Source organism: Pseudonocardia parietis (genome assembly GCF_017876315.1).
In the GTDB taxonomy this organism is placed as follows: Bacteria; Actinomycetota; Actinomycetes; order Mycobacteriales; family Pseudonocardiaceae; genus Pseudonocardia; species Pseudonocardia parietis.
In genome coordinates, this window is the sequence record NZ_JAGINU010000001.1 from 1,876,460 (window position 1) to 2,105,302 (window position 228,843).

Here is a 228,843-nt window from a genome sequence, read left to right on the forward strand (position 1 = left end):
CGATTGCGGGGGACAGTAGTAGTCCGGATCACCCGCTCGGCTCAGGGGCGCAGGCGTCCCTCCGGCCGTGCGTACCGCTTCCGGGTGGCCCTGCCGGTCCGGCGGCACCCACCGTGCACGGCGCTCACTCCCAGGTCGGAAGCCTGCTCGATCCGCCGGTGTCCGGCACGCGGGAACGCCACGCCCGGCGACCCGGCGGCCCGGTGCGACCGTCCGGCGGCACGCGGTACCGCAGGCCGCTCGGTGAATCGCGCCACGGATCGGCAACCGGTGGAAACGACACGGCGACACGCACCCTCGATGCGCTGGACGTGTGGTTCGGGCCACCCTGGCGGGCGGCCGCATCAGGCGTGCGGGATCTCCCGCTCGATCTCGGCCAGCCACAGCGCCGCCGACATGTCCGACGGTGCCCGCCAGTCACCGCGCGGGGACAGCGCGCCGCCGGCCGAGACCTTCGGACCGTTCGGCAGTGCGGACCGCTTGAACTGGGAGAACGCGAAGAACCGCTTCGCGAACACCTGGAGCCAGCGTCGGATCTCGGCCGCGTCGTAGACCGGGCGGTCGTCGTCGGGGAAGCCGGGCGGCCAGGCACCCGCCGCCGGGTCGGACCACGCGTGCCCGGCCAGGAAGGCGATCTTCGACGGGCGGAAGCCGTGCCGCAGCGTGTACCAGAGCGTGAAGTCCTGCAGCGCGTACGGCCCGACCGTCGCCTGGCTGGACTGCACCTCCTGGGTGCCGTCGGAGGGGACCAGCTCCGGGGTGATCTCGGTGTCGAGCACCGAGCGCAGCACGTCCGAGACCGTGTCGTCGAACTGCCGCGACGAGACCACCCACCGGATGAGGTGCTGCATCAACGTCTTCGGGACGCCGCCGTTGACGTTGTAGTGCGACATCTGGTCGCCGACGCCGTAGGTGGACCAGCCGAGCGCCAGCTCGGACAGGTCGCCGGTGCCGAGCACGATGCCGCCGCGCTGGTTGGCCAGCCGGAACAGGTAGTCGGTGCGCAGCCCGGCCTGGACGTTCTCGAAGGTGACGTCGTACACGGCCTCGCCGCGGGAGAACGGGTGACCGATCTCGGTGAGCATCGTGCGCGCGGTGGGTGTGATGTCGATCGTCTCGAAGCTGACCCCGAGCGCCTCGGACAGCGCGACCGCGTTGTTGCGGGTGTGGTCGGAGGTGGCGAAGCCCGGCATCGTGAAGGCCAGCACGTCGGTCCGGGGGCGCCGGAGCCGGTCCATCGCCCGCGCGGCGACGATCAGTGCGTGGGTGGAGTCCAGCCCGCCGGACACCCCGATGACGATCTTCGGCTGACCGATCGCGCGCAGCCGCTGTTCCAGCCCGGAGACCTGGATCGAGTACGCCTCGTAGCAGTCCTGCTCCAGGCGCTCGGGGTCCGCGGGCACGAACGGGAACCGCTCCACGGTGCGGCGCAGGCCGATGTCGTGCCCGGGCGGGTCGAGCCGGAACCGCACGGTCCGGAAGTCGTCGGTGCGCGCGGCGTGCGTGCGGCGGTTGTCGTCGAAGGTGCCCTGCCGGCGCCGCTCGGCCGCGATCAGGTCCAGGTCGAGGTCCGCGACGGTGCGCTGCGGGCCCTGCGGGAACCGGTCGGACTCGGCGAGCTGCTCACCGTTCTCGAAGATCATCGTCTGGCCGTCCCACGCGACGTCCGTGGTCGACTCGCCCTCGCCTGCGGCGGCGTAGACGTAGCCGGCCAGGCAGCGCGCCGACGACGACCGGCACAGCATGCGGCGCCGCTCGGCCCGTCCGACCGTGATCGGCGACCCGGACAGGTTGGCCAGCACCGTCGCCCCGGCCAGCGCCGCCTCGGCCGACGGCGGGATCGGCACCCAGTAGTCCTCGCAGAGCTCGGCGTGCAGCACGAACCCGGGCAGGTCGTCGGCGGCGAACAGCAGGTCGGGTCCGAACGGGTACTCGTCGGATCCGATGTGGATGGTGGCGCCGCGCAGGTCGTCACCGGCCGCCATCTGGCGGCGCTCGTAGAACTCCCGGTACGTGGGCAGGTACGACTTCGGCGCCACCCCCAGGATCCGGCCGCCGTGGATCACCACGGCGGTGTTGTGGATCCGGTGCCGGTACCGCAGCGGGGCCCCGACGACGAGCACCGGCAGCAGGTCCGCCGTCGCCTCCGCCAGCGCGACCAGCTCCCGCTCGACCGCCTCCAGCAGGGTGTCCTGCAACAGGATGTCCTCGAGGGAGTAGCCGGACAGCGTCAGCTCCGGGAAGACGACGAGCCCGACCCCTTCGGCCGAGCACCCGCGCGCCACCTCCAGCACGGCGGCGGCGTTCGCGGCCGGCTCGGCGATCGTCGTGTGCAGTGTCGACGCGGCGACCCGCAGGAAGTGATGGCGGTAGACGGAGCGGAAGTCCACGTCGGCCATTGTGCCCGTGCGCGGCACGGGGGGCCTGGGCGCTCCTTCCCCTCCCGCGCACGGGGTGTCGCTCTACCTGCCCAGCAGTCGCAGCACCGACGACGGCCGCCCGGCGAAGCCCTCGGCCTCCAGCGCCACGAACAGGATCCGCGGCAGGTCCCGCACGGCCGGGAAGAGTACGTAGCGCGGGTACCAGGCGGGCCGGAACTTCGCGTTGAACCGGTACAGCGAGTCGATCTGCCACCAGCGCGACGCGAGCCGCAGCAACCGCGCCCAGGCCCGCGCCACCGGCCCGGCGCCGATCCGCTCACCACGCTCGAGCGCGGACCGGAACACCGCGAAGTTCAGCGACACCCGGGCCACACCGAGGTTCCGTGCCGCCGCCATCAGCTCGACGATCATCAGCTCGTTGACGCCGTTGTCGGCATCGGGATCGCGCACCATCAGGTCGAGCGACAGGCCGTCCGGACCCCACGGGACCAGCTGCAGCATCCCGCTCGGCGCACCGTCGCGGAACGCGGTGACGAGCACCGCGTCCGGATCGGCCGGGTCGGCGATCCGCGACGACGCCATCGAGAACCCGCGCTCGTGCTCGCCACCCCGCCAGCGGCGCGCGCGCTCGGCGATCCGTGCGCGGTCCTCGTCGTCGTGGTCGCCGAGCCTGCGGACGACCACGGTGTGCCCGGTCCGCCGCATCCGGTTGACGGTCTGACGGACGCCGCGCATCGGCCGTCCGTCCAGGGTGAACGTGGCCGTCTCGAGGAACGCCTCGTCGCCGAGCTCCAACGCGTCCAGACCGGCCTTCGCCCAGGCGGTCGCGCCCCGCTCGGAACAGCCCAGCACGGCCGGTGACCAGCCGTAGCGGGTGCACTCGCCGAGGAACGCCTCGATCGCGCCCGGCCAGGCCCCGATGTCGCCGATCGGGTCGCCCGCGGCGAGCGCGACCCCGGCCAGCACCCGGTAGGAGACGGCGGACCGGCCGCCGGCCGCGAACACCGCCGCCTTGTCCCGGCGCAGCGCGAAGTAGCCGAGCGAGTCGCCGTCGCAGTGCGTCAACAGCTCCCGCAGCCGCTGCTCGTCGTGCGGCTCCAGGGACGGCCGTGGCTCGGGGGAGCGCAGCAGGTGGTACCCGGCGGTGAGCACGGCGACCACACCGAAGGTCAGTCCGACGGCGGCGGTCAGGTCGTCCAGCCAGGCTGCGTCCGCGGTGAACGACACCGGCCCGGTGACGCCGGCCAGCGACGCCCCGGCGTGTGCGGCCTGCGCGGCGACCGACGGGTCCCCGGCGAGCCGGCGCGGGTTCAAGGCCAGCAGCACCCACACCACGAGGAACCCCGACAGTCCGAACTGGACGACCGTGCGGACGGCCCGGCCCGGGCCGCCGGGGTCCTGCTCCGCGACGAAGTGGCGCCGGGTGGACAGCAGTGCCACCAGCAGCGCCGCCACGAGCACGGTCGGCGCGAGACCGTGCCGCTGGTCGAGGACGTGCAGCAGGTTGACGACGACCAGGAACGACGTCGTGCCCGTCGCGACCCACCAGGCGCGCTGCTTGCGCCGGCGCAGCCCGGTGGCCAGCAGCAACAGGCCTGCGCCCGCCACCGTCGTCACGACCAGCGCGGCCAGCCCGACCCCGGACGGAAGGCCCAGGGTGCTGCGCAGCTCGCTGCCCAGCAGCCGGCGCGGTGCAGGCAGCACGGCGGTGAGCACGGTGAGCAGCCCGACGATGCGGGCGGACCACACCACGGCGCGGACGACCGCGGCCTCGGACAGCCGGCGTCGCCGGGCCTCCGGGTCCGGGCGCGGGTTCGGGCTGCGGGTGCGGGCGCGACGGTGCCGGCGGTCCCCGGCGGGCGCAGACCCCGGCACGCGGTCCTCCTGTCACTCCGGTTGGGCTGTCACTCCGATTACGGCTCCACGGCGGCGGTCCGGCGAGCCGTTCGCGCCGACGTTCGGATCCGGTCGAGTACCGGCACCGCACCGGCACCGGAGCCGCGGCGCGGGTGCCGAACCTAGCCCCGCCACCCGCGCCGGAACGCGCGGGCGGCCGCGCACGACCGGTGTGTCGTCCCCCCGGACGCAGAGGGGATCGAGTGTCACGCAGATGCTCGTGCGCGAACCTCTCGGTGACACTCGGTCGGCGATGGGGCGAGCGTGACCGGACGCGTGGGGTCGGGCTGGTTCCGCGTCGCTGGAGCTTCGGTTCGGGGAACGTCCGTCGGGGGACGCCCGCAGCGGTTCCGTGGTCGACCCTCTGTTGTCGCGCAACGTATCCGTTGGGCCGGTGGTGCCACACGGGTCACTCGTCCGGTGTGGGTGCGGTGGATCGGGGCATGGCCCGGATCGCTGCCGTCGACCCTCTGGTGTCCGAGCTACACCACACGCCGAACGGAGGCGACAGGGATGATCACCAAGGACATGACCCGGGACCTCATCGGCCGCCAGGCGGTCGACACGCACGGCGCCAAGGTCGGCAAGATCGGCCAGGTCTACCTCGACGAGCGCAGCGAGACGCCGACCTGGGCGACGGTCAACACCGGGATGTTCGGCACCAAGGAGAGCTTCGTGCCGCTCCAGGGCGCGGACATCGACGATGGTGCCGTGTCGCTGGCGGTGGCGAAGGACGAGGTCAAGGAGTCCCCGCACGTGGGCCGGTCGGACGAGCGCCTCACCGGCTCGGAGGAGGGCCAGCTGCGTCACCACTACGGCACGCAGGACGCCGCCGCCGGGCGGTCCGGCCACGGCACGGCCGCGGACGGAACGGCCGGCGCGGATCGCGGACGTGGGGCCTCCGACGACGCGATGGTCCGGCACGAGGAGCGGCTGCGGGTCGGCACCGAGTCGGAGGAGACCGGCCGGGTCGCGCTGCGCAAGTACGTGGTGACCGAGGACCAGACGGTCACCGTGCCGGTCAGCCACGAGGAGGTCCGGGTGGAGCGCGAGCCGATCGACCGGGACGGTGACGCCGGGACGGCCCGCTCCGGGGCGATGGGCGAGGAGACCCACGAGGCCACCCTGCACGCCGAGCGCCCGGTGGTCGACAAGACCACGGAGGCCGTCGAGAAGGTGCGCCTGGACACCCGCACCGTGACCGAGGACGAGCACGTCTCGGACACCGTGCGCAAGGAGGAGATCGACGTCGACGACCCGCAGCAGGCGCTGCGTCGCGACCGCGACGCCCGGAGCTGACGAGCTCCCCTGACCCACTCCCGGCGCGTCACCGGTGCCCACCCCGGGCCCGGTGACGCGCCGGTCCCATGAGTCGCCCCCGCCCGCCGAGCGTCCCGTTTCGGTCATCCGCAGGGCCAGAACGTGACGCTCGATGGGTGGGTTGGCAGGTCAGGCCGGCGGAGCCGGGTCGGCGGTGCGGGTGTCCTCTCCCGGCGCGTTCGCCGTGGTCGCCTTGACGGTGGCGTCCTCGGGTGCGGTCTCCCCGCTCACGCCCTCCCGGGACGGCGCGTCCGGCCGGCGTTCGGAGACGACCACGGTCGTCAGCGGGCCCTCGCGCCGGAACCCGACCAGCAGCGCCGCGAGCATGCCGCAGACCAGGATGAAGATCGGTAGGCCGATCACGGTGATGACCTCCTCGAGCGCACTGATCGCTTCGTCCCCGCCGAGCAGCAGCAGCGCGGCGGCGAGCCCGCCGAGCGCGAGCGCCCAGAACAGCCGCTGGCGCAGCGGGCTCATCTCGCCCGTGCCGGAGCAGAGCATGTCGACCACCAGCGACGCCGAGTCCGCGGAGGTGACCAGGAACAGCACGACCACGATGACCGCGATCCCGGAGATCAGCGTCGCCAGCGGGAGCTCCTGGAAGAACGCGAACATCGCCAGCGAGGCACCGCTCTCGGCCACCGCGGTGGAGATCGGGCCGCCCTGGCCGTCGATCCCGTCCGATGCCATCGCCGACCAGCCGAAGATCACGAACCAGACGACCGTGAACGCGGCCGGTGCGAGCAGCACACCGCCGACGAACTGGCGCACCGTGCGGCCGCGCGAGATGCGAGCGAGGAACACGCCCATGAACGGTGCCCAGGTGACCGTCCACGCCCAGTAGAAGACGGTCCAGCTCGCCTGCCAGCCCCAGCCGCCCGGGTCGGTGTACGCGGCGAGCGAGTCGTTCCAGAACGACAGCGGGATGATGCTACTGGCGTAGAGGCCGACACTCTCGACGAGCGAGCGCAGCAGGAAGACCGTCTGCCCGCCCGCGAAGAGGACGAACAGCATGAGCCCGACGGCGATGCCGATGTTCAGGTTGGACAGCCGCTTGATGCCCTTGTCCAGGCCTGCGGCCACGGAGAACGTCGCGATCACCGCGACCAGCAGGACGACGCCGACGCGCAGGGCCGTCGAGTCCGCCACTCCGGTCAGCGCGCTGATGCCGGCGCTGATCTGGGAGGTGCCCAGGCCCAGCGACACGGCGAGACCGAACATCGTGCCGAGCACGGCGGCCACGTCGATGCTCTTCCCGATGGGGCCGTAGATGCGGTCGCCGAGCAGCGGGTAGAACACCGACGACACCCGCAGCGGCAGGTTGTAGCGGTAGATGAAGAACCCGAACGCCAGCCCGGGCAGGGTGAAGATCGCCCAGGTGTGCAGGCTCAGGTGGTAGAGCGCGAACGACATGGCGTCCTCGGCGGCCTGCGCGCTGTACGGTGCGACGCCGTCGAACGGCGGCTCGCTGAAGTGCGAGATCGGCTCGGCCACGCCCCAGAACATCAGGACCGTGCCGATACCACCGGCGAAGAGCATCGAGAACCAGGACAGGTTCGAGTACTCCGGTGTGTCGTCCGGGCCCCCGAGCTTGAGGTTGCCGTAACGCGAGAGCGCAGCCCAGGCCAGGAAGAACAGCCAGACGGTCACGCCGAGCACGAAGAACCAGCCCAGGTTCGTCGTGATCCACTCCCGGCCGGCGGCGAACACGGTGCCGATCGGGCCCGGGAAGATCAGTAGCAGGGCCAGGAAGAAGAGCATCAACCCGGCCGACCAGAAGAAGATCTGCGGATTCGTCCGCAGGCCCAGTTTGTTTGCGAGGTTCTCCACTCGACCGCTCCTCCCCGGCCGACGGCAGCCCCGCAGTTTTCGGACGTCCGCCGGCGGCAGCGAGAGCGGTTCTGCGTCGGCGCAGCCGCGACAGAATGTCCGATTGCTGTCGGGCTGTCCACCGATCAGCCTTCGCGGATCGCCTTGCGTGCGACCGGAAGAGTGGATTGACCTGGGCTCATTTCAGGTCCACAACGGTGCGTGATCACTCACCCGCCAGATGACTCGTGGGTCCCCGAGCGGGTCAACCGAGGCGGACCGGGAGCTCGTCGTAGCGGGTCCACAGCGGCATCGTCTCGAGGGTGAGCTCGTCACGGGGGACCGCCAGCGACAGCCGGGGGCGTCGGGTGAGCAGCACCTGGACCGCGATGCGGGCCTCGAGACGAGCCAGGTTCGCTCCGAGACAGAAGTGCGGGCCGTAGCCGAAGCCGAGGTGGTGATTGGGACTGCGGGTGATGTCGAACCGGTCGGGTGCGTCGAATGCCTCCGGGTCCCGGTTCGCCGAGCCCAGCAGCGGCAGGACCGAGGCTCCGGCGGGGATGGTCCGGCCGTCCCAGTCGATGTCCTCGGCGGCGGTGGCCGGCTTGGTGCCACCGACCGGTCCGGCGTAGCGCACGATCTCCTCGATCGCCGAGCGCCACAGGGCGTCGTCGTCAGGGGCCTGCTGCAGGCGGTCGCGCTGTTCGGGATGGTCGAGCAGGGTGACGACCGCGTTGGTGATCAGGTTGTAGGTGGTCTCGTAGCCGGCGACGACCAGGGTGAACACCATGGAAACGATCTCGTCCTCGGAGAGACGGTCGCCGTCCTCCTCGGCGTGGATCAGGCCGGTGAGGATGTCGTCACCGGGGTCCGCGTGCTTGCGGGCGACCAGGTCACGGGTGAACGCCACCAGGTCACGGACCTGGGTGTCCCAGTCCTCGGCGCCGCGGTCGCTCAGCAACGCGGTCACCCCGCTCCGGAACCGCGAACGGTCGGTCTCGCCGACGCCGACCATGTCGGCGATGACGGTGTAGGGGATGGGCAGGGCGAAATCCTGCCGCAGGTCGACGACGTCGTGGTCGGCCAGCGCATCGAGCCGCTCGACGGCCAGCTCGCGGACTCGCTCACCGAGCTTCGCGGTCATCTTCGGGGTGAAGGGCTTGGAGACGAGTGTGCGCAGCCGCTTGTGCTCCGGCTCGTCCTTCATGATCAGTGATTCGGTGCTGAGCAGCCGCAGGTGCTCGGGCAACCCGGCCGTCATGGCTGAACCGCCGACCGGTGAGCGGGGCAGGCGCGGGTCGGTGAGCATCGCTCGACAGTCCCGGTACCGGGAGAGGACCCAGATCGGCTGGGAGACCGGCCCGTACTCGAGCCGGGTCCGGGCCAGCGGGGCGTGCTCGCGCAGCCATGCGTAGTGGCTCAGCGGGTCGGCGGCGAACTCCGGGGCCCCGATCGTGAAGGGGGCCTCGGGCACCGGAGTGGTGGGAGTGCTCATGGCCAGGTCTCCTGTCTGATCGTTCGTCGTTCCAGATGTCCCTGCTGGGCGTCGATCGGCACCTGTGCTCATCCGTGCCCCGGGCCCGCATCGAGCCGAGCACCCAGGATGCTGTGTCGGCGATGGCGTCCGGGCTGGTGTGCGAGAGCACGTGCCCCCCACCCGGGACGACGGTCGTCGGCACGTGCAGCAAGCGCGCCGTAGTCGGCTGCAGTCGCCGGAACCCGAAGAAGCGGTCGTGGTCGGAGACGACACCCTCGCCATACATTCCGGCGAGCCGTGGCGAGCACGTGATCCAGCCAGGCCCGGTACCCGGCGACGGGGTCGACCTCGGGCCGCTCTGCGCAGCTCAGCCCGGGCCGGCCCGGAAGGTCGGCCACGGTGACCCGGAACGAACCGGCCAGTGCTCGGATCACCGGGATCGAGATGGCGGCGTTCATGTTCGTCCCGGGCAACAGCAACAGATCCTGCGATCCGGTTCCGAACGTCGTCAGGTGGGTCGGCTCGAGTGGGGAGTCCACGACCCGCCGGCACGCCGACGGCAACCGTCGGTCCAGCTCACCAGTGCACCAGGCACGGATCGCCGTGCGCCCCGCAACCGAGCGGTAGATGCTCACCGGGTCCCCATTTCGGTCGTGGCGTCATGACGACGCCGACCAGGCTTCCCGGCACACCGGAGGGGACGCTACGCCTCGGAACTGCCCGAGGAAAGGTCTCCCGACCACGCCATCACGATCGATGTCGCGACGACCTGGGAGTCGCAGCGCGGGGTCGGCAAGGCGTAACAACCAGATCGGCCCCCCACCTTGCTTCAGCAGGTGAGGGGTCGATCTGGTTGAGGCACTAGAAGTGCCCCCGGCAGGATTCGAACCTGCGCTCCCGCCTCCGGAGGGCGGTGCTCTATCCCCTGAGCTACGGGGGCCGTGCAACGAGGAGAACATTACCGCACGCGTCCCGCGGGATCATGCAGGGGGTGTCGGCCTTACATGATCGAGGCCTATGGAGTGCCGCGTTCGCCGTGGCGCGCGCTTCACTCCACAACGGATGACCACACGGGGGCTGGGGACCACCGACCGGCGCAGGGTGATGGCGTCGATATGACGTGAATGGTTTCCGGGTATTTGTTTCGTAAAGCGGTTCGGATCGGGTGGACACCGGCCCCGGAGCTGTCGTACAAAGTAGATTCATCGATTCGTGGATCGTGGTGACGTCGCAGGTCGAGGCGGTGCGCGAGGGCTCCGTCGTTGTCCGGTCGTGGCCGAGGAATCGGCGACCCGGGGCGCCGGAAACTGCGCACGAACTCGAGAGGAACCCACCGATGACAGAGCGGGACGCGAGCCCGGTCACGACCGACGGCCCGGGCTCGTCGGCCGACGAGATCACCCACGACCAGCTGATGCGGCGCAGCGCCGAGCGGCCGCGGCGCGGGTGGCGCAAGACGCTCTACGAGGTCACCGGCGGCCGGTACAACCCCGGCATCAGCGAGGCCGAGGCCGAGCGGAACGTGCTACTGCGCCGGATCCGGCGCCAGCTGCCCGGCGCCTACCGGATCGCGGTGACCTCGATCAAGGGCGGTGTCGGCAAGACGACGGTCACCGCCTGCCTGGGGATGACGCTCGCCGACCACCGCGGGGACCGGGTCGTCGCCCTCGACGCGAACCCGGACGCGGGCACCCTCGCCGACCGGCTCACCGGCGAGACCGGCATCACCGTCCGCCAGATGCTGGAGAAGATCGACAACATCGACTCGCTCACCGAGATGAGTCGCTACACGAGCCTGGCCGGGCGGCTCCAGGTGCTCGCCAGCGACCAGGACCCGGCGATGAGCGAGGCGTTCAACCGGGAGGAGTACACCCGGATCTGCACCGTGCTCTCCCGGTTCTGCAACATCCTGCTCACCGACTCGGGCACCGGCCTGGTCCACTCGGCGATGGAGGGCACGCTGGAGCTGGCCGACGCGGTGGTCGTCGTCGGTGCGCCGACCGTCGACGGTGCGAGCCGGGCCGGGAAGACCCTGGACTGGCTCGCCGCGCACGGGCACGGCAGGCACGCGGAGAACGCGGTCGTGGTGCTGTCGCACGACCGCAGCAGCGACGAGGTCGACGTCGACCGCATCCGCGACCACTTCGCGCAGCGCTGCCGCGCGGTGCACTCGGTGCCTGCCGACCCGCACCTGGCCGCCGGCGGGCGGATCGACCTGGACCTGCTGCGCGAGCCGACCCGCGAGGCGTTCCTGCGGATCGCGGCGACGATCGCCGACGACTTCCCGACCCGCTGAGCGCACCCGTCGCGGGTCAACCGCCGGCCGACACCCACCACCCGTAGCTGCGGTAGTCCGGGTACGGAGCGAGGAACGGGTGCTCCGGCCGGGTCGTCACGGTGATCTCGTCGCGGGTCACCCGGTCGCCCAGGATCGTGAACGACGCCTGCCGCCACGGCATCCCCTCGGGCAGCGTCCAGCTGCCGGACGCCCGCCCGTCGACGTCCACCGCGACCACCCGGGTCCGGTCGCCCGCGAGCGGTGTGTCGGAGCCGAGCCGTCCGGTCAGCGTCACCGGGCGGCCCGGGGTGAGCCCGCGCAGGGTGAAGGTCTCCCCGCCGACGACCCGGCGGCCGCTGTCCGCGACGACCCGCCCGTCGACCACGGCCCGGTCCAGCAGGCTCGCCGGCTGCAGACCCAGCACCGGCGGATCCGGTGTCCAGCCGTGCGCGGCCTCGTCGGCCATGTCGCCGACGTTCAGGTGGTCGGTGATCCGGCCCGGGACGGCGACGTCGGGCAGGTCCGCCGAGCCGTCGAGGCTCCAGTCCGCCTTCCACACGCTCACCCGGTCACAGCTGCGGTCGATCTGGCAGGTCTGCGGTGCGGTGGGCGAGATCGGCCGGGCCGGCCCGGCGAGCTGGAACGTGATCACCGGTTCGGCACCGAGCACCGCGGCGCGGCCGAGGTCGGCGAGCGGTACCCCGCCCCACCGGTCGAAGACGGCGAACCAGTCCGGCCGGTCGTCGGGCGGGAGCCTGCGGACCGCCTCGTAGAGGGTGCCCGGCCCGTTCAGCGACGGCGCGGCCATCCCGTTCGTCGTCAGCCCGATGAGATCCACCGTGCGGTGCCCGCCGAACCAGGCCGCGGCGCCGGCGTCGTTGATGGCGACGACGTCGCCGGGCGGCACGTTCCCGGAGATCCACTGCGCGACGCTGACCGGCCCCTCGCGCATCGCCGACGCCTGTTGGCCCAGCCGCAACGCCCAGCTCGGCGTCACGAGCAGGGTGAACAGCAGGGCCACCGTGAGCAGGCTGTGCAGCGCGGCCCGGCTGCGCAGCGCCGACGCGACGGACGCGACCCCCAGCACCCCGAGCAGCAGCACGAGCGGCAGGAACGGCTGCAGGTAGCGCAGGTTCTGCCACTGCGCGGTGGTCAGCGTCGAGATGCTGAGCAGCGCCGCCGCCAGAGCCGCGCCGAGGCAGAGTGCGAGCGTCCGTTCCCGGTGGTGCACGGCCAGGGCGACCAGACCGAGCACGGTGAACACCACGGTCAGGGGCGGCACCACGTCCTGCCCGGTGAGCCCGGCCAGCGCGCCGACCAGGGACTGCAGGTTGCGCAGCGTGTGGTCGGCGATCTCCAGCGGCTGGCGCAGCAACCCGGCGTGCAGCCACGACTTCGCCAGGACGCCGTTCGCCTGGGAGGTGCCCGTCGCCAGCCGGAAGATCAGCAGCTGGCCGAGGAAGGCGAGCAGCGGGAGCGGCACGAGCAGCGTGGCGGGCGAGCGCAGCCGGCCGGCCCGGTACGAGGTCCACAGCATCGCGGCGACCAGCGCGGCCGCGACGATCATGCCCTCCGGGCGGGTCAGCGCCAGCAGCGCTCCGAGCACCGGCGTCCACCGGAACCGGGGCCGCTCGTGCAGGTAGAGAGCGAGGGTCCCGATCAGCAGTGCCGCGAGCAGCCCGACCTCCATACCGCTCGCGCCGCCCCACAGCAGCGGCCCGGACAGCGCCGTCAGCGCCCCGGCCCACGCCCCGGCCGCACGGCCGCCCCACCGGTGCCCGACCAGGGCGGTCAGCGCCGACGCGGCCGCGACGCAGAGCAACCCGAGGCCGACCGCGAACCCGAGCAGCCACCGGTCACCGAACCCGATCGCGTACGCCCCGCCCAGCAGCGCGGTGTAGAGCAGGCTGGACGCGCCCGTCGTCACCGGCGCGCCGGGCTGGTAGCGGAGCGGCTCGCCCAGGCCGAACTGCCGGCTGTACTGCAGGTGGATGTAGACGTCGTCCAGCGGCGGGACCAGGTTGCCGTGGTTGTAGGCCAGCGAGACGGCGACGAACCCGGCACCCAGCAGCAGCGAGAGCAACCCGGAGCCGGCGGCGACGGCGCCCGGGCCACCGAGGACGGGTGCGCGGGGCGGTGGGTGCTCGCTCATGGACCTCCGGATGCGGGCGCTGCCACGCCCGGTGTCACGCGTCGTGCCGGCGCGCTCTCAGGCCCAGCGCCCGACGAACTCGACCACCGCCGCGTTCACCTCGGCCGGGTTCGAGGCGCTCAGGAAGTGCTGACCGCCGTCGACCACCCGCAGCTCGGCGGACGGGGAGTTGACGAACCGCGCGATCCCGTCCTCGGCGTTGGGTACCGAGTAGACGGCGTCGGCGGTGCCGTGCATCCACAGTACCGGGCAGCGGACCCCGTCCAGGCGGGCCTGCAGGCCGTCCCGGTCGCGCAGGTTGACGGTGCTGGTTCGAAGCCGGTGCCGCCCGGCGTCCCCGGTGTAGTTGCGCCGGTACTCCGCGAGCCAGAACTCGCGGTCCTCGGCGGTCACCGTGTCACCCAGCCCGGCCCCGAGGACGCCGTCGACGAACTCGTCGGGCACGACCCAGTCGTCGGCGACCGGCTCGGCGAGCGCGTCGATCGACGGCGTGCAGAACTCGACCGCGTCCCAGCAGCCGAGCTCGCGGCTGCGTGGGCTCTCCAGGTCCATCGAGGTGCCGAGCGGGACGATCCCCGTGATCCTCTCCGGCGCGAGCATCGCCATCCGGGCCGCGATCCAGCCGCCCTGCGACGTGCCGAGGACGAAGGCCTTCCTGATGCCCAGCGCGTCCAGCGCCTCCAGGTCGGCGACGGCGCTGTCCCAGTAGGTGAACTGCTCGTACCCGGCCCGGGTCTCGCCGTGCCCGTAGGGCTCGAGGGCGAGCAGGTTGACCGCCCCGGCGAGCGCCGGATCGGCGAACTGCGGCCGGTACAGCTCGGCCGAGGTGGTGAACGAGTTGACCAGGACGAGCGTCGGCCGCGCGGGGTCGTACGGCGCGGCGAACCGGTAGCCGACCGTCGAGGTCCCGAGATGGGCGACGGTGAGGGTGGCGGTGGTGTCGGACACGGTCATCTCCGTTGAGGATCGTGGGTGGCGGGGCGGGAGCGGAGCGTCGATCGATCCTGGCCCACCGGCAGCCCGGCGACCAGCGGACCGTCCGGAATCCGCACAGCCGAGACCTGCATCGGCGCCCCCGCGGCCACCTCCTAGAATCTCGACGGTGACTCCCGACGTGCTCGCCGACCTGGTCCGTGACGTCGCGCTGGACGTACTGACCCGACGCGGCCTGGACGTCTCCGCCCTGCCCGCCGACGCGGGCGTCGAGCGTCCCCGCAACCCCGAGCACGGTGACTACGCCACCAACGTCGCGCTGCGCACCGCCAAGAAGGCCGGGGTGAACCCGCGCGACCTCGCGACCTGGCTGGTCGAGGAGCTGGTGGAGCGGGACGGGATCGCGAGCGCCGAGATCGCGGGCCCGGGCTTCATCAACCTGCGCCTCGCCGCGGACGCGCAGGGCGCGATCGTCGGCGAGATCCTCGTCCAGGGCGCCGCCTACGGCACCGGGCAGGACCTCGCGGGTACCCGGATGAACCTCGAGTTCGTCTCCGCCAACCCGACCGGCCCGATCCACCTGGGCGGGACCCGCTGGGCCGCCGTGGGCGACGCGCTCGGCCGGGTGCTCGCCGCGCGGGGCGCCGAGGTGACCCGCGAGTACTACATCAACGACGCCGGTGCGCAGATCGACCACTTCGCCGCGTCGCTGATCGCCGCGGCCACCGGCGGGCCCACCCCGGAGAACGGCTACGGCGGCGCCTACATCGCTGAGATCGCCGAGCGGGTCGTGGCCGCCGAGCCCGGCATCCTCGACCTCCCCGAGACCCAGCGCCACCAGGCGTTCCGCCGGACCGGCGTCGCCCTGATGCTGGAGGAGATGCGCAGCTCGCTGCACGGGTTCGGCACCGACTTCGACGTCTGGTTCAGTGAGCTGTCGCTGCACGAGTCGGGCGCGGTGGGGGACTCGGTCCAGCAGCTCAAGGACAACGGCAGCCTCTACGAGAAGGACGGCGCGTGGTGGCTGCGCTCCACCGAGCAGGGTGACGACAAGGACCGGGTCGTCATCAAGAGCGACGGGACGCCGGCCTACGTCGCCGGTGACATCGCCTACCTGCGGGACAAGCGCGCCCGCGGGGCCGACCGCTGCATCTACATGCTCGGCGCCGACCACCACGGCTACACCGTGCGGCTGAAGGCGGTCGCGGCCGCGTTCGGTGACGACCCGTCGGTCGTCGAGGTCCTGATCGGTCAGATGGTGAACCTGGTCCGCGGTGGCGAGCCGGTCCGGATGAGCAAGCGGGCCGGGACGATCGTGACCCTGGAGGACTTCGTCGACGCCGTCGGTGTCGACGCCGCCCGCTACTCCCTCGTCCGGTCCTCGGTCGACTCGACGCTCGACATCGACCTGGACCTGGTCTCCAGCCGGACCAACGAGAACCCGGTGTTCTACGTCCAGTACGCGCACGCCCGGCTCGCCTCGCTGGCCCGCAACGCCGCCGACCTGGGCGTCGAGCCCGGGGAGGGGTTCGGCCTGCTCGTCCACGACCGCGAGGGCGACCTGATCCGGACGCTCGGCGAGTTCCCGGAGGTCGTCCGCTCGGCCGCGGAGCTGCGCGAGCCGCACCGGGTCGCGCGCTACCTCGAGTCGCTGGCCGGGGCCTACCACAAGTTCTACGACTCCTGCCGCGTCCTGCCCCAGGGCGACGAGGAGGTCACCGACCTGCACCGGGCCCGGCTCGCGCTGTGCGTGGCGGCCCGGCGCGTGCTGGCGAACGGGCTCGGACTGCTCGGCGTCGGCGCGCCCGAACGGATGTGAACCGATGAGAGCCCACCCCGCAGGCCCGCTGCACGCCGGCCTCACCCCCGCCCCCGAGTCCGCAGGCCCGCGCCCGGAGTCGGCCGCCGAGCTGGACCACCTCGCCCCGGCCGTCTGGCCACGCAATGCCGAGCGCGGCGCCGACGGCGCCCTGCAGGTCGCCGGCGCGGACGTCCGCGACCTCGCCGAACGGCACGGAACTCCGCTGTTCGTGCTCGACGAGGACGACTTCCGGACCCGGTGCGCAGAGTTCGCCGCCGCGTTCGGCGCGTCCTCGGTGCACTACGCGGCCAAGGCGTTCCTGTGCACCGAGATCGCCCGCTGGGTCGCGCAGGAGGGACTGTCGCTCGACGTCTGCTCCGGCGGCGAGCTCGCGGTCGCCCTGCGCGCGGACTTCCCGCCCGAGCGGATCGCGTTGCACGGCAACAACAAGTCGGTGGACGAGCTGGCCGCCGCGGTCGATGCCGGTGTCGGCGGGATCGTGCTCGACAGCTTCGACGAGATCGCCCGGCTGGAGGCCGTCGCCGCCGAGCGGGGCACGACGGCACGGGTGCTGATCCGGCTGACCGTCGGCGTCGAGGCGCACACCCACGAGTACATCGCCACTGCGCACGAGGACCAGAAGTTCGGCTTCTCGATCGCGCACACCGACACCAAGGACTCGCCGGCGCTGGAGGCCGCGCGCCGGGTGCTCGCCGCACGGCACCTGGATCTCGTCGGGCTGCACAGCCACATCGGCAGCCAGATCTTCGAGACCGAGGGATTCGAGGCGGCCGCCCGCCGGGTCGTGAAGGTCCTCGCCGACCTGCACGCCGAGCACGGCGCCGACAACCTCGCGGCGCTGCGCACCCTGGACCTGGGTGGCGGCATCGGCATCGCCTACCGCCCCGGCGAGGCCCCGCTGTCGATGCCGGCGCTGGCCGAGGAGCTGCGCGCCATCGTGAAGCGCGAGTGCGCCGCGTCCGGCCTGGACGTGCCGGCGATCGCGGTCGAGCCGGGCCGGGCCATCGCCGGGCCGGGCACCGTGACCCTCTACGAGGTCGGGACGATCAAGGACGTGCCGCTCGGTGGCTACTCGCGGCGCTACGTCAGCGTCGACGGCGGGATGAGCGACAACATCCGCACCTCGCTCTACGACGCCGAGTACGACGTCCGCCTGGTCTCGCGCGCGTCCGAGCGCGACTCGGTGTGGGTGGGGGACCGGCACGGCGACGAGCCGGTCCTGTCCCGGGTGGTGGGTAAGCACTGCGAGTCCGGTGACATCGTGGTGCGTGACTGCTGGCTCCCGGCCGACCTCGCGCCCGGTGACCTGCTGGCGGTCGCGGCCACCGGCGCCTACTGCTACGCGATGGCGTCGGGCTACAACCGGCTGCCGCGCCCCGCGGTCGTCGCGGTGCACGAGGGCGCCGACCGGACCCTGCTGCGTCGCGAGACACTGGAGGACCAGTTCCGGTTCGAGGTGTGAGCGCACACGCGCGCGACCGCCGGGTTCGGAGCCGGGTGAGAACGGCCACCCCGGCCTGCCCGGGACCGGCCTGACCAGGAATCATCGGCGCCCGCTGGGTCGGGTGCTGTACGCGAGGAGGGCTTGTGGCGAGGGGTGAGGGCTCCCAGAATTCTGCTGCCGTCCGGGTGGCACTGCTGGGCTGCGGCACCGTCGGCACCGAGGTGGTCCGCCTGATCACCGAGCAAGCCGGCGAGCTGACCGCCCGGATCGGTGCCCCGGTGGAGCTGACGGGTGTCGCCGTCCGGCGGCCGCACAAGCATCCGTGGCTGACCGAGAACTTCGGCGAGCTGGTCACCACCGACGCCGCCGAACTGGTGGCGCGCGACGACGTCGACGTCGTCGTCGAGGTGATCGGCGGCATCGAACCGGTCCGCAGCTGGCTGCTGGAGGCGCTGAAGTCCGGCAAGTCGGTGGTGACGGCGAACAAGGCGCTGCTGGCCGAGGACGGCCCGACGCTGGCCGAGGCCGCGGACGCCTCCGGCGCCGACCTCTACTACGAGGCCGCGGTGGCCGGCGCGATCCCGCTGCTGCGTCCGCTGCGGGAGTCCCTCGCGGGCGACCGGATCACCCGGGTCGCCGGGATCGTCAACGGCACCTCCAACTTCATCCTCTCCGCGATGTCCTCCGGCGGGACCTCCTACGCCGACGCGTTGGAGGAGGCCACCCGGCTCGGTTACGCCGAAGCGGACCCGAGCGCCGACGTCGACGGCTACGACGCCGCGGCCAAGGCCGCCATCCTGGCCACCCTGGCGTTCCACACCCGGATCACCGCGTCCGACGTGCACCGCGAGGGCATGCGCGAGGTCAGCTCCGCGGAGGTCACGGCCGCCCGCAGGCTCGGCTGCACGATCAAGCTGCTGGCCATCTGCGAGCGCGTGGTCGACGCGGGCGGCGAGGAGTCGGTGTCGGCGCGGGTCTACCCCGCGATGGTTCCCGACTCGCACCCGCTGGCGGGTGTGGACGGCGCGTTCAACGCGGTGTTCGTCGAGGCGGAGGCCGCCGGACAGCTGATGTTCTACGGCCAGGGCGCCGGTGGGGCGCCGACCGCGTCCGCGGTGCTCGGCGACCTCGTCGCCGTTGCCCGCAACCGGGTCGGCGGCGGCCGCGGTCCGCGCGAGTCGGCGTACGCGAGCCTGCCGGTGCGCCCCATCGGCGAGGTGCCGACCCGCTACCACGTCGACCTGGAGGTCGCCGACCGCGAGGGCGTGCTGGCCGGGATCGCCGGCGAGTTCGCCCGGCACGGCGTCTCGATCGCCGCCGTGCGGCAGACCGGCGGGGTGAACGGGGCCGTCGACGGCGACTCCGGCCAGGCGCGGCTGACGGTCGTCACGCACTCGGCGCCGGAGGCCGCGCTGTCGGCCACGGTGGCCGCGCTGCTCGATCTCGACCACGTCCTCGGCGTGGCGGGCGTGCTGCGGGTGGAAGGTCTGGGCCGCACGGTGAGCGCGCTCGGCATGGGCGAATGAGTTCTCGAACCACAGGAGGCGTCCGGCGATGACCGGCAGCGTGCAGAACGTCCGGGGACCGGCCGCCGGAGGCCGTGGCCTCGCGACGCAGGCGGCGGGCGCGGTGGCGCCACCGCCGCCGGGACACTGGCCCGGGGTCATCGAGGCGTACCGGGACCGGATGCCCGTGCGGCCGGACTGGACGGTGGTGACGCTCGGCGAGGGCGGCACCCCGTTGCTGCCCGCCCCGCGGCTGTCCGAGCGCACCGGGTGCCAGGTCTACCTGAAGGTCGACGGCGCCAACCCGACCGGATCCTTCAAGGACCGCGGGATGACGATGGCGGTCACCGCCGCGCTGGCCGAGGGCAAGCAGAGCGTGCTGTGCGCCTCCACCGGCAACACCTCGGCGTCCGCGGCCGCGTACGCGACCCGCGCCGGGATGACCTGTGCGGTGCTCGTCCCGAGCGGCAAGATCGCGCTCGGCAAGCTCGCCCAGGCCGTCGCGCACGGGGCCAGCATCCTGCAGATCGACGGCAACTTCGACGACTGCCTGGAGCTGGCCCGCAAGACGACCGCCGACTACCCGGCGATCGCGCTGGTCAACTCGGTGAACCCGACCCGGATCGCCGGGCAGGCCTCGGCCGCCTACGAGATCTGCGACCAGCTCGGGCGGGCCCCGGACATCCACTGCCTGCCGGTCGGCAACGCAGGCAACATCACCGCGTACTGGCAGGGCTACCGCGGCTACCACGCCGACGGGCTGATCGCCGGGCTGCCGCGGATGTTCGGTTTCCAGGCCGCCGGTGCCGCCCCGCTGGTGCACGGTGCGCCGGTGACGGAGCCGGAGACGATCGCGACCGCGATCCGGATCGGCGCCCCCGCGTCCTGGAAGGGCGCCACCACCGCCCGTGACGAGTCCGGCGGGCGCTTCGCCGCCGTCACCGACGACGAGATCCTCGCCGCCTACCGGATGCTCTCGGCCGACGAGGGCGTGTTCGTCGAGCCGGCGTCGGCGTCCAGCGTGGCCGGCCTGCTCCAGTCGCGCGCCGACGGCTCGCTGCCCGAGGGCTCGCTGGTGGTCTGCACGGTGACCGGGCACGGGCTGAAGGACCCGGACACCGCCCTGCTCACCGCGCCGGAACCGGAGATCGTGCCGATCGACCCCGGCGCCGTCGCCTCGGCTCTCGAGCTGGTCTGATGGGTCGCCCCACGCGCGTGCGGCTCCGCGTCCCGGGGTCCACCGCGAACCTCGGGCCGGGGTTCGACTGCCTCGGCATGGCGCTCGGGTTGTACGACGAGATCGACGTCGAGGTGTACGACACGCCCGGGCTGTTCGTCGATGTGGCGGGGGAGGGCGCGCGGTTCGTCCCCCGTGACGAGCGGCACCTCGTGATGCGCGCGATGCGGCAGGCGTTCGAGGTGTTCGGCGGCGCCGACGGTGCACCGCAAGGGGTGCGTCTGCGCTGCACCAACGCGGTGCCGCACTCGCGTGGGCTGGGCAGCTCGGCGGCGGCCGCCGTCGCCGGGGTGACCGCGGCCGCGGTGCTCACCGGTCGTGAGGCCGGCCTGGAGCGTGACGCGTTGCTGCAGCTCTCGGCCGGGATGGAGGGCCACGCCGACAACGCCGCGGCCAGCCTGTTCGGCGGGTTCGTGGTGGCGTGGGAGACCTCCGAGCGGACCGCGGGCGGGACCGCCATCTACGCGGGCGGTGGGCGCCGGTTCCACGCCGAACGGCTCGACGTGCACCCGGACGTGCACCCGGTCGCGTTCGTGGCCGGTGTCGAGTCGTCCACCAAGACCACCCGCGGACTGCTGCCCGACCAGGTCCCGCTGCCCGACGCCGCCTTCACCGGCAGCCGCTGCGCGCTCGCGGTGCTCGCGATGACCCGGCGCCCGGACCTGCTGCTGGCCGCGACCGAGGACCGGTTGCACCAGCCGTACCGGCGACCGGCGTATCCGGCGTCGTTGCGGCTGGTCGAGAAGCTGCGTGAGCGCGGGGTGCCTGCGGCGATCTCCGGTGCCGGGCCGACGGTGCTGGCACTGACCTCGGACGGCGAGGTGCCGGCCGATGTGGACACCGAGGGCTTCACGGTGCTGCCGCTGCCGGTGGACACCGAGGGCGTGCGGGTGGAGATCCTCTGACCACCGCGAACGGCCCGTGCGCCTGCCGAACGTGAGAAATGCGACCACACGCGACGGCGCGCCGGGGGTGGGGTGTTGTTGCCGCCGGAGGGCGATGCGTCTAGTCTCGCCCCTGCATGGCGATCCACGCGACATCGGCGTAGTCTTGCGGCCGGGCCCGCTCGCCCGATCTCCTTTTCTGACTGGACTCGGAATCCCGAACGGGCGGCCTGACTCCCGCGACGTCGTCGTGGGGAATCCATCTGTGAATGCTGCCGGTGCGGGTTCTCCGTACCGGTCGAGCGTGTGACATCCCCTGACCTGGACAGGACAACCGGGTCGGTCAGGAAGGAACTCTGTGAGCGAGACCGATCTCGCCGGTACCGGGACCGCATCGAGCGAGGCGGCGCCCCGTCGTCGCGGCGGCCTGTCCGGCATGGTGCTGGCCGAGCTGCGACAGCTGGCCACCGAGCTGAACGTCCCGGACATCTCCGGCATGCGTAAGGGAGACCTGATCGCTGCGATCAAGGAGCGTCAGGGCGGCGCGGCCACCCCGGCGCGGAAGCCGAAGGCGAAGACCGGGTCCGACGACGCCGGCGCGTCGCAGCTCCCCCTCGGGGAAGCGCCGGCCGAGACCTCGAACGGCACCAACGGTGCTGCTCCGGTCTCCGCCGGGAACGCCGGCAAGGCGGCGGCCCCCACCGCCGACGCCGGCCAGACCGAGGCTCCCGCCCCCCGCACCCGCCGCCGTCGCGCGGCCAGCCGCCCGGCCGGTGCGCCGGGCAGCTCGGCCGAGGCCGCATCCCCGGCCGAACCGGCCGCCCAGGCCGCTCCGGCCTCCCAGGCTGCTCCGGCTGCCGAGGCTGCTCCGGCTGCCGAGGCTGCTCCGCCCGCCCGGGTCGCTCCGGCCGCCCAGGCCGCTCCGGCCGCCGACACCGCTCCGCCTGCCCAGGCTGCTCCGGCTGCCGAGGCCGCCCCGGTCACCGAGGCCGCGAAGGCCCCGGCTGCGGCGAGTGCCCCGGCCGAGGAGAGCGCGCCCGCGGCGGCGCCGGCGAAGCGTGGCCGCCCGGTGAAGACGGACGAGGCGCCCTCCGGCGACGACCGCGGAGGCGACCGGAACGAGGACGGTGCCGACACCGGCGGCCGTCGCGGCCGGGCCCGCCGTCGTGGTGGCCCGGGTGACGACGCCGCTCAGAAGGACGTCGCGCCGAAGGACGCCCCCCAGAGGGACGCTCCGCAGAAGGACGTCCCGCAGAAGGACACCCCGCAGCGGGACGCCGGCCAGAAGGACGCCCAGTCCGACTCGGGCATCGAGGACGGCCGCGGCGGCAACGACACCGGTCGGGGCGGTCGCAACCGCAACGACAGCGTGGGTAACCGCGGTGGCGACAACGCCGGTGGCCGCACCGACAACGCCGGCGGCCGCACCGACAACGGCGGTGGCCGCAGCGACAACGCGGGCAACCGCGGTGGCGACAACGGCGGTAGCGACAACGGCCGTGGCGGCAACGACCGCAACGACAACGGCCGCGGCGGTCGCAACCGCCCGGTCGAGGACACCGACGGCGGGCGGAACAACCGCAACAACAGCCGCATGGGCCCCGACGACGACGGTGACGACGACGGCCGCGGCCGCCGGGGTCGCCGGTTCCGCGACCGGCGTCGTGGCCGTGAGCGCGAGCGCCCCGGTAGCAGCGGCGGTGGCGGCGGCAACGTCGACACCGAGATCCGCGACGACGACGTCCTGCTGCCGGTCGCCGGCATCGTCGACATCCTGGACAACTACGCGTTCGTGCGGACCACCGGCTACCTGTCCGGCCCGACCGACGTCTACGTCTCGATGTCGATGGTGCGCAAGAACGGCCTGCGCCGCGGTGACGCCATCACCGGTGCGGTCCGCCAGCCCCGCGAGGGCGAGCAGCAGCGGCAGAAGTTCAACCCGCTGGTCCGGGTCGACACCATCAACGGCCGGGACCCCGAGGCCGCGCGCCAGCGGCCGGACTTCACCAAGCTGACCCCGCTCTACCCGAACGAGCGGCTCCGCCTCGAGACCGAGCCGACCCAGCTCACCACCCGGGTCATCGACCTGGTGATGCCGGTCGGCAAGGGCCAGCGTGCGCTGATCGTGTCCCCGCCGAAGGCGGGCAAGACCACGATCATGCAGAACATCGCGAACGCGATCACGGTGAACAACCCCGAGTGCCACCTGATGGTCGTCCTCGTCGACGAGCGTCCGGAGGAGGTCACCGACATGCAGCGGTCGGTGAAGGGCGAGGTCATCGCCTCGACCTTCGACCGCCCGCCGTCGGACCACACCACGGTCGCCGAGCTCTCCATCGAGCGGGCGAAGCGCCTGGTCGAGATGGGGCACGACGTCGTCGTCCTGCTGGACAACATCACCCGCCTCGGCCGCGCCTACAACCTGGCCGCGCCGGCGTCGGGCCGGATCCTGTCCGGTGGTGTCGACTCGACCGCGCTGTACCCGCCGAAGCGTTTCCTGGGTGCCGCGCGCAACATCGAGGACGGCGGCTCGCTGACGATCTTCGCGACGGCACTGGTCGAGACCGGGTCCACGATGGACACGGTGATCTTCGAGGAGTTCAAGGGCACCGGCAACGCCGAGCTCAAGCTCGACCGCAAGATCGCCGACAAGCGGATCTTCCCGGCCATCGACATCGGCGACAGCGGCACCCGTAAGGAAGAGCTGCTGATGTCGCCGGACGAGCACGCGGTGATGGTCAAGCTCCGCCGCGTCCTCTCCGCGCTGGACGACCAGCAGGCGATCGACCTGGTGCTCGACCGGCTCAAGAAGTCCAAGACCAACATCGAGTTCCTCATGCAGGTCGCGAAGAACGCGCCCGGCAAGGAAGAGGACTGAGGCCCGGCGGTCGAGGGCCGAAGCAGCAGCACTGAGGGTCAGCAGTATCAGGTCGTAGTTACGCGCCGCTCGGGTCCCGGTGGGAATTCCACCGGGGCCCGGGTGGTTCAATGGAGCGTCAGCTTCCCGGCTCCGGTTCACCCGCAGCTCAGATCGCGGGACCCGGCGGCCATCGAGAGGAGAAATCCCATGCGTGAGGGCGTTCACCCCCAGTACGTCGACACCCAGGTCACCTGCGGTTGCGGCAACAAGTTCAGCACCCGCAGCACCAAGTCGAGCGGTGCGATCACCGTCGAGGTCTGCTCCGCCTGCCACCCGTTCTACACCGGCAAGCAGAAGATCCTGGACTCCGGCGGCCGCGTGGCCCGCTTCGAGGCCCGCTACGGGAAGCGCCGGCCCGCCGGCAAGTAGCAACCTCCAGCGGCGCTCGTCCCCTCACCCCGGTGAGGAGGCGGGCGCCGTTTCGCGTTCGGCACGACGCCCCGGAAGAACGGACGCCATGGCAGCCACCCCAGCCCCCGCAGCCCGGTCGGTCGACTCGCTGCTCGACGAGCACGCCGAGCTGGAACGTCGTCTCGCCGACCCGGAGGTGCTCGCCGACCAGACCCAGGCACGGAAGCTGGGCCGCCGCTACGCCCGGCTCGGCCCGCTCGTGGCCTGCGCGAACGAGCTGGCCCAGGCCCGCGAGGACCGCGACGCCGCCCGCGAGCTCGCGTACGAGGACCGGTCCTTCGCTGCCGAGGCGGACGCACTCGACGGACGCATCGTCGAGCTCGAGACCGTGCTCGCCGAGCTGATGGTGCCCCGCGACCCGCACGACGGCGACGACATCCTGATGGAGGTCAAGTCCGGCGAGGGCGGTGAGGAGTCCGCACTGTTCGCCGGCGACCTCGTCCGGATGTACACGCGCTACGCCGACTCCCGCGGCTGGAAGGTCGAGGTGCTCGGCTCCACCCCGTCGGACCTGGGTGGCTTCAAGGACATCACGCTGTCCGTGCGGTCGGCGTCGGCGGCGGACCCGGCAGGGGGTGCGTGGGCGTCGCTGAAGTTCGAGGGCGGCGTGCACCGGGTGCAGCGGGTCCCGGTCACCGAGTCGCAGGGCCGCATCCACACCTCCGCGGCCGGCGTGTTGGTGTTCCCGGACGCCGAGGAGACCCCGGACGTCGAGATCGACGACAAGGACCTCCGGGTCGACGTGTTCCGCGCCTCCGGGCACGGTGGGCAGAGCGTCAACACCACCGACTCCGCGGTCCGGATCACCCACCTGCCCAGCGGCATCGTCGTGAGCTGCCAGAACGAGCGCTCCCAGCTGCAGAACAAGGCCCGCGCGATGGACGTGCTGCGCGCCCGGCTGCAGGCGAAGGCCGAGGCCGAGGCCGCCGCCGAGGCGTCGGAGCAGCGTCGCTCGCAGGTGCGCACCGTCGACCGCTCCGAGCGGATCCGGACCTACAACTTCCCGGAGAACCGGATCTCCGACCACCGTGTCGGATTCAAGGCCCACAACCTGTCGTCGGTGCTGGACGGCGATCTGGCCGACGTCGTCGCGGCACTCACCGCCGCCGAGCGCGCCGAGGCGATGGCGGGGGAGAGCAGGGGCACGTGATCCCCCGCCCGGGTGGTCTGCCGGTCACGTCACGTGCGATGTGGTCGACCAGCGGCTCCGGGACCGGCGACACTGGTGTCGTGACCTGGAGCGTCCCGTGAGCCGGCTCCCGCTGCGGGTGGCGATCGCGGAGGCGGAGCGGACCCTGGCCGCGGCCGGCGTCGCGTCCCCGCGGGTGGACGCCGAGCTCCTCGCCGCGCACGTGCTCGGTTCGAGCCGGTCGACGCTGCTGATGACCCCCCTCGTCGACCCCGACGTCGTCGAGGCGCTGACCGTGCTCGTGAAGCGTCGTGCGACCCGGGAACCGTTGCAGCACATCCTCGGCACCGCCGTCCTCGGTCCGGTCGAGGTGGCCGTGGGGCCCGGGGTGTTCACGCCCCGGCCGGAGACCGAGCTGCTGCTGGAATGGGGCCTCGGGGCGATCGCGGACGTCCGCCGTCCGGTCGTGCTGGACCTGTGCACCGGCTCGGGGGCGCTGGCGCTCGCGTTCGCGGTCTCCCGTCCGGACGCCACGGTGCACGCCCTCGAGGCCGACCCGGTCGCCGTGTCGTGGACCCGCCGCAACATCGCCGCGCACACCGACGGCGGCGGGCGGCCGGTGATCCTGCACGTCGCGGACGTCCGCTGGCCCGACCTGCTGGTCGAGCTCGAGGCCCGGGTCGACCTGGTCGTCTGCAACCCACCCTACGTCCCGGACGGCACCGCGGTACCGCCCGAGGTGGAGCGCTGGGACCCGCCCGGAGCGGTGTTCGGCGGGCCGGACGGCACCGAGATCATCCAGTCCGTCGTCCGCGGTGCGACCGGTTGGCTGCGGCACGGCGGGGCGCTGGGGATCGAGCACGACGACACCCACGGTGACTCGGTGCCCGCGCTGCTGCGCCGCAGGCGCACCCTCGCCGAGGTGACCGAGCACCGGGACCTGACCGGCCGCCCCCGGTTCGTGACCGCGCGCCGGGTGCCCTGCCCCTGAGGACCGTGAGCTGAACCTCGACGGGGGAGCCGGTCCGGGCCCGGTTCGCGACGGTCGTATCCTCGCGAACCGTGAGCGTCCCGAATGCGGCACCGTCGCAGCAGCTGTTCGACTGCAATGTCCCGGCCGAACGGCAGCGCGGCCTGACCGCCGCGGCCCGCGCCGTCCGGGGCGGGGATCTGGTGGTGCTGCCGACCGACACCGTCTACGGGATCGGCTGCGACGCCTTCAGCGGCACCGCGGTGCGCAGCCTGCTCACCGCCAAGCGGCGCGGGCCGGACATGCCGGTCGGGGTACTCGTGGGGTCCTGGACGACGATCGACGGCCTGGTCACCAGTGTCCCGCAGTCGGCCCGGGCGCTGATCGAGGCGTTCTGGCCGGGCGAGGTGTCGCTGGTGCTCGAGCACGCGCCGTCGCTGGCCTGGGATCTGGGCAGCACCCGCGGCACGGTGATGCTGCGGATGCCGCTGCACCCGGTCGCCCTGGAGCTGCTGCGCGAGGTCGGCCCGATGGCCGTGTCCAGCGCGAACACCTCGGGCAACCCGCCGGCGTCGAACGTCAGTCAGGCGATCACCCAGCTGGCCGGCAATGTCGGGGTCTATCTCGATGGCGGCCCGTCCGGGGACCCGGTGGCGTCCACGATCGTGGACCTGACCGGGGCCCGGCCCCGGATGCTCCGCGAGGGCGGGGTGACGGCCGAGCAGATCGAGGAGGTCGCGGGCCAGGAGGTCGACCGGGCATGATCCGAGGTGTGACCGCTTCGTCAGGGGCACAGCCAGGGGCGACCGGTGCGGGTAACCTCTCCGGGCGTGAGTGAGCAGACCTTCTGGGGCCCGGATTTCTCCGCACTGCAGCAGCAGGATCCCGAGATCGCGGGAGTCGTGCTGGACGAGTTGGACCGCCTTCGCGGCGGTCTCCAGCTCATCGCGAGCGAGAACCTGACCAGCCCGGCGGTGCTGGCGGCGCTCGGTTCGACCCTGTCCAACAAGTACGCCGAGGGCTACCCCGGCCGCCGGTACTACGGCGGCTGCGGTGTGGTCGACCAGGCCGAGAACATCGGCAACGCGCGCGCCAAGGAGCTGTTCGGCGCCGAGCACGTCAACCTGCAGCCGCACTCCGGCGCGAGCGCGAACCTCGCCGCCTACGCCGCCTTCGCCAAGCCGGGCGACACCGTGCTGGCCATGGACCTGAAGCAGGGCGGCCACCTGACGCACGGCAGCAAGGTCAACTTCTCCGGCATGTGGTTCAACGCGGTGTCCTACCTGGTCCGTGAGGACACCGAGGTCATCGACTACGACCAGGTCCGCGACCTGGCGAAGCAGCACCAGCCGAAGATCATCATCGCGGGTGCGACCGCGTACCCGCGGCTGATCGACTTCAAGATCTTCCGCGAGATCGCCGACGAGGTCGGTGCCAAGCTGATGGTCGACGCCGCGCACTTCATCGGCCTGGTCGCCGGACAGGCGATCCCGTCGCCGGTGCCCTACGCCGACGTCGTCACCGCCACCACGCACAAGGTCCTGCGCGGCCCGCGTGGCGGCATGGTGCTGTGCCGCGAGGAGCACGCGAAGGCCATCGACAAGGCGGTCTTCCCGTTCTCGCAGGGTGGCCCGCTGATGCACGCCGTCGCTGCCAAGGCCGTCGCGATGAAGGAGGCCGCACAGCCGCAGTACCAGGACTACGCCCGCCAGGTCGTCGCGAACGCGCAGGCGCTCGCCAAGAGCCTCGAGACCGAGGGCATGCGGGCCGTCTCCGGTGGCACCGACACCCACCTCGCGCTGCTGGACCTGCGGCCGATCGGCGTGACCGGCAGCGAGGCCGAGACCCGGTGCGACCGGGCGGGCATCACGCTGAACAAGAACGCCATCCCGTACGACCCGGCCCCGCCGATGAAGCCGTCCGGCATCCGGGTCGGCTCCCCGAGCGTCACCACCCAGGGGATGACCGAGGCGGACATGTCCGAGGTCGGTGCCCTGCTGGCCCGCGCGGTCAAGGCGGAGCACGACACCCCGGCCGGTGACGCCGAGCTGCGTGCCGTCGCCGAGGCGGTCACCGCGCTCGTCGGGAAGGCGCCCGCCTACCCTCGGGGCTGACCCGATAGCGCGAGCGATCCGGAGAGGCCTACCCGACGTGCCGGTGGACCAGCTGAGCAGCGGACTCCCGATTCGGGAGTTCCTGCTGGTCGGGTTGGTCTCCGCCGCGGTCACGCTGCTGCTGACCGGACCGGTCCGGATGCTCGCGCTCAAGGCAGGCGCCGTCGCCTGGCCGCGGGGGCGGGACGTGCACGTCACCCCGACCCCGCGGTGGGGCGGCCTCGCGATGTTCGGCGGGGTGCTCGCCGGGCTGGTGCTGGCCCTGCAGCTGCCGGCGCTACGGCTGGCGTACTTCGAGGGCAGCACCGAGGTGATCGGGGTCGTCGTCGCCACGGCCCTGCTGGTCGGGGTTGGGCTGCTCGACGACCGCTACGACCTCGACGCGATCACCAAGTTCGCCGCCCAGGTGACGGCCGGTGGCCTGCTGGTGCTCTACGGCGTCCAGTGGGTGGCGGTCTGGATCCCGCTGGGCGGCGGCGGGACCGGCATCTCCGGCTCCTACCTGCTGCTGGGCCAGGGGCAGGCGGTGCTGCTGACCGTGCTGCTCACCGTCGGCCTGGTCAACGCGATGAACTTCGTCGACGGCCTGGACGGGCTCGCCGCCGGCATCGGGATGATCACCACGCTGGCCACCGCGGTCTTCTGCATCGGACTGATCCAGGACAACGGCAACGACCCGGCCGCCTTCACCCCCGCGCTGATCGCCGTCGTGCTCGCCGGGGCGTGCCTGGGTTTCCTGCCGCACAACTTCAACCCGGCCCGGATCTTCATGGGAGACACCGGCTCGATGATGGTCGGGGTGATGCTCTCGGCGGCCATCACCAGCGCGTCGGGACGGCTCAACGTGTCCGACGCCGTCGGCCCCGGCGACACCCTCGCCCTGATCGCCCCGGTGATCGTGCTCATCGGGATCGTGTTCATCCCGGTGCTGGACCTGCTGCTCGCGATCGTCCGCCGGACGCGGGCCGGCACCAGCCCGTTCAGCCCGGACAAGATGCACCTGCACCACCGGCTGCTCCAGGTCGGGCACAGCCACCGGCGCGCGGTGCTGCTGGCCTACCTCTGGGTCGCGGTGATCGCGTTCGGGGCGGTGGCGCTGGCCCTCGTCCCGCAGACCTGGCTCGTGCTGACCGCGACCGGGGTCGCGCTGCTCGTCGCGTTCGTGGCCTCCGCGGTGCCGCACCGGTCCCGGGTCCGGGCCGCGGCCGCCGCCACGCCGGCCGCCGCCACGCCGGTGGCCTCGGCCGACGACGACGTCCCGGCGGGCGGGCCGGACTCCTCCGCCCCGGGTGCGGGGACGGTGCCCGACCGTCCGCGGTCCGACGGCGCCGCCGTACACCGCGCTCCGGACGGACTGCCCTGGTCGTCCGCGCAGCGCCCGACGGACCGGCACGAGGTCCCGCGGCCGCCGGCCCGGCCCGACGGGGCGCAGGGCACCGGACCTGGCTCGTGGGGACGGCGCCCGGTCCCGTCGGCTCCCGACGAGCCCGGGATCGGGCCGCGGCCCGGGCGGCGGGGCGCACCATCGGCACCGCCGCATCGGTTCGACGAGACACCGGTGCCGGGCGTCGGTGCGCCGCCCCGATCCGGGGAGCAGCCCGCCCCGGGGAACGGCGTGCCGCCGCACCGACGTGGTCCGGTCGTGCCGCCGGCGGGCCCGGGGAACCGGCCGCCCCGGGTGGGCGGGGCTGCTGATCCCGGCTCCGGTCCCGCTCCCGGCCCCGGCCCTGCTCCCGCTCCTGCTCCCGGCCCCGCTCCCGCTCCCGGCCCTGCTCCCGGCCACGGGCCTGCTGCCGATCCCGGCCACGGGCTTGGCGCGTCAGGGCCCCCGCTGCCCCCGCCGCCGCCCGGCGTGACCCTGCCGGAACGCGCGGCCGGCCCGGCGGGGCCGAGCAGGCCTCATGAGAACGGAACCGTCGCGCCGGCTACCGGCGCCCGCGCTCGGCCGGACGGTTCCCTGTGCCCGGACGTACACCCTGCACCGCCCGCCCGGCCGGGTGGCAGCGAGCAGCCGACCGTCCCGACCCCGACGCGGACCCGCCGCGATCCACGGGACGGTTCGGGCGCCTGATCGCCGCGGGTCGTAGCGCCGGCATCCCTCTGCTCGCGTCGCCATGTCGCCGCGTGCGGTGTTGCCGGATGCGGCGTGCCGCGGGCGCGTGCCAGGTGCGGCGTACCGCGGGCGCGTGCTGGGGGCGGCGTCGCCCGGTGCCGGTGCCACGTTGCTGAGTGTCGGTGCTGCGTTGCCGGTTGCTGCGTTGCCGGTGCCGGTGCCGGTGCCGGTGCCGCGTTGACCCGTGCCGAGTGCCGAGTGCCGCGTGCCGCGTGCCGCGTGCCGCGTGCCGCGTGCCGCGTGCCGCGTGCCGCGTGCCGCGTGCCGCGTGCCGCGTGCCGCGTGCCGCGTGCCGCGTGCCGCGTGCGGCGTTGCCGGGTCCCGGGTCCCGGGTCCCGGGTCCCGGGTCTCGGTGCTGCGTTCCGCGGAACGCGGAAGCCCGCTCGCCGTCGGGCACTGCGAGCGGGGCTGGGCCACCTGCGCCGTCGATCACCACGATGCCGCCCCACCGAGGGCGTGATCGTGCGTCTTACCAGGGGCGGGCGAACGTGACCCCCGTTGCAGCGGGGACACCTGGCGCGGAAGCTGTCGGGGTGCGGACACCGGGTGATCACCGGTTGAGGAGCGCAGCGAACGGCACGCGAACGCTGCACTCCACGACCGGCGATCATGAGAAGCGTTCGCCGCATCTGAGGCCTCCTGCATCGGCGACGAGTCGGTTCCCCAGCCCGGCCCCGAGCCCACGAGCTGGGCCGGGCGTCGACCTCGAAACACCTCGCGCGGGATGGTGATCGACGAGCTGGCGTTGCGCGAGCCCACGAACAGCGGCCCCCTTCTGCTCTGCGTACCTGGGGCCGCCCACCGGTGTGTGGCTGCATCGCCGGTAGCAGCGACCATCCGGAACAGGCGCGACTCGCCGCCGGTGACGCTGCGGTCGTGCGTGATCCGGAACTGCAGGCACTGGCCGGCGCGCTCGACGAGGGCGACGAATCCCTTGCCCGAGCACGCGAACCTCAGGCGCCGAGATCCGCGGCGAACGCGGGCAGCAGGACGAGGTGCTTGCTCGGCCACCGGGCGCCCAGCACGGCGAGCACCGGCGCCCCGACGACGACGCCGGACCGCCGCACGGCGCCCACACGTCCAGGCATTCGTCGTGCTCGTCGGCGCGACGCCGACCGAGGCGCGCCGATGCGGGTGCAGAGAGCAGGGCCCGGCGTCCGGTCGGCGAGGATGCTCAGCCGACGTCCCCAGCGGGGCACGCACCCGGGTCGCCCCAGCAGGCCGGCCCGCCCCAGCCGGCCGACTCCACCACGCCCGGACAGCAGTGATCACCGGTTGTGGAGTGCGGCGTACGCACAGCGAGCGCTGCACTCCACAACCGGTGATCACGAGGGCGTTCCTGCGTACCGGCGTCACCGGCTCCACGGCGCGCGGATACCGTGGAGGTGCGCGTCCCGGCAGGTGGGACGGGCCGTGATCGGGGAAGGACGGGCGAACCGTGTGGCGATGGGACCGGTGGGGGACGGTGGACTACGACGGTCCCGCCGTCGGTCAGGCGCAGGTGATCCGGCGGCTCTCGGGCTCGATGGCGCGCGGGGCCGCGCTGGTCGGCGGCCTGACCTCGCTGGTCTGCGTCGGCGTCGCGACGGTGCTGCAGGGTCTCCCCGGGCTCTACGGCTCCGGGCTCGGCGGTCTGCTCGCGACCGGGTCCGCGCTGCTCACCCCGGCGCTGATGCTCCGCACGACCCACCTCGAGCCGGGCTCTGTGATGCTGGCCTCATTCGGCGGACTGGCGACCAAGGCGATCGTCCTGTTGATCGCCCTGTTCACCGTCGGGGACGCCACGGCGCTCCACCGCACCTCGCTGGCCGTCACGCTGCTCGCCGTGTTCGTCGCGACGACCGCGGCGGAGGCCTGGGCCGGGAGCAAACTGAAGATCCTGATCGGGTCCGAGCCGGGTTCGTCGAGCGCCTGACCTGCGGAATAACGACCGATTTGCCCGGTTCGCCGGCCTGTCCCGGCCGGGACCGTGCCGGGGCGCAGTCGTCCCTCACGCGCGGTGCGGGCAACCGTTCACAGGTTGTCGGCCACGTGTTACCGGCCGGTTCGCCAACGGTACGATCAAGATCGTTTCATGACGTGAAGGTGCAGGTGAGCTGCGTGCCAGGCCCCGACATCATGTAGAAGTACGGCTGATAGCATCACGCGCCGTAGGCGATGTGGGTGACTTCCGGTGTTTCGACCCGGGTGCCCGGAAACACATCGCGCCACGAGGCACCTTGCAGGCGATCCCCCGTTTCGCGTGTACGCGGGACGGGAGCACCGGAAGGACCCCCATTGGGTACGTTCGTACTGGCGGCCGAGGAGTTCACGCCCCCCGGCCAGGGACTCTTCAACTACCCACCGATCTTCGGCGACGTCACGAAGCCGATGGTGCTGGCCGTGCTGTCCCTGGTCATCGTCGCCGCGGTGTTCACCCTGGGAACCCGGAAGCTGGCGATCGTCCCCGGCAAGGGCCAGTTCGCGCTTGAGTCCTTCTACAACATCCCGCGCAACAGCATGGCGCGCGACCAGATCGGCTCCGCGGACTTCAAGCGGTTCATCCCGCTGATCCTGGGGTTGTTCAGCTTCATCCTGGTCAACAACCTGTTCGCGATCGTCCCGGTGATCCAGTTCCCGACGATGTCGCGGATCGGCTTCCCGATCGCGCTGGCGCTGTTCGTCTATGTCTTCTACCACTACGCCGGGTTCAAGAAGCACGGCTTCGCCGGCTACATCAAGCACGCCGCGCTGCCGCCGGGCGTGCCGATGTTCATCGCACCGCTGATCATCGTCATCGAGATCGCGCAGAAGTTCCTGGTCCAGCCGCTCTCGCTGGCACTGCGTGTGTTCGCGGCGATGTTCGCCGGCCACCTGATCATCGCGCTGACCGCGGTCGCCGCGGAGTTCATGCTCTTCGCGGGTGGGGCCCTGGTCGTACCGGCACCGTTCGTGTTCGTCGCCGGTATCGCGTTCACGTTCCTGGAGGCTCTGATTCAGGTCATCCAGGCCTACGTCTTCGCGCTGCTGGCGGCCGTCTACATCGGCGCGGCGATCGCGGAGGACCACTAGACACCGGCGTGTGAGCGCCGATCCGATCCGCCGGCTCGTCCGGCCCGACTCACCGAACGACCCGCACCACGCGGACCCGACGGAAGGAAACCGAAGTGAGCGACACCACCACCCAGGTGCTGGCCCAGGCCGCCGACATCAACCCCGGCCTCGCGGCCATCGGCTTCGGCGCCAGCGCCATCGGCGCCGGCATCGGCGTCGGCCTGATCTGGTCGGCCGTCATCAGCGGCACCGCCCGCCAGCCGGAGGCCCGCGGCCAGCTCATGGGTATCGGCTGGACCACCTTCGTGCTCGCCGAGCTCGTCATGCTGATCGGCCTGGTGCTGTTCTTCATCGCCGGCGGCTGATCAACTCCATGCCGGTCCCCACGCCGGCGGCCACGTCAGGGAAGGACACACGGTGGAACTGATTCTCGCCGCCGAAGAACCGCTGCCGATCATCCCGCTCCCGTCCGAGCTGGTCCTCGGGATCGTCGCGTTCGCGATTCTGCTCTTCGTGCTCTGGAAGTTCGCGGTTCCGCGCTTCGAGCAGATGTACGAGGAGCGGACCGACGCCATCGAGGGCGGTCTGAAGCGTGCTCAGGAGACCCAGGAGCAGGCGGACCGGCTGAAGAGGGAGTACGAGGAGCAGCTGGCAGGCCTGCGGGCCGAGGCGGCGCGCATCCGCGACGACGCCCGTGCCGAGGGCCAGCAGATCAAGGCCGAGCTGCGCGAGGAGGCCGAGCAGGAGGCCGCCCGGATCAAGGCCCGTGGCGACGAGCAGGTCGTCGCGGCCCGCGACGCGGCGCAGCGCGCCCTGCGTGGCGAGGTGGGTGGCCTCTCGGTGCAGCTCGCCGAGCGTCTGCTGCGCGAGCAGCTCGCCGACGACTCGCGTCGCTCCGCGACGATCGACTCGTTCCTCGGTGAGCTCGACCAGCAGGGCGCGACTGCACGGAGCGGGGCGAACTGATGGCGAAGGTCCTGCAGCCCGCATCCCGGGACGCGCTCGCCGCGCTGACCGAGCGGCTGGACGCCCACGTCGACGGTGCGTCGGCCCGGGACCTGACCACCACCACGGACGAGCTGTTCGCGGTGGCCCGGTTCCTGGACGGCGAGCGCGGGATCCAGCGTCTGCTGGCCGACGCCTCCTCCCCGGAGGAGGGCCGGGCGGACCTGGTCCGCAGGCTCTTCGGACAGCAGCTCTCGGCGTCGACCGTGGACCTGGTCGTCGAGCTGGCGCGCAAGCGCTGGTCGAAGACCCGGGACGTGGTCACCGGTGCCGAGGTACTGGCCCGACAGGCCGCGGTCGCGGTCGCCGAGAAGACCGGGTCGCTCGACGAGGTCGAGGACCAGCTCTTCCGGTTCGGCCGCATCCTCGCTCGTGAGCCCGAGCTCAACAGCACGCTCGCCGACACCGCCACTCCGGTGGAGGGTCGCGTCCAGCTGCTGGACGGCATCCTCGGTGACCGGGTCTACCCGGTGACCGCCACGCTGCTGCGCGAGTCGGTGCGGCTGCCCCGCGGCCGGCACCTGGACGTCGTCGCCGAGGAGCTCGCCGAGCTCGCGGCGGCCCGCCGGGACCGGTCGGTGGCGAAGGTGCGCACGCCCGTCGCGCTGACTCCCGACCAGGAGTCGAAGCTCGCCGAATCCCTGGGCCGTATGTACGGCCGCAAGATCTCCCTGCAGGTCGAGCTCGACCGGAACCTCCTCGGAGGACTGGTCGTGCAGGTCGGCGGCGAGGTCATCGACGGCAGCGTGGCGGGCAGACTCGCCGCCGCGCGCCGGTCCCTGCCCAGCTGACCTGCTTCAGACCCGCGGCGCCGGACCCGGCGGCACGATCTGAAGACCCCCCGTTCGAGAGAAGGAACGACGCAGCCATGACAGAGCTGACGATCTCCTCCGAGGAGATCCGGAGTGCGATCTCCAGCTACGTCTCGTCGCTGGAGAGCGGCACGTCCCGCCGCGAGGTCGGGACCGTGTCCGACACCGGTGACGGCATCGCCCACATCAAGGGCCTGCCCTCGGCCATGACCAACGAGCTGCTCGAGTTCGACGGCGGCGTCCGCGGCGTCGCGCTGAACCTCGAGCAGAACGAGATCGGCGCCGTCGTCCTCGGCGACTACACCGGTATCGAGGAGGGACAGCAGGTCACCCGTACCGGCGAGGTCCTCTCGGTGCCGGTCGGCGAGGGCTACCTGGGCCGGGTCGTCGACCCGCTGGGGGCCCCGATCGACGGTCTCGGCGACATCGAGACCGACTCGCGCCGCGTGCTCGAGCTGCAGGCCGCTTCGGTGATGGAGCGCCAGTCGGTGAGCGAGCCGCTGCAGACCGGCATCAAGGCGATCGACGCCATGACGCCGATCGGCCGCGGCCAGCGCCAGTTGATCATCGGCGACCGCAAGACCGGCAAGACCGCGGTCTGCGTCGACACGATCATCAACCAGAAGGAGAACTGGGACTCCGGCGACCCGACGAAGCAGGTTCGCTGCATCTACGTCGCCGTCGGCCAGAAGGGCTCCACGATCGCCGGTGTCCGGCAGTCCCTCGAGGACGCCGGTGCGCTGGAGTACACGACGATCGTCGCCGCCCCGGCGTCCGACCCGGCCGGCTACAAGTGGCTCGCCCCCTACACCGGCTCGGCCATCGGCCAGCACTGGATGTACCAGGGCAAGCACGTCCTGATCGTCTTCGACGACCTCTCCAAGCAGGCCGAGGCCTACCGCGCGATCTCGCTGCTGCTGCGCCGCCCGCCGGGCCGTGAGGCGTACCCGGGCGACGTCTTCTACTTGCACTCGCGGCTGCTGGAGCGTTGCGCGAAGCTGTCCGACGAGCTCGGTGCGGGGTCGATGACCGGTCTGCCGATCATCGAGACCAAGGCGAACGACGTGTCGGCCTACATTCCGACCAACGTCATCTCCATCACCGACGGCCAGGTCTTCCTCGAGTCCGACCTGTTCAACCAGGGTGTCCGGCCGGCGATCAACGTCGGTATCTCGGTCTCCCGGGTCGGTGGTGACGCCCAGGTCAAGGCGATGAAGAAGGTTTCCGGCTCGCTGCGTCTGGACCTGTCGCAGTTCCGTGAGCTGGAGGCGTTCGCCGCCTTCGGTTCCGACCTCGACGCCGCGTCGGCCGCCGCGCTGGGCCGTGGTGAGCGCCTGGTCGAGCTGCTGAAGCAGTCCCAGTACTCGCCGGTCGCGGTGCAGGACCAGGTCGTCTCGATCTGGCTGGGCACCTCGGGCAAGCTCGACTCGGTGCCGGTCGCCGACATCCAGCGCTTCGAGGCCGAGTTCCGCGACTACGCCCGCCGGCACGCCTCGGGTCCGCTGAACGAGATCGTCGACACCGGGAAGCTCTCGGACGACGCGACCGAGACGCTGACCAAGGCCGTGGACACCTTCAAGAAGGACGAGTTCACCGCTGCTGACGGTTCCTCGGTCGTCCCGAACGAGCGGCCCGCGGAGGCCCTCGACGAGGACGATGTCGAGCAGGAGACCGTCACGGTCAACAAGAAGAACTGAGGCTGATACCCGATGGCGGCACAGATTCGGGTGCTTCGCCGGCGTATCCGGTCGACGCAGTCAATCAAGAAGATCACCCGCTCCCAGGAGCTGATCGCGACCTCACGGATCGCGAAGGCCCGGGCGCGGGTGGACGAGGCGCGTCCCTACGCCGAGCTGATGACGAGCACGCTCTCCGAGCTCGCCTCCAACTCGGCGCTGGACCACCCGTTGCTCGTCGAGCGTGAGGAGCCCAAGCGCGCCGCGGTGCTGGTCGTGACCAGTGACCGCGGCCAGTGCGGCGGCTACAACGCCAACGTGCTCAAGGAGGCGGAGCAGCTGCAGTCGCTGCTGCGCGAGCAGGGCAAGGAACCGGTTCTGTACGTGATCGGCCGCAAGGGCGTCTCGTACTACCGGTTCCGCAACCGCGAGATCGCCCGGTCCTGGACGGGGTTCTCCGAGCAGCCCGGTTACGAGCACGCGGCCGAGGCGGCCAGGACGCTCGTGGACTCCTTCATGGCGGGCGTGGACGACGCCGACGGTGATGCCGACGGCGTGCAGGGTGTGGACGAGCTGCACCTGGTGTACACGAGCTTCAAGAACATGATCACGCAGGTTCCGCAGGCACGGCGGATGGCGCCCCTGGAGGTCGAGTACTCCGGCGGGATCTCCGCGGCGGCCGATCCGGCTGACGACGACGACGCGCAGGAGAACTACCCGGCGCAGACGGAGACCAAGGGTCTCCAGTCGTTGTACGAGTTCGAGCCGGACCCGGACACGCTGTTCGACGCGCTGCTGCCGAAGTACATCGGGGCCCGGCTCTACGCCGCCCTGCTGGAGTCGGCGGCGTCGGAGTCGGCGAACCGGCAGCGGGCGATGAAGGCCGCGACCGACAACGCCAACGACCTGATCCGTAGCCTGACCCTGGAGGCCAACCAGGCACGTCAGGCGCAGATCACTCAGGAGATCAGCGAGATCGTCGGTGGTGTCGACGCCCTCGCGAGCGCAGGAAGTGAGAGCTGATGACCGCAACCGCCGATACTTCGGCCACTGGCACGATCACCGGGCGCGTCGTCCAGGTGACCGGTCCGGTCGTCGACGTCGAGTTCCCGCGTGACCAGGTCCCGGACCTGTACAACGCGCTGACGCTGGAGGTGGACCTCTCCGGGGACCACCGCAAGCTGACCCTGGAGATCGCTCAGCACCTGGGTGACAACCTGGTCCGCGCGATCTCCATGCAGCCGACCGACGGCGTGGTCCGCGGCCAGGAGGTCACCGACCTCGGCCGTCCGATCTCGGTGCCGGTGGGCGACCAGGTCAAGGGGCACGTGTTCAACGCGCTCGGCGACTGCCTGGACGACCCGAGCGTCCAGTTCACCGGTGACCTGCGGTCGATCCACCAGAAGGCCCCGCGGTTCGACCAGCTCGAGGGCCGGACCGAGATGCTGGAGACCGGCATCAAGGTCCTCGACCTGATGACCCCGTACGTGGTCGGCGGCAAGATCGGCCTGTTCGGCGGCGCCGGCGTCGGCAAGACCGTGCTGATCCAGGAGATGATCCAGCGGGTCGCGCTGAACTTCGGTGGCACCTCGGTGTTCGCCGGTGTCGGCGAGCGGACCCGTGAGGGCAACGACCTCATCACGGAGATGACCGAGTCGGGCGTCATGAAGAACACCGCCCTGGTGTTCGGCCAGATGGACGAGCCGCCCGGCACCCGTATGCGGGTCGCGCTGTCCGCGCTCACCATGGCGGAGTACTTCCGGGACGTGCAGGACCAGGACGTTCTGCTGTTCATCGACAACATCTTCCGGTTCACCCAGGCCGGCCAGGAGGTCTCCACCCTGCTGGGCCGGATGCCGTCCGCGGTGGGCTACCAGCCCACCCTGGCCGACGAGATGGGCGAGCTGCAGGAGCGGATCACCTCGACCCGTGGCCGGTCGATCACCTCGATGCAGGCGATCTACGTCCCCGCGGACGACTACACCGACCCGGCTCCGGCGACCACGTTCGCCCACCTGGACGCGACCACCGAGCTCTCCCGGCCGATCTCCCAGAAGGGGATCTACCCGGCGGTGGACCCGCTGACCTCGACCTCCCGGATCCTCGACCCGCAGTACGTGGGCGAGGAGCACTTCCGGGTCGCCAACGAGGTCAAGCGGATCCTCCAGAAGTACAACGACCTGCAGGACATCATCGCGATCCTCGGTATCGACGAGCTGTCCGAGGAGGACAAGCAGCTGGTCGGCCGGGCGCGGCGGATCGAGCGCTTCCTGTCGCAGAACCTGCTGGTCGCCGAGCAGTTCACCGGCTCGCCGGGCTCGACGGTTCCGCTGAAGGAGACCATCGAGGCGTTCGACAAGATCGCCAAGGGCGAGTTCGACGACGTGCCCGAGCAGGCGTTCTTCCTCTGCGGTGGTCTCGACGACCTGGAGAAGAACCGCAAGAGGCTCGAGGGCTGAGCGAGCTTGCGGAGCGAACGGACAGCGGAGGCTCACGATGCCTGCTGAGATGACGGTCGAACTCGTGTCGGTGGAACGCCGGCTGTGGTCGGGCGAGGCACGGTTCGTGCTCGCGCGGACCACCGTCGGTGAGGTCGGCATCCTGCCCGGCCACCAGCCGATGCTGGCTCAGATGGAGGAGGCCGGGGTCGTCCGTATCGACTCGACCGACGGGGAGAAGCGCACCATCGCGGTGCACGGCGGCTTCCTGTCGGTGTCGGCCGAGCGGGTGTCCATTCTGGCCGAGTTCGCCGAGCAGTCCGACGAGATCGACGTGGAGCGGGCCCGCCGGGCACGCGACAGCGCCGACGACTCCGAGGACGGCAAGGCGGCGAAGGCTCGTGCCGAGGTGCGCCTGCGGGCGGCCGAGGCCAACTAGGCGGAGGGCCGGCACGGTAGTGGAACTCATCGCGGCGATCGTCGGAGTTCTGCTGCTGTGTCTGGTCGCGCCCCTGATCTGGCTCGCCGTACGGCGGGTGCGACTGATGCGAGGCGGCGGTGTGGACCTGTGTCTGCGCCGCCGTTTTGCTGTCACGGACTGGCATTTCGGGGTGGGCCGGTACGAGGGGGAGCAGTTCGGCTGGTACCGCCTGACCAGCCTGCGGATCCGGGCCACCGTGGTACTGGACCGCGCGGACCTGGAGATCGTGGAGCGACGCCCGCCGCACCGGTCGGAGGAGTTCGCGATCCCGATGGCGATCGAGGTGCTCCGCTGCCGCGGTCGCGACGCCTGGGGCCGGGGGATCGACGTCGAGCTCGCGATGGCGAAGGACGTCCGTACCGGCTTCCTGGCCTGGCTGGAGGCCACGCCACCGGGCCGGCACGGTTACCGCGAGGCCTCGTAACGGACGTGGTTCAGGCGCCCCCCGGGACGGGAGGTGCCTGTCGTGTTCTCAGGCGGTGCCGCCCCCCGGCGCACCGTGCGGACCGCCCGGCTGCCACAGGACGTCACCGTCGGGGTTCGCGATCCGGCCCAGGATGAACAGCAGGTCGGACAGCCGGTTGAGATACCGCGCCGTCAGCGGGTTGGTGTACTCCGCGTCGGCCTCGAGCAGCGCCCACACCGACCGTTCGGCGCGCCGGGTGACGGTCCGGGCGACGTGCAGGTACGCGCCCCCCGGTGTCCCGCCGGGCAGGATGAACGAGTGGAGCTTCGGCAGCTCCGGGTTGAACTCGTCGCACCAGTTCTCGAGCCGCGTCACGTACCCCTCGGTGACCCGCAGCGGCGGGTACTCCGGGTTCTCGACGATCGGTGTGCAGAGATCCGCGCCGACGTCGAACAGGTCGTTCTGGATCTGCCGCAGCGGGTCGACGACCCGCTCGGACAGCCCGCCCACCGTCACCGCGACACCGATCGCGGCGTTCGCCTCGTCGGTGTCGGCGTAGGCCGCCAGCCGCGCGTCGGTCTTGCGGACCCGGCTGAAGTCGCCGAGTGCCGTCGTACCGTCGTCGCCGGTCTTCGTATAGATCCGCGTCAGGTGAACAGCCACTCCGACAGGCTATGCGGCCCGGGACACGACGACCAGACGGTGTACTGCGCCGTACGGCTCAACCCGTTCCGGCAGCTCGGGGTGTGGCAGTGGCCCCGGCACGGCCCGGTTACGGTTCCAGGCGTGGTGGAGCATTTCGCGGTCCGTGGCGGGGCCCGGCTGAGCGGGTCCGTCGACGTCATCGGGGCGAAGAACAGCGTGCTCAAGCTGATGGCCGCCTCGCTGCTGGCCGAGGGCCGGACGACGCTCGAGAACTGTCCCGAGATCCTGGACGTGCCGCTGATGGCCGACGTCCTGCGCAGCCTCGGGTGCACGGTGGCGATCGAGGGGGCGACCGTGCACATCGACGTGCCCGCCGAACCCGGCGCCGAGGCCGACTACCGCTCGGTGTCGAGGCTGCGGGCGTCGGTGTGCGTGCTCGGGCCGCTGGTGGCCCGCTGCAGGCGTGCGGTCGTCCCGCTGCCGGGTGGCGACGCGATCGGTTCCCGGCCGCTGGACATGCACCAGAACGGGCTGCGCAAGCTCGGTGCGACGACCGACATCGTGCACGGCAGCGTCACCGCCAGCGCGGGGGATCTGCACGGCGCGCAGATCTGGCTGGACTTCCCCAGCGTCGGCGCGACCGAGAACATCCTGATGGCCGCGGTCCTCGCCGAGGGCACCACGGTCATCGACAACGCCGCGCGCGAGCCCGAGATCGTCGACCTCTGCGTGATGCTGCAGCAGATGGGGGCGAAGCTGGAGGGCGTCGGGTCGTCCACGCTGACCGTGCACGGCGTCACCGGGCTGCAGCCGACCACGCACCGGGTGATCGGTGACCGGATCGTGGGCGCCACCTGGGCGTTCGCCGCGGCCATGACCCGGGGCGAGGTGACGGTCCGCGGCGTGGATCCGCACCACATCGACCTGGTACTGGACAAGCTGCGCAGCGCAGGCGCCGAGATCACGGTGGGCGAGCACGAGTTCTCGGTCGCGATGGCCGGGCGGCCGCAGGCGGTGGACTTCGTGACGTTGCCCTACCCCGGTTTCGCGACCGACCTGCAGCCGATGGCGATCGCGCTGTCCGCGGTGGCCGAGGGCACCTCGATGATCACCGAGAACGTCTTCGAGGCCCGGTTCCGGTTCGTCGACGAGATGATCCGTCTCGGGGCCGACGCTCGTACCGACGGCCACCACGCGGTCGTCCGGGGCCGCCCGGAGCTCTCCAGCGCGCCGGTGTGGGCCAGCGACATCCGGGCCGGTGCCGGGCTGGTGCTGGCCGGGCTCTGTGCGCGCGGCACCACCGAGGTCTGGGACGTCGCGCACATCGACCGGGGCTACCCGCGGTTCGTGGACAACCTCTCGGCGCTGGGCGCCGACATCCGCCGGGTCGCCGGCGAGCCCGAGCGGTAGCGGCGGCCGCGGGCCCGAGCTGCGGCGCTCACCCGGTCGTGGCACTCTTCGCCTCGGATCGACAGGAAGGCCGGTGATGGCGAGCACTCCGGATGCAGCGGACGTGTCCCGGGCCGGCCGGAAGGCCGGTCGCGGCGCGCGGGACGCCGCGCACTCCATGCCGGTCCGGGTCGCCGCCCGGGTGGGCATCGCCGCGAACGGCCTGCTGCACCTGCTCATCGGCTGGCTGGCGATCCAGGTCGCGCTGGGCTCGGGCGGGCGGGCCGACCAGAACGGCGCGCTGGGCGCGATCGCGGCCGAGCCGCTGGGCCGGATGGTCCTCTGGGTGCTGGTCGTCGGGTTCGCCGCCGTCGTGCTGTGGCGGGCGGTCTCGTCGGTCTGGGGCTACGGCTACCTCGGCAGCCGCACCGAGCAGCTGGCCAGGCGCGCCGTCTCGGCCGGGCTGGCCGTGGTCTACGCGGTGCTCGCGGTGCTGGCGGCGACGACGGCGTTGCGCGGCCGGGCGTCGTCCGGCGGGGGCGGGCAGGCGACGGCGGACCTGCTCGGTCTTCCGGGCGGCCAGGTGCTCACCGCGCTCGTCGGGATCGGGGTGCTGGTCGGCGGTGGGGTGATGGTGTGGAACGGGTGGCAGAAGCGGTTCCTGCAGGACCAGGACCTGTCCGGGGCCCGCATCCGGATCCGCCGGCTCAACGCCCGGACCGGCCAGATCGGGTTCATCGCCAAGGGGATCGCGATCGGGATCCTGGGCGTGCTGCTGTGCGTCGCGGCGCTGACCGTCGACCCGCAGCGCGCGAACGGCCTGGACTCCGCGCTGAAAGCGCTGCGCGAGCAGCCGTACGGGGTGTTCCTGCTGATCGCGGTCGGGATCGGGTTCGCCTGCCACGGGGTGTTCTGTTTCCTCGACGCCCGGTACCACCGGGTCACCTGACCCGGGCTCACCCCCGCGAGCCGCGGCCGAGCACGACCGCGGCGTCCGCCACGTCCCGCGCGAAGACCAGCACGGCGTACCCGCCGTCGTCGGGCCGGGAGACCGTGGCGCGGATGCCCGCGGCGCGCAGCCGGTCGCGCAGCACCCGCGCGGCGTCCGGGCCGGGGGCCCGGGAGACCTCGGTGAGCAGGCCGGTGGCGACGGGGTCGTCCGGGTCATCGGTGGGGAGTGTGAGGTTGCGCTGGTGGCCGAACGTCCACCGCAGCAGCAGCCCGAGCACGACGAGCGCGACGACGAGACCGACGACCGTGCCCAGCCCCGGCGCGACGCCCTCGAGGTCCATCGGCCGATCGTCGCATCCCGAAGGCGCGACCGCCCTCGCTGAACCGATCCAGTGCTCGGTTTCCCGTGCGGATCGCGTAGTTTGCCAATCACAGGTGTGTGACGTGGGACGGCTACCCGCCCGGGTCCCGGCTACTCGCCAGTACCATCCCCTCGATCGAGCCGACAATGCTGACAGTGCCGACAACGACGCGGAGGTCCCCGGTGCCGTACCCGACCGATCGTGAGCGCGACCGCCCGTGGGTGATCCGCACCTACGCCGGCCACTCGTCGGCGACCCAGACCAACGAGCTCTACCGGCGCAACCTCGCCAAGGGGCAGACCGGGCTCTCCGTGGCCTTCGACCTGCCCACTCAGACCGGGTACGACCCGGACGACGAGCTCGCCAAGGGCGAGGTCGGCAAGGTCGGCGTGCCGATCAGCCACATCGGTGACATGCGTGCGCTGTTCGACGGCATCCCGATGGCCGAGGCGAACACCTCGATGACCATCAACGCGCCGGCGATGTGGCTGCTGGCGCTCTACGTCGCGGTCGCCGAGGAGCAGGCCGAGTCCTCCGGGCTGGACTACTCGGAGGTCCGCGCGAAGCTGGCCGGCACCACCCAGAACGACATCGTCAAGGAGTACCTGTCCCGGGGGACCTACGTGTTCCCGCCGGCGCCGAGCCTGCGCCTGATCACGGACATGGTCGCCTGGTCGGTCACCGAGATCCCGAAGTGGAACCCGATCAACATCTGCAGCTACCACCTGCAGGAGGCCGGGGCCACGCCGACGCAGGAGCTGGCCTACGCACTGTCCACCGCGATCGCGGTGCTGGACTCGGTGCGCGACTCCGGCCAGGTGCCGCCGGAGAAGTTCGGCGACGTCGTCGGGCGGATCTCGTTCTTCGTGAACGCCGGCCTGCGGTTCGTCGAGGAGATGTGCAAGATGCGGGCCTTCGCCCGGCTCTGGGACGAGATCACCCACGAGCGCTACGGCGTCGAGAACGCCAAGCAGCGCAGGCTCCGGTACGGCGTGCAGGTCAACTCGCTCGGGCTGACCGAGGCGCAGCCGGAGAACAACGTCCAGCGGATCGTGCTGGAGATGCTCGCGGTGACGCTGTCGAAGGATGCCCGCGCCCGCGCCGTGCAGCTGCCGGCCTGGAACGAGGCGCTGGGCCTGCCGCGGCCCTGGGACCAGCAGTGGGCGCTGCGGATGCAGCAGGTGCTGGCCTACGAGACCGACCTGCTGGAGTACGAGGACCTGTTCGAGGGCTCGGTCGTGGTCGAGGCCAAGGTCGCCGAGCTCGTCGAGGGGGCCCGTGCCGAGATCGACCGGGTCCAGGAGATGGGCGGTGCCGTCTCCGCGGTCGAGAGCGGCTACATGAAGGGCGAGCTGGTCAGCGCGCTGGCCGAGGGCCGCCGCCGGATGGAGTCCGGCGAGCGGGTGGTCGTCGGGGTGAACAAGTTCGACACCACCGAGCCGAGCCCGCTGCAGGCCGAGGGTGCCGAGGCGATCTTCACGGTCGACCCGGCCACCGAGCGGTCGGCGATCGAGGCGATCGGACGGTGGCGCGCCGAGCGGGACCAGACGGCCGTCGACGAGGCGTTGCGCGCCCTGCGGGACGCGGCGAAGACCGACCAGAACCTGATGCAGATCTCGATCGACTGCGCGAAGGCCGGCGTGACGACCGGGGAGTGGTCCGGGGCGCTGCGCGAGGTCTTCGGGGAGTTCCGCGCCCCGACCGGGGTGTCCGCGGCGACCGCCTCCGGCGAGGGTGCGACCGAGATCGCCGAGGTGCGCGAGCGCGTGCGGGCCACCGGTGACGAGCTGGGCCAGCGGCTGCGGATGCTGGTGGGCAAGCCGGGCCTGGACGGGCACTCCAACGGCGCCGAGCAGGTCGCCGTGCGCGCCCGCGACGTCGGCTTCGAGGTCGTCTACCAGGGCATCCGGCTCACTCCGGCGCAGATCGTGGCGGCCGCGGTGCAGGAGGGCGTGCACGCCGTCGGGTTGTCGGTGCTGTCCGGTTCGCACCTGGAGGTCGTGCCGGCCGTCGTGCGGGGCCTGCGGGACGCCGGCGCCACGGAGATCCCGGTCGTCGTCGGGGGGATCATCCCGCCGGAGGACGAGAAGAAGCTGCGCGAGGGTGGGATCGCCGCCGTCTTCACGCCGAAGAACTACCGGCTGACCGAGATGATGGACGAGATGGTCACGCTGATCCGGGGGGCGCAGGGGCTCTCCTGAGCCGGCGTCAGCCGTCCGCCTTGTCGCCGCCCCGGCGGCTCAGCAGCCGGAAACCGGGGATGCCGACGATCGCCTGCCGGACCTCCTTGAGCACGTCGAGGAGCTCGTGGACGTCCGGGCCGACGCGGTCCAGGGTGGCCAGGATCGGCATGATGTCGCTCTCCATGTGCTCGGTGAGCACCGGGAGCTGGTCCACCAGCTTGATCGCGGCCTGGATCTCGTCCTCGGAGAGCTCGTCGACGAACTTCTTCGCCAGTGGGGCGGCCCGGTGCGCGAGCGGGCCGTAGAGCTCGAGCAGCTGCACGGCCTGGTCGCTGGCGCCGCCGGCCTGCTCGACGACCGCTTCCACCTGGGAGATCAGGTTGCCCGCGCGGTCGCTGACGGTGGTGACCGTGCGGATCAGGCCGTCGGCGTCGCCCGCGACCGCGTCCACCCGGCCGATCAGGCCCTCCGCGTTCCCGGCGACGGCCGAGACCTGCTCGACGAGCCCCTCGGCCGTCTCCGACACCGTCGTGACCCGCTGCACCAGGCCGTCGGCGTTCCCGGCGACGGTGGTGACCCGCTGGACCAGCCCGTCCGCGTCCTCGGCGACCGTGGTGACCCGCCGGACCAGGCCGTCGGCGTCCTCGGCGACGGTGGTGACCCGCCGGACGAGCCCGTCGGCGTTCTCGGCGACCGTGGTGACCTTCCGGACCAGGGTGTCGGCATCGCCCGCGACGGTGGTGACCTGCTCGACCAGGGCGCCGGCGTTCTCCGCGACCCCCGTGACGCGCTCGACGAGTGCGTCGGCGCCGGTCGCGACACCGTCGACGCGGGCGACCAGCTCCTCGGCGCCACCCGCCACCCCGGTGACCCGCTCGACCAGCGAACCCGCGTCGTCGGCCACGGTGGAGACCCGGGTGATCAACCCGCCCGCGTCGTCCGCGACGGTGGAGACCCGGGTGATCAGTCCGCCGGCGTCGTCGGCGACGCGGTCGACCCGGGTGACCAGCTCGTCGGCCCGGTCGGCGACCGGCCGGACCCGCCCGATCACGTCGGTCGCCTCCGTCACGACCGACCCGACGGTGCCGATCAGGTTCTCGGCGCGGTCGACGACGCCGTCCACCCGGTCCAGCAGCGTCTCGGCCCGGGTCGCGATCGTGCCGATCCGCCCGACCAGCGACCCGACCTCGTCGAGCAGGTCACCGGCCCGCGAGGGCAGCTGCACCACCGTCTGGGCGAGCTCCCCGGTGCGGTCGACGACGGTGGCCGCCCCGGAGAGCAGGTCCGACGGGCCGGGGAACGGGATCCCGGCGATGCGCAGCGCCATCGGGGGATCTTCGCATCCCGCCCGTGACGGGCGGCGTCACGACCCGGGCGTCCGTGCACACAGATCGTCGATGGTGAGGTCGCGCGGCGGCAGGTTGGCCTCGGTGAAGCCGAACGGCCGGGCGATCTCGAGCCAGCGTCCGGAGTCCTGCAGGGCGGTCAGGCCGCGGTCGAACTCCGCGCGGAACGCGGTGTCGGCCGGCCGGAACGCGAACGCGCCCGCACCGATCGCCGGGCGGCCGTCCACCTCCGGGGTGAACCCGGCGGTGACCTCCAGGCCGATCCCGGCGTTGCGCCGGACCTCGTCCAGCAGCGAGATACGGGTCAGCGCCCCGACCTGGGCCTCGCCCGTGGCGACCCCGCGGACCAGCGCGCCCTGCGAGTCGAACAGGACGATCCGTTCGGCCGGGATGCGGGCGGCGTAGGCGTACTCCTGCTCGGCCGAGCTGCGCAGCACGCCGAGCGACGCCCCGGCCCGCCGGACCCCGGCCAGGGTCGCCACGCCGAGCGGGTTGCCGGTCGGGACGAGCAGCCCGGTGCGGGCGACGAAGTCCGGCCGGGAGAACGCGACCTGCTGGCAGCGCAGCGGGGTCACGGTGAGCCCGACGGCGATCAGGTCGAACCGGCCGTCCAGCAGGTTCGGCACGAGCTGGTCGAACGCCATCTGGACGGCGATCAGTCCGCCGCCGCCGAGCTCCGCGACGACCGCGCGGGCGACCTCGGGGCTCTCCCCGGTCGGGCGGCCCGCGCCGTCGGTGTAGCCGAACGGGCGCTCGCCGGACAGCCCGACGACCACGTCCCCGCCGCTGCGCATCCGTTCGAGCGGGTCGGACGACTCCCGGCCGCACCCGGCCACCAGCGCGGCCCCGCCCAGCGCCGCGGCGGCGCCGAACAGGCGTCGTCTGCTGAGTCGGCTCGGGTCGTTCATGGTCCGGCCGAGCCTAGGCGATCTCGCCGAGGCGCCCGGCCCGGCCACCGGGCGGCGTCTAGTCGGGCCACTCCGGGGGGCGCTTCTCCAGGAACGACGCCATTCCCTCGCGGGCCCCGCCGGACTGCGACATCGAGGCCATGACCTCGGTGGCGATCGCGTAGGCGTCGGCCTCGGGCCGGTCGAGCTGGGCGTAGAGGGTCTGCTTGCCGACCGCCTTGGACAGCCTGCTGCCGCGGGTGGCGCGGGCGAGCAGCTCGTCGACGCGGGCGTCCAGGTCGCCGTCGGGCACCGCGTAGTTGATCAGCCCCCACTCGGCGGCGGTGGCGGCGTCGATCGCGTCGCCGGTCAGTGCCAGCTCCATCAGGCGTTTGCGGCCGACGTTGCGGGCCACCGGAACGGCCGGGGTGTGGCAGAACCAGCCGCCCTTGCCGCCGGGCAGCGCGAACGTCGCCGACTCGGCCGCCACCGCGAGATCGCAGGAGGCGACGAGCTGGCAGCCGGCCGCCCACGCCGTCGCGTGTACCCGCGCGATCACCACCTGCGGGACCTCCTCGACGGTCCGCATCACCGTCGTGCAGAGCCGGAGCAGGTCACGGACGCCGGCGAGGTCGCGGCCGGCGACGTCGCCGAAGTCGTGCCCGGAGGAGAAGGCCTTGCCCTCACCGGCGAGCACGATCCCGGTCGCGTCGCTGCGCCCGGCGCTCTCGAACGCGTCCAGCAGCTCGCGCAGGTGCTCCTCGGTCAGCGAGTTCCGGCGCTGCGGCCGGTTCATCGTGATCCGGACCGTGCCGCCGTCCTGCTTGACCAGCAGGTGTTCGTAGTCGGACATGCCGCGACGGTATCTCGACAGCCCCGGCTTGGGGAGCTATCGTGACCGTATGACCGGATCCGTAGTTCCAGTCACGCCCTCGTCGGGGGACTCCGAGCGCATGGACCGGGTGCTCGACGCGGCCGCGGAGCTGCTCGTGCGCCGCGGCTACCGGCGGGTGACCGTCGAGGACGTGGCGCGCCACGCCGGCGTCGGGAAGGGCACCGTCTACCTGCACGTCCGCACCAAGGACGCGTTGTTGCTGACCGTGCTGCTGCGGGCGCAGCAGCGGCTGCTCGCGGGCCTGGCCGACCGGATGGTCGCCGAACCCGAGGTCGTGCTGCCGTGGCGGATGTCGCGGTTGATCTACGACCTGCTGCGCGCCGACGACGTGGCACGGGCGCTGTATCTCGGGGACGCCGAGGTGCTGGGCCGGTTGGCGCACGAGGCGGCGGGGACGCTCGGCGAGCTCGCCGAGCGGCGCAACGAGGTCGTGCGCCGGCACTTCCGGCTGCTCCGCGAGTCCGGGCTGATCTCCGACGACCTGAGCGGCGACGAGCAGCTCCTCAGCTGGGGTGCGGTGCTCTACGGCCACTTCCTGCTGGACGGCATGCCGGGGAGTGGGGTGTTCACGCCCGGCGCCGACGGCGGTCTCGGTGAGCTGATCGAGCACGCCGTCCGCCGCCTGCTGGCCGGCCCCGCCCCGGAGTCCGACGTCGCCCACATCGCGGACGAGGTAGCCGCGCTGTACCGGCCGCTGATCGAGTACATCGACACCGAATGGCGTGGCCGCGTCCGGTGACCCCGGGCCCGGCCGACCACCACCGGAGGGAGCACGACATGACCACCCGAACCGAGCCGCAGGACCTGCTGGCTCCCGACATGCTCGCCGACCCGTACACCGGGTACTCCCGGCTCCGCGAACAGGCGCCCACCGTGACGGTCACGCTGCTGGGCACCCCGCCCGCCGTCATGGTCACCCGCTTCGAGGACGTCCGCGCCGTGCTCACCGACACCCGGTTCGTCACCGATCCGGAACTGGCCGGCGGCGCCGCGTCGGTGCGGCAGGCGTTGCTCGACCAGCTCGGGGTGCCGGAGGATCTGGCCGAGTACCTGATGCGCAACATCCTGACCACCGACGGCGCCGACCACACCCGGCTGCGCAAGCTGGTGTCGCGGGCGTTCACCGTCAAGCGGGTGTCGGCGTTGCGGCCGCGGGTCGAGGAGATCACCGCCCGGCTGCTCGACGACATCACCGCCGCCGGGGCGGGTGGGCGGCCGGTCGACCTGGTGGAGGCGTTCGGCTACCCGCTGCCGATCGCGGTGATCTGCGAGTTGGTCGGGGTCCCCGAACCGGAGCGCGCCCAGTGGCACGAGTGGGGCCGGGTGCTGACCTCGATGGACCCGGAACGGATCCCCGCGGTGCTGCGGGCCGCCGTCGACCACGTCCACGCCCTGATCGACGCCCGCCGGGCCGAGCCCGCGGACGACCTGATCACGGCGCTGGTGCAGGCGCAGGAGGACGACGGCGACCGCCTCTCCGACCGGGAGATGGTCACCATGATCTTCGCGCTGGTCATGGCCGGGCACGAGACGACCGCGCACCTGATCTCGAACGGCACGCTGGCATTGCTCACCCACCCGGAGCAGCTCGCGCAGTTGCGCGCCGAGCCGCAGCGCTGGCCGCAGGCGGTCGGCGAGCTCATGCGAGCCCGCGGGCCGGTGCAGTTCACCCAGTTCCGGTACCCGACCGAGGACGTCGAGGTGGGCGGGACGGTGATCGCGGCAGGTACGCCGGTCGTCGCCGGGCTGCTGCCTGCCAACCACGACCCGCGCGCCTTCGACCGCCCGGACGACATCGACGTCCGCCGCGACACCGGCCGCGGCGAGGGACACCTGGGGTTCGGTCAGGGCGCCCACTACTGCCTGGGCGCGGCACTGGCCCGGCAGGAGGGTGAGATCGCGTTCCGGATGCTGTTCGACCGGTTCCCGGACCTCGCGCTCGCGGTGCCCGCCGCGGAGCTGAGCTGGGACCCGCGCCCCGGCTTCAGCCGGCTGGCCGAGCTGCCGGTGCGGGTGTCCTGAGGGCTCGGTTCCCCCGCGGCGTCCACCGCGCGGGGGAGGGGCGCCCCCGTATGTCGACCTAGCGTCGGCGCCGTGCCCGGCGGATCGCCGGGCACGGTTCACGGGAGGTGTCTGCGATGACCCGATCGACCCGCGCCGCGATGGACGGCGGTCTGCGCGCGACCGCACGACGGCTGGTCACGGGCGGCCGCGGCATCCTGGCCGCCGACGAGAGCGTCCGGACGATGTCGAGCCGCCTCGAGGACGCGGGCGTCCCGGCGTCGGCGCAGCAGCGGTGCGCCTACCGGGAGCTGCTGGTGACGGCGCCCGGGCTGGCCGAGGGAGTCAGCGGCGTCATCCTCTGCGAGGAGACGCTGCGCCAGCACCTCGCCGACGGGCGCTCCTTCCCCGACGGGATCGCCGGGCTCGGCATGCTGCCCGGCATCAAGGTCGACACCGGCACGGCGCCGCTGGCCGGTGCGCCCGGGGAGACCGTGACCACCGGCCTGGACGGTCTGCCGGACCGGGTGGGGGAGTACGCCGCGCTCGGGGCCCGTTTCGCCAAGTGGCGGGCGGTCTTCGTGGTCGCCGACGACCTGCCGTCGCCCTGGGCGATCCGCACGGGCGCGCACGCGCTGGCCCGCTACGCCGCCGACTGCCAGGCGGCCGGGCTGGTCCCGGTCGTCGAACCTGAGGTGCTCGCGGACGGCGGGCACCCGCTCGACCGGACCGCGGCCGTCACCGCGCGGGTGCTCGCCGCGGTCGCGACCGCGCTGGCCGACGCCGGCGTCGACCCGGCGGGCATGGTGCTCAAACCGAACATGGTCACCGCCGGTGCCGGCGCGAGCGTCCGGACACCTGCCGACGTCGCGCGGGCGACCGTCGAGGTGCTGCGCGCGACCGTGCCCGACGACCTCGCCGGCGTCGCGTTCCTGTCCGGCGGATGGTCGTCCGCGACGGCCGCGGCGAACCTTGCCGCGATCCGGGAGCTGCCGGCGCCGTGGCCCACGACCTTCTCCTTCGGCCGGGCACTGGTAAACCCGGCCCTGCACACCTGGCGGGGCGACCCGGGCGCGGTTTCCGCCGCGCAGGAGGCGCTGCTCGTCGAGGTCCGTCGCAACACCGCAACGACCCGAGCGGCCGCCTGACCCGCCGCTGCCTGGCCCGCCGCCGCCTGGCCCGCCGCCGCCTGACATCGCCGTCCCCGCCGAGATGCGGTTCAGCGGGAATTGTCGATCTCCAACGCCCGCTGAGCTGCATCTCGGCGAGGATGTGGCTGGTGTGCGGTGGTGTGGCGCTGCCTGGCCCGCTCCCGCCGAGACGCGGTTCAGCGGGAATTGTCGATCTCCAACGCCCGCTGAGCTGCATCTCGGCGGGAATCGGCCGGTGCGAGGCGGTGCCGCGCCGGACCTGACCCGCTCCCGGCCTGCCCCGTGCCCGGCGTGACCCGCGCCGGCCGGCCCGATACTGCCCTGCCGTCCCCCGCCGAGATGCGGTTCAGGGCGAATTGTGGATCTCCGGCGAGCCTTGAGCTGCATCTCGGCGGGGATGTGGCCGGTGTGCGGTGGTGTGGTGCTGCGTGGCCCGTCCCGCCGAGATGTGGTTCAGGGCGAATTGTGGATCTCCGGCGGGCCCTGCGCCGCATCTCGGCGAGGATCCGCTCGGTGCGCGGCGGCGCGGGGCGGTGCGGGGCGGCGCGGGGCGGCGCGGGGCGGTGCCGCGCCGAGTGGCCCGCGCCCACCGCCCGGTCGCGTCACACGGGACGGGGGCGGTGCCAGGGCGGGGTCACGAGCACGTGGGCGAGGAGCAGCTCGGTGCTCGCGGTCGCGTCCGGGTGGGTCACCACGTGCCACGGCCGCTCGAGCGGGGTCCCGGGCACCGTCAGCTCGACCAGCTCACCGCCGGCGAGCAGCCGGTGCACGGCGTCCCGCGAAACGAGGGTGATCCCGAGCCCGGCCCGTGCCGCGGCGACGGTCGCGCCGTGCGAGCCCAGCAGCAGCCGCGGCGGGTCCACGCCGAGGTCGCCGAGCAGCGCCTCCTGGGTGGAGCGGGTCCCGGAGCCCGGCTCGCGCAGCAGCCAGGTCGCCCGCTCCGGGTCGTGTCCGGTGCCCGGCGCACCCACGACGACCAGCGCGTTGCCCCGGACCGCGCGCACCGGCGGTGGCCCGGTCGCGCCCGGGCCGGTCGCGGTGGCCGGGGGTCGCCCGGCGACGACGACGTCCACCTCGTGGTGGGCGAGCATCGGCCAGACCCGGTCGCTGGGCGCCACGTCCACCTCCAGGGCGACGCCCGGGTGCCGCTCCCGGAACCCGGCGAGCAGCTCCGGCAGCAGGTGCTCCCCGGCCGTGGTGACGGCGGCCAGCCGGACCCGGCCGTGTTCCGGATCGGCCTCGCCCCGGGCTGCCGCGGCACCCTCCTCGAGCAGGCCCAATACCCGGCGGGCGTAGCCGGCGTAGCGGTGCCCGGCCGCGGTGAGCCGGACCCCGCGCCCGTCCCGCTCGACCAGCGGGACCCCGACCTCGTCGGCGAGCGCCCGGACCGCGGCGGACACCGTGGACTCGGTGACCACGAGCCGGGCCGCGGCGCCGCGCACCGAACCCTGCTCGGCCAGCGCGACGAACGCGCGCATCCGGGCGTTGGTGGTCACGGGAGCAGCGTAGGTCCGGCCGCGCACCCGGGGCCGGGGTCGCCCTCACCGAGAGGTACAGCCGTGCACCCGGGGCCGGGGCCGCCCCTCACCGAGAGGTACACCAGCGCGCTCCGTCGATGATCGAACAGCGCTGCCGTGCCCCTCGCCGGCGGGTGGTCCAGGAGCCGGGCGTGCGGGAGCCGTCCTGCGCTCCCGCGAGACTCAGCCTGGAGCCACCGACGATCAAGAACCGCACCGGCGAACCCAGGCTCAACGGGACAGGCCGCCCTGGAAGACCCGGCTGGCGCGCAGGTCGTCGGCGGTCAACAGGCTCAGCTCCGGCAGCCCGATCCGGTCGCGCCCGGAGGCGAGTCGCAGCGCCTGCCGCATCCGGGCCCGGTCGAGCGCGTTGCGCACGCTGCGGGCCCCGGCGAACCAGGGCTGCTGCACCCGCAGGTCGAGGTACTCGTGCAGGGCGGTCGCCGCGTCGTCGGACAGCGTCAGGCCGAGGTCGGTGACCATCCGGTGCCCGATCTCGGCGAGCTCGCCGACCGAGAAGTCCGGGAAGTCGACGTGGTGCGCGATCCGTGACTGCATGCCGGGGTTCGCGGTGAAGAAGGTGTCCATCCGGTCCGAGTAGCCGGCCAGGATCACGGCGACGTCGTCACGATGGTCCTCCATCGCCTGCAGCAGGATCTCGATGGCCTCGCCGCCGTAGTCGCGCTCGTTGCCGGGCCGGTGCAGGTAGTAGGCCTCGTCGACGAACAGCACCCCGCCGAGCGCTTTCCGCACGATCTCCTTGGTCTTCGGCGCGGTGTGCCCGACGTACTGGCCGACCAGGTCGTCCCGGGTGGCGGTGACGAGGTGCCCGTGGCGCAGGTAGCCCAGGCCGTGCAACAGCCCGGCCATCCGAAGGGCCACGGTGGTCTTGCCGGTGCCCGGGTTGCCGGTGAAGCACATGTGCAGGGTCGGCCGGTCGGGTGCGGTACCGAAGCGGGCCCGCACCCGGTCGACGACGAGCAGCGCGGCCAGCTCCCGCAGCCGTTGCTTGACCGGGGCCAGCCCGACCAGCTCGCGGTCCAGGGCGTCGAGGATGTCGTCGACGCCGGCCGCGCGGCGGACCTCGCCGAGATCCACGGTGTCCCCGGGGCCCAGCTCAGGCCCGGCGTCCTGCCCGGCGGCGCCGGGGTCCGGGCCGGTGTCGAGACGCGGGGCCGCGGACCCGAATGCGATCCGGGTGTTCCCGCTCGGCGGCCCGGCACCGGATCCGGCGGTGGTCCTGGGACCGGGCCCGGGCCGCGTTCCGGCACCGACCGGTCCAGCGCGGCCCGGCTCGGCGCGGCCCGGCTCAGTGCGGGGCACGGCCGTTGCCGTTCGGGTCGCCCGGCACCGGGTAGCGCGACCCCGCAGGCCGCTCGGTCGCGTACGAGTGCACGGTGTAGCGGATCCGCCGGTCCGCGCCCTCGGCCCGGTCCAGCCGGAACCCCGGCTCGGAGCTCGGTCGCTGCACCAGGAACGACAGGCCCACGGTCTGCCTGCCGAGCGAGGCGTCGTAGGCGTTGACCCGGACGTAGAGCTCCGGATGCGCGGCCCGGCAGGCGTTGATCTCGGCCAGCACCCCGGCGGGGTCGGTGAGATCGAACATCGGCATCCCCCACATCTCCCAGTAGGTGTTGCGGGGGTGCGGGTCGTCGGTGAACTCGATCGCGCACGGCCAGCCGTGCGCCAGCGCCCAGCCGACCTGCGCGGTGATCTCGTCGTCGGTCAGGTCGGGCAGGAAGGAGAAGGCGCCCTGGGTGATCCGCATGATGTCGCTCCGTCTCAGGCCGGGGTGGGGGTGGTCACGACGTCCGGCGTGTCGGTCGAGGCGTAGTCGAAGGTGACGTCGCCCCAGGTGGACAGGGCGGTCTCCAGCGGGCGGTTACGTCGCGCGGCCGCGCGCAGGATCTCCGGGCCCTGGGCCAGGTAGTCCGCGCCCTCGTTCCGCGCCTTGATCATCGCCTCGACCGCGACCCGGTTCGCCTCGGCGCCGGCCGCGATGCCCATCGGGTGCCCGATCGTCCCGCCGCCGAACTGCAGCACGGTGTCCTCGCCGAGGTGGTGCAGCAGCTGGTGCATCTGCCCGGCGTGGATCCCGCCGGAGGCGACCGGCATCGTCGCCGGCATCGACACCCAGTCCTGGCCGAAGTACAGGCCCTTCACCGGGTCGGCCTCGTACTTGTTCTTCCGCAGCACGTCGTAGAACCCGGCGACCGCGTTCGGGTCGCCCTCCAGCTTCCCGACGACGGTGCCGGCGTGGATGTGGTCGACCCCGGCCAGCCGCATCCACTTGGCGATCACCCGGAAGCTGACGCCGTGGTTCTTCTGCCGGGTGTAGGTGCCGTGCCCGGCCCGGTGCAGGTGCAGGATCACCCCGTTGCGCCGGGCCCACTTCGAGAGGCTCTGGATCGCGGTGTAGCCGACCGTCAGGTCGACCATCACGATCACGCTGCCGAGCTCGCGGGCGAACTCGGCGCGCTCGTACATGTCCTCCATCGTCGCCGCGGTGATGTTGAGGTAGTGGCCCTTCACCTCACCGGTCTCGGCCTGTGCCTTGTTCACCGCCTCCATGCAGGCCAGGTAGCGGTCGCGCCAGCGCATGAAGGGCTGCGAGTTGATGTTCTCGTCGTCCTTGGTGAAGTCCAGCCCGCCGCGCAGCGCCTCGTAGACGACCCGGCCGTAGTTGCGCGCGGACAGCCCCAGCTTCGGCTTGGTGGTGGCGCCCAGCAGCGGCCGGCCGAACTTGTCCAGGTACTCGCGCTCGGTGACGATCCCGTGCGGCGGGCCGGGGAAGGTCTTCACGTAGTGCGGCGGGATCCGCATGTCCTCGAGCCGCAGCGCCTTGAGCGGCTTGAAGCCGAAGACGTTGCCGATGATCGAGCTCGTCAGGTTGGCGATCGAGCCCTCCTCGAACAGGTCGAGGTCGTAGGCGATGTAGGCGATCCACTGACCGGGCGTGTTCGGGACGGGCTCCACGGCGTAGCACTTGGCCTGGTAGTGCTCGTAGGTCGTCAGCCGGTCGGTCCAGACGACGGTCCAGGTCGCGGTGCTGGACTCGCCGGCGACGGCGGCCCCCGCCTCCTCCGGTGGCACCCCGTCCTGCGGGGTGACCCGGAAGGCGCAGAGCAGGTCGGTGTCCTTGGGCTCGTAGTCGGGCTGCCAGTACCCCATCTCCGCGTAGGGGATGACGCCGGCGCTCCATCGGTCGCTCATGCACCTCAGCGTGCGGGGAGAACGTCAGCCGGACAATCAAGTGTTCTCAGCGCACTCTTCGCTGGTCAGCGAAGGGTCGACGGTGACGACGACGGTCGTCCCGGCGCCCGGCCGGGAGCGGGCGCGCAGTCTCCCGCCGATCAGCTCGGCCCGCTCCCGCATCGAGGCCATCCCGTACCCGTTGCCCGCGAGGCCGCCGCCCGACGACGCCGCGAACCCCCGGCCGTCGTCGGAGATCTCCAGGCGGGCGGCCCCGGCGCCGTCCGCCGCCAGCCGCAGCACCACCCGCCGGGCCGCTGCGTGCTTCCGGACGTTCTGCAGCGCTTCCTGGGCGATCCGGTACAGCGCGACCTCCACGTGGTCCGGCAGCCGCTGCTCGTCGAGATCGAGCCGGACCTCCAGGTCGGGCAGCTCGCGCACCAGCGCGGCCAGCGCACCGGCCAGGCCGAGGTCGTCGAGCACCGGCGGGCGCAGCGCCCCGATCGCCGCGCGCGCCTCGTCCATCGTGGTCCCGACCAGGTCGGCGGCGATGCCCAGCTGGGTGCGGGCCTCGCCGGCGTCGCCGCGGGAGAGCAGGGTGCCCGCCGCGTCCAGGTGGAAGGACAGCGTGACCAGCCGCTGCGAGATGCCGTCGTGGATGTCGCGGGCCAGCCGGCGCCGCTCGGTCTCCTGGGCCGCGACGGTCTGCTCGGCGAACCGCTCGTGCGCGCGCTCCCTGGCCTGCAGCCGCCGGTGCATCCGGGCCTGGTGCAGGGCCGCGGCCAGCAGCCTGCCGATCGCCAGCAGCAACCGGACGTCGCGGTCGCCGAACTCGCGGCGGTCCACGGTGTGCACGTTGAGCACCCCGGCCAGGCCGTAGGGCTCGGACAGCATCGGCACCGACACCATCGAGGTGTAGTCCTGGCCGCGCAGCTCCGGGATGGGCAGGTACCGGGGGTCGGACGTCTTGTCGCCGGGGATCACGGCGGGGGTGCGGTGCGCGGCGACCCAGCCGCTCACCCCGTGGCCGAGCGGCAGGTGCACGGTGCCGACGCGGGCGTCGAACGGCGGGGTGGCACCGGCGAGGGTCAGGGCGGTGTCGGTGTCGTCGAGGACGTGCACGAAGCAGACGTCGGTGGCGGTCGCCTCGGTGATCACCCGGGCGACGGCGGCGGCCAGCGGCTCCACACCGGGACCGGACGCGGTGGCCTCGATGATGCCGAGCAGGACGGCGTTCTCCCGCTCCGGGTCGCCGATCCCGAGTCCGCGCCCGGCCGCACCCGCCGTCACCGGAACACGCCCTCGCGCAGCGCGGCCGCGACCGCCCCCGTCCGGTCCGGGACGTCGAGCTTGCGCAGTACCGAGCGGACGTGCGACTTCACCGTCTCCTCGCCGATCACCAGCTCGGCGGCGATCGCCCGGTTCGAGTGCCCGGCGACCAGCAGCGCCAGCACCTCGCTCTCCCGGTGGGTCAGGCCGAGCCGGGCGCCGGGCCAGAACTCGTTGCGTTCCAGCCGCGCCGCCGACGCCGCCGCGCGACCGGCCATCGTCGCGTCCACCACCGTCACCCCGGATGCCGCCAGCTCGAGCTGGCGCACCAGCTCCTCGCCGCCGATCCGCTTGAGCAGGTAACCGGCCGCGCCGGCCCGCAGCGCCTGGAACAGGTACTGCTCGTCGTCGTAGACGCTGAGCAGCACCACCTTCTGCGCCGGCCGCCGCTCGAGCAGCCGCCGGCACAGGTCGAGGCCGGAGTCGCCCGCCATCCGGACGTCGCACAGCACGATGTCCGGCTCGAGCGACAACACCGCCTCCATCGCGGCCGCCACATCGTGCGCGGTGCCGACCACCCGGACCCGGCCGCGGAACGGGGCGAGCATCGCCTTGAGGCCCTGCACGACCATCTCGTGGTCGTCCACCACGACCAGCCGCAGCGGTGTGGCATGGGTCATGCCGGTCACGATAGGTGGCGATCTCCCCCGGTGGGTCCCCCGTGACGGGGGAGATGGATCCGGGCGGTCTCCCTAGCGTCGGGTGTTCCGACGGGGAGAGGAGCACCGCCGTGCCGGACAAGTCACTGCGGATCCGGCGAGCCGGGCCCGAGCAGGCCCGCCGCCGACCGATCATGCTCGCCATCGCGGGGGACAGCGCCGCAGGCAAGACCACGCTGACCCGCGGGCTGGTGGAGGCACTCGGCCCCGGCCGGTGCGTGTCGCTGTGCACCGACGACTACCACCGCTACGACCGCGCCGAACGCCGCGAGCTGCCGTTCACGGCGCTGCACCCGGACTGCAACCACATCGGGATCATGGAGCAGCACCTGCAGCTGCTGGCCACCGGTGAGCCGGTGCTCAAGCCGGTCTACGACCACGCGACCGGTGAGCTGGTCCGGCCCGAGCTCGTCGAGCCGGCCGACGTCGTGATCGTCGAGGGGCTGTTGCCGCTGCACTCGAAGCTGGCCCGCGCCTGCTTCGACGTCACCGTCTTCCTCGACCCGCCGGAGGAGATCCGGCGGGACTGGAAGGTGCAGCGCGACTGCGCCAAGCGCGGGTACACGCCCGACCAGGTGCGCGCCGAGCTGGACCGGCGCGAGCCGGAGTCGGCCGAGCACATCCGGCCGCAACGCCGGCACGCCGATCTGGTCGTGCGGTTCGCGCCGATCGAGAGCCGCAACGACCCCGAGGGCACGCCGCTGTCCGCGACGGTGATGCTGCGGCCGACGATCGGCCACCCGGATCTCACCGGCGTGCTGGCGCCCGAGCTCACCCGGGCGATGCACCTGAAGCTGGAGCGGGACCCGGACGGGCGCCCGGTGGAGTCGCTGCACGTGCACGGCTACGTCCCGCGGGAGGAGAGCCTCGCGGTGGTGAAGGCGATCTGGGCCGAGCTCGGGGACCCGGGCCGGGGTGCCCCCGAGTCCCTGGGCCGGATCGGCGGCGCGCGCAGCGAGCCGCTGGCGATCGCTCAGCTGCTGATCCTGTTCCACCTGATGGAGCTGGACCGATGACGGCGCCGGCGGCGGTGCTGTTCGACGTGGACGGCACGCTCGCCGAGACCGAGCGGGACGGCCACCGGCCGGCGTTCAACCGGGCGTTCGCCGAGCACGACCTGGGCCTGCACTGGACCCCGGAGCACTACACCCGGCTGCTGCGGATCCCCGGCGGGCGCCAGCGCATCGCGGCCGACCTGCGCGAGCGCGGCGTCCCGGCCGTGGAGGCCGACCGGACCGCGGCCGCGGTGCACCGGACCAAGACGGCGCTGTTCGCCGAGCACGCCCGCGCGGGCACGATCCCGGCCCGCCCGGGCGTCCGGACGCTGGTGGCGGACCTGCGCCGGTGCGGGGCCCGGATCGGGGTGGTCACCACCGGGCGCCGCGAGTGGGCCGAGCCGCTGGTCCGGCACCTGATCGGTGACGTCGCGGGCGAGCTCGACGTCGCCGTGTACGGCGACGACGTCACCGCGCTCAAGCCCGATCCGCAGGCCTACCGCCGGGCACTGCGCGGGCTGGGAATGCCGGCGGCCTGCGTGGTGGCGGTCGAGGACTCGGCACCCGGCGTGGCGGCCGCACTCGGTGCCGGGCTGGTCACCGTGGTCGTGCGCTCCGAGCCCACCGCCGGGCACGACGTCCGCGGTGCCGCCCTGGTCCGCGACTCGTTCGACGGCGGCCCGCCGCTCGACGCCGCACTGTTCGGCGAGCTGCTCGCGGCGGCCGACGATCAGCGGTTCGCGCAGCGGCGCTCGTCGTGCAGGCGCAGGAGTGCGTAGGCGGCGAGTGTCTGCGCGTCGGTGAGCTCGCCGCGCAGCGCCATCTCCTCGAACTCGTCCGGGGCGAACCAGCCCGCCCGCATGTCCTGCTCCTGGTGCTCGCGTTGCGGCGCACCGGCGGTGAGGCCGGTCGCGAGGTAGACGTGACCCCGCTGGCTGGACATGCCGGGCGCGACGTCGAGCATCCCGAGCGCGGTCATCTCCCGTGCCACGAGCCCGGTCTCCTCGACCAGCTCGCGCACCGCCAGCTCGGCCGGGTCGGCCTCGGCCCGGTCGGGGGCGGTGCCGGCCGGGAACTCCCAGCGGCGCTCGCCGACCGGGTAGCGGAACTGCTCGACCAGATGCAGCCTGCCGTCGTCGCCGCGCGGGATCACCAGTGCGTAGGTGGGTTTGTCGACGACGCCGTAGATCCCCTCGGAGCCGTCGGGGCGGCGGATCCCGTCCTCGCGCACGGTCATCCAGCTGTTCGCGTAGACCCGGCGGGTGGAGGTCTGCTCGATCACCGGCCCAGCCTGGCCCAGGGGGCGGTGGGCGCCGCACCGGGGCCTCCTACAGTGAGCCGGGTGCGCCTCGTCATCGCCCGCTGCCAGGTGGACTACGTCGGTCGGCTGACCGCCCACCTCCCCATGGCCCCCCGGTTGTTGCTGGTCAAGGCGGACGGCTCGGTGAGCGTGCATGCCGACGACCGCGCCTACAAGCCGCTGAACTGGATGTCGCCGCCGTGCTGGCTCACCGAGGAGCCCGGCGTGTGGACGGTGAAGAACAAGGCAGACGAGTCGCTGGTCATCACCCTCGAGGAGGTGCTGCACGACTCGTCGCACGAGCTCGGCGTCGATCCCGGGCTGGTCAAGGACGGTGTCGAGGCCCACCTGCAGGAGCTGCTGGCCGCGCACCCGGAGACCTTCGGCGACGGCTGGACGCTCGTGCGCCGCGAGTACATGACGGCCGTCGGCCCGGTCGACCTGCTCTGCCGCGACGCGGACGGCAAACACGTCGCGGTCGAGGTGAAGCGGCGCGGCGAGATCGACGGCGTCGAGCAGCTCACCCGGTACCTCGAGCTCATGAACCGGGACCCGCTGCTGGCTCCGGTGCAGGGGGTCTTCGCCGCGCAGCAGATCAAGCCGCAGGCGAAGACGCTGGCGACCGACCGGGGCATCCGGTGCCTGACCGTCGACTACGACACCCTGCGCGGGATGCAGCGCGACGACCTGTTGCTCTTCTGAGCCGGACCGGCGCGTTAGCACGCCGCGGACGGGGCGAGTGGACCAACTCGCCGGCCGATTGATTGCGGTACGGTAACGATATCGGTCCGTGAGGCGGAACGCCCCTAGCTTTCCTCTCCACATCCACAGGTGACGGGTCTGCGGGCCCGGCGGTGGGACGGCGGCGAGGAGGCCCCATGTCCGACGGTCGATACACCCGACGGGATTTCTTCCACCGTGCCGCTGTCGTCGGTGCGGTCGCGTTCGGCGGTTCCGCCGTGCTCTCGGCCTGCACGGCGACCGGCGGTGGCGGTGGCGAAGGTGGCGAGGGCGGCACGCTGGCCGCCGCCCGGGAGGCCGGGACGATCCGGATCGGGATCGCGAACGAGGCGCCCTACGGCTTCACCGCGCCGGACGGCACGGTCACCGGCCAGTCGGTCGAGGTCGGACGCGCGGTGCTGCAGACGCTGGGCATCGGCCAGGTCCAGGCGGAGCCCGTCGACTTCGGTTCGCTGATCCCGGCCCTGAACGCGCGCCAGTTCGACCTGGTCACCGCCGGCATGTTCATCAACCCCGAGCGCTGCGCCAACGCCGCGTTCTCGATCCCGGACTACACCGCGCCGACCGCGTTCCTGGTGCCCCGGGGCAACCCGCAGGGCGTGGCGACGTTCGACGACATCCGTACCAAGAAGCTGCGCCTGGCAGTGCTCAGTGGCGCCGTGGAGCAGGGGTACGCCACCGACAGCGGGGTGCCCGAGGGGCAGATCCAGGTGCTGGACGCGCAGAACTCGCTGCTGCAAGCGGTCACCGCGGGACGTGCCGACGCGGCGGCACTGACCAACATCTCGCTGAACGACGTGGTGGCCAAGAACCCGGGCGCACCGGTCGAGGTCACCCCCGGGTTCTTCCCGGTGATCGACGGCGAGGAGACCATCTCGGCAGGGGCGTTCGTGTTCCGGCCGGGGGAGGACGAGTTCCGCACCGCCTTCGACACCGAGCTGCGCCGGTTGCACGAGAGCGGGAGGTGGCTGGAGCTGGCCCGCCCGTTCGGCTTCACCGAGGAGAACCTGCCCGGTCCGGACGTGACGACCGAGCGGCTCTGCGCGGCCTGAGCCGGGCGGCCCGGGGTGTTCGACAACCTGCCGCAGATCCTGGCCGTGCTGGCCGAGGGTCTGCCGCAGACCGTGGTGGCGACCGTCGGCGGGATCGTGCTGACCGTGTTGCTCTCGCTGGCCGCCGGGCTGCTGCTGCTCGCGCCGCGGCGCTGGGCGCGGGTACCGGCCCGGATCTACGTGGAGGGCTTCCGCGGCACCTCCGAGGTCGTCCAGCTCTTCTGGATCTACTTCGTGCTGCCGGTCCTGGTCGGGTACCAGCTCGTCCCGCTGTGGGCCGGGGTGCTCGTGCTCGGGCTCAACCACGGCGCCTACGGGGCCGAGATCGTGCGCGGTGCGGTGCAGTCGGTGCCGCGTGCGCAGTACGAGGGCGCGATCGCGCTGAGCCTGACCCCGGCCCAGCGGATGCGCCGGGTCATCCTGCCGCAGGCCGTGGTGGAGATGCTGCCGCCGATGAACAATCTGTTCATCCAGCTGCTCAAGTCCACCGCGATCCTCTCCCTGATCACGGTGGAGGAGATCACCCGCCAGGCCCGTGACGTGCTCATCCCCGCCTTCGGCCAGGACACCCTGCTTATCTTCGGGTGCCTGTTCGTGCTCTACCTGATGCTCGCGGCGCTGATCACCGCAGGAATGCGGTGGATGGAGCGGGTGGCGGCGGCGAAGGTCGGCCGCCCGCCGCGCGGCCTGCGCCGCGGCACCGCCCCGGCGGCAACGGGCGGGGCCGTGTGATGCCGCTCTGGGACTGGGACTACGCGATCGAGATCCTCCCGGCGCTGCTGCGCGGGCTGGTCACCACGGTCGAGATCACGCTGCTCGGCTCGGTGCTGGCGCTGCTGCTCGGGCTGGTCATCGCCGTGCTGCGGCGGGCCCGGATCCCGGTGCTCGACCCGCTGCTGTGGGCCGTCGTGGAGGTGATCCGCTCGACGCCGCTGCTGGTGCAGGTGTTCTTCCTGTTCTTCGTGCTGCCGGGGTTCGGGATCACGCTGAGCGCGTTCGTGGTCGGCGTGCTCGCGCTCGGGGTGCACTACGCCACCTACACCTCCGAGGTCTACCGCGCCGGCATCGACGCGATCCCGCGGGGCCAGTGGGAGGCGGCGACCGCGCTGAGCCTGCCCCGTAGCCGGGTGTGGACCGGCGTGATCCTGCCGCAGGCGATCCCGCGGGTGCTGCCGGCACTGGGCAACTACGTGATCTCCATGTTCAAGGAGGTCCCGCTGCTGCTCGCGATCGGCGTGGTGGAGCTGGTCAACGCCGGTCGGCAGGCCGGCTCGGAGAACTTCCGCTACATCGAGCCCTACACCATCGCCGGGGTGTTCTTCCTGCTGCTCAGCTACCCCGCGTCCATCCTGGTCCGACGTCTGGAGCGCCGCCGTGCCGCCGTCTGAACCGATGATCGTCTTCGACCGGGTGCAGAAGCGGTTCGGGGACACCGTCGTGTGCTCGGAACTGGACTTCACGGTCGCCCCGGGCGAGCACGTCACGTTGATCGGGCCCTCGGGCTCCGGCAAGACCACGATCCTGCGGCTGCTGATGACGCTGGAGCAGGTGGACACCGGGACGATCTCGGTGGCCGGGCGCCCCCTGTCGCACATGGAGCGCAACGGGTCGCTGGTCCCCGCCGACGAGCGGTACCAGCGCGAGATCCGCAAACGCATCGGCATGGTGTTCCAGCAGTTCAACCTGTTCCCGAACATGACCGTGCGGGGCAACCTGACCGAGGCACCGATCCGGGTGCTCGGGCTGCCCCGGGACGAGGCCGACGCCCGGGCCGCGGAGCTGCTGGAGCTGGTCGGCCTGGCGGACCGGATCGACGAGCACCCGACCCGGCTCTCCGGCGGCCAGCAGCAGCGCGTCGCGATCGCGCGGGCACTGGCCATGCGCCCCGACGTGCTGCTGCTCGACGAGGTGACCTCGGCCCTGGACCCGGAGCTCGTCGCGGGCGTGCTGGCGCTGCTGCGCGAGATCGGCGCGAGCACCGACATCACCATCCTGTGTGTGACCCACGAGATGGGTTTCGCCCGGGACTTCGCCCACCGGGTGATGATGTTCGACGGTGGCCGGGTGCTGGAGCAGGGCCCGCCGGCGCAGCTGTTCACCGAGCCGCGCGAGGCACGCACCCGGGAGTTCCTGCGGGCGGTGCTGAGCCGGGGCTGACCGGCCGAAGTCGGAAGGCCAGGAGATAAGGCCAGGAGATCAGGAGAGGAGCGTGGCGATCCCCGACGCCACGACCAGCAGCTTGACCACGGTCGCGAAGGTCGCGACGGGCACCCGGTCGGTCAGTGCACCGCCGAGCCGGTTGCCCACGATCGCGGCGAGGACCAGTACGGGCAGCGCAGGCCACAGGATGTCGGGCGGGACCCGCCCCTGCGCGCCGAGCAGGGCGAGCGACACCACGTTGGTCACGACGAAGTAGCCGGCGAAGTTCGCGACGAACTCGGCCGGGTCGAGCCGGCAGCGGTCGAGGAGCACCGCGACCGGGGGACCGTTGAGCGAGGTGGTCGTCGACAGGAAGCCGCCGATCAGCCCGGCCGCCGTCGTGCTCGGGGTCCCCGGCCGGAACCGCAGCCGGTCGCCCGCCAGCAGCAGGACGAGACCGATGACGGTGACGACCACGCCGGTGCCGGTCCGCAACGCCTGCTCGTCGAGGTACCCGACGACCGCGACGCCCGCCACGGCACCCGGCACCGCCCCGGCACCGAGCGCTGCCACCCGCCCGCGGTCGACCCGCCGGTGCAGGCGGAGCAGCACCGCGAACCTGGTGACCAGCGTGGCCGTCAGGTTGATCACGACGATCTGCGGCACGTCGTAGCCGATGAGCAGCAAGGCCGGGGTGGACACGAGCGACGCGGCGAACCCGGTCATCCCGCCGACCGTGGACGCCACGAGCAACGTCACCGCGCCGAGCGTCAGTTCGGTCATCACGTGCCGGGATCCTGCCCTCCACGGTCCCGGCTGCTCGCGCGGCAGGTGGTGGTGCCCCGCTCACCACGGACGAGGTGTGGCGACGACCCGCGTACCGACCCGGCCCCGGCGGGCCACCACAGGCACCGGTGGACCCGCCCGGCGCGGTTTACGCTGATCACGTGAGTGCCACCGCCGCTGACTCCACCGTGACCACGAACCCTGCGCCCGGGGACTTCGCCTCGCTCTCGCCGCGCACCGGCGCGGAGCTGGCGCGCTACCCCGTGCACGACGGCGAGCACGTTCGCGCCGCCGTCCGCCGGGCCGCCGACTCGGCGCAGTGGTGGGAGGGGCTCGGCTTCGCCGGGCGGCGCACCCGGCTCGCCGCCTGGAAGAAGGTGCTGGTCCAGCAGTTGGACCGGGTCGCGCGGGTGGTGGCCGACGAGACCGGCAAGCCGTTCGACGACGCCCGGCTCGAGGTCATCCTGGTGATCGACCACCTGGACTGGGCGGCCGGCAACGCCCGCAAGGTGCTGGGCAGGCAGTCGGTCTCGCCGGGTCTGCTGATGGCGAACCAGGCGGCGTCGGTGTCGTACCGGCCGTTCGGCGTCGTCGGCGTCATCGGGCCGTGGAACTACCCGATCTTCACCCCGATGGGCTCGATCGCCTACGCGCTCGCCGCCGGCAACACCGTCGTCTTCAAGCCCTCCGAGCTGACCCCGGGCGTCGGGTACGAGCTCGCCCGGACCCTCGCCGAGGCGGTCCCGGAGGTCGGCCGGTACCCGCTGCTGACGGTGGTCACCGGGTTCGGCGCGACCGGTGCCGAGCTGTGCCGCGCACCGGGGATCGGCAAGATCGCGTTCACCGGATCGGCGGCGACCGGGCGGCGGGTGATGGCCGCGTGCGCCGAGAACCTGGTCCCGGTGCTGATGGAGTGCGGTGGCAAGGACGCCCTGATCGTCGACGCCGACGCGGACCTGGATGCCGCCGCGGACGCCGCGGTCTGGGGCGGGATGTCGAACGCCGGCCAGACCTGCGTGGGTGTCGAGCGGGTCTACGTCGTCGAGTCGGTCGCCGGGCGCTTCCTGGAGAAGGTGCGGGCGGCCGCGTCGGTGCTGGAGGTCGGGTCGGCCACGAACGAGGGCCAGCTCGGGCCGATGACGATGCCGTCGCAGACCGAGGTCGTGCGTCGGCACGTCACCGACGCGCTGGACAAGGGCGGCCGGGCGATCGTCGGAGGGGCGGACTCGGTGCCGGCCGAGGGCGGCGCCATCTCGCCGGTGGTGATCGCGGACGTGCCGGAGGACTCGGTCGCCGTCACCGAGGAGACGTTCGGCCCGCTGGTCGTGGTGAACCGGGTGCCGGACGTCGACGAGGCGGTCCGCCGCGCCAACGCCACCGGCTACGGCCTCGGTGCGACAGTGTTCTCCGCGAAGCGCGGCGAGCAGATCGCACAGAAGCTGCGCACCGGGATGGTGTCGATCAACGCCGTCATCGCGTTCGCCGGGATCCCGTCGCTGCCGTTCGGCGGTGTGGGGGAGTCCGGGTTCGGCCGCATCCACGGCGCCGACGGACTCCGGGAGTTCGCACGTCCCCAGTCGGTGGCCCGCCAGCGGTTCGGGCTGCCGGTCGGCGTCACCAGCTTCCGGCGGACCGCGAAGGTCATGCAGACGATCGTCGGCGTCGTGAAGGCGCGGCACGGGCGCTGACGCGCCGAACCGTGGGTAGGCGGCCCGGCCGGGCCTGACCGCAAGGGTGGCGCGGGTCGCACGCGTCACCCACGGGTCGGGCGTCGATGGCAGGATCACGCGCGATCGGACGTCGAACAGTGGAGGTTTGCAGCGTGGCACGCGAGTTCCGGACGGTCGGCGTGGTCGGCCTGGGCACGATGGGCGCGGGGATCGTGGAGGTCTTCGCCCGCAACGGGCTCGAGGTGATCGCCGTCGAGGTCGACACGGCCGCCGGCGAGCGCGGCAGGGCCCACCTCGACGCCTCCACCGGACGCGCGATCGAGCGCGGCAAGCTCACCCGGGAACAGGCCGACGAGCTGCTCGGCCGCATCACGGTCAGCACCTCGCTGTCGGACCTGGCCCCGGCCCAGCTGGTCGTGGAGGCCATCCCGGAGAGCCTGGAGGCCAAGGCCGAGATCTTCGCCGCGGTCGACGCGGTGGTCGCCGAGGAGACCATCCTCTGCTCCAACACGTCGTCGCTGTCGGTGACCGAGCTGGCCGTGCGCACCAAGCGCCCCGGCAAGGTCGTCGGGATGCACTTCTTCAACCCGGCCCCGGTGCAGAAACTGGTCGAGGTGGTGCGCACCGTCGTCACCGAGCCCGACGTGATCTCCGACGTCGAGGCGTTCGCGGACTCGCTGGGCAAGGTCCCGGTGGTCATCGGCGACCGCGCGGGCTTCATCGCCAACGCGCTGCTGTTCGGCTACCTCAACCACGCGGCGAAGATGTACGCCGAGCGCTACGCCAGCCGCGAGGACCTCGACGCCGGCATGCGCTACGGCTGCGGCTACCCGATGGGCCCGCTGGCCCTGCTCGACCTCATCGGGCTGGACACCGCCTACGAGATCCTCGAGACGATGTACCGCGAGTCGCGCAACCTGATGCACGCGCCGAACCCGGTGTTCAAGCAGATGATCACCGCCGGGCTGCTCGGCCGGAAGACCGGGCGCGGCTTCTACACCTACGAGGCGCCGCACAGCTCGAGCGTGGTGCCCGACGGTGAGACGCCGTCGCCGGAGCTCCCCGAGGGCGTCACGCTGCGCGACGTCAGCCGGGTCGGTGTGGTCGGGACCGGCACGATGGCCTCGGGCATCGTCGAGGTCTTCGCCAAGGCCGGGTACGACGTCGTCGTCCGTGGCCGCAGCGAGTCCAAGGCCGACGGCTCGATCGGGACGGTGCGCAAGTCCCTGGACAAGGCGGTCGCCCGGGGCAAGCTGGAGGAGGCCGACCGCGACGCGGTCCTCGGCCGGATCACCGGCACCACGCGGCTCGAGGACATGGCCGACGTCGACCTGGTCGTCGAGGCGGTCGCCGAGGAGCTCGACGTCAAGCGGGCGATGTTCGGCGCGCTCGACGAGATCTGCAAGCCGGGCGCGATCCTCGCGACCACGACGTCGTCGCTGCCGGTCGTGGAGTGTGCCGCGGCCACCCAGCGGCCCGGCGACGTGATCGGCATGCACTTCTTCAACCCGGCGCCGGTCATGAAGCTGGTCGAGGTCGTCTCGACCATCGGCACCTCGCGCGACGTCGCCGCCACCGTGGTGGAGGTGACCAAGAAGCTGAAGAAGGTGCCGGTCCGGTGTGGTGACCGAGCCGGGTTCATCGTCAACGCGCTGCTGTTCCCGTACCTGAACGACGCGGTGAAGATGCTGGAGGCGCACTACGCGACCGCTGACGACATCGACGCCGCCATGAAGACCGGCTGTGCGCTGCCGATGGGACCGTTCGAGCTGCTCGACGTCGTCGGGCTCGACGTCTCGCTGGCGATCCAGCGCTCGCTGTACTCGGAGTTCCGCCAGTCGGGCTTCTCGCCGGCGCCGTTGCTGGACCACCTGGTGACCGCGGGCCGGCTCGGCCGCAAGGCCGGGCACGGGTTCCGGGACTACACCCGCAGCTGAGCGCGGCGCTGCTCCAGCGACACTGATCGGATGGCTCGCGGACGCCCGAGACGGCCTCGCCCCACGGAACGGGGGCGGGGCCGTCCCGCCGCGCCGCCGCTCGGCAGCGGGATGATCACGTCCCGGGAGAGCGGGCGGGACGGCGAGTGGAACGTCCGCCGGGTCCCCGGCGGGGCGTCGGTGAAGCCCTACCGGTGCCCGGGCTGCGACCAGCTGCTGCCGTCGGGGACGCCGCACGTGGTGGCGTGGCCCGCCGACGACTTCGGCGGGGTCGAGGACCGCAGGCACTGGCATCTGCCGTGCTGGAACGCCCGCGACCGCCGCCGCCCCGGTTTCCGCAGGCACTGACCGCCTGGGCTGCTGCCCCACAGCCGCAGCCACGGGCGATGGTCAGCGGCGGACGCCCTGCTCTGCGTACCGGTCCGGCCGGGGCGCGGGCGACGGGCGCCGGTCGGCGTCCGACGACGGCTCGGCCTGCTCCGGGACGTCGGTGAGCGAGGGACCGGACTCCAGGTCGCCGCCCTCGGTCTCGATCAGCGCCCGGGTGGCACGGAGCTGCTCGGCCACCTTCTCCCGCAGGCCGGTGAGCTGCTCGACGCGCCTGCGGGCCCGCTCGGTGGTCTCCTCGGCGTCCCGGCGGGCGTCGGCCCGGATCGACTCGGCCTCGGTGCGGGCCTCGTCCAGCGACCGCCGGATCTGCTCGTCGTTCTCCCGCCTCCGCCGGGTGAGCTCCTCGGTCAGCGCCTCCCGCTCCATGAGCAGGGCGCCGAGGGCCTCGCCGCGCCGCTGGTCCATCGCGATCCGGAAGTCGTGCTCGATCTGCTCGCGGTTCTCCCGGGCCTCGGTGTCCACGCGGGTGATCCGCTCGGTGACCGTGCGCTCCTGCTCGTCGAGCTCGCGAAGGGTGTTCTCGCGCTGCTCGGCCAGCGAGCGTTCGGTGGTGGAACGCTGCTCGGCGAGGTCGGCCTCGGTGCTGCTGCGGGCCTCGGCAAGCTCGGCCTCGGTGCTGCTGCGGGCCTCGGCGAGCTCGGTCTCGGTCCGCTCCCGCAGAGCGCCGAGCTCGCGCTCGATCCGGGCCTCCTTGGCGTCCAGCTCCTGGTCGCGCTGCTCGGCCTTGCGGTCCAGGTCGGCGCGGTACGCCTCGGCGTCCGCGGTGAGCTGCTCGGCGCGCGCACGGGCGTCCGCGATGACGATGCGGGCGTGATCCTCGGCCTGCCGGCGCTGGTCCGAGACCTCCCGGTCGGCCTTGGTGTGCATCTCGGCGACCTCGTCCTCGGCCAGCCGGAGCATCGAGCGCAGCCGCTCGCTCATGCCCTGGACGTTCTGCGGCGGGCCTGCGAGCCGGGTGTTCTGCTGCTGTATGGCCTCGGTCCGGGTTCGTGCGTCGTCCAGCTCGCGACCCAGCCGGGTGTTCTGCGCGACTGCGGCGTCCCGGTCGGCGGCCAGCATCCGCACCTCGGCATCGAGCCGGCGCAGGTGGCTGTCGACCTGCGCCTGGTCGTATCCGCGGCGCGTGATCGAGAAACCGGTCCGGGGTACGGGTACATCGTGGTCACCGGCCATGGGGGTCACCGTACCGTCGACCGCGTAGCACGGTCGTGAGATCGGCACCGAGCGTCACGATGTTCACCCGGAACCGGAAGAAGGACCCGTCTGTGTGACACGGACGGGCCCTCTCCACCCGGTCGGGTCTCGTCGTCAGACCCCGCGGAAGCGGTTGATGCCCTCGACGTGCTGCTCGCGCTTCTCCGGGTTCGACACGCCCAGGCCCTCCTCGGGAGCCAGCGCCAGCACGCCGACCTTGCCCTGGTGGGTGTTGCGGTGGACGTCGTGGGCGGCCTGGCCGGTCTCGGCCAGCGGGTACACCCGCGACAGCGTCGGGTGGATCATGCCCTTGGCGACGAGGCGGTTGGCCTCGAAGGCCTCGCGGTAGTTGGCGAAGTGCGAACCGACGATCCGCTTGAGGTTCATCCACAGGTACCGGTTGTCGAACTCGTGCATGTAGCCCGAGGTCGACGCGCAGGTGACGATCTGACCGCCCTTGCGGGCGACGTAGGTCGATGCGCCGAAGGTCTCCCGGCCGGGGTGCTCGAACACGATGTCCGGGTCCTCGCCGCCGGTGAGCTCGCGGATCCGGGCCCCGAGGCGCTTCCACTCCTTCGGGTCCTGGGTCTGCGGGTCGGACCAGAACTTGTAGTCCTCGGCATTGCGGTCGATGACCAGCTCGGCGCCCATCTTCCGGCAGATCTGGGCCTTCTCCTCCGAGGAGACCACGCAGACCGGGGTGGCGCCGCCGTTGAGCGCGAACTGGGTGGCGTAGGAGCCCAGGCCGCCGGAGGCGCCCCAGATCAGCACGACGTCGCCCTGCTTCATGTCGGCCCCGTTGCGCGAGACCAGCTGCCGGTAGGCGGTGGAGTTGACCAGACCGGGGGAGGCGGCCTCCTCCCAGGTGAGGTGGTCCGGCTTCGGCATCAGCTGGTTGGACTTCACCAGCGCCAGCTCGGCGAGGCCGCCGAAGTTGGTCTCGAAGCCCCAGATGCGCTGCTCCGGGTCCATCATCGTGTCCGAGTGCCCGTCCGGGCTCTCCAGCTCGACCGACAGGCAGTGCGCGACGACCTGGTCGCCGGCCTTCCACGCGTTCACCCCCGGACCGGTGCGCACGACGACACCGCTGAGGTCGGAGCCGACCACGTGGTAGGGCAGGTCGTGGCGCGCGGTCAGCGGCGACATCTTCCCGTAGCGCTTGAGGAAGTTGAACGTCGAGAGCGGCTCGAAGATCGAGGTCCAGACGGTGTTGTAGTTGATCGCGCTGGCCATGACGGCCACGAGTGCCTCACCGGGGCCGAGCTCGGGCACCGGGACGTCCTCGACGCGCAGGCTCTTGCGCGGGTCCTTCTCCTTGGTGGGCAGGCCCTCGAACATGTCGGCGTCCTCGGCCCGGACGGTGACGCCCTGGTAGGTCTCGGGGACCTCCAGGCCGCCGACGTCGGCGAACTGACCGGCGAGGATGGCGTCGCGGATGTCCTTCACTACTGGCCTCCGATGGCGACGTTGCTAGGGGAGTGTTGCGTGGGGCATTGACGGTGCGGCGGCATTGACCCTGATTGCTTGGGATACCGCAAGTTACTGCGTAGTATGCTAACCGCGCACCTCCGGTGGGCGTGATACCCGGACCGGGTTCGTGATCCATGACACCGGACGCGCGTACTGGCCGCCGGAGCGGGACGGGCCGCTCGCCGCGTCAGTGCGCCTCGGCGGCCGGCTCCACCAGCTCGACCAGTACCCCGCCCGCGTCCTTCGGGTGCACGAAGTTGACCTTCGAGTTCGACGTCCCGCGGCGCGGCTCGTCGTAGAGCAGGCGCAGGCCCTTCGCGCGCAGCGTGTCCGCCGCGGCCGCCACGTCGGTGACCCGGTAGGCGACCTGCTGCAGGCCGGGCCCGTTGCGGTCGATGAACTTCGCGATCGTCGAGTCCTCGTTCAGCGGCGCGAGCAGCTGCACCTTGGTGGCGCCCGCGGGCTCGCCCGGCGCGCCCAGCATCGCCTCGCGCACCCCCTGCTCGGTGTTGGTCTCCTCGTGCACGGAGACCAGGCCCAGGTGGTCGGCGTACCAGCGGATCGCCTCGTCCAGGTCGGGAACGGCGATGCCCACGTGATCCACGGCCACGACCAGGGTCGACAGGGCGTCCTCGGTTGTCGTCATGGAGGCAGAAGGTACCGGCTCTACTCGCGAGTAGGCTCATGTGCCGCTGGTCACCCCCACCGTTCGGTGCGCCCCGCGCCGCCGGGACGCGTGGGTATGGTGGCCGCCCACCTGCCATCGAAGCCTGCTGGAGGACCCGTGTCCGGAACCGTGATCGTCGCCGGCGCCCGTACGCCGATGGGCCGACTGCTCGGCTCGCTGAAGGGCTTCTCCGGAGCTCAGCTCGGTGGAGTCGCGATCAAGTCCGCGCTGGAGCGTGCGGGAGTCGCTCCGGACCAGGTGCAGTACACGATCATGGGTCAGGTGCTGACCGCCGGTGCCGGGCAGATCCCGGCGCGGCAGGCCGCCGTGGCCGCCGGCATCCCGATGGACGTCCCGGCCCTGACCATCAACAAGGTCTGCCTGTCCGGGATCGACGCCATCGCGCTGGCCGACCAGCTGATCCGTGCCGGTGAGTTCGACGTCGTCGTCGCCGGTGGGCAGGAGTCGATGACCCAGGCGCCGCACCTGCTGACCAAGTCCCGCGAGGGCACCAAGTTCGGCGACGCCACGCTCACCGACCACATGTCCTACGACGGTCTGTTCTGCGCGTTCGACCAGGTCGCGATGGGTGCCTCGACCGAGAAGTACAACGAGCGGTACAGCCTGACCCGCGAGGAGCAGGACGCGTTCGCCGCCCGCTCCCACCAGAACGCCGCCCGCGCCGCGCAGGACGGCACGTTCGAGCAGGAGATCGCCCCGGTCGAGATCCCTCAGCGCAAGGGCGACCCGGTCATCTTCGCCACCGACGAGGGCGTGCGTGGCGACACCACCGCCGAGGGCCTCGGCAAGCTGCGCCCGGCGTTCGCGGCCGACGGCACGATCACCGCGGGCTCCGCCTCGCAGATCTCCGACGGTGCCGCGGCGGTCGTCGTCATGAGCAAGGCCAAGGCCGAGGAGCTCGGGCTGGACTGGATCGCCGAGGTCGGTGCGCACAGCGTGGTCGCCGGTCCGGACGCCTCGCTGCACGAGCAGCCGGCCAACGCGATCGCCAAGGCCTGCGAGAAGGAGGGCATCCAGCCCGCCGACCTCGACCTCGTCGAGATCAACGAGGCCTTCGCCGCGGTGGGCATCGTCTCCACCCGCAAGCTGGGCATCGACGACGACAAGGTCAACGTCGACGGTGGTGCCATCGCGCTGGGCCACCCGATCGGCATGTCCGGTGCCCGGATCGCCCTGCACCTGGCGCTGGCCCTGAAGAACCGGGGCGGTGGCGTCGGTGCGGCCGCCCTGTGCGGTGGCGGCGGCCAGGGTGACGCCCTGATCGTCCGCGTGCCGAAGGCCTGATCCGGCCGGTACGTCGGACAGGAGGACCGCACCCGTGGCCGGACCGCCGCAGACCCACGAGCTGGTGGAGCGGGCGCGCGGCGGCGAGCAGCTCGCCGTCGCGCGGTTGATCTCGATGGTGGAGAACGCCGGCCCGCAGCTGCGGGAGGTCTCCGCCGCGCTGACCCCGCATGCCGGGCGGGCGCACGTGGTCGGCCTGACCGGGTCGCCGGGTGTCGGCAAGTCCACGTCGACCTCCGCCCTGATCACCGAGCTGCGCGCCCGCGACCGGCGGGTCGGGGTGCTGGCGGTGGACCCGTCGTCGCCGTTCAGCGGGGGCGCGCTGCTCGGTGACCGGGTCCGGATGGGTGAGCACGCCGGCGACGACGGTGTCTTCATCCGTTCCATGGCGACCCGCGGCCACCTCGGCGGGCTGTCCTGGGCCACGCCCCAGGCGCTGCGCGTGCTCGACGCCGCCGGCTGCGACGTGGTCGTGGTCGAGACGGTCGGCGTCGGCCAGTCCGAGGTGGAGATCGTGGGGCTGGCCGACAGCACGGTCGTGCTGCTCGCGCCCGGGATGGGCGACGGGATCCAGGCCGCGAAGGCGGGGATTCTCGAGATCGGCGACATCTTCGTGGTCAACAAGGCCGACCGTGACGGCGCCCGGCGGACCGTCCGCGAACTGCGGAACATGCTGCACCTGCGGGAGGGCGGCGGCGCGGACGCCTGGGACCCGCCGGTGCTGTCCACGGTCGCGTCCCGGGCCGAGGGCATCGACGCGCTCGCCGACGCCCTCGACGAGCACCTGGCCTGGGCCGACAAGTCCGGGGAGCGGGAGCGCCGGCGCCGCGAGCGGGCCCGGCGTGAGATCGAGGCGATCGGGATGGAGCAGGTGCGCACCCGGATGGAGCAGGTACACGGCGGGGATGCACTGGACGCGCTGACCGGACGGGTGCTCGCGGGCGAGCTCGACCCGTGGGCGGCCGCCGACGAACTGCTGGCGCAGTCGGGCTGAGCCGCCCGCCGGTGCGCGCCCACCTGTCACCGGCCGAGTTCGTCGAGGCGGGTGAGGGTGTGGACGGACCCGGTCCGCAACGCGAGCCGGCGCGCCCGGGAGGTCGCGGCCGCCGCGTCCTCGGTCCGCCCGGCCCCGTGCGCGGCGAGCGCCTCGAGCAGTGCCGCCTCCGTGCGGTCCCGGACGGAATGCTCGCCGCCCGCCTCGTGTCCGAGCTCGACCCACAGCGGGACCGGTGGTTCCTGCCGGTCGACCCGGCCCGGTGGAGCGGACTCCGCGTCCACGTCCCGCAGGAGGCGCTCCCGGCGCAGCCGGACGATCCCGGGCAGGTCCTCCCGGCCTGCCGGCACGGCGGCGTCACCGGCGAGCGTGTAGGCACGCCAGGCGCGGTCCGGGGCGCCCCGGTCGCGTTCCTGGTCGCCTGCCAGGAGCGCCGCGGTGGCGAGGAGGCCGGCCAGCCGCGTGGTGGTGGCGGGGTCGACGCAGTGTGTGAGGAGCTCCCGGAGCTGATCGACCTGAGCCGTCAGGGTGGCGTGCGCGGCCGCGGTGCCGAGCCGGTGGTCCAGGGCCGCGGTCGCGCGCAGCTGGTCCCGCAGCAGCGCCAGGCCGGCGTCGTCGACCGCGGCGGCCCGTCCGAGCGCGGCCCGGAGCAGATCGGCGCCGCCGTCGCCCGCCGGGGCGGCGGCCGGCTCCAGCCCCAGCTCGGCCGCCGGGCACCCGTAGAGCTCGGCCAGCAGTGCCCGGTGCTCCGGCGCGGGGGTCGCGTGCCCGTTCTCCCACCGCGACAGCTGCGTCTTGAGGCTGCCGGGACGCGCGGCGGCCCCCTCGTCGCGGGAGGCGAGCCCAGCGAGGCGCCGCGCCGCGTCCGACTGCGACCAACCGCGCTCCGTCCGTGCCGCGCGCAGGAGGGGGCCGGATCTCGCCGGGCCCGTCGACGCGGGGTCGTTTCCGTTCACGGCGCCGATTCTGTCGGTGGCCGGTCGTAGTGTCAACGGTGTTGCCGCAACATCCCGTCAACACTGTTCGGAGAGTGCTCGATGGACCTGTTCGACTACCTCGGTTGCGTCGCCCTGTCCGGCGCCTCCGGTGCCGTCGCGGGCTGGGCGACCGTGCGGCGCCTGTTGCGGGTGCCCGCGCCCCCACGCGGGTCGGTGATGCGCGACTGGCCCGGCCACGGGCACGGGGTACCGCCGCCGCCACGGCGCCCGGGCCGCCGGCGGCGCGATCGGCGCGACTGAGATGTGGCTACCGGTCGAAGTCGCCGGCCGAGCGGCGGACGGTGCGGAGCAGTGCCGTCAGCTGGTCCTGGCCCGCGTCGTCCAGGCCCGTGAGCCCGAAGTCGATGGCGGTGACCGCCACGGTCGCCTTCGCGAGCCGGTCGCGGCCCTCCGGGGTGAGCTCGACCAGCGTCGCGCGCCGGTCGGTCGGGTGCGGGAGGCGGCGGACCAGGCCGTCGCCCTGCAGCCGGTCGACGATGTTGGTGACGCTCGTCGGGTGCAGCTGCAGCCGCTCACCCATCACGCGCATCGGCAGGCTGCCCCGCCGGGCGAAGTCGAGCAGCACCAGTGCCTCGTAGCGGGCGAAGGTCAGCCCGAGCGGCTTCAACGCGCCGTCCACGTGGGACAGCAGGATCTGCTGGACACGCATCACGCTGGTGACCGCCGCCATCGTGCGCGACGGGCCGACCCGTTCCTCCCACAGATCGGCGGCGCGCTGGATCGGGTCGAAGGGGAGCGACCCGTGTGGTGCCATGGGGACGACGCTAGCAAGTGGCCCCAGGCCCTCCGCCGTTCGCGGGCGGGGAAACCACCGTGGCGCCGTGGCAGGGTGTCGGCATGCTCTTCGCGTTCAGCATCGCCCCCTCCGGTTCCGACGCCGGTGACGGCAGCGTCGGTGCCGCGGTCGCCGAGGCGGTACGGGTGGTCCGTGAGTCGGGACTGCCCAACGAGACCACGTCGATGTTCACCACGATCGAGTCCGAGACCTGGGACGAGGGGATGGCCGTCGTCAAGCGCGCCGTCGAGGCGGTCACCGCCGTCTCGCCGCGGGTCAGCCTGGTCCTCAAGGCCGACATCCGTCCGGGCCACCAGGGGCAGCTGCAGTCCAAGGTCGACCGGGTGGAGCAGCACCTGCGGGAGTCGGGCGCGTGAGTCCCGGGTCGGCAGGAGTCGTCCTGGTGCACGGCGCCTGGCACCGCGGCTCCTCGTGGGCGCCGGTCGTGACGGAGCTCGAGCGGGCCGGGGTGCCGGTGGCGGCGCCGGACCTGCCGTCCGACGGTCCGGAGGCGGGTCACGCCGAGCTGGTGGACCCGGTGCTCGCCGCGGCGGAGGGGCCGGTGGTGCTCGCGGGTCACTCGCTGGGTGGTCTGGTGGCGGCGGTCGCGGCCGGTCGCCTCGATCCCACCCGGGTCCGCGCCCTGGTCCTCGTCGCCGCGCTGGTCCCGGAGCCCGGCCGGTCCTATCTGGACCGGATGCGGGCCGAGCGCGACCTGATGGTCCCCGGCTACGACACCGGGGTGCTCCGGGGCGAGGGGATGGTGACCTACTGGCCGGACGCGGCGACGGCGGCGGCCGGGCTCTACCGCGGCGTCGCCGACGAACTCGCGGTGTCCGCCGACCGGGCTGCCCCGGCCGACCGGGCGGAGGCCGCGGTCGCCGCGGCGACCGCACGGATGCGCCCGCAGGACTGGACCGTGCTCAAGGAGGCGTGCCCGCTGAGCGTCTGGCCCGCCGTCCGGACGGTGTCGGTGATCTGCACCGGCGACCGTGTGGTGGATCCCGACGGCGCCCGCCGGGACGCGGCCCGGGTCGGGGCCGAGGTGGTCGAGTTCCCGGGCGGGCACTTCCCGATGCTCACCCGTCCCGGCGAGCTGGCGGACCTGCTGGCCCGGCTCGCCATCGGACCGGGTGTCCCGCCCGGCGGCTGAGCGAGCCCGGCCGGAGGGCCCGGAGACGACGACGGCCGGTGACGGAGATCGTCACCGGCCGTTCCGTGTGCCGCGCGGCACCGCCCGGGTTCCGGGCGCCACCTCGTCGTCAGGCGATGAGGCTGGTGAAGTGGTAGACGCCCACGAGGATCGCCACGAAGCCGACGATCATCCCGATCCGGCCCAGCTTCGCCATGTCCGGCTGGCGGAAGGCGAGGAAGCCGGTGACCAGGCCCGCGGCGCCCAGGACCCAGGCGAGCAGCGGCACCAGGAACCCGGCGATCAGGCCGAGGACACCCAGCGCCAGTGAGGCGTAGGCGAGGGTCGGCTTGGCAGCGGACTGAACGTTGCTCATCTTGTGGATTCCTCCGTCGCTCACCGGCATCGCGGTCCGGCGTACTCGCTCGTCTTCTCAGGGATTGCGTCGAGGGTGGCGGCACGGTGCCCGAACCGCCCCCGTCGGTCACACAGAGTCATCATCGATGCCCCGCACGATGTTCAACGAGCGACGGGGCCCGGTGATGCTCCGCCGGTCCGGTGATCGTGAACGCGTCGTCCGCGACATCGGAGCCCCGGTGTCACGCGTCCGCGTACGGGCGGGGCATGTCACAGCCGACACACGCTCGTGCCAGGATGGTCGGCGTGTCTCGCCCAGATCCTCGTCAGGCGGCCCAGCGTGGGGCGATGTCCTCGGCCATGGCCGGAGCGGTCGACCTCTCCGGCCTGAAGGCGCGTGCCGATTCGGCCAACAAACAGCCCGCGTCCGGCGGTGGCCCCGGTGCGGCCCCGGGCGGCGGTGGGGCCGCCGGTTCCTACGTCGTCGACGCCACCGAGGCGGGATTCCAGGACGAGGTCCTGGAGCCGTCGATGCAGGTCCCGGTCGTCGTCGAACTGTGGGCGAGCCGCTACCCGCGCGAGGAGCAGCTCTCCGCCGAGCTCGAGCGGCTGGCCTCCACCGGTGGTGGCGCCTGGCAGCTCGCCCGGGTCGACATCGACACCCAGCCGCGGATCGCGCAGGCCTTCCGGGTGCAGCAGGTTCCGATGCTGGTCGTGCTCGTCGGTGGTCAGCCGGTGGACGCGGTCAACGGTGCCGTCCCCGACGACCAGGCCGCCGAGTGGGTCCGCTCGCTGCTCGACGCGCTGCGCGAGCGGATGCCGGCGATCGCCGAGGGCGAGCAGCGTGCCGCCGCCGAGGGCTCCGACGAGCCGGTCGAGGAGCCCGAGGACACCCGCTTCACCGCGGCCGAGGACGCCCTCGAGCAGGGTGACTACGCCGCCGCGGAGACCGCCTACCAGGCCATCCTGGACGTCGAGCCGGCCAACGAGCAGGCCAAGGCGGCGCTGGCCCAGGTGAAGTTCCTCGCCCGCGCGGAGCAGGCCGACCCGTCCGCGATCGAGCGTGCCGACGCGGACCCGGACGACCTCGACGCCCAGCTCACCGCGGCCGACGCCGAGATGGCGGCGGACCGGGTCGAGGCAGCCTTCACCCGGCTGGTGAACACCGTCGGCCGCACCGCCGGCGACGACCGGGACCGGGCCCGCGGGCATCTCGTCGGCCTGTTCGAGCTGTTCCCCGCGGACGACCAGCGGGTCAGCACCGCGCGCCGCGCGCTCGCCCGTGCGCTGTTCTGACCCGGCGACCACGGTGCCCCGGACAATGACGGCGCCCACGACGACGCCGGTGTCTCCGACGATGCCGGTGCCTCGACGATGACGGTGCCTACGACGACGCCGGTGTCTCCGACGGTGCCGGTGCCTACGACGATGACGGTGCCTGCCCGGCCCGGGCCGTGAGCGACCGGCCGGACATCGGGGCCAGGGCCCACCGGGTCGTCCGGGCCGCCGCGCCGGTCGTCGTCGTGGCTGCCCTGCTGACCTCGGCGCTGCTGTTCGCGTTCGGGGATCCGCCACTGCTGCGCTGGATCCCCTCGCCGGACGTCGCCGCGATGCACGTCGACTTCGACACCTTCTGGCACTCGGCGCACGCCCTCGCCGTCCAGGGCGCCGGCAGCGCCGCGATCTACGAGACCGGTGCCCGGCTGCACAATCTCAATCCGCCGTTGCTCTCGGTGGTGCTCGTCCCGTTCGGGATGCTGGATCCGGTCACCGCGTACCGGCTGTTCACGGCGCTGTCGGTGGTCCTCGTCGTCGGCGCTATCGGTGTCCTCTGCCGGGAGACCGGGATCGGCCGGATCTGGACGGTGCTCGCCCTCGGCGGTGTGCTGATGTCCTCGCCGCTGCACGGGGCCCTGCTGCTCGGCCAGATCTACCCACTGCTGCTCGCCGGTCTGGTCGCCGGCTGGCTCGCCGAGCGCCGGGGACACCCGTACGTCGCCGCCGCCTGCTACGGCGTCACGGTGGCGTTGAAGCCGTCGCTGGCGCCCCTGCTGCTCCTGCCCGCCGCGCAGCGCCGGTGGCGGCCGTTCCTCGCCGGGATCGCGGCCGCGGCGCTGGCCACGCTCGCCGGGGTGGCGGTCGCGGGATGGCCGACCGCGTGGCAGTGGCTGGCCATGGTGCTCGCCGAGCCGGTCGGGCCGACCCCCGACAACGCGTCGCTGCCCGGTCTCGCGCTGCGCTGGGGCCTGCCCACCGTCGTCGGCACGTTCGCCGGCGGGATGCTGCTGACAGGCACCCTCGTCCACCTCGCCCGCCGCACCGCCCGGTACGGATGCACCGCGGCGGCCGGCACCGACCCGGCGGGGCCTGCGCCGTTCGCGGTCCTCGCGACCGGACTGCTCGCGGCGCCGATCTCCTGGCACAACTACCTGCTGCTACTCGTGCCCGGACTCCTGGTCCTGGCCGCGTCCGGCAGGCCGGGAGACACCCGCAGACGGGTCGTGGCGGCGATCCTGGCGCTGGCGGTCGTGCCGGTGAGCTGGGCGGGCCTCTGGCCGGACGGCAACCCGCTCACCCCTGTGGCGCACGCCCTCTACACCGCCGTGCTGCTCGCGACCTGGTGGTCACTACTCCGCTCGTCGACCGTTCGTCCACCGCTCACCGACCCGAACGGCCAGAAAGGTCCAGCACCTTTCCGCTCTGCGGAAGGAGTCTCCCCTACTTTCGGCTAGGTCGGTCACACTCCCGGCCACCCGCGAGCGAGGAGGCCAGTGGTGACCGACGCATCCCGGAGCGGGGTGGCTGCCGGCGGAGCGCCGGGCAGCGCTGGCCGCAGCAGCTGGGTCGCTCCGCTCTGCTGGTCCGCGGTGGCGCTGGAAGGCTTCGACCTGGTCGTCCTCGGCGTCGTGCTGCCCTCCCTGCTCGACGAGCCGAGTTGGGGGCTCGACCCCGCCACCGCGTCGCTGGTCACGACCGCCGGTCTGCTCGGCGTGCTGGTCGGCGCCCTGTCCGCGGGGCCGATGGCCGACCGGTTCGGTCGCCGCAGAACCATGCTGATCACGGTCGTGGCGTTCTCGGTCCTCAGCCTGGGGTGCGCGTTCGCGACCGGCCCGTGGAGCTTCGGCGCGTTGCGCTTCCTGGCGGGCCTCGGCCTCGGTGGCGTGCTGCCGGTGGCCATCGCGCTGGTCAACGAGCACGGTCGCCCCGGGCGCGGCGGCAGCGCCACGACGATTCTCATGACCGGCTACCACGTGGGCGCGGTGGCGACGTCGCTGCTGGGCATCGGGGTGATCCCGGCGTTCGGCTGGCAGTGGATGTTCGTGCTCGGCTCGGTGCCCGCGCTGGTCCTGGTGCCGATGCTGGCGAGGTTCCTGCCCGCCGACGCCCCGGCCACGGTCCCGGCCGGTGGCACGGGCGCGCGTCCGGTGACCCGCAACCCGATCGCTCAGCTGGTCAAGGACGGGTACCTGCCGTCGTCGATCGCGTTCTGGATCGCGTCGTTCATGGGGCTGCTGCTGGTGTACGGCCTCAACACCTGGCTGCCGCAGATCATGCGGGCCGCCGGATACGGGCTCGGCGCGGCGCTGTCGCAGCTGCTCGTCCTCAACGTCGGCGCGGTGCTCGGCCTGCTGGTCGCGGGCCGGGTCGCGGACCGGATCGGCCTGCGGCCGGCGACCGTCGGCTGGTTCTGCGCCGCGACGGTGTTCCTGGCGCTGCTCGCCGTCCGGATGCCGGGGATCGGCATCTACGTGGGCGTCCTGCTGGCCGGCGTGTTCGTGTTCAGCTCCCAGGTGCTGGTCTACGCCTACATCAGCCGGCACTACCCGGCCCACGCACGGGCCTCCGCGATCGGTGTCGCCAGCGGTATCGGCCGGCTCGGCGCGATCACCGGTCCCGTGCTCGGCGGGCTCCTGCTGCAGGCCGGGGTCGCCTACCCGTGGGGCTTCTTCGCCTTCGCCGCGGTCGCGGCGCTGGGTGCGGTCGCCGTCCTGTGCGTCCGGCACGCCGACGCCGGGGTGGCGGAGCATCGATGAGCAGGCGGCAGAAGGAGCGCGCGGTGGGACCGTCATCCGGGACGATGCGCCGAGGGGTCCGGCCGTGAACCGCCGCTGGGAGGACCCGGCCGACCCGGCCGACGGTCCGCTGCGGACCAGCGCCCGCCCTCGGCCGGAGCGGTGCCGGTCGCCGGAGCCCACGGTGTGGGGGAGATTCGGTCATGCCCCGGAGGAGACCCGCGAGACCTGCTCCCCGGCGCGCTCCGGCCCACCGGCGCCGCCGACCGTCCGGGCTCTGGACCGGGACCGGGTTCTGGAGTCCTGACCGGCCTCAGGCAGGCCCGCCGTCGCGGCGGCCGAACCAGGCCGGGGCGTCCCACCGCGGTCCGGCGCCGCTGCCGAGATCGGAGAGGGTGTCCTCCAACGCGGCGATCCGGTCCGCCCCGACCGCCTCGGCCCGCTGGTTGCGCAGCCGATCGAGGATGTCCGCGGACCGGGCAAGCAGATCGTGGCCGCGCGGGCTGAGCCGGACCACCTTCCGGCGGGAGTCCGCCGGGTCGACCGCCCGCACCAGGTAGTCCTGCTCCTCCAGCACGGCGATCGTCCGCCCCGCGGCCTGCTTGGTGACCCCGAGCGCCCTGGCCAGCTCGACGGCGGTGGTGCCGTCCGGGCCGACGGCCTGCAGCACGAACCCGTGCATCGGCCGGGCATCCCCGTGCCCGACGCCGGCGAGCTCGTCGTGCAGCTCGTCGACCAGCTCCTGGAACACGCGCAGCAGGAGGAGGGGCAGGGCGTGCCCGGGCCTCGACGAATTCGACAACGTGGTTTACCTTCTACGAAGTGGTCAACGATGTTGTCGAGTCTAGGAGGTAGTGCGGTGAACGTGATCCGAGCGCTCGAGCGGCGTGTCGTCGAGACGCCGAACGCCGTGATGACGACCTTCGCCTCACCCGCGCTGGGCGGGGCGGCCCGCTCGCTGTGGCAGGTCCGGATGGTGCCCGGCGCGACCGGGCCCTGGCACCGGATGAGCGGCGACCAGGTCTGGACCGTCCTCGACGGTGGCGCCACCGTCGAGTCCGCCGACGGGCACACGGTGCTGGGTGCGGGGGACACCGCGGTGCTGCCGGCCGGCGAGTTGCGCCGGCTGGTCGCCGATCCGGGTGCCGGGCTGACCGCGGTGGTCACCGGCGACGGTGACGCCCGGGCCGGGCTCGCCGACGGCACCGACCGCGGCGTCCCCGAGTGGATCGCCTGACCGGCGGCGGGCACGGCCTCAGTCGGCCGAGGCGCTCCCGGTCTCCGAACCACCCGTACCGGACGTCCCGGTGACGAACGAGCCGTTGCGGACCGCCCGCGCCCCGAGGGTTCCCGGCGCGGGACTGACGCTCGTCGACACCGGCTCGGTCGGGGAGGCAGCGCTCTCCGGGGCCGAGGCATCGTCCGGAGAGGTGGTGGCGTCCGGATAGGCGGCGTCGTCCACGGGCGCGGCGGCGGTACCGGACGGCGAAGCCGGGGCCACCGCGCGGAAGCCGTCGTCCGGGGTGACCGGCGCCTCGACGTCGGTGTCCTCCGGCTCGGCGGGAAGCTCGCCGACCGGCAGCGGCGGCGGAACGGAACCGGACGCGGCGGCCGGGGTGGACGTCACCGGACCACCGGTCTCCTCCGGCACCAGCCACAGCACCCCCGACGGAGGCAGCCGCAGCACCGCCGACGCCGGCTGACCGTGCCACATCCGCTGTTCGGCCCGCACCCGGCCGAGGTTCCCGACGCCCGAGCCGCCGTAGCCGGAGGCGTCGGTGTTGACCAGCTCGGTCCAGGTCCCGGCGAACGGCAGGCCGACCCGGTAGTCCTCACGCGGGGAGCCGGAGAAGTTCGCGACGCAGGCCAGGACGGTCGGCCGGCCCTCGGCGTCGACACCGTGGCGCAGGAAGGAGAACACGTTCCCGGTGGCGTCGTTGGCGTCGATCCAGGCGAACCCGTCCGGGGTGGTGTCCTTCGACCAGAGGGCCGACTGCGCCCGGTAGGCCGAGTTCAGGTCGCCGAGCAGCGTGGTGATGCCGCCGTGCAGCGGGTCCTCCTGCAGGTGCCAGTCCAGCGAGCGCTGCTCGGACCACTCCCGGGGCTGGCCGAACTCGCCACCCATGAACAGCAGCTGCTTGCCGGGATGGGCCCACATGTAGGCGAGCAGGGCGCGCACGCCGGCGGCCTTGTTCCAGTCGTCGCCGGGCATCCGGGTCCACAGCGACCCCTTGCCGTGCACGACCTCGTCGTGACTGATCGGCAGCATGTAGTTCTCGCTGAACGCGTACATCAGGGAGAACGTCATCTGGTTGTGGTGGAAGCTGCGGTGGATGGGGTCACGCCCGGTGTAGTCGAGCGTGTCGTGCATCCAGCCCATGTTCCACTTGAGCCCGAAGCCCAGCCCGCCCATGTAGGTGGGCCGGGTGACGCCCGGCCAGGCGGTGGACTCCTCGGCGATCGTGACCACGCCGGGGTGCTCCCGGTAGACGGTCGCGTTCATCTCCTGCAGGAACGCCACCGCGTCGAGGTTCTCCCGGCCGCCGTGCACGTTCGGCAGCCACTGGCCGTCGGCCCGGGAGTAGTCCAGGTAGAGCATCGAGGCGACGGCGTCGACCCGCAGCCCGTCGATGTGGAACGACTCCAGCCAGTACAGCGCGTTGGCGACGAGGAAGTTGCGGACCTCGTTGCGGCCGAAGTCGAAGACGAGCGTGCCCCAGTCGGGCTGCTCACCGCGGCGCGGGTCGGCGTGCTCGTAGCAGGCGGTGCCGTCGAACCGGGCCAGCGCCCACTCGTCGCGCGGGAAGTGCGCGGGCACCCAGTCCACGATGACGCCGTAGCCGGCCCGGTGCAGCCGGTCGACGAAGTACCGGAAATCGTCCGGGGTGCCGAACCGCGAGGTCGGCGCGTAGTACGAGGTGACCTGGTAGCCCCAGGACCCACCGAACGGGTGCTCGGCCACCGGCAGCAGCTCGACGTGGGTGAACCCGGTGTCGTCCAGGTAGTGGACGAGCCGGTCGGCGATCTCCCGGTAGTTCAGGCCGGGCACCCACGAACCGAGGTGCATCTCGTAGACGCTCATCGGTTCGGAGTGCGCCTCACGTCCGGCGCGGGCCGTCATCCACTCCTGGTCGTTCCACCGGTGGACGTCGCGGGTCACGACCGACGACGTCTGCGGCGGGATCTCGGTCGCGAACGCCATCGGGTCGGCCTTGTCCCGCCAGCGGCCGTCCGGGCCGAGGACCCGGAACTTGTACCGGGACCCGATGCCGACGCCGGGCAGGAAGATCTCCCAGACCCCGGAGGTCCCCAGCGAGCGCATCGGCAGCGTCCAGCCGGCCCAGCCGTCGAAGTCGCCGGTGACGCGGAGGCCCCGGGCGTTCGGCGCCCAGACCGCGAAGCTGGTCCCGGAGACGGTGCCGGAGGCGGTGTCGTAGTCGCGGACGTGCGCGCCGAGCACGTCCCAGAGCCGCTCGTGCCGTCCCTCGCCGATGAGGTGCAGGTCCATGTCGCCGAGCGTCGGGAGCCAGCGGTACGGGTCGTCGACGACCTGCCCCGCGGTGTCGTCGCTGCCCTGGCGCACCAGCAGCCGGTAGTCACCGCCCGAGCCGGGGACGACGCCGGAGAACAGCCCGGCGTCGTGCACCTTGGTCAGCTCGTGGGCCAGCTCACGTTCCCCGTTGGGCAGCACGGCGACCGAGGTGGCCTGCGGTCGCAGGACGCGGATCAGGGTCCCCTCGGCGTGCGGGTGGGCGCCGAGCACCGCGTGCGGGTCGTGGTGCGCACCGCCCAGGAGCCGGTCGGTCGTCGCCTGGTCAGGGGCGTGAGCGTCGATCGCGCGGGTCTCCTCGGGGGTCACCTGCGGAACCGTACTAAGGGTGAGCGACGCTCGCCGACCGCGGTCGAGGACCGTTGCCGGATCGCATCCGGGCGCGCTCGCCGGCGCACCCGGGACGCCGGTCACCAGGGTGCACGGGTCCGGGCGCGTTGACACCCGACATCCGAACGACGAGGGTGAATTGGCGAACGATCGTTAAGTTGGGAGTGCGTGTGATCAGGACCCGGTTCACCGAGGAATTCGGCGTGGAGCACCCGGTCGTCCAGGGCGGTATGCAGTGGGTGGGCAGGGCCCCGCTGGTCGCCGCGGTGGCGAACTCCGGTGCGCTCGGGTTCATCACGGCGCTGACCCAGCCGACACCGGAGGACCTGGCGAAGGAGATCGCGCGCTGCCGCGAGCTCACCGACCGGCCGTTCGGGGTGAACCTGACGATCCTCCCGGCGATCACTCCGCCGCCGTACGCCGAGTACCGGCAGGCGATCATCGACGCGGGTGTGCCGATCGTGGAGACCGCCGGGTCGAACCCGATCGAGCACCTGGAGCACTTCCACACGCACGGGATCAAGGTCATCCACAAGTGCACGAGCGTGCGGCACGCGGTCAAGGCCGAGTCGCTCGGTGTCGACGCGGTGAGCATCGACGGTTTCGAGTGCGCCGGGCACCCCGGTGAGGACGACATCCCCGGCCTGGTGCTGATCCCGGCCGCGGCGGACCGGCTGTCCATCCCGATGCTCGCCTCCGGCGGGTTCGCCGACGCCCGCGGGCTGGTGGCGGCGCTCGCCCTCGGTGCGGACGGGATCAACATGGGGACCCGGTTCATGGCGACCGTCGAGTCCGGGATCCACCAGAACGTGAAGGACCGGCTCGTCGAGGCGGGCGAGCGGGACACCCAGCTGATCTTCCGGCAGCTGCGTAACACGTCCCGGGTGGCCGACAACGCGGTGAGCCGCGAGGTCGTGGAGCGGTTGAACGACGGCGCGGCCTTCGAGGACGTCCGCGAGCTCGTCGCGGGCGCCCGCGGCGTGGGCGTCTACGAGAGCGGGGACCTCGACGCCGGCATCTGGTCCGCCGGGATGGTGCAGGGGCTCATCAACGACATCCCCACCTGCGACGAGCTGGTCACCCGGATCGTCCGGGAAGCCGCCGGGATCATCCGGAACCGGCTCGGGGGCGCGCTCGTGGAACCCGCACCGGTGGCCGCAGGCTGAGGTGCCGGGCCGCCGTGACCGCGCCCCCTCGAACGCGTCTATCCCGAGACCTCGGCGAGCACCTCCCGAATGACGCGTGCGGTGTCCCGCGGTGACTGCTCCGGAAAGAAGTGTCCACCGCTGACGGTGGAGCCCCGGACGTTCTGACAGCGACCGGCCCACTCGGCCTCGATGTCGAACAGCCCCTTCAACAACCCGTCGGCGCCCCAGATGGGAAAGGTCGGGCAGGTGAGCCGGACGTCGAGATCGGCCGCGTCGTGCTCCAGGTCGATCGTGGCCCCCGCGCGGTAGTCCGCGCACGAGGCGTGGATCATCGCCGGGTCCCGCCATGCCCGTCGGTATGCTGCCAGTTGTTCCGCGCCGTAGCCGTCCTCCAGTGACACACCTCCGTTGGCCACGAGACAGTTCTCGAAGTAGTAGTCGGGGTCCGCCCCGATCAAACGCTCCGGGAACGGCTCGGGTAGCGGAAGGAAGTACCACTGCCAGTACTGCGCCGCACGGGCGCGGTCGACGTCGTGATACATCGCCCAGGTCGGCACGACGTCGCAGGGGATCAACGCGGTGATCCTCTCCGGCGCGTCGAGAGCCATTCGATGGGCGACCCGGCCACCGCGGTCGTGGCCGGCGACAGCGAAATTCCGGAACCCCAGCTCCGACATCACGAGCAACTGGTCATTGCTCATGTTGCGGAAGCTGTAGGTCTCGCCGTCGTCATGCGGCTTGGTCGAGCGGCCGTATCCACGGAGGTCGGAAACGACGACGGTGAAGTCACCGGCGAGTGACTCGGCGGCACCGGCCCACTGCTCGAGACATTGTGGGTAGCCGTGCAGCAGCAGCAACGGCGGCCCCGTCCCGCCGACCATGCAGTTGATCCGCACGTCCGGCACGGCGATCTCGTGGTGAGTGAATCCGGCGAACACGAAGTCCTCCTCGTGGGTGCCCGGCACGGCATCCGTGGCGAGCGCGTCGGCGAAGCATCGCTGGTACCTGCCCGCCGCAGGTCAGTGGTTCGGCACCGGCACGTCCACCGGTCGCGCGATGTGCCGGCCGACGGCGTGCCCGGATTCGGCGAGCAGGCGCTCCCACTCGTCGTTGGCGCTACTGCGGAGATCGGCGAGCGCATCGTCCACGCTCACGTACCCGCGCACATCGACGGCGTCGCACGCGGCAGGGAACCGCCCGTCGTGGGCTGCGGGGTCGGCGACGATCTGAAGGTGTTCGGTCGTCCTTTCCGCTGCCGCGGACGAACCCTCGCTCAGTGTCCGCAGGAGATCGTCGCGTCGTCCACCCGGGGCCGTTCGCCACAACGTCATCAGGACGATCCGGCCGGTGGCCGGCCACGACGTGCCCTCGATCAGGTGCTGCTCGCCGAGCACGCCGCAGAACCGTGTCTTGTCGACGAAAGCTCGTTCATCGGCCTGTACGGTGTCGCGGAAGATGTCGGAGCTGAAAGAAGCATCCATCTCGTCGACGGAGTCGAAGACGAGTGCCGAACAGGCGTCGAACCCGGGGTAGGGGAGTAGAGGTCGCCCGTCGGTCAGTATCGCCGGAAACTGAACGTAACGGCGAAGGCCGGGCAGGCGCGAGGCGACGTCGGCGTGCTGCGAGCGCCAGTGGGACTGGAACTCCTCGAAGCCGGATCCGGCCCGGCGAGGTGCCATACCCAAACGAACGATCATCGTATCTCCGGTGTCGGCATAGTGATCACGGGGCGGATTCGGCACAGCGCTGCACGCCGGTCTTGAAACCGGCATGCTTCTTCTCGGCGGCGTCGAGTTCGGCGCGGTAGCGACCGTAGAACGCTTCCGCGTCCGCCCCGTCTGCCGCGACCTGCTCGCGCCACTCGGCATCGAGAGCGGCCTTTCCCCGCTCCTTGATCGTGTTCGACTCGGCCTCCGCCAGCACGTGGACGTCGCCGCCCGACTGCTTCACCGCCTCGCAGGACGTCTTGTCGCCCGCGACATCGAACTCGGCGACCTTGGCCGGCGCTTCCGCGCTGACCTCCCGGAAGATCGCCTGCTGCTCAGGGGTCAGTGAGCGCCACTTCTCCTGGCTCATCGCCAGGGCGTTCACGGAGGAGACCCCGATACCGAGGTCGGTGAAGTGCTGGGCGACCTCGGGGAAGTGGAGTGCGCCCGCGAAGCTGAACGGAATGCCGTAGACACCGTCGACCAGACCTCGCTCCATCGAGCCGTAGATCTCGGCGAGCTCGATGTTGATGAGGTTCGCACCGACCGACTGCAGGACCTGGCTCCCGCGGTCGGTCGCGCGCAGCCGCATACCGTCGAGGTCCGCCGCGGTCCTGATCGGCTTGTTGGTCGCCAGGGCGCTCGACGTGCCGATCGACCAGGCCAGCGGAGTCAGTCCCTGGCCGTGCCACTCCTCGGCCAGAACACCGCTCTCGTCGCTGGACAGGGTGCCGAGAGCCTCGGCGACGGCCGAGGGGTTGGAACTCTCGAACGGCAGCTCACCCACGCTCGAGAGCGGGTACTTCCCCGGGTAGACGGTCGGCAACACCTGAGCGATGTCGGCGCGCCCGTCCCGGAGACCCTCTGTCGTCTCGGTCGCCTTCAGGAGCGTGGCGTCCCAGTAACGTTCGAATGTGACGCTACCTCCGGATCGTGCCTCGACCTCGTCGAGCCACCAGGTCCACAGCTCACCGATAGGCGTCTTCTCGCCTGCCATGTAGGAGAATCGCAAGGTCGTGGTGCCCGTGTCACCGCCCGCGCCGCCCGCGCCGCCCGTGCCGCATCCGGCGAGAGCGAGGGCGGCCGCGGTCGCGACCAACGCGACCAGAGTGCGACCGGCTCGTCCGGTTCGAATCACAGTGTGCCTTTCGTGTTCGGTGGTGCCGGTCGTGTTCGGTGGTGCGGGAACGCTGCATCACTGCGCCATCAGGCTCGGCAACCAGGTGACGAGCTCGGGGAAGGCGAAGAGGATCCCGACCAGGATCAGCTCGGTCACGATGAACGGCACGACTCCGCGGAACGCGTCCTCGACCGTCACGTCATCGACGACTCCCGCCACGACGTAGGCGTTGAGTCCGAACGGCGGTGTCAACAGGCCGATCTCGACCATCTTCACCGCGATGATGCCGAACCACACCCCGCTGTAGCCGAGCTCGATCACCAGCGGATAGGCGAGCGGCATCGTCAGGAGCAGGATGGACACGCCGTCCAGCAGGGCACCGAGCATCAGCAGGACCAGCAGGAAGATGACGATCACGACCCAGCCGGCGACGTCGAGCCCGGTGACCCAGTCGGCGAGCATCACCGGTACGCGCTCGGTGACCAGGAACAAGGTGAAGATCGAACCGCCGATCAGGAGCGCGAACGTCATGCTCGTGATCGCGGAGGTCTCCCGGACCGCGCCGGCGAACGCGCGCCGCACGCCGTTCTCGGTCCGCCTGCTGCGCACGAGAAGGACCAGCAGCGCCGCGAGCGCTCCGACGGCGCCGGCCTCGGTCTCGGTGAACACGCCGGTGTAGATGCCACCCATGACCACGACGAAGATCACGACGATGTAGCCGAGTGCCTCGTACTCGCGCAGCCGGCTCGGGTTCGAACGAGGCGGCTCGGCGGTGACCGTCGTCGGGGTCCCGGTGGCCGGAGGCATCGACCCACCCACCGTCGCAGGCTCCGGGACACGGTGCGTGCTGCGAGCCCGGTCGGTGAGGACGAGCACCACGATCGTCACGATGTAGGCGACGGCGGTGAGGATCCCCGGCACGATCGCGCCGAGCAGCAGCTGTCCGATCGACTCCTGGGTGAGTACCCCGTAGATCACGAGTACGACGCTGGGCGGGATCAGGATGCCGAGCGTGCCGGAGGCGGCCACGATCCCCGCGGCCATCCGGATCCGGTAGCCGTGCTTGCGCATCTCGCCGACGCACAGCCGGCCGAGGGTGGCCACCGCCGCGGCGCTGGAGCCCGTCACGGCCGAGAACCCGGCGGCCGAGAGCACCGTGGCCACCCCGAGCCCGCCGGGGAACTTCCGCGTCAGACGATGCGCCAGGCTGAACAGGTCCTGCAGGACTCCTGCGTTCGCCACCAGGACGCCCATCAGGATGAACATCGGGATGACGACGAGCGCGTAGGTCGACGTCGCCTGATACGCGGCCGACGCCAGCGTCCCCGCGGTCTGTTCCACCCCGCCCGCCAGCAGCAGGCCCACGGCGCCGGCCGCCGCGAGCCCGACCGCCACCGGCATCTGGGCCGCGAGTAACGCTGCGAACACCAGGAGGGCGAGAAGGATCGTCATCCCCACACTCATCGTGAGACCTCCTGCGACGGGTCGGGCTGCGGATCGGCAGCGGCTTCCGCTGCCGGGGTGGTCGAGGACGACCCGGCCGAGGGGGGAGGGGCGGCTCCGAGCACCAACCGGACGTCGTCGACCAGCCGCAGCAGCAGGGTGAGTGCCCAGAGTGCGAAGCCGATCGGCACCACCGCCCGGGCCGGCCAGGTCGGGAGGCTCTGGAACCCCGCGGTCGTGTCGCTGTACTCGAACGCCTCGACGGCACGCTCGAACGACAGCACCGTCATCCAGGTGAGCAGGACGATGCACGCGGCGTAGCCCACGGTTCGCACGGCCGCCCGCACGCGCGCCGGCAACCGGTCCGTGACGAGCGACGTCCGCACGTGCGTACCGGTCGCCTCGCCGTTGCCCAGCCCGAACGCGACGGCGGCGAGCAGGATCAGGGGTGCGATCTCGACCGCGCCCGCGATCGACTGCCCGGTCGCTGAGCGCCGTGCCACGTCGGCCACGGTGAGCAGCATCAACAGGACGAGTGCGGCGGTGGCGAGCAGGGCACAGACGCTGTTCGCCGTCCCGACGGCGCGCCGCACCAGGCCGCTCATCGGCTGCCCGCCGTGCCGTTCGTGCAGCGGGTCATGCCGAGCTCGTAGTCGGCGTGATCGGCCTCGCCGGCTGCGACGGCCGCCTTCCACTCCTCGTAGAAGGCGGCACCGTCGACCCCGGAGCCGGCCACCTCACCGACCCACTCGGCGCGGACCTGCTCCTCGCCCGCCGCGCGCAGGGCGTCGATCTCCGCCTGCGGGAAGCGGGTCACGGTCGCTCCCGCGGCCTTCACCGCCTCGCACGTGGCGTCCTCGGTGGCGCCGTCGAACTCGGCGAGCTTCGCCGGCACCTCCGCCGAGACCTCGGTCATGATCTGCTGCTGCTCGGGGGTGAGTGAGTCCCACCCCTTCTCACTCATCGCCAGTGCGTTCGCGGTGGTGATGCCCATGCCGACATCGGTGTAGTTCTTGGCGATCTCCTGGAACTTCAGCGGTCCGACGAAGGCGAAGGGAATCCCGAAGAAGCCATCGATCAATCCTCGTTCCATGCCGGTGTAGACCTCGTTCACGTCGAGGTTCACCAGGTTCGCGCCGGCCGCCCCGAGTACCTTCGACGACCGGTCGATCCCGCGGATCGACCGGCCACGCAGATCGTCGGCGCCGGTGAGCGGCTCGGTCGTGCCGAGCGCGCCGGGAGCGGCGATGTTCCACGCCAGCGGCTCGAGCCCCTGACCGGACCACTCCTCCCGTACGGCCTCGTTCTCCCGCGCCAGCTGCGCGATCGCCGCGGCGCCCGCAGGAACGTTGTCGGACACGAACGGCAACTCGGTGACCGAGGTCAACGGGAACTTGCCCGGATACATGGGCGGGACCACCTGGGCCACGTCGACCCGGCCGTCACGCAGACCCCCGACCATCTCGGGTCCCTGGAGCAGTGACGCGTCCCAGAACCGTTCGAACGTGATCGAGCCGCCCGAACGCGTCTCGACCTCGTCCATCCACCAGCTCCACAGCCGGCCGAAAGAGGTGTTCTCGCCCGAGAAGTAGGCGAACTTCAGTGTCTGCGGGCCGGGTTCGCCGGAGCCGCCGGAACCGGCACACGCGGTGAGAGCGAGCGCGGCGGCCGTGGTGATCGCCGCGGTCTTCACCCATCGGCGAATCGGGAACGATGTCATCGGTTCACCTCGGAGGTCGTGGTGAGGGTGCGGACCAGGAAGCTCGGGTCGAGATCGCGCACGCTCGCGCAGCCCAGCAGTGCCAGGGCGCTGCGCAGCTCCTGCTCGAAGATCGTCATCACGCGGCCGACACCCGCGGCACCACCGGCCCCGAGCCCGAAGACGACGGGTCGCCCGACGAGGCAGGCTCTCGCGCCGAGCGCCAGGGCCTTCAGCACGTCGACGCCCCTGCGGATGCCGCCGTCGAGGAGGACCTCGGCCCGGTCGCCGACGGCGTCGACCACCGCAGGCAGGCAGCGGATCGAGGACGGCACGTGGTCGAGCTGGCGCCCGCCGTGGTTCGACACCACCACGGCGTCGGCCCCCAGATCCACCGCGCGCTCGGCGTCGGCGGCCCGGAGGAGGCCCTTGACGACCAGCGGGCCCGTCCACTGCGCCCGCAACCACTCGAGGTCCGACCATGTCGCACTCGGATCGAACTGCTGGTCCACATAGGAGGCGATGCTGACCGAGTCGCCCACGGCGAGCGGGCCGGTCGCCACGCTCCCCGCGGAGATCCGGGGACGGCGCAGGAAGTTCCACGTCCAGGCCGGGCACCGCGCAGCGTCGAGCACCGTTCGGCCGGTCACCCGGGGCGGCAGGCCGAAGCCGTTACGCCGGTCGCGGTCACGGGTGGCAGCACGCGGTACGTCGACGGTGACGACGAGCGCCTCGTAACCGGCCACGCGGGCCCGGTCCAGGAGGTCACGCACCAGACCCCGGTCACGCCACAGGTAGGTCTGGAACCACAGCGGCCCGCTCGCCGCCGCGGCGACCTCCTCGATGCTGTAGGAGCTCATCGCGGCGAGCGTGTAGACCGAGCCGGCCCCGGTGACTCCTCGCGCGAGAGCGCGCTCGCCCTCGTGGTGGACCAGCCCGCACAACCCGCTGGGGGCTCCCAGCACCGGGAGTGCGATGCGCCGGCCCAGGACCTCGGTGCTGAGGTCGATCGCGGAGACGTCGACCATCGCGCGCGGGGCGAACTCCCACTCGGCCAGGTCGGCGACGTTGCGCCGGGCCGTGTGCTCGTCACCGGCCGCGCCGTCGACGAAGTCGAAGATCACTCCGGGCAGGGCGCGGCGTGCGGCGGAACGGACCTCGGCGACCGATCCGGCGGCTGCCACACGCCGTGCCGCCCGGGTCGCCGGGACGGCCGCCCCGGGGAGCTCACGGGCCGCCCCCACCACCTGGTCCCGCAGGAGCCGGACGACGTCGTTCACGGCTCAGGCGCCGATCGACGGCCGGCTGCCGTGCGCCCGGGCCGCCTTGCGGCGCATCAGATCCCACGTCAGCTCGAGGTAGTTCGCCGTGCCCAGCAACTGCCGGATGTGCTGCAGGTGGTCATCGGGCATGGGTGTCGCCGAGCTGTCGGAGAGGGTGACGTCGAGCTTGCACGCGTAGTCGAAGGTCACGTGCAGCGCGGCGGCGATGCCCAGTTCGGCGTCGACCGTGATCGCCCCGTGCCACGGTATGACGATCGCGATGTCGTCCGATCCGAGGGCGGGGGCGATGGACTCGATGTCGTCGTCCGGCGCGACGGCGGTCCGGCCCTGGAAGTAGGTGCTCAGGTTGTGCCATGCCTGCGGCGGCCGGGCGAAGGCGGACTGTGCGGTCACCCAGTAGCCGTGGGTGTGCACGATCGCGCCGACGTCGGGGCGGATCCGGTAGATCCCGGGGTGGAAACCGATTCCCGGGCTGATCGTGCGCCCGGCCTCGATCACGGTGCCGTCGAAGTCCATGAGAACGATGTCGTCGGAGGTCATCTCCTCGAAGCACCGGTCGAGCACGTTGACCCAGTAGCGCTCCTCACCGGGCACCCGCATGCTCACGTGGCCCCCGATCCCGGGCCCGAGTTCGTATGCCGCGAGCGCGTGGCAGGCCTCCAGCACCTGTGAGCGGATCTCGTCGCTGGACACAGCTTCCCCTCTCGTCCCTGATATTGATGACCCTACTTATGTCACCCGTAAGCGTGTCAATACATGAGCCGGTACCGGTGTCGGACAAGCTGAACTGCCGCCCTTAAACTGTTAACATCATATGCATGAAGGTCTATGAGACGATCGCGGCCGCGCTCGCTTCGCACGGCGTCCGGACGGTCTTCGGGCTGATGGGCGACGGCAATCTGAAACTGCTCCCCGAGCTGGCGGAGGCGCACGGCGTCCGCGTGATCGGCGCACGTCACGAGGCGGGCGCGGTGGCGATGGCCGACGGCTTCTCGCGTTCCTCGGGCCGGGTCGGAGTCTGCACGTTCACCCAGGGGCCCGGCCTGACCAACGCCCTCACCGCACTCATCACCGCGCAGCGCGGTGGCACGCCGATGGTCGTGTTGGCCGGGGACACGCCCACCGGGGTCCGCGGGCTGCCCCAGGACATCGACCAGGCCCCGTTCTGGGCGGCCGCCGGGATCGCCGTGCAGGAGCTCACGCCCGAGACCGCCGAGGCCGCGGTGGCAGAGGCGTTCCGACGAGCCCGGGTGGAACGTCGCCCGATCGCCCTGAACCTGCCGACGGACCTGCAGGAACAGCAGTGCCCGCCGCACGGTGACGCGGTCGCACCGCTGCCCGTGCCGGTGCCGGCGCCCACCACCCAGGAGGACCTCGATCCGGCGCTCGACGTCATCGCCGCGGCCCGGCGGCCCGTCGTGATCGGCGGGCGGGGCGCGGTGGCGGCGGACGCGCGGGACGACCTCGTCGCGTTCGCCGACCACATCGGAGCTCTGCTCGCCACCTCGCTACCGGCCAACAGCTGGTTCCGCGGCCACCCGTTCGACGTGGGGATCGCCGGCGGGTTCGCGTCAGAGCTCGGAAGGCGCCTGCTCCGCGAGGCCGACTGCGTCATCGCGTTCGGCGCGAGCCTCAACCACTTCACCACACGCGGAGGCGGACTGTTCGCCCCCGGCACCCCGGTCGTCCAGGTCGACGTCGATCCGAGTGCGTTCGGCCGGTATGTCCCCGTCCGTGCCGGTCTGGTCGGCGACGCCGGTGACGTGGCACGTGCGCTGCGCGAACGCCTCGCACCGCGGCCGGGGGTCCGCACCGACGCGCTGGCGGCGGAGATCGCCGAGGCCGTCGTGCCGCCCGCCGACGAGTCGGGACCGGACGGAATGGATCCCCGGCTCGTCTCCCGCGCGATCGCCGGTCTCGTCGCCCCCGACCGCACACTTGTGGTCGACGGTGGCCACTTCATGGGCTTCCCGTCGATGGAGATCGGTGTGCTCGACCCGTCCCACTACGTCTTCACGCTCGATTTCGGATCCATCGGGCTCGGTATCGGTGCCGCGGTCGGTGCCGCGGTGGCGCGCCCGGATCGCACCACGGTGGTGGCGGTCGGCGACGGGGGACTACTGATGAGCCTGGGGGAGCTGGACACCGCCGTGCGCTACCGGCTCCCCGTCATCGTGGTCGTCTACAACGACCGGGCGTTGGGCGCCGAGATGCACTTCCTGCGGATGTCGGGCATCCCCGACGAGCTCAGCCGCTTCGAGACCCCACCGCTGGATGCGGTTGCCCGCAGCATGGGTGCCCGGGGTCATGCGGTCGGTTCGCTCGAGGAGCTGGAGGCGCTGCGTCCGCAGCTCGCCGACCTGGACGGCCCGGTGTTGCTGGACTGCCGGATCACCGACGGGGTGCGGGCAGGGTGGCTGGAGGAGGCCTTCCAGCGAGGCACGCACTGAGCGCGCGGGAGCGCCTTCGTGAGCCCGAGGGCCCGGGAAGGCGCTCCCGCAGCACTAGGACGCGGTCCAGCCCGCGTCGACCGGGAACGTCTGGCCGGTGATCGTGCGAGCGTCCTCGGAGGCGAGGAAAACGATCATCTTCGAGATGTCGTCGACCTCGACGACGCCCTTCTCGCCCTTGAACAGACCGTTCTGGTTGAACTGCTCGAAGGCCTCGTCCGGGTCCTGGCCTGCTTGGCCGGCCAGGCCGATGATCATGCCCGTCTTGATCGTCCCCGGCGCGACCGCGTTCACGTTGATGTCCCACTCGGCCAGTTCGTTGGCCCAGCTCTGGGTGGCCAGGATGACGCCGCCCTTGGCCGCGGCGTAGTGGGACACGTAGGGCAGGGCCTTGAGGCCACCCGCCGAGGAGGTGTTGATGATCGTCCCGCTGCGACGCGCCTTCATGTGGGGGGCGACGCAACGAACGACGTTGAACGTCCCCTTCAGGCAGATGTCGACCACGACGTCGAGCGAGTGGGTGCTCATCTCGTCGATGGCGTCGACCCGGATCATCCCTGCGTTGTTGCAGACGATGTCGATCTGCCCGAAGGTCTCCAGCCCGCGGTCCACCGCGTTCTTGACCTGATCGAAGTCGCGGACGTCGACCCGGAGGCCGAGAGCTTCCGACCCGATCTCCTTCACGGCCTGGACGGTGTCGTCCAGCTCCTGCTGGGTCGCGGTCGAGTAGAAGTCCGAGATCGGGTCGCAGATGTCCACCGCGATGATCTTCGCGCCTTCCCGGGCGAGGTACTTCGCGTGCGATGCACCCTGCCCGCGTCCGGCTCCGGTGATGAACGCGACCTTCCCGTCGAGCTTTCCCATGATGCGCCTTCCTCGATTCCGGATTGTTCGGCGGTGTCGACCGGTCCGATCAGGAGTCGGAGTACGACCCGCTGATCAGGATCTGCTTGATGTCGGTGAACTCGAAGATGCCTTCCGCGCCACACTCGCGTCCCCAGCCGGACTGCTTCACGCCGCCGAACGGTTCGGTGAGCGAGACGCCGGCCAGGTTGATCGCGACGCCGCCCGAACGAATCCGCTTGGCGATCTCCAGCGCGCTGTCGGCGTCACCGGCGTACACGGACGCCGCGAGCCCGAAGCGGGTGTCGTTGGCGATCCGGACCGCGTCGTCGATGCCGTCGTACGGGATCACCGTCGTGACCGGGCCGAACACCTCCTCCTGGGCGATGTACATGTCGTTCGTGACATCCGCCAGGAGCGTCGGCTCGAAGTAGAAGCCGCCCGGGTCGAGGTGGGCCGGCCGCTTGCCGCCGCAGACCAGCCGCGCACCTTCCTCGAGCGCCTTCGACAGCATCGTCTCGGTGCGGGCGAGGGCCCGCTCGTTCGCGAGCGGGCCGAGCACCGTGCCCGGCTCGAACGGGTCGCCGACCGTCATCCTCCCGAACTCGGCGGCCAGCCGGTCGACGATCTCGTCGTAGCGGCTGCGCGGTGCCAGGATCCGGGACAGCGCCACGCAGACCTGGCCCATCCCGCCGATCGCGCCGGGTACGAGCGTCGCCATCACCGAGTCGAGGTCGGCGTCCTCGGCGATGATGGCGGGCGACTTCCCGCCCAGCTCCAGTGCGGTCCGCGCGAGGCGCGGCGCGGCGCGCTCCACGATGTCGACCGCCACCGGGCCGCCACCGGTCATGTGGATCATGTCGATGCCGGGGTGGGCGGTGAGGTGACGGCTGGTCTCCAGGCCGGCGGCCAGGACACTCACCACACCGGTCGGGAAGTTCGCGGCGCGGGCCGCCTCGGCGACCACCCGGGTGGTCAGCTGGGAGTCCGGCGCGGGCTTGATCACGACGGTGTTGCCGGCCAGGAGCGCCGGAATGATCTTCATGCCGAGCAGGACGACCGGACCGTTGTAGGTGAGGATGCCCAGGACGGTGCCCACCGGTTGGCGCTGGATCAGCACGTCGGTCGAGGCGGTGGTGCGCCGCTCCTCCCAGGCGAGCGTCGGAGCCTTCTCGATCGCCGATCGCCAGATCATGCGCCCGGCGCCGCTGTTGATCATTTCGCCGTGTGCTGCGGGGTAGCCGGACTCGTAGGTCCACAGCCGGTTCATCGTGTCGAGACGCTTCTCGAGCTCGTCGGCGAACCTGCTGCACACCTCCGCCCGCTCGGCGACCGACATGCGCGGCCACGGGCCCTCGTCGAAGGCCGTGCGAGCGGCGGCCACCGCGGCGTCGGCGTCGGCCGGGGCCGGCGCGGCCACCGTGGCGACCACCTCGCCGGTCGACGGCATCACGACGTCGACGGTGGCATCGGTAGCCGGTTCGACCCAGCTGCCCGCGATGAAGAGCTTGTCCGTACCCGGTACCGGGATATCGACTCGTCCTGTGGTGATCGTCGAGACCGACATGGTCTCCTCCCTCGGGAAGGTGTTGCCCCGCTCCCGGTGCCGCGGTGGAGGGCGGTGCTGCCCGGTGAGCCTTTCTCGATCTATCATATGCATAGATTGGCGCGTCGGCCAGAGGGCGGACCTGCTCTCCGGTCAGGTCGCTCGGGCAGCGGTCTCACGGGCAGCGCTCTCCCGGTCCGCGGTGTGCTCGTCGACCCCGGCCTCGCGCAGCGGGGCCTTGCGTACCTTGCCCGAAGGGGTCATCGGCAACTCGTCGGCGAACCGGATGTAGCGGGGGACCGCGAAGGCCGGGAGCCGGGTCTCGCACCAGGCCCAGAGCTCCTCGGGGCTCGGCCGGCCGCCGGTCTCCGGGACCACGACCAGCAGCAGTTCGTCCTCGCCGGCCTCGGCGTCGGCGGGCACGCCGACCACGGTGCAGTCGGCCACGGCGGGATGGGCGAGGATCGGCTGCTCGACCTCGTAGGAGCTGATGTTCTCCCCGCGTCTGCGGAGCGCGTCCTTGAGCCGGTCGACGAAGTAGTACCAGCCCTCGGCGTCACGGCGCAGACCGTCGCCGGTGTGGAACCACAGGTTGCGCTGTGCCTCGACGGTCCGGTCCGGCATCCCGTAGTAGCCGGAGCACATGGTCCACGGCAGCTTCGCGCGCACGACGAGCTCGCCGACCTGCCCGACCGGCACCTCCTCGTCGGTCTCCGGGTCGACCAGGCGCACGTCGAAGTACTCGTCGACGAGCAGACCGGCCGCACCGGGCGGGCGCTGCTCGCCGTAGGGCGTGAGGATCGGCATCGAGATCTCGGTGAGCCCGAAGTTCTCGACGAAGGCCTCGATCCCGAACCGCTCCGCGAAGTCCGGCGCGATCGACGTGGCGAGCGGGACCGCGTAGAGGCAGCGCAGCCGGTTGTCCGCGTCGTCCGGGCGGCGGGGCTGCTTGTGCACCCAGTCCATCATCACGCCGACGAAGTTGGTGACGGTCGCGCCGGACCGGCGGAGCTGGCCGGCCCAGCCGCCGGCACTGAACTTGCGCTGCAGCACGAACCGGGCGCCGGCGATCAGAGCCGGGTAGGCGGCCAGGAACTGGGCGTTGCCGTGGAACAGGGGACCGACCGACATGTACACGTCGTCGTCGGTGAGCCGGGTGAGCGAGACGCACTCGTCGGCGAAGAAGTACATGTGGGCGTGCGGCATCATCACGCCCTTGGACAGGCCGGTGGTGCCCGAGGTGAACAGGATCGCCGCCAGGTCCGCGGCCCCGACCTCGGGCAGCGACCCCGGGGGCTCGGCGTCGGTGAGCGCCGCGAACGGTTCGGCGGTCCGGCCGGCCTCGCGCAGCCGTGCCACCGCCGCCGCGGAGTCCGGCCCCGTCCCGGTCACGTAGAACGTCCGGACCATCGAGGAGGCCTCGACCTCCAGGAGGGCCTCGACGAACTCCGGGTCCACCACCGCGGCCCGGGGGTCGACCGTGCGCACCTGGTGCTCGAGGAACGAACCCCGGTACGCGGTGTTGACCGGCACCTCGACCAGACCGGCGACCGCGGCGCCGAACCAGCCGATGACGTACTCGGCGCTGTTCGCCGCCAGGATCAGCACCCGGTCGCCCGACGTGCAGCCGCCGGCGAGCATCGCCCCGCCGACCCGCTCGGCGACCGCGAGCATCTCGGAGTAGGTCAACCGCACGTCCTGGTCCGGGACGTCGAGGAAGACCTGGTCGCCGTGGGTGCCGGCGCGGTGCCGCAGCACCGCGGGCAACGTCCACCCGGAGCGGTCGGCGAAGCTCGGCCGGAGATCGCGGTAGTACCTCACGAAGGAGTCCTCCCCGGGAACTGCGGGCGTCGCTTCTCCATGAAGGCCGCCGCACCCTCCCGCATGTCGTCCGATCCGATCGCCTGCACGAGCATGCCCAGCCCGGAGACGAAGTTGTCCCGGCAGGCGTTCCACCAGACGTTCGAGGAGATCTTGGAGATCTCCAGGTAGCGCGGGCTCATGGTGAGCAGCTCGTCGGCCCAGCGGGTCACCTCGGCCTCGAGCTCGTCGTCGTCGACGACGGCGTTGAGCCAGCCCAGCTCCATCGCCTGCTCGGCGGTGTAGCGGCGGCAGAGCATCGAGATCTCCTTCGCCCGCTTCTCGCCCACCGACACGGCGAGCAGGTTCGTGCCGCCCAGGACCGGTGCGCTCCCGACCCGCGGGCCGGTCTGGCCGAGCTTCGCGCTGCGCGCCGCGATGGCCAGGTCGCAGGCCACCACGAGCTCGTTCCCGCCGCCCGCCGCGGCCCCGTTCACCGCCGCGATCACCGGCCGCGGGGAGGTACGGATCGCGTCGAAGAGGTCCAGCGAGGCGTGGAACATGCCCCGCAGCTCCGCCGGATCCGGATCGGCGAGGTTCGCCAGGTAGCCGCCGGCGCAGAACGCCCGGCCGCTCCCGGTGATCACGATGACGCCGGATCCGGAAGAGTCCCGGACGGCCTGGGTGAGTTGCTCACCCATCGCTCGATCGTAGGCGTTCATCCGATCGGCCCTGTTGAGCCTGATCCATGCGACGTCACCGCGCTGCTCGACCTCGATGTCGGCCATCCGGACTCCTCTCGCCGAAATGTTAGTGATTACTATAACCCTAGTTCTGAGCTACGGTGCACGCGATCACATCCCGGTGCGGTGCGGGCGGGCCCCGTCGTCCGCTCGGTCACCGGCTCCCGTGAGCCGGGCACCTGCATCGGTCGATCCTGGTCTGGCGTGGTTGAACCTGATAACTATATCCAAGTTTCTCGGACAGCTGGAGGTGATCGTCAATGTCGATGTCCACTATCCACGGCCGACTGCACACGAGCAGGGGTCGTGGGCGCTGGTCGCGCGCGGTGCGGACCGCGGCGCTCCTGGCTGTGGCGACAGTCGGTGTGGCCGCGTGCGGGGCAAGCGGATCAACGGACCCGGGTGGCGCCGAGGCAGGGGGAGTCGAGGAGCTCTCGCTGCAGATGGCGAGTTTCCTGAGCCCCACCACCGCCCAGGGGCAGACGATCACCTGGTGGGTCGAGGAGCTGGAGAAGCGGACCGACGGCAAGGTCACCGTCGAGACCTTCTGGGACGCCTCGCTACTGGGCGCCGAGGAGATCCGGGACGGCGTCCGGGACGGTCGTGTCGAGCTGGGCAACGTCAGCTACGCGTACACGCCGAGCGACTTCCCGCTGAGCTCGATCGTCGAGGTGCCGTTCCTGGGCGACAACATGGGTGCGCAGACGTCCGCGCTCAACGAGCTCTACGCGACCGACGAGGCCTTCCGCGCCGAATGGGAGGACAAGCAGGGCATCAAGGTCATGTCCTTCGTCGGCGTGCCGCCGGCGCTGACCGGCACGAAGGAGCCCGTCACCACTGTCGACTGGTACACGGGCAAGACCGTCCGGGCCAGCGGCTTCTTCGTCAAGGCGCTGGAGGCCGTCGGTGGCAACCCCGCCGCGATCGCCGTGCCCGAGACCTACGAGGCGATGCGCACCGGCACCGTCGAGGCCTACGGCGGCCTGATCCTCGACGTGATCACCCCGCTGAGCCTGCACGAGGTAGGCGGCCACATCCACGACCCGGGCCTCGGCCACTACGCCAGCTCGACCTGGACGATGTCGCTCGACACCTGGAACTCGCTGAGCCCGCAGGTGCAGGGGATCATCGAGGAGCTGAACGCCGAGTTCCCGAACCAGCTCCTCAGGAACGCCGAGCGCACCGAGGACGAGGCCTGCACGCAGATCCTCGACTCCGGCGGGTCCGCCTCGAAGTTCGATGAGGCCGAGATCCAGAAGTGGAAGGCCGCCATCGGTGATGCGCCGATGAAGGACTGGATCGCCAAGGCCACCGCCGCGGGCGTCGCCGACCCGGCCGCGATGTACGAACGGTTCAGCGGTCTGTACACGTCCGCACAGAGCGCCGAGTACGCCGACTACGTGCCGGGCATCGAGCGTTGCGCAGGCAGGGGGCGATGACACCCCCTGCCGCCGCGCGGGCCGCTTCCGGCCCGCGCGGCACGTTCGACCAGGTCACCCGGTGGTTCTCCTGGGCCGCCGGGGGCCTGGCCCTCGCCCTGATGCTGCTGATCGTGGCCGAGGTCGGCGTGCGCGCCGTCGTCGGCCGGTCGCTGTCCGGCACCATCGAGCTCAGCGAGGTCCTGCTGGTCTTCATCGTCGCGCTCGGGATCGGGAACGCGCAGCGGACCGGTGCGCACGTCAACACCGATCTGCTGACCTCCCGGCTCACCCCGCACACCGGCGCGGTGGTCCGCGTCGCCGGCCTGACGGTCGCGGCCGGTTTCCTGCTGTGGACGACGTGGGTCAGCGCCACCCGCGGCTGGGAGGCGATGCTCGTCGGGGAGGCCCGGTTCGGGATCAGCGAGGTCCCGGTCTGGCCGGCCCGGCTGGTCCTGCCGCTGGGCCTGCTCGTGCTCTCCGTGCAGTGCCTGCTGACGGCACGGGACGCCTGGGGCCGCCGCCACGGATCGGCAGGCACCGCGGGCGAGGGCCCCGACGACCGAGGAAGCTCCGATGTCTCCTGAACTCCTCCTCGGCCTCGTTCTCGCGCTGCTGATCGTCCTCATCGCGGCCGAGGTCCCCGTCTCCTTCTCCCTGCTGGCGGCCGGCGCGATCGGCCTGGTGCTGCTCAAGAGCTCCGGCTACGCGGCCAACACACTGGCGAACCAGCCGTTCGCCAACACGGCGGCGTTCAGCCTCGTGCTGATACCCATGTTCGTGATCATGGGGATGCTCGTGGTGTCCGCGGGCATCGCCCAGGACGTCTACGGCGTCGCCTCCCAGATGTTCCGCAACCTTCCCGGCGGGCTCGGCATCGCCACCGTCGCGGCCTGCGCGGGCTTCGCCGCGGTCACCGGGTCGAGTGCGGCCACGGTCGCCACCATCGGCCGGATCTCGATCAACGAGATGCGCCGGCACGGGTACAGCACCTCGTTCGCCGCCGGCGTGGTCAGCGCGAGCGGCACCCTGGGCATCCTCATCCCGCCGAGCCTCGTGCTGGTCATCTACGGCACGCTGACCGGCGAGTCGATCGAGAAGCTGCTGCTCGCCGGGATCATTCCGGGAGTCTTCACGGCGATCATGTACGCCGTCGTCGTGGCCATCCGGGCCCGCAAGGAGATCCACCCGGACCACGCCATCACCGACGACGTCGACTCCGAGGCCACCGGCCAGGTCGACGACGTCAGCGTGCGGGCGGGCATCACCGCGTTCGTCAAGGTCGCGGTGCTGTTCTCGATCGTCGTGCTCGGTATCTACACCGGGTTCTTCACCGCCACGGAGTCCGGCGCGGTGGCCGCGTTCGCGGCGCTGCTGATGCTCGTCTGGACCTGCGTCCGGCGCCGCAACATGCGGCTGTGGCCACTGCTCAAGCAGGCCTTCGAGGAGACCACCGCGGTCAGCTCGATGATCTTCATGCTGCTGATCGGTGGCGGGGTCTTCACCTTCTTCATGGTGTCCGGCGGCTACGCGCGCGATTTCGCGCAGTGGATCACCGAGCTCCCGGTGAGCCCCTACCTCGTCGTCGTGATCATCCTGCTCGCGCTCATCCCGCTCGGGATGATCCTGGACGGGATGTCGATCCTGCTCATCACGGTCCCGCTGACCTATCCGGTGATCACCGAGCTGGGGTTCGACGGCATCTGGTACGGCATCCTGGTCGTGAAGCTGATCGAGATCGGCTTGGTCACGCCGCCGGTCGGGATCAACTGTTACGTCGTCGCCGGATCGGCGCCCGGGGTCCGTGCCGAGGACGCCTTCAAGGGTGTGCTGCCGTTCGTGGGGATGGACGTCATCACCACGGCGCTGCTGTTCGCGTTCCCCGCGATCACCCTGTGGCTGCCGTCGCTGGCCTCCACCGCCGGCTGACCCGATCTCGACGAGGAGTGGAACGACGATGACCGGTGCGGAGCACGTGATCGTGGTCGGGGCCGGGCTCGGCGGGCTGGCGACCGCGGTCGCCGCCTGCGAGCTCGGCCACCGGGTCACGGTCCTGGAGAAGGGCGACCAGGTCGGAGGTGCCGCCGCCTACTCGGGCGGCCAGGTCTGGATCGCGGCCAACCACGTCGAGCGACGGCAGGGGATCGCCGACGACCTCGCCGCCGGCGAGGCCTACGTACGCCACCTGGGCCGCTCCCATCCGGAGCTGATCGACGACCGGGCGCTGCACCGATGGCTGGCCGAGGCGCCCCGCGCGGCCGAGTACTTCGAGCGCCTCGGGGCGGCGACCTGGTCGATCATCCCGGACTACCCGGACTACTACCAGGACGCGCCGGGGGCCCGGCCGACCGGCCGGTACCTCACGGCCGTCTACGACGCCCGCCGGCTGGGTGAGCACCGGCGGCACCTGCGGGTCTCCCCGCACTTCCCGGTCGGTACCACCTACGACGAGCTGCTGGCCGCGGGCCTGCGCGCGTCCGCGTTCGGGGCCGGTCCGGAGGGCGCGTCGATCGCCCGCGAGGACCTGCTCTCCTTCGGTACCGGGGTGGTGGCCGGCTTCTACCGGGCGGCGATCGACCGCGGGGCCCGGATCCTGCTCGAGCACGAGGTGACCGGGCTGTGCGTCACCGGCGGGCGGGTCGACGGCGTCGAGGTCCGGACCGCGGCCGGCGGGGAGCGGACCCTGCGGGGCGTGGTCGTGCTCGCCACCAGCGGCTACGACTGGGACGACGACCTGGCCCGCGAGTTCCTCGGCCTCGAACCGGCGGACCGCGGCAGCGTGGCACCGACCACGCTGACCGGTGATGGGATCCGGCTCGCCCGCGCCGTGGGCGGGACCGTCACCACGATCCCGGCCGAGCGCGCCCCGATCCAGCTCGGCTACCCGGTCGAGGACCACCCCGGCTTCGCGGTGGCGCGGGAGCACTCGCTGCCGCACACCTTCGTGGTCGACGCCTCCGGCAACCGGTTCGCCGACGACGCCGTGTACTGGGAGGTCGTCAAGGCGGCACTGGTCCCCGGCAGCCCCTCGATGCCCTGCTGGATGATCTGGGACTCCCGCCACCACGCCGAGTACGGGCTCGGCAGCACACCGCCGGGTGGTCGCTACCCGCCAGGCCTGGTCACCTCGGCGGGATCACTGGCCGAGCTGGGGAACCTGCTCGGGATCGACGGCGCGCAGCTCGCTCGCACCGCGGAGCGGTTCAACGCCGACGTGGCGACCGGCTCGGACCCGGTGTTCGGGCGTGGCAGCAACACCACCTGGCAGAAGTTCCAGGGGGATCCGAACCGGCCGGGCAACCCGAACCTGGGGCCGGTCGACGCACCGCCGTTCCACGGTATGCGGCTGCGGATGGTGAGCACCGGGATCGGCCTCACCGGGATCACGGTCGATCCGGACGGGCGTGCGCTCGACGAGGACGGACGGCCGCTGCCCGGGCTCCACGTCGCGGGGGCCGCCGCCGCGTTCCACTCCTCGGGCACCGGCTACAACAGCGGGTTCTCGCTGAGCCGCGCCATCACGCTGGGCCTGCTGGTCGCCGAGAACATCGGCAAGGACCTCGTGGCGGAGAGCTGACGGCGTCGTTCTCCGCCGCGACGACGGCGTCCCGGTACCGGCTCCCGGTGCCGGGACGTCTCGTCGACGAGTGCGGCCTGCGGTCGCGGACCGCTCAGCCGACGATCCTGATCGCCTGCTCGGGACAGGCGGCGGCGCCTGCGTGGGCGTCGTCCTCCGTCCCGGGCGGCACCGCCTCGACCGGCAGGACGAACCCGTCGTCGTCGAGCTCGTAGACCTCGGGAGCCGTCGCACTGCACTGCCCGTGGCCCGCGCACGCAGGCCGGTCGATCTCGACACGCATCGAGTATCCCTCCGTCCGGAGTGGCCCCGCCGTGCCCGGTGCCTGCGCTCCGGGCCCCTGTCCCGGAGAGGCATTCCTGATTATAGTACTCAATGATGTAGCGGAACGAGAGGCGACGACATGAAGCAGTGGCAGGAGCCCGCCCACATCGCGTCGATGACGAAGATCGCCGCCTACCGGGAGGTCGACGAGATCCTGCGGTCGAAGGACTTCCGGCAGGGTTCCCATACCGAGAGCCGGCCGTTGTTCGGGGACTCGCTGCTCCTGCTCGACGGCCCCGACCACCGCGAGCGGCGCCGGCTGGAGAACCCGCTGTTCGACCGGAACGCCCTGATGTACTACGACCACGAGGCGCTCGGTCCGGTGATCGAGAAGTGCATCGACGAGTGCCGCCGCACCGTCGACGAGCACGGCCGGGCCAGGGTCGACCTGGTGCCGCTGGTGCGCAGCATGCTGCACCGCATCTCCGCGGTCACCACCGGGATCGACGGGGTCGACACCCCGGAGGGCACCGAGCGGTTCCGGTTCTTCGTCGAGCACCTCGGCACCGCGGCCGTGGTCGAGTGGTCCACCGAGGACCACGACGAGGTGCTCGCCCGTGGGATGCGGATGCGCGACGAGTTCGTGACCGAGTTCTTCGGCCCGTCCGAGGCACGCCGCAAGCAGCTGGTCGCCGACTTCCGGGCGGGCACGCTCGCCCGCGAGGACCTGCCGGTCGACCTGCTCACCCTGCTGCACCTGCACTGGGACGAGTCCTGGGACGAGGAGCTGCCGCTGCGCGAGGCGACGCTGTTCCTGGTCGCGGCCACCCAGACCACGACGCACACGCTGCCGCACGCGCTGCTGCACCTGCTGCGCTGGATCGAGGAGCACCCCGAGGACCGCGAGAAGCGGGCGGACCCGGAGTTCCTCCGGCTGATCGTCAACGAGACCCTGCGGATGCACCAGCCCGCCCCGACGCTGCTGCGTTACGCGACCCGGGCGCTCACCCTCGCCTCCGGGCGGGAGGTCGCCGAGGGCGAGCGGGTCGCGCTGCTGTTCACCCCGGCCAACCGGGACCGCACGGTCTTCGGCGAGGACGCCGACGAGTTCGACCCGTACCGCCCGGCCGTCCCGGGCACCCGGCCCTGGGGGCTGACCTTCGGCAGTGGTGCGCACGTGTGCCTGGGCCGGCCGCTGGTCACCGGGCTGGCCAAGCGTGACGGCGAGCAGCCGACCGAGGGCACCATGCTCCGGATCCTGCGGGCACTCAGCTCGGCCGGGGTCGAGCTCGACCCGGACGCCCCGCCGGTCGAGAACGCCTCGAGCAGCCACGACAACTACGCCAGCATGCCGGTGGTCCTCACCGCCCTCGGGCGCTGAGCGGGTCGGGGACCGGCCAGGGCCACCACCGGCTCATGCCGTGGGTGGTGTGGTCGGTCTGCGTGCTGGCCTACATCGTCGCGGTCGCCCAGCGGACCACGCTCGGCGTGGCCGGCCTGGAGGCGGCCGCGCGGTTCGACGTCGGGCCGGGCATCCTCTCGACCTTCGTGGTGATCCAGCTGGTGCTGTTCACCGTGGCGCAGATTCCGGCCGGGGTCTTCGTGGACCGGTTCGGCGCCCGGGTCGGTCTCGTCCTGAGTGCCTCGCTGATGGCCGTCGGGCAGGGAGTGCAGGCCTGGACCACCGATCTCCCGATCGCGATCCTCGCCCGGGTACTCGTCGGGCTGGGCGACGCGGTGATGTTCTCCGCGGCGTTCAGCCTCGTTCCCCGGTGGTTCCCGCCGGCCCGCGTCCCGATGATGGTCCAGCTCGGAGCGATGCTGTGCCAGCTCGGGCAGGTCGTCTCGGCCGTCCCGTTCGCCGCGGTCCTGCGTGGTGCCGGCTGGACGGCCGCCTTCGGTTCCGCGGCGGTGGTGAGCGCCGCGGTCGCGGTTCTCGGCGTCCTGCTGGTGCGCGATGCCCCCGCCGGCCGGTGGACGCCGGGGCCGCCGCTGTCGGCCGGGGCCGTCATCGGCCAGATCACCCAGGTCTGGCGGCGGCCCGGAACCCGGCTCGGGTTCTTCTGCCACATGGCCGTGCAGTTCTCGATGATGACCTTCACGCTGCTGTGGGGTGTCCCGTTCCTGGTCACCGGCCACGGGCTCGCCCCGTCGACGGCCAGCGGGCTGCTGGTCCTGTTCGTCGCGGTCACGCTCGCCGTCGCCCCGTTCCTGGGGGCCATCTCGTCGCGGCGGCCCGGCCGGCGGGTCCGGGTGATCCTCGGGGTGGTCGCTCTGCAGGCGCTCGTCTGGAGCGCGGTGCTGGCCCAGCCCGGCCCGGCACCGTTCTGGCTGCTCTGCCTGCTGGTGTCGGTCCTCGCCGTCGGCGGGCCGACCGCCGTGATCGGGATCGACATCGGCCGCACGGCCAACCCTCCGGCCAACGCCGCGGTGGCCCAGAGCATCGTCAACACCGGAGGCTTCCTGGCGAGCCTGGTCGTGGTGACCGGGATCGGCGTGGTGCTCTCGGCGACCGGTGGGTTCGGTCCCGAGGCGTTCCGGGTCGCGATGCTCGTGCAGTACCCGGTCTGGCTGGTCGCCGGGATCCTCGCCTGGCGCACCTCGCGGGTGGCGCGGACCTCGCGGGACCAGTGGTCGTGACCGCCGGCCGGGCGCCCGGCCGGCTCAGTCCGTGAGCTCGGGTCGCTCCCGGAGCAGGACCGGGTACGCGTCGTGCCGGCGCTGGGTGCTGGCGGCCGATACCGGGGCACGGCCCGGATCGGGCCGCATGCCCAGCCGGTAGAGCGACCGCAGGATCTGCACGTGCATGCCGGGGGACGCGGTGCTGCCGGTGACGACGGCCCGGCCGAGGCACAGGTGCGGACCGCTGCCGAAGGTCAGGGCCCACGGCCGGACGCGGTCCGGCAGCGGGCGCCCCGGGCGGAACGCCTCGGCGTCCGGGCCGAAGACGGCCGGGTCGCGGTTCGCCGCCCCGATGTCGACGGCGACGTACTCGCCCTCGTCGATCACCCGCCCGTCGCGCAGCGTGACCTCGGTCAGCGCGCGGCGCATCAGGGCCACCGTCGGCGGGTGCAGCCGCAGGGCCTCGAACACCGCGGCGTGCAGCTCGTCGTCGGAGAGCGCGCCCGGGTCGTGCGCGTGCCGGGTCAGTTCGTCGACGGTGTGCACCAGGAGCGCGGCGTTGTTGAGGGTCGACGCGGCGAGGAACAGCACGACCTCGCGGACCGCCGCGTCGTCGTCCCAGCGGTCACCGTGCGCGGCGAGCAGCGAGAGCAGGTCGGTCGCGGCATCCCCGCGTTCCACCTGCTCGGCGCGCCGGTGGGCGGCCGGGGTGTGGAACCGGTCGACGACGGCGTCCCGGGCGCGCAGCCCCTCGGCCATGACCTCCGCGTGGTCCCGGGTGGACCACTCGACGGTGACGCCCTCCAGGATCGGGCCGAGGTGGCCGAGCAGCTCGGCGGTGCTGCCGGGGTCGGTCACGTCGTCGAAGCCGATCAGTGCCGCGGCGAACTGGAGGAACACCGCGCGACCGAGGGGCACCAGGTCGGCGGCCCACCCGGCGTCCTCGGCGCGCACCGCGTCGGCGGTACAGCGGTCCAGCGTGCGGCCGATCACGGCGTGGTAGTCGGCGAGCGCCGGCCGGGCGACCAGCGGCGCCAGCAGCCTGCGCCGGGCCAGGTGCTCGGGCCCGTCGAGGACGAGCACGGTGCCGCCGATCAGCGGGGCGCTCTCGTGCTTGGACTCCTGGGCGAAGGCCCGCGAGCAGAGGATCTCGTCGGCCTCGGCATAGGAACGCACCCGGGCGATCCCGTCGACCGGATCCGGGGCGGGACCGTGCCGCCGGGGGAGTGCGGTCGGGTTCATTGCTGGTTCTCCTCGTCGCGGCCCGCTGCCGGGGCGGAGGAACGGGCGTGGGGACGCCCCGGCGACGTCCCCACGACCGCTGTACTCAGGACTCGATGACGCCCAGCAGGCCGAGCATCCGGGTCGGGGTGATCGGGGTTTCGGTGACCCGGCCACGACCCACCTGCGCGAGCGCGTCGTCGATCGCGTTGAGCAGCGCCGCCGGCGCGAGGACCGTCCCGCCCTCACCGACACCCCGCGAGCCGATCACCTTGTCCGACTCGAACTCGAGGTGCTCGATCTCGATCTCGGGGATGTCGGGTGCGGACGGCATCAGGTAGTCCATGAACGTCGCCGCGAGGTACTGCCCGTCGGGTGCGTAGGCGGAGTGCTCCAGCAGCATCCCGCCGATACCCATCGCGATCCCGCCGATGACCTGACCCTCGACCACCGCCGGGTTGATCATCCGGCCGCAGTCCTCGACGACCAGGAAGCGCTTGATCTCGATCTTGCCGGTCTCCTGGTCGATCTCGATCCAGCAGGCGTGGCTGGCCTGCGAGAACCCCCCGCCCTCGCCGTCGTAGTTCGACACGTACTCCAGGCTGGTGTCGAACCCCGGCGGCATCTGGTCGGGGGCCAGCCAGCAGCCGGTGGCGATCTGGGCGAGCGGGATCGAGCTCCCCGGCGCCCCCTTGACCGAGATGACGCCGTCCTCGATGTCGAGGTCGGCGGGATCGGCCTCGAGCAGCTGGGCGGCGAGGTCCAGGATCCGCCGGCGCAGCTCCCGGGAGGCCACCACGACCGCGCCGCTCGCCATCGTCGCCGCCCGGCTGCCACCGGTGCCGATCATGGAGAACGGGGTGGCGTCGGTGTCGCCGTAGACGACCTTGACGTCGTCGAACCCGATCCCCAGCTCCTCGGCGACCAGCTGGGAGAGCGTCGTCTCGTGGCTCTGGCCGTGGGTCACCTGCGGGGTGAAGGCGGTGGCCTTCCCGTCGATCTCGACCCGGACCCGTGCCGGTTCGGACCCGAACGGGAAGCCCACCGCGTCCCAGAACTCCTTGGTGCCCGGCGCGGGTTCGATGAAGGTCCCCACGCCGAACCCGAGCAGGCGCCCCTCGGCCCTGGCGCGTTCCTGCTCGCGCCGGATCTCGGCGAGGTCGATCCGGGAGGCGAGGGTCGAGAAGGTCTCCGCGGCGGTGACGTTCTCCAGCGTGACGTTGGTGATCGTCTTCGCCGGCTGCTCGTCGAGGGTGATCAGGTTCCGTTCCCGCACCTCGACCGGCGAGATCCCGACCACCCCGGCGATCTTGTCCAGCAGCCGCTCGCGGACCAGCGTCTCCACCGCCCACGGTCCGCGCAACGAGATGTAGGACGCCTTGTTCGTCGCCACGATCTTGTGGTCGAACTGGTAGGCGGGGATGCGGTACGGCCCGGGCAGCGTCGTGCGGACGATGCCGGTGTAGACCGTCGACGGCGGGTTGATCGGGTAGGCGCCGTGGTCGAGCAGCATCGAGACCCGCAGACCCAGCAGCGTGCCGTCGTCGCGGACCGCGGCCTGCAGCGTCAGCTGCTCCTCGCGGGCCTGGCCTGCGGCGACCAGGTGCTCGTTGCGGTCCTCCACCCACTTGACCGACGCACCGAGCTTCTTCGCCGCGGCGCAGAGCGCGAGGTCCTCGCGGTAGACCGAGAACTTGAGGCCGAACCCGCCGCCGATGTCGTTGGCGATGACCCGGAACTGGTGGATGGGGTGGCCGAGCCAGCCGGCGAGCAGGAAGCGGTAGGTGTGCGTGGTCTGGGTGGAGACCTCGTAGGTGAGCTGGTTGGTCGCCCGGTCGTAGGTGGCGACACCGCCCCGGGTCTCCAGCGGGTTGGGGGCCCAGCGGTGCTGGGCGAAGCTCTCGGTCACCACGTGGTCGGCCTGGGTGAAGGCCGCCTCGATGTCACCGAACACCTGCTCGCCTGCGTGCACGACGTTGCCCGGGACGTCCTCGAACAGCTGCGTGGCGCCGTCCGCGAGGCCGGCCTCGGTGCTCATCACCGGGTCCAGCACGTCGTAGTCGACCTCGATCAGGCTCGCCGCGTCCTCGGCGACGTAGCGGCTCTCCGCGACGATCAGGGCGATCGGCTCGCCGACGTAGCGCACGACGTCCGAGGCGATCGCCGGGTAGGACGGGCTGTGCAGGCCGGGGATCGGCTGGGCGAAGCTCAGGTCGCTGGTCAGCGCACTCATGTCGGCGCCGGTGAACACCGCCGTCACTCCCGGCAGCTCCCGTGCCGCGGTGACGTCCATGTCGGTGATCCGGCCGTGCGCGACCGTGCTGCGCAGGAAGTGGCTGTGCAGCAGCCCGCGGTCCTGGACGTCGTCGATGTAGCGTCCGGCCCCGGTGAGGATCCGGACGTTCTCCTTCCGGGGGATGCTGGCTCCGACCAGTCCCGAGATCGCGCTTCCGCCGGCCATTACCGCTCCGTCCCGGTGGCCCCGGCGTCGGCGGTGTCCGCCAGCACCTTCTCGACCCCGTCGATGATCGTCTGGTACCCGGAGCAGCGGCAGATGTTGCCGGACAGCTCCTCCCGGATCTCGGCCCGGGTGCAGGGCCGGGTGCCCTCGGCGAGCATGCCGCAGATCGACATGACGAAGCCGGGCGTGCAGAACCCGCACTGGAAGGCGTGGCTCTCGTGCAGCGCCTGCTGGACGGGGTGCAGCGTGCCGTCCTCGGCGGCGATCCCCTCGACGGTGGTGATCTCGTGGCCGTCGGCCTGCACCGCGAGCTGCAGGCAGGACCGGGCGGCCGCGCCGTCGACCAGGATGGTGCAGGCGCCGCAGACCCCGTGCTCGCAGCCCAGGTGGGTGCCGGTGAGCCCGAGGTCCTCGCGGAGGAAGTCGGCCAGCGTCTTTCGGGCCTCGACGGTGGCGGACCGGGTCCGCCCGTTCACGGTGACGGTGATGGTGCGGGTGGTCATCGGCCCTCCCGGGCACGTGAGGTGGCGGTGCGCAGCGCGCGGTTCACGAGCACGCCGCACAGGTGGCGGCGGTAGGCGGCGGAGGCGTGCAGATCGGAGGTGGGGGCGATGCCCGCCGATGCGCTCGCCGCGGCCACCGCGAACAGGTCCTCGGTCGCGGTGCCCCCGATCAGCCCGGCCTCGGCGGCACGGGCCCGGACCGGCGTGGCACCGACCCCGGACACGGCGATCCGGGCGTCGGCCACGGTGTCGCCGTCGAGCCGGACGACGGCGGCGACGCCGACCATCGCGAAGTCGCCGTGCCTGCGGGCCACCTCCTCGTAGGCCGAGCCGGTGTGCGGGCCCGCGGCCGCGACCCGGACCGCGGTGAGGACCTCGTCCTCGGACAGCGCGGTGCTGAAGAAGCCGGTGAAGAAGTCGGCGGCCGGGATCACCCGTGTGCCGCCGGGGCCCTGGGCGACCAGCTCGGCGTCCAGGCACACCACGACGGTCGGCAGCTCGGCCGCCGAGTCGGCGTGCGCGATGCTGCCGCCGACGGTGCCCCGGTTGCGGATCGCCGAGTGACCGATCAGCGGGATGGCCTGGGCCATCAGCGGGCAGGCGGTACGGACCTCGGAGGAGCGTTCGGCCGCTCGCTGCCGGACCAGCGCCCCCACCGTGAGGCTGCCGTCGGCGAGGGTGATCCGGGTCAGGCTCTCGATCCCGTTGAGATCGACGATCCGGGCGGGCTGGGCGAGGCGCAGGTTCAGCAGCGGAACCAGGCTCTGCCCGCCTGCCAGGACTTTCGTCTCCTCTGCGCCCTCCGCACCGAGGGCGGCTATCGCCTCCTCCACCGAACCGGGTGACACGTAGTCGAAGACAGGAGGCTTCATCAGCCACTCACCTCTCTGTGAGCTGAACAGTGGGGTGATTATTATCAGAGATACCCGTCACCAGCCAGGCTCCCTTCGGCCGCACGTGGTGGGGCGGGTCGCGGGTCCGTCGCCCGGGCGGGGCGTCGGCCTGCAGCGGGTGGTTGACCCCCTCGCCGCCGTGGGCCTAGATTTCTATGAACATCATGAGGATAGATCGAGGAGGTCTCGGTGGCGAGAATTCGCCTGTTGCCTGCGGAGGAGTTCCCGGAGGACCTGCGGGCCGAGCTGGCGGCGGACTCACGGACGCCGCTCGAGCTGGGCAACCTGCGGTTCTACGCGCACCGCCCCGAGCTGGCGCGCGCCTACGCGACCTACATGGGCGAGCTGCGCCGGCCGGGACTGCTCTCGAGGCGGCTCGTCGAGCTGGTGCGGCTGCGCGTCGCGTTCCACAACCAGTGCCGCAGCTGCATGGCGGTGCGCTATGCGGACGCCGCGGACGAGGGGGTCGACGAGAACCTCGTCTGCCAGCTGGCCGGGCCCGACGAGGCGCCGGACCTGACGGAGGCCGAGCGCGCCGCGCTGCGCTTCGCGGACCGGATGGCGACCGACCACCTCAGCATCGACGACGCCACGATCGCCGACCTGGGCGCGCACTTCGCCGAGGCCGAGATCGTCGAGCTGGGTATGAACATCGCTGCGTTCGTCGGCTACGGGCGGCTGTCGATGGCCTTCGACATGGTCGACGAGCTGCCGGAGCGGTTCCGCAGCACCTCCGGCGCGCTGGTGACCCAGTGGAACGCCGAGGGGGAGAGCGACAGCATCACGCTCGGCGCCACGAGGGCGCAGCGATGAGCGCCGCGAGCGGGCCCCTGCCGTCGCTGGACGACCGGGTGGTCGTGGTGACGGGTGCCGGACAGGGCCTCGGTGAGGCGACGGCACGCACGATCGCCGTCCTGGGTGGCGCGGTGGTCGTGCTCGACTGCGACCCGGGTGCCGCCGAGCGGGTCGCGGGGGAGATCGCCGAGTCCGGTGCGCGGACCCTCGCGGTCACCGCCGACGTCGCCGACGAACCCTCGATGGAGGCCGCCGCGGCCCGGGTCGCCGAGCGCTTCGGGCGGGTGGACGGCCTCGTCGCCAACGCCGGGGTGATCAGCTGGACGCCGGTCGAGGAGCTCGACGTCGCCGAGTGGGACCGGGTGATGGCGATCAACGCGCGCGGGCTGTTCCTGGGCGCCAAGCACTTCGGCCCGCACATGCTGGCCCGGCGCTCGGGCAGCGTCGTCACCGTGTCCTCGGTCGCGGGCACCGTGCCCGAGGCCCGGTCCGGCGCGTACTCGGTGAGCAAGGCGGCGGCGATCATGTTCGCCCGCCAGCTCGCCGTCGAGTGGGGGCCGCGCGGGATCCGCAGCAACGCCGTGAGCCCGGGGATCATGCGCACCCCGATGGCGGAGCGGTTCAACTCCGATCCGGAGGCCCTGCGGCGCAGGCTGGAGATGATCGCCAGCCGGCGGATCGGCGACCCCGCGGAGGTCGGGGCCGTCATCGCCTTCCTGCTCTCCGACGCCGCCAGCTTCGTCAACGGGCAGAACCTCGAGGTGGACGGCGGGATGATGCAGATGCTGATCGACATCCTGCCCCGCCCGGGGGTGCCGGAGGTCCGCACGTGAGTGGACCGGCGGACGGGCTGCCGGAGGGCTCGGGCGACCTGCAGACCGTGGTGGCCGAGGAGGAGCGCGGCCGGGTGGTGGCCATCGACTCGGCCTACCACGTGGACGACCGCAACACCGGTCGCGACGTCGTGATCAGCGCGTCCTACTCGGGGGTGCTGCCCGCCCGGTTCGTCGCCGACCTCCGCCCACGCGCCGCGATCGGGCTGGACTGCGGGATCGGGCCGGACGGTGCGGGCATCGCAGGCCTGTGGTTCTACGAGGCCCTCGGCATCCCGGCCGCGACCGCCGACGTGGCGGGCATCCTGCTCGGCGACGGCGTCGACGTGCACCGCAACGGCGTGCTGAGCCGGGTCAACGCCCCGGCGCTCGCCTGCGGGGTACATCCGGGGATGCCGGTGGCCGAGGCCGCGGTGCGGCTGCTGCGCACCGACCCCGTCACGCACGCGCCCCAGGAGATCACCAACCGCGAGGTGATGGAGGAGGGCCCGGACGGTCGCGCCGTGGTCTGCACGGACTCGATCGCCTTCGGGACCCCCGCGGACACCGGTCGGTCGGTACTGGTCACCGCCGGGCACACCGGCCGCAGCGCGGTGCCCTACCTGCGCTCGGTCCGGCCGTGGGGGTTCATCTGCTCCGACGGCGGACGTGGTCGCGAGGACTCCGGGATGGCCGGGCTGGTTCTGGTCGAGCCGGACGGGCTCGCCGGTGCCACCGTCGACGCGCGCACGGCCCGGATGGGCGACGGGCTCTCCACCTACCACGACGGCGTGATCAGCGCGGCCAACGTGCATGCCAGGGCGTGCGGTGTGGAGGTCGGGATGCCCGCCGCTGCGGCGGCGCACCTGCTCCTGGTTCGATGATCACCCGGTTCGGGCTGGCCCCGCGGCGCGACGGGCTCACCGTCGCGCAGTTCCAGGAACACTGGCGCGAGCGGCACGGGCCGATCATCGGTGTGCTGCCCGGGCTGCGGCGGTACTGGCAGAACCACACGATCACCGGCGAGCAGCCGTGGCCGGGCTTCGACGCCTGCTCGGAGATGGACGCCGACGACGTGGCGGCCTTCGAGGCGGTGTTCGCGCACCCGCACTACCTGGATGCGGGCCGGGCCGACGAGCAGCGCTTCGTCGACCGGTCGCACGGCGGTGCGGTGCTCACCCGGAGGCTCGGCGCGCGCCCGGCCGGCCGCCCCGCCCCGGTCCGGCTGCTCACCTTCCTGCGGGCGGCGCCCGGCTGCGGTCCCGATCCGCTGGCCACGGTGCTCGGCCGCCCCGGCCGGGGCGGTGGGGCGGTCGCGGCAGAGGCGTTCGTCGCCGTCGACGGGCAGCCGGACCCGGTGTTCGACGCGGTGGAGGCACTGTGGTTCGCCGACGTCGCCGCTGCCCGGTCCTACGTGTGCTCACCCGCGGCCGAGGACGACCGGGCGGCCCTCGGCCGCCTGGTCCGGGGAACGGAGCGCCTGGTCGTCACCGTCCACGTCGTGCGTCGTCCCGATCCGGTCCACCCCGGATGACGTTCCATCACCACATCACCACATCACGAGGAGAGTCATGAGGACCCAGCACCAGCCGATCATGGGCGGCGTCGGCGGCCGCTCCCGCATCGCCGACAACGAGTGGCACTACCTCGCCGACCCGGAGCAGAACCCCGAGTTCTTCGAGCACATGACCGAGCCGGTGCAGGTGCAGTTCCTGGGCAAGAACTGGGACGAGGGCCCCTGGATCATGCCGAACAAGTTCGGCCCGGGGGTGAAGGCCGACCGGCACGCGCACAACCACGCGACGATCTACTACATCACCAAGGGCTCGATGACCTTCAACGACGGCTCGGGCTGGTACCAGGAGGGCGACCTGCGCTGGATCGAGGCCTTCAACGAGTACGGGCCGGAGGAAGCCGGTCCGGACGGGGTCGAGTTCCTGCTGATCTCGGCCGGACCGATCGACGTGCTCTGGGAGGACGGCGACCACCACATCGTGAAGGGGTGAGCCGGGCCGGGTCGCTCAGGCCCGCGAGCTCTCGTAGGCCTTCCAGGTCGGCAGCGTCTCCGGGATGTCGGCCTCGAGCGGCTCGGTGCCGGGCCAGCGCTTCCGCAGCCGCCCGGAGAGCACGTCCGGCAGCTCGGACAGCGGCGCCGCGTAGAGCTGCAGGGCGCGCCGGGACACGAACTTCCAGCGCCCCTCCTCCCGCCGGTAGGAGTCCAGGTAGCGCAGCGCGACCACGAACGGGGTCGGGCCGATCGCCAGCTCGGCGTGCGCGGACACGACGCCGGTCGCGGTGTCCGGGCCGGTGAACTCGATCGTGTGGCTGTGCGGGTAGTGGTAGGTCATCCCGTAGCGGTCGAGCTGGCGACGGTAGTAGTCGAGTACCGGGCCCCGGCCGCTGATCGGACCGTCGGTCGAGTCGAAGACGGCGTCGCCGGTGTAGAGGTCGGCGATGCCGTCGATGTCGCGGTCGTCGATCCGGTGGCCGTAGACCGCCACCAGCTCCTGCAGCTCGGCCCGGTCCTCCAGCTGCTTGATCCTGCTCTCCAGCGTCTGATCTGTCATGGGGCGCCTCCCTGGGGTGCAACAGCTCGTCATCGAGGGCAATCAAGGGTGATGATAATCAGCTTATCCAGTGCGTGGGGAGTCTCGCCGCGGAATCCGGACCGCGGTCGTGGGCGCCAGAAAAAAGGGTCATGGTATTCACCGTCAGGCCTTGAGTGGCCGGCGGCGACGGTGTACCCATTGAGCTGATCCACCGAGCCGGCCCCGGCCTCCCGGCGCGTTCCGGCCCAGTTCTCTGGAGGACCGATGACCACGACCGGATCCCGGCCGCTCGCCGAGCTCGAGTCGTTCGCCGCCGGCACGACGGACATCGACCCCTACCCGCGCTACGCGCGGCTGCGGGAGACCTCCCCCGTCGTGTACAGCGACGCGTTGCAGGCCTGGCTGGTGACCCGGTGGGCCGACGTCACCCGTTGCTTCAAGGAGTCCGCGTCGTTCGGCCCGATGGCGTCGGGGTCCGGCAGCAGCGGCATCTACGGCCGCACGATCCTGCACATGACCGGAGACGAGCACCGCCGCAAGGCGGCGATCGTCGCCCGCCGCATCCGCAACCGGCGCGAGCTGCGCGGCGCGCTGGGCGACCGGGTCCGGGTGCTGGTCGAGGAGCTGGGTTCGGACCTGCCCGCGGCGCCGGAGACGGTCGACGTCCGCGCCGGGCTGACCGCCCCGCTGCCGCTGACCGTGATCGCCGAGCTGATGACGATGCACGAGGTCGACGTCTTCCCCCGCTGGTGCCACGACCTCGCCGCGGCGAGCGTGTCGAACGTGAACCGCGACCCGCAGGTGCACGCCCGCGGGGTGCGCGCGCGTGACGGCATCGACGCCTGGCTCGCCCCGGCGATCGAACGCACCCGCGCCGAGCCGGGTGAGAACCTGCTCTCCGACCTGTGCACCGTGGAGTACGAGGGACAGCGGCTCGCCGACGCCGAGATCACCAGCAACACCGCCTTCTTCCTCGCCGCCGGTATCGAGACGACCGACCGCGCCCTGGTCAACCTGCTCGGCGGCCTGGCCGACGACCCCGGGCAGTGGGAGCGGCTGCGGGCCGAGCCGGCACTGGTGCCCTCGGCGGTCGCCGAGGGACTGCGCTGGAAGGCGCCGGTGCAGGGTTCGGTCCGCCAGGCCCTGGTCGACGTCGACCTCGGGGGTGTGCCGATCGCGGCGGGCGAGAAGCTGATCCTGCTGCTCGGCGCGGCGAACCGCGACCCCGAGGTGTTCGGCGACCCGGACACCTTCGACGTCGCCCGGTTCGCCGACGACGCCGGCCCGCAGTTCACCCCGGTCGGGCCGATGCGCTCGTTCGGCGGTGGCGAGCACACCTGCTCGGGCTCGCTGCTGGCGAAGCTGGAGATGGAAGCCGCCCTGACGCATCTGCTCGGGCGCTACCGCCGGATCGTCCCCGCCGGGGACCGGCCGGCCGACGCCGGGTTCATGTTGCGGTCCGCACCCGCGCTGCCCCTGCAGCTGCACCCCTGAACCGCACGACGCAGACGAGGAGATCGACATGACGCGGCTGGCCGGCAAGCGAACGGTGATCACCGGAGCGGGCTCGGGGATCGGGCGGGGCATCGCCCTGCGGTTCGGCGAGTTCGGGGCGTCGGTGCTGTGCGCCGACCGCGACCTCGGGGCCGCCGAGGCGGTGGCCGCGGAGGTCACCGAGCGGGGCGGGATCGCACGGGCCAGCCGGACCGACGTCGCGGTGGAGGCCGACGCGGAGCGGATGGTCGGCGAGTGCGTCGCGGCGTTCGGCGGGCTCGACGTGCTCGTCGCCAACGCCGGCATCCCCGGCGTCGGTACCGGCGCCGACACCTCGCTCGAGGACTGGCAGCGCGTCATCGGCGTCAACCTGACCGGGGTCTTCCTCTCCGACAAGTACGCGTTGCGCCAGATCCGGGCGCAGGGGACCGGCGGGTCGATCATCAACCAGGCCAGCGTCGGCGGGCTGATCGGCGTCGCGGGCATCGCGCCCTACGCGGCGGCCAAGGCCGGCGTGATCGGCCTGACCCGCCAGCTCGCCGCCGAGTACGGGCCGGAGTCCATCCGGGTCAACGCGCTGTGCCCCGGCACGGTGCCGACCCCGCTGGTCCGGGCGACCTACGCCGAGCGCGGCGGGTTCGGCACGAACACCGGAGAGACGCCCGAGGAGGCCCTCGAGCTGCAACGCCTCCGCCGGTTCCCGCTCGGCAGGCTCGGGACCGAGGACGACATCGCGATGGCGGTGGTCTACCTCGCGAGCGACGAGTCGACCTGGGTCACCGGGCAGGCCTGGGCGGTCGACGGCGGGCAGACCGCCATCTGAGCCCGCCGCGCCCGGCGCGCACCTGCTCCGGCGCGGCTCACAGCGACCCGCCTGCACGACCGGGGTGGGCCCCGGGGAAAGGAGTGGACCGTGCGCGTGTGGAACGGAAGTCTCGACGAGGAGGACGGCTTCGACGTCGTCGTCGTCGGTTCGGGTGCGATCGGGCTGACGGCGGCGCTCGTCGCGGCCGACGCCGGGGCACGGGTGGCGGTACTGGAGAAGGCGCCCTACCTCGGCGGGACGGCCGCGGTCTCGGGCGGCATGCTCTGGGTGCCGATGAACTCTGCGATGGGCGCGCTGGGCGTGTCCGACGACCGCGAGGACGCGCTGCGTTACCTGCGCGCGGTCACCGACGGGCGGACCGCCGACGACGTGCTGGCCGCGATCGTCGACCGCGGTCCCGACATGCTCGAGTTCCTGGAGCGGCGCGCGGGCCTGCGGATGGCCCCGATGCAGGACTTCCCCGACTACCACCCGGAGTGGGAGGGCGCGCACGCCGGTGGCCGCTCCCTCGACCCGGAGCTCTACGACAGCGCCCGGCTGGGTGAGCTGGCCGCGAGCCTGCGGCCGGACCCGCGGTTGCCGTTCACCATGCGGGAGTACGAGCAGTGGCGGATCTTCACCCGGTTCCCGGTCGAGGAGCTGCAGCGCCGCGCCGACTCGGGGCTCGTCGCGCGCGGCCGTGCCCTGGTCGGCCCGCTGCTCGAAGCGTGCGGCGGGGCCGGCGTCACGCTGGTGACCGGCTGCCCCGTCGACCGGCTGCGGGCCTCCGACGGCACCGTCACCGGGGTGACGGCCGGGGACCGGGAGATCGGCGCGCGGGCCGTCGTGCTGGCCTGCGGCGGCTTCGAGTGGTCGCCGGAGATGGTCGAGAACTTCCTCTCCGGGCCGGTGAGCGGCAGCTGCAGCCCGCCGCACAACACCGGCGACGGCATCCGGATGGCGGCGAAGGCGGGCGCGGCGCTGGGCTCCATGCGCGAGGCCTGGTGGGGGCCGATGGTGCTGGTCCCGGGCGACGAGACCGACGGCGCGCAGACCGCGACCCTGCTGCGGTTCGAGCGCACCGGCCCGCACACCGTGATCGTGAACCGGCACGGCAGGCGGTTCGTCAACGAGGCCCACAACTACAACGACATGACCAAGGCGTTCCACCTGTTCGACCCGGGCGCCTACGACTACGCCAACCTGCCCGCCCATCTCGTCTTCGACGAGCACCACCTGCGCGAGTACGGGTTCCTGGCGCACCGCGCCGGCCGGCCCTCCCCGCCCTGGCTGCGGTCGGCGCCGACCCTCGGCGAGCTGGCCGGCCTGATCGGCGTCGACGCGGCGGCACTGACCGCGACGGTCGAGCGCTTCAACGAGCACGCCCGCGCCGGGGTCGACCCGGACTTCCGCCGCGGCGCCAGCGCCTACGACCGGTACTGGGGCGACCAGCACGCAGAGCATCCCGCGCTCGGCCCGGTCGACACCGCGCCGTACTACGCCGTCGAGGTCGTCTCGGGCGTCATCGGGACCAAGGGCGGCGTCGTCACCGACGGCGAGGGCCGGGCCCTGGACCCGTTCGGTGAGCCCGTCCCCGGGCTCTACGCGGCGGGCAACACCACGGCGCACCCGATGGGCCCCGGCTACCCGGGCGCCGGCGCCACCCTCGGACCCGGCTCCACCATGGCCTTCGCCGCGGGGCACGCACTCGTCTCCCGGCTCGGACTGCGCCCCGCGGCGCGGACCTGACCGGCCTTCCCGCGCGGTCGTCGGGCGCGTTCCGGGGGCCTTCCTCACACTCCATTGTGAGGCGAATCTATGTATATAATAATCCTGAGAACTTGGGAGGTGTGATGGACGAACCAGTGCTTGTGGACGCGGTGCGGTCCCCGATGGGAAAGGGCAGGCCCGGCGGTGCGCTGTCCGGTCTGCACGCGGTCGACCTGCTGGCGCAGACGATCGCGGGCCTGCTGGAACGCACCGGGATCGACCCCGCGCGGGTCGACGACGTGGTGACCGGGTGCGTCAGCCAGGCCGGTGAGCAGTCGGGCAACGTCGGCCGGATGGCGTGGCTGGCCGCGGGCCTGCCCGAGCAGGTTCCGGCCGTCACCGTCGAACGCAAGTGCGGGTCGAGCCAGCAGGCGATCCACTTCGCGGCCGCCGGGATCGCGAGCGGCGAGTACGACGTCGTCGTGGTCGCCGGGGTGGAGTCGATGAGCCGGGTCCCGATGGGGTGCAACCGGCTCGGTGCCGACGTGTACGGCCCGTCGGTCACCGCGCGCTACGCGCCCGGCCTCGTGTCCCAGGGTGTCTCCGCCGAGCTCGTCGCGGCCCGCTGGAAGATCTCGCGCGAGCAGCTCGACGAGTACGCGGCCCGCTCGCATGCCCTCGCCGCCGGTGCGGCGGACTCCGGTGGCTTCGACGGCGAGATCGTCCCGATCACCCTGCCGGACGGCACGGTGGTGACGCGCGACGAGTCCATCCGGCGCGGGACCACGGCCGAGAAGCTCGCCGGCCTGAAGCCGGCCTTCGTCGACGAGGCGGCCGGGCAGCGCTTCGGGGAGATCGACTGGTCGGTCACCGCGGGCAACTCCTCGCAGATCACCGACGGCGCGAGCGCACTGCTGCTGACGAGCGAGCGGGCGGCCGCCGAGCTGGGCCTGCGCCCGCGCGCCCGGTTCCGTGGCTTCGCGGTCCGCGGTGACGACCCGATCGCGATGCTGACCGCGCCGATCCCGGCCACCCACCGGGTGCTGGAGCGCTCCGGGGTGCGCCTGGCCGACATCGACCACTACGAGGTGAACGAGGCGTTCGCCTCGGTGCCGCTGGCCTGGCAGGCCGAGTTCGGCGCCGATCCCGACCGGCTCAACCCGCGCGGTGGCGCGATCGCCCTGGGGCATCCGCTCGGAGCCTCGGGCGCCCGGCTGGCCACCACGATGCTCGGCGCGCTCGAGGCGAGCGGGGGCCGGCTGGGCCTGCAGACCATGTGCGAGGCCGGCGGTATGGCGAACGCCCTGCTGCTCGAGCGCGTCTGAGGACACCCGCACCACCACTAGAGGCCGGGCGGCACGGAGCCGTCCCGGGAGCCGGAGGAAAGACGTGGACATCTCGAACATCGCCGCCGTCGTGACCGGGGGCGCGTCCGGCCTCGGGCTGGCCACGGCACGCAGGCTGGTCGCCGGGGGTGCGCGGGTCGTGCTCCTCGACCTGGAGTCCTCGCCCGGCGCGGAGGCCGCCGCGGAGCTGGGGGACGCCGCCGTGTTCGTGGCGGGCGACGTGACCACGGAGGAGGGGGTGACCCCCGCGCTCGACGCCGCCGAGGAGCTGGGGCCGCTGCGTGCCGTCGTGCATTGTGCGGGCCGTGGGCACGCCATGCGGATCCTGAAGAAGGACGGCACCCCGGGTTCGCTCGAGGACTACTCGGCGATCATCAACCTGAACCTGATCGGCTCGTTCAACGTCGTCCGGCTGGCCGCGGCGCGGATCGCCCGCACCGAGCCGGTGGACGGTGAGCGCGGCGCGATCGTGCTGACCGCCTCGGTCGCCGCCTGGGAGGGGCAGATCGGCCAGATCCCGTACGCCTCGTCGAAGGCCGGCGTGGTCGGGATGACCGTCGTCGCGGCCCGTGACCTGGCCGGCCGGCAGATCCGGGTGGCCACGATCGCCCCCGGCATCTTCGACACCCCGCTGCTCGGCAGGCTCCCGCAGGAGATCCGGGACTCGCTCGGGACGATGGTCCCGCACCCGAGCCGGCTGGGTGTTCCGGACGAGTTCGGGTCGCTCGCCACGCACATCCTCGAGAACCCGATGATCAACGGCGAGACGATCCGGCTGGACGGCGCGATCCGGATGGCGCCGCGATGACCGAGCGTCCGGCCGGGGACGCGCCCGGGACGCTGCTCGTCGAGCACACCGACGGGGTCGTGGTGCTGACGCTGAACCGCCCGCACCGGCGCAACGCGATCGACCGCGACACCGCCGAGCTGATCTGCGCGGCGCTCGACGAGTTCGACGAGAAGGACGAGCTCCGGGTCGCCGTGCTGACCGGCTCGCCGCAGTCGTTCTCGGCGGGGATGGACCTGAAAGCGTTCGCCGAGACCGGTCAGCGGCCGGTCGTCGACCGCAGGGGCGGGTTCGGGATCGTCGCGGGCCCCCCGCGCAAGCCGATCATCGCGGCGGTGGAGGGCCCGGCGCTCGGCGGCGGGTTCGAGATCGCGCTGGCCTGCGATCTGATCGTCGCGGGCGAGGGCGCCACGTTCGGCCTGCCGGAGGTCACGCGGGGTCTGGTGGCCTCGGGTGGCGGCGTGCTGCGGCTCCCGCGCCGGATCCCGCGCAACCTGGCCACCGAGATGGTGCTGACCGGGCGTCCGCTGAGCGCGGCCCGGTGCGCCGGGCTCGGGCTGGTGAACCAGGTCGTGCCCGACGGCGGTGCGCTCGCCGCCGCACGGGCGCTGGCCACCGAGATCGCGCAGAACGCCCCGCTCGCCGTACAGGCCTCCAAGGCGGTCATGGCGGAGTCGGTGCACTGGCTCGGGAGCGAGCAGTTCGAGCGCCAGGAGGAGCTGATCGGTCCGGTGCGCCGTTCGGAGGACGCCAAGGAGGGTGCCCGGGCGTTCACCGAACGCCGCGCGCCCCGCTGGCGTGGCTGCTGACTCACATACCACCGGCGTGCGAACGGGCCCGGGGCCACGGGAGTGTCGTGGCCCCGGGCTTCCTCAACGGGCCGGCGGAGCCTGGTCCAGCTCGGCGCAGAGCGTGGTGGCGATGCCGAGCTTGAGGACCTCGGAGGCGCCCTCGTACACCCGCATCGGCCGGGCCTGGCGGTAGTAGCGCTCGATCGGGCTGTTCGCGATCAGTCCCCACCGGCCCATGACCTGCACCGACCGGTCGACGACCCGGCTCGCGGCCTCGGTGGCCGCGACCTTGGCCATGGACGACCGGTTGAGCGCGGCGCGGGCATCCTGCCGGGCGAACGAGGCCGCCTGGTAGGTCAGCAGCCGCGCCATCTCGACGTCGTTCCAGGAGTCCGCGAGCAGCTGGGCGACCGGTCCGTGCTTGAGCAGCGGCCTGCCGAACTGCTCACGGGTACGGGCGTGCCGGGCGGCCTCCTCGAGCGCCCCGGTCGCCAGCCCGACCGCCGCACCCGCCACCGACACGCGGAACACGGCCAGCGTGCTCAACACCAGCGACATCGCCTTGCCCGGCGCGCCGAGCCGGGCCTCCGGGGGTACGACCACGCCGTCGAACGTGACGTCACCGAGCACGTGCGGCGCGATGAGCTCCGGGCTGGGACGGGTGCTCACCCCCGGCGCGTCGGCCGGGACCAGCACCAGCGACAGGCCGGGACCGTCCGCGAGGTCCTCCTTCACCAGGGTGACGAAGAAGTCCGCGGCCCCGGCGTTGGAGATGAAGGCCTTCTCTCCGTGGACGACGAGCTCACCGTTCTTCTCGGTGACGGTGGTGGAGACGTTCTTCAGGTCCGAGCCCGCGTGCTCCTCGGTCAGCGCCAGCCCGGCGAGGGTCTCCAGCGAGGCCACCCGGGGGAGCCACTGCGCACGCTGGGCGTCCGTCCCGCCGACGGTGATCGCGTAGCTGCCGATGCCCTGCAGCGCGAACATCGAGTCCAGGTGCGAGGAGCCCTTCATCAGTACCTCGCGCACCAGGCACACCGTGAGCGGGTCGACCGTCTCGGCGCGACCGCCGTACGCGGCCGGAACCATCAGGCCCGCCAGGCCGCTGGCACGCAGCGCCTCCCGCATCCCGGGGTGGATCTCGCTCATCGCATCGGCCTCGGCCGAGATGTCCGCTACGGCTGCGGTCAGCGAGGCAGCCTCTTCCTGCACGGCGCGCTCGGCAGGGCCGAGAGCGAACCACTTCTCTGACGAGTCCATGAATACTATAGTACTGGTAATCCCGGTCGGGGTCGACGGTCGCGCGTGGTCGGCCAGGTGGGCCGGGCGAGGCGACGACACGGAACTGAGGTGGGGTCATGACGGTCGGCTCGGGTACGACGGAGATGTCGGGAAGCCGGAGAGTGGCCGAGCTGCTGCCGGACGCCGGGTGGCTGCCGCGGCTGGCGGGCTCCGCCCCGAAGTTCGTGGAGGGCCTCGCCCGGGTCTCGGACGTGATCGTGGCGGACGGGGCGCTGCCCGCCGGGCTCAAGGCGATGTTCGCCGCGGCGATCTGCGCGGTCAAGCGCGACGAGCCGCTGGTCGGGCACTTCCTGGCGGCTGCGGCGCGGGCCGGGGTGCCGCGCGAGCACGTCGAGGGAGCGTCGGTCGGTCTGCTGATCTCGCGCGGGGTCGTCCCGCACGGGCTGTTCGTCGCCGGGACGGACCAGGCGTACGGCCCGGCCCGGTCGGACGGCGGGCCGGGCGGATCGGACGGCGGGCCGGGCGGTGAGCCGGCGTTCGACGCGGACGTGCCCGGCGCCTACGCCTACTTCCAGGAGTACTTCGGCTTCGTCCCGGACTACGTCGAGCTGCTGGGCGAGCGCGCCGCGAAGGGGCTCGAGGGCTACTTCCTGATGCGGGAGTCGTCATTGGGTGAGACCCCGTTGCCGGCGCGGGACATGGAGCTGCTGCTGTGCGCGGTGAATGCGGCGGAGTACCAGTCGCGCTTCGTCGCCATCCACGCCCGCGGAGCCCGCCGTGCCGGGGCCACCGAGGAGCAGCTCGTCGAGGCCGCGCTCACCGCGATGCCCTTCGCCGGGGTGGCGTCCTGGTTGCCCGCGGCCCAGGGAGTGATCGACTCGCGGGACGTGCCGAGTGGTCCGCAATGATGCCGCGCCCGTCGTGTGGCCGAATCCCTCCGGTTCGGTAACCTGCGGTGATCCCGTGGTGACTTCTCGCGGTCGGCCGTGGGTCCGTTCTCGCTCGCACCCACCGTCGTGGCCCGCCGAAGGGCGAGGTGAATCGATGCCTCGGTCGGCGCTCCACCACTCCGGTCCCGTAGTATCTCTGACTATGATCGTCATGAATATGTCGGACCTGAGCAGGGAGTGAGCATGGCTGCAGTACGTCGGGACGTCACGCCGCGCTCGCTGCCGTCGGGGATGCCGCCCAAGCGGGCGACGGTGATCGCCCAGCGCATCGTCAAGGAGATCAAGGAGCGGAACCTCCCGCCCGGGAGTCATCTTCCACCCGAGCGGGACATGCTGGAGACCTACAACGTGGGTCGCAACACCCTGCGTGAGGCGCTGCGGGTGCTCGAGCTGCAGGGTGTGCTCATGATCCGGCCGGGTCCGGGCGGTGGTCCGGTGATCACCTCGCCCGACTCGCGCCACCTGGCCAGCACCCTGGCGCTGTTGATGCAGTTCGCGGACACGCCGTTCCGTGCGGTGATCGAGACGCGGCAGCTGCTGGAGCCGCTGACCGCCCGGCTCTGCGCGGAGCGGGGCGACGCGGGCCTGCTGGCGGAGCTGCGGACCTCGGTCGAGCGCATGGGCGCGAGCCTCGACGACCGCGAGGTGTTCCTCGACGAGAACCGTCGCTTCCACGACCTGGTGGCGTGGGGGTCGGAGAACCCGCTGTTCGGGTACTGCATCAACTCGCTGCACTGGATCACCGACGGAACGGTGCTGGGTGTCGACTACCCACGCCGGTTCCGCAAGCTCGTCTGGCAGGCGCACGACGAGGTCTGCACCGGCATCGAGTCCGGTGAGGGGGCGCTGGCGGAGTCGTCGATGCGCAAGCACATGGACGACACGCTGAGCTACTTCGAGCGGCACTACCAGCGGCAGATGGACGAGGTCCTCAGCTGGGAGATGTACGGCACCTGAGGGCTCGGGGGCATCGGCCCGGATTGCCGCCTGGTGATCTCGTCAACTTGCGTCTAGGATTCGATCTACTGTTAATGATATACCTAGATTAGCCGTCGAGAGCGCTCGCGGTGACGACGACGTCAGGACCGGTGAGATGGGCAGGACGCTGCTGGAGCGGGAGCAGGAGCACCCGCAGGAGATCGTGGCCGAGCGGAGCGGGCGCCGGATCATCACGATGGACTCGGCCCGTTACGTCGATGCTCGCAACACCGGGCGCGACGTCGTCGTCCCCGCCTCCTACGTCGGCGTGCTGCCGGCCCGGATGATCGCGATCCACCGGCCGCGCGGGGTCATCGGGCACGACGCGTGCGTCGGCAAGGACGGGGCCGGGATCGCCGGACTGTGGTACCTGGAGGCTCTCGGCATCCCCGCCGCGTGCGCCGACGGGATGACCGCGGACATGGGCAACGGGGAGGATCTCTACCGGTCCGGCGTGGTCAAGCACGTCAACTACGTGGCCGAGACCTGCGGCGTGAAGGCGGGCATGACGGTCGTCGAGGCGGCCGACGTGCTCCTGGACAACGACCCGACCGACACCGAGGTCGGCAACAAGGTCCGGCGTCAGGTGACCGAGACCCACGAGAGCGGTCGCCGGGTCGTGGTCACGGACTCGATCGTCTGGGCCTACCCCGAGGACGAGAACACCAGCGTGCTGGTCACCGCGGGCCACACCGGTCGCAGCGGGGCGAAGTTCCTGCTCGAGGCCAGCCCGTGGGGCTTCATCTGCCACGACGGCGGGATGAGCAAGAACCGCTCGGGCATCGCCGGGCTGGTCACCGCGGACGAGGCGGGCCTCGCCGGTGCCTGCATCGACGGCACCACCGCCCCGATCGGCGACGCGTTCCTCGGCTACGAGATCGGGTTGATCAGCGCGCACAACGAGGCCGCCGCCCGGCGTGGTGTCACGGTCGGGATGACCGTGAAGGAGGCCGCGCACCGCCTCCTGGTGGGCGGGCCGTGAGTGACGCCGCGGAGCTGACGGCGGGCTTCTGGGCGGCCGCCGCGGCCCGTGAGCTGGTGCGACCGGTGTGCCGGGACTGCGGGCGCAGCTTCTTCACCCCGCAGATCGCCTGCCCCGGCTGCCTGTCGGAGAACTGGGTCTACGAGCGCAGCTCGGGGCGCGGGACGGTCTACAGCAGCACGGTCGTGCACAAGGCGGCGAGCCCGGGCGTGGCCGTGCCGTTCGGGCTGGGGATCGTGGACCTGGAGGAGGGCTGGAGCATGCTCACCACCCTCCTCGGCGATCGGCTGCCGGCGATCGGGGACCCGGTCGAGGTCGCCTGGGTCGAGCGGGCGGGCCGGCTGCAGCCCGCGTTCGCGGCGGCGGTGCCGGCATGAAGCTGGACGAGATCGCGATCGTCGGGGTCGGCGTGACGCCCCAGGAGAAGCGCTCGCGACGCAACTCCCTGCAGGTGGCCCTGGACGCGGCCGGGCTCGCGCTCGCCGACGCCGGGCTCCGGCACACCGACATCGACGGGATTGCGGCCCGGTGGCCGGGCCCCGGCGGAACCGAGCTGGCCCCGGGCTCGGCGGACTGGTCGACCCTGCTGGGCGTGCCGATCGACTGGATCGGTGACTCCTACCCGCAGGGCGTCCCGGCGCTGATGGACGCCGCCGGGGCGATCCTGACCGGTCAGGCGACCACCGTGCTGATCACCGGTGGGCAGGCCGGCGTCCTCGGCGGCGACAAGGTGGCCGCCTACACCCGTCCGGGCAACGAGTTCGTCGAGCCCTTCGGCGCGTTCACCGCCACCCACTTCGCGCTGGTCGCGCAGCGGCATCTCGCGCGCTACCCGCACGCCCGGCGGGGCGCCGCCGAGATCGCCGCGACGATCCGCAACACCGGATCCGCGAACCCGGACGCGGTGATGCACGGCCGCGGTCCCTACACCGCGGACGACGTGCTGGGAGCACCGCCGGTCGTCGACCCGTTCACCCTGCTGGATCTCTGCCTCGCGTCCGAGGGCGGTGCCGCGATCGTGGTGACGACCCTCGAACGTGCCCGGGACCTGCCGCACCATCCGGTCGTCGTGCTGGGTGCCGGGATGGAGTGGATGCGCCAGCAGTACGTCGACCCGGCCCGCTACGAGCAGGTCTGGTCGATCGGCGACCGTGCCGCCGCGAAGGCGTTCGCCCTCGCCGGGCTCGGCCCGGCCGACGTCGACGTCGCGCAGCTCTACGACGTCAACTCGCTCGAGGTGGCCCGCCAGTTCGAGGCGCTCGGGTTCTGCGAGGTGGGGGAGGGCACCGACTTCGCCCTCGCCACCGGGATCGGACCGGACGGGAAGCTGCCGACCTGCACCGACGGCGGGCTGCTGTCGTTCAGCCACATCGGCTGGGGCGCCCCGACGCTGAAGATCGCGGAAGCGGTCCGGCAGCTGCGCGGCGACGCCGGTGACCGCCAGATCCACGGCGCCGAGGTCGCGGTCGCGGCCGGCGCCGGGTCCGGCGCCCAGTACTACAACCTCGCGCTGCTCGGCCGCGCTCGCTAGGGCCACCACCACCGGAAGGAGAGTCGACGATGACGACGACCGAGGCGCCACGTGGCGCCGCCGACGGGATCGACCTGAAGCGCAACGGGGTGATCGACTCCGACGTGCATCCGAACTTCGTGAACGGCATCCGGGACCTGATGCCCTACATGACCGAGACCTGGCGGACCCGCCTGGGCATCAGCGGCGCGGACTGGGCGAAGGGCATGGCGGCGGCGCAGTTCACGCTGCCCCTGGACTACCTCTACATCAACCCGGCGGGCGCCTACCGTGAGGACGCCGCTCAGCCCGGTGTCCCGCCGGCCACGGACCCGGTCTTCACGGCCCAGCAGCTGCTGGACCCGCACGGGATCTACCGGGCGGTCCTGCTGTCCGGGCAGTGCCTGGGCATCGGCGCGATGCCCGACGGCATGGTCGCCGCGACCATCGCCTCGGCCTACAACGAGTGGATGTGCGAGCGCTGGCTGCAGCAGGACGAGCGCTTCCGCGGGGCGCTGGTCGTCGCGCCGCAGGACCCGGAGGCCGCGGTCGCCGAGATCGACCGGATGGCGAAGCGGGACGGCGTGGTCGCGGTGTTCATGCCGCTGGGCCAGATCCTGATGGGCGAGAAGCACTACTGGCCGATCTACGAGGCCTGCGCCCGGCACGAGCTGCCGCTCGTGACGCACCCGAGTGGCACCGAGAACGTCTTCGCCAAGGCCCCGCAGATGGCCGGCACACCGACGTTCTACCTGGAGTGGCACACCGCGCTGGGCCAGATCCACCAGTCGAACACGCTGAGCATGCTCTGCCACGGGGTGTTCGAGAAGTTCCCGAAGCTCACGCACGTGATCGCCGAGGGCGGGTTCATGTGGGCGCTCGAGGTCATGTGGAAGCTCGACCGGGACTGGAAGGGGCTGCGCAACGAGGTGCCGTGGCTGACCCGGCCGCCGTCGGAGTATCTGCTCGACCACGTCCGGTTCACCACCCAGCCGTTCATCGAGCCGCACGACCCGCGCCACCTGGCGCCGCTGATGGAGATGCTGCACGCCGACCGGGTGCTGATGTACAGCTCGGACTATCCGCACTGGGACTTCGACAACCCCGACCGCGCACTGGCCCAGCTCAGCCCGGAGCTGCGCAGGCGGATCCAGGTCGAGACGCCCCGCGAGGTCTACGGAGACCGCCTTGACTGAGACGACCAGCCAGGCACCGCACCGCGCCGTGCCGCGGGGTACCCCGCACGTCATCTGCCGCGCCGACGAGCTGCCGCCCGGCACCCGGAAGATCGTCGAGATCGACGGCACCTCGATCGGGGTGCTCAACGTCGACGGCCGGTTCCACGCGCTGCGCAACCAGTGCCCGCACCACGGCGCACCGCTCTGCCAGGGCGCGGTCAGAGGCACGATGGCCGACACCGCGCCGCACGAGTACAGCTACGGCCAGCACAACGAGTGGATCGCCTGCCCGTGGCACGGCTTCGAGTTCCGGCTCGAGACCGGGCGGCCGTTGCTGTCCACCGAGCGGGCCCGGGTGCGGGTCTACCCCGTCGTGGTCGACGACGGCGACGTCGTGCTCTACGTCTGAGCACGCCCTAGCGGAGAAGAGACGACACATGGACATCGGTGTCGCCGTACTGGCGCATGCCCGGAACACACCGACGGCGACGGCCGCCTTCGACGGCGACCGGTCGCTGACCTACGCCGAGCTCGACGCCCGCACCAACCGGCTGGCGAACACCCTGCAGGGACGGTTCGGCGTCCGGCCGGGCGACCGGGTCGCGGTACTGCTGCGCAACCGGCTCGAGGTGGCGGAGGCGATCGTCGCCTGCGCCAAGGCCGGCGCCGTCTACTGCGGGCTCAACTTCCGGATGAGCGAGGACGAGTACCGCTCGATCTTCGCCAACGCCGGCGCCCGGGTGCTCGTCACCGAGGAGCCGTTCCGGGAGCTGGCGGGGACGTTGGCCGGTGAGTTCGGCCTGTCCGTGCTCGACGTCGACGACCCGTCCGACGCCGGGTACGGCAGCCTCGCCGCGGCATCGGCCGCGCCGCCGCCGACCGTGCACGCCCGCCGGTCGACCGACGAGTTCTGCATCGTCTACACCAGCGGGACGACCGGGGCGCCCAAGGGCATCCTGTTCGACGCCCGGGCGGTGGCGACGCACGCGATGGTGGCCGGCCTGGAGTACGGCATGTCGGCGAGCTCGCGCTGGCTGACGACGATCCCGCACAACTCCAGCGTCCAGATCACCATCGCGCCGAGCTTCTTCCTCGGCGGCGCGGTCGGTTTCCACGACGCGCGTGGCTTCGACCCGGAGGGGTTCGCCGCCGAGGCGGCCCGCCGGCAGGCCACCCACACCTACCTGGTGCCGACCATGCTCTACCGGGTCCTCGAGGCGGGCCTGGACGCCTCGGCGCTGTCGACACTGACCTCCATCGGCTACGGGGCCGCGCCGATCGCCCCGGACCGCGTCACCGAGCTGGTCGAGCGGTTCGGCCCGGTGTTCAGCCAGCTCTACGGCATGGCCGAGGTCGCCTCGATCGCGACCATGCTCCGCCAGGACGACCACCGCCGGATCGCCGCCGGGCGCTCGGACCTGACCGCGTCGGCGGGGCGGCCGTCGTTCCTGACCGATGTGCGGGTGGTGGCCGACGACGGCGGCGACGCGGCCCCCGGCGAGCGCGGCGAGGTGCTCTTCCACACCCCGTACACGATGCTCGGCTACCACAAGAACCCGGAGAAGACGGCCGAGACGCTGGTCGACGGGTGGGTGCACTCCGGTGACATCGGCGTCTTCGACGAGGAGGGCTACCTCTACGTCGTCGACCGCAAGAAGGACCTGATCATCCGGGGCGGCTACAACATCACACCGTCGGAGATCGAGAACGTGCTCTACACGCACCCGGCGGTCCTGGAGGCCGCGGTGGTGGGCCTCCCGGACTCCGAGTGGGGCGAGTCGGTGCTGGCCGCGGTGGCGCTGCGTGCGGGCAGGCACCTCGACGACGACGAGCTGCAGCGGCACTGCCGGGCCGCGGGCCTGTCGAGCATCAAGATCCCGGAGCGGGTCCTGACGATGGACTCGCTGCCGAAGAACGCCGTCGGCAAGATCGCGAAGCGGTCGGTGGTCGACCTCGTCACCGGCGAGGCCGCCCCGTGACCGCCCCCGCCGCCGCGGCACCGCCGGAGTGCAAGGTCGAGATCACCGTCCGGGAGGAGCTCGCCGAGGGCGTCGTCGGTCTCGAGCTGCGCCGCTGCGACGGCGGGGAGCTGCCCGGGTGGACCGCCGGAGCGCACATCGACCTGCTGCTCGACGAGGGGCTCGAACGGCAGTACTCGCTGTGCGGTGACCCGGCCGACCGGCAGGCGTGGCGGATCGCGGTGCTGCGTGAGCCACACGGCCGCGGGGGCTCGGCGTACGTGCACGAACGGCTCGCCGTCGGTGACGTGCTCACCGTGCGGGGCCCGCGCAACAACTTCGCCCTCGATCCGGCCCCGCGCTACGTGTTCGTCGCCGGGGGCATCGGCATCACCCCGATCCTGCCGATGATCCGGCAGGCCGAGGCCGCCGGAGCGGACTGGACGCTGGCCTACGGCGGCAGGCGGGCGGGCTCGATGGCCTACCGCGAGGTACTCGCCGCGCACGGCGACCGGGTCCGGATCCATCCGGAGGACAGCGCCGGGTTGCTGCCGCTGGCCGAGATCCTCGCCGGCCCCGCGGACGGCACGCTCGTCTACTGCTGCGGGCCGGAACCGCTGCTGCAGGCGGTCGAGCAGGCCTGTGCGGGACGGGCGAGCGGCGCGCTGCGGGTGGAGCGGTTCACGCCCAAGGACGTCGCCGGTGCCGTCCGGTCGACGGCGTTCACCGTGCGGTGCACCCGGTCCGGCATCGCGGTCGAGGTCGGGCCGGACCGCTCGATCCTCGATGCCCTCGAGGACGCGGGGGCACCCGTCATGTCCTCCTGCCGGGAGGGCACCTGTGGAACCTGCGAGTCCCCGGTGACGGCCGGTCGCCCGGACCACCGCGACTCCCTGCTGACCCCCGACGAGCAGGACGCAGGCGACACGATGCTGATCTGCGTCTCCCGCTCGCTCGACGACGAGCTCGTGCTCGACATCTAGGAGAGATCATGGACTTCGACCTGGAAGGCAAGGTCGCGATCGTCACGGGCGCGAGCCGCGGCCTGGGCCGGGCGGCCGCCGAGGCGCTCGCCGCCGAGGGCGTGCGGGTGCTCGCCGTCGCGCGGACCACCCCGGACCTGGAGAAGCTGCGGGCCGGTGACCCGGACCGGATCGCGATCGCCACCGTCGACATGCGGTCGGCCGACGAGGTGGCCGCCCTCGCGGACCTCGCGGTCGAACGCTTCGGGCGGCTCGACATCGTGGTGAACAACGCGGGGATCGCGCCGGCCGGGAAGTTCTCCGAGCAGCCCCAGGCGCAGTGGGACGAGGTCTTCGACGTCAACGTCCGCGCGCCCGCGGTGCTGTCCCGCGCCGCCGGGCGGCACCTGCTCGCCCAGCGCTCCGGCAAGATCATCAACGTCGCCAGCACGTCCGGGGTCAACGGCAAACCGATCCTGGTGTCGTACTCGGCGTCCAAGGGTGCGGTGCTGCAGTTCACCAAGGCACTGGCCGCGGAGTGGGGCCGCTTCGGCGTGCAGGTCACCGCGATCGCGCCGGGTGCCTTCGAGACCGACGCCCAGTCGGCCGTGCTGGAGGACCCGGAGACCCTGACCCGGCGGCTGCGCAAGATCCCGGCGGGCCGGATGGGCCGGACCGACGAGTTCGGGCCGCTGGTCTGCTATCTCGCGAGCCCGCTGTCGGACTTCATGACCGGCTCGGTCGTCGTGTTCGACGGGGGAGAGGTGAACAAGCTGTGAGCATGATCATCGACGGTCACACGCACGTCTATCCGGACCGGGTGGCGAAGAAGGCCATCGCGGGCTCGCCCGCGGACCTGAAGCGCTTCGGCGACGGCACCGTCGGCAGCCTGACCGAGGTCATGGCCGCCTCCGGGGTGGACCGGTCGGTGTGCCTGGGCGTCGCCAACACCCCGGAGCGGGTGGACAACGCCAACCGCTTCGCCGGGTCCCTGGACCCCGCGCGGTTCGTCGGGTTCGGGTCCGTGCATCCCGGGCTGAGTCCCGAGGAGAACGTGGCGAGCCTGCGCACCCACGGGCTCAAGGGGGCCAAGGTGCACCCGATGTTCCAGGACCTGCGGCTCGACGACCCGCGGCTGCTCGCCACCCTGGACGCGATGTCCGGTGAGTTCGCCGTGATCATCCATGTCGGCGCGGCGGGAACGGACCCGGGCGAGCGGTGCAGCCCGGCGATGCTCGCCGAGATCGTCCGGCAGTTCCCGCGGCTCGACGTGGTCGCCTGTCACTTCGGCGGCTACCACCGCTTCGAGGAGGCGTTCGAGACGGTGGTCGGACTGCCCGTCCACCTCGACACGTCGTGGCCGCCCTCGCTGGCGACCCTGGACCCGGCGCGGGTCCGCGCGGCCGTCGAGAAGCACGGTGCCGACCGGATCGTGTTCGCCTCGGACTGGCCGATGGCCGACCCGGGCGCGGAGATCACCGCGATCCGCGACCTCGGGCTCTCCGACACCGACACCGACGCGGTGCTCGGGGGGAACCTCGCCCGGCTGCTCGGCCTGCAGCCGTGACGCGCCGGGTCGCCCTGGTGACCGGCAGCGCCCGCGGGATCGGTCGTGCGATCCTCGAGCGGCTGGCGGTCGACCACGACTGTGTCGTGCACGGGCGCCGGGACGTCGACGCGGCGCAGGAAGTGGCCCGGATCGCGGGTGCGGCCGGAGCACGGACCCTCGTGGTGACCGCCGACCTGGCCGATCCCGACCAGGTCGCCGACCTCGCCGATCAGGCCCTCGCGCGGTTCGGCAGGGTGGACACCCTGGTCGCGAACGCAGCGTCGACGGTGTTCCGGCCGCTGGCCGGCCTGGCGGCCCGGCACAGCCGGACGACCTTCGCCACGGTGGTCGACAGCCTGGTCGAGCTGGTGCACCGCACCGCACCGGTCATGCGGCCGGGCGGGCGGTTGCTCACCATCGGCGGGCTCGATGCCCGGTTCGCGCAGGCCGGGCACGGGCTGCTCGGCGGGGCGAAGGCGGCTCTGGAGGCGCTCACCCGGTCCTGGGCCGTCGAGCTCGGACCGCAGGGCGTCACGGCGAACACGATCGTTCCCGGCCCCGTCCGCACCGACTCGCTGGAGATCTATCTCGACGGCCGGGAGGATGTGCGCAGGCTGCTCGTCGACCACACCCCGGTCGGCCGCCTGTGCACCCCGGCCGACATCGCCGACGTCGCCGCGTTCCTGGTCTCGCCGGCCGGGGGCATGATCTCCGGCCAGGTGATCACCGTCGACGGCGGGATCAGCGCCCAGGGCGGGCCCTGGGGCGCGATGCGGGAGCTGTGGTGAGCGCCGCGGTCGTGCGCTACCCGCATCTCGCCTCCGGACTGTCCCGCGGCAGGCTGCGGCTGAAGAACCGGGTCGTGTTCCCCGGCCACCAGACGCTGATGTCGTCCGAGGGCGTCGTCGGTGACCAGATGTACCGGTACTACCTGGAGCGGGCCAAGGGCGGGACCGGTGCGATCGTCGTCGAGGGCGCCGCGATCCACCCGACCGCTCCCAAGTTCCCCGAGTACCTGCTCGCCTACGACGAGAAGATCATCCCCTCGCTGGACCGGTTGGCCGACGGCCTGCACGAGCACGACTGCGCGGTCTGGGTGCAGCTGGCGCACAGCGGGTCCCGGATGCCCTCGCTGGACTCGTTCCACGCGCTGTGGGCTCCGTCGGACGTCCGCAGCGCGATCTCACCGGAGATCCCGCACTCGATGACCGAGGCCCAGATCCAGGAGCTCCTCGACGGGTACGAGCAGGCGGCGCGGGTGGTCGGGCGGTCCCGGGTCGACGGGGCCGAGTTCCACAGCGCGCACGAGTACCTGCCGGTGCAGTTCCTCTCCCCGGTGAACAACCGGCGCACCGACCGCTGGGGCGGGTCGCTGGAGAACCGGATGCGGTTCCTGCTGGAAGGGCTGCGCCGCACCCGGGCGGGGCTCGGCGACGAGAAGGTGCTCGGCCTGCGGCTCAACGGGGACGACCTGCGCGCCGACGGGCTGCACAGCGACGACTACGTCGAGATCGCCCGCCGGGTCGCCGAGACCGGGCTGATCGACTACCTCAGCGTCAGCGCGGGCACCTCGGCCGACAACCACCTCATCGTCCCCCCGATGGACGTGGAGCACGGTGTGTTCGTGCCCTTCGCCGCGGCGATCCGCACGGTCGTGGACGTACCGGTGATCGCGGTCGGGCGGATCAAGGATCCGGACCACGCCGAGCGGATCCTGGAGTCGGGTGAGGCCGACGTCGTCGCGGTCACCCGGTCCCAGATCGCGGACCCGGAGTGGGTGAACAAGGTCCAGCACGCCCCGGAGACCGCCCGGCCCTGCATCGGCTGCAACCAGGGCTGCTTCGGCAACCTCTATCTCACCCGGCACCTGACCTGCTCGGTGAACCCCGCGGTCGGCCGGGAGGCCGATCTCGGGCTCGGCACCGCCGCCCCGGCCGCCGAGCGGCTGAGAGTCGCGGTGGTCGGCGGGGGACCGGCGGGGATGGAGACCGCGGTCGTGGCCGCCGGGCGCGGGCACGACGTCGTGCTGTTCGAGGCACGCGACGCCCTCGGCGGCCAGGTCCCGGTGGCGTCCTCCACCGCCGCCCGCGCCGAGCTGGCCGAGATCGTCGAGTACCAGGCGGCCGAGCTGAAGCGGCTCGGGGTGGACATCCGGCTCGGCGTCCGCGCCGCCGCCGGCTCGTTCGCCGGGTTCGATGCCGTCGTCGTCGCGACCGGATCGGCGCCGCGGGACACCGCGCTCGAGGTCGACGGCGGGCGGGTGCTCGATCCGGTCGCCGCCCTCGCGGCCCGGGACGAGGACTGGGCGGGCAGGCGGGTGGTCGTCGTCGACGAGGTCGGGCACTTCCCGGCCTACCTGCCGGCCGAGGTGCTGGCCGACGCGGGTGCCGAGGTCGTGGTGTCCACGCCGAAGCTCTCGGCCGGCTCCGGGCTCGACTCGGCCACGATGATGACCATGCACCGGCGCCTGGCGCGCAAGGGCGTCGAGTTCCTGGTGCACGCCGCGGCCACCCGGGTGGTTCCGGGCGCGGTCCACTTCACCGACACGCTCTCGGGCATCGGGTTCGACCGCCCGGCCGACGTGGTCGTGGTCGCCGGTGGGAACCGGGCTCGCGACGAGCTCGCCACCGAGCTGGACCACCCGCGGGTGTTGCTGGTCGGGGACGCGAACGCGCCACGGACGATCACCGAGGCGGTGCGCGAGGGCCGGCTCGCCGGCCGATCGCTATGAGCTTCACCGGCGCCACGGGCCGGCCTCCTACTGGCCCCCGTGGCGCCGTCTCCTGCGATCCCGAGGAGCAGATGACCGTGCCCCGACGACCCCACCCTCGACGAGCTGCGGGCCGCGATCCGGGAGCTGTGCGTGACGTGGCGTGGCGAAGGACGCTACACAGCACGCAGCGACTCGTGGCTGCGCAGCCCAGGGTGATGGGCAGCGGCCTCGGCCGCCGCCCGAACTCGGTCTTTGTGGCGCAAGAGCAGCCGGCCGACCCGGTAGGTAGATCAGCGGGGTCTATGTAACCAGGGGCGCACCGTTTGGGGGCAGCACCCGACCCCGCGTCAGGATTCGGTGGGCACCGGGCGGCGTAATCGTCGCTCCCCTCATGCGGGGGCCGAGGAAAATTCATAATCATGATGAGCACGTGTCCGCGTCGCAGTCTCATCGTGGTGACGCTTGACACTGTCGTGGGGTCGCGTCAGTCTAGGGTTATCGTTATCAGTATCGGGGTGTGGGCGTGACAGTCCGCCCCCTGGGAGGTGCACGAAGGCGTGTCCAAAGCCCAGGCCGACCTAACGAACCAACGCGACATGTGTGCCAACGTCGGTGACGGCCGCTGCACGGTGGGCCGGAACCCGGACGATAAGTGTGAGTTCGTAGCGGGGTTTCACGTCGCAGCTGCCGGCCATGATCCTGGTCAACGCGGTTGTTCCGGCCCCGATGAACGACCTGCCGCGGCTGATTCAAGACATCGACACCTACTACTCGTTCGGCTCGCTCGACGAGTTCGCGGCGGCGTCCGATCGCGTGTAGGGGTATCTCGATCGTTTCCTCGTATCGCGCAACGATCGGGAGTTCAAGGGCGTCATCGTCGCCGGTGTGGGCAGGGATGTCGCGTCCTGTCTGTGAGAAGGCGAGGTCTGCCTCCTGCTCGGCGTGATCATCGGCGGGCTTGCGACGGCCGCTCGCGCGATGGCCGGGACAGTCCGGCGCTGCGCTATCCAACTCGAGGTGAAGATCGGCTCGTGGTCAACGCCCCGCGCACGTCCCGGGTCGGAATGCGTGTCATGGCTCGACGAAACTCGACATTCGTCGCGAGGGCGTCGTGCAGGCGGCGCTCGCTCTCGAGTCTCGACAGCCGCGGGGCGCGGGCACTGGACGGCGTCGCAGCGATGTTCACCAGGGGAATGGTGATCTCCACGAGCTCTGTAACCTCGCCGGTCCGATTCACAGATCCCGTAGCCCAGTTGACCCGGCCATGGCCGCAGGCGCGGTCCGCTGCGTCACCGAGGATTCAGCAGTCCTGATCGAGCTTTAGTGCAAGATCCTCGCTGCTGGTTGACGACGCTCCGTAATTGGCCGAGAAGGTGCTCGGCAATTGCGTTGGGAGTCGATAGATCGTAATTGGCATTGCCATGATATGCGTGTCCATGGAAAGTGGAGTCGAAAGGAAAAATGCAGTGACCGACACATCTAGTGAGGTCAGCTTCTTCGACCCGGCCACCAACAAGTGCCCCTACGGAGCTCATCAGAAGCTGCGGGATGAGGCACCGGTGTGGCGTGATCCGGCGACCGGCATGTACGTGCTGACACGGTACGAGGACATTCGTCACGTGCTCGCGGAGCCGAAGATCTACACCAACCGCGTCGGCAGTGCTGCCGGCATGACCGAGAAGGCAGTGCGACCCGAGGACCCCGACCAAGCCGCTGCCTTCGACAAGGAGGCCGACCACTCGCATGAGCTGGCCGCTCTCTACGAGAACGAGGGTTGGACGCCGGTGGCGACGCTGGATGCTCTCGACGCACCGGAGCACCTGCAACTACGCCGGATGTTCAGCGATGCCTTTCGGCCCGCGAGGATCAGCAAACTGGACCCGTTCGTAGAGCGCCTGGCCAACAAGCTGATGGATGACTTCATCGATTCACGCGAGTGTGAATGGGTGAAGGCGTATGCCGTGCCGCTGCCGCTTTACACGATCGGCGAACAGATGGGTGTGCCCGAGGAGGACATGCCGAAGATCAAGGCATGGACAGACGCCTGGGTGCAGCGGCTGGGGCTGATGCAGACCCACGAGGAGCGGATGTGGTCGGCCAAGAAGGAGATCGAGGCACAGCAGTACTTCCAGCCGATCTTCGAGAGGCTCCGTGAGTGCCCAGAGGACTCGCTGCTCAGCGACCTCGTCAACAAGGAGATTCCTGAATGGGGCCGCACTCTCAACGACAATGAGCTCCACTCGGAGATGATGGCCGACTTCTTCGTCGGTGGCTCCGAGACGACCACGAATGCCCTGGCGGCAGGAATGGTTATGCTCGTCGAGCGCCCAGATGTCTTCAAAGCTCTCAAAGCTGACCCGGAGAAGTACCTGCCGACGTTCATCGAAGAGGTCGTCCGCCTCGAAGCCCCCGTACAGGCGATGCTGCGCGAGACCTCCGAGGACGTCACCCTGCACGGCATCGCCATCCCAGCCGGCTCGATCGTCAGCCTCCGCTTCGGCGCGGCCAACCGCGATGAACGCTACTACCGTGACCGCGCCTCCGAGATCGACCTCGAGCGTGCCAAACCGCGCTCACACCTGGGCTACGGCGGTGGCGCGCACGTCTGCCTCGGCGCCCCGCTGGCCCGCCGTGAGCTCTACTACGGCTTCAAGACCGTGGTGCAGCGCATCGAGAGCATCCGGTTGCCGGAGAAGAACACCTTCGACCACAACCCGAGCTACTTCCTGCGCGGGCTGAAAGAGTTGTGGGTGGAATTCACCCCTGTCGCAACGTGAAAGTCACCACGTAACAGGCGAGACATCGTCGCCGCGGCTTTCCGGGAATCGCAACGCTTTCCGTGCCGTCGCCCGGTCGGCTCCCGGCATGTCGGCCATGGCCACGGGTTGCCCAAGCTACGGCGCTCGAGCCGCGGCGAGTGTGGTGCACCCGGCACCGGTCACGGCACGTCCTCGAACGCCGGTGGGCGCTTCGCGAAGTTGGCGGTGACCGCCTCCACCTGGTTCGGGCTCCCGATCAGCGCGCTGATCTCGGTCTGCTCGGCGGCGAACCCGGTGGCCAGGTCCACCCGCCCGGCGAGGTCGAGCAGCCGCTTCGCGGCGCGCACGGCGTGCGGGTTGCGGCCGGCGATCTCGCGGGCCAGGGCGAGCGCGGCGCCGAGCGGGTCGGGATCGGTCCGGGTGGCGAGCCCGAGCGCTGCCGCCTCCGTCCCGTCGATCTTCCGCCCGGTCAGGGTGAGTTCCTTCGCGACGTCCCGGCCGACCAGCTCGGGCAGCAGCTGGGTGCCGGTCATGTCGGGGATCAGCCCCCACGCGACCTCCATCACCGAGAGTCGCGCGTCCGGGGCGACGATGCGGATGTCGGCGCCCAGCGCGATCTGCAGGCCGCCGCCGAGCGCGTTGCCGCGCATCGCGGCGATCACCGGCACCGGCAGCTCCGCCCACACGTACGCGGCCCGCTGACCGGTCGCCTGCGCCGGCCCGTCCGAGGGCGGCAGCTGCGCGGTGGCCGACAGCCGTTCGCCGGACGCCATGGCCGTGAACGAGCCGAAGTCGAGCCCCGCGCAGAAGTCCGGGCCCTCCCCCGAGAGCACGACGACGCGCACCGCCGGGTCGGTCCGCAGCTGTTCGCCCGTCGTGACCAGGGCTTCGAACATGGCCGGGTCCAGCGCGTTGCGCTTGTCCGGGCGGGACAGCCGGACATCGGCCACCCCCTCGGAGACGGTGACGCGCACGCGGTCGGTGCCGTTCTGCTCGCTCATGCTGCTCCTCCTGGCCCGGGGGACCGGGCCGGTCGCTGTGGACCAACGGTAGAACGCCGGCCCCGGGGCTCAAGCGTCGCGCGGGGTGACCAGGCCGGATTCGTAGGCGAAGACGACGAGTTGGGCGCGGTCGCGGGCATGGAGCTTGGACATCGCCCGGTTGATGTGGGTCTTCGCGGTGAGCGGGCTGATCACCATGCGGGCGGCGATCTGGTCGTTGCCCAGGCCCTGTGCGACCAGGGTGACGGCCTCGCGTTCGCGGTTGGTCAGCTGGGTGAGCGCGGTCCCGGCGTGATCATGGGGTGGCTGGGTGACGTAGCGGTCGATCAGCTTGCGGGTGATCGACGGTGCGAGCAGGGCGTCGCCGCGCGCGGCGACGCGGACGGCGTGGAGGAAGTCCTCGGGCTGGATGTCCTTGACGAGGAATCCGGCCGCTCCGGCGCGCAGTGCGTGGAAGACGTACTCGTCCAGGCCGTAGTTGGTCAGGACGACGACGTGTACCCCGGCCAGGGTCGGGTCCGCGGCGATGCGTCGGGTCGCCTCGATGCCGTCGACGACCGGCATCTGGATGTCGACCAGGGCGAGGTCGGGCAGGTGCTGCCTGGCGAGTGCCAGGCCGTCGCTGCCGTCGCCGGCCTCGGCCACCACCTCGATGTCGTCCTCGGCCTCGAGCAGCGCGCGGAACCCGCTACGGATCAGCGGCTGGTCGTCGATCAGCAGGACCCGGATCATGTGGTGTGCTCCACGGGAAGCTCGGCCAGGACGGTGAAGCCGCCCTCGCTGCGCGGCGCCGCCTGTAGCCGACCGCCGAGGGCGGTGACGCGTTCGCGCATCCCGAGCAGCCCGGAACCGGGTACCGGCGCGGTGTCCGATGTGGCCGTGCCGTCGTCGTCGACCCGGATGACCAGGGCGTCGAGCCGGTAGTCGATCCGGACCGACGCGGTCGCGGCGGCGGCGTGCCGGACGATGTTGGTCAGCGACTCCTGAACGATCCGGTACCCGGTCCGGTCCGTCGCGGCCGGTAGGTCGTGTCGTTGCCCGTCGATCGTCAGCGTCGCGTCCAGACCGGTCGCGCGGGCATGTTCGACCAGGTCCGGGACGTGGTCGAGCCCACGTGCGGGGTTCGTCTCCTCGTCACGCAGCGCTTCGAGGGTCGCCCGTAGTTCCCGGGCCGCCTCCCGACCGGCGTCCCGGATCGCCAGCATGGCCGGTGGGACCTGTTCGTCTCGCTTGCGGGCCAGGTGAACGGCGGCTTCGGCCTGCACCTTGATGACCGAGATCTGGTGGGTCAGCGAATCGTGCAGCTCCCGTGCGATGTGCAGGCGCTCCTCGTCGGCGCGGCGCCGCGCGGTCTCCTCCCGGGTGCGCTCGGCCTCGTCCGCCCGGCGCTCGGCCTGACGCAGCGCTTCCCCCGCCGTGCCGGCGGCGATCAGCCACGCCAGCGGGAGCACGTCGCGGGCCTGCAGGAACGCCTGGCCCACGGTCACATCGAGGGGCGAGAGGAGCAGCGCCGGCGGAACAACGGCCAGCATGATCAGCGAGCCGGCCACCGTGACGAGGCGATACCCCGCCCGCACCGCGGCGTACACCGCGACCAGGTACGCGACGGCCGGCACGTCCAACCCGAGAGCCTGGTGGCCGAGCACGCACAACCCGGTCACCGCCAGCACGAGCACCGGCGCTCGCCGCCACGCCACCAGCGACAGACCCCCGGCCACGAGCAACCCGTAGGCCAGCGGGTCCAGCCGTACGAGCTGGGGTCGGTCGAGCAGGGCGGTGGCCAGCAGGATCGCCGCCACGCCGACGCCGATCACCCAGTCCCGGACCCCGACCCGGCCCCTGCCCATCCGTGCACGTTAGCCGGACAGCCGCCCGGGCGACTCCTGCGCACGGACGATCAGTGGTCTACCGCGAACACGGTAGGTCCCCCGCTGCGTGCAGCGTGCGCAGCAGCCCGGACTGCCCGCCGCGGGACGACGACCGGCGCTCCACCGGCCGACATGCTCGGTACCACGCCCGTCGAGCAGGAGAAGGAGCATCTCATGTCCGTCCGTGAACTACCGGTCCTCGCGCTGGCGTCGCTCGTCGTGACCCAGCCGGACCCCACCGGTGCCTACACGCTGACAGCCGGCCGCTTCTGGTCCTTGGTGGCCGTGCTGGTCGGGCTGGCCGGCACGATCATCGGCGCGCTGGCGCTGACCCGCTCCACCGGCCGGAACGGCACCGGCAGGAAGGGAGCTCTCGTGGCCCTGCCGGCCGGGCTGAGCGGTGCCGCCATCGGCGGGCTGGTCGTGGCCGCCGCCGAGGGTGGCCCCGGCACCGGCTACGGCATCGTCGGCGGCTACATCGCCCTCGTCATCGGCCTGATCGCCGTGAGCCTCGGCGGGCTGGCGCTGGCCCGCTCCCGTACCACCGGCAGACAGGTCGAGGTCGTCGACAACACGCGTCGCAACCGAGGTCGGTGAACGGGTCCCCTCAGACGTCGAAATCGCCCATGTTCTGTACGCCGTCGCCCCGCGATGCCATGCTGCCTGAACGATCGTTAAGGAGGCCAGGGTGGACTTCGAACTCCCGGTGGAGCTGACCCGGCGGCTCGCCGATCTCGACGACTTCATCGACCGGGAGATCCGGCCGCTGCAGGAGCAGGACGACAACCAGCGGTTCTTCGACCACCGCCGGGAGTACGCCCGCACCGACTTCGAGAACGGCGGGGTGCCGCGCCGCGAGTGGGAGGAGCTGCTCGGCGAGATGTTCGGCCGCGCCGACGCGGCGGGCTGGCTGCGTTACGGGCTCCCCGAGGAGGTCGGGGGTTCCGGCGGGACCAATCTGGACATGGCCGTGATCCGGGAGCACCTGGCGGCCAAGGGGCTCGGGCTGCACAACGACCTGCAGAACGAGGCGTCGGTCGTCGGGAACTTCCCGTTCGTGCACATGCTGCTCGCCTACGGCACTCCCGGGCAGTGCGAGGAGTTCCTGGAACCGATGCTGTCGCGCACCACGCGGATCGGCTTCGGGCTCACCGAGCCCGACCACGGCAGCGATGCCACCTGGATGGAGACCACCGCCGTCCGGGACGGGGACGACTGGATCATCAACGGGGCCAAGCGCTTCAACTCCGGCATGCACTCCGCCACGCACGACGTGGTGTTCGCCCGCACGTCGGGCGACCCGGGCGACGCCCGCGGAATCACGGCGTTCTTCGTCCCGACCGAGACCCCCGGGTTCTCGGTGGACTTCCACTGGTGGACGTTCAACATGCCCACCGACCACGCCGAGGTCACCATCCGCGACGTGCGGGTGCCGAGCTCGGCGATCTTCGGCGAGGAGGGCGCGGGGCTGGCAGTGGCCCAGACGTTCGTGCACGAGAACCGGATCCGGCAGGCCGCCTCGGGTGTCGGGGCCGGTCAGTACTGCATCGACCGCAGCGTGGCGTACGCCCGCGAACGCGTGACGTTCGGCAAGCCGCTCGCGACGCAGCAGGCGATCCAGTGGCCGCTGGTCGAGCTGCAGACCGAGGCCGAGCTGCTGCGTGGCCTGGTCCGCAAGACCGCGTGGGAGCTCGACCGGTTGCCGCACATGGAGATCAGCGACCGGGTCTCGATGTGCAACTACCGGGCCAACCGGTTCGTCTGCGACGCGGCCGACCGGGCCATGCAGGTGCACGGGGGGCTCGGCTACACCCGGCACACGCCGTTCGAGCACATCTACCGCCACCACCGCCGCTACCGCATCACCGAGGGGACGGAGGAGATCCAGATGCGCAAGGTCGCCGGTTACCTGTTCGGGTTCGCGGGCCCGCGCAAGGCCTCCCACGACGGCACCCGCGCCCGGTGAGCCGATGATGCTCGACGGCAGTCCGGCCGATCCCGCCGACCCGGACGTGCTGGGGCTGCTGTTGGGCCACCGGCTCAGCGCCGTGCTGGGCGCCGAGGTCTCGGCGGACACTCCCACCCGGCTCACCGGCGGAGCCAGCCGGGAGACCTGGGCGTTCACCGCGCAGCCGGCGACGGGGCAGGCGCGCCGCCTCGTGCTGCGGCGCGACCCGCCGGGCGCGGACCGTCCGGACGGGATGGCCCGGGAGGCCGCGGCCATCGCCGGCGCGCACGCCGCCGGGGTGCCGGTGCCGCTGCTGGTCGACAGCGGTACCGACCCGGCGACGCTCGGCGCGCCGTACCTGATCACCGAACACGTCGAGGGTGAGACGATCGCCCGTCGCCTGCTGCGCGAGCCGCGGTACGCCGCGGCGCGCGAGGGACTCGCCGCCGAGCTCGGCCGCACCCTCGCCCGGATCCACACGATCCCGCTCGAGGCGGTGCCGGATCCGGTAGCCGCCGATCCGCTCGAGCAGTTGCGAGCGACCTACGACGATCTCGGCGAGCCGCTGCCCGCCATCGAGATCGCGCTGAAGTGGCTCGAGCGGAACCGGCCCGCCGAGGTGGCCGAGACCGTCGTGCACGGCGACTTCCGCACCGGCAACCTGATCGTCGACCCGTCCGGGCTGCGGGCCGTGCTCGACTGGGAGCTCGTGCACCGCGGTGACCCGCGCGAGGACCTCGGCTGGCTGTGCGTCAAGTGCTGGCGCTTCGGGTCTCCGCTGCCCGCGGGCGGGTTCGGCACGGTGGAGCAGCTGCTCGACGGTTACGCCGAGGTCGCGGGCCACCGTCCCGACCCGGAGGCGGTGCGCTGGTGGCAGGTCTACGGCACCGCCTGGTGGGCCGTCGGCTGCCGGGGCATGGCCGAGCGGCACCTGTCGGGGCAGACGCCGTCGATGGAGCTCGCGGCGATCGGACGGCGGGTGTGCGAGCAGGAACACGACGTGCTGCTCGAGCTCGGCCTGCCCGCCGATCCGGTCGACACCCCGGACCCGGCACCGGGGTCCGACCTGCACGGGCGCCCGACGGCCGCCGAGCTCGTCGCCGCCGTCGCGATGTTCCTGCGGGACGACGTCATGCCGGCCACCGAGGGCCGGCTGAGCTTCCTCGCCCGCGTCGGCGCCAACACCCTCGACGGCGTCGAGCGCGAGCTGCTGCTCGGTCCCGGGCTGGAGCAGCGGCACCGCGAACGGCTCGCCGCGTTCGCCAGGGACGACCAGGCGGGCCTCGCCTCGGCGATCCGCGCCGGCGTGCTCGACGCCGACGACCCGGCGTTGCTCGCCGCCGTCCGCGCCGCGGTCACCGACCGGCTCGCCGTGGCCAACCCCCGCTATCTGACCCAGCCGGGCTGACCGGAGCCGCTGCGGAAGGCACCCGCCGATCTCGGGGCTGTGGCCGGACGTCAGCCCCGGTGGTCGACGATCCGCAGGGCGATCCCGGCGTACCGGTCGGCCAGCTCCGGCAGTGTGATCTCGCCGTCGGGCTCGTACCACTGCGCGATCGCGTTGCAGGCGGCGACGATCGCCCGCCGGGCCTCGTCGGGGTGCTCGTCGTGGAACGCCCCACGAGCGACGCCGTCGGAGATGATGTCGGCCCAGAGCCCGGTGGCGGCGCGGCGCAGCCCCGCGAGCCGCTCCCGGTTCTCGGGTTCGAGGTTGCGCCACTCGAGGTTGGCGATGTTGCTCTCCACCCGGCGGCTCACCCGGTACTCGACGGTGACCCGGACCAGCGCGCACAGCCGGTCGGCCGGGTCGTCGCCGGTCTCGCGCAGGGCGAGATCGCAGCGCCGGAAGTAGTCGTGGGTGATCTCCTCCACCAGCGCGGCCAGCAGGTGCTGCTTGCTCGGGTGCCAGTAGTAGAGGGCCGAGAGCGACAGCCCGGCCCGCCGGGCGATGTCGCGGATGGAGGTGCCGTGGTACCCGCGCTCGGCGAAGCTCTCACGTGCGGCCGCGGTGATGGCGTCGCGGCCGCCGCCGCGCGGGGGCGAGTCGGGACCGGGCCGCTCGGCGGGTGCGGTGCTCACCGCGACAGCATGACCGATCCCGGGCCGATGGGAACCCTGGACCGGTCGATCGTTGTGGACTTAACGATTGATCGGTAAGTTCGACCCACGCCCGTCGATGTGGAGGGAGTGGCCCATGACCGCGGTCGACGAGACCGAGAACGCTGCGACGCAGGACTATCGCAGCACGCTGCGTGCCTGGCTCGGTGCACACGCCCCCGGCCCGGTCGCCGGGCTGCCTCCCGAGGAGCATCTGCGCCGGGCACGGGAGTTCCAGGCCGCGCTCTACGACGCCGGCTACTCCGGCATCACCTGGCCGCGCGAGGCGGGCGGGCAGGGCCTCGGCCAGGCCGAACAGCAGGTGTTCGCCGACGAGGCCGCCGCGTACGACCTCCCGCTCTACCCGTTCCTGATCGGGATGGGCATGTGCGGGCCGACGATCGTCGATCTCGGCACGCCCGAGCAGCGCCGGCGCTACCTGCCGCCGCTGCTGAGCGGCGAGGAGATCTGGTGTCAGCTGTTCTCCGAGCCCGGCGCCGGTTCCGACGTCGCGAGCCTGCAGGCCCGGGCGGTCCTCGACGGCGACCGCTGGGTGGTCAACGGCCAGAAGGTGTGGACGACCAACGCCCAGTTCGCCGACTTCGGGGCCATTCTCGCGCGCACCGATCCGGACCGGCCCAAGCACGCCGGCCTCACGATGTTCGTCGTCGACATGCACGCCCCCGGCGTCACGGTGCGCCCGCTCAAGGACATGTCCGGGCGCGCGCCGTTCAACGAGGTCTACTTCGACGACGTCGAGATCCCGGCCCAGAACGTGCTCGGCGAGGTCGGTCGCGGCTGGCAGGCCGCGGTGACGATGCTCGGCCACGAGCGCGTGACGATCGGTGGCCGGGGCAAGGCGAAGAGCAACCCCCTGGAGTTCACCTCGCTGCTCGAACTGGCCCGCCGCGCCGGGGTCGAGCACGAGCCGGCCCAGCGCGAGCGGCTCGCCGAGCTCTACGCGCACGAGCGCGCGCTGGAGCTGTTCAACGCCCGGATGCGCCAGGAGACGGCCGCGGGCCGGCCACCGGGTGCCCGCGGGTCGGTGGCCAAGCTGGCCGGCGCACTGCAGGCGAGGCGTGCGATCGAGGTCGCCGGGCAGATCGCCGGCGCGGACGCGGTCGCCTGGGACCCCGACGACGAACGCGGCACCGAGCTCGCGCTCGGGATCAACGCGGCGCCGTCGTCGAGCATCGCCGGCGGCACCAACGAGATCCAGCGCGGCATCATCGGCGAGCGGATCCTCGGCCTGCCGAAGGAACCGCAGGTCGACCGGGACGTCCCGTTTCGTGAGATCGCGGTCGGGACCCAGCGACGGGAGGGAGACCGGTGAAGCTCGTCCTGGACGCCGAACAGGAGGACCTGCGTGCGGCGGTGCGGAAGTTCCTGAGCGACAAGGCCCCGTCCGAGCGGGTGCGTGCCGTCATGGACGGTGGCCCGGAACAGGACCTGGGCCACGACCCGGCGGTGTGGTCCGGACTCGCCGCCCTCGGAGTGCTCGGCCTGACCGTGCCCGACGAGTTGGGCGGCGCGGGCGCGGGCCACGTGGAACGCGCGGTCGTCGCCGAGGAGCTGGGCCGCGCGCTCACCCCGGTGCCGTTCCTCGCCTCCGCGGTGCTCGCCACCGACGCGCTGCTCGCGCTGGACGACGACGATGCCCGCACCGAGCTGCTCCCGAAGCTGGCGGCCGGCGAGCTGGTCGGCACCGTCGCCGTCGCCGAGCGGGGCGGGGTGTGGGACCGCACCGGCGGCGCCACCACGGCCACCGAGCGGGACGGGCGCTGGCAGCTCACCGGCGTCAAGACCCCGGTGCTCGCCGGCGACACCGCCGACGTCGTGCTGGTCGTCGCCCGGACCCCGGACGGCCCGGGCTGGTTCGTGGTCGAGGGCGGTGCGGCCGGGTTCGCCCGCAGGCGGCTCACCGGGCTGGACCCGACCCGCCGCGTCGCACGACTGGAGTTCGCCGCCACCCCGGCCCGCCGGCTAGCAACGGCCGACGCCGCGGCCGCGGTCGACCTGGTGGCCGATCTCGCGGCGGTGGCACTGGCCGCCGAGCAGGTCGGCGTGCAGGCGCGGGCGATGGAGCTGACCGTCGACTACGCGAAGGTGCGGGTGCAGTTCGGCCGCCCGATCGGCTCGTACCAGGCCGTCAAGCACGGCTGCGCCGACATGTACAGCGCCTGGGAGCACGCGGTGTCGGTGCTGCGCTACGCAGCATGGACCGCCGACGAGGAGCGCGCCGAGCTCCCGGTCGCCGCAGCGCTCGCCCAGACCTACATCGGCCCGGCGGCCTTCACCACCGCCACCGGGATGGTCCAGTACCACGGCGGTGTCGGCTACACCTGGGAGCACGACGCGCACCTGTACTACAAGCGGGCCAAGAGCGCCGAGCAGTTGCTGGGGTCGCCGGCGCAGCACCGCGCCCGGCTCGCCGACCGGCTCGGCGTCTGATCGAACGGCGTCTGATCGAACGAGGAGGACCCATGGGCGAGGACGTCCTGCTCACCCGCCGTGACGGCGGCGTGCTGACGCTGACCCTGAACCGGCCACGCCGGCGCAACGCCATCGACGCGCAGCTGTGGGACGCGCTGCGCGAGCAGCTCACCGCCGCCCGCGACGACGCCGACGTGCGCGCGGTCGTCGTCACCGGCGCCGGGGGTGCCTTCTGCGCGGGCGCCGACCTGTCCGGCGGGGTCGCCACCGGGCACCCGCTGGACCGGATGCGGCGGGTCAACGAGGTCGCGCTGCTCCTGCACGAGCTGCCGGTGCCGTCGATCGCACAGGTCGACGGCCCGGCCGTCGGCGCGGGCTGGAACCTGGCGCTGGGCTGTGATCTCGTCGTCGCCACACCGGAGGCGACGTTCTCCCAGATCTTCGCCAGACGCGGTCTGTCGCTGGACTTCGGCGGGTCGTGGCTGCTGCCCCGGCTGGTGGGGATGCAGCAGGCCAAGCGGCTCGCGCTGCTCGCCGAGACGATCGGCACCGCGGAGGCGCACCGGCTCGGCCTGGTCACCTATGTCGTCGACGGCGCGGAGATCGACGGGTTCGTCGCCGACCTGGGCGCGCGGCTCGCCGCGGCCGCCCCGGTGGCGCTCGCCCAGTCCAAGGCGCTGCTGCACGAGAACGTCGACCGCACCATGCGCGACGCACTGGCGAGCGAGGCACGCACCCAGTCGGTCAACTTCGCCACCGCGGACGCGTCGGCGGCCTTTGCCGCCTTCAACGAGAAGCGCGAACCGGAGTTCACCGGCGAGTGGGCGGTGCGATGAGCGAGTTCACCGAGATCCGGCTCGACGTCGACGCCGGCGTCGCCACGATCACCCTGCACCGCCCGGACAAGCTCAACGCGTTCACCTCCACGATGGCCCGCGAGCTCGTCGCGGCCTTCGACGCCACCGACGCCGACGAGGACGTGCGGGTGGTGCTGCTGACCGGCGAGGGCCGCGGCTTCTGCGCCGGTGCGGACCTCGGCCGGGGCGGGAGGACGTTCGACTCGACCGACGAGCGGCGGATGGCCGAGCGGGCCGACTTCGGCACCGTCGGCGGCGTGCCCCGCGACGGCGGCGGCGTGGTGTCGTTGCGGATCGCGGCGTCGACCAAGCCGGTGATCGTCGCGGTGAACGGGCCCGCCGTCGGCGTCGGCGCGACGATGACCCTGCCCGCCGACATCCGCATCGCCGCGGACACCGCGCGGTTCGGGTTCGTGTTCGCCCGCCGCGGCCTGGTGCCGGAGGCCGCGTCGAGCTGGTTCCTGCCCCGGATCGTCGGCATCTCGCAGGCGATGGAGTGGGTCGCGACCGGGCGGGTGTTCGACGCGGCCGAGGCGCTCGCCGGCGGGCTGGTGTCGCGGGTCGTGCCTGCCGCGGACCTGCTGAGCACTGCGCGCTCGATCGCCGCCGAGATCGTCGACAACACCTCGGCGGTGTCGGTCGCGCTGAGCCGCCGGATGCTCTGGTCGATGCTCGGCGCGGACACGCCCTGGGAGGCACACCGGACGGACTCCGGCGCGATCTTCCGCCTCGGTCAGGGCCCGGACGCGGCCGAGGGGGTCACCTCGTTCCTGGAGAAGCGACCGCCGGAGTTCCCGGCCCGGGTGGCCGAGCACCTCGACGTCGTACCCGCGTGGCCGACCCGCCCGGAGGACATGGAATGACCGCGCTCTTCGACCTCACCGGGCACGTCGCGCTGGTGACCGGCGGCAACTCCGGCATCGGGCTGGGGATGGCCGACGGGCTCGCACAGTGCGGCGCCGACGTCTGCATCTGGGGTACCAACGCCGAGCGCAACGAGGCGGCGGCGACCCAGCTCGCCGCGCACGGCACCCGGGTGCACGCGCTCCGCTGCGACGTCGGTGACGAGGACGCGGTGACGGCGGGCTTCGCCGAGACCCTCGAGCGCTTCGGCCGGGTCGACTCGTGCTTCGCGAACGCCGGCGTGAACGGCTCCGGGGCGCGGTTCCTCGACACCGACCTCGCGGACTTCCGCCGCGTCACCCGGGTCAACCTCGAGGGCGCGTTCCTGACCCTGCGCGCCGCGGCCGGGCACATGGTGGAGCGCGGTGGTGGCGGCGTGCTGGTCGGCACCTCGAGCGTGTCGACCGTGCACGGGGCGCCGCGCAACCAGGCCTATGCGGCGAGCAAGGCCGGGCTGACCGCGATCATCAAGGGCTGCGCGGTCGAGCTGGCCCGCCACGGGATCAACGCCCACTCGATCATCGCGGGCTGGACGGAGACCCCGCTGGCCTCGCCGGCACTGCACAGCGAGGCGTTCGAGCGCAACGTCCTGAAGCGGATGCCGCAGCGACGCTGGGGCGAGCCCGGCGACTTCGCCCGGCTCGCCGTCTACCTCGCCGCGGGGATCGGAGGTTTCCACACCGGCGACGAGATCGTCGTCGACGGGGCGTACTCCATCTTCTGACCCGCTCCATCTTCTGACCCGCCGTCCGCTCCTGGTGCAGCCGGGAACCATGCGGTACACACGGACCGATCGATCGTTCAGCATTTGACGCGAGCACGCCGAGGACGCCGATGACCGCGACACATCCCGCAGCGACGACGACTACTACGACGACGACACCCACGACGCCCGGCCGGGGCATGACGATGAGCGATCTCGTCGCCCGGCACGCGCGCACCGTCCCGGACGAGGTGGCGGTGGTCGATCCGTCGCACCGCCGGACCTACGGCGAGCTCGACGACCGGGTGACCCGGTTGGCCCACGTGCTGGTGGAGCGAGAGGTCGGCTCCGGCGACCGGGTGGCCGTACTGGGACTCAACAGCATCGAGGTCGTCGAGTCGTGGCTGGCCGTGCTGCGGGTAGGCGCGATCGCGGTGCCGGTGAACTTCCGGCTCACGGCCTCCGAGATCGGCTACGCACTGCGCGACAGCGGCGCCCGCCTGGTGATCACCGACCGGGCCTTCGCGGACGCCGTCGAGCAGGGCCGGGCCGATGCCCCCGAGGTCCGCTCCGTGCTCACCTACGGAGAAGACTACGAACGGGTGCTCGCCGATGCCCCGGACACCTGGACCGGGCCGGAGGTGGCGGACGCCGACCCCGCCTTCATCATGTACACCTCGGGGACCACCGGCTTCCCGAAGGGCGCGGTGCTCACCCACCGCAACCTCTACCTGCACGCGTTCTGCTCGATGGCGACGATGGGCACCACCGGCGACGACCGCGTGTGGATGTCGGCGGCGCCGTTGTTCCACATCGCCGGACTCTCCGGGATGCTGCCGGTGCTGATCACCGGCGGCAAGGTCGTCATCCCGCCCTCGGGTGGCTTCGACCCGGCGGCGACGGTGCGGACCCTGGCCGACGAGGGCGTCACCTCGTGCTTCATGGTTCCGGCGCAGTGGCAGGCGGTCTGTGCGGTGCCGGGGCTGGACGGCTACGACCTGTCGCGGCTGCGGCGGATCTCCTGGGGTGCCGCCCCGGCGTCCACCTCGCTGCTCCGCACGATGATCGACTCGTTCCCGCAGGCCGAGGTCTGCACCGCGTTCGGGCAGACCGAGTGCAGCCCGGTGACCACGAACCTGCGCGGCGAGGACTCGATCCGCAAGATCGGCTCCGTGGGGAAGCCGATGGTCGGGGTCGAGGTCCGGGTGGTCGACGACGAGATGAACGACGTCCCCCGCGGGGATATCGGCGAGATCGTCTACCGCAGCCCGATGGTGATGACCGGCTACTGGAACAAGCCCGAGGAGACCGCCGAGGCGTTCCGCGGCGGCTGGTTCCACTCCGGCGACCTGGTGCGCGAGGACCCCGACGGCTACCTCTACGTGGTCGACCGCAAGAAGGACATGATCATCTCGGGCGGGGAGAACATCTACTGCGCCGAGGTGGAGAACGTCCTCGCCGGGCACCCCAAGATCGCCGAGGTGGCGCTGATCGGGGTGCCGGACCCGAAGTGGGGCGAGGCGCCGCTCGCCGTCGTCGCGCCGCGCGACCCGGCCGACCCGCCCACCGACGCCGAGATCGAGGCCTTCTGCCGTCAGCACCTGGCCGCCTACAAGCGGCCCCGGCACGTGCAGCTGGTCGACGCCCTGCCGCGGAACCCGAGCGGCAAGGTCGTCAAGCCGGTGCTGCGCGAGCGCTACGGCGCGGGACCGGAGGCCTGACCCGGCACCCGGTGCGATGATGGACACGTGGACGTACCGTCGACCGGCCCGCGGGCCGGGCTGGCCCGGCTCGAGGCGATGGCCGGCGACGGCCGCCTCGACGCGCTGTGCGAACGGCACGGGATCGCCGTCCTGACCGTGTTCGGCAGCGCTGCGCGGGGCGACTCCGATCCGCGGGATCTCGACGTCGCCGTGCTGCCCCGCCCCGGGACGGCTCTCGAGATCATGCCGCTGCTGGCGGATCTGCAGGATGCCGCCGGAGGCGACATCGACCTCGCCCTGCTGGACACCGCCGGCGCGGTCCTGCGAGAACGAGCCCTGGTCGGGACGCTCCCGCTCTACGAGTACCGGCCGGGGGAGTGGGCCCGAGCCGCGACGGCGGCGGTCCAGGAACGGATGGACACCGCCTGGATGCGGCGCCTCGACCTGGACCTGTTGGCCGGATGACCGTGGTGAACTGACTCACCCCCGGCGTCGCGCGACCGCCTGCTCCAGCACCTCCAGCAGCGCCTCGGCCGCCCCGTCCCAGGTCTGCGCGGCCGCCCGTGCCCGCACCTGCTCCGAGCGCGCGGTCCAGGCCGCCTCGGGGTCGAGGGACCGGACGGCCTCGGCGAACCCGGCCGGGTCGTCCGGATCGGCGAACAGGCCCGCGTCCCCGGCGACCTCGCGGAACGCCGGGATGCCGGACACGACGACCGGGCAGCCCCGGGCCATCGCCTCCAGCACCGGCAGGCCGAAACCCTCGTCGCGCGAGGCGGACACCAGCGCCGTCGCGCCGTCGAGCAGCGCGCGGTAGCCGGCGTCGTCGACGCCGTCGTGGAACACCGGCCGGGCCGGCGCGGCGAGCCGCTCCAGCTCGGACCGGACACCCGGCGGCACGGGCGAGACGAAATGCAGCTCGTGGCCGGGCAGCAGCGCGGCCGCCCGGGCCAGCGCGGCGACGTTCTTGTACGGCATGAACGAACCCGCGTACACGAGCCGGTTGCCGCCGGGCCTGGTCCGCGGCTCGGCGCCGGCGGGCAGGTGGAAGTCGGTGGCGTCCGGGACGACGGCGACGCGGCGGCGGGTGAGCCGGTGCGCCGCCACCAGGTCTCCGGTCGCCCGGGAGACGACGGCGACGGCGTCGGCACCGGACAGCAGCAACCGCTGCGGCCACCAGGACAGGTGGTACGCCCGCCAGATCGCCCGGACCGGGGCGGCCAGCCACGGCGGCGGCGCCGGATGCCGGTAGTAGATGAGGTCGTGCACGGTCAATACGACGGCGTAGCGGCGCCCCAGCGTGCCCATCGTCTGCATCGGGGAGAACACGACCGCGTCGGTACTGCCCTCCAGCAGCCGGTTCACCTTCCGCGCCACGAACGGCTCGCCGGCTCCGGTCGGCGCGGGCAGGGTGTGGGCGGGCCGGTCGGGCAGTCCGTCGCGCTGGCGCGGGTCGGACACCAGCAGCTCCACCGGGTGCAGCCGGTCCAGTGCCCGCACCAGCCCGGTCGTGTAGCGGCCGATCCCGTCCGGCTTCCCGGGGCGGATGTAGCGGCAGTCGACGAGGATCCTCACCGGCCGAGGAACCCGGCGATCTCGCGGGCCGCCCAGGCAGGTGCCTCGTAGTGCACGAGGTGTCCGGTGCGCGGCAGCACGACGAGCCGGGCGTCGGGGAAGGCGGCCGCCAGGGCGTGCTGCCCGGCAGCCGGCGCGACCCGGTCCCGTCCCCCGGCCAGCAGCAGGACCGGTGCGGTCACCAGCGGTGCCCACGGCCGTGCCGAGCCGGCTCCGGCCGCGCGGAACGCCTCCATCAGCGACCCGATCCCGGCGAAGGTGCCGAAGTGCTCGCGGTGCTCGGCGGCGATCCAGCGGCGCAGCGCCGGGTCGGTGGTGGTGGTCATCGACGCGGTCGCGGCATCGGCGAGCAGCCGGTGCCGCAGCACGCCGGCCAGCCCGAGCCGGGCGGCGCCCTCGTGCAGCAGCGCCGTCGCCCGGGTGCCTGCCCCGGTGATCCCACCGGCCGACGACGCCGGCTCGGCGATGGGGTTGACCAGCACCAAGGCCCGCGGGGCGGTCACGGCGCTGAGGGCAGTGGCGACGATCGAGCCGAACGAGTGTCCGAGCAGCGCGGTGCCCGGCCCCAGATCGCGCAGCAGCGCGCCCGCCCAGCGGGCGTACCCGGCGACGTCGTGTGCGCGGTCGCGGAACGGCGGCGAGGCGCCGAACCCGGGCAGGTCCGGCACGACGACCCGCAGCCCGCCCAGCCGGGTCGCCAGCGGCGCCAGCCCGTGGTGGCTGCCGCGCAGCCCGTGCAGTGCCAGCAGCGGCGGCGCGTCCGGGTCACCGAAGGTGTGCACGGCGGTGGGCGCGCCGTCGACGACCCGCTCCTCGAGGACGGCGCCGCCGGCTGGGGCGCCGCTCGCCAAAGCGCTCCGCGGCGCCGCGTCCACCGGCGCCGGGCTCGTCGACGGGGCCGTCATCGTCCGGACCCGACGTGGCGCCGGGCCGCCGCCGTACCCGGGACCCGCCGGAACGCCCGTACCGGCACGACCGGGCGCACCCGGGTCCGGTACAGCTCCTCGTAGGTGTCGAGGGTGACCGCCATCGAGTGCTCGCCGGCGATCTGCAGGCTGGCGGCCCCGAGCACGGCCGCGGCCTCCGGGTCGCCGAGCACCCGGGTGAGCCGCTCGGCCAGCGCGGCGACGTCGCCGTGCGGGTAGCGCCAGCCGTTCTCGCCCTGGCGGGCCAGGTGCGGCAGCGCGCCCGCGTCCACGGCGACGATCGGTTTCCCGGTCGCCATCGCCTCCAGCGTCACGAGGCTCTGCAGCTCGGCGGTCCCGGCGTTGACGAACACGTCGAGCGCGGGATAGACGTCCGGGATCTCGTCGTCGTCGAGCCGCCCGGTGAAGGTGACGGCGTGTTCGACGCCGGCGGTGCGCGCGGCCGCATGCAGCCGCGCCCGCTCCTCGCCGTCGCCGACGACGACCAGTCGCGCGTCGGGGACGGCACCGGCGCGCAGCAGCGCGAGCGCCCGCACGATCTCGTCGACGTGCTTCTCCCGGTCCAGGCGGCCGACGAACCCGACGAGCGGGCTGTCGAGCGGGATGCCGTGCCGCTCCCGGAACGCGGGGCCGCGACCGTCGGTGTCCGGGCGGAACCGGGACAGGTCGAGGCCGTTGGAGACCGGCAGTACCGGCCCGGGAACACCGTTGCGCTCGGCCATCGACGCCGCCAGCGGGGTCGGCGCGGTGACCAGCCCGGCGCGGCTCAGCACCCGCACCGCGTCCCACCAGAACAGCTTCTTGAGCCGTGCCGGCGGCAGATGCAGGAAGCTGATCGCCGGGATGATGTTCTCCGGGATCATGTGTGTGGTCGCCAGCGCCGGGATGCCGAGGTCGGCGGCCGCGGTCAGCAGCATCCGGCCGAGCACCATGTGGCTCTGCACGTGCACGACGTCGGGCCGGACCCGGCGCAGGATCCGCCGCGCCTTCTGCCGCAGGCCGGGTGGCGGGCAGAGCCGGAACCCGGGCGGCTTCGGCACCGGGAAGGAGCCGACCCGGTGTTCGGTCACCGGGCCCACCTTCCGGGCGCCGACGCTGCGGATCCCGCGCGCCGGTGCCACGACGTGCACCTCGTGCCCGCGCTCGGCCAGGCCGGCGGCCAGCCGGCGGGCGGCGTAGCAGGCCCCGTTGACATCGGGGGCCCAGGTGTCGGCCCCGATCAGGACACGCACACGTTCTCCTTCCGCGAGGTCGCGGCGCGCACCCAGAGCGCGCGCCCGGCCACCAGCACCAGGCCGACGCCGAGCCCCACCGCGACGATGATCCACGGGCGGTCGGCCAGTTCCGCGGTGAACCGTCCTCCCACCACCCAGCCGATCCCGACGAGCAGCGCGGCCCGGACCGCGGTGGCGGGGACCACCCAGGCCAGGAACCGGCCGTAGGACACCCCCGCCAGGCCGATCGCCAGGAAAGCGGGGATGGCTCCGACGTCGACCAGTTTGGCGCCGAGCACCACCTGGGGGAGACGGCCCCCCACCTTCTCGCGCAACTCGGCCCAGCGCGACGCGCTCAGACCCAGCTTCACCAGCAGTCCGGCGACCCGCGGGCGGCGGCCGCCCCGGCCGAGGACGTAGAACACCGTGTCGGCGACGACGTCGGCGAGCACCGCGACCAGCCAGACCGCCCACCAGTCGACGAGCCCCGCCCCGGCCAGCGAGCCGGCGACGACCATGACGATCGGCCCCTCCAGGAGCACGCCGACGGCGAGCACGGCCAGCGTGATGCCGATCGTGCCCGGCTCGGGCGCCAACATCAGCCCGAGCGCCTCGTCCATCCCGAGCGGGATCATCGGAACGCCCGCCGTCGTCTCATGAGGTCCTCCTCGTCGGAGGATTCCACGATCTCGTAGCCGCCCGCCCGGGGAGTCCGGCGTTGCCCGGGCGGCGGGCTCGCGAAGCTCCGGTGACTACCGGGTTACGCCGGTGGCGTGGAAGTGCTACGGGCGATGGCGGCCAGCGGGATCGGCAGCCAGGTCGGACGGCTGCGGGTCTCGTAGAGCACCTGGTAGACGGCCTTGTCCAGCTCGTACGCGCGCAGCAGCGCCGCCTGTTCGCGGGGGTCGGAACCGGTGCGGGCGGCGTAGCCGGCGCAGAACGCCTCCCGGCACGCGGCCGACCAGTCCTGCGCCACACGTGACTCGGCGGTGTCCGAACCGAGACCTCCACCGGGCGTGTCGGAGCGGGTCAGCAGGTGGTGGAAGGCCGCGTAGTCGAAGGAGAACAGCATTCCGACGACGTCGCGCACCGCCGCGTCCGGTGCGCGTCGCTCCTGCGGGGTGGCGGCCGGCTCGCCCTCGAAGTCGATGATCACCCAGCTCCCGCCGGGCCGGCGCAGCGTCTGGCCGAGGTGCAGGTCGCCGTGCACGCGTTGCACGGTGACCGGGGCGCCGAGTGCGGCGACCTCGTCGTAGACGGCGCGGATCGCGGGCACGTGCGGCGCGAGCACCGGCACCTGCGCGGCGACGGTCTCCAGCCGCGACGTCCAGTACGCGGCCATCGCGGCCGGGTCGGCCTCGGTCGTCCCGAGCTCGGCCCGCAGGGCGACGTGCACGTCGGCGACCGCCTCGCCGAGCACCCGGGCGTCACCGGTGAAGTCGCCGCCGTCGCGCACCGACCCGGTGGCGCGCTCCCAGCCGTCCTCGGAACCGGCGGCGAACTCCTGGAGCAGGCCGTAGGTGGCGGGCTCGCCGTCGAGCGTCCCCTCGATGCCGCCCTGCAGCGCGGCGACCGATGTGGACCCGGCGGCCCGCAGCGCGCGGTGCAGCTCCAGGTCGGGGTTCGGGCCGGGGGAGAGCCGGCGGTAGATCTTCAGGATGGACCGCTGGCCCCACCGGACCGAGGTGTTGGACTGCTCGGCGTCGACCACCCGGCCGGTCTCCTGCAGCGGCAGCACGGCCCCCGGCTCGGGGACGAACGCCAGACCGTCCACCGTGGTGCGCTCGGCGATCGCACGCAGGATCCAGGCGGTCACCGAGGGGTCCTGCAGCCCGTCGTAGAGGACCTCGCCGTCGACCGTCCCGATCTCCGCGGCACCGATCGGCACGGCCGCTGCGCGCGCCAGGTGCAGCTGGTAGTGCCGGTCCGGGCCGTCGGCGAAGGAGACGGCGAGCACGACGACGTCCAGCCCGGTCAGGTCGCCGGGAGCGGGCAGCTCGACCCGGGAGGCGACCCGGACGCCGTGCAGCGGACGCCCCTTCTCGGCGAACCAGCGCCGCCCGGGGAGCCAGCCCCGCAGCAGCTCCGGGAGCTCCGTGATGTGGTCGGATGCTCCGGTCGGACCCACGCGTCGTCCCCCTCCCGCCGGAGTGGTCCTCCGGCCTGTCCCGCTGGTGACGACCCTAACCGGGACGGCCGAACCGGGCCCGGTCCGCGTCCGGCTCACTGGTACGGTCCGTGCCGGATCGGCCACCAGTTGGTCACGGTCGGTCACCATTCTTCTGCCGGGCATCTCCGTGCCCGGAAACCCATACTGATCCCGGTGCCCTGCACCGCGGGCATGGTGAGCCCCGAGACCGATCCGGAGGACCGGCGGCGTGACCGAGCGAGACCCGAAGGCCGAGATCCCTGAGACGCCCCGCCGGGCCCCGGCGGACCCGGTGGCGGCCGTCGTGCCGGTTCCGGCCGAGGCGGACCAGCTGCCCGAACCGCCGGACGTCAACTTCGCCGAGTACTACCATGAGGCGCGGCCCCGCACCCTGCGGCACCGGGCGCGGGTGCGCTCCACCGTGCGCCGCCGCTCGGTCTCCCAGGACGGCCCGGCCACCGGTGAGAACCCGGTGTACGTGTCGTGGCTGCTGGCCCGGTCGATGCTGGGGCACGCCGACGAGCTCGCCCGCCAGTTCTCCGGCCAGGGCTCGATGTGGCAGAACCCGTTCGCCAACCCCGGCCCGCGGCACGCGGTGGAGACGGCGTCGGTGTGGTTCACCGCCTACCCGATCTCGCTGATCACCCGGGAGGGGACGTCGTTCCTCGGGGCGCTCGGCGACACCGATCTCTGGCAGGCCTTCGAGACGATCGGCATCGAGGCACTGCACACCGGGCCGGTGAAGCGGGCGGGCGGACTGTCCGGCTGGCAGCCGACCCCGAGCGTCGACGGGCACTTCGACCGGATCTCCAACGAGATCGACCCGGTCTTCGGCACCGAGGACGAGTTCCGTGCCATGTGCGCCACCGCCACCTGGCACGGCGGCACGATCATCGACGACGTCGTGCCCGGCCACACCGGCAAGGGCCCCGACTTCCGGCTCGCCGAGCTGGCCTACGGCGACTACCCGGGCATCTACCACATGGTCGAGATCGAGCCTGCCGACTGGGGGACGCTGCCGGAGGTCCCGGCCGGCCACGACTCGGTCAACCTCGACGCCGCCACCGAGGAGGCCCTGGAGAAGGCCGGCTACATCGTCGGCCGGCTGCAGCGGGTGATCTTCTTCCGGGAGGGTGTGAAGGAGACCAACTGGTCGGTGACCCGTCAGGTCACCGGGGTCGACGGCGTCGACCGGCGGTGGGTCTACCTGCACTACTTCAAGGACGGCCAGCCCTCGGTGAACTGGCTGGACCCGACCTTCGCCGGGATGCGGATGGTCATCGGCGACGCCCTGCACTCGCTGGCCGACCTCGGCTCGGGTGCGCTGCGCCTGGACGCCAACGGCTTCCTCGGGGTCGAGAAGTCCGTGGGCGGGTCACCCGGCTGGTCCGAGGGGCACCCGCTCTCGGAGGCGGCGAACCACCTCATCGCCTCGATGGTGCGCAAGGTCGGCGGGTTCACCTTCCAGGAGCTGAACCTGACCGTCGACGACATCAAGGTCACCTCCGAGGCCGGTGCGGATCTGTCCTACGACTTCATCAACCGGCCCGCGTACCACCACGCACTGGCCACATCGGACACCGAGTTCCTGCGGCTCACCCTGCGTACCGCGCTGGACCTGGGCGTCGACCCGGCGTCGCTGGTGCACGCCCTGCAGAACCACGACGAGCTCACCTACGAGCTCGTGCACTGGACGGCCGGGCACACGAGCGAGCTGTTCTCCTTCCGCGGCGAGGAGATCACCGGCGGGGACCTGGCCGACACCATCCGCCGGGACCTGTGCGAGAAGCTCACCGGCCCCGACGCGCCGTACAACCTGATCTTCACGACGAACGGGATCGCCTGCACCACCGCGACCGTGATCGCCGCCGCGCTCGGGATCGAGGCGCTCGACGACATCGGCCCGGCCGACGTCGAGCGCATCCGGCGCGTGCACCTGCTGCTGGTCATGTTCAACGCGTTCCAGCCCGGCGTGTTCGCGCTGTCGGGCTGGGACCTGCTGGGCATGCTGACCCTGCCCCCGGAGCAGGTCTCGGACCTGCTCTCCTCCGGCGACACCCGCTGGGTCTCCCGCCCGGCGCACGACCTGATGGGCCACCGGCCCGACGCCGAGGTGTCGTCCTCGGGGATGCCGCGCGGGCGCAGCCTCTACGGGGCCCTGCCCGAGCAGCTCGCCGACGAGACCAGCTTCGCCCGGCAGATGCAGGCGATCCTCAAGGTGCGCAAGCACTCCGGGGTGGCCACGGCCCGCCAGGTCGACGTCCCCGACGTGGCGCACCGCGGGCTGCTGGTGATGGTCCACGCCCTCGACGACGGCCGGGTGCAGGCCACCGTGCTCAACTTCGCCGACGAGCATGTCGACGCCGCCGTCCAGTCCGACCACTTCACGCCCGGTTCCCCGGTGGTCGACCTGTTCTCCGGGGAGTCCCTCGGGACGGTCGACGACCTGCACGGGTTCCGGGTCGACATGACCCCGTTCCGCGCGACCGCGGTGGTGCTGGAGTCACCTGCCGAGCACGAGCCCGGGTGATACCTGAGGGACGATGGCCGGCGTGGCGATCACGACGCTGAACGGGGTCCGGCTGTCCTGGACCGACCACGGCGGTGACGGTCCGCCGGTCGTGCTGGTCATGGGCACCGGCAGCCCGGGCCGGGTCTGGGACGTCCACCAGGTCCCCGCGCTGCGGGCGGCCGGGCTGCGGGTCGTCACGGTCGACAACCGGGGGATCGCCCCGAGCGACGAGTGCGCAGGCGGGTTCACCGTCGACGACATGGCCGCCGACGTCGCCGCGCTGGTCGAGCACCTCGGCGCGGGGCCGGCCGCGCTGGTCGGGACCTCGCTCGGCTCGCGGGTGGTGTGCGAGCTCGCGCTGGCCCGCCCGGACCTGGTGCGCCGGGTCGCCGCGCTGGCCGCGCACGCCCGGCTGAGCCCGGTGCAACGGGCGTACACCGAGGGAATGGTCGACGCGGCCGACGCGGGCGTCGAGCTGCCGGTCCGGCTCTGGGCCGCCATGCAGGCTACGCACAACCTGTCACCGTCCACACTCGACGACGACCGGGCGGCCCGGGACTGGCTGGACGTCATCGGCTTCGGCGGTACGGCCGTCCGGCCCGGGCACCGTGCCCAGCTGCGGGTGTCGCTGGACCTGGGCGACCGCCGGGCCGCGTACCGGGACATCGCCGTGCCGCTGCTGGTCCTCGCCTTCGCCGACGACCGCGCGATCCCGGTCCGGCTGTCCCGCGAGGTCGCCGACGCCGTGCCCGGAGCGCGCTACGTCGAGATCGCCGGCGCCGGCCACTACGGCTACCTGGAGCGCCCGGCCGAGGTGAACCGGGCGCTGGTGGACTTCCTGACCGGCTGATCCTGATCAGGCCGGCTGAGCCCGGTCAGACCAGCGGGGCCTGCGCCGGCAGTCGGAGCACGTGCGCCACGCTGTCCTGCGGGACAAGCCGGACGAAGTTGTACTCGCCCCAGCGGAAGGTCTGGCCGGAGATCTCGTCGTGCACGTCGACGACGTCGGTGTAGCGCAACCCGAGCGCCGGCATGTCCAGCTTCACCGTGCCCTCCTGGGCGGCGAGGGAGTCCAGAGTGCACACCACGAGCACCTGGTCACCGGTCGCCGGGTCGAGCTTGGAGTAGGCGATGAGGTGCTCGTTGTCGACCTCGTGGAAGAGGATCTCGCGCAGCTGCTGCAGCGACGGGTGCGCCCGGCGGATCTCGTTGAGCTGGGTCAGGTACGGCTCCAGCGAGCGGCCCCGGTTGAGGGCGGCCTCGAAGTCGCGCGGGCGCAGCTCGTACTTCTCCGAGTCGAGGTACTCCTCACTGCCCGGCTTCACCGGGGTCCCCTCGTACAGCTCGAATCCGGAGTAGACACCCCAGGTCGGTGACATCGTCGCGGCCAGGGTCGCGCGGATCGCGAACATCGCCGGCCCGCCGGTCTGCAGCGACTCGTGCAGGATGTCCGGGGTGTTGGTGAACAAATTCGGCCGGCACTCGTCCGCGTGCTCCGCGTGCAGGGTCGCGAAGTCGGCGAGCTCCTCCTTCTCGGTCCGCCACGTGAAGTACGTGTAGGACTGGGTGAAGCCCAGGCGCGCGAGCCCGAACAGCCGGGCGGGCCGGGTGAAGGCCTCGGCCAGGAACAGGACGTCCGGGTGGTGGTGCTTGACCTCCCAGATCAGCCAGTGCCAGAAGTTCGGCGGCTTGGTGTGCGGGTTGTCGACGCGGAAGATCTTCACGCCGTGCTCGACCCACTTCAGCACCACGCGCAGGCACTCGGCGTAGACGCCGGCCGGGTCGCGGTCGAAGTTCATCGGGTAGATGTCCTGGTACCGCTTCGGCGGGTTCTCCGCGTAGGCGATCGTCCCGTCCGGTCGGACGGTGAACCACTCCGGGTGCTCGGCGACCCACGGGTGGTCCGGCGCGCACTGCAGCGCCAGGTCGAGCGCGATCTCCATCCCGAGCTCGCCCGCCTTGGCGACGAAGGCGTCGAAGTCGTCGAAGTCGCCCAGCTCGGGGTCGATCGCGTCGTGCCCGCCCGCGGCGGAGCCGATCGCCCACGGCGACCCGACGTCCCCGGGCTCGGCGTGCACGGAGTTGTTGCGGCCCTTGCGGTGCACCGTGCCGACCGGGTGGATCGGCGGGAGGTAGACGACGTCGAAGCCCATCCGCGCGACCCGGTCCAGCTCCTTGGACGACGTCGCGAACGTGCCGTGCACCGGCCGGCCGGTCTCGTCGCGGCCGCCGGTGGAGCGCGGGAAGAACTCGTACCAGGAACCGAAGAGGGCGCGCCGGCGGTCGACGTGGATCTGCCGCTCGGGCCCCCGCGTGATCAGCTCGCGGACCGGGCGTTCGGTCATGATCTTCGTGACGGCGTCGAACAGGGCCGGGGCGACCCGCGTGCGCAGCGGCAGCGCGGTGTCCCGCAGGGTGTTCGCCGCTCCCAGCAGCAGGTCGCGGCTGTCCCGTTCGGACGGACGACGGCCGACCCGGGACAGCAGCCGGGCGCCGACCTCCAGGTCGTTGGCCAGCTCCTCGGGGGACTGTCCCGCGGCGATCTTCTTCTCCACGCCCGAGCGCCAGGTCGACCACGGGTCGCTCCAGGCGTCCACCCGGAAGGTCCAGCGGCCCTCGGTGTCGGGGCACACCCAGGCGACGAACCGGTCGGTGCCGACGCCCTCGGGCTGCATCCGCACGTAACGGGCCTCGCCGGGCTCGCCGTTCGCGTCCAGCGGGGCGAACACCACGTTCGCGGCGACGGCGTCGTGGCCCTCGCGCCACACGGTCGCCCGGATCGGGACCACCTCGCCGGCGACGGCCTTGGCCGGGTCACCCGTCTCCACGAACGGGGTCACCTCGTCGATTCCGAGCCGCCCCGTCATCGGACGTCACCCCCGTTTTCGCATCGAGCGCTCATTCACCGAGCGGATGTGTGCGCCGGGACCGGTGTGGCGCACGGGACAACCGTACCCATCAGAGCCGGTCCGGCGCGCGACGGGACACGGTGCGTCGCACCGGTTCCGGTATCGGTTCAGCCGCGGTTTCGCCACCGTTTCCCGGCCCGCGAACCGCTCGGTGTCCGCCGGGCCCGGGCAGCGCCGCGACGACCCGCCCGAGCAGGTCGCCGCGGGCCGATCCGGGGGCGGGCGACTAGTCTCCGCGCCGTGAGAGCCCTCCGTCGATTCACCGTTCGTGCCCAGCTCCCCGGTCCGCTCGCGCCGCTGCAGACACTGGCCACGAACCTGCGGTGGACGTGGGACGCGCCGACCCGGGACCTGTTCGCCTCGCTCGACCCGCAGGCGTGGGACGCCTGCGGTCACGACCCGGTCCGGCTGCTCGGCGACATCCCCACCGCGCGGCTCGCCGAGCTGGCCGAGGACGGCGCCGTCGCGGACCGGGTCGCCGAGCAGGCCGCCGACCTGGAGCGGTACCTGAGCGAGCCGCGCTGGTACCAGAGCGCGCCGGATCCCGGCCTGCCCGCGGCCGTCGGATACTTCTCGATGGAGTTCGGCGTCTCCGAGGTGCTGCCGAACTACTCCGGTGGCCTCGGGGTGCTCGCCGGCGACCATCTCAAGGCCGCGTCCGACCTGGGCGTGCCGCTGATCGGCGTCGGCCTGCTGTACCGCTCGGGGTACTTCCGGCAGTCGCTGTCGCTGGACGGCTGGCAGCTCGAGCACTACCCGGCGATCGACCCGCAGGGTCTGCCGCTGCAGCTGCTCGCGGATCCCGAGGGCGCCCCCGTGCTGGTCCGGGTCGCGATGCCGGAGGACCGGACGCTCTCGGCGCGGGTGTGGCTCGCCCGGGTCGGCCGGGTGCCGCTGCTGCTGCTCGACACCGACATCGAGGAGAACGAACCCGACCTCCGCGGGGTCACCGACCGGCTCTACGGCGGCGACCAGAACCACCGGATCCAGCAGGAGATCCTGATCGGGGTCGGCGGCGTCCGTGCGGTCCGGGCGTTCTGCCGGACGAGCGGGCATCCGGCCCCGGAGGTGTTCCACACCAACGAGGGGCACGCCGGCTTCCTCGGCCTGGAACGGATCCGCGAGCTGTGCACCGGATCCGCGGTGGCGTCGAACGGGGCGGGACCCTCGTCGAGCTCGGCGGCGACCGTCTCCGGTTCGGGGCTGGACTTCGACGAGGCCCTCGCCGCCGTCCGCGCCGGCACGGTGTTCACCACGCACACCCCGGTCCCGGCCGGCATCGACCGGTTCGGGCTCGACCTCGTGCGCCACTACCTCACCGACCGGCTGCTGCCCGGCCTGTCCACCGAACGGCTGCTCGCCCTGGGCGCCGAGGACGACCCGGCGACGTTCAACATGGCGCACATGGGCCTGCGCCTGGCCCAGCGCGCCAACGGCGTGTCGCAGCTGCACGGCAGCGTCTCCCGCGACATGTTCGGCGGGATGTGGGCGGGTTTCGACCGCGACGAGGTGCCGATCGGATCGGTCACCAACGGCGTGCACGGCCCGACCTGGGAGGCTCGCCAGGTCACCGAGCTGCTCGGCTCGCCGGGTCCCGAGGGCATCGCGCAGGAGTCCTCGGCGGTGTCCGACGCCGACCTGTGGGCGCTGCGGAGCGCGCTGCGGTCCCGGCTGGTCGAGGAGGTGCGACGGCGGGTGCGTGCGGCCTGGCTGGAGCGCGGCGCGTCCGAGCCGGAGCTGGGCTGGACCGACCACGTCTTCGACGCCGACGTGCTGACCGTCGGGTTCGCCCGCCGGGTGCCGACCTACAAGCGGCTCACCCTGATGCTGCGCGACCCGGATCGGCTGCGCGGGCTGCTGCTCGACGCCCACCGGCCGGTGCAGCTGATCGTCGCAGGCAAGTCGCACCCCGCCGACGACGACGGCAAGGCGCTCATCCAGCAGATCGTCCGGTTCGCCGACGACGCCGGGGTCCGGCACCGGATCGTGTTCCTGCCCGACTACGACATGTCGATGGCCCGCTACCTGTACTGGGGCTGCGACGTCTGGCTGAACAACCCGCTGCGCCCGCTGGAGGCCTGCGGGACCTCGGGCATGAAGTCCGCGCTCAACGGCGGGCTGAACCTGTCCATCCGGGACGGCTGGTGGGACGAGTTCTACGACGGCGCCAACGGCTGGGCCATCCCCACCGCGGACGGCGTCGAGGACCCGACCCGGCGCGACGACCTGGAGGCCAACGCGCTCTACGAGCTGCTCGCCACGCAGGTCGGTCCGGCGTTCTACGACCGCACCGACGGCGTCCCGCACCGCTGGGTGGAGATGGTGCGGCACACGCTCACCACCCTGCGCCCCAAAGTGCAGGCGACCCGGATGGTGCGCGAGTACGTCCAGGACTGGTACGCCCCGGCCGCCCGGGCCGCCGCGGTCGTCACCGCCGACGACTACGCCGCCGCCCGCGGGCTCGCGCAGTACCGGGACCGGCTGGACAAGGCCTGGAACGACGTCCGGATCACCGGCGTCGACGTCACCGGGCTTCCGGAGACCCCGGTCGTCGGGTCGCCGATGACCGTCCGGGCGGGCGTCGACCTGGCGGGTCTGGACCCGTCGGACGTGGTCGTCGAGGCCGTGGTCGGGAGGGTCGACGACGCCGACGAGCTGGCCGATCCGGTCACCGCGGCGATGGAGCACCGCGGTGACGGCAGCTGGGAGATCGCGGTCCCGCTGCCGCACGCCGGGCTGACCGGCTACACGGTGCGGGTGCTACCGCACCACCCGCACCTGGCCTCCTCGGTGGAGCTGGGCCGGATCGTGCTGGCGGGGTAGGCCCGGGTCAGGCGCTGGGCTCCTCCAGGGCGCGGACCCGCTCGCACGTGCTCTCCACCTGGTTCCACACCTCGCGAGCCTGGGTGTCGTGGTCCAGCCACCGGGTGGCGGCCGCGGCGGCGTCCTGATCACCGTGGACGGTGAGAACGTGCAGGTCGACGAGCTGGTCGAGCCATGCCGAGTCCGTCCCGGCCGGGGCGTCGTACGGGTTGTCCATATCTCTCCTACCTGGGCGGGTGGGCCCCTCCACCTCGTCGTCGGGGCTCGGGGGCCACACCCCATATGATTGCGCTCGCGCATCCATTGCGCAATCACGAGTAATGTGACGTGGCAGCCGATGTCGCAGGCAGGTGCTCGGGAGACGACGGCGGGAGTGGGATGAGCAGCATCGAGAAGGAGGCGTCGGTCGACGCGGAGCTGGTCGAGGTCGTGCTGGCGGCCGCGCGGCTCCTGGTCGGGATCAGCGCCCAATCCGTGGCCGCGATCGACGACGTGGTCACGTTGCCCCAGCTGCGGGTGCTGATGATGGTGGACAACCACGGCCCGCTCAATCTCTCCGCCGTGGCCGCCGGTCTGGGCGTGCACCGGTCCAACGGGACCCGGGTCGTCGACCGCCTGGTCAACGCGGGCCTGCTGGACCGCCGGGACGATCCCGCGGACCGGCGCAACCTGGTCCTCGAGCTCACGCCGGCCGGCCGGGAGCTGGTCGACACGATCGTCTCCCACCGGCGGGAGGCCGTCGTCGATCTGCTGCGCCGGATGCCGCAGGAGCAACGGGCCGCCCTGGGACCTGCGCTGTCCTCCTTCGCCGCTGCCGGTGGCGAGGTCGGCGGCGACCCGGCCTGGTCGCTCGGATGGAGCTCCGGCTGACGCGACGGGCGTCGAGCCCTCGGGGTACCCCGGCCCGCATCCCGGGGTTCTCTCCGATCCGGGCGCCGGTCGTGCCGCCCTAGCGTCGATCCGGGCCCGTCGTCCGGCGAGCCGGACGGCGGGGGGCGCACCGGTGATCGAGCACGTGGCGGCGGTCGTCGCCTCGCCGTGGATCCTGCCGCTGCTGTTCGTGCTCTGCGTGGTCGACGGCTTCCTGCCACCGGTGCCCAGCGAGTCCGTGCTGACCGCGCTGGCGACGTTGTCGGTGAGCGGGGCGGGCCCGCACGTGGCGATGCTGGTGCCGGTCGCCGCGCTGGGTGCGTTCGCCGGCGACCAGATCGCCTACCGGCTCGGCGCGCAGGTCCCGATGGAGCGCTGGCCGTGGTTCCGCAGCCCCCGCGGACGGCAGCGGGTCCGGTGGGTGCGAGCGGCGCTGCGGGACCGCGGCACGGCACTGATCCTGGCCGCGCGTTTCGTGCCGGTCGCCCGGGTCGCCGTCACGACGACGGCGGGTGCGACGGCCTACCCGCGGAGCCGGTTCCTGCTCGTGACGGCTTTCGCCGCGCCCGCCTGGGCCGGGTTCTGTGCCCTGCTCGGACTCGGGGCCGGGACCGTCCTGCCGCTGCATCCACTCGCCGCGGCCGCCGTCGGGGTGGTGGCGGGTGCGCTGCTCGGGATGCTCGCCGACCGGGTCATCCGACTGTCGCGAACGCGTGGGCGGATGAGGAGTCGCCGCGCGGCGACCCGGTGGTGAGGACCAGGTGGTGCCCGCCGGGCGCGAGCCCGTCCACAGTGATCGTCTGCTCCCGGGTGCCACAGAGGCCGCTCCAGGCGACCAGCCCGTCGACGGTGAGTGTGCACGGCCCGGCGACGTACGGGTCGACCGGCGGCTCCCGCTTCACCGCGACCTGCAGGGCCCCTGGGCCGGTCTGCTCCGCGTGAATCGAGTTGTTGACCTCGCAGAGGTTCAGGTGACCGAACTGCGCCCGCACCGTGGGGCCGTCGATCGGGCCCCCGCCCCGCGGGTCCTGGGTCACCGCGCGCACCGCGGCGCCGAGTGGTGCACGGCAACGATCCCCGCGGATCGGCCCGCTCGACGTGCGTCCCGTGGTGGTCGACTCGAGCCGGGTCCCGATCGCGTCGTAGGCCTCCACGACGTAGTGCGTGCGGATCCCGTCGCCGGTCTCGGCAGGCGGTGTCCAGGTCGCTTCGAAGCTGAGTCCTCGGGCGCCGTTCCCGGAGGCCGGGCTCAGCACCAGGTCCTCGACCGGGCCCGGTGGGTCGGGCGGACCGGCGGCGGTCGCTGCGGCTGCCGTGGTCGCCGTGGTCGCTGCAGCTGCTGTGGTCGCCGTGGTCGCTGTGGCCGCGCACAGTGTCGCGATCGTGGCGACGAACAGTGCGACCTTTCGCGACGGACGGATGGATGCTCTGGTCAACACGAACCCCCCAGTTCGTTTGCCGTGCATGTGCCCTCGTGTCATCGCGGCACGTGACCGATGCGTCACACGGCAGAGTGAACCAGCCCCGTTCGGACGAGTCGAGCGAGGCGTGTGCGGGGTGAACGGTGGGACAGCTGTGATGCGGTGCCGCTCGGGCGTCTCCCGGCGCCGGCGATCGACCCGGCGCCGGCGATTGCCCGGGTGCTGACGATCGGGGCGGTCAGCCCCCGCAGCACCCGCCGCCGCAGCAGCCCCCGCCACCGGCCGGGGCCATCGCGGCCTGCGGTGCTCCGCCACCCGAGGAACGTCCGCCCAGCGAGACGGTGGAGAGCAGCTTGATGGTGTCCGCGTGCCCGGCCGGGCACGCCGCCGGGTCTGAGGCAGCCGTCATCGGCCGGTCCACCTCGAACGTCTCCGGCGCGCCACCGGCGGCGCAGACACGGCAGCGGAACTCGTATCGCGGCATGCGCGCAGCCTACGCCGCGACCACCCCGTGTAGCGATGATCGGGTGCGGAGCCGACGACGTCTGTCGAGCCGGCGGATGAGGTTCTGCGCCGCCTCCACCACCGAGCTTCTTCGGCCACCTGTATCGGCTTCTCGGAGCAGTGAGCCGAAACTGTCGGGGGTCGACGGTATGTTCGATTCATGGTGGTCGGGCAGGTGATTCCAGAGGGACTGGCGGCGTTGCTGCCCGGCCCCGAGCTGGCCACCACGCTCGCCGGCTTGGAGCTGACCCGGGTCCCCAACGACGACATCGGTGACGTCCTGGTCGCCCAGTCCCGCCAGCTCGCCCACGAGCAGGCCCGGATGTTCGCCACCATGGCCGAGGTCGTGTGCCGGCGCCCGTTCGCCGGGCCCCTGGAGGTCCGCCGCGCAGACACCCCCGAGCTCTACGGCGCCGACGAGGTCCGCGCCGCCCTGGCCTGGACCCGACGCGCCGCAGAGTCGGAGACCGATTTAGCGTTCGTGCTGGTGTACGCGTTGCCGCAGGTGCAGGCGGCGTTGTCGCAGGGCCACATCGACCGCGGCAAGGCCCGGATCTTCGCCCAACATTTGGGCGACCTACCCGCCGACCAGATCGCCGCGATCTGCGCTGCGGTCCTGCCCCACGCACCCCGGCTGACCACCGGCCAGATCGCCGAGCGGATCAAGCGCCTGGTCCTGGAGCTGGACCCGGCCTACTACGAACGCCGCTACCGCAAGGCGATCCGCGACCGCCAGGTCGTGGCCTACCTGTGCGCCGACGGCACCGCAGTGCTGTCGGCGAGCGGGCTGCCGGCCGACGAGGCCGCCGCAGCCTGGGAACGCCTCGACGCCCTGGCCCGCGCCGCCCGCCACGACGGTCACCCCGGCACCCTGGACCAGGTCCGGGCCGACCTCGTACTGGGCCTGCTCGACGGATCACTGCACGGGCTGGACCGCGCCGAGATCCTGCAGGCGCTACTGGAACGCTTCGCCGGACACACAGACCTCGACACTCCCAGCTCCGGCGGGCCCGACACCGGCACTCCCGGGTCCGGTGATGCCGGGTCCGGGGAGCCCAGTTCCGAGGAACCCGGGTCCGGCGCGGCCATGGTGGGTGCCTTCGGCGCCGCCGCATCCGGCGATCCCGGATCTGATGACCCCGTAGCCGGTGACCCCGCGTCCAGTGAGGCCGAGTCGAACGAGCCCACGTCCGGCGAGCCCACGTCCGGTGAAGCCCGGTCCGACGTACCAGTGCCCGAGGAGCCCGAGTCCGGCAACCCCGGGTCCGACGAGCCCGAGGTCGGTGAGTCTGGGTCCGGCGGGCCCGGGCCGGATGATCCCGGGCTCGACGAGCCCGGCCCGGGATCCGGTTCTTACCCCGGTCCTGGCGGACCCGAGCCCGACGGACCGGACACGGGCGGCTCGCCGGCCGGTGGCGGCGACCTCGATACCCGCGACACGCGCGAGGACGCCCGCGGTGATGCGGGGAGAGACGCTGCAGTGACCCGCCTCGCCGCGGTGGCCGATCCCGCCAGCGCACCCGGGCCTCCCGCCGGCACTCCCGGGCCTCCCGTCGACGCACCCGCGAGTCCCGCCGCCGCGACGGGCGCGTCCGCCAGCGCCGAGCAGGACACCCCGGAGCGATCCACCCCGGAAGAGAACCAGCAGCGCGACCCCCGCCCGGCACCCAGCGCCACGGCGGCGAGCCCGAGCAGCAGTCTCGGTGTGGAAGTCCGGGTCCCGCTCAGCACCCTGCTCGGCCTCGACGACCGCGCCGGGGAACTACCCGGCTGGGGCCCGATCCCCGCCGACGCCGCCCGCCGCATCGTCGCCCGCCAACGCCGCGCCCAATGGCGCTGGGTCATCGTCGACGACCACGGACACCTCCTGGCCGAAGGCATCACCCGCCACCGGCCCACACCGCGCGACCCCAGCGGGCCGTCCGGCGGGGTCGTCGAACTGCAGATCCCCGAGGCGCTGCTGGCGACCCTGGCCGCTACCGCGGCGCAGTACGGTCGCTGGGCCGGGGTGATCACCGACATCGCCGCCCGCTACCAGCTCCACCGTCAACAAGACGAGCTCTGGGCCGAACTCGATGCCGACCCCACCGCCCGGTTCCCGTCCGCGCCACTGCGCCGCCACACCGAGGTCCGCGACCGCACCTGCGTACATCCCGGCTGCCGCACCTCGGCCCGGCGCTGCGACCAGGACCACACGCTGGATCACGGTCGCGGCGGCACCACCACCCATGACGACTTGGCGCCACTGTGTCGCCATCACCATATGCTCAAGACCAAAGGTGGATGGCGCCTCGAGCAGCCCGAACCCGGCCACTTCATCTGGACCAGCCCACTCGGGCGGCACTACCCCGTCGAGCCCGAACCGATCCTGCCGCCCCCGATCCGGCCGGTCCACCGCGATCCCGAACCCTGGTTCGACCACCCCGCCTACGACATCGACCACGAACAGCCCGACCTGCGCCGACGCGAACGCGCCCCACCGGGCGAGGACCACGCACCCGACGCCCCCGCGCCCGGCGACACCACGCCCCGCGGCGACGAAGCACGGGACGATCCACCGCCGTTCTGATCCGCGCACCAGCCCGTGAGGCCCCATCGTGAGGTGGCTACGTACCCGATCACGTTGCCGGCCCTCGCGGCCCTGCTGGCTCGTGCCCTGCTGGTTCTCATGGCGCAGCCGGCTTCCTGCTCAGCGTCCCCACCGGGGGTGTCGGCGGCGTTCCAGCCCTGGGCGCTCGCGGCTCCGTATCCCGGCCCACCGCGGTGAGATCGGTGACATCGGCGCCGTTTGAATTGGATTCCTGGAGTCGTCTTTCTAGGTTGAGTGGGTGCGCATGACCAAGGGGACCGACGTGGCGTTGCGGATCGCGATGCGCCTGGCGGTGCTGGAGGAAGAGATGGCACCCACCACGCGCGAGGTCGCAGCGGCGGTGAACGTGCCGTACAGCCATGCCGCCAAGATCGTCACCCGGCTCCAGCACCTCGGTGTGGTCGAGACCCGCCGCGGGCGCGGGGGAGGGCTGGTCCTCACCTCGGCCGGGCGCACGGAGTCGCTCGGTCGCCTCGTCCGCATGCTGGAGGGGGAGGGGGACGTCGTCGGCTGCGAGGACGATCCGCCGTGCCCGCTTCGCTCGGCCTGCCGGCTGCGGGCGGCGCTGCGCGAGGCCCAGGAGGCCTTCTACGCCGCCCTCGACCCGATCACCATCGAGGACCTCACGACCGCGCCGACCGGCGCGCTCCTGCTGGGTCTCCCGACGGGGCTGCCTGCCATGGCCGACTGACCCGCCGACGGTGACCGGCTGACCCAGCCGCCGTGACCGGCCGACCCGCCTGCGGTAACCCGGCAGGCCTGGCCGCCGTGACCGGCAGACCCGGCCGCCGTGACCGGCAGACCCGGCCGCCGTGACCGACTGACCCAGCCGCCGTGACCGACTGACCCAGCCGCCGTGACCGGCTGATCCGGCCGCCGTGACCGGCAGACCCGGCCGCCCGTGCTCAGGAGGGCCGGAGTGTGCCGAAAAATACGAATATCAGATACCAATTTGGAGGCCTGATGCTGTCCGAGACGTCCGCTGCCACCGTCCGCGCGACCCTTCCCGCGGTGGGCGAGGCCATCGGCGAGATCTCGTCGGTGTTCTACGGCCGGCTCTTCACCGCGCACCCGGAGCTGCTGCGCGATCTGTTCAACCGGGGCAACCAGGCCAACGGCACGCAGCAGCGGGCGCTGGCCGGTGCAGTCGCTGCGTTCGCCTCGGTGCTGGTGCAGGAGGGAGCGGCACCGCAGGCGCTGCTCGACCGCATCGCGCACAAGCACGCGTCGCTGGGCATCACCCGCGACCAGTACCCGATCGTCTACACGCATCTGTTCGCAGCCATCGCGGAGGTTCTCGGTGAGGCCGCCACCGACGACGTCGTCGACGCCTGGACCGAGGTGTACTGGCTGATGGCGGACACCCTGTGCGCGATCGAGGACCGGCTCCGCGACGAGGCGGGGGTGTCCGGCGGGACCACCTGGCGCGAGTTCCGGGTCGTGGGGCGCTACACCGAGACAGCGGACGTGCTCACCGTCCTGGCCCGGCCGGTCGACGGGCACCCGATCCCGCGGGCCCGTGCGGGCCAGTACGTGTCGGTGCAGGTCGAGCTGCCCGACGGGGCCCATCAGATCCGCCAGTACAGCCTGACCAGCACCCGGACCGATGCGGCGCAGTTCGCCGTCAAGAAGCTCGCCGGGCCGCCTGCCGGCGAGGTGTCCGGTCACCTGCACCAGCACCTCACCGAGGGCGACGTCGTGCGGATCAGCGCGCCGTTCGGTGACGTCGTGCTCGACGTGAGCGACCGCCCGGTCCTGCTCGCCTCGGCCGGGATCGGGTGCACGCCGATGATCGGGATGCTCGGCGACCTCGCGGCGGACACCTCCGCGCGCCGGGTGGTCGTCGTGCACGGTGATCGCGACGAGAGCACGCACGCGTTCCGCGCGGACCTCGAACAGCTCGTCGCCAAGCTGCCCGACGCCGCCGCGCACGTCTGGTACGAGCACCCGCAGGAGGACCGGCCTGCCGATCGGACCGGCCTGGTGGATCTCGGCACCATCGACATCCCCGAGGGGGCGGTCGCCTACCTCTGCGGTCCCACCGCCTTCCTCGAGGCGGTCGGCACCCAGCTGCGGGACCGCGGCGTGCCCGCCGCCGACATCCACTACGAGCTGTTCACCCCGGCCGGGTTCTGACCCGGCAGGAGCTCAGCGGCTGCGCAGCAGGCGTACCGAGCGGGGCGGGAGCACCACCGTCGCACCGGGCTCGATCGGTGTGGTGTCGGCGGGCTCGCCGTCGGCGGTCGTCGAGTCCAGGACCGGGTCGAAGCCGTGCTCGGTCGGCAGCAGGCAGTCCACCGGCGTATCCCCGGCGTGCAGGAGCAGCATCCAGTAGTCCGCCAGCAGCACCACGAGGGTCTGCCGGCCGCTGTCGTGCCAGTCGTCCGGCCGCATCGGGCGCCCGGACGGCTCCCACCAGAGGACCTCGCCGTCGACGTAGAACTGGTCGCGGTGCAGCACCGGCGACTCCCGGCGCAGCGCGACGACCTTCGCCGTGAAGGCCTCCATCGCCGCGGTCTCGTCGGTGGCGGTCCAGTCCACCCAGGACGTCTCGTCGTCACGGCAGTAGGCGTTGTTGTTGCCGCCCTGGGTGCGCCAGCGCTCGTCCCCGCCGGTGATCATCGGGGTGCCGATCGACAGCAGCAGGGTCGCCATCATCGCCCGTGCCGTGGCGAGCCGGGCGGCGCGGATGCCCGCGTCGTCGGTCTCGCCCTCGGCGCCGAGGTTCTGCGAGCGGTTGTCGTCGGTGCCGTCCCGGTTGCTCTCGCCGTTGCCCTCGTTGTGCTTGCGCTCGTAGGAGACGAGGTCGCGCAGGGTGAAGCCGTCGTGCGCGGTCACGAAGTTGATCGACGCCCACGGCCGGCGCCCGGACAGCCCGTAGATGTCGGAGCTGCCGGTCAGTCGGGACGCGAGCTCCGCGATACCGCCGTGCCCGCGCCAGAAGTCGCGGACGGCGTCGCGGTAGCGGCCGTTCCACTCCGACCAGGCGACGCCGAAGCCGCCGACCCGGTAGCCCTCACCGGTCGCGTCCCACGGCTCGGCGATCAGCTTGCAGGTCGACAGGGTCGGGTCCTGGGCGATGGCGGTCAGCAGCGCGGAGTCCGGGGAGAACGGACCGGACCGCGGCCGCCCGAGCACCGAGGCGAGGTCGATCCGGAACCCGTCGACCCCGAAGGCGTGCACCCAGTGCCGCATCGCGTCGCAGACCAGCCGGATCACCGTCGGCGACCCGGCGTCGAGGGTGTTGCCGGTGCCGGTGATGTCGGCGTCGTACCCGGACCCGCCGAGCGAGTAGTACGCCGGCGCGTCCAGCCCGCGGTAGGACAGCGTCGTCCCGCCGACCCCGCCCTCACAGGTGTGGTTGGGGACGATGTCGAGGATCACCTCGATCCCGGCCGCGTGCAGGGTGTCGACGAGGTAGCGGAACTCGGCGATCTCGTTGCCCGGCACGGCGGCGTATCCGGGGTGCGGGGCCAGGAACCCGAGCGTGGCGTAACCCCAGTAGTTCGCCGCGCCCCGCTCCAGCAGCGACGGCTCGGGCGCACTGGCCTGGACCGGCAGCAGCTCGACGGCGGTGATCCCGACCCGCTGCAGCTGCGCGATCACCGCGGGGTGCGCCAGCCCGAGGTAGGTGCCGCGGTGCGCCTCCGGGACCTCCGGGTGCAGCCGGGTCCAGCCCCGGACGTGGAGCTCCGAGATCACCGTCTCCGACCAGGGCACGTCCGGTCGCGGCGGGCGGGGGGCGAGGTCGGTGGCGGTCACCACCGACAGCGGCACCGAGCCCAGCGAGTCGACCGCGCTCGGCCGCCCGGACATCGGGTCGCCGTGCCAGCCCCGGGCGGCGACGACATCGGTCACCGTCCCGGTGATCTGCTTCGCGTACGGGTCGACGAGCAGCTTGTTCGGGTTTGCCCGCAGCCCGTCGAACGGCCGGTACGGCCCGTGCGCGCGGTAGCCGTAGCGCTGACCGGGCCGCACTCCGGGTACGTGCCCGTGCCAGACGCCGAAGGTGTGCTCGGCCAGCTCGACCCGGCGCTCGGTGAACGCCCCGACGGCGCCGTTCTCCGGGCCGTCGACCAGGCAGACCTCGACCATCTCCGCGCTGGTCGAGGCGACCGCGAAGCGGGTTCCGTGGTCGTCGGGGTGGGCACCGAGCGGGAAGACAGGCACGGTCGGCCAGGATAGGGGGGTGACTTCGCCCCGAACCTCGCCCGCGCCCGGTGTCACACCCGTCGATGACGAAGATCTCGTGATCGGGATGGACGGTGCCACCGCCCGTCGCGGCACCACCACGATGCTCGACGCCGTGGACTGGCGGGTCGAGCTCGACGAGCGCTGGGTGGTGCTGGGCCCCAACGGCGCCGGTAAGACCACCCTGCTCCGTCTGGCCGGTGCCGAGCTGCACCCGACCTCCGGGCTCGTGTACGTGCTCGGCGAGCGGATGGGCCGGGTCAACGTGTTCGAGCTGCGCCCGCGGATCGGCCTGACCTCGGCGAACCTCGGCATCCGGATCCCCGGCGACGAGAAGGTGTCCGACGTCGTCGTCTCCGCCGGGTACGGGGTGCTCGGCCGCTGGCGCGAGGAGTACGAGAACGAGGACACCGGCCGCGCGTACCAGCTGCTCGACCAGCTCGGGATGGGAGCGCTCGCCGGCCGCGCCTACGGGACGCTGTCCGAGGGCGAGCGCAAGCGCACGCTGATCGCCCGCGCGCTGATGACGGACCCGGAGCTCCTGCTGCTCGACGAGCCGGCCGCCGGACTGGACCTGGGGGGCCGCGAGGACCTGCTCGTGCGGCTGTCGGACCTGGCGGAGGACCCCTACGCGCCGGCGTCGGTGCTGGTCACCCACCACGTGGAGGAGATCCCGCCCGGCTACACGCACGGGATGCTGCTGCGCGACGGGAAGGTGGTCGCGGCCGGCCTGCTCGACGACGTCATGACCGCCGAGCCGCTGTCGGAGACCTTCGGCCTGCCACTGACCGTCGAGCGTCGTGCCGGGGGCCGGTTCACCGCCTACCGCCGCCGCTGAAGGAATGTGATCACCGAGCCGTCGCAGCGTCCCCCGGGTGGCGGTTAGGGTCCGCTGCGTGACCGAATTCGTGAGCCTGTCCGTGGACGCCGGTGTCGGGACGATCCGGATCGACCGCCCGCCGATGAACGCTCTCAACCGCCAGATCCAGGGGGAGCTCCTGGAGGTGGCGGACGAGGCCGCGACCCGTGCCGACGTGCGCGCCGTCGTCGTCTACGGCGGGGAGAAGACGTTCGCCGCCGGTGCGGACGTCAAGGAGATGGCGTCGATGTCCTACTCGGACATGGCGCCGCAGGCCCGCAGGCTCTCCGCGGGCCTGGGCGCGATCTCGACGATCCCGAAGCCGACGGTCGCCGCGGTGACCGGTTACGCGCTCGGCGGCGGGCTCGAGGTCGCCCTCGGCGCGGACCGCCGGATCGCCGGTGACAACGCCAAGCTGGGCTTCCCGGAGATCCTGCTCGGCATCTTCCCGGGCGGTGGCGGCACCCAGCGCGCCGCGCGGCTGATCGGTGCCCCGCGCACCAAGGACCTGGTCTACACCGGGCGGATGGTGAAGGCCGGCGAAGCCCTCGAGATCGGCCTGGTCGACGAGGTCGTACCCGCCGACGAGGTCTACACCCGCGCGGTCGAGTGGGCGAAGCAGTTCACCGCCGGTCCGGCGCTGGCCTACGCGGCGGCGAAGAAGGCGATCGACAACGGCCTCGACACCGACCTGCGCACCGGCCTGGACATCGAGTCCGAGCTGTTCGCCGGCGTGTTCGCGAGCGACGACGCGAAGACCGGCATGGCGTCGTTCGTGGAGAACGGCCCCGGGAAGGCCGCGTTCACCGGCCGCTGAGGGAGCGGAGCGGTCCGTTCTGCCAGACTCCTACTCATGAGTTCGGACCCGGCGCCCACTCCGCACGCCACCGCCGAGCAGGTCGAGGCGGCCTGGCGTGACCCGAAACTCGCCAACGTGCTCTACCACGACTGGGAGGCGGGCACCTACGACGAGAAGTGGTCGATCAGCTACGACGAGCGCTGCATCGACTACGCCGTCGGCCGGTTCCGGGCGGCCGCCCCGTGGGACGGACGCCCCTACCTGCGGGCGCTGGAGCTGGGCAGCGGCACCGGGTTCTTCCTGCTGAACCTGATGCAGGCCGGGGTGGCCGACCGCGGTGTGGTCACCGACCTCTCGCCGGGAATGGTGGAGGCGGCGACCCGCAACGCGGCCGGCCTCGGCCTGGACGTCGAGGGCCGGGTCGTCGACGGTGAGCACATCCCGTTCCCGGACGACAGCTTCGACCTGGTCGTCGGGCACGCGGTGCTGCACCACATCCCGGACGTCGAGGCCGCGCTGCGCGAGGTGTACCGCGTGCTGGAGCCGGGCGGCCGGTTCGTGTTCGCCGGCGAGCCGACGACGGTCGGCGACGCCTACGCGCGCACGCTCGGCCAGTGGACGTGGAAGGCCACCACGACGCTGACGAAGCTCCCCGCCCTGCAGGACTGGCGGCGCCCGCAGCACGAGCTCGACGAGTCGTCCCGGGCGGCCGCGCTGGAGTCCGTCGTGGACATCCACACGTTCGACCCGGCCGACCTGGAGCGCACCGCCCGCGAGGCCGGGTTCGAGGGAGCGCTGGCGAGCTCCGAGGAGTTCTCCGCGGCGATGCTGGGCTGGCCGGTGCGGACGTTCGAGGCCGCCGTCCCCGACGGCAAGCTCGGCTGGAGCTGGGCGATGTTCGCCTATCACGGCTGGCAGCGGCTGTCCTGGCTGGACGAGCACCTGCTGTCGCGGGTCGTGCCGCGCAGCTGGTTCTACAACGCGCTGATCACCGGCACGAAGCCCCGCTGATGCCGCCGTGACGAGCCTGCCCGAACGGGCCCGGTCACGGGCCAGGGTCGCGACACTCGTCGACATGGAGCACCCGCTGGAGCCGTTCTGGCGCGGAGTCATCGCCTACCGGCTGCTGACGCTGCTCACCGTCGTCGGCGTGACGGTGTACCACCTGCCCACCGGCTACGAGCGTCCGCTCGCGGCACTCGGCGTGCTGCTGGTGATGACGGTGTGGACGGCCGTCACGTCCTGGGGCTACCTGGGCGGGCTGCCCGGGAGGCCGGACGGGCGCGCCCGCCTCGCGCTGGCCGATCTCGTCGTCTGTGTCGCGACCATGGCGACCACCCCCTGGATCGTCCGCGAGGCCCACCTGGACGACGGCGGCCCCGGCATGGGATCCATCTGGACCTCCGGGGCGGTGCTGGCCTGCGCCGTCGCGTTCCGGATCCGCGGCGGGCTGATCGCCGCACTGGTGGTCTCGGTGGCTCTCGTGCTGTCCAAGGAGCGGTTCGGGGACCTCGAGCTCGGCGACATCCAGCTGCTGGTGCTCGCCGGGCTCACCGTGGGTTTCGCCTCGCACGTCCTGGAACGCACGGCGGCCCGGCTGCGACGTCTCACCGCCGAGCAGGCCGCGGCCGCCGAGCGCGAGCGGCTCACCCGCTCGATCCACGACGGCGTCCTGCAGGTCCTCGCGCACGTCCAGCGGCGCGGAGCCGAGATCGGCGGGGACACCGCCGAGCTGGGCGTGCTCGCGGGCGAGCAGGAGACCGCGTTGCGCGCGCTGCTGGCAGGCCCCGGCACGACCGACGCCCGCGGGCGTCGCGACCTGGGCGCCGCCCTGCGTCTCCTCACCTCGGACCGGGTGACGGTGTCGGCGCCGGGCCGTCCGGTGGAGTTCGACGCGGCGGTGGTCGACGAGGTGGAGGGCGCGGTGCGGGCGGCGCTGGCGAACGTCGCCCAGCACGCCGGGCCCGGGGCCCGGGCCTGGGTGCTGGTGGAGGAGCTGCCCGGCGCCCTGGAGGTCAGCGTCCGGGACGACGGCCCCGGCATCCCCGTGGGCCGGCTCGCCGAGGCCGAGGCGCAGGGCCGGCTGGGGGTATCCCGCTCGATCCGCGGCCGGATCGAGGAGATCGGCGGGACGCTGAGGCTGGACACCGGGCCGGAGATCGGGACTGAATGGGTCATCGGACTCGAACGGGGGCAGACGTGACCGAGCAGAGCAGCGAGAGCCCGGTCCGGGTGATGGTGGTCGACGACCACCCGATCTGGCGCGAGGGCGTGGCCCGGGACCTGACCGAGCGCGGGCTCGACGTCGTCGCGACCGCACCGGACGCCCCGGCCGCGGTCCGGATCGCGACCGCCGTCCGCCCGGACGTCGTGCTGATGGACCTCAACCTGGGCCCGACGTCCGGTGTGGACGCGATCGCCGAGATCGGGCAAAAGAGCCCGGACAGCCGGGTGCTGGTGCTGTCGGCGTCCGGTGAGCACGCGGACGTGCTGGAGGCGGTGAAGGCGGGTGCGCTCGGCTACCTGGTGAAGTCGGCCGGGGTCGACGAGCTGCTCGACGCGATCCGGCGCACCGCGCGCGGGGTCGCCGTGTTCACCCCCGGGCTGGCCGGGCTGGTGCTGGGGGAATACCGGCGCCTGGCCGAGGCTCCGGCCCCCGCCGACGGCTCGCCGGCCGTACCGGCGCTGACCGAGCGGGAGACCGAGGTGCTGCGGCTGGTCGCGAAGGGACTGACCGCCAAGCAGATCGCCGCGAAGCTCGTCGTCTCGCACCGCACCGTCGAGAGCCACGTGCAGAACACCCTGCGCAAGCTGCAGCTGCACAACCGCAGCCAGCTCGTCCGCTACGCCATCGAGCAGGGCCTCGCGGACTGACCCGGGGCCGCATGTGTCCGATGTGGTGCTCGGGATGGCAGGCTGGCGGAGTCCGGCGCCATCGGGGGAGCGGGGGGACCGGCACGTGCACGACGACCAGACCGCGCGGAGCACCGTCGTCGTGGTGGGGGATCCGCCGGTGCCCGCAGAGCTGGAGGTCGTCGGCCGGACCGCCCGCGGACCGGCCGGGGCGGTCGCCGCCGCCGTCGCCCGGGCGGATCCGGCGCTGGTGCTCGTCGACCTCGGCGGGCCGCGCGAGGCCGGCCTGTCCGTGATCGCCGCGCTGCTCGCGCGCAGCCCGCAGATCCCGGTGCTCGCCGTCGCCGCACCGGACGCCGACCACGTCCTCGTCCTCGATGCCGTGCGGGCCGGTGCCACCGGCGTCGCGACGACCACGGACCCGGCCGAGGTGGCGGGTATCGCCGAGGCCGCTGCTGCCGGACGGCCCGCGTTCTCGCCCGGGCTGGCCGCCGTCGTCCTGGAGTCGGTGGTGACGCCGACGCCCGCGATACCCGAGCTCAGCCCGCGTGAGTCCGAGGTGCTGGGCCTGGTCGTCGAGGGGCTGACCGCGAAGCAGGTGGCCGCCCGGCTGGTGCTCTCACCGCGCACCGTGGAGAACCACGTGCAGCGGCTGCTGCGCAAGTTCGACGTGCCCGGTCGCGGCGCGCTGGTCCGCTACGCGATCGAGCACGGGCTCGCCTGACCGGCCAGCCGCGCCAGGACGGCGTCGAGGACGGCCGGGACGTCCGGCGCGGACAGCACGTCGACCGGCGGGGTCGTCGCGTCCGGGGCCCGGTACGGGACCGTCGCGCCGCGGGCCGGCCCGAACCCGGTGTCCACGCCCAGCGGGATCGGCGTCGCGGCGAGCGAGCCGGGGGCGACGCATTCCAGCAGCGCGATCGCGTCGTGCAGGGCGACGGCGTCACGGCCGTACCGGTCCCGGTAGTAGCCGTAGTAGGGCGCGATCATCGCCGCGAGCTCGGCGCACACCGGCCCCGCGCCGGTCAGCGCGGCGATCCACTCCGGGCCGGCCGCGCAGCCGAGCGTGGTCTCGAGCGGTACCAGGGCGACCGGGACCCGGTCCTGGGTGAGGACGCGGTGCGCGGCCTCCGGGTCGGCGTGCACGTTGAACTCCGCGGCGCCGGTGATGTTCCCACCGCCGATCGCGCCGCCCATGACGACGATCCGCTCGATCCGCTCCGCCAGACCGGGATGGGCCGCCAGCAGGAGCGCGGTGTCGGTGAGCGGGCCGATCGAGGCGATCGTGACCGGCTCGCGGGTCTCCTCCAGCACGCGGGCCATCAACGCGATCCCGGAACCGGGGTGCGGCGCGACCGGCTCGGGCAGGTGCGCCGCACGCCCGCCGAGGCCGTCGTCGCCGTGCACGTGGCCGGCGCGCAGCGCACGCCGGTGCACCAGCGGCTGCTCCGCGCCGGCGCCGAGCGGCACGTCCTCGCGCCCGGCGAGGGCCAGGATCCGCCCGGCGTTGTCCAGCGTGCGCTCGGGCCCGACGTTGCCGAACGCCGCGACGACCGCCCGGACGTCCACCTCCGGGCTGCGCAGGGCCAGCACGAGCGCGACGGCGTCGTCCACGCCCGGGTCGGTGTCGATGATCAGCGGGCGTGCGGGCACCGCCGCAGCCTATTCGCTGCGGGTGGGCTCGTCGTCGTTCTCGGCGTCCAGCTCGCGGGCGGCGGCCTCGGTGGCGCCGGCGTCGTCGGTGGACCCGGCCGGGCGGGGGTTGCCCGCGTGGTCGCGGTCGTCGCGCACGGTGCCCGCGCCGCCGCCGGAGGTCAGCTCGTCGGTCCCGATGTCGAACCCGCCGTCGGGCTCGCGATGCTCGGTCATGCGGGGCAGGTACCCGCGGAACGGCACGGGCACACGCCTAGGGTCGGTGACGTGCGATCGCAGCAGCCCGATCCGGAGCAGGCCCGGCTGGTCACGACGTCCTCGCTGCGCTGGATCCTGCGCCACCGCGCGTTCACGCCGTGGTACCTGCTGCGGTACTGGCGGCTGCTGGTCCTGCGGCTGCGACACCCGCACGTCGTGCTGCGCGGCATGGTCTTCCTCGGTAAGGGCGTGACGATCGAGGCCCGCCCCGGTCTCGGGCGTCTGGAGATCGGTCGCTGGGTGCACGTCGGTGACGGCACGGCGCTGCGCTGCCACGAGGGCTCGATGCGCATCGGCGACAAGGTGGTCTTCGGCCGCAACAACACGCTGAACTGCTACCTCGACGTCGAGGTGGGCGCGACGACGCTGGTCGCGGACTGGGTGTACGTCACCGACTTCGACCACCGCACCGACGACGTGCACCGGCCGATCAAGGACCAGGGCATCGTGAAGTCGCCGGTGCGGATCGGCGAGGGCTGCTGGCTGGGTGTGAAGACCTCGGTGCTGCGCGGCACCCGGATCGGCCCCGGTGTGGTGCTCGGGGCGCACGCGGTCGCCCGGGGGGACATCCCCGCCGACTCGATCGCCGTCGGGACACCGGCGCGGGTGGTCCGGGACCGCCGGGCCGACTACGAGGCCGCCGCCGCCGAGCGTGCCGCCGTCGTGGACATGGCGCGCAAGGCCGACCACGCGCTGCGTGCCCGCCTGGACCACGGCTGAGCACTCCTGGACCACGGCTGTGCACTCCTGGACCACGGCTGAGTCCGCCCGGGTCGCTGTCCGGCGGCGGGGTCAGCGGGTCCGGTCGAACAGGTTGCCGGTGGGGATCTTCGGGCGGGGAACGGCCTGCGGTACCCGGGCGCGGGCGTCGCGGTAGACCTCGGCGGTCCGCGCGGCGATCACCGGCCAGGCGAAGTCGGTGCGCAGCCGGGCCCGCGCGGCCCGGGCCCGGCGCCGCGAGGCCCGCGGATCGGACAGGGCGCGGTCGACGGCGTCGGCGATACCCGGCACGTCCCCGGGCGCGAAGCCGAGCCCGGTCTCGCCGTCGCGCACGAGCTCACCGAGCCCGCCCGCCGTGGAGGCGACGAGCGTCGCCCCGACCGCCGCGGCCTCCAGCGCGACGATCCCGAACGGCTCGTACCGGCTCGGCAGCACGACCGCGGCCGCGGCCTGCAGCAGCGCGGTCAGCTCAGCGTCGGGCAGGTGTCCGAGGAAGTCGACCGAGCGCTTGACCCGGTGCTCGGTGGCGCGCGCCTCCAGCATCTCCTGCTGGGTGCCGCTCCCGGCGACGAGCAGCCGCGTCCCTCGGTGCCGGCGCCGGATCCGGGGCAGCGCCGCGATCAGGTCCTGGACACCCTTCTCGTACTCCAGCCGTCCGAAGTAGACGAGCCGTGGCCCGGTGCGGCCGGACGGCGGCGGCGCAGCCCGGGCACGGGCCCGCCAGCGCCCGGGGTCGATGCCGTTGTGCACCACGTGGACCGCGCCGGGTTCGAGGTCGTACAGCGTCGCCACCTCAGCACGCATCGCCGACGAGCAGGTGATCACCTCGTCGGCCCGCTGCGCCAGCCACCACTCGGTGGAGTGCACCTGCCGGTTCATCGGGCCCGGCAGCCAGCCGGAGTGCCGGCCGGCCTCGGTCGCGTGCAGGGTCGCGACCAGCGGCACGCCGAGGACGTCGGCCAGCGTGATCGCGGGGTGTGCGACGAGCCAGTCGTGGGCGTGGACGACGTCCGGGCGCCAGCCCGGGAGCAGGCCGGTGAGCGCGTGCCGCAGCAGCGCGTGCCCCATCCCGAGCGTCCAGGCGACGAGGTCGCTCGAGAACTCCAGGTGTGGCGGGTCCTCCGCGACCCGCAGCACCCGCACGCCGTCGACGGTCTCCTCGACCGTGGGGTGGGTGCCGGCGTCGGTTCCGGTGGGTGCCCGGGAGAGTACGACGACGTCGTGCCCGGCCACGACCAGCTCGCGGGCCAGGGCGTGCACGTGCCGGCCCAGCCCGCCGACGACGACCGGCGGGAACTCCCAGCTGACCATCAGCACCCGCATCGTCCGATACTGGCAAACGCCGGCCCTCTGGTTACCGCCGGGTAGTGCACGGGTGGTCAGGCCGGGCGGGCGAGGTCCCGCGCGTCGACGTGGCCGAAGGTCGGTACGGGTGCATCCGTCCAGTGCGCGACCCGGCGCTGCGCGGCGCGCCGGCGCCCCTCCCGCAGCAGCCCGGAGAGCTCGGCGACCCGGCCGGCGTGCGTCGTGGCGCGGGATCGGGCGTACTCGGCGGCGGAGTCCTTGGTGACCATGAATGCCCAGTCGCTGGACAGCGCGTGCAGGGCCTGGTCGACCAGCAGGTCCGCGAGCGGGTCCCGGACGTCCGGGCGCAGCGACGGGCCCCCTCCGGCCGGCACCGTGTCCACAGCGGACAGGAGGTCGCGCTGGACGTCGCCGCCCCGTGCCACGAAGTCGGCGACCTGCGGTCCGGCCCAGACCTGCCAGTCCTTCCCGGACCCCCACGAACACTCCGGCAGTGTCACCGGGTCGCCGACCAGGCCGTCGTCGATCGCCCCGCCGAGCGTCCGGACGGCGACCCCGGCCTCGGGCAGCAGCCGCAGCACCGCCGCGAGCCAGGCCGGCCCCTCGTGCCACCAGTGCCCGAACAGCTCGGTGTCGAACGCGGCCACGGTCAGCGCGGGCCGCCCGGTGGACCCGCGCAGCGCACGGAGCCGGGCCACGACGGTGTCGACGAAGTCCCGCGCGTCCCGCTCGACGGCGTGCTGCGCGAGGGCCGGCGCGTAGGGCTCCTTGCGTTCCGACGGCACCCGGCGGCCGGTGACCCGGGCCGGCTTCAGGCCCGACGGGTGGTCCCAGGTGTGGAAGTCGCGGTACTCGGCGGAACCGGGGTAGCCCTTGCGCGGCGACCACACCCGGTAGGTGACCTCCAGGTCCCGGCCCACGCAGAGCACGTCGGAGGTGCCGACCGGGCGGGCGAGCGCGGAGTCCCCGCGCAGCGCGGGCCCGTCGACGAGGAACCGGCGCACGCCCGCGTCGGCGTAGTCGTGCTCCATCCCCGGCGCGTAGCCGCACTCCGGTGCCCAGATCCCGGCCGGGCGCGCGCCGAGCCGCAGCGCCTGGTCGTCCAGGCCGGCCCGCAGCGAGAAGGCCCGGACCCGGGGGGTGAGCAGCGGCTGGAACGGGTGCGCGGCCGGCCCGCCGAGCAGCTCGACCGCACCGGAGTCGCGCAGCGCACGCAGTGCGGGGGAGCCGCCGTGGCGCCAGTGCGCCTCGAACTCCGCGGTCGCGGCCGTCGAGACCCGGTGCTCGTGCGCGGCGAGGTCCGGCAGCCGGGTCGCCGCCGAGTGCGCCCGCAACGTCCAGTCGCCCAGCCAGTCGTGCATCCCGCGCAGGCAGTACGGGTCGTCGAGCTGGGCGGCGAGGATCGGTGTGACACCGAGGGTGGCGAGCTGGCCGCGTCCCTCGGCGGCGAGCTCGCGCAGCGTCGCCACCACCGGGAGGTACGAGTGCGCCCACGACTGGTAGAGCCACTCCTCGCCGACCGGCCAGCGTCCGTGCCGGGCGAGCAGCGGCAGGTGCGAGTGCAGGACCAGGCAGAACGTCCCGACCGTCCCCGTCCCCGTCGCCGTCACTGGGGCCGGACCGCCGTGACGAGCAGGTCGAGCGAGCCGTCGAGATCGCGGTCGTGCAGCTCGAAGTCCGAGGACCGGACGACGGCGACGTCCGCGGCCAGCTCCGGCGGCCACGGCTCACCGGACAGGGCCAGCCGGGTCTGCGCCTCGATCAGCCCGCCGTGCCGCTCGTCCATCGCCCGCAGCCGCGGCCCGTGGTGCAGCCCGCGGACGACGACGTGGTCGAACCCGGCGTCGTGCACCAGACCGGCCAGCTCGCGCGGGTCGAGCTCGCGGGTGTGGAACGGGTTCAACGGTGTGTCGCGGCCCGGGGAGAAGGTGATCCGGTTCGGCGTCGAGATCATCAGGGTCCCGCCGGGACGCACCACGCGGCGACACTCACCGAGGAACCGTTCCTGCTCCCACAGGTGCTCGATGACCTGCAACGAGACCACCACGTCGGCGCTCGCGTCGGATGCCGGCAGCGCCACCAGGTTCGCGCGTGCCACGTCCACCCTCGGGTAACGTCCCCGGACGTGCTCGACCGTCGGCGCGTCGTAGTCCAGCGCCAGCACCCGGCGCGCGGTCCCGGCCAGCAGGTCGGCGCCGTAGCCCTCACCGCAGCCTGCCTCGAGCACCGTGGCGCCGGAGCAGTCGGCGGCGATCGCCGCGTAGACGACCTCGTGCCGGCGGAACCAGTAGTTCTCGTGCGAGATGCCCGGGACGGTTCGCTCACCGGTGAGGGGCAGGCTGCTGGTCACGGGCCCGACTCCATCACGACGCCCCGCACGGCCGGGAACCCGGTCCCGGTGCGGATACCCGGAAATCCGGATCATCCGGGCAACTCCACACCCTGCCCGAACGTCATCCCAGCGGGAGTCCCCGACGGCGAGGAGGTCTGCGAGCATGCGTGAGACGGTCACCGACGAGGAGACGCTGACCCTCACGATCACCGGCCGGACCGGGTCGTGGCTGGTCTCCGGTGTTCTCGGCGGCCAGGACCTGCCGCTGCAGGGGATGGACGACCGGGGACTGCGGGAGATGCTCCAGGCGATGCTCCCCGCCCGTGCCGCCACCGCCACTGCGACCGCCACTGCCGCCGGCGCCCACCGCCGCCCGGAGAGCCCCGCGACCGCCCCGGGGGTGCAGCGGCGCGGTGGCCGTCACCGGCGGGCCGGCTGAGCCCGGCGGGTCAGCCCGGGTCACCCACGATCGTCACCACGCCGCCGACGTCATTGCGCAGCCACGCCAGGAGCGTGGCGTCCTCCAGCGTCAGCGGCACCTCGGGCCCGCCCCACCCCAGCCGGGTGGTCGGCCGGTGCGCCAGCGCGTCCTCGAGCATCGCCGCGAGGCCCTCGGTGGCGCGGATCGTCACCCCGTCGTGCCGGACGGTCCGGCTGCCCGGCACGTCCTCGTCCGCGTGTGGGCTCGTGCTCACCACGTAGCCGGTCCCCAGACGGTCGTCGAACCCCGTCACCTGCACGGCGGCTCCCTTCTGCCGGTGCGCGAGGTGCCGACCGTAGCGAAATCCGGCCCTCGTCTCGGGGGAACGAGGTGTGACGTCGTGCGTACCGGGCGTGGATGAGTCCCGCTCGTGAGTACCGTCACCGGGCATCAGCGTTTGCCACGTTGCTACCCGCTGGTAACAATGAACGTCACAGTGGCACGGCGTGCCATTAGGGTACGACGCTGGCAGAGTCATCAGCTACACGACGGGCGCGACGCCGCGGCCCACCCCCGCTCGGCAGAGCGCGCGGCGCTGCACCGTCACGGTGACGCGAGGCGGACCGGACCGGACGACCGGACCCGGCCCGCGAACGGACGACGCGGTGTGCGCGTGGGCGCAGGCCGCCGCGGCAGGAGGTCGAAAAGGTCCTATGAAGATCGTGACCCTGGTGAAGCAGGTGGCCGACACCTACTCGGAGCGGAAGCTGTCCGACTCCGACCACACCCTCGACCGGGAGGGCACCGAGGCGGTCATCGACGAGATCAACGAGCGCGCCGTGGAGCAGTCCCTCCAGTTGAAGGAGGCTGCCGGTGACGGCGAGGTGGTCGTGGTGTGCATGGGCCCGGACCGGGCCACGGACGCCATCCGCAAGGCGCTGTCGATGGGCGCGGACGCGGCGGTGCATCTGTCGGACGAGGCGATCCACGGCTCGTGCGCGGTGCAGACCGCTCGTGCGTTGACCAAGCTGATCGGCACCGTCGAGGGCTGGGACCTGGTGGTCGCCGGTAACTCGGCGTCGGACGGCCAGGTCGCCGCGGTGCCGGCGATGATCGCGGACCTGCTGGGCGTGCCGGCTCTGACCCACGCCAACGAGCTGTCGGTGTCGGGGTCGACGGTGACGGTGAAGCGGGAGACCGACGACGGTGTGACGCACCTGTCGGCCCAGCTGCCGGCGGTGGTGTCGGTCGGGGAGAAGTCGAACGAGCCGCGCTACCCCTCGTTCAAGGGGATCATGGCGGCGAAGAAGAAGCCGGTGACCAGCCTGGACCTGGCGGGTGCGGGGATCGACGCCTCGGAGGTCGGTCTGGGCAACGCGCTGGTGACGGTGACGTCGTCGGCGCCGAAGCCGCCGAAGCAGGCCGGGGAGAAGGTCACCGACGAGGGCGACGGCGGCGCGAAGATCGCCGAGTTCCTGGTCGGTCAGAAGCTGATCTGAGCCCTGTCAACGGTTCGACAACCACTTCGCCCTTTCTAGGAGATTCGACTCATGGCTGAGGTTCTGGTTCTCGTCGACCACGTCGACGGGCAGATCAAGAAGACGACGTACGAGCTGCTGACCGCCGCCCGCGCACTGGGTGAGCCGTCGGCGGTGGTGGTGGGTGCCGCCGGTGTGGCGGACAAGCTGGCCGACGGGCTGGCCGAGAACGGCGCGGAGAAGATCTACGTCGCCGAGACCGACTCGACCGATTTCCTGTCCCCCGAGGTGGGGGTGCTGGAGTCGCTGATCGGGTCGGTGGGCCCGGCCGGGGTTCTGATCTCGGCGTCGGCCAACGGTAAGGAGACCGCCGGGCGGCTGGCCGTGCGGACCGGGTCGGGCCTGCTGTCCGACGTGGTCGGCATCGGCGCCGACGGGGTGTCGCACTCGATCTTCGGTGGTGCCTACACCGCCGAGGCCAAGGCGACCACCGGGCACCCGGTGATCACGGTGCGCCCGGGTGCGATCGACATCGAGGCGTCGGCCGGTGCCGGTGCCCGCGAGAGCGTGGAGGTTCCGGCCGCGGCCGGGCGCCAGGCCACCGTGACCGGCCGTGAGCCGCTGCAGGGCGGGTCGCGCCCGGACCTGACCGAGGCGACCGTGATCGTCTCCGGTGGGCGTGGTGTGGGGTCGGCCGACGACTTCTCCGTCGTCGAGGGCCTCGCGGACTCGCTCGGTGCCGCGGTCGGTGCCTCGCGTGCCGCGGTGGACTCGGGCTACTACCCGCCGCAGTTCCAGGTCGGGCAGACCGGCAAGTCGGTGTCGCCGCAGCTCTACATCGCCCTGGGTATCTCGGGTGCGATCCAGCACCGGGCCGGGATGCAGACGTCGAAGACGATCGTCGCGGTGAACAAGGACGAGGAGGCGCCGATCTTCGAGGTCGCCGACTTCGGCATCGTCGGTGACCTGTTCAAGGTCGCGCCGCAGCTGCAGGACGAGGTCACCAAGCGCAAGAGCTGACGCTCGATCTCGCCGTACGACGCCCGGGTGCCACCGTGCACCCGGGCGTCGTCGTGTGTGGCGGCGCCGTTCACCTCGTTCTACCTGCGACGACACCCCGCAGCGAGTGTGGGCACGCGTTCACCCGCGCGCCATCGCCGGGTCGTCGCGGAACCGTCCGGGCGTCGCAGGAGCCCGGTACCAACACCCGCGTGAACCAGGTGATCGTCTCGACACCGGAGACCGCGGCCCGGCGGTACTCCCTGTTGCTCACGACCGACGCCGTCGACGTCGCCGCGGCCCAGGCCCTGCGCCACCGGGTGTTCGCCGGCGAGCTCGGCGCCACGCTGGACACCCCGGTGCCCGGCCACGACACGGACCGCTTCGACGAGTTCTGCGACCACCTCGTCGTCCGGGAGGACGCGACCGGCGAGATCGTCGGCACCTACCGGATGCTCCCGCCGCAGCGTGCCCGCGCGGCGGGCGGGCTCTACGCCGACGACGAGTTCGACCTGACCCGGCTCGATCCGCTGCGCCCCACGCTGGTGGAGACCGGACGCTCCTGCGTGCACCCCGACCACCGGGCCGGCGCCGTCGTCGGGCTCGTCTGGGCCGGGATCGCCCGCTACATGCTGCTGACCGGGTACCGCTGGCTGATCGGGTGCGCCAGCGTGCCGCTCGCCGACGGCGGCCTCCTGGCCGCGGGTGTCTGGGACACCGTGCGGGCCCGGCACCTCGCGCCCGAGGAGTACCGCACCGCCCCGCACCGCGCCTGGGACCCGGCCTCCGCGCCGCTGCACCGGACCACGACGATGCCGCCGCTGCTGCGCGGGTATCTGCGCCTGGGTGCCCGGGTGTGCGGGCCGCCCGCGCACGACCCGGACTTCGGCGTCGCCGACTTCCCCGTCCTGCTCGGGATGGATCACCTCGACCGGCGCTACCTGCGGTTCTTCCTCGGTGACGCGGCCGGGCCGGGGGCGGCAGCAGGGACGGCGACATGACGCTCGCGGCCGGCCCGGAACCCGGCCCGGTCGCCGGTGACCCCGCGCCGGCGGGCCGCGAGCGGGGCCTGTTCCGGCGGCGCTTTGCTCTGCTCACCCCGGCGCACCACCCCGATCCGGACACCGGTCGCTCTGCTCTGCGCACCGCCACGCACCCCCCGCTGCGTGCCCCGGCCGGTCCGGAGATCGACCACCCCACGCACCCGGCCGTCCCGCCCGCGTCGGAGCGTCCCGGTGGCCCGTGGGCGACCTGGTCGCCCTGCACCCCGCGGGAGTGCCTGCCGGGCCGGTCGGCGACCGGGTGGTGGCGCCTGGCGCGCCGGACCGTCGTCCTGCTCGGGGTGCTCGCCGTCGCCGCGGCCGGGGTCCCCGCCGCCGCGCTGCTGGGCGCCCGGGTGTTCGGCGCGGTGCTGCGCGCCCTGCACCGCGCCGTGCTCGCCGCGGCGGGGGTGCGGCTGGTCGTGCACGGCGGACCGCTCGCGCCGCCGGACGGGCGGGGCGTGCTCGTCGTCGCCGACCACACGTCCTGGATCGACGTCCCCGCCCTCGGCGCGGTCGGCCCGGTCGCCATGCTCGCCAAGCGCGAAGTGCGGGACTGGCCGCTGATCGGGGCGCTCGCCGCCCGGACCGGCACCCTGTTCGTGCACCGGGAGGGCCTGTCCCGGCTGCCGGGCACGATCGCCGCGACCGCGGCGGCGCTGCGGGCCGGGGCACTGGTCGGGGTCTTCCCGGAGGCGACGACCTGGTGCGGCGCCGCGGGCGGCCCCTACCGGCGGGCACCGTTCCAGGCCGCGATCGACGCCGGCGCCCCCGTCCGCCCGGTGACGGTCACGCTCCTGACCCCGGACGGCCGCCCGACCACCGCCGCCGCGTTCGTCGGCGAGCAGACCCTGGGCGACACTGTCGGCCGGGTGCTGCGGTTGCCCGGACTGGTCTGCGAGGTCGTCGTGGGGGAGCTGATCGAACCGGGTCCGGACGACCGGCGGGCGCTCGCCGCACGAGCCCGGGAACGCGTCCGGCACGGTCGTTAGCACGCTCGGGTACGGGTGAGCGAACCGGTCGCACACGACGGGGATTACCCTGGAGACCGATGACGTACCTGGACCATGCGGCGACCACTCCGATGCTGCCCGCCGCCGTCGCCGCGATGAGCGACGCGCTCGGCCGCACCGGCAACGCGTCGTCGCTGCACTCGTCGGGCCGGCGGGCCCGGCGCGAGGTCGAGGAGGGCCGCGAGCGGATCGCCGAGGCGACCGGTGCGCGCCCGTCCGAGGTCGTGTTCACCACCGGTGGCACCGAGAGCGACAACCTCGCCGTCAAGGGCCTGTTCTGGGCGCGCCGCACCGCCGATCCCCGCCGTACCCGGGTACTGGTGTCCTCGGTCGAGCACCACGCGGTGCTCGACGCCGCCGAATGGCTGGTCGCGCACGAGGGCGCCGGGCTGCGAGTGCTCGACGTCGACGCGGCGGGCCGGGTCCGCCCGGAGACGCTGCGCGCCGCGCTCGCCGAGGACCCGGACGGGAACGCCCTGGTCTCGGTGATGTGGGCGAACAACGAGGTCGGCACGGTCAACCCGGTGCGCGAGCTGGCCGCGGTGGCGCACGAGTTCGGCGTCCCGTTCCACACCGATGCGGTGCAGGCCGTCGGGATCCTCGACGTCGACTTCGCCGCGTCCGGCGCCGACGCGCTCACCCTCACCGGGCACAAGCTCGGCGGCCCGTACGGCGCGGGCGCGCTGCTGCTCGGGCGCGACGTCGACTGCACCCCGCTGCTGCACGGCGGTGGCCAGGAGCGTGACGTCCGGTCCGGCACGCTCGACGTGCCGTCGCTGGTCGGGCTGTCCACCGCGGTCACCGAGTCGGTCGCGACCGCCCCGCACCGCCGGGTCGAGCTGGCCGCGCTGCGCGACGAGCTGGTCCGGGCCGTCCGCGCCGAGGTGCCCGACGCCGTCGTCAACGGCGACGCCCTGGACTCCCGGCTGGACGGCGGCCCGGGGCGGCTGCCCGGCAACGCGCACCTGTCGTTCCCGGGGTGCGAGGGCGACAGCCTGCTGATGCTGCTCGACGCGAACGGCATCGACTGCTCGACCGGTTCCGCGTGCACCGCGGGCGTCGCGCAGCCCAGCCACGTGCTGCTCGCGATGGGCGCCGACGAGTCCACCGCCCGCGGCTCGCTGCGGTTCTCACTGGGGCACACCAGCACCCGTGAGGACGCGGTCGCGCTCTCCGGGGCGATCGCCTCGGTCGTGGAGCGCGCGCGGCGAGCAGGCCGTGGCGCCCCCGCAACGGTGACGGGCTGAGTCGTGCGTGTCCTCGCTGCGATGAGCGGTGGCGTCGACTCCGCGGTGGCCGCCGCGCGGGCGGTCGCCGCCGGGCACGACGTCGTCGGGGTGCACCTGGCGCTGTCCCGCACCCGCGACGCGATGCGGTCCGGTTCGCGCGGGTGCTGTTCCAAGGAGGACTCGGCGGACGCCGCGCGCACCGCCGACCTGCTCGGCATCCCGTACTACGTGTGGGACCTGTCCGAGGAGTTCACCCGGGACGTGGTGGACGACTTCGTCGCGGCCTACGCCGCCGGCGAGACCCCGAACCCGTGCCTGCGCTGCAACGAGAAGATCAAGTTCGCGGCGGTGCTGGACAAGGCGCTGGCACTGGGGTTCGACGCCGTCTGCACCGGTCACTACGCCCGGCTCGACCCGACGGTGCCGGAACTGCGCCGGTCGGCCGACGCGGGCAAGGACCAGTCCTACGTGCTCGCCGTGCTGCGCGCCGACCAGCTGCGGCACGCCATGTTCCCGGTCGGTGACACCCCCAAGCCGCAGATCCGCGCCGAGGCACAACGGCTCGGGCTGCGGGTCGCCGGGAAGCCGGACAGCCACGACATCTGCTTCATCCCCACCGGGGACACCCAGGGGTTCCTGCGCGAGCAGCTGGGCTCGAGCCCGGGCGAGGTCGTCGACTCGGCCTCCGGGGAGGTGCTCGGTACCCACGACGGCGTGCACGGGTTCACCGTCGGCCAGCGCAAGGGCCTCGGCATCGACCGGCCCGCCGCCGACGGGCGTCCTCGCTACGTGCTGGGGATCGAGCCGGTCAGCGGCACCGTGCGGGTCGGGCCGGACTCCGCGCTCGACGTGACCACGATCAGCGCGCGCACCCCCGTGTGGACGTCCGGGGCCGCCCCCGAGGGGCCCTTCGCCTGTGTCGCCCAGGTGCGGGCGCACGGCGGCATCGCGCCGGCCGAGGTGACCCCGTCCGCCGACGGCGTGACCGTCACCCTCACCGAGCCGCTGCGCGGCGTCGCGCCGGGCCAGGCCGTCGCCTTCTACCGCCCGTCCGAGGCAGGCGACATCGTCCTCGGCTCGGCCACGGTCACCGCCACCACCTGAGGCGCACGGCTCTCCTGCCGGCCGCGCCCCGCGACATCGACTGTCTGCACCAGGAGCTGACCCAGCCGGAGCGGACGGACGAGATCGCGGAGGTGCTGCGGGCAGGGCTGCGATGACTTTTTCCGGACCTGGGGGTCTGCCCTTCCGACAGCGATGATCAGAGATCACCGAACGGGAGCAGGTAGCACCATGACGCAGCTGCTGCGGGTCCAGAACTTCACCGTCTCGAGCGACGGATTCGGCGCGGGCGAGGGGCAGAGCCTGGAGCGGCCCTTCGGCCACGCCGATCCGATGAGCTTGATGAGCTGGGCCGGCACCACGGCCAGCTGGAAGATGCGGACGGAGCCGGGCGGCAGCCGCGGACTGGACGACTACTTCATCCGCGACTACGACCACAACGTCGGCGCCGAGATCATGGGCCGCAACAAGTTCGGCCCGCAGCGCGGCGCCTGGGAGAACGAGGAGTGGCAGGGCTGGTGGGGCGACGAGCCCCCCTTCCACACCCCGGTCTTCGTCATGACCCACCACACCCGCCCGTCCTTCACCTTGTCGGACACAACCTTCCATTTCGTCGACGATGCCCCCGCCAAGGTCCTGGAGGCGGCGAAGGAGGCGGCCCGGGGCAAGGACGTCCGCGTCGGTGGCGGCGCCACGACCATCCGCGACTTCCTGGAGGCGGACCTGGTGGACACCTTGCACGTGGTGGTGGTCCCATCGATCACGCTCGGATCCGGTGCCCGCCTGTGGAAGTCCCCGGACGAGCTGACCGACCGCTTCCACCTCGACGTGGTCCCCAGCCCGAGCGGGGTGGTGCACCACCTGTTCTGGCGGAAGTAACGCGCTGACGCCACAGCCCCGTAACGTCCTCCCACCCCGGCCAACGACCCACCGCAGGGACATGGGCACGACACCGCGTCAGCACGCTCACGCCGTGATCATTCTCAGCGCCAACCGCTGTGCCGATGTTCCTCGAGGCCGGTCGCACGCCACCGCTCACGAACGCTGCCCGCCGGCATCGCGACGGCCGCCGGTCCCGTCAGCGACGCCGACGAGAGCAGTGCTCTTGCTTTTGCAGTCAACGTGGTGAACACTGCTCTCATGACGAAGCAGCGCTCTGACTCTCGATACCTCGCCCCCGGCCGCGCCACCCGATACCTGCTGAACCCGCTGGTCGCCGGGCTGACCCGGCTCGGGCTCCCGCTCGCCGGCTCGGCCGTGCTCGGTGTCCGCGGACGCCGGTCCGGGACGGTCCGGACGACCCCGGTGAACCCGCTGCGGCTCGACGGCGCCCGCTACCTCGTCGCCGCGCGCGGGGAGACCCAGTGGGTGCGGAACCTGCGGGTCGCGGGGGAGGCGGAGCTGACGGTCGGCCGCCGGACGGAGCGGGTCGCGGCCGCCGAGCTGACCGCACCCGCCGACGCCGTCCCGGTGCTGCGCGACTACCTGCGGCGCTGGGGCTGGGAGGTCGGCGCGTTCTTCGACGGTGTCGGGGCCGGCTCGTCCGACGAGGAGCTGGCCGCCGCCGCGTCCCGGCATCCGGTGTTCGTGCTGACCACGCCGTGACGATCCGCGTCCGGGGAGCGGGGCGTGCGGAATACGCACCGCACACTCCCAGGACGGGGATCATGCTCCGGCCGGAGGCCCGAGGGGTCGCGCGACGCCGGGAAGGGGGAGACTGGTGGGGTGAGTTCTGACGACCCGCTGGCCGCTGCACTCGCCGCCGCCGGACTGGGCGGCGTGCAGCCCGGCGACACCCGGCCCCCCGAACCCCGTATCGAGGTCGTGAGCGACGATCCTGCGGAGCCCACCGGCCCGCGCGAGCTGTGGCCCGAGGGCATCGGCACCGGCGTCGGGTCGCTGCCCGGCACGGACCCGCGGGAGGCCTCCGCGCTGGTCACGGGGGAGACGCCGGAGTTCCCCGCGTTCCCCGAGCTTCCCGCCCGCGGGGTGGGTGCCGACATGATCGGCCGTACCGCGGGGCTACTGGTGGACCTCGCCGTCGAGGTCGTCCCGACGGGCTGGCGGGTGACCGCGCGGACGGGCCGCGACCTGCGCCGCGCCCGCGACCTCCTGGCCGGCGATCTCGACGCCTTCGACGACGCCTGCGACCGGATCCGCCCGCACTGGGTCAAGATCCAGGTCGCGGGACCGTGGACCCTCGCGGCGTCGGTGGAGCTGGCGTCCGGGCACCGCGTGCTCACCGACCGCGGGGCCGTCCGCGAGTTCGCGGCGAGCCTGGGCGAGGGGCTGCGCGCGCACGTCGCGGAGGTCGCCGAGCGGACCGGTGCGACGGTCGTCGTCCAGCTCGACGAGCCCGGCCTGCCCGCGGTGATCGCCGGCTCGCTGTCCACGGCATCGGGCTACGGCACCGTCCGCGCGGTCCGCGCGCCGGACGCCCAGGACCTGCTGCGCGACCTGATCTCCGGGATCGCCGCACCGGTCGTCGTGCACTGCTGCGCGGACCGGCCGCCGATCCGGTTGCTCGCGGGTGCCGGTGCGGCGGCCGTCGCGATCGACGCGACCCGGCCCGCGTTCACCGGGACGACCGCCGAGCCCCGTGCGCTCGACGCGATCGGGGAGACCTGGGACGAGGGCGTGCCGCTGCTGCTCGGGTTGCTGCCCGGCACGGCGCCGGAGCGCGAACCGGCCATCGGTGACCTCGCCCGCGCCGGCTACGACCTCGCCGACCGGCTCGGGTTCGACCGTCGGCGGCTCGCCCGCCTCGCCGTCCCGACGCCGGCCTGCGGGCTCGCCGGGGCCACGCCGGACTGGGCGCGGCGGGCGCTCACGCTGTCCCGTGAACTCGGCAAGGCGTTCGCCGACCCGGACGAGTAGCGGAAACCAGTGCCTCGTCCGAGACGGTTGGCGTTGTAACCGAGCAGGGGTCGCCGCACTGAACCCAACATGGAGCGGCCGCCGTCCTCCGAAGTCCGGCCCCACGCCTGCGAGCTCGTCTGGCGGGTCGCCCGCACCCCGGCCCGCACGAGGCTGGTTCCCCAGCGGCCGTCCGGCCCACCTGCGGGCGACCTACAACCGCTACGGCGGGGTCCGGCGCATGCTCGCTCGCCGGCTGTTCTGCCGGCTACGCGGCTACTTCACCCTCGGCGGCAGCGACACCCTTCCTACACCGCGGCCCGCGGTCACGAGTACCAGGTCGGTTCCGGCAGCTCGTCGCGCAGCAGGCGCGCCCCGACCTCGCGCCGCTTGTAGGCGACGGGGTCGTGCAGGGTGTGGGTGCGGATGTTGCGCCAGAACCGGTCGAAGCCGAGACCCGCGGCCGTCGCCCGCGCGCCGAGCCCCTCGAAGATCCCGCCGGTGATCTCCAGCGCGACCTCGGTCGCCCGCGCCTTCACCGCTGCGACCCGCACCTCGTGCTCGCCCCGCTGCTGCTCGGTGACGTTCCATGCGTCCCGGTGCAGCGCGAGACCCTCGGTGGCGACGGCGTCGGCGAGCGCCTCGGCCGCCCAGAGCTTCGACTGGTAGTCGCCGTAGAGGTCGAGCTGGTACGGCTCGTCGACGGCCCGGTCGTGACCGCCGTGCAGCCACGGCCGGGTCACCGTGCGGGTGTATTCGGCGCCGGTCTCCAGCGCGCCCCGGGCGATGCCGAGGTAGAAGCTGACGAACACCAGCTGGATCGTCGGGACGTTGAGCGTGTTGTAGACCCGCGGCTGGAACGTCTTGTCCACGAAGCCCGCCGCGGACGCCCACGGCACCCGCACGTCGGTGATCGTGACGCTGCCGCTCTCGGTGAGCCGCTGGCCGATGTTGTCCCAGTCGTCGTGGAACACGATGCCGTCCTGGGCGCTGGGCACGACCGCGAACACGTGGGTGTCGGTGCCCTCCAGGACGCCCTCCAGCACGGTCACGTCGGAGACCCGGCTGCCGGTGGAGAACGACTTCCGCCCGGTGTAGACGATCTCGTCGCCGTCGTCGCGGATGCGCAGGTCCAGGTCGCGCGGGTTGACCGCACCGCCGAAGAACCAGCGGTTGCGGGTGGCGTCGGCCTCCACGGCCTCGATCTGCTCGGGCGTGCCGACCAGCCGGGCGGCCCAGAACCACAGCAGGTGGTAGCCGAGCAGCTGGCCGATGGAGCCGTCGCCGGCGGCGACCTCGCGGATCACCCGGTAGGCGGTCGGCCACTCCTGGCCCCCGCCGCCGTGCTCGACCGGGCCGAGTAGCGTGACCAGGCCGGACTCCTTGAGCAGGGCGACCTCGTCGTAGGGCGTGGCGCCGGCGCGGTCGCGGGCGGCGGCGTCGCGCTCCAGGATGTCCCGGACCGCGCGGGCCCGCTCCAGCCAGCCGGCCTCGTCGGACGGGATGGGCGCGGCCGACCAGTCGATCACCTCGGTGACGGTGGTGGTGGGGCCGGGACGGTTCTCGGTCGTGGTCATGACAGAACTCCTCGGTCAGGAGGGCCCACCGGACACCGGAACGCGCAGAACGGCGCGGACACGGTCCGGCAGGCGGTTCGACGGTGCCGGACGATCACCGGTGGACGCGGGAGACGTCACCGGCCGCGGCACGCCCGGGACGGGCACGTGGCGCGGGAGCCGGTCAGCGACAGCCGGAGGAGTTCACACGGGCCAGGTCGACGTGGCGTCGACGGGTGAGCCAGGTGAACAGCACGGGGCAAGTGTTCGTGGTTCCCGCCGGCGAGTCAACGGCGGGTTGCTCGGAGTGGGACGGGTGCGCGCCTGTCCGGACACGCCCGGACTCCCTCGGAATGTCCTTGGCCCGGCCGGTTGCCAGATGTCGGCCAGGGACCGCAGCACGTCGGAGAGCAGCAGATGGCCGTCGGCTTCCGCCGGTAGCTCGGGCGTCGACGTCGCCGACGGGCGATCCAGGAGATACGGTGATCGGTGTGACACGGGGTGCTGCCGGTCCGTCCGGCAGCTGAGACGAGACCCGTCGAACCTGATCCAGTTCGTACTGGCGAAGGGAATGTCACACGGCGCAACATCGGTCCGTCCGAGTGCACCGTGCGGCAGGCCCTCGCCCCGCACGGGAGGAACGATGCATGACCGACACCGCGCCGCACGAACCGACGGTCGCCGACCGGGAACCGATCGCGATCGGGCTGGCCGATCAGATCGTCGTGATCAGCGGAGGTAGCCGCGGGCTCGGCGCCGCCATCAGCCGGGCCTTCCTCGACCAGGGAGCCCGTGTGGCCATCGGCTATCACCGCAGCCGTGACGCCGCCGACACACTCGCCGCTGAGTACCCCGGGCGCGGATTCGCGGTACCGCTCGATGTCACCGCCTCGGACCAGGTACGGCAGAGTGTGGACGTTGCCGCCGAGCACTTCGGCGAGCCCGTCACCACGGTGGTCAACAACGCCCTGGTCGATTTCGCCTTCGACGGCGACGCACGGCCGAAAGCCCCCGAGCTCGACCCGGCCCGACTCGCCTCGCAGTTCACCGGGTCGGTATACGGTCCGCTGGGCCTGATCCAAGCGGCGATCCCAGGAATGGCGGGGCGCGGGTTCGGGCGCATCGTCAACATCGGCAGCAACTTGGTTCAGCACCCGGTCGTGCCTTACCACGACTACACCGCAGCCAAGGCCGCGCTACTCGCCCTGACCCGCACCTTCGCCCACGACCTCGGACCCTCCGGCATCACCGTCAACATGGTCTCCGGTGGCCTGCTGCGCACCACCGATGCCAGCGCGGCCACCCCCGAGGCGGTGTTCGACGCCATCGCCGATGGCACACCGCTCGGTCGAGTCACCACACCTACCGAGCTCGCCGACGCTGTGCTGTTCTTCGCCTCCCCCTGGGCGCGGGCGGTGACCGGGCAGAACCTGATCGTCGACGGTGGCCTGGTGAAGGGCTGAGGAGGTGCCGGCACGCATGGCTCACCTCAACCTGTTCATCCACGGCTGCGGACACCACGGCGCCGCCTGGCGCGCGCCCGGTTCAGCGGTCGAGCGACTCGGCGACATCAGCTACTACGAGCAGCTCGCTCGCACCGCCGAGCGTGGCCTGCTCGACGCGGTCTTCTTCGCCGACGGACATTCGATCGGCGGCACCTCGGTCGCCGACGGCCCGAACTGGTACCTGGAGCCCCTCACGACGCTGGCGGCGTTGGCCCGCGCCACGACCCGAATCGGGCTGGTCAGCACAGTTTCCAGCTCCTTCTACACGCCGTATCACGCGGCACGCATGCTGGCCAGCCTCGACCACATCTCCGGCGGACGGATCGGCTGGAATGTCGTCACCTCGATGTTCGACGACGAAGCTCGTAACCACGGACTCGACGCGCTGCCCCCGCACACCGAACGGTATGCCCGGGCCGCGGAGTTCATCGACGTCGTCACGGCTCTGTGGGACTCCTGGCCGCTCGAAGCCATCGAGCAGGACCGGGCCGGAATCTACGCCCACCCGGACCGGATTCACGAGATCGACCACCGTGGCGCGCACTTCGTCGTCCAGGGGGCGCTGAACGTGCCCCGCCCGCCACAGGGGCGCCCTGTGCTGTTCCAGGCCGGCGCTTCCGAGCCCGGCCGGACGCTGGCCGCCGGGCGGGCCGAGGCGGTCTACGCCGTCGCCCATGACCTACGGGCCGCGGTCTCTTTTCGTAGCGACATTCGTACCCGGGTCGCGGCCCAAGGCCGGGACCCCGACCGGGTCGCGGTCATGCCAGGCCTGGTGTGCTACCTCGGCGGCACCATCGCCGAGGCACGCGCCAAACAAACCGCTCTCGATGAGCTGCTGCTCACCGAGAGCTCACTGCGTCGACTGAGTGTGTTCCTCGGCCGTGACTGTTCGGACTGGGACCTCGACGCGCCCGTCCCGCCGCTACCGCCACCCTCGGAGTTCACCGGCCCGCAAGGCCGCTACGCCACTATCCACCGGATCGTCGAGACCGAGCAGCCCAACGTCCGACAACTACTGGGCCGCCTCGCCGCAGGCGGCGGACACGCCACGATGACCGGCACCCCGGAAACGGTCGCCGACGCGATCGAACACTGGCTCGATGCCGGCGGCGCAGACGGATTCAACCTCATGCCGCCCACGCTCCCCGACACGATCAACGACATCGTCGATCACCTCGTCCCCGAGCTACAGCGCCGCGGACGGTTCCGAACCAGCTATGACGGCCACACCTTGCGTTCACACCTCGGTATCCCCACCCCCTCTGCGGAGGAGGCGTCAGCCAGCGGCTGAGCACGGAGCACGTGGCGCATGTGCGGTGCTCGGTCGACGTTTCCTGACGAGTAGCTAGTTCAGCTTGCGCGCGTCGGCGGGCAGGCCGCCGCCGTCGTAGACGTCCTCGGCCAGCTTCGCCAGCGCGGTCAGCGCGACGTTCTGGCTCCACGGCCCGTACGACACGCGGGCGACGCCGAGCTGCTGCGCGGTCGTCAGTGGGATCGACCCGGGGATGCCGATCAGGTTCACCGTGCGCTCGCCGAGGGCCTCGACCAGCCGTCCGACCTGGGTCTCGTCGAGCTTGCCGGGTACGAAGAAGTTCGATGCGCCCGCGTCCAGGTAGGCCCGGCCGCGCTCGATCGCCTCGGTCAGGACCTCCTCCGGGTCCCGGTCGCCCGCCTTGAGGAACGCGTCGGTGCGGGCGTTGAGGACGAAGTCCACACCGGCCTTCTCACCCGCGGCGACGACGGCCTCGACCGCGGCCACCGCCTCGGTGAGCGGCTTCATCTGGTCCTCGAGGTTGCAGCCGACGATGCCGACGTCGATCGCCCGGGACACGGTGCCGCCCGGGTCCCCGTAGCCGGCCTCGAGGTCCGCGGTGACCGGCAGATCCCCGGCGGTCCTCGCGATCAGCCCGACCGCGGCGATCATCTCGTCGCACGGGATGTGCTCACCGTCCGGGTAGCCGTGCGAGGCGGCGATGCTGTGGCTGGCGGTCGCGAGTGCGGTGGTCCCCGGCGTCTCGGCGACGACCTTCGCGGTGATCGCGTCCCACACGTTGACGACGAGCAGCAGCTCCGGCGCGGCGTGCAGTTCCCGGAGCCTGGTGGCCTTCTCGGCGGTGGAGGTCATGTGATCACCGTAGGCCGGTCGGGGCCCGAGTGCCGTGGCGTCACGGTGAACGATTCCGGACGGGATGTCGCCGTACCCAGAACTGTGGATCTGTATTGCCGGAGGGGCCGCAACCGGGGGTGCGGTCCGCATCCTGGTGCCGTGCTCCACGACAGTGCCGGGACCTCGCGCCCCGGACCCTCCTCGCGCGGGGACCTCGGGTCCTCCGCGCTGCTGCTCGGCGTGCTCGGGATCCTGTTCGTCGCCGCGGCGGTCGGGCTCGCGACCGGCACCCCGCCCACCGTTGCGGGCCTGGCGCTGGCCTCGGTCGGCATCGTGCTGGCCGGCGGCGGGCTCGTGCTCGGCACGATCGCGGCGGTCCGGGGACGGCCGGGAGCGAACCGCGCCGCGATCTCGGCGGCCGGGCTGTCGGTCATCGGTCTGGCCGGCGGGCTGATCTGGCTGGCCGCCTTCGTGATCACCGCGCTCGCGGGGCCGGCCCAGGCCGTACCGGACGAGGTGGCGGGCTCGCCGGCCTGCGCGCCACCCGGCTGCCACTCGCACCACTGACCAGGGCGGTGCCGGTCCGGCTCAGGTGACCGAGGACCCCGCCGGCATCGCCTCGAACCGCAGGTCCGGGAACTTGCGCTGGATGATGTCCATCCGCCACTTGTTGCTGAACAGTGCCAGGTACTCGCCGTCGGAGTCGCGGCGCAGCACCTCGCACTCGGACTGCGACGAGAGCGCGTCGACCGCGGCCGGTTCGGTCAGCCGGGCGATTTGGTACGGCAGCCGGTCGAGCATCACGGGCGCGTTGAACTCGGTCTCCAGCCGGCCGGTGACGACGTCGAACTGCAGCGGCCCGACCGCGGCCAGCACCGGGGCCTGATCACCGCGCCGGTCCGAACGCAGGATCTGGATGACGGCCTCGTTGCCGAGCTGCTCGATGCCCTTGCGGAACTGCTTGTACTTGCCCGCGTCACGCGCGCGGATCACCGCGAAGTGCTCCGGGGCGAACGCCGGGATCGACGGGAACTCCACCGGATCGGCCGCGTAGAGGGTGTCACCGGGGCGCAGCGCCGTGGCGTTGACCAGCCCGACGATGTCGCCCGGGAACGCCTCCTCGACCGTCCTGCGCTCGGAGCCGAACACCGACTGCGCGTACTTGGTGGCGAACGGCTTGCCGGTCGCAGCGTGGGTCAGCACCATCCCGCGCTCGAACCGGCCCGAGCAGATCCGCAGGAACGCCATCCGGTCCCGGTGCGCCTTGTCCATCCCGGCCTGCACCTTGAACACCAGACCGGACGTCGGGGCGGCCAGCGGCCGGTCGTCCCCCTCGACATCCGGGCGGGGGGCCGGGGCGGGGGCGAGCTCGACCAGGGAGTCCAGCAGCCGGGCCACACCGATGTTGGACAGCGCCGACCCGAAGAGCACCGGGGTCGCGGTGCCGGCGAGGAAGGCCTTCTCGTCCCAGGTCGCGCCGATCTCGTCGAGCAGGCCCAGCTCGTCCTGGGCGTCGCGCCAGTACTCCGGCTCCTGCGCGGCGATCGTGCCGGCGTCGACGGCGGTCGCGGTCGCCTTGGTCGCGCCGCCGGCCGCACGGGTGAAGGCGGTGTACGCACCGGAATCACGGTCGATGAGGCCCTTGAACTGGCCGGCGATACCCAGTGGCCAGGTCAGCGGCATCGGGCGCAGGCCGATCGTCTGCTCGACCTCGTCCAGCAGCTCCAGGGCCTCCCGGCCCGGCCGGTCCCACTTGTTGACGAAGGTGACGATGGGGACGCCGCGGGACCGGCAGACGTCGAACAGCTTCAAGGTCTGCGGCTCGAGGCCCTTCGCGGCGTCGAGCAGCATCACCGCGGCGTCGACGGCGGCGAGCACCCGGTAGGTGTCCTCGGAGAAGTCGCCGTGCCCGGGGGTGTCCAGCAGGTTGATCACACAGTCGCGGTAGGCGAACTGCAGCACCGCCGACGACACCGAGATGCCGCGGGCACGCTCCATCTCCATCCAGTCGCTGGTCACGCCCTTGCGGCCGGACTTGCCGTGCACGGCGCCCGCGGAGTCGATGACCTCCGCGTGCAGCGCGAGGGCCTCGGTGAGCGTGGACTTGCCGGCGTCCGGGTGGGAGATCACGGCGAAGGTGCGCCGGCGCGCGGTCTCGCCGATGACGCGGGGGTCTCCGGTGCTGGCGTCCTGCGGGTCGGTCACCACACCAGGATAGGTGCGCCCGGAGTCAGCCGGACGACGGCGCCCGGCCGAGGTCGACGACGCAGAACACGTTGCCCTCCGGATCGGCCAGGACCACGAAGTCGGGCTCGGCCGGGTAGCCGTCCCAGTCCGGGACCGTCGCGCCCAGTGCGACCAGCCGGTCGACCTCGGCGGTCTGCTCCGCGGCGGTGTCGACCAGCAGGTCGAGGTGCACCCGGGGCCGGGGTTCGGGCGGCGAGTCGCTGCGCATCAGGCCCAGCACCCGGGCACCGTCCGGCCCGGTCAGGGTGCGCCAGCCCGCGTTCGCCCACTCGGCGGAGGGGGTCAGGTCCAGGGCCGCGGCCCAGAAGGCGATCGCCCGGTCGAGGTCGGTGACACCGACGACGGGGAACCCGAGGCGCAGCACGTCAGGTGTCGATCCGCTGCTCGAGCAGCACCCGCATGTCCGGCAGGTCGAAGTGCTCGACCGTCGCCCACGCCGACGGGCTGCCGTGGTGCGGGTCCGCTCCGGCCTCCAGCAGCGCCGTCACCGAGTCCGACGACTGTGCGAACAGTGCCGCGGCGATCGCGGTCTGGCCGCGGTCGTTCGTCCGGTTCGGGTCGGCACCGCGGCGGAGCAGGTCGGCGACGATCGCGCCGCTGCCGTAGTAGGCCGCCAGGATCAGCAGCGTGTCGCCCTTGGGGTCGGTGATCTCCACCGGGACCCCGGCGTCGAGGTAGGCGACCAGCTGCTCGGTGGCGCCGTCGCGGGCCAGGTCGAACATCCGGTGGGCGAGTTCCACGGCCGCGTCGTCCATCACGCCACCGTAGGTTCGCACGGACGGGCGCGCTCGGCCACGCATGACTGTCGGGGGTCACGGCTAACCTGCCCGTCGTGAGTTCCCAGACCGACGAGCAGGCCCGCGAGCGGCACGCGCAGCTGGCCACCGAGGTGGCCGACCACCAGTTCCGGTACTACGTGCTGGACTCGCCGGTGATCTCCGACGGTCAGTTCGACGAGCTCTGGCAGGAGCTGCTCGCGATCGAGGGGTCCCACCCGGAGCTCGCCACACCGGACTCGCCCACCCAGCGGGTCGGCGGCACGTTCTCGACCGAGTTCACCGCGCACGACCATCTCGAGCGGATGCTCTCGCTGGACAACGCCTTCTCGTCCGAGGACCTGCGGACCTGGCAGGAGCGGGTCACCAAGGAGGTCGGGGAGAACCTGCACTACCTCTGCGAGCTGAAGATCGACGGGCTCGCGGTGAACCTGCTCTACGAGAACGGGACGCTCACCCGCGCGCTGACCCGGGGCGACGGCCGCACCGGCGAGGACATCACGCTCAACATGCGCACCCTCGCCGAGGTGCCGGTCACGCTGACGGGGACCGACGAGTTCCCGGTCCCGAGCCTGGTCGAGGTGCGCGGCGAGGTCTACTTCCGGCTGGAGGACTTCGAGCGGCTCAACGCCTCGCTGGTCGACGCGGGCAAGGAACCCTTCGCGAACCCGCGCAACACCGCAGCCGGGTCGCTCCGGCAGAAGGACCCGCGGGTCACCGCGTCGCGGAACCTGAAGCTGATCTGCCACGGCCTCGGCAGGCGGAGCGGGTTCACCCCGCAGACGCAGTCGCAGGCCTACGACGCGCTGGTCGCCTGGGGCCTGCCGATCTCACCGCGCACGAAGGTCCTGCAGGGGATCGAGCGCGTGATCGAGTTCGTCGAGCACTGGGGCGAGCACCGGCACGACGTCGAGCACGAGATCGACGGCGTCGTCGTGAAGGTCGACGAGGTCGCCCTGCAGCGCAGGCTCGGTGCGACCTCCCGGTTCCCGCGCTGGGCGATCGCCTACAAGTACCCGCCCGAGCAGGCGACCACGACACTGCTCGACATCCGGGTCAACGTCGGCCGCACCGGGCGGGTCACCCCGTACGCGGTGATGGAGCCGGTGAAGGTCGCCGGGTCGACGGTCGAGATGGCCACCCTGCACAACGCCGACGAGGTGCGCCGCAAGGGCGTGCTGATCGGTGACCGGGTGGTGATCCGCAAGGCCGGCGACGTGATCCCGGAGGTGCTGGGGCCGGTCGCCGACGTGCGGTCCGGTGCCGAGCGCGAGTTCGTGATGCCGACGCACTGCCCCGAGTGCGGCACCGCGCTCGCCCAGCAGAAGGCCGGCGACGTCGACCGCCGCTGCCCGAACGCGCGGTCCTGCCCGGCCCAGCTGCGCGAGCGGCTGTTCCACGTGGCGGGCCGGGGCGCGTTCGACATCGAGGGGCTCGGCTACGAGGCCGCGGTGGCGTTGCTGACGTCCGGGGTACTGACCGACGAGGGCGACGTCTTCTCCCTCACCGAGGACGACCTGCTCCGGACCGAGCTGTTCCGGACCAAGGCCGGCGCGCTGTCGGCGAACGGGCGCAAGCTGCTGACCAACCTGGAGGCGGTGAAGGACCGGCCGCTGTGGCGGGTGCTGGTCGGGCTGTCGATCCGGCACGTCGGCCCGACGGCGGCGCAGGCGCTGGCCCGCGAGTTCGGGTCGATGGAGGTGTTGGAAGAGGCCGCTGCCCGCGCGAAGGAGGGCACCGAGGCGGCGGGCGTCGAGATCGTCTCCGACGGGACGGCCGACGACGACCCGGCCGCCGCATCCGTGCGGACCGGGACGGAGCCGGAGGCCGCGGAGGCTGCCGACCCCGCGGGTACCGCCGACCCCGCGGACGCTACGGACCCCGCGGACGCTGCCGACGCCACGGAGGCCGACGCGGCCCTGCAGGTCGCCGAGGCGAAGGGGGACGCCGACACCGCCGTCGCCGAGGCGGAGAAGCAGGAGCGGGCGGCCGTGCGGGCCCGGGCGAAAGCGGTGGCCGAGGCGCTCGCCCCGATCGCCGGGGTGGACGGGGTCGGGCCCACCATCGCGGCCGCCGTCCGGGACTGGTTCTCGGTCGACTGGCACCGCGAGGTCGTGGAGAAGTGGCGGGCGTCCGGGGTCCGGATGGCGGACGAGGTCGACACCTCGGTCCCGCGGTTCCTCGAGGGACTGTCGATCGTGATCACCGGCTCGATGGAGACCTGGTCCCGGGACGAGGCCAAGGAGGCGATCTTGGCTCGCGGCGGCCGGGCGGCCGGGTCGGTGTCGAAGAAGACGGCGTTCCTCGTCGCGGGGGAGGCCCCGGGTTCGAAGTTCGACAAGGCGACGGAGCTCGGCGTGCCGGTGCTCGACGAGGCGGGGTTCGAGATCCTGCTCGCCGACGGACCCGACGCGGCACGGGAGCACGCCTCGTCCGGGTGACCCGCGACCGGGTGGTTTCGCGGCCCGCCACCGGGGGTCTCTCCTGGGCATCGGCCGGCCGGCAGCCGGGCACCCGCTGCCCGACGGCGACCCGCGGACTGCGGCACGCCGTGCGTGACCGGCCGCTCACCGGGCGTGTTCCCGCCCGGCGCTGGTGGCCTGCCGGACGGCGACGCGAACGCCGGACGGGCGCGTCCGATCGCACCAGTCCGCAACGGTGCGCCTAGTGTCGGCCCAGCCGGACGCGTCCGTCCGGCGCCGGCAGAGCCGAAGCGGGGGAACACGGGTGTTGCAGGCGGCGCTCAACGGGGCACGACCGGCGGATGCGCATCCCGCCCTTCCGGTGCTGCCCCGCCACCTCGCGCGTGACGCCCGCGCCGTCGCCCGGCTCGGCGTCACCTCGGTGCACGTCCACCCCCGCGACGACACCGGCGCCGAGACGATCGAACCGGCCGTCGTCGGTGACGTGGTCGCGCTGATCCGCCAGGATGCGCCCGGCGTCGAGATCGGCGTCCCCACCGGCCGCTGGATCCAGCCCGACCCCGGCGAGCGGGTCGAGACCGTGCTGGCGTGGGGCAGGCTCGGCTCCGGCAAGCCCGACGTGTGCGGCGTGAACGTGCACGAGCTGGGCTGGACCGATGTCTGCCGGGCCGCGTGGTCGGTCGGTATCGCCGTCGAACTGGGCGTCTGGACCAGCGGTGACGCCGTCACCCTGCGGCAGAACGGGTTGCCGCCCGGCACCCGGCGGGTGCTCGCCGAGTCGACCGTCGTCGACCCGGAGACCGCCGTCGCCGAGGGCATCCGGATCCTGCGCGCGCTCGGCCAGCCGCCCGTGCCGGTGCTCCTGCACGGCGAGGAGGAGGGCGCCTGGCCGGTCCTGGAGTACGCGACCCGGGTCAACATCGACACCCGGATCGGCTTCGAGGACGTGCTGGTCCGCCCGGACGGCTGGCTGGCCACCGGCAACGACGACCTCGTCCGGACGGCGCTGTCGATCCGCGTCTGACGCGACCGGTCGCTCGGGCCTCCAGCACTCGGGCTTCCAGCGCTCGGGCCTTCAGCGTTCAGGCTTTCAGGACCGTGGCGACGATCCCGGCCAGGTGGGCCAGCCGCCCCAGCTCGGACGGGCGGAACACCGGCCCGCCCGGGCGTCCCACGACCAGGGTCTTCGGCGGCGCACCGGTGCCGAAGGGCGCCGCGGCCAGTTCGGTGTCCATCGCCCGCCACGGCTCGGGCACCCAGTGGCTCTCGTCGAGCGCGGTGGCCCGGTCCAGCGGTAGCCACGGCAGGTCACCGGTGCGGGTCTCCGGTGCGGTGGAGCTCTCCGCGATCCGGTAGGACCGCCCGTGCTCGCTGACCGCGACCAGCGCCCAGCCTGCCCGGAACAGCCGCGGGACCTCGGCGGCGAGCAGGTCCAGCCCGTGCCCGGGGTCGCCGGCGATCTCGTCCAGCAGCTCCAGCTCGCGATGGGTGTCGAGCTGTCCGGTGTGCGGGCGGACCGACTCCACGGCCACCCCCGGCACCGACTCGGCGGCGGTGATCAGCACGTCCGGCGGGCGGTTGGTGGGCAGCTCGACGGCGATGTCGTCGACGGCCTGGCCGCCACCGCGTTCGACGACGTCCACGCTGAGGATGTCCGCGCCGGCACCACCGAGAGCCGAGGCGACGGCCCCGAGGTTGCCGGGCTTGTCCGGGAGGATGACCCGGAGCAGGAACGACACGGACGGATCCTCTCCCTCTGCTCGGATGCCGGTGACCCCGTCCGAACGCCTCGCGGCCACTGCGCGGGTGCTTCCGGGCGGGAACAGTGATCCTGCCACCCGAGCCGGCACCGGTCACCGGCTCCCCGCCGCCTCGGGGCCCCGTCGCCGCGACCGGGCGGCGGTCCGGCTGCGGCCCGGCGGGAATAGACTCGGGAGCACACCGGCGCACATGTCCTCCCACGGGCGTGTCGGGCGGTGTTCCGGGCGGCTGCAGCACGGTCGCCGCGCCGTCGTCAGCACGGTGCGGTCCGCGCAGCGCCGGCCGGGACCGGAGCCCGCCGGAACCGCAGCGCACCGCCGCGAGACGAGAAGCAGACCGAGGAGGGGCATGACCGCCCATTCCGCTGAGCGGACAGAATCCGGTGGGGTCATCACCCGGGACGAGGTCGCACACCTCGCCCGGCTGGCCCGGCTGGCCGTGACCGAGGAGGAGCTGGACGTGTTCGCGGGCCAGCTCGACGTGATCATCGGGTCGGTGGCCCGGGTCGGGGAGGTCGCGGCCGACGAGATCCCGCCGACCTCGCACGCCGTCCCGCTGGAGAACGTGTTCCGGCCCGACGAGCGCCGTCCCGGCCTCGACCAGGAGCAGGCCCTGTCCGGTGCGCCGGCCGCCGAGGGCGGACGCTTCCGGGTGCCGCGGATCCTGGGGGAGGAGCAGTGAGCGCCTCCGACCTGACCCGGCTCACCGCCGCCGAGCTCGCCGAGAAGATCCACTCGCGTGAGGTCTCCGCGGTCGAGGCCGCGCAGACGCACCTGGACCGGATCGCCGCCGTCGACGGGACCGTGCACGCGTTCCTGCACGTCGGAGCCGAGTCCGCACTCGCGTCCGCCGAGCGGGTGGACGCCGCGCTGGCGGCGGGGACGAAGCCGGCGTCGCCGCTGGCCGGGGTGCCGCTGGCGCTCAAGGACGTCTTCACCACCTCGGACATGCCCACCACCTGCGGCTCGAAGATCCTCGAGGGCTGGCGGCCGCCGTACGACGCGACGTTGACCGAGCGGCTGCGCGCCGCCGGAATCACGATCCTGGGCAAGACCAACATGGACGAGTTCGCGATGGGCTCCTCCACCGAGCACTCGGCGTACGGGGTCACCCGCAACCCGTGGGACACCAGCCGGGTGCCGGGCGGGTCCGGCGGCGGCTCCGCGGCCGCGCTGGCCGCGTACGAGGCGCCGCTGGCGATCGGCACCGACACCGGTGGCTCGATCCGCCAGCCGGCCGCCTTCACCGGCACCGTCGGCGTCAAGCCGACCTACGGCGGGGTCTCGCGCTACGGCCTGGTCGCCTGCGCGTCCTCGCTGGACCAGGGCGGGCCGTGCGCGCGCACGGTGCTGGACGCGGCCCTGCTGCACGAGGTGATCGGCGGGCACGACCCGCGGGACTCGACCTCGATCGACCAGCCGGTGCCCGACGTCGTCGCGGCCGCCCGCCAGGGTGCGAACGGTGACCTGTCCGGGCTGAAGGTCGGCGTCGTCCGTGAGCTGGGCGGCGAGGGTTACCAGCCGGGTGTGCGTGCCGCCTACGAGGCGTCGCTGCGCAGTCTGGAGAAGCTCGGTGCCGAGCTGGTCGAGGTGAGCTGCCCGCACTTCGAGTACGGGATGGCCGCCTACTACCTGATCCTGCCCAGCGAGGTGTCGTCGAACCTGGCCCGGTTCGACGCCATGCGCTACGGCCTGCGCGCCGCGGAGGGAAAGTCGGCCGAGGAGGTCATGGCGAACACCCGCGAGCAGGGCTTCGGCCCCGAGGTGAAGCGCCGGATCATGCTCGGTACCTACGCGCTGTCGTCGGGCTACTACGACGCCTACTACGGCCAGGCACAGAAGGTCCGCACGCTGATCAGCCGCGACTTCGCGGCAGCGTTCTCCCAGGTCGACGTGCTGGTCTCGCCGACGACACCGACCACGCCGTTCCCGATCGGCGAGAAGGTCGACGACCCGCTGGCCATGTACCTCAACGACCTGGCCACGATCCCGACGAACCTGGCCGGGGTGGCCGGGATGTCGGTGCCGTCCGGGCTGTCCGACGGGCTGCCGACGGGCCTGCAGGTGATGGCGCCGGCGCTCGGCGAGGCCGTGATGTACCGCGTCGGGGCGGCGTTCGAGGCCGCCCGCGACGCCGACGAGGGCGGTCCGCTGATCGCGCGCGTTCCGGAGGTGACGGCATGACCGCGTCCGTGGAGCTGGTCGAGTTCGACGACGTCGTAGCCCGCTTCGACCCGATGCTGGGCATCGAGGTGCACGTGGAGCTGTCCACGAACACCAAGATGTTCTGCGGCTGCCCGACCGAGTTCGGCGCCGAGCCGAACACCCAGGTCTGCCCGGTCTGCCTGGGCATGCCCGGCGCGCTGCCGGTGGTCAACCGGGCCGCGGTGGAGTCGGCGATCCGGATCGGCCTGGCGCTGAACTGCTCGATCGCGCCGTGGGGCCGGTTCGCCCGGAAGAACTACTTCTATCCGGACATGCCGAAGAACTTCCAGACCTCGCAGTACGACGAGCCGATCGCCGTCGACGGGTTCCTGGACCTGACCCTGGACGACGGCGAGGTCGTCCGGATCGGCATCGAGCGCGCGCACATGGAGGAGGACACCGGCAAGTCGTTGCACGTCGGTGGGGCCGACGGCCGGATCCACGGCGCCGACCACTCGCTGCTCGACTACAACCGGGCAGGCGTGCCGCTGATCGAGATCGTCACGAAGATGATCCCGGACACCGGTGCCCGTGCGCCGGAGGTGGCCCGCGCCTACGTCACCGCGCTGCGCGACCTGGTCAAGTCGCTCGGTGTCTCGGACGTCCGGATGGACCAGGGCTCGATGCGTGCCGACGTGAACCTCTCGCTCTCGCCCGCCGGTTCCGGGACGCTCGGTACCCGCACCGAGACCAAGAACGTCAACTCGCTGCGGTCGGTCGAGCGCGCGGTCCGCCACGAGATGGGCCGGCAGGCCGGCGTGCTCGACGCCGGGATCGAGATCATCCAGGAGACCCGGCACTTCGACGAGTCCACCGGGCACACCCGGGCCGGGCGGCGCAAGGAGACCTCGGAGGACTACCGGTACTTCCCGGAGCCCGACCTGGTCCCGATCGCGCCGAGCGCCGAGTGGGTCGAGGAGCTGCGCGGCACCCTGCCGGAGCTGCCCTGGGAGCGCCGCCGCCGGATCCAGGACGAGTGGGGCGTCTCCGACGAGGAGATCCGCGACCTGGTCAACGCCGGGGCACTCGACCTGGTCGAGGCCACCGTCGCGGCGGGCGCCTCCTCCCAGGAGTCCCGCTCCTGGTGGGTCGCCTACCTCGCCCAGCAGGCCAACACCCGCGAGGTCGAGCTGACCGACCTGCCGATCACCCCGGCGCAGGTCGCCCGGGTGATCCAGCAGGTCGCCGACGGCGAGCTGACCAACAAGCTGGCCCGCCAGGTCGTCGACGGGGTGCTCGCCGGTGAGGGGTCGCCGGACGAGGTCGTCGCCGCCCGCGGCCTGAAGGTCGTCTCCGACGAGGGCGAGCTGATCGCCGCCGTCGACGCGGCCCTGGCCGAGCAGCCCGACGTCGTGGAGAAGATCCGCGGCGGCAAGGTGGCCGCGGCCGGTGCGATCGTCGGGGCCGTCATGAAGGCCACCAAGGGTCAGGCCGACGCCAAGCGTGTGAAGGAGCTCGTGGTCGAGCGCGCGGGCGCGTAGCGAGACCCGTTCCCTACGAGGGGCACATCAGCGCTCTCCGACGGAGATCGGACTGCGCTGGTGTGCCCCTCGTGCGGTCTCTGCCCTGCGTACCCGGCGCACCCCGGGTCGCTTTGCTCTGCGTACCCCGGCGCACCCGGGCGCTTTGCTCTGCGTACCCGGGCGCACCGGGGGTCAGATCGCGCTCTCGCCGCCGCCGGTCGGGGGCTGGATGCGGATGACGCGGTCGTCGGTCCGGCCCGGGGCGGTGCCGTCGCGGTTGACGGTGCCCAGCCACAGCAGCCCGTCGGGGGCCAGGATCACCGACCCGATGGAGCCGTAGGTCCCCTCCAGCACCGGTTTCGGGTCGCCGGTGAAGCCGCCGTCCCGGCCGGGTGCGAGCACGAACAGCGCCCCGGCGGTGCGCTGCGCGACGACGACGGTCCCCGGCAGCACGGTGCACCCGGCGACTCCCGGACGCTCGGGCCAGGTCCACGCGGGCGCGCCCAGTTGGCCGGGGGAGACGCGGTGGAGGACGTCGCGCGACGGCGTCCGGTCGGTCACCCAGGTCGTGCGCGCGGCCGGGTCGACACAGATCCCGCCCGGGTCGGTGAGCCCGCGGGCCAGTACCGGGGACGCGGGGTCCGGGTTGCCGGCGGCCGGCCGCCCGAGCGTGTCGATGCGCAGCACCGCCCCGGCCAGCGGGCCCTCGCCGGCCCCGGTCGCGACGAGCAGCGACGACCCGTCCGCGTCGACGGCGAGCGCCCCGCCCACCGTGTTCGGCAGCCCCGTGAGCACCGGCTTCGGCGGCTCGCCGGGCGCGATCCGCAACACCTGCCCGCCCTCGGGAGTGCCGGCGAGCACGTAGACGAGCTGATCCTCGGCGTAGCCGGGGGAGAGCACCAGACCGGTGACGCCGGTCGCCGGGTCGACCGGGACGGTCGCCACCTGTACCGGCTCGGCACCGCGCCGGACCTGCAGGACCCGGCCGGTCCGGCGCTCGGCGACGAGGGCCTCGTCGCCCGGCGGCAGCACCGCGACGGCGCCGACCGGGCCGAGGCAGGCCGCGACGACCTGCGGATCGGGGTCCTCGCAGGGCCCGGGTGGCGGCGGCTGCCCGCCCGGTTGCTGCTGCGGTGCGGGTGTGGACGGCGGCGGTTCCACGGTCGGCGCCAACGCCGGCGGCCCGCCGAGCTCGCCCTCGCCCTCGGCCTTCGGCCGCCACTCCCGCGCCCCCTGGTCGGGGAACGTCGCGCAGCCGCTCACGAGCACGAGCGACGCGAGCAGCGCCGCGACGAGCAGCGGCAGGCGTGCGGTCACCCCGACCACGCTAGGCGGCGCGAGGTGAGTGCCGGGTGAGTACGGTCCGGTGCCATGAGCCCCCTGACCGTTCTGGTCCCCCAGGCCGAAGGAGCCGAGATCCTGTCCGAGGTGGACGGTCTGCGCCCGGTCGTCTACGACCCGCAGGAGCCGCTGCCCGCCGAGGCCGCCACCGCCCCGGCTCTGATCGCGCCGTTCCTCGCGACCTCGGAGGCGGTGAAGATGACCGCACAGATGCCGGAGCTGAGACTCGTCCAGCTGCTCACGGCGGGGGCCGAGGCCTGGATCGGGCAGCTGCCCGACGGCGTCGCCCTGTCCGACGGCCGCGGCGCGCACGGTGGCGCCACCGCCGAGTGGGTGGTGTCGGTGCTGCTGGCCGTCTACCGGCACCTGGACCGGTTCGTGCGCGCCCAGGACCGCGGGGTCTGGGACTACCACCAGACTGAGGAGCTGGCCGGGAAGAAGATCCTCATCGTCGGGGCGGGCGACGTCGGCGCGAAGACGAAGGCCCGGCTGGAGCCGTTCGACGTCGAGATCACGATGGTCGGCCGCACCGCCCGCGAGGGCGTGCACGGCTGGGACGAGCTGCCCGCGCTGCTGCCCGAGCACGACGCGACCGTGCTGATCGTCCCGCTCACCGACGAGACCCGCGGGATGGTCGACGCCGGGTTCCTGGCCGCGATGCCCGACGGGGCGTTGCTGGTCAACGGCGCCCGCGGTCCCGTGTGTGACACCGACGCCCTGCTCGCCGAGCTGCAGTCGGGGAGGTTGCGTGCCGCCGTCGACGTCACCGACCCCGAGCCGCTCCCGCAGGGGCACCCGCTCTTCTCCGCGCCCGGTCTGCTGCTGACCCCGCACGTCGGGGGGAGCGTGCCGCTGGCGATGCGCCGGGCCTACCGGGTGGCGGCCGAGCAGCTGACGGCGTTCGCCCGCGGGGAGGAGCCGGCGAACCTGGTGACCGGGGCCTACTGAGAGCCCGGGGGCGGCAGGAGTGGCGCGGGCACCGGTCGAAGCGGGGACCGCGGAAGGCGCAGCGTCACCAGGACTGCCACGTTCGGGCAGTCTCCCGGCTGTCGATGGACAGCGCTGCTAAGGGTCACCTAACATCCTGAGGGCCCGCGCTCGGGCACCTCTCGCACGAGGTGCCCGGGTGGGGTCCAGGTCACACTCGGGGGACGGGCCCGCGCACGTGCGCTTAACGTGATCACGAGGAGCCGGGACCTGACGCCGTGCGGTCCCGGCTTTCTGCTGTTCGCAGCACTGCACGGTGGCGCGTATCACGCGCGGAAGCGGTCCGCTTGTCGCTGCAACCATCCGGTGGATGGCGTAGCGTTGCCGCTCAGTCGCAGCCTGCTGCGATTGCCACGACACCCCCGGATGCGTACCCCCCTTAACGCATCCGGGGGTTGTCATTGGTTAGCTTAGATCATCGAGGCCCACCCGCGGCGGGGCAGGCTGCCTCCGTGCGGGCCCGCCCCTCGATGTTCACCCGCCCGGAGTCGCCACGGCCTGCGTGTCGCGCGGGTCGAGACGGTGTTCGTGCCCGCCTTCCCCGTACGGTGTCAGGTCTGTAGCGGCGTGCCGGATAGGCGGAGGTGTTCACCCTGACTCAGAGTCAGTACGACTGGGGCAGCCTTTCCGGTGACGAACCGCCCGAGCGGACCCGGCCGGAGCGGATGCCGGTGCCCGCGCACATCTCGTCGGACATCGGGCTGCTGATCCTGCGTGTCGTCGTCGGCGGGATCTTCGCCGCGCACGGCGCGCAGAAGGTGTTCGGGCTGCTCGGCGGGCTCGGCCCGGCCGGCACCGCCGACGCACTGGCCGGCCTCGGTTTCACGGCGTTCGCGATGCCGCTGGCCTGGGTGCTCGGTGTCGGGCAGCTGGTGCTCGGCGCGCTGCTGGTGCTGGGCCTGCTGACCCCGTTCGCGGCGGCGGGCCTGCTCGCCATGAAGATCGTCGCGATCGTGGTGTCGCTCGGACCCGCCGGGCAGCCGATGGTGCCGCTGTTCGCGGCGGACGGCCCGAACTCGCTGGAGCTGCACCTGCTGCTCGGCGGCGGGGCCGCGGCACTGCTGTTCACCGGGGCGGGCCGGCTCGCGCTCGACGCCGGCCGCACCTACCAGCGCCGCCCGTTGCCGTGGTCGGTGCTGTTGCTCGTCGTCGGGGTGGGCGTGGCGTTGCTGGTCCTGTTCGTGCTCCGCCGGTGAACGAGGGCCCGGCGCCGGTACCCGACGACGCCTGGCTCCGCCCGCTCGGGAAGCGGCTGCGCCGCGAGGTACGGGTGACCGCGCGCGAACCACTGTCCGGCGGGTACGCCTCGGGCGGCGCCGAACGCATCGAACTGGACGACGGCACTCGCGTCGTGCTCAAGCGCACCGGTCCGACCGAGGCCGCCGCACTGCGGGCAGTGGCCGTGGTGAACGGGCCCGCCCGGCTGCCGCGGATGCTCGCCTCCGGAGACGGCTGGATCCTGCTCGCGCACGAGACCGGCGACCCGTTGCCGGACGGCGGCCCCGTCCCGGACGACGTGTGGCGCACCCTCGGGCTGGTGCACGCGCACTGGCGGCGCAACCGCCCGCGCGGCGTCCCGCTGGTCGATCCGGCCTGGTGGGCGGGGTTGTGCGGCACGGCCTCCGAGGGACTGCGGGCGGCCGCGGACCGGAGCGGGACGGTCGGCGACACCGCGAGCCGGGCCGTCCTCACCGATGCCGACGCCGCCGTGTGCGGCTGGGCGACCGACGACCGGATCACCACCGCGCTCGCCGCACTGCCCCGCACGCTCTGCCACGGCGACGCCCACCGCGGCAACGTCCACACCGGACCGGCCGGGGCGGTGCTGCTGGACTGGGGCAACGCCCGCGTCGCGCCCGGCTCGCTGGACTGCGTCGTGCTCAGCGCACCACCCGCCGGCGGCCCGGCCGACCTGCCCGCGGACGCGGTCCCGGAGCTGTACCGGGAGACCCTGCACGCCGAGCTCGGCGCGCCCGACCCGCCCCGGATGATCGCCGCCGAGGCGGCGTGGGCCCGGGTGCAGGCGCACGTGCAGTACCTGCCGTTCGCCGCCGAGCACCAGGGAGCGGAACGGGTCGCGTCGATGGTCCGGGTCGCGCGGGCCTCACTGACCGAGCTGGGCGAGGCGCTGGGCCGGTGAGCGTGGCTCAGCGGCCGACCGTGCGCTGCAGGTGCTCGGGGTAGCGCTCGCCTGCCACCGCCGACGCCGGTGCCGCGGCTCCGATCTCGGCCAGCTCGTCGCCGGACAGCTCGAGCGACGCGGCAGCGACGTTCTCCTCCAGGTAGCGGCGCCGCTTGGTGCCCGGGATCGGGACGACGTGCTCGCCCCGGCTCTGCACCCAGGCCAGCGCGAGCTGCCCGGGCGTGACCCCGCGCCGCTCGGCGAGCGAGGAAAGTGCCCGCACGATCGCCAGGTTCGCGTCCAGGTTCTCCTCGGCGAACCGGGGCAGGCCCCGCCGCATGTCACCCTCCTCGAACTGGCCGGTGGAGGTGATCGCGCCGGTGAGGAACCCGCGCCCGAGCGGCGAGAACGGCACGATCCCGACGCCCAGCTCTGCGCACACCGGCGCGACGGAGTCCTCGATGTCGCGGGTCCACAGCGACCACTCGGACTGGACGGCCGCCGGCGGGTGCACCGCGTGGGCCCGGCGGACGGTCTCCGCGCTGCACTCGGACAGCCCGTAGTGCCGGATCGTGCCCTCGTCGATCAGCTCGGTGAGCGCGCCGACGGTCTCCTCGATCGGCGTATCCGGGTCGACCCGGTGCTGGTAGTAGAGGTCGATGTGGTCGACGCCCAGCCGGCGCAGCGACTCCTGCACGCACTGCCGGACGTACGCGCGGTCGCCCTGTGCGCCCTGGTTCCCGGCGGCGTCGCGGACGATGCCGAACTTGGTCGCCAGCACCACCCGGTCGCGGCGGTCGGCGATCGCGCGGCCGACGAGCTCCTCGTTGGCGCCGTCGCCGTAGACGTTCGCGGTGTCCAGCAGCGTGACGCCGAGGTCGAGCGCCCGGTGGATCGTCGCGATCGACTCGGACTCGTCACCGGCCCCGTAGCTCTGCGACATCCCCATGCAGCCGAGCCCCTGCGCGGAGACGACCAGCGCCCCAACCGAACGCGTCCCGATACCCATACCCGAGAACCCTAGTCGGGGCGCGCCTCACACCCCTTCGCCGATCCGCACACCCGCTGCAGCAGGTGTGCGGATCGGCGAAGGGGTGTGAAGCGGGTGCGTCAGGGGATGCGGCGGACGGCGCCGGTGTCGGCGCTGGTCGCCATGTGGGCGTAGGCGCGCAGGGCCTTCGACACCGTGCGCTGGCGGTCGACGGGCTGCCAGGGACGCTCGCTCGCCTCCATCTTGGCGCGACGGTCCGCGAGCGCCTCCGGCTCGACGAGCAGCTCCAGCGAGCGGGCCCGGACGTCGAGGCGGACCCGGTCCCCGTTCTCCACCAGGCCGATGGTGCCGCCGGCGGCCGCCTCCGGGGAGACGTGCCCGACCGAGATGCCGGACGAGCCGCCGGAGAACCGGCCGTCGGTGATCAGCGCGCAGGTCTTGCCGAGGCCCGCGCCCTTGAGGAACGCCGTCGGATGCAGCATCTCCTGCATCCCCGGCCCGCCGGACGGGCCCTCGTAGCGGATGACCAGCACGTCACCCGGCTTGATCTCCTTGTTCAGGATCGCCGAGACCGCGTCCTCCTGGCTCTCCAGGACCACCGCCGGGCCCTCGAACTCCCAGATGTCCTCCGGGATGCCGGCGGTCTTGATCACCGCGCCGTCCACCGACAGGTTGCCGCGCAGCACGGCGAGGCCGCCGTCGGCGGAGTAGGCGTGCTCGAGGTCGCGGATGCAGCCGCCTGCCGCATCGACATCCAGCGACGACCAGCGGTTCTCGGTCGAGAACGCCTGCGTGGTCCGGACCCCGCCCGGCGCCGCGTGGTACAGCTCCACCGCGGTCTCCGACGGGTTCTGGGCCCGGATGTCCCACTCGCCCAGCCACTGCGCCAGCGACGGCGAGTGCGCGGCGTGCACGCCCTCGTTGAGCAGCCCGGCCCGCCACAGCTCGCCCAGCAGCGCGGGGATTCCGCCGGCCCGGTGCACGTCCTCCATGTGGTAGTCCGAGTTGGGCGCGACCTTGCTCAGGCACGGCACCCGGCGCGAGACGGCGTCGATGGCGGCGAGGTCGAAGTCGATCTCGCCCTCCTGCGCCGCGGCCAGGACGTGCAGCACGGTGTTCGTCGAGCCGCCCATGGCCACGTCGAGCGCCATCGCGTTCTCGAACGCCTCGCGGGTGGCGATGTTGCGCGGCAGGGCGGACGCGTCGTCGTCGCGGTACCAGCGGGTGGCCAGGTCCATCACGGTGCGCCCGGCGTTGAGGAACAGCTCGCGGCGCGCGGCGTGCGTGGCCAGTGTCGAACCGTTGCCCGGCAGCGACAGACCCAGTGCCTCGGTCAGGCAGTTCATCGAGTTCGCGGTGAACATGCCCGAGCAGGACCCGCAGGTCGGGCAGGCCGAGCGCTCCACCTCGGCCAGGCCTGCGTCGTCCACCTCGGACGACGCGGACGCCGAGATCGCGGTGATCAGGTCGGTCGGCGCCTGCGCGACCCCGCCGACGACGACCGCCTTGCCCGCCTCCATCGGCCCGCCGGAGACGAACACGGTCGGGATGTTGAGCCGCATCGCGGCGTTCAGCATCCCGGGTGTGATCTTGTCGCAGTTGGAGATGCAGACCAGCGCGTCGGCGGCGTGACCGTTGACCATGTACTCGACCGAGTCGGCGATGATCTCGCGCGAGGGTAGCGAGTAGAGCATCCCGCCGTGGCCCATGGCGATGCCGTCGTCGACGGCGATCGTGTTGAACTCCTTGGCGACCCCGCCCGCCTCCTTGATTGCACCGGCGACCAGGTCGCCCATGTCCTTGAGGTGCACGTGGCCGGGCACGAACTGGGTGTAGGAGTTGGCGATCGCCACGATCGGCTTGCCGAAGTCGTCGTCACCCATACCGGTCGCGCGCCAGAGCGAACGCGCTCCGGCGGCGTTGCGGCCGTGGGTGGTGACGCGGGAACGCAGGGCGGGCATGTGGTCTTGTCTCCAGCCTGGTCGGGTTCGTGGGTGGGGCGGTGTCACCGGGCTCGTGGGTGGGCCGACATCACCGCGCGGGAGCGTGCGGCAGGGGCCCCCGGGTGGGCGCGTCGCAGGGTGGTGGGCGCGGGCCGGCCCGGGGCAGGGCGTGACGACGACGTGGTACGAGTCGTCGCGTACTGGTCGTTCGCAACGTTACGCCGCTCCGCCCCCGGCCCGGCGTGGGGACGGCGTCCGCGCCGGTCACGGCTGTCGGCGACAGCCCTTCGCCGGCTGGTGGAGGCCCCGGGACGGTGCACACTGGCCGGGTGGACGGGACGACGCTGGAGGCCGAACGGGAACGCGCCGCCGACCGGGTGCGTTCGCTGCGCCACGGGCTCGACTCGCTCGCCGAGGAGCAGGCCCTGACCAGCCACGACGACGAGCACGACCCGGAGGGCGTGACGATCGCGGTGCAGCGCGCCCAGCTGCAGGGTCTGCTCGCCGCCGCCGAGCGCGACCGCGCCGACCTCGACGCGGCCCTGCGCCGGCTCGCCGCGGGGGAGTACGGGTACTGCGCCCGGTGCGGGAGCCCGATCGCCGCGGAACGGCTGGCGGCGCTGCCCGCCACGACGACCTGCATCACGTGCGCGCCCGGGTCGCGCCGCCGCCGCTGAGCACGTCCTCCGACTGCCCGCGAGAGGTACACGGGAGCGGTTCGATCACGCGGACACCGCTCTCCGGAACCCCTCGACGGTCGGCGGTCAGCCCCGAACGGGTCAGCTCCCGAGCGGGTCGGCGACCCGCCCGGCGCTGGCCAGCGACAGCACGGGCAGGTCCCGCACCTTCACCGCGGCCAGCGTGAGCTCGGAGTCGTCGGTCAGCACCGCGTTCACCGACGACCGCTTCCCCAGCCGCAGCCCACGGACGTCGTCCCACGGCACGGTCCGTGCCGCGATCACGGTCCGCACGGTCAGCGTGTCCGGGTCCACGGTCGTCCGGGTCCGCAGCACCCACACCGTGATCGCGATCGGGATGAGCAGGGACAGCCAGAAGAACGGCACGCTGAGCAGTAGCGGCAACGCGCCGGTGGTGGCGACGAGCGCGACCGCGATGGTCAGCCGGGACGGCCTGAACACCAGGGAACGGGGGCCCTCCCGGACCTGGCGGCCTTCTTCCCGGACGCGGGACGTGCCGGCCACGCGCTCGTCGACATCCGGGGACGGCCCGGCCTCGCGGTCGTCGGTGCTGCTCACCCCTTCATTGTGGCACCGCCGGGCGGACGGCCTGCGGGCCCGGACGGGTGGGGCCGATTGACGGCGCGCGCGGGGAGCGTGCTAGCGTCGTGGCCGTGTTCACCGTTCGAATTTACGTACTTCCCGGGCGCGTCGCCGCCTGAGTTCGAGGTACTCGAACGACAACGACGACGCGCTCACCCTCGCACCAGTCCGGAAGCAACCGGGCGGCGAGGGCTTTTTTGTGTTCGGCACAGCTCATGTCCTGCATCTGATCGACACTGAGATCTCGAGCGAGGCAGCCCCAGATGACCACCGCCCCCTCCAAGTCCGGCTCGACCGGCCCGAAGCCGGGCCCGCCTCCGGGCCGGTCCGGCGCCACGCGGGCCGAGTCGCCCGCCCGGAGTGACGCCACCGTTCCCGGCCCCCGGGTCGTCGACGAGCCCATGACCGGCGCCCACTCCCTGGTGCGCTCGCTCGAGGAGATCGGGTGCGACGTCGTATTCGGGCTCCCCGGCGGGACGATCCTCCCGGCGTACGACCCGTTGCTGGACTCGACGAAGGTGCGGCACATCCTCGTCCGGCACGAGCAGGGCGCCGGGCACGCCGCCACCGGATACGCGCAGGCCACCGGCAAGGTCGGGGTCTGCATGGCGACGTCCGGGCCGGGGGCCACCAACCTGGTCACCCCGATCGCGGACGCCCACATGGACTCGGTGCCGCTGGTGGCCATCACCGGCCAGCAGACCCGGGCGCTGATCGGCACCGACGCCTTCCAGGAAGCCGACATCACCGGCATCACCATGCCGGTGACCAAGCACAACGTGCTGGTGACCGACCCGCGGGAGATCCCCAGGGCGATCGCCGAGGCCTTCCACCTGGCGTCCACCGGCCGGCCCGGCCCGGTGCTGGTGGACATCCCGAAGGACGTGCTGCAGGAGCAGACCACGTTCTCCTGGCCCCCGGAGCTGCAGCTGCCCGGTTACCGGCCGACGACCCGGCCGCACGGCAAGCAGATCCGCGAGGCGGCCCGGCTGATCCGCGAGGCGAGCAAGCCGGTGCTCTACGTCGGTGGCGGCGTGCTCAAGGCCGAGGCCGCCGAGGAGCTGCGCGAGCTGGCCGAGCTGACCGGCGCCCCGGTCGTCACCACGCTGATGGCACGCGGTGTCTTCCCGGACAGCCACCCGCTGCACCTCGGCATGCCGGGCATGCACGGGACCGTGGCCGCGGTCGCGGCGATGCAGCGCTCCGACCTGCTCGTCGCCCTCGGCGCCCGGTTCGACGACCGGGTCACCGGCAAGCTGGAGAGCTTCGCCCCCGGGGCGAAGGTCGTGCACGCCGACATCGACCCGGCGGAGATCTCCAAGAACCGCCGCGCCGACGTCCCGATCGTCGGTGACTGCAAGGAGGTCCTCGCCGAGCTGATCGAGACGGTCCGGGCCGATCGCGCCGAGCACGGCGAGCCCGACCTGTCCGCCTGGTGGAAGCAGGTCGGCGGGCTGCGCGACCGGTACCCGCTCGGCTACACCGAGCCGGTCGACGGGTCGCTCTCGCCCGAGTATGTGATCGAGCGGATCGGCGCGATCGCCGGACCGGACGCGATCTACGCAGCCGGCGTCGGGCAGCACCAGATGTGGGCGGCGCAGTTCGTGCGTTACGAGAAGCCGCGGACCTGGCTGAACTCCGGCGGCCTCGGGACGATGGGCTACGCGGTGCCTGCCGCGATGGGCGCCAAGGTCGGCGAGCCGGACACGGTCGTCTGGTGCATCGACGGCGACGGCTGCTTCCAGATGACCAACCAGGAACTCGCCACCTGCGCGATCGAGGGCATCCCGATCAAGGTGGCCGTGATCAACAACGGCAACCTCGGCATGGTCCGGCAGTGGCAGAACCTGTTCTACGGCGAGCGGTACTCCAACACCGACCTCAACACCCACAAGCTGCGCATCCCGGACTTCCCGATGCTGGCCGAGGCCATGGGCTGCGCGGGCCTGCGGGTGGAGTCGAAGGAGGACGTCGACCGCGTCATCCACCAGGCCATGGAGATCAACGACCGGCCGGTCGTGGTCGAGTTCGTGGTCGGGGCGGACGCCCAGGTGTGGCCGATGGTCGCCGCTGGCAAGGGCAACGACGAGATCAAGGTCTCCCGCGACATCCGGCCCGAGTTCGAGAACGACGACCTGGCGGCGTCGGTCGACGAGGTCGCCGGTGTCACCGAACAGGCACTGGAGTCCCACCGATGAGCGAGCTGCACACCCTGTCCGTCCTGGTCGAGGACAAGCCGGGTGTCCTGGCCAGGGTGTCCGGCCTGTTCTCTCGCCGCGGATTCAACATCAACTCGCTGGCGGTGGGCCCGACCGAGCATCCGGACATCTCCCGGATGACGATCGTCGTCGAGGTCGACGAGCTCCCGATGGAGCAGGTCACCAAGCAGCTGAACAAGCTCGTGAACGTCATCAAGATCGTGGAGCTGGAACCGGGTATCTCGGTCCAGCGCGAACTACTGCTGGTCAAGGTCCGGGCCGACGCCACCGTGCGCAGCCAGGTGCTGGAGAC

General features: G+C 72.6%; 210 protein-coding genes, 1 tRNA gene and 1 riboswitch (1 of these 212 running past the window's edge). Of the genes, 133 read left to right on the forward strand and 78 right to left on the reverse strand.

Annotated features, from left to right (window positions below; genetic code table 11):
- Positions 1-344: 344 nt before the first annotated feature.
- Together JOF36_RS08885 and JOF36_RS08890 are read right to left on the reverse strand one after the other, a co-directional pair.
- Positions 345-2,399, reverse strand: coding sequence for an NAD(+) synthase (locus JOF36_RS08885; protein ID WP_281072243.1), 2,055 nt, complete (start codon positions 2,397-2,399; stop codon positions 345-347).
- 63 nt (positions 2,400-2,462) lie between these two features.
- Entirely contained in the window at positions 2,463-4,160 is a 1,698-nt protein-coding gene (locus JOF36_RS08890) for a phosphatidylglycerol lysyltransferase domain-containing protein (protein WP_245351625.1), read from the reverse strand.
- A gap of 630 nt (positions 4,161-4,790) precedes the next feature.
- Here JOF36_RS08890 and JOF36_RS08895 point away from each other — a divergent pair.
- The gene (locus JOF36_RS08895; protein WP_245350731.1) at positions 4,791-5,576 is read left to right on the forward strand and encodes a DUF2382 domain-containing protein; all 786 of its coding nucleotides are present in this window, start codon (positions 4,791-4,793) and stop codon (positions 5,574-5,576) included.
- Between the two features lie 150 nt (positions 5,577-5,726).
- On the opposite strand, the gene JOF36_RS08900 is transcribed toward JOF36_RS08895, so the two are convergent.
- The 3 genes from JOF36_RS08900 to JOF36_RS08910 all read right to left on the reverse strand — a co-directional run bounded on the left by JOF36_RS08900 (position 5,727) and on the right by JOF36_RS08910 (position 9,823).
- Entirely contained in the window at positions 5,727-7,427 is a 1,701-nt protein-coding gene (locus tag JOF36_RS08900) for a BCCT family transporter (RefSeq protein WP_210026105.1), read from the reverse strand.
- A 244-nt stretch (positions 7,428-7,671) separates the two neighbouring features.
- Positions 7,672-8,901 carry a cytochrome P450 family protein gene (locus JOF36_RS08905; RefSeq protein WP_210026106.1) on the reverse strand — a complete coding sequence of 410 codons (1,230 nt, stop codon included), beginning with the start codon at positions 8,899-8,901 and terminating at the stop codon, positions 7,672-7,674.
- Positions 8,902-9,751: 850 nt separating this feature from the next.
- Positions 9,752-9,823 (reverse strand) — tRNA-Arg (locus JOF36_RS08910).
- 396 nt (positions 9,824-10,219) lie between these two features.
- Between JOF36_RS08910 and JOF36_RS08915 the strand changes: the two genes are divergently transcribed.
- Entirely contained in the window at positions 10,220-11,179 is a 960-nt protein-coding gene (locus JOF36_RS08915; protein ID WP_210026108.1) for a MinD/ParA family ATP-binding protein, read from the forward strand.
- Between the two features lie 16 nt (positions 11,180-11,195).
- On the opposite strand, the gene JOF36_RS08920 is transcribed toward JOF36_RS08915, so the two are convergent.
- Positions 11,196-13,313, reverse strand: a complete 2,118-nt coding sequence (locus JOF36_RS08920) for a DUF8728 domain-containing protein (protein ID WP_210026110.1) — start codon at positions 13,311-13,313, stop codon at positions 11,196-11,198.
- A gap of 57 nt (positions 13,314-13,370) precedes the next feature.
- The gene (locus tag JOF36_RS08925; protein WP_245350733.1) at positions 13,371-14,267 is read right to left on the reverse strand and encodes an alpha/beta fold hydrolase; all 897 of its coding nucleotides are present in this window, start codon (positions 14,265-14,267) and stop codon (positions 13,371-13,373) included.
- A 148-nt stretch (positions 14,268-14,415) separates the two neighbouring features.
- Between JOF36_RS08925 and argS the strand changes: the two genes are divergently transcribed.
- The 12 genes from argS to JOF36_RS40780 all read left to right on the forward strand — a co-directional run bounded on the left by argS (position 14,416) and on the right by JOF36_RS40780 (position 30,753).
- Positions 14,416-16,065 (forward strand): arginine--tRNA ligase, encoded by a 1,650-nt coding sequence (gene argS / locus JOF36_RS08930; RefSeq protein WP_210026111.1) that lies wholly within the window; start codon positions 14,416-14,418, stop codon positions 16,063-16,065.
- Positions 16,066-16,069: 4 nt separating this feature from the next.
- Positions 16,070-17,530, forward strand: coding sequence for a diaminopimelate decarboxylase (gene lysA / locus JOF36_RS08935; protein ID WP_210026112.1), 1,461 nt, complete (start codon positions 16,070-16,072; stop codon positions 17,528-17,530).
- Between the two features lie 125 nt (positions 17,531-17,655).
- On the forward strand, positions 17,656-19,038 hold the full coding sequence (locus JOF36_RS08940; protein WP_210026113.1) for a homoserine dehydrogenase: 1,383 nt from the start codon (positions 17,656-17,658) through the stop codon (positions 19,036-19,038).
- Positions 19,039-19,066: 28 nt separating this feature from the next.
- Positions 19,067-20,215 carry a threonine synthase gene (gene thrC, locus JOF36_RS08945; protein WP_281071232.1) on the forward strand — a complete coding sequence of 383 codons (1,149 nt, stop codon included), beginning with the start codon at positions 19,067-19,069 and terminating at the stop codon, positions 20,213-20,215.
- Positions 20,215-21,159 (forward strand): homoserine kinase, encoded by a 945-nt coding sequence (gene thrB / locus JOF36_RS08950; protein ID WP_210026114.1) that lies wholly within the window; start codon positions 20,215-20,217, stop codon positions 21,157-21,159. The genes thrC and thrB overlap by 1 nt, the downstream gene beginning before the upstream one ends.
- Before the next feature lie 415 nt (positions 21,160-21,574).
- A complete protein-coding gene (gene rho / locus JOF36_RS08955; protein WP_210035300.1) occupies positions 21,575-24,016 on the forward strand; it encodes a transcription termination factor Rho in 2,442 nt (813 codons plus the stop codon).
- Positions 24,017-24,205: 189 nt separating this feature from the next.
- Complete coding sequence (gene rpmE / locus JOF36_RS08960; RefSeq protein WP_210026115.1) at positions 24,206-24,427, forward strand: 50S ribosomal protein L31; 222 nt, start codon at positions 24,206-24,208, stop codon at positions 24,425-24,427.
- A gap of 88 nt (positions 24,428-24,515) precedes the next feature.
- On the forward strand, positions 24,516-25,619 hold the full coding sequence (gene prfA / locus JOF36_RS08965) for a peptide chain release factor 1 (protein WP_210026116.1): 1,104 nt from the start codon (positions 24,516-24,518) through the stop codon (positions 25,617-25,619).
- Positions 25,620-25,716: 97 nt separating this feature from the next.
- Positions 25,717-26,589 (forward strand): peptide chain release factor N(5)-glutamine methyltransferase, encoded by an 873-nt coding sequence (gene prmC, locus JOF36_RS08970; protein WP_210026117.1) that lies wholly within the window; start codon positions 25,717-25,719, stop codon positions 26,587-26,589.
- Positions 26,590-26,660: 71 nt separating this feature from the next.
- Complete coding sequence (locus tag JOF36_RS08975; protein ID WP_307862284.1) at positions 26,661-27,332, forward strand: L-threonylcarbamoyladenylate synthase; 672 nt, start codon at positions 26,661-26,663, stop codon at positions 27,330-27,332.
- A 66-nt stretch (positions 27,333-27,398) separates the two neighbouring features.
- Positions 27,399-28,682, forward strand: a complete 1,284-nt coding sequence (glyA, locus tag JOF36_RS08980; RefSeq protein WP_210026118.1) for a serine hydroxymethyltransferase — start codon at positions 27,399-27,401, stop codon at positions 28,680-28,682.
- Between the two features lie 43 nt (positions 28,683-28,725).
- Positions 28,726-30,753: a glycosyltransferase family 4 protein gene (locus tag JOF36_RS40780; RefSeq protein ID WP_307862285.1), complete on the forward strand. Its 2,028-nt coding sequence runs from the start codon at positions 28,726-28,728 to the stop codon at positions 30,751-30,753.
- Between the two features lie 995 nt (positions 30,754-31,748).
- Here the strand turns inward: JOF36_RS40780 and JOF36_RS40015 are convergent.
- Positions 31,749-31,883 (reverse strand): hypothetical protein, encoded by a 135-nt coding sequence (locus tag JOF36_RS40015; protein ID WP_281071234.1) that lies wholly within the window; start codon positions 31,881-31,883, stop codon positions 31,749-31,751.
- Positions 31,884-32,233: 350 nt separating this feature from the next.
- Here JOF36_RS40015 and JOF36_RS08990 point away from each other — a divergent pair, with 350 nt between their 5' ends.
- From JOF36_RS08990 to JOF36_RS09035, 10 genes are all read left to right on the forward strand, one after another.
- Positions 32,234-32,710: a Cg1360 family ATP-synthase-associated protein gene (locus tag JOF36_RS08990; protein WP_210026119.1), complete on the forward strand. Its 477-nt coding sequence runs from the start codon at positions 32,234-32,236 to the stop codon at positions 32,708-32,710.
- Positions 32,711-33,072: 362 nt separating this feature from the next.
- Positions 33,073-33,846, forward strand: coding sequence for a F0F1 ATP synthase subunit A (atpB, locus tag JOF36_RS08995; RefSeq protein WP_210026121.1), 774 nt, complete (start codon positions 33,073-33,075; stop codon positions 33,844-33,846).
- 95 nt (positions 33,847-33,941) lie between these two features.
- Positions 33,942-34,193: an ATP synthase F0 subunit C gene (locus JOF36_RS09000; protein ID WP_210026123.1), complete on the forward strand. Its 252-nt coding sequence runs from the start codon at positions 33,942-33,944 to the stop codon at positions 34,191-34,193.
- 52 nt (positions 34,194-34,245) lie between these two features.
- Positions 34,246-34,794, forward strand: a complete 549-nt coding sequence (locus JOF36_RS09005; RefSeq protein ID WP_210026124.1) for a F0F1 ATP synthase subunit B — start codon at positions 34,246-34,248, stop codon at positions 34,792-34,794.
- Entirely contained in the window at positions 34,794-35,624 is an 831-nt protein-coding gene (locus tag JOF36_RS09010) for a F0F1 ATP synthase subunit delta (RefSeq protein ID WP_210026125.1), read from the forward strand. Before JOF36_RS09005 ends, JOF36_RS09010 begins: the two co-directional genes overlap by 1 nt.
- A gap of 77 nt (positions 35,625-35,701) precedes the next feature.
- Positions 35,702-37,342, forward strand: a complete 1,641-nt coding sequence (gene atpA / locus JOF36_RS09015; RefSeq protein ID WP_210026126.1) for a F0F1 ATP synthase subunit alpha — start codon at positions 35,702-35,704, stop codon at positions 37,340-37,342.
- Between the two features lie 12 nt (positions 37,343-37,354).
- Entirely contained in the window at positions 37,355-38,344 is a 990-nt protein-coding gene (locus JOF36_RS09020) for a F0F1 ATP synthase subunit gamma (protein ID WP_210026127.1), read from the forward strand.
- Positions 38,344-39,780: a F0F1 ATP synthase subunit beta gene (gene atpD / locus JOF36_RS09025; RefSeq protein WP_210026128.1), complete on the forward strand. Its 1,437-nt coding sequence runs from the start codon at positions 38,344-38,346 to the stop codon at positions 39,778-39,780. Before JOF36_RS09020 ends, atpD begins: the two co-directional genes overlap by 1 nt.
- A gap of 37 nt (positions 39,781-39,817) precedes the next feature.
- Complete coding sequence (locus tag JOF36_RS09030; protein WP_245350735.1) at positions 39,818-40,198, forward strand: F0F1 ATP synthase subunit epsilon; 381 nt, start codon at positions 39,818-39,820, stop codon at positions 40,196-40,198.
- A 19-nt stretch (positions 40,199-40,217) separates the two neighbouring features.
- Entirely contained in the window at positions 40,218-40,664 is a 447-nt protein-coding gene (locus JOF36_RS09035; protein WP_210026129.1) for a DUF2550 domain-containing protein, read from the forward strand.
- A 48-nt stretch (positions 40,665-40,712) separates the two neighbouring features.
- On the opposite strand, the gene JOF36_RS09040 is transcribed toward JOF36_RS09035, so the two are convergent.
- On the reverse strand, positions 40,713-41,309 hold the full coding sequence (locus JOF36_RS09040; RefSeq protein WP_210026131.1) for a cob(I)yrinic acid a,c-diamide adenosyltransferase: 597 nt from the start codon (positions 41,307-41,309) through the stop codon (positions 40,713-40,715).
- Positions 41,310-41,432: 123 nt separating this feature from the next.
- Between JOF36_RS09040 and murA the strand changes: the two genes are divergently transcribed.
- Together murA and JOF36_RS09050 are read left to right on the forward strand one after the other, a co-directional pair.
- Positions 41,433-42,701: a UDP-N-acetylglucosamine 1-carboxyvinyltransferase gene (murA, locus tag JOF36_RS09045; RefSeq protein WP_210026132.1), complete on the forward strand. Its 1,269-nt coding sequence runs from the start codon at positions 41,433-41,435 to the stop codon at positions 42,699-42,701.
- Positions 42,702-42,777: 76 nt separating this feature from the next.
- Positions 42,778-43,629: a DUF1206 domain-containing protein gene (locus JOF36_RS09050; protein ID WP_210026133.1), complete on the forward strand. Its 852-nt coding sequence runs from the start codon at positions 42,778-42,780 to the stop codon at positions 43,627-43,629.
- A 7-nt stretch (positions 43,630-43,636) separates the two neighbouring features.
- Here JOF36_RS09050 and JOF36_RS09055 read toward each other — a convergent pair whose 3' ends face one another.
- Positions 43,637-43,972, reverse strand: coding sequence for a hypothetical protein (locus JOF36_RS09055; protein WP_245350736.1), 336 nt, complete (start codon positions 43,970-43,972; stop codon positions 43,637-43,639).
- A gap of 203 nt (positions 43,973-44,175) precedes the next feature.
- Between JOF36_RS09055 and JOF36_RS09060 the strand changes: the two genes are divergently transcribed.
- Positions 44,176-46,194, forward strand: a complete 2,019-nt coding sequence (locus tag JOF36_RS09060; RefSeq protein WP_210026134.1) for an ethylmalonyl-CoA mutase — start codon at positions 44,176-44,178, stop codon at positions 46,192-46,194.
- 7 nt (positions 46,195-46,201) lie between these two features.
- Here the strand turns inward: JOF36_RS09060 and JOF36_RS09065 are convergent, their stop codons facing one another.
- Genes JOF36_RS09065 through JOF36_RS09075 form a run of 3 tightly spaced genes read right to left on the reverse strand, consistent with a single transcriptional unit; the run spans position 46,202 to position 49,262 of the window.
- Positions 46,202-47,503 (reverse strand): methyl-accepting chemotaxis protein, encoded by a 1,302-nt coding sequence (locus tag JOF36_RS09065; protein WP_210026135.1) that lies wholly within the window; start codon positions 47,501-47,503, stop codon positions 46,202-46,204.
- 36 nt (positions 47,504-47,539) lie between these two features.
- Positions 47,540-48,430, reverse strand: coding sequence for a transporter substrate-binding domain-containing protein (locus JOF36_RS09070; protein WP_210026136.1), 891 nt, complete (start codon positions 48,428-48,430; stop codon positions 47,540-47,542).
- A 58-nt stretch (positions 48,431-48,488) separates the two neighbouring features.
- Positions 48,489-49,262 carry an enoyl-CoA hydratase-related protein gene (locus JOF36_RS09075; protein ID WP_210026137.1) on the reverse strand — a complete coding sequence of 258 codons (774 nt, stop codon included), beginning with the start codon at positions 49,260-49,262 and terminating at the stop codon, positions 48,489-48,491.
- Positions 49,263-49,311: 49 nt separating this feature from the next.
- Between JOF36_RS09075 and JOF36_RS09080 the strand changes: the two genes are divergently transcribed.
- From JOF36_RS09080 to JOF36_RS09090, 3 genes are all read left to right on the forward strand, one after another.
- Entirely contained in the window at positions 49,312-50,043 is a 732-nt protein-coding gene (locus JOF36_RS09080) for a TetR/AcrR family transcriptional regulator (protein WP_210026139.1), read from the forward strand.
- A gap of 38 nt (positions 50,044-50,081) precedes the next feature.
- Entirely contained in the window at positions 50,082-51,326 is a 1,245-nt protein-coding gene (locus JOF36_RS09085; RefSeq protein WP_210026140.1) for a cytochrome P450 family protein, read from the forward strand.
- A gap of 116 nt (positions 51,327-51,442) precedes the next feature.
- Entirely contained in the window at positions 51,443-52,453 is a 1,011-nt protein-coding gene (locus JOF36_RS09090; RefSeq protein WP_245350739.1) for a class I fructose-bisphosphate aldolase, read from the forward strand.
- A 605-nt stretch (positions 52,454-53,058) separates the two neighbouring features.
- Here the strand turns inward: JOF36_RS09090 and JOF36_RS09095 are convergent.
- From JOF36_RS09095 to JOF36_RS09120, 6 genes are all read right to left on the reverse strand, one after another.
- Entirely contained in the window at positions 53,059-53,952 is an 894-nt protein-coding gene (locus JOF36_RS09095; protein WP_210026141.1) for a LysR family transcriptional regulator, read from the reverse strand.
- 252 nt (positions 53,953-54,204) lie between these two features.
- Positions 54,205-55,296 (reverse strand): AAA family ATPase, encoded by a 1,092-nt coding sequence (locus tag JOF36_RS40785; RefSeq protein ID WP_210026142.1) that lies wholly within the window; start codon positions 55,294-55,296, stop codon positions 54,205-54,207.
- A complete protein-coding gene (locus tag JOF36_RS09105) occupies positions 55,283-55,741 on the reverse strand; it encodes a ribulose bisphosphate carboxylase small subunit (RefSeq protein WP_210026143.1) in 459 nt (152 codons plus the stop codon). Before JOF36_RS09105 ends, JOF36_RS40785 begins: the two co-directional genes overlap by 14 nt.
- Before the next feature lie 14 nt (positions 55,742-55,755).
- The gene (locus JOF36_RS09110; protein ID WP_210026144.1) at positions 55,756-57,186 is read right to left on the reverse strand and encodes a form I ribulose bisphosphate carboxylase large subunit; all 1,431 of its coding nucleotides are present in this window, start codon (positions 57,184-57,186) and stop codon (positions 55,756-55,758) included.
- Between the two features lie 36 nt (positions 57,187-57,222).
- Entirely contained in the window at positions 57,223-58,455 is a 1,233-nt protein-coding gene (locus JOF36_RS09115) for a GAF domain-containing sensor histidine kinase (protein WP_210026146.1), read from the reverse strand.
- A complete protein-coding gene (locus JOF36_RS09120) occupies positions 58,452-59,114 on the reverse strand; it encodes a response regulator (RefSeq protein ID WP_210026148.1) in 663 nt (220 codons plus the stop codon). Before JOF36_RS09120 ends, JOF36_RS09115 begins: the two co-directional genes overlap by 4 nt.
- A gap of 110 nt (positions 59,115-59,224) precedes the next feature.
- Between JOF36_RS09120 and JOF36_RS09125 the strand changes: the two genes are divergently transcribed.
- The gene (locus tag JOF36_RS09125) at positions 59,225-60,169 is read left to right on the forward strand and encodes a phosphoribulokinase (protein WP_210026149.1); all 945 of its coding nucleotides are present in this window, start codon (positions 59,225-59,227) and stop codon (positions 60,167-60,169) included.
- Positions 60,166-60,927 carry an HAD-IA family hydrolase gene (locus JOF36_RS09130; RefSeq protein ID WP_210026150.1) on the forward strand — a complete coding sequence of 254 codons (762 nt, stop codon included), beginning with the start codon at positions 60,166-60,168 and terminating at the stop codon, positions 60,925-60,927. Before JOF36_RS09125 ends, JOF36_RS09130 begins: the two co-directional genes overlap by 4 nt.
- On the opposite strand, the gene JOF36_RS09135 is transcribed toward JOF36_RS09130, so the two are convergent.
- Positions 60,879-61,427 carry an NUDIX domain-containing protein gene (locus tag JOF36_RS09135; RefSeq protein ID WP_307862746.1) on the reverse strand — a complete coding sequence of 183 codons (549 nt, stop codon included), beginning with the start codon at positions 61,425-61,427 and terminating at the stop codon, positions 60,879-60,881. The genes JOF36_RS09130 and JOF36_RS09135 overlap by 49 nt on opposite strands.
- A 63-nt stretch (positions 61,428-61,490) precedes the next feature.
- Here JOF36_RS09135 and nucS point away from each other — a divergent pair, with 63 nt between their 5' ends.
- The 5 genes from nucS to ehuA all read left to right on the forward strand — a co-directional run bounded on the left by nucS (position 61,491) and on the right by ehuA (position 65,398).
- Positions 61,491-62,150: an endonuclease NucS gene (gene nucS / locus JOF36_RS09140; RefSeq protein ID WP_210026151.1), complete on the forward strand. Its 660-nt coding sequence runs from the start codon at positions 61,491-61,493 to the stop codon at positions 62,148-62,150.
- A gap of 176 nt (positions 62,151-62,326) precedes the next feature.
- A complete protein-coding gene (ehuB, locus tag JOF36_RS09145; protein ID WP_210026152.1) occupies positions 62,327-63,241 on the forward strand; it encodes an ectoine/hydroxyectoine ABC transporter substrate-binding protein EhuB in 915 nt (304 codons plus the stop codon).
- A 15-nt stretch (positions 63,242-63,256) separates the two neighbouring features.
- Positions 63,257-63,973, forward strand: a complete 717-nt coding sequence (gene ehuC, locus JOF36_RS09150) for an ectoine/hydroxyectoine ABC transporter permease subunit EhuC (protein ID WP_210026153.1) — start codon at positions 63,257-63,259, stop codon at positions 63,971-63,973.
- The gene (ehuD, locus tag JOF36_RS09155) at positions 63,973-64,629 is read left to right on the forward strand and encodes an ectoine/hydroxyectoine ABC transporter permease subunit EhuD (protein WP_245350740.1); all 657 of its coding nucleotides are present in this window, start codon (positions 63,973-63,975) and stop codon (positions 64,627-64,629) included. Before ehuC ends, ehuD begins: the two co-directional genes overlap by 1 nt.
- A gap of 4 nt (positions 64,630-64,633) precedes the next feature.
- Complete coding sequence (gene ehuA / locus JOF36_RS09160) at positions 64,634-65,398, forward strand: ectoine/hydroxyectoine ABC transporter ATP-binding protein EhuA (RefSeq protein ID WP_210035309.1); 765 nt, start codon at positions 64,634-64,636, stop codon at positions 65,396-65,398.
- 39 nt (positions 65,399-65,437) lie between these two features.
- Here ehuA and JOF36_RS09165 read toward each other — a convergent pair whose 3' ends face one another.
- Positions 65,438-66,163: a sulfite exporter TauE/SafE family protein gene (locus tag JOF36_RS09165; protein WP_245350741.1), complete on the reverse strand. Its 726-nt coding sequence runs from the start codon at positions 66,161-66,163 to the stop codon at positions 65,438-65,440.
- A 164-nt stretch (positions 66,164-66,327) separates the two neighbouring features.
- On the opposite strand from JOF36_RS09165, the gene JOF36_RS09170 reads away from it, so the two are divergent.
- The 3 genes from JOF36_RS09170 (at position 66,328) to JOF36_RS09180 (ending at position 70,121) form a co-directional block, all read left to right on the forward strand.
- Positions 66,328-67,854: an aldehyde dehydrogenase family protein gene (locus tag JOF36_RS09170; protein ID WP_307862286.1), complete on the forward strand. Its 1,527-nt coding sequence runs from the start codon at positions 66,328-66,330 to the stop codon at positions 67,852-67,854.
- A 134-nt stretch (positions 67,855-67,988) separates the two neighbouring features.
- Positions 67,989-69,773, forward strand: a complete 1,785-nt coding sequence (locus tag JOF36_RS09175; protein ID WP_210026157.1) for a 3-hydroxyacyl-CoA dehydrogenase family protein — start codon at positions 67,989-67,991, stop codon at positions 69,771-69,773.
- Positions 69,774-69,884: 111 nt separating this feature from the next.
- Complete coding sequence (locus JOF36_RS09180) at positions 69,885-70,121, forward strand: Rv1322 family protein (protein ID WP_210026159.1); 237 nt, start codon at positions 69,885-69,887, stop codon at positions 70,119-70,121.
- Between the two features lie 42 nt (positions 70,122-70,163).
- On the opposite strand, the gene JOF36_RS09185 is transcribed toward JOF36_RS09180, so the two are convergent.
- The 3 genes from JOF36_RS09185 to mce form a co-directional block, all read right to left on the reverse strand.
- Entirely contained in the window at positions 70,164-71,336 is a 1,173-nt protein-coding gene (locus JOF36_RS09185; protein WP_210026160.1) for a hypothetical protein, read from the reverse strand.
- 135 nt (positions 71,337-71,471) lie between these two features.
- Positions 71,472-72,803, reverse strand: a complete 1,332-nt coding sequence (ccrA, locus tag JOF36_RS09190; RefSeq protein WP_210026161.1) for a crotonyl-CoA carboxylase/reductase — start codon at positions 72,801-72,803, stop codon at positions 71,472-71,474.
- Positions 72,804-73,014: 211 nt separating this feature from the next.
- On the reverse strand, positions 73,015-73,473 hold the full coding sequence (gene mce / locus JOF36_RS09195) for a methylmalonyl-CoA epimerase (protein WP_210026162.1): 459 nt from the start codon (positions 73,471-73,473) through the stop codon (positions 73,015-73,017).
- A 138-nt stretch (positions 73,474-73,611) separates the two neighbouring features.
- On the opposite strand from mce, the gene JOF36_RS09200 reads away from it, so the two are divergent.
- Positions 73,612-74,799, forward strand: coding sequence for an acetyl-CoA C-acetyltransferase (locus JOF36_RS09200; protein WP_210026163.1), 1,188 nt, complete (start codon positions 73,612-73,614; stop codon positions 74,797-74,799).
- 34 nt (positions 74,800-74,833) lie between these two features.
- A complete protein-coding gene (gene meaB, locus JOF36_RS09205) occupies positions 74,834-75,793 on the forward strand; it encodes a methylmalonyl Co-A mutase-associated GTPase MeaB (RefSeq protein WP_210026165.1) in 960 nt (319 codons plus the stop codon).
- A 26-nt stretch (positions 75,794-75,819) separates the two neighbouring features.
- On the opposite strand, the gene JOF36_RS09210 is transcribed toward meaB, so the two are convergent.
- Entirely contained in the window at positions 75,820-76,749 is a 930-nt protein-coding gene (locus JOF36_RS09210; RefSeq protein WP_210026166.1) for a helix-turn-helix domain-containing protein, read from the reverse strand.
- Between the two features lie 81 nt (positions 76,750-76,830).
- Between JOF36_RS09210 and JOF36_RS09215 the strand changes: the two genes are divergently transcribed.
- The gene (locus JOF36_RS09215; protein ID WP_210026167.1) at positions 76,831-77,031 is read left to right on the forward strand and encodes a hypothetical protein; all 201 of its coding nucleotides are present in this window, start codon (positions 76,831-76,833) and stop codon (positions 77,029-77,031) included.
- A gap of 7 nt (positions 77,032-77,038) precedes the next feature.
- On the opposite strand, the gene JOF36_RS09220 is transcribed toward JOF36_RS09215, so the two are convergent.
- On the reverse strand, positions 77,039-77,545 hold the full coding sequence (locus JOF36_RS09220; protein WP_210026168.1) for a MarR family winged helix-turn-helix transcriptional regulator: 507 nt from the start codon (positions 77,543-77,545) through the stop codon (positions 77,039-77,041).
- Between the two features lie 83 nt (positions 77,546-77,628).
- On the opposite strand from JOF36_RS09220, the gene JOF36_RS09225 reads away from it, so the two are divergent.
- Together JOF36_RS09225 and JOF36_RS09230 are read left to right on the forward strand one after the other, a co-directional pair.
- Entirely contained in the window at positions 77,629-77,943 is a 315-nt protein-coding gene (locus JOF36_RS09225) for a thiamine-binding protein (protein ID WP_210026169.1), read from the forward strand.
- Positions 77,940-78,719, forward strand: a complete 780-nt coding sequence (locus JOF36_RS09230; RefSeq protein ID WP_210026170.1) for an alpha/beta fold hydrolase — start codon at positions 77,940-77,942, stop codon at positions 78,717-78,719. Before JOF36_RS09225 ends, JOF36_RS09230 begins: the two co-directional genes overlap by 4 nt.
- Positions 78,720-78,828: 109 nt before the next feature.
- On the opposite strand, the gene JOF36_RS09235 is transcribed toward JOF36_RS09230, so the two are convergent.
- Positions 78,829-79,074 carry a hypothetical protein gene (locus JOF36_RS09235; protein WP_210026171.1) on the reverse strand — a complete coding sequence of 82 codons (246 nt, stop codon included), beginning with the start codon at positions 79,072-79,074 and terminating at the stop codon, positions 78,829-78,831.
- 329 nt (positions 79,075-79,403) lie between these two features.
- On the opposite strand from JOF36_RS09235, the gene JOF36_RS09240 reads away from it, so the two are divergent.
- The 4 genes from JOF36_RS09240 to JOF36_RS09255 all read left to right on the forward strand — a co-directional run bounded on the left by JOF36_RS09240 (position 79,404) and on the right by JOF36_RS09255 (position 83,375).
- Positions 79,404-80,351, forward strand: a complete 948-nt coding sequence (locus JOF36_RS09240) for a tetratricopeptide repeat protein (protein WP_245350743.1) — start codon at positions 79,404-79,406, stop codon at positions 80,349-80,351.
- Between the two features lie 158 nt (positions 80,352-80,509).
- The gene (locus JOF36_RS09245; RefSeq protein ID WP_210026173.1) at positions 80,510-81,787 is read left to right on the forward strand and encodes a glycosyltransferase family 87 protein; all 1,278 of its coding nucleotides are present in this window, start codon (positions 80,510-80,512) and stop codon (positions 81,785-81,787) included.
- A 42-nt stretch (positions 81,788-81,829) separates the two neighbouring features.
- Complete coding sequence (locus tag JOF36_RS09250; RefSeq protein ID WP_210026175.1) at positions 81,830-83,089, forward strand: MFS transporter; 1,260 nt, start codon at positions 81,830-81,832, stop codon at positions 83,087-83,089.
- A gap of 64 nt (positions 83,090-83,153) precedes the next feature.
- Entirely contained in the window at positions 83,154-83,375 is a 222-nt protein-coding gene (locus tag JOF36_RS09255; protein WP_210026177.1) for a hypothetical protein, read from the forward strand.
- Between the two features lie 6 nt (positions 83,376-83,381).
- Here the strand turns inward: JOF36_RS09255 and JOF36_RS09260 are convergent, their stop codons facing one another.
- The gene (locus tag JOF36_RS09260; RefSeq protein WP_210026179.1) at positions 83,382-83,870 is read right to left on the reverse strand and encodes a MarR family winged helix-turn-helix transcriptional regulator; all 489 of its coding nucleotides are present in this window, start codon (positions 83,868-83,870) and stop codon (positions 83,382-83,384) included.
- Positions 83,871-83,927: 57 nt separating this feature from the next.
- On the opposite strand from JOF36_RS09260, the gene JOF36_RS38750 reads away from it, so the two are divergent.
- Complete coding sequence (locus JOF36_RS38750; protein ID WP_210026181.1) at positions 83,928-84,305, forward strand: cupin domain-containing protein; 378 nt, start codon at positions 83,928-83,930, stop codon at positions 84,303-84,305.
- A gap of 18 nt (positions 84,306-84,323) precedes the next feature.
- Here JOF36_RS38750 and glgB read toward each other — a convergent pair whose 3' ends face one another.
- Positions 84,324-86,927: a 1,4-alpha-glucan branching protein GlgB gene (gene glgB / locus JOF36_RS09270; RefSeq protein WP_307862287.1), complete on the reverse strand. Its 2,604-nt coding sequence runs from the start codon at positions 86,925-86,927 to the stop codon at positions 84,324-84,326.
- Between the two features lie 191 nt (positions 86,928-87,118).
- On the opposite strand from glgB, the gene JOF36_RS09275 reads away from it, so the two are divergent.
- Entirely contained in the window at positions 87,119-88,114 is a 996-nt protein-coding gene (locus JOF36_RS09275) for an NAD(P)H-dependent flavin oxidoreductase (protein ID WP_210026182.1), read from the forward strand.
- 38 nt (positions 88,115-88,152) lie between these two features.
- On the opposite strand, the gene JOF36_RS09280 is transcribed toward JOF36_RS09275, so the two are convergent.
- From JOF36_RS09280 to JOF36_RS09315, 8 genes are all read right to left on the reverse strand, one after another.
- Positions 88,153-89,061 carry an alpha/beta fold hydrolase gene (locus tag JOF36_RS09280; protein WP_210026184.1) on the reverse strand — a complete coding sequence of 303 codons (909 nt, stop codon included), beginning with the start codon at positions 89,059-89,061 and terminating at the stop codon, positions 88,153-88,155.
- 54 nt (positions 89,062-89,115) lie between these two features.
- Positions 89,116-89,838, reverse strand: coding sequence for an EthD domain-containing protein (locus tag JOF36_RS09285; protein WP_210026186.1), 723 nt, complete (start codon positions 89,836-89,838; stop codon positions 89,116-89,118).
- A complete protein-coding gene (dctP, locus tag JOF36_RS09290; RefSeq protein WP_210026187.1) occupies positions 89,819-90,901 on the reverse strand; it encodes a TRAP transporter substrate-binding protein DctP in 1,083 nt (360 codons plus the stop codon). Before dctP (JOF36_RS09290) ends, JOF36_RS09285 begins: the two co-directional genes overlap by 20 nt.
- Positions 90,902-90,997: 96 nt before the next feature.
- A complete protein-coding gene (locus tag JOF36_RS09295; RefSeq protein WP_210026188.1) occupies positions 90,998-92,386 on the reverse strand; it encodes a TRAP transporter large permease in 1,389 nt (462 codons plus the stop codon).
- Positions 92,383-92,970 carry a TRAP transporter small permease gene (locus tag JOF36_RS09300; protein WP_210026189.1) on the reverse strand — a complete coding sequence of 196 codons (588 nt, stop codon included), beginning with the start codon at positions 92,968-92,970 and terminating at the stop codon, positions 92,383-92,385. Before JOF36_RS09300 ends, JOF36_RS09295 begins: the two co-directional genes overlap by 4 nt.
- Positions 92,967-94,085 carry a C4-dicarboxylate TRAP transporter substrate-binding protein gene (locus tag JOF36_RS09305; RefSeq protein ID WP_210026190.1) on the reverse strand — a complete coding sequence of 373 codons (1,119 nt, stop codon included), beginning with the start codon at positions 94,083-94,085 and terminating at the stop codon, positions 92,967-92,969. Before JOF36_RS09305 ends, JOF36_RS09300 begins: the two co-directional genes overlap by 4 nt.
- Positions 94,082-95,344: an alpha-hydroxy acid oxidase gene (locus JOF36_RS09310; RefSeq protein ID WP_210026191.1), complete on the reverse strand. Its 1,263-nt coding sequence runs from the start codon at positions 95,342-95,344 to the stop codon at positions 94,082-94,084. Before JOF36_RS09310 ends, JOF36_RS09305 begins: the two co-directional genes overlap by 4 nt.
- 3 nt (positions 95,345-95,347) lie before the next feature.
- Positions 95,348-96,040 (reverse strand): class II aldolase/adducin family protein, encoded by a 693-nt coding sequence (locus JOF36_RS09315; RefSeq protein ID WP_210026192.1) that lies wholly within the window; start codon positions 96,038-96,040, stop codon positions 95,348-95,350.
- Between the two features lie 125 nt (positions 96,041-96,165).
- Between JOF36_RS09315 and JOF36_RS09320 the strand changes: the two genes are divergently transcribed.
- Positions 96,166-97,797 carry a thiamine pyrophosphate-binding protein gene (locus tag JOF36_RS09320; RefSeq protein ID WP_210026193.1) on the forward strand — a complete coding sequence of 544 codons (1,632 nt, stop codon included), beginning with the start codon at positions 96,166-96,168 and terminating at the stop codon, positions 97,795-97,797.
- Between the two features lie 54 nt (positions 97,798-97,851).
- Here JOF36_RS09320 and JOF36_RS09325 read toward each other — a convergent pair whose 3' ends face one another.
- From JOF36_RS09325 to JOF36_RS09340, 4 genes are all read right to left on the reverse strand, one after another.
- Positions 97,852-98,661 (reverse strand): SDR family NAD(P)-dependent oxidoreductase, encoded by an 810-nt coding sequence (locus JOF36_RS09325; protein WP_210026194.1) that lies wholly within the window; start codon positions 98,659-98,661, stop codon positions 97,852-97,854.
- Positions 98,662-98,710: 49 nt separating this feature from the next.
- Positions 98,711-100,207 carry an aldehyde dehydrogenase family protein gene (locus tag JOF36_RS09330; protein ID WP_245350744.1) on the reverse strand — a complete coding sequence of 499 codons (1,497 nt, stop codon included), beginning with the start codon at positions 100,205-100,207 and terminating at the stop codon, positions 98,711-98,713.
- Between the two features lie 132 nt (positions 100,208-100,339).
- Positions 100,340-102,007, reverse strand: a complete 1,668-nt coding sequence (locus tag JOF36_RS09335; protein WP_210026196.1) for an AMP-binding protein — start codon at positions 102,005-102,007, stop codon at positions 100,340-100,342.
- Positions 102,004-102,774, reverse strand: coding sequence for an enoyl-CoA hydratase/isomerase family protein (locus tag JOF36_RS09340; RefSeq protein WP_245350746.1), 771 nt, complete (start codon positions 102,772-102,774; stop codon positions 102,004-102,006). The genes JOF36_RS09335 and JOF36_RS09340 overlap by 4 nt, the downstream gene beginning before the upstream one ends.
- Before the next feature lie 398 nt (positions 102,775-103,172).
- Between JOF36_RS09340 and dctP (JOF36_RS09345) the strand changes: the two genes are divergently transcribed.
- The 4 genes from dctP (JOF36_RS09345) to JOF36_RS09360 are packed head-to-tail and all read left to right on the forward strand — an operon-like array spanning position 103,173 to position 107,724.
- Complete coding sequence (gene dctP, locus JOF36_RS09345; protein ID WP_210026198.1) at positions 103,173-104,168, forward strand: TRAP transporter substrate-binding protein DctP; 996 nt, start codon at positions 103,173-103,175, stop codon at positions 104,166-104,168.
- A complete protein-coding gene (locus tag JOF36_RS09350; RefSeq protein ID WP_210026199.1) occupies positions 104,165-104,734 on the forward strand; it encodes a TRAP transporter small permease subunit in 570 nt (189 codons plus the stop codon). Before dctP (JOF36_RS09345) ends, JOF36_RS09350 begins: the two co-directional genes overlap by 4 nt.
- Complete coding sequence (locus tag JOF36_RS09355; protein ID WP_210026200.1) at positions 104,724-106,076, forward strand: TRAP transporter large permease; 1,353 nt, start codon at positions 104,724-104,726, stop codon at positions 106,074-106,076. Before JOF36_RS09350 ends, JOF36_RS09355 begins: the two co-directional genes overlap by 11 nt.
- Positions 106,077-106,104: 28 nt before the next feature.
- Complete coding sequence (locus JOF36_RS09360) at positions 106,105-107,724, forward strand: FAD-dependent oxidoreductase (protein WP_210026201.1); 1,620 nt, start codon at positions 106,105-106,107, stop codon at positions 107,722-107,724.
- A gap of 94 nt (positions 107,725-107,818) precedes the next feature.
- Here the strand turns inward: JOF36_RS09360 and JOF36_RS09365 are convergent, their stop codons facing one another.
- Positions 107,819-108,007: a ferredoxin gene (locus JOF36_RS09365; protein WP_210026202.1), complete on the reverse strand. Its 189-nt coding sequence runs from the start codon at positions 108,005-108,007 to the stop codon at positions 107,819-107,821.
- Positions 108,008-108,127: 120 nt separating this feature from the next.
- Here JOF36_RS09365 and JOF36_RS09370 point away from each other — a divergent pair, with 120 nt between their 5' ends.
- Together JOF36_RS09370 and JOF36_RS09375 are read left to right on the forward strand one after the other, a co-directional pair.
- Positions 108,128-109,369 (forward strand): cytochrome P450, encoded by a 1,242-nt coding sequence (locus JOF36_RS09370; RefSeq protein WP_210026203.1) that lies wholly within the window; start codon positions 108,128-108,130, stop codon positions 109,367-109,369.
- 35 nt (positions 109,370-109,404) lie between these two features.
- Positions 109,405-110,628 (forward strand): MFS transporter, encoded by a 1,224-nt coding sequence (locus JOF36_RS09375; protein ID WP_210026204.1) that lies wholly within the window; start codon positions 109,405-109,407, stop codon positions 110,626-110,628.
- A 24-nt stretch (positions 110,629-110,652) separates the two neighbouring features.
- Here the strand turns inward: JOF36_RS09375 and JOF36_RS09380 are convergent, their stop codons facing one another.
- The 4 genes from JOF36_RS09380 to JOF36_RS09395 all read right to left on the reverse strand — a co-directional run bounded on the left by JOF36_RS09380 (position 110,653) and on the right by JOF36_RS09395 (position 115,667).
- Positions 110,653-111,852 (reverse strand): cytochrome P450, encoded by a 1,200-nt coding sequence (locus tag JOF36_RS09380; RefSeq protein ID WP_210026206.1) that lies wholly within the window; start codon positions 111,850-111,852, stop codon positions 110,653-110,655.
- 85 nt (positions 111,853-111,937) lie between these two features.
- Positions 111,938-114,292: a xanthine dehydrogenase family protein molybdopterin-binding subunit gene (locus JOF36_RS09385; protein ID WP_210026208.1), complete on the reverse strand. Its 2,355-nt coding sequence runs from the start codon at positions 114,290-114,292 to the stop codon at positions 111,938-111,940.
- Positions 114,292-114,795 (reverse strand): (2Fe-2S)-binding protein, encoded by a 504-nt coding sequence (locus JOF36_RS09390; protein WP_210026209.1) that lies wholly within the window; start codon positions 114,793-114,795, stop codon positions 114,292-114,294. Before JOF36_RS09390 ends, JOF36_RS09385 begins: the two co-directional genes overlap by 1 nt.
- Entirely contained in the window at positions 114,792-115,667 is an 876-nt protein-coding gene (locus JOF36_RS09395) for an FAD binding domain-containing protein (RefSeq protein ID WP_210026210.1), read from the reverse strand. The genes JOF36_RS09390 and JOF36_RS09395 overlap by 4 nt, the downstream gene beginning before the upstream one ends.
- Before the next feature lie 210 nt (positions 115,668-115,877).
- Here JOF36_RS09395 and JOF36_RS09400 point away from each other — a divergent pair, with 210 nt between their 5' ends.
- The 5 genes from JOF36_RS09400 to JOF36_RS09420 are packed head-to-tail and all read left to right on the forward strand — an operon-like array spanning position 115,878 to position 119,301.
- A complete protein-coding gene (locus JOF36_RS09400; protein ID WP_210026211.1) occupies positions 115,878-116,501 on the forward strand; it encodes a carboxymuconolactone decarboxylase family protein in 624 nt (207 codons plus the stop codon).
- Positions 116,498-117,316, forward strand: coding sequence for an SDR family NAD(P)-dependent oxidoreductase (locus JOF36_RS09405; RefSeq protein WP_210026212.1), 819 nt, complete (start codon positions 116,498-116,500; stop codon positions 117,314-117,316). The genes JOF36_RS09400 and JOF36_RS09405 overlap by 4 nt, the downstream gene beginning before the upstream one ends.
- Entirely contained in the window at positions 117,313-118,179 is an 867-nt protein-coding gene (locus JOF36_RS09410) for a hypothetical protein (RefSeq protein ID WP_307862288.1), read from the forward strand. Before JOF36_RS09405 ends, JOF36_RS09410 begins: the two co-directional genes overlap by 4 nt.
- Positions 118,176-118,829 carry an EthD domain-containing protein gene (locus tag JOF36_RS09415; RefSeq protein WP_210026213.1) on the forward strand — a complete coding sequence of 218 codons (654 nt, stop codon included), beginning with the start codon at positions 118,176-118,178 and terminating at the stop codon, positions 118,827-118,829. Before JOF36_RS09410 ends, JOF36_RS09415 begins: the two co-directional genes overlap by 4 nt.
- A 37-nt stretch (positions 118,830-118,866) precedes the next feature.
- Positions 118,867-119,301, forward strand: a complete 435-nt coding sequence (locus JOF36_RS09420) for a cupin domain-containing protein (protein WP_210026214.1) — start codon at positions 118,867-118,869, stop codon at positions 119,299-119,301.
- Positions 119,302-119,316: 15 nt separating this feature from the next.
- On the opposite strand, the gene JOF36_RS09425 is transcribed toward JOF36_RS09420, so the two are convergent.
- Positions 119,317-119,862: a nuclear transport factor 2 family protein gene (locus JOF36_RS09425; protein WP_210026215.1), complete on the reverse strand. Its 546-nt coding sequence runs from the start codon at positions 119,860-119,862 to the stop codon at positions 119,317-119,319.
- A gap of 246 nt (positions 119,863-120,108) precedes the next feature.
- On the opposite strand from JOF36_RS09425, the gene JOF36_RS09430 reads away from it, so the two are divergent.
- The 6 genes from JOF36_RS09430 (at position 120,109) to JOF36_RS09455 (ending at position 126,795) form a co-directional block, all read left to right on the forward strand.
- Entirely contained in the window at positions 120,109-121,338 is a 1,230-nt protein-coding gene (locus tag JOF36_RS09430) for a cytochrome P450 (RefSeq protein WP_210026217.1), read from the forward strand.
- A gap of 28 nt (positions 121,339-121,366) precedes the next feature.
- Complete coding sequence (locus tag JOF36_RS09435) at positions 121,367-122,161, forward strand: SDR family NAD(P)-dependent oxidoreductase (RefSeq protein WP_210026219.1); 795 nt, start codon at positions 121,367-121,369, stop codon at positions 122,159-122,161.
- Between the two features lie 90 nt (positions 122,162-122,251).
- The gene (locus tag JOF36_RS09440; RefSeq protein WP_210026220.1) at positions 122,252-123,892 is read left to right on the forward strand and encodes an FAD-dependent oxidoreductase; all 1,641 of its coding nucleotides are present in this window, start codon (positions 122,252-122,254) and stop codon (positions 123,890-123,892) included.
- Positions 123,893-123,996: 104 nt separating this feature from the next.
- On the forward strand, positions 123,997-125,178 hold the full coding sequence (locus tag JOF36_RS09445; protein WP_210026222.1) for a thiolase family protein: 1,182 nt from the start codon (positions 123,997-123,999) through the stop codon (positions 125,176-125,178).
- 64 nt (positions 125,179-125,242) lie between these two features.
- Positions 125,243-126,007 carry an SDR family NAD(P)-dependent oxidoreductase gene (locus JOF36_RS09450; protein WP_210026223.1) on the forward strand — a complete coding sequence of 255 codons (765 nt, stop codon included), beginning with the start codon at positions 125,243-125,245 and terminating at the stop codon, positions 126,005-126,007.
- Positions 126,004-126,795 (forward strand): crotonase/enoyl-CoA hydratase family protein, encoded by a 792-nt coding sequence (locus JOF36_RS09455; RefSeq protein WP_210026225.1) that lies wholly within the window; start codon positions 126,004-126,006, stop codon positions 126,793-126,795. The genes JOF36_RS09450 and JOF36_RS09455 overlap by 4 nt, the downstream gene beginning before the upstream one ends.
- Before the next feature lie 63 nt (positions 126,796-126,858).
- Here the strand turns inward: JOF36_RS09455 and JOF36_RS09460 are convergent, their stop codons facing one another.
- On the reverse strand, positions 126,859-128,034 hold the full coding sequence (locus JOF36_RS09460) for an acyl-CoA dehydrogenase family protein (protein ID WP_210026227.1): 1,176 nt from the start codon (positions 128,032-128,034) through the stop codon (positions 126,859-126,861).
- Between the two features lie 98 nt (positions 128,035-128,132).
- On the opposite strand from JOF36_RS09460, the gene JOF36_RS09465 reads away from it, so the two are divergent.
- From JOF36_RS09465 to JOF36_RS40790, 15 genes are all read left to right on the forward strand, one after another.
- Positions 128,133-128,924 carry a carboxymuconolactone decarboxylase family protein gene (locus JOF36_RS09465; protein ID WP_210026228.1) on the forward strand — a complete coding sequence of 264 codons (792 nt, stop codon included), beginning with the start codon at positions 128,133-128,135 and terminating at the stop codon, positions 128,922-128,924.
- Between the two features lie 225 nt (positions 128,925-129,149).
- On the forward strand, positions 129,150-129,923 hold the full coding sequence (locus JOF36_RS09470) for a FadR/GntR family transcriptional regulator (protein WP_210026229.1): 774 nt from the start codon (positions 129,150-129,152) through the stop codon (positions 129,921-129,923).
- Between the two features lie 136 nt (positions 129,924-130,059).
- Positions 130,060-130,926, forward strand: coding sequence for a hypothetical protein (locus JOF36_RS09475; RefSeq protein ID WP_210026230.1), 867 nt, complete (start codon positions 130,060-130,062; stop codon positions 130,924-130,926).
- On the forward strand, positions 130,923-131,303 hold the full coding sequence (locus JOF36_RS09480; protein WP_210026231.1) for a Zn-ribbon domain-containing OB-fold protein: 381 nt from the start codon (positions 130,923-130,925) through the stop codon (positions 131,301-131,303). Before JOF36_RS09475 ends, JOF36_RS09480 begins: the two co-directional genes overlap by 4 nt.
- A complete protein-coding gene (locus JOF36_RS09485) occupies positions 131,300-132,457 on the forward strand; it encodes a thiolase family protein (RefSeq protein WP_210026232.1) in 1,158 nt (385 codons plus the stop codon). The genes JOF36_RS09480 and JOF36_RS09485 overlap by 4 nt, the downstream gene beginning before the upstream one ends.
- Positions 132,458-132,486: 29 nt before the next feature.
- Positions 132,487-133,632 carry an amidohydrolase family protein gene (locus JOF36_RS09490; protein ID WP_210026233.1) on the forward strand — a complete coding sequence of 382 codons (1,146 nt, stop codon included), beginning with the start codon at positions 132,487-132,489 and terminating at the stop codon, positions 133,630-133,632.
- Positions 133,625-134,023, forward strand: a complete 399-nt coding sequence (locus JOF36_RS09495; RefSeq protein ID WP_245350748.1) for a Rieske (2Fe-2S) protein — start codon at positions 133,625-133,627, stop codon at positions 134,021-134,023. The genes JOF36_RS09490 and JOF36_RS09495 overlap by 8 nt, the downstream gene beginning before the upstream one ends.
- A gap of 28 nt (positions 134,024-134,051) precedes the next feature.
- Positions 134,052-135,593, forward strand: a complete 1,542-nt coding sequence (locus JOF36_RS09500; protein ID WP_210026234.1) for a class I adenylate-forming enzyme family protein — start codon at positions 134,052-134,054, stop codon at positions 135,591-135,593.
- On the forward strand, positions 135,590-136,555 hold the full coding sequence (locus tag JOF36_RS09505) for a PDR/VanB family oxidoreductase (RefSeq protein ID WP_210026236.1): 966 nt from the start codon (positions 135,590-135,592) through the stop codon (positions 136,553-136,555). Before JOF36_RS09500 ends, JOF36_RS09505 begins: the two co-directional genes overlap by 4 nt.
- A gap of 8 nt (positions 136,556-136,563) precedes the next feature.
- Positions 136,564-137,313 carry an SDR family NAD(P)-dependent oxidoreductase gene (locus tag JOF36_RS09510; RefSeq protein ID WP_210026238.1) on the forward strand — a complete coding sequence of 250 codons (750 nt, stop codon included), beginning with the start codon at positions 136,564-136,566 and terminating at the stop codon, positions 137,311-137,313.
- 2 nt (positions 137,314-137,315) lie between these two features.
- Positions 137,316-138,101 carry an amidohydrolase family protein gene (locus JOF36_RS09515; protein ID WP_210026240.1) on the forward strand — a complete coding sequence of 262 codons (786 nt, stop codon included), beginning with the start codon at positions 137,316-137,318 and terminating at the stop codon, positions 138,099-138,101.
- Positions 138,098-138,871 carry an SDR family NAD(P)-dependent oxidoreductase gene (locus JOF36_RS09520; protein WP_210026241.1) on the forward strand — a complete coding sequence of 258 codons (774 nt, stop codon included), beginning with the start codon at positions 138,098-138,100 and terminating at the stop codon, positions 138,869-138,871. Before JOF36_RS09515 ends, JOF36_RS09520 begins: the two co-directional genes overlap by 4 nt.
- Positions 138,868-140,814, forward strand: a complete 1,947-nt coding sequence (locus JOF36_RS09525; RefSeq protein WP_210026243.1) for an oxidoreductase — start codon at positions 138,868-138,870, stop codon at positions 140,812-140,814. The genes JOF36_RS09520 and JOF36_RS09525 overlap by 4 nt, the downstream gene beginning before the upstream one ends.
- 675 nt (positions 140,815-141,489) lie before the next feature.
- Entirely contained in the window at positions 141,490-141,615 is a 126-nt protein-coding gene (locus tag JOF36_RS40020) for a hypothetical protein (RefSeq protein WP_281071245.1), read from the forward strand.
- 647 nt (positions 141,616-142,262) lie between these two features.
- Positions 142,263-143,573, forward strand: coding sequence for a cytochrome P450 (locus tag JOF36_RS40790; RefSeq protein ID WP_210026245.1), 1,311 nt, complete (start codon positions 142,263-142,265; stop codon positions 143,571-143,573).
- 161 nt (positions 143,574-143,734) lie between these two features.
- On the opposite strand, the gene JOF36_RS09535 is transcribed toward JOF36_RS40790, so the two are convergent.
- The 3 genes from JOF36_RS09535 to JOF36_RS09545 form a co-directional block, all read right to left on the reverse strand.
- Complete coding sequence (locus tag JOF36_RS09535; RefSeq protein WP_245350749.1) at positions 143,735-144,556, reverse strand: crotonase/enoyl-CoA hydratase family protein; 822 nt, start codon at positions 144,554-144,556, stop codon at positions 143,735-143,737.
- Between the two features lie 69 nt (positions 144,557-144,625).
- On the reverse strand, positions 144,626-145,288 hold the full coding sequence (locus JOF36_RS09540; protein WP_210026246.1) for a response regulator: 663 nt from the start codon (positions 145,286-145,288) through the stop codon (positions 144,626-144,628).
- Positions 145,285-146,403, reverse strand: coding sequence for a sensor histidine kinase (locus JOF36_RS09545; RefSeq protein WP_210026247.1), 1,119 nt, complete (start codon positions 146,401-146,403; stop codon positions 145,285-145,287). The genes JOF36_RS09540 and JOF36_RS09545 overlap by 4 nt, the downstream gene beginning before the upstream one ends.
- 195 nt (positions 146,404-146,598) lie before the next feature.
- On the opposite strand from JOF36_RS09545, the gene JOF36_RS09550 reads away from it, so the two are divergent.
- From JOF36_RS09550 to JOF36_RS09560, 3 genes are all read left to right on the forward strand, one after another.
- Complete coding sequence (locus tag JOF36_RS09550; RefSeq protein ID WP_245350752.1) at positions 146,599-147,021, forward strand: DUF6223 family protein; 423 nt, start codon at positions 146,599-146,601, stop codon at positions 147,019-147,021.
- A 91-nt stretch (positions 147,022-147,112) separates the two neighbouring features.
- Positions 147,113-148,390: an acyl-CoA dehydrogenase family protein gene (locus tag JOF36_RS09555; protein WP_210026248.1), complete on the forward strand. Its 1,278-nt coding sequence runs from the start codon at positions 147,113-147,115 to the stop codon at positions 148,388-148,390.
- A gap of 4 nt (positions 148,391-148,394) precedes the next feature.
- Positions 148,395-149,780 (forward strand): phosphotransferase family protein, encoded by a 1,386-nt coding sequence (locus JOF36_RS09560; RefSeq protein WP_245350754.1) that lies wholly within the window; start codon positions 148,395-148,397, stop codon positions 149,778-149,780.
- Between the two features lie 50 nt (positions 149,781-149,830).
- On the opposite strand, the gene JOF36_RS40795 is transcribed toward JOF36_RS09560, so the two are convergent.
- Entirely contained in the window at positions 149,831-150,451 is a 621-nt protein-coding gene (locus JOF36_RS40795) for a TetR/AcrR family transcriptional regulator (protein ID WP_210026249.1), read from the reverse strand.
- A 115-nt stretch (positions 150,452-150,566) separates the two neighbouring features.
- Here JOF36_RS40795 and JOF36_RS09570 point away from each other — a divergent pair, with 115 nt between their 5' ends.
- From JOF36_RS09570 to JOF36_RS09600, 7 genes are all read left to right on the forward strand, one after another.
- Entirely contained in the window at positions 150,567-151,802 is a 1,236-nt protein-coding gene (locus tag JOF36_RS09570; RefSeq protein WP_210026250.1) for an acyl-CoA dehydrogenase family protein, read from the forward strand.
- Positions 151,799-152,920 carry an acyl-CoA dehydrogenase family protein gene (locus JOF36_RS09575; RefSeq protein WP_210026251.1) on the forward strand — a complete coding sequence of 374 codons (1,122 nt, stop codon included), beginning with the start codon at positions 151,799-151,801 and terminating at the stop codon, positions 152,918-152,920. The genes JOF36_RS09570 and JOF36_RS09575 overlap by 4 nt, the downstream gene beginning before the upstream one ends.
- A gap of 32 nt (positions 152,921-152,952) precedes the next feature.
- Positions 152,953-153,738 (forward strand): enoyl-CoA hydratase/isomerase family protein, encoded by a 786-nt coding sequence (locus JOF36_RS09580; RefSeq protein ID WP_210026253.1) that lies wholly within the window; start codon positions 152,953-152,955, stop codon positions 153,736-153,738.
- The gene (locus JOF36_RS09585) at positions 153,735-154,622 is read left to right on the forward strand and encodes a crotonase/enoyl-CoA hydratase family protein (RefSeq protein WP_210026254.1); all 888 of its coding nucleotides are present in this window, start codon (positions 153,735-153,737) and stop codon (positions 154,620-154,622) included. Before JOF36_RS09580 ends, JOF36_RS09585 begins: the two co-directional genes overlap by 4 nt.
- Complete coding sequence (locus tag JOF36_RS09590; RefSeq protein ID WP_210026256.1) at positions 154,619-155,386, forward strand: SDR family NAD(P)-dependent oxidoreductase; 768 nt, start codon at positions 154,619-154,621, stop codon at positions 155,384-155,386. The genes JOF36_RS09585 and JOF36_RS09590 overlap by 4 nt, the downstream gene beginning before the upstream one ends.
- A 110-nt stretch (positions 155,387-155,496) precedes the next feature.
- Positions 155,497-157,086 carry a long-chain-fatty-acid--CoA ligase gene (locus JOF36_RS09595; RefSeq protein ID WP_245350756.1) on the forward strand — a complete coding sequence of 530 codons (1,590 nt, stop codon included), beginning with the start codon at positions 155,497-155,499 and terminating at the stop codon, positions 157,084-157,086.
- Positions 157,087-157,113: 27 nt separating this feature from the next.
- Entirely contained in the window at positions 157,114-157,533 is a 420-nt protein-coding gene (locus tag JOF36_RS09600; RefSeq protein ID WP_210026258.1) for a nucleotidyltransferase family protein, read from the forward strand.
- Between the two features lie 15 nt (positions 157,534-157,548).
- Here JOF36_RS09600 and JOF36_RS09605 read toward each other — a convergent pair whose 3' ends face one another.
- From JOF36_RS09605 to JOF36_RS09625, 5 genes are all read right to left on the reverse strand, one after another.
- Complete coding sequence (locus JOF36_RS09605) at positions 157,549-158,640, reverse strand: glycosyltransferase family 4 protein (protein ID WP_210026260.1); 1,092 nt, start codon at positions 158,638-158,640, stop codon at positions 157,549-157,551.
- Positions 158,637-159,545 (reverse strand): alpha/beta fold hydrolase, encoded by a 909-nt coding sequence (locus tag JOF36_RS09610; protein ID WP_210026262.1) that lies wholly within the window; start codon positions 159,543-159,545, stop codon positions 158,637-158,639. Before JOF36_RS09610 ends, JOF36_RS09605 begins: the two co-directional genes overlap by 4 nt.
- Positions 159,542-160,798, reverse strand: coding sequence for a glycosyltransferase (locus JOF36_RS09615; protein WP_210026264.1), 1,257 nt, complete (start codon positions 160,796-160,798; stop codon positions 159,542-159,544). Before JOF36_RS09615 ends, JOF36_RS09610 begins: the two co-directional genes overlap by 4 nt.
- Complete coding sequence (locus JOF36_RS09620) at positions 160,786-161,415, reverse strand: DedA family protein (protein ID WP_210026265.1); 630 nt, start codon at positions 161,413-161,415, stop codon at positions 160,786-160,788. The genes JOF36_RS09615 and JOF36_RS09620 overlap by 13 nt, the downstream gene beginning before the upstream one ends.
- Before the next feature lie 125 nt (positions 161,416-161,540).
- Positions 161,541-162,908, reverse strand: a complete 1,368-nt coding sequence (locus tag JOF36_RS09625; RefSeq protein ID WP_307862289.1) for a maltokinase N-terminal cap-like domain-containing protein — start codon at positions 162,906-162,908, stop codon at positions 161,541-161,543.
- A 250-nt stretch (positions 162,909-163,158) separates the two neighbouring features.
- Here JOF36_RS09625 and treS point away from each other — a divergent pair, with 250 nt between their 5' ends.
- Both treS and JOF36_RS09635 read left to right on the forward strand, forming a co-directional pair.
- The gene (treS, locus tag JOF36_RS09630) at positions 163,159-165,459 is read left to right on the forward strand and encodes a maltose alpha-D-glucosyltransferase (RefSeq protein ID WP_307862290.1); all 2,301 of its coding nucleotides are present in this window, start codon (positions 163,159-163,161) and stop codon (positions 165,457-165,459) included.
- Between the two features lie 22 nt (positions 165,460-165,481).
- Positions 165,482-166,291: an alpha/beta fold hydrolase gene (locus JOF36_RS09635; protein WP_210026267.1), complete on the forward strand. Its 810-nt coding sequence runs from the start codon at positions 165,482-165,484 to the stop codon at positions 166,289-166,291.
- A gap of 25 nt (positions 166,292-166,316) precedes the next feature.
- Here JOF36_RS09635 and JOF36_RS09640 read toward each other — a convergent pair whose 3' ends face one another.
- Complete coding sequence (locus tag JOF36_RS09640; RefSeq protein WP_210026268.1) at positions 166,317-168,308, reverse strand: alpha-1,4-glucan--maltose-1-phosphate maltosyltransferase; 1,992 nt, start codon at positions 168,306-168,308, stop codon at positions 166,317-166,319.
- Between the two features lie 282 nt (positions 168,309-168,590).
- Here JOF36_RS09640 and glgP point away from each other — a divergent pair, with 282 nt between their 5' ends.
- Complete coding sequence (gene glgP / locus JOF36_RS09645; protein WP_210026269.1) at positions 168,591-171,173, forward strand: alpha-glucan family phosphorylase; 2,583 nt, start codon at positions 168,591-168,593, stop codon at positions 171,171-171,173.
- A gap of 7 nt (positions 171,174-171,180) precedes the next feature.
- Here glgP and JOF36_RS09650 read toward each other — a convergent pair whose 3' ends face one another.
- On the reverse strand, positions 171,181-171,390 hold the full coding sequence (locus JOF36_RS09650; protein ID WP_210026271.1) for a hypothetical protein: 210 nt from the start codon (positions 171,388-171,390) through the stop codon (positions 171,181-171,183).
- 161 nt (positions 171,391-171,551) lie between these two features.
- Between JOF36_RS09650 and JOF36_RS09655 the strand changes: the two genes are divergently transcribed.
- Both JOF36_RS09655 and JOF36_RS09660 read left to right on the forward strand, forming a co-directional pair.
- A complete protein-coding gene (locus JOF36_RS09655) occupies positions 171,552-172,043 on the forward strand; it encodes a MarR family winged helix-turn-helix transcriptional regulator (RefSeq protein WP_210026273.1) in 492 nt (163 codons plus the stop codon).
- Between the two features lie 133 nt (positions 172,044-172,176).
- Positions 172,177-172,797 carry a DedA family protein gene (locus JOF36_RS09660; protein WP_210026274.1) on the forward strand — a complete coding sequence of 207 codons (621 nt, stop codon included), beginning with the start codon at positions 172,177-172,179 and terminating at the stop codon, positions 172,795-172,797.
- On the opposite strand, the gene JOF36_RS09665 is transcribed toward JOF36_RS09660, so the two are convergent.
- Together JOF36_RS09665 and JOF36_RS09670 are read right to left on the reverse strand one after the other, a co-directional pair.
- Entirely contained in the window at positions 172,736-173,479 is a 744-nt protein-coding gene (locus JOF36_RS09665) for a hypothetical protein (protein WP_210026276.1), read from the reverse strand. The genes JOF36_RS09660 and JOF36_RS09665 overlap by 62 nt on opposite strands.
- A gap of 223 nt (positions 173,480-173,702) precedes the next feature.
- A complete protein-coding gene (locus JOF36_RS09670; protein WP_210026278.1) occupies positions 173,703-173,948 on the reverse strand; it encodes a zinc ribbon domain-containing protein in 246 nt (81 codons plus the stop codon).
- A 180-nt stretch (positions 173,949-174,128) separates the two neighbouring features.
- On the opposite strand from JOF36_RS09670, the gene JOF36_RS09675 reads away from it, so the two are divergent.
- The 3 genes from JOF36_RS09675 to JOF36_RS09685 all read left to right on the forward strand — a co-directional run bounded on the left by JOF36_RS09675 (position 174,129) and on the right by JOF36_RS09685 (position 178,694).
- Positions 174,129-176,537, forward strand: coding sequence for an HNH endonuclease signature motif containing protein (locus JOF36_RS09675; RefSeq protein ID WP_210026280.1), 2,409 nt, complete (start codon positions 174,129-174,131; stop codon positions 176,535-176,537).
- Positions 176,538-176,802: 265 nt separating this feature from the next.
- The gene (locus JOF36_RS09680) at positions 176,803-177,249 is read left to right on the forward strand and encodes an RrF2 family transcriptional regulator (RefSeq protein WP_245351675.1); all 447 of its coding nucleotides are present in this window, start codon (positions 176,803-176,805) and stop codon (positions 177,247-177,249) included.
- Between the two features lie 272 nt (positions 177,250-177,521).
- A complete protein-coding gene (locus JOF36_RS09685) occupies positions 177,522-178,694 on the forward strand; it encodes a globin domain-containing protein (RefSeq protein ID WP_210026285.1) in 1,173 nt (390 codons plus the stop codon).
- Positions 178,695-178,706: 12 nt separating this feature from the next.
- Here JOF36_RS09685 and glgX read toward each other — a convergent pair whose 3' ends face one another.
- Positions 178,707-180,728 (reverse strand): glycogen debranching protein GlgX, encoded by a 2,022-nt coding sequence (gene glgX, locus JOF36_RS09690; protein ID WP_210026286.1) that lies wholly within the window; start codon positions 180,726-180,728, stop codon positions 178,707-178,709.
- Positions 180,729-180,816: 88 nt separating this feature from the next.
- Here glgX and JOF36_RS09695 point away from each other — a divergent pair, with 88 nt between their 5' ends.
- The 6 genes from JOF36_RS09695 to JOF36_RS09720 all read left to right on the forward strand — a co-directional run bounded on the left by JOF36_RS09695 (position 180,817) and on the right by JOF36_RS09720 (position 185,984).
- A complete protein-coding gene (locus tag JOF36_RS09695) occupies positions 180,817-181,587 on the forward strand; it encodes an ABC transporter ATP-binding protein (RefSeq protein WP_210026288.1) in 771 nt (256 codons plus the stop codon).
- A 58-nt stretch (positions 181,588-181,645) separates the two neighbouring features.
- On the forward strand, positions 181,646-182,425 hold the full coding sequence (locus JOF36_RS09700; protein WP_210026289.1) for an enoyl-CoA hydratase/isomerase family protein: 780 nt from the start codon (positions 181,646-181,648) through the stop codon (positions 182,423-182,425).
- 36 nt (positions 182,426-182,461) lie between these two features.
- The gene (locus tag JOF36_RS09705) at positions 182,462-183,418 is read left to right on the forward strand and encodes a class I SAM-dependent methyltransferase (RefSeq protein WP_210026290.1); all 957 of its coding nucleotides are present in this window, start codon (positions 182,462-182,464) and stop codon (positions 183,416-183,418) included.
- A gap of 7 nt (positions 183,419-183,425) precedes the next feature.
- Positions 183,426-184,610, forward strand: coding sequence for a MacS family sensor histidine kinase (macS, locus tag JOF36_RS09710; protein ID WP_210026291.1), 1,185 nt, complete (start codon positions 183,426-183,428; stop codon positions 184,608-184,610).
- Positions 184,611-184,642: 32 nt separating this feature from the next.
- Positions 184,643-185,281: a response regulator gene (locus tag JOF36_RS09715; RefSeq protein WP_210035337.1), complete on the forward strand. Its 639-nt coding sequence runs from the start codon at positions 184,643-184,645 to the stop codon at positions 185,279-185,281.
- 85 nt (positions 185,282-185,366) lie between these two features.
- Positions 185,367-185,984 (forward strand): response regulator transcription factor, encoded by a 618-nt coding sequence (locus JOF36_RS09720; protein ID WP_210026292.1) that lies wholly within the window; start codon positions 185,367-185,369, stop codon positions 185,982-185,984.
- Here the strand turns inward: JOF36_RS09720 and JOF36_RS09725 are convergent.
- Together JOF36_RS09725 and JOF36_RS09730 are read right to left on the reverse strand one after the other, a co-directional pair.
- On the reverse strand, positions 185,957-186,913 hold the full coding sequence (locus JOF36_RS09725; protein WP_210026293.1) for a nucleoside hydrolase: 957 nt from the start codon (positions 186,911-186,913) through the stop codon (positions 185,957-185,959). The two genes, JOF36_RS09720 and JOF36_RS09725, sit on opposite strands and share 28 nt — an antisense overlap.
- A gap of 9 nt (positions 186,914-186,922) precedes the next feature.
- Positions 186,923-187,162: a hypothetical protein gene (locus JOF36_RS09730; RefSeq protein WP_210026294.1), complete on the reverse strand. Its 240-nt coding sequence runs from the start codon at positions 187,160-187,162 to the stop codon at positions 186,923-186,925.
- Positions 187,163-187,180: 18 nt separating this feature from the next.
- Here JOF36_RS09730 and JOF36_RS09735 point away from each other — a divergent pair, with 18 nt between their 5' ends.
- Positions 187,181-187,891, forward strand: coding sequence for an acyltransferase (locus tag JOF36_RS09735; RefSeq protein WP_210026295.1), 711 nt, complete (start codon positions 187,181-187,183; stop codon positions 187,889-187,891).
- 72 nt (positions 187,892-187,963) lie between these two features.
- Here the strand turns inward: JOF36_RS09735 and JOF36_RS09740 are convergent, their stop codons facing one another.
- Genes JOF36_RS09740 through JOF36_RS09750 form a run of 3 tightly spaced genes read right to left on the reverse strand, consistent with a single transcriptional unit; the run spans position 187,964 to position 191,546 of the window.
- Complete coding sequence (locus JOF36_RS09740) at positions 187,964-189,214, reverse strand: glycosyltransferase family 4 protein (RefSeq protein WP_210026296.1); 1,251 nt, start codon at positions 189,212-189,214, stop codon at positions 187,964-187,966.
- A 56-nt stretch (positions 189,215-189,270) separates the two neighbouring features.
- On the reverse strand, positions 189,271-190,806 hold the full coding sequence (locus tag JOF36_RS09745; RefSeq protein ID WP_210026297.1) for a 1,4-alpha-glucan branching protein domain-containing protein: 1,536 nt from the start codon (positions 190,804-190,806) through the stop codon (positions 189,271-189,273).
- On the reverse strand, positions 190,803-191,546 hold the full coding sequence (locus JOF36_RS09750) for a class I SAM-dependent methyltransferase (protein WP_307862291.1): 744 nt from the start codon (positions 191,544-191,546) through the stop codon (positions 190,803-190,805). Before JOF36_RS09750 ends, JOF36_RS09745 begins: the two co-directional genes overlap by 4 nt.
- A 145-nt stretch (positions 191,547-191,691) precedes the next feature.
- Here JOF36_RS09750 and JOF36_RS09755 point away from each other — a divergent pair, with 145 nt between their 5' ends.
- Positions 191,692-191,967 (forward strand): hypothetical protein, encoded by a 276-nt coding sequence (locus JOF36_RS09755; RefSeq protein ID WP_210026299.1) that lies wholly within the window; start codon positions 191,692-191,694, stop codon positions 191,965-191,967.
- Positions 191,968-191,977: 10 nt separating this feature from the next.
- Here the strand turns inward: JOF36_RS09755 and JOF36_RS09760 are convergent, their stop codons facing one another.
- Positions 191,978-192,268 carry a hypothetical protein gene (locus JOF36_RS09760; RefSeq protein ID WP_210026301.1) on the reverse strand — a complete coding sequence of 97 codons (291 nt, stop codon included), beginning with the start codon at positions 192,266-192,268 and terminating at the stop codon, positions 191,978-191,980.
- A 394-nt stretch (positions 192,269-192,662) separates the two neighbouring features.
- On the opposite strand from JOF36_RS09760, the gene JOF36_RS09765 reads away from it, so the two are divergent.
- From JOF36_RS09765 to JOF36_RS09805, 9 genes are all read left to right on the forward strand, one after another.
- Positions 192,663-193,448 (forward strand): electron transfer flavoprotein subunit beta/FixA family protein, encoded by a 786-nt coding sequence (locus JOF36_RS09765; RefSeq protein ID WP_210026303.1) that lies wholly within the window; start codon positions 192,663-192,665, stop codon positions 193,446-193,448.
- Between the two features lie 51 nt (positions 193,449-193,499).
- Positions 193,500-194,447 carry an electron transfer flavoprotein subunit alpha/FixB family protein gene (locus JOF36_RS09770; protein ID WP_210026305.1) on the forward strand — a complete coding sequence of 316 codons (948 nt, stop codon included), beginning with the start codon at positions 193,500-193,502 and terminating at the stop codon, positions 194,445-194,447.
- A gap of 191 nt (positions 194,448-194,638) precedes the next feature.
- Positions 194,639-195,427 (forward strand): GNAT family N-acetyltransferase, encoded by a 789-nt coding sequence (locus JOF36_RS09775; RefSeq protein ID WP_372447372.1) that lies wholly within the window; start codon positions 194,639-194,641, stop codon positions 195,425-195,427.
- Entirely contained in the window at positions 195,424-196,458 is a 1,035-nt protein-coding gene (locus JOF36_RS09780; protein WP_210026306.1) for a lysophospholipid acyltransferase family protein, read from the forward strand. Before JOF36_RS09775 ends, JOF36_RS09780 begins: the two co-directional genes overlap by 4 nt.
- 59 nt (positions 196,459-196,517) lie before the next feature.
- Complete coding sequence (locus tag JOF36_RS09785) at positions 196,518-197,726, forward strand: cysteine desulfurase family protein (RefSeq protein WP_210026307.1); 1,209 nt, start codon at positions 196,518-196,520, stop codon at positions 197,724-197,726.
- Positions 197,727-197,729: 3 nt separating this feature from the next.
- Complete coding sequence (gene mnmA / locus JOF36_RS09790) at positions 197,730-198,812, forward strand: tRNA 2-thiouridine(34) synthase MnmA (protein WP_210026308.1); 1,083 nt, start codon at positions 197,730-197,732, stop codon at positions 198,810-198,812.
- A 189-nt stretch (positions 198,813-199,001) separates the two neighbouring features.
- Positions 199,002-199,649: a dihydrofolate reductase family protein gene (locus JOF36_RS09795; RefSeq protein WP_210026309.1), complete on the forward strand. Its 648-nt coding sequence runs from the start codon at positions 199,002-199,004 to the stop codon at positions 199,647-199,649.
- Positions 199,650-199,910: 261 nt separating this feature from the next.
- A complete protein-coding gene (locus JOF36_RS09800; RefSeq protein WP_210026310.1) occupies positions 199,911-200,375 on the forward strand; it encodes a nitroreductase family deazaflavin-dependent oxidoreductase in 465 nt (154 codons plus the stop codon).
- Positions 200,376-200,633: 258 nt separating this feature from the next.
- Complete coding sequence (locus tag JOF36_RS09805; RefSeq protein WP_245351684.1) at positions 200,634-201,647, forward strand: uroporphyrinogen decarboxylase/cobalamine-independent methonine synthase family protein; 1,014 nt, start codon at positions 200,634-200,636, stop codon at positions 201,645-201,647.
- A 305-nt stretch (positions 201,648-201,952) separates the two neighbouring features.
- Here JOF36_RS09805 and JOF36_RS09810 read toward each other — a convergent pair whose 3' ends face one another.
- Positions 201,953-203,203, reverse strand: coding sequence for an acyl-CoA dehydrogenase family protein (locus JOF36_RS09810; protein WP_245350764.1), 1,251 nt, complete (start codon positions 203,201-203,203; stop codon positions 201,953-201,955).
- Between the two features lie 466 nt (positions 203,204-203,669).
- A riboswitch (TPP riboswitch) is annotated at positions 203,670-203,771 on the forward strand.
- Between the two features lie 58 nt (positions 203,772-203,829).
- Here JOF36_RS09810 and JOF36_RS09815 point away from each other — a divergent pair.
- Positions 203,830-204,645, forward strand: a complete 816-nt coding sequence (locus tag JOF36_RS09815) for a 3-oxoacyl-ACP reductase (protein ID WP_210026312.1) — start codon at positions 203,830-203,832, stop codon at positions 204,643-204,645.
- Positions 204,646-204,661: 16 nt separating this feature from the next.
- Positions 204,662-205,978, forward strand: coding sequence for an LLM class flavin-dependent oxidoreductase (locus tag JOF36_RS09820; RefSeq protein ID WP_210026314.1), 1,317 nt, complete (start codon positions 204,662-204,664; stop codon positions 205,976-205,978).
- 54 nt (positions 205,979-206,032) lie between these two features.
- Here JOF36_RS09820 and JOF36_RS09825 read toward each other — a convergent pair whose 3' ends face one another.
- Positions 206,033-206,812 carry an isocitrate lyase/PEP mutase family protein gene (locus JOF36_RS09825; protein ID WP_210026316.1) on the reverse strand — a complete coding sequence of 260 codons (780 nt, stop codon included), beginning with the start codon at positions 206,810-206,812 and terminating at the stop codon, positions 206,033-206,035.
- A gap of 141 nt (positions 206,813-206,953) precedes the next feature.
- Between JOF36_RS09825 and JOF36_RS09830 the strand changes: the two genes are divergently transcribed.
- Complete coding sequence (locus tag JOF36_RS09830) at positions 206,954-207,361, forward strand: hypothetical protein (RefSeq protein WP_210026318.1); 408 nt, start codon at positions 206,954-206,956, stop codon at positions 207,359-207,361.
- A gap of 21 nt (positions 207,362-207,382) precedes the next feature.
- Here the strand turns inward: JOF36_RS09830 and JOF36_RS09835 are convergent, their stop codons facing one another.
- From JOF36_RS09835 to JOF36_RS09845, 3 genes are read right to left on the reverse strand one after another with little or no spacing between them, the layout of a single operon-like run.
- Entirely contained in the window at positions 207,383-208,999 is a 1,617-nt protein-coding gene (locus tag JOF36_RS09835; RefSeq protein ID WP_210026320.1) for a peptide chain release factor 3, read from the reverse strand.
- Positions 209,000-209,024: 25 nt separating this feature from the next.
- Positions 209,025-209,405 (reverse strand): VOC family protein, encoded by a 381-nt coding sequence (locus JOF36_RS09840; protein WP_210026322.1) that lies wholly within the window; start codon positions 209,403-209,405, stop codon positions 209,025-209,027.
- Between the two features lies 1 nt (position 209,406).
- Positions 209,407-209,796: an ankyrin repeat domain-containing protein gene (locus JOF36_RS09845; protein WP_210026324.1), complete on the reverse strand. Its 390-nt coding sequence runs from the start codon at positions 209,794-209,796 to the stop codon at positions 209,407-209,409.
- Between the two features lie 77 nt (positions 209,797-209,873).
- On the opposite strand from JOF36_RS09845, the gene ligA reads away from it, so the two are divergent.
- Both ligA and JOF36_RS09855 read left to right on the forward strand, forming a co-directional pair.
- Positions 209,874-212,258, forward strand: a complete 2,385-nt coding sequence (gene ligA / locus JOF36_RS09850; protein WP_307862292.1) for an NAD-dependent DNA ligase LigA — start codon at positions 209,874-209,876, stop codon at positions 212,256-212,258.
- A 286-nt stretch (positions 212,259-212,544) separates the two neighbouring features.
- Positions 212,545-213,264 carry a 3-keto-5-aminohexanoate cleavage protein gene (locus JOF36_RS09855; RefSeq protein ID WP_210026326.1) on the forward strand — a complete coding sequence of 240 codons (720 nt, stop codon included), beginning with the start codon at positions 212,545-212,547 and terminating at the stop codon, positions 213,262-213,264.
- 58 nt (positions 213,265-213,322) lie between these two features.
- Here the strand turns inward: JOF36_RS09855 and JOF36_RS09860 are convergent, their stop codons facing one another.
- Positions 213,323-213,979 carry an ACT domain-containing protein gene (locus JOF36_RS09860; protein ID WP_210026327.1) on the reverse strand — a complete coding sequence of 219 codons (657 nt, stop codon included), beginning with the start codon at positions 213,977-213,979 and terminating at the stop codon, positions 213,323-213,325.
- Positions 213,980-214,349: 370 nt separating this feature from the next.
- Here JOF36_RS09860 and gatC point away from each other — a divergent pair, with 370 nt between their 5' ends.
- The 3 genes from gatC to gatB are packed head-to-tail and all read left to right on the forward strand — an operon-like array spanning position 214,350 to position 217,686.
- Positions 214,350-214,682, forward strand: a complete 333-nt coding sequence (gene gatC / locus JOF36_RS09865) for an Asp-tRNA(Asn)/Glu-tRNA(Gln) amidotransferase subunit GatC (RefSeq protein ID WP_210026328.1) — start codon at positions 214,350-214,352, stop codon at positions 214,680-214,682.
- Positions 214,679-216,184 carry an Asp-tRNA(Asn)/Glu-tRNA(Gln) amidotransferase subunit GatA gene (gene gatA, locus JOF36_RS09870; RefSeq protein WP_210026329.1) on the forward strand — a complete coding sequence of 502 codons (1,506 nt, stop codon included), beginning with the start codon at positions 214,679-214,681 and terminating at the stop codon, positions 216,182-216,184. The genes gatC and gatA overlap by 4 nt, the downstream gene beginning before the upstream one ends.
- The gene (gene gatB / locus JOF36_RS09875) at positions 216,181-217,686 is read left to right on the forward strand and encodes an Asp-tRNA(Asn)/Glu-tRNA(Gln) amidotransferase subunit GatB (protein WP_210026330.1); all 1,506 of its coding nucleotides are present in this window, start codon (positions 216,181-216,183) and stop codon (positions 217,684-217,686) included. Before gatA ends, gatB begins: the two co-directional genes overlap by 4 nt.
- Before the next feature lie 174 nt (positions 217,687-217,860).
- On the opposite strand, the gene JOF36_RS09880 is transcribed toward gatB, so the two are convergent.
- Positions 217,861-218,985, reverse strand: coding sequence for a PQQ-dependent sugar dehydrogenase (locus tag JOF36_RS09880; RefSeq protein ID WP_307862293.1), 1,125 nt, complete (start codon positions 218,983-218,985; stop codon positions 217,861-217,863).
- 54 nt (positions 218,986-219,039) lie between these two features.
- Here JOF36_RS09880 and JOF36_RS09885 point away from each other — a divergent pair, with 54 nt between their 5' ends.
- The 3 genes from JOF36_RS09885 (at position 219,040) to JOF36_RS09895 (ending at position 222,136) form a co-directional block, all read left to right on the forward strand.
- Complete coding sequence (locus tag JOF36_RS09885; protein ID WP_210026332.1) at positions 219,040-219,957, forward strand: 2-hydroxyacid dehydrogenase; 918 nt, start codon at positions 219,040-219,042, stop codon at positions 219,955-219,957.
- Between the two features lie 623 nt (positions 219,958-220,580).
- Positions 220,581-221,192 (forward strand): DoxX family protein, encoded by a 612-nt coding sequence (locus JOF36_RS09890; protein WP_307862294.1) that lies wholly within the window; start codon positions 220,581-220,583, stop codon positions 221,190-221,192.
- On the forward strand, positions 221,189-222,136 hold the full coding sequence (locus JOF36_RS09895) for a phosphotransferase (protein WP_210026334.1): 948 nt from the start codon (positions 221,189-221,191) through the stop codon (positions 222,134-222,136). The genes JOF36_RS09890 and JOF36_RS09895 overlap by 4 nt, the downstream gene beginning before the upstream one ends.
- 7 nt (positions 222,137-222,143) lie before the next feature.
- Here JOF36_RS09895 and JOF36_RS09900 read toward each other — a convergent pair whose 3' ends face one another.
- Both JOF36_RS09900 and ilvD read right to left on the reverse strand, forming a co-directional pair.
- A complete protein-coding gene (locus JOF36_RS09900) occupies positions 222,144-223,127 on the reverse strand; it encodes an aldo/keto reductase (RefSeq protein ID WP_210026335.1) in 984 nt (327 codons plus the stop codon).
- A gap of 101 nt (positions 223,128-223,228) precedes the next feature.
- On the reverse strand, positions 223,229-225,070 hold the full coding sequence (gene ilvD, locus JOF36_RS09905; RefSeq protein ID WP_210026336.1) for a dihydroxy-acid dehydratase: 1,842 nt from the start codon (positions 225,068-225,070) through the stop codon (positions 223,229-223,231).
- 311 nt (positions 225,071-225,381) lie between these two features.
- On the opposite strand from ilvD, the gene JOF36_RS09910 reads away from it, so the two are divergent.
- Complete coding sequence (locus tag JOF36_RS09910; protein WP_210026337.1) at positions 225,382-225,729, forward strand: TraR/DksA family transcriptional regulator; 348 nt, start codon at positions 225,382-225,384, stop codon at positions 225,727-225,729.
- Positions 225,730-225,831: 102 nt separating this feature from the next.
- Here the strand turns inward: JOF36_RS09910 and JOF36_RS40800 are convergent, their stop codons facing one another.
- On the reverse strand, positions 225,832-226,308 hold the full coding sequence (locus JOF36_RS40800; protein WP_210026338.1) for a PH domain-containing protein: 477 nt from the start codon (positions 226,306-226,308) through the stop codon (positions 225,832-225,834).
- Positions 226,309-226,733: 425 nt separating this feature from the next.
- Between JOF36_RS40800 and JOF36_RS09920 the strand changes: the two genes are divergently transcribed.
- Together JOF36_RS09920 and ilvN are read left to right on the forward strand one after the other, a co-directional pair.
- Positions 226,734-228,530, forward strand: a complete 1,797-nt coding sequence (locus JOF36_RS09920) for an acetolactate synthase large subunit (protein ID WP_372447450.1) — start codon at positions 226,734-226,736, stop codon at positions 228,528-228,530.
- Positions 228,527-228,843, forward strand: the 5' portion of a protein-coding gene (gene ilvN, locus JOF36_RS09925; RefSeq protein WP_210026340.1) for an acetolactate synthase small subunit. The gene runs 193 nt beyond the window's last position; 317 of the gene's 510 nt are visible here — the first part of the coding sequence; its start codon is at positions 228,527-228,529; the stop codon falls past the right edge of the window. Before JOF36_RS09920 ends, ilvN begins: the two co-directional genes overlap by 4 nt.

Excerpts from the sequence above, each read along its gene's own strand:
- JOF36_RS08885 (WP_281072243.1), bottom strand. The coding sequence starts at position 2,399 with ATGGCCGACGTGGACTTCCGCTCCGTCTACCGCCATCACTTCCTGCGG.
- JOF36_RS08895 (WP_245350731.1), top strand. The coding sequence starts at position 4,791 with ATGATCACCAAGGACATGACCCGGGACCTCATCGGCCGCCAGGCGGTC.
- JOF36_RS08905 (WP_210026106.1), bottom strand. The coding sequence starts at position 8,901 with ATGAGCACTCCCACCACTCCGGTGCCCGAGGCCCCCTTCACGATCGGG.
- JOF36_RS08915 (WP_210026108.1), top strand. The coding sequence starts at position 10,220 with ATGACAGAGCGGGACGCGAGCCCGGTCACGACCGACGGCCCGGGCTCG.
- JOF36_RS08920 (WP_210026110.1), bottom strand. The coding sequence starts at position 13,313 with ATGAGCGAGCACCCACCGCCCCGCGCACCCGTCCTCGGTGGCCCGGGC.
- JOF36_RS08925 (WP_245350733.1), bottom strand. The coding sequence starts at position 14,267 with ATGACCGTGTCCGACACCACCGCCACCCTCACCGTCGCCCATCTCGGG.
- lysA (WP_210026112.1), top strand. The coding sequence starts at position 16,070 with ATGAGAGCCCACCCCGCAGGCCCGCTGCACGCCGGCCTCACCCCCGCC.
- thrC (WP_281071232.1), top strand. The coding sequence starts at position 19,067 with ATGACCGGCAGCGTGCAGAACGTCCGGGGACCGGCCGCCGGAGGCCGT.
- thrB (WP_210026114.1), top strand. The coding sequence starts at position 20,215 with ATGGGTCGCCCCACGCGCGTGCGGCTCCGCGTCCCGGGGTCCACCGCG.
- rho (WP_210035300.1), top strand. The coding sequence starts at position 21,575 with ATGGTGCTGGCCGAGCTGCGACAGCTGGCCACCGAGCTGAACGTCCCG.
- rpmE (WP_210026115.1), top strand. The coding sequence starts at position 24,206 with ATGCGTGAGGGCGTTCACCCCCAGTACGTCGACACCCAGGTCACCTGC.
- prfA (WP_210026116.1), top strand. The coding sequence starts at position 24,516 with ATGGCAGCCACCCCAGCCCCCGCAGCCCGGTCGGTCGACTCGCTGCTC.
- JOF36_RS40015 (WP_281071234.1), bottom strand. The coding sequence starts at position 31,883 with ATGCCTGGACGTGTGGGCGCCGTGCGGCGGTCCGGCGTCGTCGTCGGG.
- JOF36_RS09010 (WP_210026125.1), top strand. The coding sequence starts at position 34,794 with ATGGCGAAGGTCCTGCAGCCCGCATCCCGGGACGCGCTCGCCGCGCTG.
- atpA (WP_210026126.1), top strand. The coding sequence starts at position 35,702 with ATGACAGAGCTGACGATCTCCTCCGAGGAGATCCGGAGTGCGATCTCC.
- JOF36_RS09020 (WP_210026127.1), top strand. The coding sequence starts at position 37,355 with ATGGCGGCACAGATTCGGGTGCTTCGCCGGCGTATCCGGTCGACGCAG.
- atpD (WP_210026128.1), top strand. The coding sequence starts at position 38,344 with ATGACCGCAACCGCCGATACTTCGGCCACTGGCACGATCACCGGGCGC.
- JOF36_RS09030 (WP_245350735.1), top strand. The coding sequence starts at position 39,818 with ATGCCTGCTGAGATGACGGTCGAACTCGTGTCGGTGGAACGCCGGCTG.
- JOF36_RS09050 (WP_210026133.1), top strand. The coding sequence starts at position 42,778 with ATGGCGAGCACTCCGGATGCAGCGGACGTGTCCCGGGCCGGCCGGAAG.
- JOF36_RS09055 (WP_245350736.1), bottom strand. The coding sequence starts at position 43,972 with ATGGACCTCGAGGGCGTCGCGCCGGGGCTGGGCACGGTCGTCGGTCTC.
- JOF36_RS09065 (WP_210026135.1), bottom strand. The coding sequence starts at position 47,503 with ATGGCGCTGCGCATCGCCGGGATCCCGTTCCCCGGCCCGTCGGACCTG.
- JOF36_RS09070 (WP_210026136.1), bottom strand. The coding sequence starts at position 48,430 with ATGAACGACCCGAGCCGACTCAGCAGACGACGCCTGTTCGGCGCCGCC.
- JOF36_RS09075 (WP_210026137.1), bottom strand. The coding sequence starts at position 49,262 with ATGTCCGACTACGAACACCTGCTGGTCAAGCAGGACGGCGGCACGGTC.
- JOF36_RS09080 (WP_210026139.1), top strand. The coding sequence starts at position 49,312 with ATGACCGGATCCGTAGTTCCAGTCACGCCCTCGTCGGGGGACTCCGAG.
- JOF36_RS09085 (WP_210026140.1), top strand. The coding sequence starts at position 50,082 with ATGACCACCCGAACCGAGCCGCAGGACCTGCTGGCTCCCGACATGCTC.
- JOF36_RS09090 (WP_245350739.1), top strand. The coding sequence starts at position 51,443 with ATGACCCGATCGACCCGCGCCGCGATGGACGGCGGTCTGCGCGCGACC.
- JOF36_RS09105 (WP_210026143.1), bottom strand. The coding sequence starts at position 55,741 with ATGCGGATCACCCAGGGCGCCTTCTCCTTCCTGCCCGACCTGACCGAC.
- JOF36_RS09110 (WP_210026144.1), bottom strand. The coding sequence starts at position 57,186 with ATGAGCGACCGATGGAGCGCCGGCGTCATCCCCTACGCGGAGATGGGG.
- JOF36_RS09120 (WP_210026148.1), bottom strand. The coding sequence starts at position 59,114 with ATGACCCATGCCACACCGCTGCGGCTGGTCGTGGTGGACGACCACGAG.
- JOF36_RS09130 (WP_210026150.1), top strand. The coding sequence starts at position 60,166 with ATGACGGCGCCGGCGGCGGTGCTGTTCGACGTGGACGGCACGCTCGCC.
- ehuB (WP_210026152.1), top strand. The coding sequence starts at position 62,327 with ATGTCCGACGGTCGATACACCCGACGGGATTTCTTCCACCGTGCCGCT.
- ehuD (WP_245350740.1), top strand. The coding sequence starts at position 63,973 with ATGCCGCTCTGGGACTGGGACTACGCGATCGAGATCCTCCCGGCGCTG.
- ehuA (WP_210035309.1), top strand. The coding sequence starts at position 64,634 with ATGATCGTCTTCGACCGGGTGCAGAAGCGGTTCGGGGACACCGTCGTG.
- JOF36_RS09165 (WP_245350741.1), bottom strand. The coding sequence starts at position 66,163 with ATGACCGAACTGACGCTCGGCGCGGTGACGTTGCTCGTGGCGTCCACG.
- JOF36_RS09180 (WP_210026159.1), top strand. The coding sequence starts at position 69,885 with ATGATCACGTCCCGGGAGAGCGGGCGGGACGGCGAGTGGAACGTCCGC.
- JOF36_RS09185 (WP_210026160.1), bottom strand. The coding sequence starts at position 71,336 with ATGGCCGGTGACCACGATGTACCCGTACCCCGGACCGGTTTCTCGATC.
- mce (WP_210026162.1), bottom strand. The coding sequence starts at position 73,473 with ATGACGACAACCGAGGACGCCCTGTCGACCCTGGTCGTGGCCGTGGAT.
- JOF36_RS09215 (WP_210026167.1), top strand. The coding sequence starts at position 76,831 with ATGGACCTGTTCGACTACCTCGGTTGCGTCGCCCTGTCCGGCGCCTCC.
- JOF36_RS09220 (WP_210026168.1), bottom strand. The coding sequence starts at position 77,545 with ATGGCACCACACGGGTCGCTCCCCTTCGACCCGATCCAGCGCGCCGCC.
- JOF36_RS09225 (WP_210026169.1), top strand. The coding sequence starts at position 77,629 with ATGCTCTTCGCGTTCAGCATCGCCCCCTCCGGTTCCGACGCCGGTGAC.
- JOF36_RS09235 (WP_210026171.1), bottom strand. The coding sequence starts at position 79,074 with ATGAGCAACGTTCAGTCCGCTGCCAAGCCGACCCTCGCCTACGCCTCA.
- JOF36_RS09240 (WP_245350743.1), top strand. The coding sequence starts at position 79,404 with ATGTCCTCGGCCATGGCCGGAGCGGTCGACCTCTCCGGCCTGAAGGCG.
- JOF36_RS09295 (WP_210026188.1), bottom strand. The coding sequence starts at position 92,386 with ATGAGTGTGGGGATGACGATCCTTCTCGCCCTCCTGGTGTTCGCAGCG.
- JOF36_RS09300 (WP_210026189.1), bottom strand. The coding sequence starts at position 92,970 with ATGAGCGGCCTGGTGCGGCGCGCCGTCGGGACGGCGAACAGCGTCTGT.
- JOF36_RS09305 (WP_210026190.1), bottom strand. The coding sequence starts at position 94,085 with ATGACATCGTTCCCGATTCGCCGATGGGTGAAGACCGCGGCGATCACC.
- JOF36_RS09320 (WP_210026193.1), top strand. The coding sequence starts at position 96,166 with ATGAAGGTCTATGAGACGATCGCGGCCGCGCTCGCTTCGCACGGCGTC.
- JOF36_RS09325 (WP_210026194.1), bottom strand. The coding sequence starts at position 98,661 with ATGGGAAAGCTCGACGGGAAGGTCGCGTTCATCACCGGAGCCGGACGC.
- JOF36_RS09330 (WP_245350744.1), bottom strand. The coding sequence starts at position 100,207 with ATGTCGGTCTCGACGATCACCACAGGACGAGTCGATATCCCGGTACCG.
- JOF36_RS09340 (WP_245350746.1), bottom strand. The coding sequence starts at position 102,774 with ATGGCCGACATCGAGGTCGAGCAGCGCGGTGACGTCGCATGGATCAGG.
- dctP (WP_210026198.1), top strand. The coding sequence starts at position 103,173 with ATGGCGAGTTTCCTGAGCCCCACCACCGCCCAGGGGCAGACGATCACC.
- JOF36_RS09350 (WP_210026199.1), top strand. The coding sequence starts at position 104,165 with ATGACACCCCCTGCCGCCGCGCGGGCCGCTTCCGGCCCGCGCGGCACG.
- JOF36_RS09355 (WP_210026200.1), top strand. The coding sequence starts at position 104,724 with ATGTCTCCTGAACTCCTCCTCGGCCTCGTTCTCGCGCTGCTGATCGTC.
- JOF36_RS09360 (WP_210026201.1), top strand. The coding sequence starts at position 106,105 with ATGACCGGTGCGGAGCACGTGATCGTGGTCGGGGCCGGGCTCGGCGGG.
- JOF36_RS09365 (WP_210026202.1), bottom strand. The coding sequence starts at position 108,007 with ATGCGTGTCGAGATCGACCGGCCTGCGTGCGCGGGCCACGGGCAGTGC.
- JOF36_RS09370 (WP_210026203.1), top strand. The coding sequence starts at position 108,128 with ATGAAGCAGTGGCAGGAGCCCGCCCACATCGCGTCGATGACGAAGATC.
- JOF36_RS09375 (WP_210026204.1), top strand. The coding sequence starts at position 109,405 with ATGCCGTGGGTGGTGTGGTCGGTCTGCGTGCTGGCCTACATCGTCGCG.
- JOF36_RS09380 (WP_210026206.1), bottom strand. The coding sequence starts at position 111,852 with ATGAACCCGACCGCACTCCCCCGGCGGCACGGTCCCGCCCCGGATCCG.
- JOF36_RS09385 (WP_210026208.1), bottom strand. The coding sequence starts at position 114,292 with ATGGCCGGCGGAAGCGCGATCTCGGGACTGGTCGGAGCCAGCATCCCC.
- JOF36_RS09390 (WP_210026209.1), bottom strand. The coding sequence starts at position 114,795 with ATGACCACCCGCACCATCACCGTCACCGTGAACGGGCGGACCCGGTCC.
- JOF36_RS09395 (WP_210026210.1), bottom strand. The coding sequence starts at position 115,667 with ATGAAGCCTCCTGTCTTCGACTACGTGTCACCCGGTTCGGTGGAGGAG.
- JOF36_RS09405 (WP_210026212.1), top strand. The coding sequence starts at position 116,498 with ATGAGCGCCGCGAGCGGGCCCCTGCCGTCGCTGGACGACCGGGTGGTC.
- JOF36_RS09415 (WP_210026213.1), top strand. The coding sequence starts at position 118,176 with ATGATCACCCGGTTCGGGCTGGCCCCGCGGCGCGACGGGCTCACCGTC.
- JOF36_RS09420 (WP_210026214.1), top strand. The coding sequence starts at position 118,867 with ATGAGGACCCAGCACCAGCCGATCATGGGCGGCGTCGGCGGCCGCTCC.
- JOF36_RS09425 (WP_210026215.1), bottom strand. The coding sequence starts at position 119,862 with ATGACAGATCAGACGCTGGAGAGCAGGATCAAGCAGCTGGAGGACCGG.
- JOF36_RS09430 (WP_210026217.1), top strand. The coding sequence starts at position 120,109 with ATGACCACGACCGGATCCCGGCCGCTCGCCGAGCTCGAGTCGTTCGCC.
- JOF36_RS09435 (WP_210026219.1), top strand. The coding sequence starts at position 121,367 with ATGACGCGGCTGGCCGGCAAGCGAACGGTGATCACCGGAGCGGGCTCG.
- JOF36_RS09445 (WP_210026222.1), top strand. The coding sequence starts at position 123,997 with ATGGACGAACCAGTGCTTGTGGACGCGGTGCGGTCCCCGATGGGAAAG.
- JOF36_RS09455 (WP_210026225.1), top strand. The coding sequence starts at position 126,004 with ATGACCGAGCGTCCGGCCGGGGACGCGCCCGGGACGCTGCTCGTCGAG.
- JOF36_RS09460 (WP_210026227.1), bottom strand. The coding sequence starts at position 128,034 with ATGGACTCGTCAGAGAAGTGGTTCGCTCTCGGCCCTGCCGAGCGCGCC.
- JOF36_RS09465 (WP_210026228.1), top strand. The coding sequence starts at position 128,133 with ATGACGGTCGGCTCGGGTACGACGGAGATGTCGGGAAGCCGGAGAGTG.
- JOF36_RS09470 (WP_210026229.1), top strand. The coding sequence starts at position 129,150 with ATGGCTGCAGTACGTCGGGACGTCACGCCGCGCTCGCTGCCGTCGGGG.
- JOF36_RS09475 (WP_210026230.1), top strand. The coding sequence starts at position 130,060 with ATGGGCAGGACGCTGCTGGAGCGGGAGCAGGAGCACCCGCAGGAGATC.
- JOF36_RS09485 (WP_210026232.1), top strand. The coding sequence starts at position 131,300 with ATGAAGCTGGACGAGATCGCGATCGTCGGGGTCGGCGTGACGCCCCAG.
- JOF36_RS09490 (WP_210026233.1), top strand. The coding sequence starts at position 132,487 with ATGACGACGACCGAGGCGCCACGTGGCGCCGCCGACGGGATCGACCTG.
- JOF36_RS09500 (WP_210026234.1), top strand. The coding sequence starts at position 134,052 with ATGGACATCGGTGTCGCCGTACTGGCGCATGCCCGGAACACACCGACG.
- JOF36_RS09510 (WP_210026238.1), top strand. The coding sequence starts at position 136,564 with ATGGACTTCGACCTGGAAGGCAAGGTCGCGATCGTCACGGGCGCGAGC.
- JOF36_RS09515 (WP_210026240.1), top strand. The coding sequence starts at position 137,316 with ATGATCATCGACGGTCACACGCACGTCTATCCGGACCGGGTGGCGAAG.
- JOF36_RS40020 (WP_281071245.1), top strand. The coding sequence starts at position 141,490 with ATGATCCTGGTCAACGCGGTTGTTCCGGCCCCGATGAACGACCTGCCG.
- JOF36_RS09535 (WP_245350749.1), bottom strand. The coding sequence starts at position 144,556 with ATGAGCGAGCAGAACGGCACCGACCGCGTGCGCGTCACCGTCTCCGAG.
- JOF36_RS09540 (WP_210026246.1), bottom strand. The coding sequence starts at position 145,288 with ATGATCCGGGTCCTGCTGATCGACGACCAGCCGCTGATCCGTAGCGGG.
- JOF36_RS09545 (WP_210026247.1), bottom strand. The coding sequence starts at position 146,403 with ATGGGCAGGGGCCGGGTCGGGGTCCGGGACTGGGTGATCGGCGTCGGC.
- JOF36_RS09550 (WP_245350752.1), top strand. The coding sequence starts at position 146,599 with ATGTCCGTCCGTGAACTACCGGTCCTCGCGCTGGCGTCGCTCGTCGTG.
- JOF36_RS09560 (WP_245350754.1), top strand. The coding sequence starts at position 148,395 with ATGATGCTCGACGGCAGTCCGGCCGATCCCGCCGACCCGGACGTGCTG.
- JOF36_RS09570 (WP_210026250.1), top strand. The coding sequence starts at position 150,567 with ATGACCGCGGTCGACGAGACCGAGAACGCTGCGACGCAGGACTATCGC.
- JOF36_RS09580 (WP_210026253.1), top strand. The coding sequence starts at position 152,953 with ATGGGCGAGGACGTCCTGCTCACCCGCCGTGACGGCGGCGTGCTGACG.
- JOF36_RS09585 (WP_210026254.1), top strand. The coding sequence starts at position 153,735 with ATGAGCGAGTTCACCGAGATCCGGCTCGACGTCGACGCCGGCGTCGCC.
- JOF36_RS09590 (WP_210026256.1), top strand. The coding sequence starts at position 154,619 with ATGACCGCGCTCTTCGACCTCACCGGGCACGTCGCGCTGGTGACCGGC.
- JOF36_RS09595 (WP_245350756.1), top strand. The coding sequence starts at position 155,497 with ATGACCGCGACACATCCCGCAGCGACGACGACTACTACGACGACGACA.
- JOF36_RS09610 (WP_210026262.1), bottom strand. The coding sequence starts at position 159,545 with ATGACGGCCCCGTCGACGAGCCCGGCGCCGGTGGACGCGGCGCCGCGG.
- JOF36_RS09620 (WP_210026265.1), bottom strand. The coding sequence starts at position 161,415 with ATGATCCCGCTCGGGATGGACGAGGCGCTCGGGCTGATGTTGGCGCCC.
- JOF36_RS09640 (WP_210026268.1), bottom strand. The coding sequence starts at position 168,308 with ATGACGGGGCGGCTCGGAATCGACGAGGTGACCCCGTTCGTGGAGACG.
- JOF36_RS09650 (WP_210026271.1), bottom strand. The coding sequence starts at position 171,390 with ATGGACAACCCGTACGACGCCCCGGCCGGGACGGACTCGGCATGGCTC.
- JOF36_RS09655 (WP_210026273.1), top strand. The coding sequence starts at position 171,552 with ATGAGCAGCATCGAGAAGGAGGCGTCGGTCGACGCGGAGCTGGTCGAG.
- JOF36_RS09670 (WP_210026278.1), bottom strand. The coding sequence starts at position 173,948 with ATGCCGCGATACGAGTTCCGCTGCCGTGTCTGCGCCGCCGGTGGCGCG.
- JOF36_RS09675 (WP_210026280.1), top strand. The coding sequence starts at position 174,129 with ATGGTGGTCGGGCAGGTGATTCCAGAGGGACTGGCGGCGTTGCTGCCC.
- JOF36_RS09680 (WP_245351675.1), top strand. The coding sequence starts at position 176,803 with ATGACCAAGGGGACCGACGTGGCGTTGCGGATCGCGATGCGCCTGGCG.
- JOF36_RS09685 (WP_210026285.1), top strand. The coding sequence starts at position 177,522 with ATGCTGTCCGAGACGTCCGCTGCCACCGTCCGCGCGACCCTTCCCGCG.
- JOF36_RS09695 (WP_210026288.1), top strand. The coding sequence starts at position 180,817 with ATGGACGGTGCCACCGCCCGTCGCGGCACCACCACGATGCTCGACGCC.
- JOF36_RS09705 (WP_210026290.1), top strand. The coding sequence starts at position 182,462 with ATGAGTTCGGACCCGGCGCCCACTCCGCACGCCACCGCCGAGCAGGTC.
- JOF36_RS09715 (WP_210035337.1), top strand. The coding sequence starts at position 184,643 with ATGGTGGTCGACGACCACCCGATCTGGCGCGAGGGCGTGGCCCGGGAC.
- JOF36_RS09740 (WP_210026296.1), bottom strand. The coding sequence starts at position 189,214 with ATGCGGGTGCTGATGGTCAGCTGGGAGTTCCCGCCGGTCGTCGTCGGC.
- JOF36_RS09755 (WP_210026299.1), top strand. The coding sequence starts at position 191,692 with ATGCGTGAGACGGTCACCGACGAGGAGACGCTGACCCTCACGATCACC.
- JOF36_RS09765 (WP_210026303.1), top strand. The coding sequence starts at position 192,663 with ATGAAGATCGTGACCCTGGTGAAGCAGGTGGCCGACACCTACTCGGAG.
- JOF36_RS09770 (WP_210026305.1), top strand. The coding sequence starts at position 193,500 with ATGGCTGAGGTTCTGGTTCTCGTCGACCACGTCGACGGGCAGATCAAG.
- JOF36_RS09780 (WP_210026306.1), top strand. The coding sequence starts at position 195,424 with ATGACGCTCGCGGCCGGCCCGGAACCCGGCCCGGTCGCCGGTGACCCC.
- JOF36_RS09785 (WP_210026307.1), top strand. The coding sequence starts at position 196,518 with ATGACGTACCTGGACCATGCGGCGACCACTCCGATGCTGCCCGCCGCC.
- JOF36_RS09795 (WP_210026309.1), top strand. The coding sequence starts at position 199,002 with ATGACGCAGCTGCTGCGGGTCCAGAACTTCACCGTCTCGAGCGACGGA.
- JOF36_RS09800 (WP_210026310.1), top strand. The coding sequence starts at position 199,911 with ATGACGAAGCAGCGCTCTGACTCTCGATACCTCGCCCCCGGCCGCGCC.
- JOF36_RS09810 (WP_245350764.1), bottom strand. The coding sequence starts at position 203,203 with ATGACCACGACCGAGAACCGTCCCGGCCCCACCACCACCGTCACCGAG.
- JOF36_RS09815 (WP_210026312.1), top strand. The coding sequence starts at position 203,830 with ATGACCGACACCGCGCCGCACGAACCGACGGTCGCCGACCGGGAACCG.
- JOF36_RS09820 (WP_210026314.1), top strand. The coding sequence starts at position 204,662 with ATGGCTCACCTCAACCTGTTCATCCACGGCTGCGGACACCACGGCGCC.
- JOF36_RS09825 (WP_210026316.1), bottom strand. The coding sequence starts at position 206,812 with ATGACCTCCACCGCCGAGAAGGCCACCAGGCTCCGGGAACTGCACGCC.
- JOF36_RS09845 (WP_210026324.1), bottom strand. The coding sequence starts at position 209,796 with ATGGACGACGCGGCCGTGGAACTCGCCCACCGGATGTTCGACCTGGCC.
- gatC (WP_210026328.1), top strand. The coding sequence starts at position 214,350 with ATGACCGCCCATTCCGCTGAGCGGACAGAATCCGGTGGGGTCATCACC.
- gatB (WP_210026330.1), top strand. The coding sequence starts at position 216,181 with ATGACCGCGTCCGTGGAGCTGGTCGAGTTCGACGACGTCGTAGCCCGC.
- JOF36_RS09885 (WP_210026332.1), top strand. The coding sequence starts at position 219,040 with ATGAGCCCCCTGACCGTTCTGGTCCCCCAGGCCGAAGGAGCCGAGATC.
- JOF36_RS09900 (WP_210026335.1), bottom strand. The coding sequence starts at position 223,127 with ATGGGTATCGGGACGCGTTCGGTTGGGGCGCTGGTCGTCTCCGCGCAG.
- ilvD (WP_210026336.1), bottom strand. The coding sequence starts at position 225,070 with ATGCCCGCCCTGCGTTCCCGCGTCACCACCCACGGCCGCAACGCCGCC.
- JOF36_RS09920 (WP_372447450.1), top strand. The coding sequence starts at position 226,734 with ATGACCGGCGCCCACTCCCTGGTGCGCTCGCTCGAGGAGATCGGGTGC.